This is a genomic window from Yersinia bercovieri ATCC 43970 (genome assembly GCF_013282745.1).
Taxonomy (GTDB): Bacteria; Pseudomonadota; Gammaproteobacteria; order Enterobacterales; family Enterobacteriaceae; genus Yersinia; species Yersinia bercovieri.
Genome location: NZ_CP054044.1, coordinates 1,784,241 through 2,014,926, shown reverse-complemented (window position 1 = coordinate 2,014,926; position 230,686 = coordinate 1,784,241). Strand labels below are relative to the sequence as shown.

Genomic DNA, 230,686 nt, shown 5'->3' with positions numbered 1-230,686 from the left:
TGGCGGCACGCAGTTTAGGCATGGCGGCAATCATCACGCGCTCCACCTGCCCTTCGCTATTTTTAAACAGCGATTGTGCCAATTGGGTGATAGCCTGATGAGAGGTGCGCTCACTCATGCCAATTAATACCGTTTTGTTGCCGATTGGCATCACATCGCCGCCTTCCAATGTGGCGGAGCCATGATGCTGTGTCGGGTCACCCCACCAAACTTTCACATTGGCGTCGCCAAAGTCAGGGTGGAATTTATAGATTGCGGTGGTCAGGATGGTCTCTTCATGACGCGCTGGCCAATACAGCGGATTCAAGGTGACGCCGCCATAGATCCAGCAGGTAGTATCACGGGTGTAGAGTGTGTTTGGCAGCGGCGGCAACAGGTATTCAGTGATGCCAACCGCTTCGCGAATCAGCTTAAGTTCCTCTTTGTCACATTTGCCGTCATTATGCAGCTCTGTGGTCGATAACCCACCAATCAGCACTTCAGCTAATACACGCGGCTCCAAACTCTCCAGATAGCTGCGGGTTTCATGCAAAATGCCTAATGAGACTTCATTGGGCACAATTTGCTGATCCAGAATCCATTTTTTCGCTGCCGGAATGGCCACCGTTTCGGCCAGTAGATTGTGCATCTCGACCACATCGACACCACGTTCGCGCATTTTGGTCATAAAATCGAAGTGGTCGCGCTTGGCTCTCTCTACCCACAACACATCATCAAATAATAATTCATCACAATTACTGGGGGTCAGGCGGTTATGGGCGCGACCGGGGGCGCATACCATCACTTTATGCAACTGCCCGACTTCAGAGTGAACGCCAAACTTGGTCTTGGCGTGAGTTTTCTTAGCTTTATCTGACATAAGAACTCCAATAAATTATATAGTGATAATTCCGGTGGCGATGCTATATATCGCAGCGACCGCAGCAACAATCAGAACAATAAACAGTACTCTTTCGTAGCTATTAAAGGCTTTTTGCTGCTGCTCACGTTTGGCAATCAGATACAAAATGGTGCCTGGACCATAAATAATGGCCGACAGCAGCAAGTACTTCATGCCACCTGCGTAAATCATCAGTGCAGAGTAGAGAGTCGCAATGAGGGCAAAAATTAAATCTTTTCTGTGACCAACTTTGTTGGTTTCGTAAGTCTCACCCGTCCATGCCAGTTTTAACCCGTAAGCCCCGACCAACAAATAAGGGATCAGGGTTAATGAACTGGTTAACTCCAACGCCAATTGGAAAGCATAATCCGTAAACAGTGTCAGAATTAAGAACACTTGAATAAAGATATTGGTCAGCCAAACGGCTGCGGAAGGTACTGCATTGCTGTTTTCTGTCCCGAAGACTTTTGGCATACTTTTACTCTTAGCCGCTGAGAACAGCACTTCTGCTGCCAGCAGTGACCAGGATAAATAAGCCCCCAACACCGAGATAATCAGACCAATACTGATGAAAATTGCGCCCCAGCGGCCGACAATAGCTTCCAGTACCCCCGCCATGGATGGCTGACGTAGCGCCGCCAGATCTGGGCGCAACAGCACACCGTAAGAGAGCATGGTGATCAGTACCAACAGACACAGCACACCAATGAAACCCAAAACGGTTGCAATACCCACATGGCTGCGTTCTTTGGCATAACGTGAATAGACGCTCGCCCCTTCGATGCCCAGGAAGACAAAGACGGTAACCAACATGGTGCTACGCACTTGGGAGAATAGAGACTCAGGTTCAGCAACTGGCGGCATAACCGCAGCAGCATGACCAACATAGCCATAATCATTCAGGTGGGATAGATCCACACTTTTGACCACATCAGGTGCGCCCCAGAAGTTCAGTGCGAACACATCGCCCTTAAAGGCAAAAATCAATACAATGACGAAAATGAATATAGGAATTATTTTTGCGAAGGTGGCAATGGTATTAATGGCCGCCGCTTCTTTAACACCCCGCAATATCAGGATATGGAATCCCCATAAAATAACTGAGGCAACTAATACAGCTGGAATGGTATTGCCATCACCAAATATCGGGAAGAATGCCCCTAGCGTTGATTTGATAAGAACGAAATAAGAGACGTTACCAATACAGGTCCCCGCCCAAAAACCTAATGCCGAGGCAAAACCAAGATAATCCCCAAAGCCCTCTTTGGCATAAATGAATACACCAGAATCAAGATTAGGTTTACGCTGCGCTAATGTTTGAAAAACAAAAGCCAGCATTAACATACCACCACCGGCTATACACCACGCAATAAGTGCGCCAAACCCACCCGTAGCTCGTCCAAATGTCGCCGGTAATGAAAATATACCTGCCCCGATCATTGACCCAACCACTAATGAGGTTAGGGCCGGTAAAGATAATTTATTCGCAGATGAATTGGCCATGATGATCTCAGTGACGTTGGATAAATTAAGTTAAATGTAAGTTCTGTTTATCCCACAAACAGATTAGCCCGGACCCACTTATCAATATAAATACATAGTGATCATAGCTTCCTTTAAAACTATTGCATCAATGTCGGAAAAGTAGACCAAGGCTTTCAATATGTAAATGTTTGCAAAAATTATTACATACATCAAAATTTCTTAATAGTGATCCACATCATCTTTTTACCTATTCAAAAAACCACTCATCAGCTTAATTCACTGTATTAACGCCACACCACTAGCATAGATATCTGTTTCCCCTATCTGCTATTTGAGATATTTCTTGCATGTCCGTTTATTCAACAGCACAAGAGGAGAAATAAGTGTGCATGTTATCTTGCTCTCTATAGAGGGCTGGTCTAATCTTAATGCTCTACTATTGATTGAAAAATAAAAATATCATTTATTTTCAATGAATTAATGAAAATTCAGCTATATTGAAAATATAAAATAGCCTTATATTAAAACTCTCTACTCGCTCACGTTTTCGCCCCTCCATTAGCTCTTTTTTTGAGCGCCATAATCAGATAATTACAGTGTTGACACACCCTATTTTGATTTTTATCAAATAGGACAACAGGCCATTTTTATATCTTTCTCACCTGACTGCTCTGGTGAAAAAAATCAATTAAGCCTGCATGAAAGTAATCACTATTTTCATTTCATTTAGACTTCATTTATGTTTCATCGGCGATTGTCACTCAAATTTTAACAATTGCTCTCTACCGCTATCCTGATGAAAACACTAAGAATACAAGGCTATCAACACACCATCATTCAGCACTTTTCGTTTTAAAAAGCAAAACGTAAAGAAAATATGTCGATTTAGTGTGAACTTACATCTCATTCAATACCCCCTAGCTCAAATATACCTATTGTTAGTTTTGTTAAAGTTATCTCTCTCATTTTAGGGGCGTCTTATCATGAACTAATCTTTGATAACGTTAGATCTGCAGTAGAAAAAATATAACCGTACAACGAAAAACGGCTCCCATTGGGAGCCGTTACTTAGCATATTATATTCGCGAGAGGTGTGCGCTATTCGGTCAGCCGCTTATCCGATACCTGTTGCGTACCCGCAACGGAATAACCCGCCAGAATCGCCACGAAGATCATAAACAGGTGACCCTCTGATGAATCCAACAGGAATGAGTTGAAGAAGTTGCATGCCATATAGCTGGTTAATACCGCCAGTAGCACATTGCGCAACAGTGGTGTTTGTTGCCAAATCACGCGATAACAACAGACAATCCACGCTAGGAAGATCAGTAAACCAACCACACCTGAATGAACCGTTTCGATCAAATATTCATTGTGCGGATTATTAACTGAATAACCGTTTTCTGGGTTGCCATAATAAAATCCGCCCGCACCGTGGCCTAAGATAGGGGCTTCTTTAAACAAACGGCTGGCTTCAATCGCAAACGCAAAGCGCTGCCCCATTGAGGAGCTACATGCCTCATAGGCATCACTTGATGAAGCGGCGACACACACTCTTATTTCATTGACGCCCTGTACGATACGGTCAGTGGCTTTATTGGGGATGAATACCAAAGCCGCGAAAGCGACGATGCCGAGCAGCACTAAGGTTAACCGCTGACGATTGCCCAGTGAGAAGAATAGCCACACACCCAAGCCCACCACCAGCGCCACATAACCGGTTCTGCCCAGAACTAAGAACAGGATGCTGTAACTGGCAGCCACTACCAGCAGACCGTAACCCCAGCGTTTCCAACCCTGGCTCTTAAACGCCAGAGCTAACCAGAGCAACGCCGCCAGTGCCATAAAGAAGTTTTGGGTAATTTGCAGCTTAAAGATGGTTGGATTGGTTGGATCTACGTTGCCCAACGGAATATGTAACACCCCGACCATCAGTGTTCCGACCAATATCACCGCATTAGCGACCAAAAACCCGATACAAAACAGTTTGATCAACCGGGGCTGGTGCACAAAGAACAGCGCCAATGGCAATACATAGAGAAGTTTTTTATATTTCTCCACCATATCAGGGCCATAGCTGTTGTTTTGATACAGCAATGATAGCGCTAGCAGTGCAAACATCACGGCCGGCAGATAGACCAGCGGGCTGGTTAGGAATGACTTAATTTCAAGTGATTTTCTATTGATAATCAGAGAGATAATAATCAGCACCAATGAAATATTCATCAATTGATTATTAGTTGCTATACCAATACCCAACAGTAATGCAGCGACACTACACAGCATCTCACTGCGACGATTGACCGGATTTGCCGGCGATAAAGTTGTCATAATTCTCTCAGCTCAGGCTGGTTGGGGGAAACAAAACGGCTGATACATTAATTTCCTTTGGCAATTCGCCAGGAATCCACTGCATCTATCACCTCATTAACTGGAATGGCGTTCAGATAACGGTCGGTGGTGTCGGTATCTATCTCATTAGGCTGTGGCAAAGTGCGGTAGTGTCCGGCCCACAACAGGGTGTGCGGAGCCTGCCACGGATGCCATTGGTTAAGGTTGCTGGGGCCAAATAGCACCACAGCCGGCGTTTGTAAGGCGGCGGCCATATGCATTGCTACTGAATCGACACCAATGAATAGCTTCGCGTTATCAATCAATACTGCCAGTTCTGGCAGCGCTAAGAGGCCAGATAGATTGATGACACGCTCTGGTTGTGCACATCCTGCAATGATTTCAGCGATATAGTCCAGCTCAGCCTGATCTTTACCGCCAGTTAACAATACCGTTTCACCTTGCTCAGTGAGATGGTTTATCAGTTGACTGAATGACTCACTGGCCCAAGTTTTGAATTTCCAGCGGGCAGAAGGTTGAATCAAGATGTAATCGTTGATATTGCGCTGTTGGCACAGCTGTTTTACCCGCTCAATATCCTGTGGGCCATATGACATAGTGACATCAGTAATGATATCAGTCAGTTGCAGTGGCGCGAGGATATCGAGATTATTGAGCACCGTATGCCGTTCTGCGGCATGGGGGATGTCAACCAGGGCGGAGTGGCAGTAGCGCCATAGCCAGGTGTCCCGTTTCGGGTAATGAAAACCAATACTGAAACCCGGTTTGAGTAAGCGGCAATAGGCGGCGGCACGCCATTGATCAGATAAGTTGAGGATCAGATCATAATGGTCTGCTTTCAATGCGCTAAATAGGGCTTTTTCGCCGCTAATTTGTGCGGTGAAGCCCGCATGTTTGAGGCCACGATCGACAATAAACGCATGATTGACGGTGCTGTTCTCCCGTAGCATCTCTTGCGTGCCGCCATACAGTAGCACATCAATTTTTGCCTGTGGGTAGTTGGCTTTTAGTGTGCTCAGGAGCGGCGTCGTTAAGAGAACATCGCCGAAATGGCGTAACTTTATGACCAAAATGCGCTGAATATTGCCTTTCTCCCGCAATATTTCCGGCAAGTGATGTGGCCCTTGCTGAGCAATAGGCGTGGGTTGCCCGGCAGTTGATTCTGTCTTGTTTGATGTATTCATCATCGGATGCGCCATCATCGGCAACGAAAGGGGGTAATAATGCTATATCAGCCGTTTACTGCATGGCAATCGTTTATTTAATTCCCGGCGCTTTCCAAAGCGATGTCGTCAACCCACTGTCCACCAGTGTCAACTGATCGGTATACACCGCTTGCCAATTGGTTTTTGCCGCCTGATAGAGCGCTTGATGCTCAGTGTTTGGCGTATACTCCCGCTCCCAGCGCACCAGCCGCTCACCGGTAGTATCCAGCGCCTCATAAAGCCCGACACCCACGCCCGCGGCGATGGCGCAGCCCAAGGCGGTGGCCTCTTTAACCACTGGCACACGAACCGGAATTCCCGTCACATCAGCCAAAATCTGGCTCCACAGTTTGCCTTTGGAACCGCCACCCGCAAAGACCAGCGAGGAGGCTTTGACCCCAGAGAATTCGGCAATTTGCGCTAAATTGCAGGCCGAGACGATGGCGGCATTCTCCTCCAATGCACGAAATAAGGTGGCTTTGTTACACTTTTCAGGGTCGAGGGAGAGATTTATAAAGGAGGGGGCGGCGTGATACCAGGATTTAAAGCGCATCACATCAGAGAAAATCGGCATCACGCCGTAAGCGCCTGCCGGCACCCGTGCCGCCATATCCTCCAGCAAGCTGTAGGTATCAATGCCCAGCCGCTGCGCCAGTAACTTCTCTTCCGCGCAAAATGCATCGCGGAACCAACGCATGGTCAGGCCGGTAAAGAAGCTGATGGATTCCGCTTGCACCATGCCGGGAATGACATGGGGGTTAATCCGCGTATTCATATTGGGATCGGTAATCGGCTGCGGCAAGTTGACCACCTGCTGCCAAAAAGTGCCACCCAGTACCGCCGTCTGCCCCGGTTTCACCACCCCCAAGCCTAAACAGCCAAGCTGTACGTCGCCGCCCCCCATCACCACCGGTGTGCCGACCAACAAACCACACTCTGCGGCGGCTTGCGCCGTGACATGGCCGAGCAAGGTGCCCGTCTCTTTGACCGGCGAGAGAATATCGGCACGTAACCCCGCCATCTCCAGCAGGTTGGGTTGCCAGTTGCGGGTGACTAAATCCAACATGCCGGTCGTGCCGGCATTGGAGGGGTCGACCGCCAGTTCGCCACTGAGCATATTGGCCAGCCAGTCGCTAATCATGGTCAGTGTCCCCGCCTGACGATAGATATCCGGGCGGTAGTGCGCCAACCACAATAGCCTCGGCATCGCGCTCAGTGCCAGCGTTTGGCCAGAGCACTGATACACCTCGAACTCAAAACCGTTATCGTGCAGCTCTTTCAGCTCGCTAACTTCACGGCTGGCACGCGCATCCACATTGGCACAGGCCCAGATAGGCTTGCCGCTGCGGTCATAGAGCACAATGCCCTCGCGCATTGAGCAAGCCGCCACGGCGCGGATTGCACTGGCGGGCAACCCCGCCAGATGCAGTGCCTGACGGATGCACTGACAAGTGAGCTTCCAGTTGGTGGTTAAATCAAACTCCATCGACCCTGGGACATCGGGCACCGGCAGATGCAGCCACTCAGCCTGTCCGGCGGCAATCTGATTGCCATTAAGGTCAAATATCACAGCCCGAACACTGCCAGTACCGGCATCCAGTGCCATCAGGTAGTCAGTCGATGAGAGTTGATTCATTATTCGATCCTCTGCTTCGATTAGTTTTTATATAAATTCGTGAATAAATCTATCCTCTACTGCCATAAAAAAATCTGCTGAAAATAACTGAAAACCATGGGTGTTATTGCTACAGCCACATTAGGTGCGCACCGCGTAAACTGCAGCTGGTGAGTAAAATAGCCAATCAAATCAATTTAATCATAGCCCGCGCGGTCAGCTCATCAGTCACCAGGGCATTCACATACCTCCCTTTCAACGCGGCCACTATCGCTTCTGACTTCTCAACCCCACCTGCGACGCCAATGACTGTCGGAATGTTGGTCAGATCCGCCAGTGAAATACCAATCAACTCTTGGTGAATCTGCATATCGGCGGCCAGCGCACCATCCGCCTGCATAAAGTAGCCGAGGATATCGCCGACCGCGCCTTTGCGGCTGAACATGAGCTGCTCGCCTTCACTGATATAACCGGAGCGCAAAATGGTGGCTTCCCGTTGCTGATTCACCGAGCCAATACCAACCACCGCGACATCTGCGGCACAGGCCGCCAGCATCACATCACGGACACTGTTCTCCTGTCGGAAAGTGTCGGCAACCTTGGCGCTGGAGGCGCGCAGTGGCGCTGGAATAATGCTGACCTGACAAGCCGCATCCAACTGACCAATTCCGGTCATATAAGAGCCAACACCGCCCGAGAGTGTCACCAGCCGAACCTGTTGCGAGGCAATAAAACCACTCAAATGCTGCAACGCGCACATGGTGGTTTCACCAAAACCCACCGCCAAAAGTTGCTGCGGTTGAATCAGCGCCATCAATAAATGTGCAGCACCAATCCCCAATCGGCTACTGATACTAAGATCAGCCAGCGAAGGCAGGATGCGGATATGCTTGAGGCCAAAATGCTGTTGCAGCTGGTTTTCCAGTTCCAGACACCCTTCATAGCGCGAATTAATCTGTACCCGGATGACCCCTGACTGACGGCCTTTCTCCAGCAATCTGGAGACCTTCAATCGGGTCAGCCCCAGCAGTTCGCCAATATCCCCTTGCGTTAAGCCATCGTGATAATAAAACCACGCAATGCGAGCGAGCAGTTCCTCTTCACTCATGCTATTACCCGGATATTTGTATTCATCATTGGACGACATGGGTTTTTCTTTTACGGCAACTAGCGGTTTCTCTTTCATCATTGCTCTTTGGGTATCTCGACGCAAAAACGGCGTCATCAATGTTAAATATTCATTGATAACTACGCTAACAGCTTAGCCAATACATTTGAACATATTTTCATTTAAATTTTTTTATTCACAAAAATGTGATCTTGATTACGCCACAAATGGGAATATGCAGCTATCTTTTTTGAACACTTTTAATTTTAAATTATTTTTGTTCACATCGGGAGCTACTGATGCCGCACACCGTCACCCCCTCGCCACCCCTGCTCCAGGTACGTGGTATCAGCAAGCAGTTTTCCGGCGTCGTGGTATTGAAAAGTATCGACTTTACCCTGCAACCGGGTCAGGTTCATGCTCTGCTGGGGGGGAATGGCGCGGGTAAATCGACCCTGATGAAGATCATCGCCGGGGTGCTTCCGCCCGATAGCGGCACCATTGAGATCAATGGGCAGCCCTGCTTGAATCTTACCCCCGCTAAAGCCCATCAATTGGGTATTTATCTGGTGCCGCAGGAACCGATGCTGTTTGCCAATCTGTCAGTACAGGAAAACATTCTGTTCCGCTTGCCTAAGCATCAGGCCGACAAAAAGAAGATGGCGCGGCTACTCAAAGATTTGGGTTGCCATTTAGATCTGTCGGTTCGTGCCGGTTCGCTGGATGTGGCCGATCAGCAGTTAGTTGAGATCATGCGCGGCTTGATGCGTGACTCACTAATTTTGATTCTTGATGAGCCAACCGCCTCACTAACACCCGCAGAAACCCACCGTTTATTTAGCCAAATCAAAATGTTATTGCAGCAAGGCGTCGGGGTGGTGTTTATCTCCCATAAACTGCCGGAAATTCGTCAACTCGCGGATTGGGTCAGTGTGATGCGCGATGGCGGCATTGCCCTGAGTGGCGCCACCGAGGATTTCTCAACCGACACCATTATTCAGGCGATTACACCGCAAGCCAAAAATAGCGAATTATCCGCAACCCAGAAGCTCTGGCTGGAGCTGCCCGGTAACCGCCGCTCTCAAGCCCGCGCGCAATCTAATCAACCGGTGATTCAGGTGACCGACCTGAGCGGCGAAGGTTTTGCCCACCTCTCTTTTGAGGTCCATGCCGGTGAAATTCTTGGGCTGGCGGGGGTGGTTGGCGCAGGCAGAACCGAGCTGGCCGAAACCCTGTATGGCTTGCGCCCTGCCAGCGGCGGCACTGTCCGGCTGGAGGATATCGATATCACCACAATGAAAACCGTCAACCGCTTAGCGGCAGGTCTGGTCTATCTGCCGGAAGACCGCCAGGCCTCCGGCCTCTATCTGGATGCGCCACTCAGCTGGAATGTCTGCTCGCTGACCCAAGGCAGCCAAGGAGTGTGGACTCATCCGGCGCAGGAGGCGGCTATTTTGGAGCGCTATCGCCGTGCACTGAATATTAAATTCAGTCATCTGGAACAGCCGGTGCGCACTCTGTCCGGCGGTAACCAGCAAAAACTGCTGATTGCCAAATGTCTGGAGGCCAACCCATTGCTACTGATTATTGATGAGCCGACCCGTGGCGTTGATGTCGCCGCCCGCAGTGATATCTATCAATTGATCCGCAGTATTGCGGCGCAACATGTGGCGATCATTTTTATCTCCTCTGATCTGGAGGAGGTGGTGCAGATGGTGGATCGCGTTTTGGTCATGCATCAGGGGGAAGTCAGTGGCGAACTCAATGGTCAGGCAATGAATGTCGATACCATTATGCATCTGGCTTTTGGTGAACAAACGGCCTTAGGTGAACCTCATGCCAGCGCCCATCCATCGACCCAAAATGAGGGCGCATCATGTTGAAATTTATTCAGAATAATCGTGAAGGCACCGCGCTGCTGGCGATCTTGGCCCTGTTTGTCCTGCTCGGCGTGATCGACAGCAATTACTTCAGTATGCAAACCTTCACCATGATCTTCAGCAGTGCGCAGATCCTGATCCTACTGGCGATCGGCGCAACACTGGTGATGTTGACCCGCAATATTGATGTCTCCGTCGGCTCCATTACTGGGCTATGTGCGGTGACAGTTGGCATGGCACTCAATGCCGGATTCGGGCTGGCGCTCTCCTGCCTGTTCGCCCTACTGGTCGGCATGGTGGCGGGCTGCTTCAACGGCATTCTGGTCACCTGGCTACGCATTCCGGCGATTGTCGCCACACTGGGGACACTGGGGTTATATCGCGGCCTGATGCTATTGCTGACAGGGGGCAAATGGATCGAAGGATTACCGGCGGATCTGAAAAGTTTATCAACGCCAATACTGTTTTCAGTCTCGCCCATTGGCTGGCTGATTATGTTGCTGATCCTCACCATGGCTGGGTTGCTGGGCAAAACCGCCTTTGGTCGCAGCTTCTACGCCACTGGCGATAACTTGCAGGGCGCGCGCCAACTGGGTGTCCGCACCGACAGCATTCGCATTTTTGCCTTCTCAATGAATGGCGTGATGGCGGCACTGGCGGGGATCGTTTTTGCCTCACAAATTGGTTTTATCCCCAACCAGACCGGCAGCGGGCTGGAGATGAAAGCCATTGCGGCCTGCGTACTCGGCGGGATCAGCCTGCTCGGCGGCACCGGTACTATCATTGGTGCCATTCTCGGGGCTTATCTGTTGACCCAAATCGATAGTGTGCTCGTGCTGCTGCGCCTACCCGCGTGGTGGAATGATTTTATTGCCGGTTTGGTGCTGCTGGGGGTGCTGGTGTTCGATGGCCGCCTGCGCTGCGCCGTTGAACGCAATATCCGCCAGCAGAAATATGCCCGTTTCACTGCCCGACCACCACTCACTGATAAAAAAGTCGCCTCCAGCCCAGCAAAAGCGGCCAGCAGCAAGACGGCGAATGGCAAATCATTCAACAGGAAAGGAGTAGCACGATGAATCTTTATCGACGTTACGGATGGGAGCTGGCGCTGGCCGCTTTGTTGGTGCTGGAGATCCTGCTGTTTGGCCTCTCGAATTCGCGCATGTTGGATATCAATGTGCTGCTGTTCAGCACCAGTGATTTTATCTGCATCGGCATCGTCGCCCTGCCGTTGACCATGGTGATCGTCAGTGGCGGCATCGATATCTCATTTGGCTCCACTATCGGATTGTGCGCCATATTCCTTGGTGTGATGTTTCAAGCGGGCGTGCCAATGAGTGTGGCGATCCCACTGACCCTGATCGTCGGCGCATTATGCGGCTTGATTAATGCCGGATTGATCCTCTACACCGGCGTCAATCCGCTGGTTATCACCCTTGGCACCATGTATCTGTTCGGCGGCAGCGCCCTGCTACTGTCCGGGATCTCCGGTGCCACCGGCTACGAGGGTATTGGCGGCTTCCCAACGGCCTTTACGGATTTTGCCAACCAAACCCTGTTCGGCCTGCCCATCCCGCTGGTGATCTTTATGCTGTGCGTGCTGCTGTTCTGGCTGTTGATGCACCGCACCCACAGTGGCCGTAATGTTTTTCTGATTGGGCAAAACAGTCGCGTCGCCCGCTACAGCGCCCTGCCCGTCGCCCGCACCTTATGCCTGCTCTATGCCCTGACTGGCATGGCCTCCGCCATTGCCGCCGTTTTGCTGGTCTCCTACTTCGGCTCTGCGCGCTCTGATTTGGGGGCATCATTCCTGATGCCCGCCATCACTGCGGTGGTGTTGGGCGGGGCCAATATCTACGGCGGTTCCGGTTCGATTCTCGGCACAGCACTGGCGGTATTGCTGGTGGGATATTTACAGCAGGGGCTGCAAATGATCGGCACCCCCAACCAGATATCCAGTGCGCTATCCGGCGCGCTGCTGATTTTAGTGGTGGTCGGGCGCTCCATCAGCCTGCACCGACATTTGATTCAAGAGTGGTTACAACGCCGTCGCAGTAGAAACACCCTGAGTTAATGCCTGTTTTTCTTTTATAGCGAAATGCCAACACCTCAGTACCTCAAGACCTGGATGCGGAGATAACAATGAAAACACTAAGATTAAAAAAACTGGCACTGGTTTGTGCCCTCGGATTTGCCTGTATCACCGTCAGCTCTATAAGCGCTGCACAAGCTGCGGAGCGCATCGCATTTATCCCGAAATTGGTCGGGGTCGGCTTCTTCACCAGTGGCGGTAAAGGGGCCGTCGATGCCGGCAAAGAGTTGGGCGTGGATGTCACCTACGATGGCCCGACAGAGCCGAGTGTTTCCGGTCAGGTTCAACTGATCAATAACTTCGTCAATCAGGGCTATAACGCCATTGTGGTTTCCGCCGTCTCGCCAGATGGGCTATGCCCGGCGTTAAAACGCGCCATGCAGCGGGGGGTCAAAATCCTCACCTGGGACTCTGACACCAAACCAGAGTGCCGCTCGGTTTATATCAACCAGGGCACCCCGAATCAACTGGGTTCGATGCTGGTCGATATGGCGGCAAATCAGGTGAAAAAAGAGAGAGCCAAAGTGGCATTCTTCTACTCCAGCCCGACGGTGACCGACCAGAACCAGTGGGTCAATGAAGCGAAGAAAAAAATCCAGCAGGAGCATCCCGGCTGGGAGATAGTCACCACTCAGTTTGGCTATAACGATGCTACTAAATCGCTGCAAACCGCCGAGGGCATCTTGAAAGCCTATGGCGATCTGGATGCAATTATCGCGCCGGATGCCAACGCCCTGCCCGCAGCGGCACAAGCCGCAGAAAACCTAAAACGCGACAATGTGGCGATTGTCGGTTTCAGTACCCCAAATGTGATGCGCCCCTATGTTGAACGCGGCACGGTGAAGGAGTTTGGCCTGTGGGATGTGGTTAACCAAGGCAAAATCTCGGTTTATGTCGCCAATGAAATGCTGAAAAAAGGCGATTTGAACGTCGGCGATAAGCTGGATATCCCCAATATTGGCGTGGTTGAAGTGGCACCAAACAGTGTGCAGGGCTATGACCATGAAGCGAAAGGCAGCGGCATCGTGTTGCTGCCACAGCGGGTCATTTTCACCAAAGAGAACATCGACAAATACGATTTCTAGTCTCAGCGGCCCGCCCCTGCGGCGGGCTAATACCCATAGTAATTGGAGTGATGACAGATGGCTGATTTAGACGATATCAAAGATGGTAAAGATTTCGGTATTGGCGTCCCGCAGCACAATCCTGCGTTTACGCTGAAAGGTTCCGGCTCACTGGATTGGGGGATGCAGTCGCGTCTGGCGCGGATTTTCAATCCAAAAACCAATCGCACAGTGATGCTGGCATTTGACCACGGCTATTTTCAGGGGCCGACCACCGGTCTGGAGCGCATTGATATCAATATTGCCCCCCTATTTGAGTACGCCGATGTCTTAATGTGCACCCGTGGCATTCTGCGCAGTGTGGTTCCCGCTGCCGCCAATCGCCCGGTGGTGCTGCGCGCGTCCGGTGCCAACTCAATCCTGACGGATCTATCCAACGAGGCCGTGGCCGTCGCGATGGAAGATGCTTTGCGGCTCAACGCCTGTGCCGTGGCCGCGCAGGTTTATATCGGCACCGAACATGAGCATCAATCGATTAAAAATATCATTCAATTGGTCGACCAAGGGATGCGCTACGGCATGCCAACCATGGCGGTGACGGGGGTCGGCAAAGATATGGTTCGCGATCAGCGCTACTTCTCGCTGGCGACACGGATCGCCGCCGAAATGGGCGCGCAGGTGATCAAAACCTACTATGTCGACAGTGGTTTTGAACGCATTGCCGCCGGTTGCCCGGTGCCTATCGTGATTGCTGGTGGGAAAAAACTGCCGGAACATGAGGCGCTGGAGATGTGCTATCAAGCTATTGATCAGGGCGCATCTGGCGTGGACATGGGCCGCAATATCTTCCAGTCCGAAGCACCAATTGCCATGCTAAAAGCGGTTCATGCCGTGGTGCATAACAATGAGAGTGCAGAAGCGGCTTATCAGCTGTTCCTACACGAAAAAGGTTGAGCGGTGACAAGGAGGAAAGTATGCACGTTACTCTCGTCGAAATTAATGTGAAAGATGACAAAGTTGACCAATTTATTGAGGTTTTTCGCGCCAATCACCTCGGTTCTATCCGTGAGGCGGGCAATTTACGTTTTGATGTGTTGAGGGATGAGACCCTGCCGACCCGCTTTTACATCTATGAAGCCTACATTGACGAAGAGGCGGTAGCAGCCCATAAAAAGACCCCCCATTACCTCGCGTGTGTCGAGCAACTGGAGGGGTTGATGACCGGCCCACGCAAAAAAACCGTCTTTATCGGCCTGATGCCTTAGCCGACATGGGCAGCCGATACACTATCGCTGCCCATTCTGTTTCCCCAATTCCTCGCTCGCAATATTCCCTCAGCCCCAGGATTCAGGCACATTATCTGCGCTCTGTTTTTTTAATCACCCAGCCGGATGAAGCAGAGAGTCGTCACTCCAATGAGAGCCGCAAGATAAATTGATAGGCGCGATATCAGACAACACCTATCAGTAAAATGTATACAGTGCGGTATTCTTAGCGCTGAAGATAATGATTGGCAGCCTTTCTGGCCATATCGCGCCTCATCTGCTGTGATCCACACCATAAAACAGGAGTTTCTATGCACACCACTCATCGCTTGATCTTGGCCCTGGCTTGCTCCACCACACTACTGACGGGTGCGGCGAGCGCGAACAGCTTATTGGATTCAGTTAAAAGTGCCGCAGACCAGTACAGTAAATCAGGCGATAGCTCATCTTCATTGTCGTCGCTGACTGGCTTACTCAATGGGGGCGATAAAGGTTTGAGTGCTAGCACCATGACCAATGCTGCGGGTATCTTGCAATATTGCGTCCAAAATAATGTGCTGTCAGCCAATGGCACCACCGCAGTTAAAGACCAATTGATGAGTAAATTGGGGATCACCAGCACCGAAAATGCCAAGAGCCAAGATTACCAAGAGGGTTTAGGTGGTTTACTGAAAACCGGCGAAGGTAAAAGCCTGAACCTAAATGACCTAGGCAGCGAACAAATAACCGAAAAAATCAAAACTAAAGCCTGCGATCTGGTGCTAAAACAGGGTCAGTCATTCTTGTTGAAATAGTGACAATACGCAGCTTGGGGCTGCGTTCTTTATTTAAATATTTAATCTAAGAAAATATTCTGGCGATGATAAGCCATCTGCCCCTCATCAGGGAAAAATTGAACAGGTAGCCGCAGTTTCCGCCCTTCATATTTAGCAAAATTGTCTTCACTAATACTACTTTTAAGCTTTTTGATTTGTGTGGAGAGCACCATTTCAAAATGTTCGTTAAAGGTAATTAATCCCTGATCAAAAGCTCGGTCATGCAAGCTGGAAAGACATAAGCCATTACTGGGGTTAAGACGATGCTCTGTACCATGACTCCAAGGGCGAATATGGCTGGCAACTAATAACGCCGGCTCTTCCAGCTCGGTAATACAGCAGCGATTTTGATAGACCTGCAAAACATTTTTACGGAACAGTTGCTGACCGACCCGAGCTTTAATAATGGTGGTTTTTTCTTTCCCACTAAAATCTTTAACACCGCTATCAAATAATTGGGTGACAGGTTTTTCAAGTTGACTCATTGCCTGCTGGCATTGCTGCTCAAAGACCCCAGCATTTTCATTCATTTCCAGCCATAAGGCGCGATCAGCATTTGAGGCCCCGCTTAATCCCTTGCGCCCCGAGTCGAGAATAAAAGGGTCCAGACTGGCGAAATTAACCAATTTCATGGCTAAAGCCGAAGGTGTCCGGCCAATCAATGCAGCGTAATGGATAATATCGGGATTTCGGGAATGTAATTTGCCGAAGGGAATTTGGCTATATAGTGTAAATGCAACTAACAGTTGATCCCGCGTCCAGTGGTTTACAGCCATGGCACTAACATCCAAAATTAATGAACTATTTTATTGAATGCGTTAACTATGCCAGGTGCAAAGGGAAATGGGTATGGTTGTAAATTGATTTACTCGAGATTTCCTAACACATCCTCGACCTTAAGCCCCAATAACCTCGCTATATGCACAAATTCGACGACATCCAAGCGCCTTTCGCCATTTTCTACTTTCGCAACAAAGGATTGGGGGCGACCAAGCGCGGTGGCGAGACTCTCTTGAGTGATACCTTTAGCAATACGCTGCTTGCGTAACGCTTTGATAACCGATTGATATTCATCTGAATAAATAGAAACCATCTGTCCAATTCCTTTTAGAACGTTGGAATTGAATATCTGTCACCACCCTAATAATCCCAAAATAGGATAATTAGGCCAACACATCACAGGGATGGATAAAAATTAACTGTTATCAATACCTTACTCTATAACCAATTCATCATAAAATGGGGTGTCGTTCAGCCTCAGGCCGTAGCAGTGTTCGAGCAGATACGTTAATAGTTGCTGCTAGATTTCCATGGATGACAGATGCGAAGGCCGGACTCGCCAATATAATACAACCTACTGATATCAATATTATTTATTTTTAACACTAAGAGCTTGTACCCGCACTTGTACCCACAAACAAAAATCCGTACAAAAATCAGACACCGCAAGTGGGTACAGAGCCATATCAGTACAACATCAATATGGCTATCAAAGCAAGGTTTAGGCAGGCCAAAAAGCTTTTATCATTGCCCCCCAATTGCCAACAACCTTGACTATAGTCCGCTAAGAGCGAGATATAGTCATTCGGTCCCTGAGAATTACACTTTGAAGTGATTCAGGGTATGCGCTTACTGGTTACGAATATTGAGCGAGAATCACGTGATGATCGCCGCTTTTCTTTCGAGCCAGTAGGTGCTCCACGTTCGCTAACGAATACTCAGGGCATGCAGATAAACTGCTGGCTATATTTCTTTCGAAGAGCGTGGAATGCATACCAATCCCCGATAAAAAGGAGTTGGTGATGACTGTGACTAATCAATTTGCTGCGCACGTTGGTCTGGACTGGGCTGATAAAAAACACGATGTCTGTGTTCAGTTTAAAAACGGTGAACGCGTATTCGATGTGATTGAACATACAGCAGAAGCGCTTGATGCCTGGCTTACTGAGTTACACCAGAAAGTAAAAGGTAGAATCGCAATTGCTCTCGAACTGAAGAAGGGCCCTGTAGTATATGCTCTTCAAAAATATCCCTTTATCACCGTTTTCCCCGTCCACGCTTTGTCCCTGGCTCGTTACCGACAAGCCTTCTCGCCCAGCGGCGCTAAAGATGATCCGCAGGATGCCGAGCTGGCATTAGAGTTAATGCTGCGTTACCCCCAGAAGATAAAAGCTATTGAACCCGACAATGCGGATATTCGCTTACTTCAGCAACTGGTTGAGCAACGTCGTCAGTTGGTTGAAGATAAACGACGCTTTGTGAACCGGATAATCAACACGCTTAAACAGTATTATCCTCAGCCACTGGAGTGGTTCTCACATAGGGGTAGCTTACTGTTGTGTGAGCTGATTATCCGGTGGCCCAGTCTGCAACAACTGAAACGAGCCAGGCGCGACACGATCCGCAACTTTCTGAATGCCAAAGGTGGCCGCGCAATGGCCCTTACCGAGCAACGTGTTGCGAGTATTGATAACGCGATCCCATTGACTACAGACCCGAGTGTTATAGAGGCTAATGCTTTGATGGCAACAGCACTGGCGACACAAATTAAAGTCGTGAGTGAAATCATCAAAACCTATGACGAACGAATCGAAACGCTGTTTGACACATTGCCAGATGCGGGGCTGTTCAAATCACTTCCGGGCATGGGGCCGTGTATGGGCCCACGGATGCTTGCTGCACTTGGTGATAACCGTGACCGGTTTAACAGCGCTGAAGAAATTCAAAACTACGCAGGTATTGCACCGGTGACAGAACGAAGTGGCCAGAAATCCTGGGTTCACTGGCGATGGCAGTGTGCCAAGTTCGTCAGGCAGACCTTTGTTGAATGGGCTGCCAAGACGGTTAACTCATCATACTGGGCCAGACTTTATTATCAGGGACTGCGAGAAAAAGGAAAATCTCACCAATCTGCAATCCGGGCTCTGGCGTTTAAATGGATAAGGATCATTTACCGCTGCTGGAAGACCAGAACCCGCTACGACGAAGCGAAATATTTGCTGGCTCTCGAAGCGCGACACTCGCCCTTACTGAAGCCATAAAAAGCTTGTCGAATGTCTCAGGGCGTGAAGCGGAAGTTCGGAATGCATACTTACATCGAGGTGTCTTGAGTCATGGAGAGCAGGTCATTAACAGTGTGCGTTTAGGGGCTGGCAAGTCTGATAAATGATCCATGTACAATCCTCAACAGGATCTACCAAGATGCACAAACTTTATACACAACCCATTTTTGAGAATTGTCATCATACTCTACCCACCCGCCAGTTACTTTACGAAGCTTAATGCCTTGAGTATACGCAGCACGAAGTATGGCCCCTTCCGGGGTGGATGATGGATATTGGTCGGGTGTTTTAATAAACCCTGTGATGAAGGAATTAGGAAAAGTAAACTTCATAATCATAGACTCCTCAGCTGAGTGTTAGTATTTAACATCTAAAACTGCTCTCTATTGCATAGTATATAGTAAGCCAAAAACGTCCGTTGTCGGCACTAAGCAACCAGGCTGAATTGCTGTCCGGTCTGCTATGAGCGAGGAACGGAAGTTAAAGCTGCGATACCAAATTTATCGCGCAATGTAAAACCCGCCCCACAAAATGGTTTACAGTCCCACCGAGGGTGACAACTATCTTGACACTTACCGCCCACTAGGAGAACAAGCCCAAAAACTATCTTGGGATATTACATTTTTCCAATGGGCTTATTGTGTGGAATACACTCCTATTGGAATAGGTTCTTAGTTAGCCGCACATCTTATGAGATCCAAAATTGGGGAAATATAGAGCGTCTCTTCGACAACTTTAGTTTTCTTAAAATGTTCAGAATGAAACTTCAAATGTTTTTCCAGCGTATTTGCCCAAGAGCTATCTTTTAAGTTTCCTTCAACCTCAATGATTTTCTCAAAGCAGAATATCATTCTGGCCACGTACCAAACATATTGGTCATACATAGGGTCTCGCTCCTGTCTACAATCTGCACTGTAGCCTTTAGAAAACTGTGGGTTCTCCATGGCTAATTGCAAATATGCCTGGTAGGCCGTATCTGCAATGGTTTTTTTTGCAATTTCTTTGCTTTCACTGATGGTTGTTTTGGCAACTAAAATCGCCCAAATAGCCACCCCAGCACTTACTAATGGAGAAGCAATCGTAGCTAACTTAACTAATGTATCCATATGAACTCTTAATGTTTTCGATTAAATCCAGCAGGCTGGGTTTTGGTCTTCTTATATACTTTTAGCTTTCGCCTAAATGCTGCTAAATCTATATCAGCAGTGCTAATTGCTATTTGACCAGTCCCATGAGCATGAGAAATCAGTTTATGATGTTTCTCTTTGTATGGGGCTTGCATAGTTGAACCACCATATTCTCCCGTATTCGTAATAACAACATGTTGATACATATGCCATTGCAGCGCTGAAGCCATATTATCAAATGTGTCTATATCTTTATTGTACGCTGCAATGACAAACATATCAGTCAAATCTCTCAGATCTGCAGCAAGCTTTATATCTGTTGCATCGTAGCAAATCGCGCCAGTTAATTTAAATGGTCCTTCGGGGTGACCCTCAATTGAAATAATATGTTGGGATGGCCTATATCCTTGAACGCCAAGAGCCACTTCATCACTGGTCATATGATACTTCCCCTGATCACGAACACGCCATTGAGTCCCAGACTCGGAAGAGTCTGGAATAATCCAGCGAGCTTTGTTAACTATTCGACCATCTTGTTCACAGAAGACAAAGCCGGAAAAAATGATGGCTTTGGTTCTAAATGCCAGCGCTCTTACTATATCTTCATCTTCTGGGTGAACAGCCAACTCAGAAAAGACAATCAGATCAGCTGTGCTTGTATGATCCCTAGACTCAGTTTTAAGTTTTGCATTTAAAGTCTGCTCCGTTAGCTTACAAATTTCCGCAAGATGCTCTCTATGCTTCCAACGCACATCGGGATTATCCAGTGTCACATCAGAAGGGTGAAAATTCTTATCCTTAGGAAATAATTGCTGAACCGTAACAATTCTAAAATGATTAGATGCTAATTCAGGCCTATTGACAACAGTCGGTAAGGTCGGAACATTCGATGAATTGCATATCTGCGTGTTTAAGTAGTCTAGCCTTTCCGACAAACAGTTTTTAAACTCACCAAGGCTAGTAATTGACAATATATCTTCTTGGTTTATGTACGAAGAAGAAAAACCGGGCCATTGCAATCCATGTTGAAGAAAACTTGCAAACCAATCAGTTATAGTTCCATATGAACCAACAATTGACTCTGGTGTATGTAACATTCCCATACGTCGCTTGTAAAACTGAGAATGGATACCATCATACTTTGCTCTATCGAGCTTTAAATCATTTCGCTGGGTATAATCTACATTACCTAAAGCAGCACTTCTTAGCACACTGCAAACCCAATAGAGTTTTTGTTCCTCATTTTGGGTGTGTGGATAATTTACCAACCACTTAGGGCTTTCATAGCGAGGGTCTTTAGCTATTTTACCTTTTTTATCTATCGAGCATGAAATACTAACATTTGGATGCCATAATTCACTCCATGAGGTTGAGTTATCGTCTAATTTTACTTTTATTTCATGTGGGGAATACTGCTTACCATCAGGTGGCCATGCGTTTTTCTCTGTATCATCAAAAAGATCAACTAATGCTACACCTAGCTTGAGAAGCGCATGTTCGTATTTAAATGGGTTTTCCTTGAAGCTGATCACTGATGAAAGATAATGCTCCGAACCATTTGGTTTTGACTCATATTTTGATATAGCCCATCTAAATTCGTTAATCCTATTTTTATCTTGCATCCTAACAATTTCTTTCCAAATTGTATTCCAGAATTCACCACCACGGAAAGCAAATTTTTTGATGATTGAGTCTACTACTTTGTTCTTATTTGTATGAGAAAGTAGAAAAGCAGCATTTGCTTGGTAGTCCTTACTAATCTGAGCAGATAACTCAAATAGGTATCCATCGCTACTATTCAACGGTTCTAAATGCTGTTTAATTAAGACGCTTTGAAGCCTTGCAAGATCAGGAGAAGCTTTATTACTAGCTATAAACGGTTTATTGATCACTGCGAGATAAAGTAGTGCTTGCTGATATGCATAGTTTGGAATAATAGATTTACAAGAAAGTAGTTTTTGGGCAAATGATGTAACTTCACTCATCAATTTTTGATAATCAGCGACGTATTCTTGGTGTAGGTTTCGATAGATATCAACGACGCTGCGAAATATATCAGAAAGAAGATATAACATGATATATTTATCACGTCTGTCACGATTAGATTGTATTCTTGAAAAAAGAATTTTAAGAATGGTGCTATAAGCATCTAGATTAGGATTTATGGCTATCGCTTTGCGAAAGACAACCATAATCGATGGATCTTTTAGCCAGGCTTTTAATAATTTTTTTGCAATCAGTGCAGATTCATTATCAAATTGCTTTCTCTCTTCAGGTGAAATTAGCTTGCTTTTTTTAGCCAAACTTGTTTCCAGCCTATGGGCAGAAAATCTACGTAAAGACCCTACTTTAATCGATTTATCATTGTTAAACCCGGGAAATAAACCATCAGTATCATCTGAAAAATTATCTTGTTCGGTCAGTAATAATTGTTGAAGTGCCGGTATATTATTATCGAGTCCGTTACGCTCTGGGATACTCGAAGCTCCTACTTCATGCTGAATTTCATTGATTCGATTTGTAAGGCCACTTTCGTTATCAATATCTGAAAGCTCAAAAATATAAGTTTTTCTATCATTAATTTTTAAGTATGGCTCGTTATCTGACTCATCTTGAGCCAATGTTTCATCGAGAATACCCTGAACTAATCCATGAATAGATTCCTTAATTTTTTCATTTGTTAGTGCCTCTCCAGAAATCACCAACCTAATATCATCGACATATCGACAATAATCATGCAGGATAATTTGGCTATCTTCTATCTTAGTACGAAGCTTAGAAATTAAAGATTCATCAAACTCAATGAGATATGCATTCGCCAGAGCTCCAGCAGACGCTAAACCCTGGGGAAGTCCAACATTTTCTTCTTTTAAATCCAAACTCTCAAGTAAAGATAATGAGTTTTCAGGCCAATTCCAATTTAAAATCTGACTTGCCAAAGTCCAAAATCCATTATCATTTATGAATTTAGAGCCATAGTGGTTAGAAGATATTTTTTTAAGCTTTTCTAACAGGAGATTTATTTTTATAGAACCGAAAAAATTTTTTAGATCCAAACTGATAATATAAACATCATCAATCTCACTAACTTTATTTATAGTTTCTCTGCCCATATAGATAGGCCTTTGTAGAAAGCTACGATAATCGGCAGAGAACTTCCTATAATACTCGCTTCCTCCCCAACGAAATCTTGCCCTTTCATTGTCCCAATCACAGATAAGCCTATTTCCGTAACTAACAACCTTGTTCTTTACATGTTCGGCATAGCCAAGATTGCTCAATGAACAGTCTTTCTGTCTCGTTTCTATCGCATCAGCAAGACACATTGTTACTGCTGTAGCAAAAGACTGATCCTTAATAGATATATTAGCCAAAGGCCTTAGTTTTCTATCATCTTTATTAGTAGTCCACTTCCCTTTATTAAAGAACCAGCTTGCTCCTTTGGGAGCCGGTATCAATTCAATATCACTTTTGGACAGAGCGCCATTTGCGACCTCATTTGACCAATTAGTGACTTCATCACTAATATCAAACGCACACTTGTCTAGCGCTAAAAGATCTGCATACCAATTGTGAGTTCTTACAAAACTATCTGTTTTTTTCCATGCTAGTCCTAAAATAAATGAGTCCTTAAGGTACTCAAAGTTAGGTTCGAGGTTGTAATACTTTTTATCAAGTAGTTTCATTTTTTCTCAACTTAATCTTAAGCGCTCTTTCTCACTTCAATTACAGCATTGAGATTCACTGCTTGTATCACCACAAATAACTATACTATCGTTCCTTCATCGTATAATCCACGGTAAGTGTCAAAGGTTTTGTCATGTCGAAGGGCGGCCCTCCTGATACATCAGGCGCTTCTTTCAGGCCATAAAGCAGGTTGTACGGGAGGGAGCGTTGTAGTGGTCAACAAAAATTGGCCGCCGAGTTAGAGTTTTTCCTGTATCGGTTTGGCGGTAAGGTAATCCCCCCAAAAATCGATGGTGGCATAAGTAGAATTTTCTCCTAATCTAAGATTTCCAGAGCATTTCGATGAAGCGATCGTGTTTTACTGACCGCCAGATCAGTGCAATTCTCATACAAGCCGAGAATGACACTTAAACTTGGTCATCAACTTCAGCTTCTGGCTCTTATCCGGCGGTCAGATTTAATAGTGCCCTACCAGAGGGCACCGTTAGATAATGTCACAGCTAATACAACCTAACATGCACCGCTGGCCTATACCCGTCCCGGCAACATCTGCGGATAGCGCTTCGCCACGATATTATTCATCTTGTCAATCAACGCTGGCTTTCTGAATGTCAGATGCGCAGAGCCCTTCATAAAGTATTTTATCAAAAAGTAATCATCTTCATAAATCTTCGCCATCTGCGAATTAACACGAATATGCTCATACAACCGGCTTGTCACATCACTCCGGTTGTCCGGGATCGCTTTACCGTCCAGCAAGTGCAACATGCGCTCCAAATCCGCCAACTGGTCTCGCCGGTAACCGTGGTTCAGGGTAAAGCCCCATTGGTTGCAACTGACCAGATTGCTGATGATAAGCTTTTTACCAAACCGACACGGGCTATTAGTTTTATAGTGCCAGGATAACCCTTTGAATAAATTGATAACCCCGCGTTCAAATACGTCGTCTTTTTGCTGGTGGAGTTGCTCAAAGGTGCTGAGTATGTTGTCTTCGTTGATGGCAGGAATATTATCTCCCTCAAGGTTCTTGTCCCACTGGTCACGCGCCTGTGCGTCCATCAGCGACAGCATGCCCGATTTCTTCATCAGATCTTGCCATATACCGCGATCGAGATTGCGGATAATCGCTTTCATGCCCGTTTCTGTTTTCTCCATTAGCCAGCAGCCGCAGCGGAAATCTTGTCGCATGGCCCAGTCCTTTGCAATTCCACCACCAATGCTGTTGGTTATTGCTGAAATATCCTCAAGCTGGTGGATAAGTGCTTCAATCTGCACCAGCGCGGTGTTACGCACGGTGATGATACGTTCAATGCTGGTGGAGCAAATCACATCGGTGTGGCCGGTTAGAACCTGTGGCTCATCGATAACTGTGCTGAGTGAAGTAGACATCGTAGGAACTCAATAAAAGCAAAACGCCAACGATTGTTGTTGGCGTCGAGGAAGAGGGATATTTCAGGTGCCAGTGTCTGCTGTTCAAGCCAGTTTCTGATACACAGCGATATAGAGGTAACCGTGGCTGCCCAGCGTATCTGCTTCACAGACAAATTCTCCATGCCGAACCGTAATGCCTTGCTGACGGCGTGGATCCAGCACCCCGGACAGCAGTTGCGATTCCAGTTTGGTTATCAGCGCGGGAAACGCTGCATCAAGAGCCTGAGTGGCTTCAAGGGAAAAGGTGCCGACAATGTGGGCTCTGTCGCTCAGAAAATGCAGATGCGTTCCCTCCTGAACCAGTCGGGCTCCCAACCGCGGCGTAATATCACATTGCAGGCCCCATGTTGGGGAAGTAGTAATGTGGTTATTCATGTTAACGGTCTCTATGGAATAGGATTGAGGGACTCGGTTGGGTACAGCAACGTTGGCGGGAAATTCGCACGCCACAGACCCGCAGCCTGGCGTGCGCGGGCGATATCACCCTTACTCAGCGTGGTGTCTTGCGCCAATGCACTGAACCCGGCACGGCCAATACGCACCAGGGCATATTGCTCAACCAGGGCATTGACGGTGTCGCCGACTGAAATCCCTTGTTCTATCTGTTGTGCAATCGCCTGTTCATCGTGATAGGGCGTATCGTTGAGGCTCAGGCCATAGTGGTGCTCCAGCAGAAAAGCGAGCAGTTGTTGATAAATAGCAGATACGGGCAATGCACCCGCTGCTGTGGGGGGTGGTTTCATGGGGATGTTCTCAATGTGGATGGCGTTGAATTACGTCAGGAGACGAGCGGTGGTATCACCCGTTGAATGTGGCGAAACCGGGCAAAGCATCAATATGCAGGTAGGTTAGCCCATGATGTTTCATTAATGTGGCAACCAGCCGCGTTCAGCAAATGACACGATATCCAGACCGCCAACAACCAGATGATCTAGCACTCTCACATCAACCAGATCCAGAACGTTGACCAGCCTGTCGGTGATCTGCCGGTCTGCCTGACTGGGTTCAGCGTGACCGGAGGGATGATTGTGCGCCAGCAGTACTGCCGCCGAGTTATGCCTCAACGCCGCTTTAACTACTTCACGGGGATGAACCTCGGTACTATTGACCGTCCCTTTGAAGAGGGTTTCGTACGCGATCAGGCGGTTCTGGTTATCTAGAAAGAGCACCGTGAACTCTTCACGCGCCAACGTGCTCTTTTGCAAGCGTAGCCAGTCACGGACGGTCGTGGTTGAGGTAAACGCAGCGCCGGGTTCACGCAGTTGTTGTTCCAGCAGGGTTAAGGCGCGTTTGATGGCCCGTTGGGTTGTGGGTGGTATCTCGGCAGCGGTAGGCGATAATGTTATTGTTTCCATGGTGATGTTGTCCTTGGTGTTCAGTCAATCAGGGCGAAAATGGCGCGGCTTTCGGGGTGGTGCAGTGCGTATTCCCGTAGCCAGTAGAAGTGTTCGGTCATGGTCTCGCTCTCGGTGCTGTAGGCATAATGGCTGTAGGCCATCAGGCAGGCGGTGATACCCGCAGCTTCACGACTGACGGTGGCCCCGTTGCCATTGAGTGCGTTAAACAACACATAGTCTTGCTCCGTGCCCGGCACCATAAATACCCCACCGTTAGGCAAGGTGTAGAAGTCCCAAAAATCTCCCTGATAGTCAGCACACAACCGGTCCAGCCAACGAAAAATCCGTGGTTCAATCAACGCCCATTTGGGCACCTGACCAAAGCATTTTGGCCAGAAATGGATGCGTTGCGCATCAGAAACCCGGGTGGCGGTGAGTTCGTTTGTTTCGGTATTGCAGTGTTGGTTCATGAGAAAAGTCCTTGTGTCATCATCGGTTAATAGCAAAACAGGCTCCTCCGAGGAAACCGGGGAGCCTGTTTATGGAATGGATTAAGAATGTGATTTAATATTTAAAGTCGTGAGTGAAGGCAGAACACGGGAGAGGCATCATCTCTTAGATTAAAAACCCGTTATCGTGGGGGATAACGGGCGGTGGTTTTCCCTGAATATTGGCATAACGCCTGTGCCTGACCGCTGTTTTAAAAACCTTTTGCTGACAGGTAACCCTATCAATTTTATCGATGGGTAAAGAGAAAAGATAATGGGTTGTGCAGATCAATAACGCGAAACCGATCGTTGAAATCGATCGTCACCGAAGCTGTGAGGCTGGGTCACGCCACTGCCTGCTTAAGCTGTTCAGCCATGACCCACAGCGCCCGATTGAGTTTGATATCACCATCAATACCACTGATAGCACGGGTTCGGGCACGTTTTCCACTGGAGCTCTTGCCCGATAATCCGCCTTTGGTCAGATTCTCCTGCACACGCTGAAATGTTGTCCAGAGGTCATCTTTTTTATCTTCCCAGCGACGGGGCATCAGGATTTGGGACTCCGTGACCGGATGGTGCTCCTCGCCGTAACGGTAGGTCAATGCAGCATGGGCCAATGCATACTGGTGCTCCGCTGATAGCGTTAATGCCTGCATGCTTTCACGACTTTCCTCTATCTGGTCAAATATCCCCAGCACGTCGTAGGCTCCTTCAATCACCTTTTCTACTACATCCCCTTTATGCGGTACACGAATTTCGCCAAAACTCTGACCACAAACCAGGCCGTTGCTGCAAATTTCACGGAACATCCCCGGCAGCATTTGATAGCTGCTGGAGCCATCGTGACTGTTGAGCAAAATAATCTCCTGCACTTCTCTCTGCGTAATTTGTCCCGTTCGGCGCAGTCGCACCATATGCTTGGTGTGCTCACGTTTATCCAAATCTCGTACTCGGGTCTGGCAGGCAAAGAACGGCACAAACCCTTCTTCACGCAACTTATCCAGTAACGTAATAGTAGGAATATAGGTATACCGCGAACTGCGGGAGGCATGTTTGTCTTCGCCAAACACGCTAGGTACATAGTAGGCCAGTTCATCATGGGTCAGGGGACGGTCGCGGCGAACAGAGTTCACTCGACCAAAACGGGACGCTAAACGGGTCATCAGTGTTTTCTCCAAATAAAAGGCCCCCAGTCTAAATAGACTGAGGGCCAGTAGGGTGACGATGTATAAAGAGTAAAGTCAGTGGTGAATAAGCATCGTGATATCGCTATTCAGTTATCGTTCACTTGCTCACTCCTTTTGTGGGCGATTAAAGGCTGTCTGATTCAGCAATACCGTCATCTGCCAGTGCGTGGCTAATGTTATTCACAACCGTATGGGTATCGAGTTTTATCTCTGCCAGCAGTTTTCCGGTTTCCGGCGCACCTTTATAAACGTAGAGTGACGCGACGGGCTCACCGCTATCGTTTGTTCCAGCGGATACCTGATAGCGGGTTTCTCCGTTTCGCACAGTGAATTCCTGGATACTGATAACCTGATTTTTCTGGTATGCGTAAGTGGTGTTGGCCGCCGGAACAGTGATATCCATCTCTTTATGTGGGGAGCCGGTCTTACCAAAAGAGTAAGACACGTAAGGGGTATCCACGCAGATAGCGACTTCTTTGTTATGGTTGAGCGTTTTGGCATAAAAAACAGGTTTTGCACAGCGCGAATTGTCAGCCTGTACTGCATGTACACATGACAACAACAGCCCAGTGCTTAAGAAAAAAACGCGGACGAGACTTTTAAATTGACCTTGCATTTTCATTCCTCCCACTCAGGTAACACGACATAAATATCCCTACCCCTGACTTCAATCGTCATCGGCTCTTTATTACCGGTGCTCATCAGGGCCTGTGCCCGATAAAAACGCCCGCTGACCTCTTCCTTTAAGTCCGTCACGCGAATACAGCGTTCATCAATACCTTCCTGTTTCATGAGCTGGGTAACAATAGAACAAGCGCTCTGCGCAAGTTGTTCTGTACCCGACTGCTTTTTAAATTGCTCACCGGCTATCACCGACAAAACAGTACATATCAGCCATACCTGCAACAAACGCCAGGGTTTCCCCTGACGTTCGTCACGTTGCCGCAGATAAACCATGGGTAGCAGAAAATACCAAAACGAAGGCGGTACTTTTTCTTGTTTCATCAGGCTTAACCGGTCAAGAAGGGTCCAGACCAGGGAGAGAACCAGATAAAAGCCAAGGGCAATCTCTTTAGGAAAGAAAATGGCGAAGGGTGCCCAGAGTAGTGGAGGAACAATGGCCAGGGCCCAGGCATAGCTGTCCTGTTTGGACAGAGGATAAGGTTTTAGCATGGGGACCTCGTATCGTGCAGCATAAAGGCCAGATAAGGGAAACCGCGTTGCATCATGGGAATACTCCTGTATTCATCAATAAGTAGACAGAAATTAAGGGGTGACGACCGTTCTGGAAAGGGGATCGTAGCGAGATGTGGGAAAGAGAGATAATCGTTAATTAAGATCAATAAGCTAAAACCGATCGTTGAAACCTATTGGTTTATTGATGATAAAATCAATTATTGATAGCCCATGGCTATCATAAATAGGTGTTCGATCGGCGAAACAGATCGAACGAATAAACCGTTGGCCGTGAGAAATCAGAACAGGAAATGCCAGACAGCGTGAACAACCGAAAGCAGTCGGTGGCGAAGCCGTTTAAGCTGACGCACCAGCGCACCGGTGGTTTGCATTGCAGAGAGCGCATCATCGAAAATATCGCCCACGCCACGGGCAAAGTTGTCGCGCGCCGTGTTGATCACGTTCTCCGTACGATAACCCGACTCCAGTTGGCGTGTGACTGCACTGCTGGCGTTATCCGGCAAAGCACGAATGAAGGTTTCGGCCCAGAGGAGCATATTGAACCCCTCCGACGCCGATACGGCCAGAACAGGATGTCGGGGTGAAAACAGCGCATTGACCTGCGCTATTTTTACCTGCAAGTGCTGTTGCTGACGTAAAGAAGGTTGGTGAGTGACGAGGTCCCATTCCCGGCAGGGTTCAATTTTATCAGCCTGATTGAGGACGAAAAGAAAGCGCACGGGGTCTGCTCCCTGCGAAATCAATTGCCGATAGCAACGAATGTCATCGTTCCATGCCCGGTCATCAGCTTTAAGCACCCAGATAATCAAGTCCAGTTGACCCAGCCAGTGTTGATATAACCGCGTATAAAGGCGGTCAAGTTCGGGTGTTTCACCTATTCCCGGAAAGTCCACGATGAGCAACGCATGCGGCGCAAGAGCTAATTGATACGTTTGTACACGGCGGGTACACCCTTTAATGGCGCTGACCTTGGCGGGAGGCGGATTGAATAAGGTATTGCAGAGGCTGGATTTACCCACACCGCTTTTACCCATAATGCCAATCGTGGGTTCGTAATGAATGCACTGATGTATATGTTTGAGAATGGCACGGGAGAGGTTGTCAGGGAGAAGGGAGAGTGGTGGTGTCAAGGCAGAGAGGCCTTGTTCGGTTTTATCTGGCACATTAACCTCCGTGAGTTGAAATAACAAAACGGTAGCAAAACCTGCTGCCGTTCTTATGGAGATAATATAGGTCTTAATTTTTTTTGAATTGAATTTTTAAACAGAATAGAGGCGAATATCTAACCAGTCAGGCAGAGGCCACATCACATATAGGCGCACAGAACGCTTAATAACGATATGAGTGAGAGTATTATTATGGCGGATGAACTCTGTGTATCTCAAGCAAGAAAACATATTCATTATGAGCAAAATAGCACAGATAAAATACAAGTACTAGATAACATAACTCCAGAGTGATTTTATGCTTATTTTCCCTTTAATGTGATACTTCCTTCTTCTATTGCAAAAAGGGGTTTTAATGGTTTTTTGTGGCGGTTTGTCTATGTGTTATTTAATACTGTTATTTAATACTGTTATTTAATATTTTAGTAGTATCGAAGTAATACTATAGTAATGTTGGGTAGTAGTGGTATTTAATATTACAGTGATATCTAATAGTAGATAGATAAACAATAAGCATAGTTAAATAAAATTGGTTCACACAGACTAACCTTATCCTTAAATAACACACATTAAGTACATGATAAATTTACATTCAAAAATACTCACTGATGAAACTTATGCAGGATACTATGCAATAACGATTTATCTTTAGAGGTAGAGTAATACATGTGGCGTTATCAATAACGGCAGGCGTTATATATTGAGTTTTCTGAGTTTAATAACCACGAGTAAATAAATACTATAGGCATGACTCTATAGTCATTCACAATTGGCTGAAGCGTTAAATGCCAGCAAGGAAAAACCTCAGGGGTAAACATGTTAAAATATATCACATCTTATGGGAAATTGAACGAGCGTCATCTCGCCAGAATTAAACAAACGATAAATCAATCACTACTGAAGCATTCACAAATCATAGGGATAAGATTAGATCTTCATATCCCAGTGATTAACTCAAACAATGACATGCTTGATGAAACTAATTTCGCCAAAACGGATGCATCTGTTATCTCACGTTTTATGGCATCCCTGAAAGGGAAAATAAAATACTATCGCCGTAATAAACTTAAACAAGGAAAAAGAGTCCGCTATACATCATTACATTACGTTTGGGTGAGAGAGTTCTGTCCAACAACAGGTAAACGACACTACCATGTGCTGCTTCTGCTAAATAAAGGAACCTTTAACCGATTAGGCTCATTTCACGAGGATAAAGGAATATTGGTGAGCCTTATACATCAGGCATGGATGAGTGCACTAGGGCTCACCTACCCTGGTTACAGACAACTTCTCCATATCCCTGAAAGACCGTGTTATTACCTGAAGGCAAAAGAAGGCGATAACAGTGAAGCATACAAAGCACTTATCTATCGTACTAGCTATATGGCTAAATTGAAAAGCAAGAACAATACCGATGGTCAGCGTAATTTTGGTTGCAGTCAGTACTGATTAAATAAAAAGTATTTTTCTACTGGCGAAAGGAATGTTATGACGGAGTACAGGGATAACGGTAATACATTCATCCTGGTGCTCCTGTCTTTCATTCACTATAAGACAGAGAGAAATCGTCATGACAAACGAAAATACTGCCCCAGGTCTGCTTAACGATAAAATGGTGGATATGGCATTCATCACTGAGTTTACGGGTTGCAGTGACAAATGGTTCTACAAATTAATACAGGATGGTCAGTTTCCAAAACCCATTAAATTAGGTCGTAGTTCACGGTGGCTACAAAGTGAAATAGAAGCATGGGTTAAACGCCGTATTGCAGATTCCCGTCCTTAATGGTTGTATAATATCTACAATCCAGTCATTTTTTATTTCAAAAACGTAACTCCCTGCGCCGAAAACGAAGATTTTATAACTGGGAATAGTTCTAAATCTCAATAAGGTGGACATTCTATAGCACCACTATTGTTCGCTTAATGAACAGTTTTAATCATGTCTTACTGAAAAAAACGTAGATCATTGCTACTGTAGCAATGAAAGACAATTATTCATGGCTGTTGCTATATGAAATGAGTGTTTTTTGCCCTATTAGGGCAACTGAAAAGCACGACAAACCAACCTTCACTTGAAGGTTGGTTGCTTTCGATTTATCGGGCATTGATGATAACCTGAGTAGATTAGCACACACTCCGTGACTCAGGATATATTAACCTGGTACGGCCTTCCTTTCGTATTATCTCGTGACCGAATAATATGACATTGAGCCTGGGATTCGGAGTTTAAAGGCAGGTTATAGCGACCATTTTGATTAAAGATAGTAACGTAAAGGGCATTATGTGAAAACATTTTAATAACGCCGAAGTACCCCTGGCTAATTAGCTGATTCAGCACGGGAGTGAGTTTTTCCAGACGTCTCAGTCGGTGAGGACCATACTTTTCTAGCTCATTCATCGGAATGGCGAATCCATTATTTTTTTTGATTCTGTTCATAATCCATGCGTGTAATTCGCAGACATCCTGTTCAAACTGGCAGCGTTCTGACCCGGGGTAAAATAAAACACTTGCCTGATTAAGGTACCAGTCCATTATCTTAATTGCACAGCTAACCATGCTTGGTGGAATGTCCTCTGAACTGCCATTATAAAAAAACTGGAACAACGCTGCTATTCTTAGGGTATTCGAACTCGCTTTCGATGCAATATCACGAATATGTTCCCATTCGTGTCCGATAGCCATTTTTATTTCTATTTTTAAGCGGTTGTCTTTCCAAATTTCTAGAGCATCATCCATCAATTTTAATTTTTTCTTTTGGACGGCGGTATCGCTCAGCGCGATTTTACTCAATTTCAGAAGTTCACTAATCCTATCATGGAAAAGATTCAATTCATGCTCTATCGCTATATATTCTTGCGTGTTTCCGCGGGAGCCAATTGTGCTGTCACCCCAGGCAAAAAGAAAACGGGACATGAATCCGCTAGATCTCGCCTGACCTTCATGTTTATTCAAGTAGTCCATAAATACACTGGGCTGGGACATTAATGAAAATGTCAGGCGGGGTGTTATTCTATAAATTTCACCATCAGCCCGACGAAAGTCAAACACCTCACCATCCCAGGTTTTATTCAGTAGACCGGGATTATTTTTCAGATAACTTTTAAAAAAGGTGATCGCTTCATCGGAGATAAATCCGGCTTCAGGGTATTCATTGAGTCCTTCAATGAGGGCCTTTAGTGAGGTGTCTTCATAAATGAAAGTAGGGCGTGCCGGGCGTTGTGGTTCATTCACTGCATGCTGACTGATGTCCTTCTCTTCCTCCTTTCCTTGATAACCTTTTTTAATAGCCTGCCTGAGATTACTTTCGAGTGCCTGTTGTCGAATTTTCCAGAGTTTAAATTTGTGTTTATAATCTACTAATTGCTGTTCATATTGCAGTATGAGTTCTGACGCGAATGCGTAACAGGGTTTCATGACCTGTTTATTAATTGTTGTTTTCCCTTCCCCCGATTCTGCGATGGTCATGAGATAAAGTGAACAGGGTTCCGGCATATTCGTATGGGGTTGTATTACTTCAATCAATGACTGGCAGGTCAATGATGTTGCTGCCAGTACAACATTACCAATCATTTCGATTGGAATTTTGGTGTTGCCATGTAATGCCTGAATAACATCTTGGAGTACGGGCGGAAAGTGGTGTACCGGATAGGGGGGTAATTGTTTTTTGTGTAATTGTTTTTCAGTGGGGGGGCACTGTAGCCCTGGACGACTTACTTGGCTGGCGTTATAAATTTCAGGAGATAAATTCATATTTCTTTCCACCTTCGTCATTCTGGATTACAGCAGCATGTTCGGACAGCATAAAACATAATCCCTAGTAGAAGATAGTCACATTCGTCACTTGACTGGCAGAAATAGATGACCTTTTTGAACTAACAATACTCTAAGCATTTTTAAAATAGTTCCACTTACGCTGCTGCAGAACGAGATGGCAGATACTTTAATAGCCTATTGACCATTGGGTATAAAACTAACCGGTATTTCAGGGCAAAGCGGTCGATCTGACCGAAACCCGTGATTACGGCAGCCTGGTTGCCGCCAGCCTCGGTCAGGAGTGGAGTGGATTTGGGCAAATTGTATTTTTCCAACCGATGGAACAGGCGTGGCAACAGGTATTAACCCCTGCCGCTCAGAGCCTGAATGCCCAGTGACAGGCATCTATCGTCTATGACTGGAACAGTACTTTCGGCGGACGCTATCCCTTAAAATATACCAGCAGTGAAGTGTCACCCCTGTTATTGGCACGTTACCTCAACAGCGACAGTGGCCGTAACGCCTGTTTTCTGCAAACCCGGTTGAATGGCGTGCTGCACAAAGAAGGCAGCCATTGGGTGCCGGATAGCATTAATGCTCAGGGGCTAACATTTAACCCAGCATTCCTGAAAGCCGTGGACCCGCTAAAGATGTAATGCAAACTGATCTGGTGATCAACAGCTAGAAGCTCAGCTATTACAACCAGTTGCCCGTCTAGAAATGCTTCACTTTGCCTCATGATACCGAAGCGCCGGGTGCCAGCCTGAGCTGGATAAGTACTCAGGTCGGTATCCGACATTTTTCACCGACGCAAATACTCTGCGTTGATGCAACTGTGCCGTTCAGAAACCGGATAACGGCAGACAAAACGATTTTTATCAGAAAGATGGGGGTGCTGATGCAATCATGTATCAACACATCAGAGCGGCCCTGACGAAACAGGGCCATCAGGTTAATAGCACACACCTCTCTCCAGGTTCCATAACAGAGCACTATTACTGCCCCTCTTGCCATAACCCGCTGCAATTGCGGCATTCCCATTTTGCAGGGCGTCTATTCATTCATGACCAGGAGCATCCCGATTTTAACCCCGATATAAACTGTAAATACCGAGCAAAAATGGCATCAACATCGTCACAAACTACTGATACCTTAAGTACCCTGCGCAGGACTATCATGGCCCAACATGTGCCATTGAGTTCTCTGCCACACAGAGCTTACTTCTGTGTGCTATGCCAGCATAATTATTCTGGAACAAAAACATGCCCCCAATGCCAACAACTCCTGTATACGACGGAAAGCAGTTTGAGCGATGACCATCAAGTTGCCCTGAGCGTCAAACCCGAGGTTACTCTACGGTAACAACAACCGCTAAAGCAGTACTTTTGCTTGTAAATGGCCGTTTGGAAAACGTTAAGATTACAGCCCCCGTCAGAATCGGATATAGTTCCCTTCCATTCTGATTGATTAATGCTGTTGCTATCGTATGAACCTCAATCGCTTCTGTTATTTACTTCTGGCCTTAGTTGCTATCGGCTGCTCATTTTTGCTTCATCCTCTTGTGATGTGGTTCCTGTTCGTTAACGTGTTGACGCTAGTAATTTATGGCGTGGATAAAATGGCGGCCCGCAAAGCCTGGCGCAGAGTACCGGAGCCCACCTTACTGACATTTGGTTTTATCGGTGGGTGGCCCGGAGCCATGCTCAGTCAGCAAATCTTCCGGCATAAAACGCAAAAGCAGCCGTTTAAAACCTGGTTCATCATCAGTGTGATAGTGAATATCGCGATGCTGGTGGCGCTGTATCGATTCTATCCCTGGTAAGGGTGCATGTAGCGCTGACAGGGGGCCGGTTCCCTCGACATCCCCCTAGCTCAGTCACTATCCCTTCGCTGTTCTGAAACCTGGGCTGAACCAGCCAGTTAGCAATGATTTCCTGCTTCATATTGATCGGCAATAACGATCAATCTTCAGAAATTGATCTATCAAAACGATTGTCTTTCATGTGGCCTCGCTGGTTATCCTTGGTCTTCATTGATGGCAGAAAAAGCCTTTGGATTACGGTTGTTTACACAGCCGGGGTTTGCTGCGCCCATTTTCCAGGAATACCAGAGACATGAGGTCGCTAAGTGCTGAAACATGAATAACTGTGCACGATGCAATAAGAAAAGAAACCTGCTTGAGCGGTGGTTCGCACTGGATAAAGAATACTGCGACGAATGCCTGTATGAGATGAATCAGGAAATAAGGGAAAGAAGAGTGTTTCCGGTCAGGCCTCAGAAAGACGGCAACGAAGGAAAGTCGTGACTTAGCATGAAGACTAAAATTGATGTCAGCGCCATTATCCCTGCGTACAACGCTGCAGCGACTATTGGTCGCCTGGTCAGCAAAATCCTCCTGGACACACACGTTGCTATTGAACTTATCATTGTTAACGATGGCTCCACCGACGACACCGACAGTATTTGCCGATAAATCCAGGACGAAAGGGTTATTCTTCTTGAGCAGGATAATCTGGGGGTCTACGCAGCACGGAATGCGGCACTAGCTATTCATCGTGGAGAGTGGGTGATATTTCTGAATGCTGACGATGATATAGCTGACGGCTTTATTGATAAGCGGTGGCGGACTGCCACTGCTGCACAAGCCGATGTGATGATCTTCAACGCGTGGCATTCTGATGCAGGTTATAATCGAAATGCCGTACACCGAAAACAACCCTCGGGCAAACCCTGTCAGGTCATGACTGGATACGGCACTGCGTTATCCGGCACGAATGACCGCACTATCTCTGGCTGCAGATAATTCGGTCTTCGTATATTAGGCAGAATTCTCTGTGCTTCCAGCAAGGTAAAAGCCACAAAGATATTCTCCGGACGGTGCACCTCGCGGTGAGTAATGGCCGCTTCTATGTGTCGGGTGCGAAGGATTATATCTACATCAGCAATACAGCCTATATCACGCGCCGGAGCTATTATTTCGATGTCAGGGCTATGAGTTATATCGACGTGATCGCGGAAATCATCCTACTGGGGAAACTTGAGCAAAACAAAAAAATAAAGGTATTTTTGTACCGGTATGCGCTGATGGAAGCTCGTAATTTTTTGGGACTTTATTGGAAAGAGGTTCAGGATAAGCAGATAGTTAGAACCCGCATCCTAGAAACCTCAACACAACCCTGTATGATCAATAGAGCTATGTTTGAAACTCAGAGCTACTGAGACCCAAGAAAAATAGTGCTGGATATCACTACAGTCTGATTTCGCGTAGGGCAGATACATCACTAGTAATAACACCAATAAATCACTGAGTGGGTAAATTACCCTTACAATATATTACCCCTAACTTGATATCATACCGATGATTATTGACAATATATTTATCAAGCACAGCATCTTTCTAATATATCAAGCATTTCAATTAAGCATGTTTTTTTAAATGATCACCATATCCACCTACCATTGAGAAATGGTTAAATACCAAAAAAAATATATTAGTTACATTCCAATATATAATTAAGAGCATCATCAAGACTGTCAAAAACATGGTCACTACATTGTCGAACCATTTCAAAATATTTTTTTATCATGTCATTTTCAATTTGATCGACAAGAATGATCTGTTTTCCAAGAGCTTTCGCGTATCCGACTTCCAAAGCAAGTGCATACCCTCCAGGATTACTTGACTCCATATTAGCTAATAAAATATCTGAATGTTCTATAGCATTCAGGTCCCATTGAGTATATTGAACAGGATCATCAATATGATGTTGACTTGGATCCTTTAATACAAAATCATTTAGAACTTCATAAGCAATCAGTTGCCACTGAGATTTGAACCCCCCCGCTAAATATATAACTTTTTTTTGATTATTTAATTTCATCTTTTTTAAACTCTTTTAATTTCATTTCTGTTATTGCGACTGAGAATGGCATAGTCATTGCTCTTTTATAAAAAAAATCAGATTGTTTAAACAAACAGCATGCGCTTACACATAAAATGACTAATTGAACTAACCAATGAGGAGCCACTCGATAATGATGTAATAACTCAGGGAGGAAAAATAAGCATATTGAAAAATCGATAATGAATATTGTTAATACAGTTCCAACACCACTACACAATAAAGATATGAACATAAAACGCCGTCCCAGAGCAGAGGCCTCTTGAGAAATAGATAACGCGACATTTCTTAAATCATGATAGCCCCAACTATCAGTCTCATTATATGCATGCCATTTGTTGACTATTTCTAAGAAAGTCTTATAAGACTGCTGCTTCTGAGCTTGACTCTCATCAAAACCTTTAGAAATTTTCAACCACTTAAGGATGTCTTTTAAAATTATTTGGTAAAATGCAGAAATTAAATGGCCTAGTGCAAAAAATATAGCTGCAAGAAACCATACAATTGCGCTTTTATCCATTGCCCCTATGATGCTTAAGAACACCTCATCCCCCATGTGCATGACAATAAAACCTGCAGCCATTACCAAACCAGGAATCCAAGCGCCAATAAAATCGTTGAAAAAATGAGCTAAAGTCTCTACTGCATCATCGATCTTCATTTCCACACCATAACAGTGATCTTTATTGCACCCTATCAAAGTAGCCTTTTTAAGACCAGCCCCCTTCCAACAATACTTTTCAGTCCAACAACCGCAAAACATCATTAAGACATTGAATTAAAATAATAAAAACAAAAAAATTACTAGTTGATAACATTTGATTTTAGATCAAACCTGCTACTGGAGAAAGTCTCCAGTTCATGTACAATCTGCTCATATTTAGTTGTTACTGCATTAGGATAAGTCATGGCTCATTTTTCAGGTCACGAGACCTTTCCGTTAAGACAAATGTGGCTTAAAAAAGCTTACAGTTGCGCCACAGCGGATGGATACATTGATAAATCTGTTTTCTCTGATGACGAGGCTATCGCCAAATTTGGTGTTGGCAAAAATATGGTCGCATCAATCAAGCATTGGGCACTTGCTTGTGAAGTCATGCGAGAAGATGATGGCAGATTTAAACTTACTGAATTTTCTACAAAAATATTTGATGACAATGGGTTAGACCCTTATTCAGAGCATCCTTCGACATCCTGGCTGAGTCATTGGCAGCTGTCAGGAAGGGGGTATCGCTCCACTACCTGGTACTGGTTTTTTAACCATGTAGTCTCTCCCACCTTCACACAAGAAGACCTCAGAAACCTTTTAGCTGAATACGCAGCTAAATGTAGTCCTGGCCGAAAGCTTTCCGCAATGACGCTCTCACGAGATATTGAGACATGCTTACGAAGTTATGCCCCTAGGTCTAGTGGAAGTACGCCAGAAGATTTCGCTGAGCCTATGCTCGGAGAACTAAGCCTTGTATCGGAAGAAAAAAAGGGACATTTTTCGTTCCGTCGGGGACCAAAGATCACTCTGTCGGATGGAGTATTTGCATACGCTTTAATCGATTATTGGGAACGGAAAGCGAAAAAACTGAGTACATTATCATTTGAGTCTATTGCATATGGTGAAGGCTCACCCGGCAGAGTTTTTAAGCTTGATGAGGATTCTATCGCAGAACGTTTATTTTCACTGGAGGAACTAACTGAAGGTTCCTTTGCATGGACAGATACAGCTGGGCTACGTCAAGTTCATCGAAAAACATCAGAAACAGAAGAAGTAATGTTGAATATGCTCGGGAAGGCTTATGACTGAACATAATGAAAACCTGCTTTCAGAACAGGTTCATATAGCAAGACAGTACCAACGTTCTATCCGCATTGATACCGATCTTGGGCGTGAAGATGCTCTTGACGGCTATGTATGCAATGGCACGGCAAAAACGCTGCTCGAAAACATGTCAAGACAGTTGATGAATAGTCAACAACGAGCTTTTACATGGACCGGACCATATGGAAGTGGTAAATCCTCTCTAGCAATCGCTCTTGCAAGTGCATTATTACCTAACGAGGTTCTACGCAATAAAGCTCGAGCTATGTTAAATGTATTACCACATAGCGATTTTGACAAAGTATTTCAGGTTCGAAAAGGTTGGCTTGTTTTACCTGTAGTTGGCCGTCGAGGTAGTGTAGTTCAACAAATTTCTCATACATTGAATAAGATGTGTGGTCAGGAAAAGGATTATGCTAAATCGGCATCACTATTGATTAAACATATTTGTTCCGCAGCAGAACAAGAAAATTTAGATGGTACTTTGCTCATTCTTGACGAATTGGGTAAATTTCTTGAAGCATCAGCTTTAGGTAATGGTGATGATATTTACTTCTACCAAGAGTTAGCTGAAGCGGCTGCTCGTAGTAATGGTCAAGTCATTATTATCGGTATACTCCACCAATCTTTTGGTCAATATGCTGCACGCCTCGGGCTTGATACTCGTGATGAGTGGGCCAAAATTCAGGGTCGATATACAGATATACCTCTCGTTGCTGGCAGTGATGAGATTGTTGAACTGATAGGTAAAGCTCTCAATGTTGATACAAGACCTAAGCATGCCAAAATTGCAGCGCAGATAGTTGCTAATGCGATACGTGAGCGACGCCCTATGGTTGGTGCTCAGTACGAACATGCATTAGAACTTTGCTGGCCTTTACATCCAGTAATGGCGGCGTTGCTAGGCCCTATATCAAAACGTCAGTTTGGGCAGAACGAACGTTCAACATTCGGTTTCCTCTCTTCATCTGAGCCTTACGGATTCCAAACCTTCCTTAATATAACGTCGTTCCAGGAAGCGACTTGGTACTTACCATCAAACTACTTTGACTATCTCCAGGCGAACCTTGAACAGCTTATTCTTGCTTCAACTGATGGGCACCGTTGGGCACAAGCTGTCGATGCAGTGGAACGAGCGGAAGCAAAATCTGATAACAGATTGCATATCGCTTTAATCAAAAGCATTGCAATATTAGACCTTTTTAAAGATGGTTCAGGATTAATAGCTGAAACAGCTATCCTTGAGTCGCTTTTTATTAATATAGATAAAGAAAAAATCATAACAGCACTCGATGAGCTGTCTAAATGGCATGTAGTAATCTTTAAAAAGCACACAGGTGCATGGTCTGTTTTTGAAGGAAGCGATTTCAATATTGACCAGGCTGTGTCACAAGCTCGTGCTACCATGTCAGGAACGGATTTCAACTTACTGAATAAACTAGCTAATCTTTACCCAATTATAGCTAAGCGGCATTATCATCAGACAGGTTCATTTCGTTGGATGAACATTGCTCTTTGTGGATTAAATGATGTACAGAAACTTGCCAGTGAATTTAAACCAAGAAATGGTGAATTCGGATTACAGCTACTTGCACTTCCTGACCAAAATATCAATGAAAACCAAGCTAAGCTCATATGTGCTGAAGCAGCCCGGTCTAAACCATGGCCCATCGTTATCGGGTTGCCGCATAACTATTTGCGCATCGCAGATTTAGGCACTGAACTTTTGGCACTACAAGTTGTGCTAACTAAACGTGGGCACGAACTAAATGGTGATACTGTCGCCCGACGAGAAGTTCATGCGCGAATCATAGCAACACAGGCAACATTAGAAGAGCAATTAGCTGAAGCACTAGCAACTGCACATTGGTATGCTGATAATCTTGAATCTGAGCCCAAAGGAACGCTATCTTCGATCGCCTCTTCTCTTGCCGATAATGTTTATTATAAAGCCCCACGATTATGGAGTGAATTAGTTAATCGAGACAACCTATCAAGTAATAGTGTTAAAGCCAGACGAGAGCTTTTATATCGGATGCTCGAAAATGAAGGAGAGCCTAATCTTGGCATAGAGGGTTACCCTGCTGCACGAGGACTTTACGAAACTATTTTGTATCGTACTAGCTTGTATAGAAAAGACGATGCAGGACACTATCGTTTTACCCCACCAACGGGCGGAAAAAATGCCTCATTCTCAGCCCTTTGGGAGAAAACACATGAGCTACTCCAAGATAAAAATATTAAAATATCAGCATCTGATATACACACACTTTGGACTGCACCTCCTTTTGGTCTAAAAAAAGGAGCCATACCAATAATATTCATGGCTTTCTTACTAACATATAAGGGAAATATTGCAGTCTACAAAGACGGAATATTTATTCCTAATATTACTGATGCAGATATTGATGAATACTTGCAAGATGAAAGACGATTCGCTTTGCGCTGGATTGTTATAGATAATGAAAAACAAAAAATTCTAAATGGAATCGGTCAAATCCTTGCGTCTATAGGAGCAACATCTAAATCAGCCGACCCCTTAGAAGCAGCAAGAAGTTTAGTTGCAATGGTCATAGGGTTGCCAAATTGGACACAAAGAACAGCAAGGCTTTCATCTGAGGCCAGGAAGGTAAGAGATACCTTACTAAAAGCTAGCGATCCTCACAAAGTTTTGTTTATCGACTTAGCCGCAGCTTTGGATGTGGAAAGTGGGCACGATTATATTGATGCTTTAAAAGGACCAATAGAGGAAATCTGGAATGCCTACGACAAATTGTTGCAGCAAATTGCGTCAAGTATGTTAAAAGCGCTAAATGCTGATGAACATAATTTGTCTGTATTGAGAGGGCGTGCAGAAACACTAACAGGTATTACAGGCGAACTAAGGCAAGACGCATTTTCTACTCGACTAGCCACGTATGACGGTAGCAAAACTACGATTGAAGGTATACTCAGCCTTGCCGCGAACAAGCCCCCAAGAGATTGGAATGATCGGGATATTGATTCGGCCCTCATGGAAATAGCCAATTTTGCATTGCGCTTTCGGCAGTCTGAAGCTTTAGTGGCAATACAAGGGCGGAAGCCAACCAGCGAAGCATTTGCTGTGGTTATTGGCGCTGGTGCTGAAATGCGAACATTTAAACACGAATTTAGTGTACCAGAACAATGTATTGAACAAATTGAAAGCCTTACCGATGAACTGATTAATACATTGTCTGCAAAGGGGCTGAGTTCGGAAATCATAATGGCTGCACTAGGTAAAGCCTGTATACAACTCGCTCAACATGGTGAAGAGGTTCTCGATGACTGAAAAGCATGTTCTTGGTATTTCCGGAGGTAAGGACAGTGCAGCGCTGGCTATTTTTATGCGCCAAACCCGGCCTGAGCTAGATATTGATTATTTTTTTACTGATACGGGTAAAGAACTACCTGAAGTCTACGAATTCCTTGGTAAATTAGAAGGTTTTTTGGGCAAGCCAATTGCCCGGTTAAATCCTAGACGTGATTTCGATTTCTGGTTACGCGAATATAATCATTACTTGCCTTCACCACAAACTCGCTGGTGTACACGACAATTAAAATTGGCCCCATTTGAACAATGGGTCCGCCCTATGCTCGCAGCAGGCGATAAAGTCACCAGCTACGTAGCAATCAGAGCTGACGAGGAATATCGCGAAGGATATAGCTCGAAGAATGCCAATTTAACAATTAGTTTACCTTTCAGAGACTCAGGCATTGACCGCAAGGGAGTCATGGATATACTTGACTCCTCGGGAGTTGGTCTACCTCGATATTACGATTGGCGTTCACGTAGTGGCTGCACATTTTGCTTTTTCCAGCAAAAAATTGAATGGGTAAGGTTAAGAGAACGCCATCCTGAAGCATTTGAAGAAGCTAAACGCTATGAAAAAAATGCTATTGAACATGGCTCACCTTTCACTTGGACAAAAGGTGAACCATTGGATGCCCTTGAAAAACCGGAAAGGGTTGCCCAAATTATTGCTGATTTTGAAAAGCGTAAAGAACGAGAAAGGGCTAGAAAACCAATTAACCCTTTACGCCCTAGTGAGTCACTCATCGACATAGATGATATATATGGCGAAGATGAAGGGGGAGGATCTTGCGCAATCTGCCATAAGTAGTAAATAACCAATAGGAGTATCCGAATAAACTAGGATACTCCTATTGCCGAAAGTAGAGCTTCACAAAATTCGGTACTAGTTTGATAACGACGAGAACGACTATGTGCTAATGCCTGAAAAAGGATAGGAAAGACCTCTTCTGGCCCAGTCCAATCAGAATTTTCAATAACACCTGACGGGTGTCGCCCGCAAGCAGAATACCAAAAAACACTAGCCAATTGATATATGTCAGAAGCTTTGCATATTTCATCGTCACAACCTAATGGTTTATTTAATGCCTCTGGAGACATCAAAAAAATTGGTCCTATTCCATTTTCTGGTCATTTAACCAGCTCCATAGCATGCTTTGTAACAGAAAAATCTGTACGGATAGCCTCTACTACGCACGAAATATCTTCATCCGATAAGAAAGGAGCTTGTGCGAATACTAAGCCATGCTCCCCATTTAATTTAGCAGCGAGGTGTCCTTTCCCTAAAAGCAATTCAGCACCAGAACGATCCAGGGCTATTTTCGAAGTTGCCTCACTTGCTACCTTAAGAATCAATCTATTACCCAAGTTTTCTCTAAGTTGCATCGGCATCACATCCTTATCAGGACGTTGCGCCGCAAAAATTAAGTGGATACCTGCGGCACGAGCTTTAACCCCAAGCCTCTGTACTGCAGCACTTACCGCAGATTTATATTCATCATCAAACATCCAATCGGCAAACTCGTCATGTACCAAGAACACCATAGGTAACCGTTCTTCATGTGGAACCTTACTGTTATAAGTGGAGAGGTCTCGTGCACGAGCGCCAGCAAAAGCGCGATATCGATCTTCCATTTCCTCGACCAAAGCGGCTAAAACTTCCTTTGCACGTTCTTTAGTAATAATTATATCTTCACGCATATGTGGAAGGTCAGCCAATGGAGCATAATCAACCCCCATTTTCGGATCGATCAAGATAATATTTGCAAGATTTGTAGGGTTTGTCGCAGCGATGTCTAACAACAGAGCCTGTATCAAGACTGACTTGCCGCTACCAGTAGCACCAGCGACTAATGAATGTGGTTCATGTGAGGATAGTCCTCCAAATTCGGAACCCAAGTTCAAGTAAAGTAAAGCTCCATTAACTTCTTGAACACCTAACAAAAATGACGTGTTGATGCCCGCCATATTTCGATTTATTTCGCGCTGTGCCCACAGTTCCCAAAGAGCAACTGATTGTCTCTTTGTTCCCGCAATTGTAACTACTATTTCACCCGGTTTAGGCTGAACTGTTACTAAGTTGAGAGCATGGGTAGTCATAAGCTGAGTGCGTTTATTTTCGATGTCTTCAACACGCAGACGATCAGAACCAGCTAAGCGAACTAAACAACCATTTGGTGTTAGACGAGTATTTATGACCGAAGCCTGTAACCCATAACTGTTAAGAGCTACTTTAAGCTTTTGGGTAACCTCTTGAGCCCAAGCTTCTCGCTCTGTATCACCTTGGGCTTTGCCTGCATATTTAGAGGCAATTAGCTTCGATAATTCTGTTCCATAGATAGTATGGTTATCGAAAGATTGTGGTTCTATTTCGTGAACTATCGAAGGTAATATGAACTCTGTTAAGCATGTTGAATCCAAAACAGCCTTACCCTGTTGTGAGGTATCATTTTCACTAGTTATGGATAGGCAATCACTCTCAGAAGTAATTGATGTTGGCACCAGCTCTTCAACCGAACTGAGCCAAGTCACTCTACGAGCAGGTTTTTGGAATGTATTACTGCCCCACGGCAGAGGTGTCCCCATGGTTGAACACACATCAACAACACTACTCTTTTTGCTATAGCACTCAGCAATTTTACGTAATTCAGGGCGATCAAATATTATTTGCCAAGCCTGAACGCCTGCTAGCTCTTCAAGAAGCTCTTGTTCAGATTTAGAGCCTGTATCCGCATCAGAGGTATGTATATAAACATGCGAGTAGCCTCGAAGCGATATTTCAATGTCACCATCACGTAATTTCGTACGTGCTCGCTCCATTAACCCTGTCATTCCTGGTGGAATTTCAGCATCTAGAAGCATATTTGCCAGTCGAGAAAGCCAGATATCGCGATCTAAGCGACCAGGATCACCAAAGAGGGCCTCCCGGAATGTACTGAGGGTTGCAAGAAGTTGTTCTTTCGAGTCTCGACGAGCCTTAGCGAGCCCATCTGCACCAATATATTTCGATTCAACAATTACAATAGATATGCTGATTTTGTCATCTGTTTCTACAACATTTAATGCCAGTATATCTGCGATACGACTTTCAGGTTGAGACAACCAGCGTGCATAATCGTCGAGTAAAAAATAGGCTGTCAGGGTTTGGCTATTTCTGGTCGATTGTTTAAATTCCTCTGCAAGTAAATAACGGCTAAATACTAAACCAAGCATTTCTCCAGCAGATGTACCCCGTTTAGCTGCTCTTAAAACAATATCGCCAGAAATAGAGAGGGCATCTATTTTTGCTCTTTCAGCTGTTTTGTTAAGTTCTTCCTCTTCAATCTTTAAGTTAAGCTCCCCCAAACGTCTACGAACCAACACACTCAAGAGGCGCAGTTCAGATGTTGAGCTAACTATAATATTACGGCCATTGGTTGAACTTCGTCGGTAGCGGACAATAGTGATGCCGTTGTACTGCAGCTGACGTTTATCCAAAAGTTCATCATATATAGCGACCCATTCGGCTAAATCATGAGCATCCTTTATCATTGTAGCTAGATCAGGATCTTGCAAAGAGATACGACGAACAGGCAGATGTCTTTCGTTAGTTGATAGATCAGATTGACGACAAACGGCCCCAACTGCAGATATATAAGTCCATCCAGTGCTAGTCTGCTGTGGACAGGTCAAAAATGTGGATGACCTAAGTTCATTCTCCCCAGAAACACTTCGATAAGAACAACGTGAAGGAGCATGTTCTAAATTTGCTCTCTCATTAGTCCAGTCTACTCGAAGCCAATCTACCTTAGCAGCTCGGGCAACTACATCGTGCAAAAAAGCTATGTCGAAAGGCTTAAAACCTTGCTGGCTTTTTAAAGGTGTTGCTGAAATTGGCGTAACTGATATACGTAATTTCGATATAAAGTTATCACTGGTTTCACTGACTACAGGTAAATCAGGAGCATCATCAACTTTATTTACCAACTCGCCATAGACGCTGCGAAGCTTACTCTGGTCAGAGTGACGCATAGATACACTGCATTGAAGTTTTCCATGCGACTGCATAGAAGATATTTCGCGTACTGTGGCAAGCGGCAATTCGGCTGCATCAGAGTTATATAGCACAATATTAAGGTTTGAAGCTTCATGAGGTTGTAATCCAACATAGCGTTCCAGAAGTTCACGAGCTTGCTTCGCCGCTAAAGATGGATCAACATTCGTCATTGAATCTTCTACCCCCCGAGTAGGTGATTCTAAAAGACTGTAACCATTGACTGTACTACTCTCCGAAACCAAAATTGAGGTTCCTGCCCAATCAAGCACACCGATCTCTGGATAGAACGGGTGTGCAATCTCGTCGGAGAACTCACGCATAAAAATTTCGCGATCACTAAATAAAATACTCTCACTAAAAAGCAGATGCTTAGCAAAGCCAGTAATTCTTTTTGATTTAACAGCCAATGCTTTCATTCTTTCAGGATGCCAAGGAGGAATGATCAATGCAGGATTATCACCAACCACCTTCACGGTTCCTATTGCCAATACTTCTGAAACTAACTTCGCTCTACAAACATCGCCACGCGCATGTACCAACAGGGTTGATAATAAGACACCAAATGACTCAGCTTGCTGCATTACAGCTTCGCCATGGAGCCCTTTTTCAATAAATTCGAGCATTGCTTGATTGTAATCTTCTTCAAATTTGTCCCAGGCAATACGAATCTCATCGCGTTGCTCCGGTTTTAGGCGCCCTGCATCAGACAATTCCTGAATACGTCTCTTGATTTCTGCTCGCTGACTACGAAGCCTATTGGATGGTGGAACAAGTGAACCGGCGTCACGAGCAAAAGTTGCCTCTAGACTACCTGTATCCAAAAGTGATACTCGCTGTACCCCCCTTTTTTACTCACAAGCTTCCTAGGAACTTCAGTACGGCCAACAGCACCTTTCTCCAGTAATCGACGCATATCCCCTACCATTGACAGACCAATCGAAGCCGGTCTATAACTCCAAAGAAGTTGCGTCTTAGCCAGAATACTTTCTTTTTCCTGATCTTTTCTAATTAGGGCAACATCAAATTTAATTTGCAGCGCAGTTTTAGATAGTGACGAGCTAGGTTTGACTTTAGTCTTCTTGTTATTGTGGTATTCCTTTTCTTTGGCAAAAAAAGACTCATAATCAAATAGTGGATCAGGTAGATTAGCGTTGCCCATCCGCTCAACTTTCCAATCTACTTTAGGACCCATGAGTTCCTTGAGCCCTCTATACATAGAGGAAAAAAAGCTACCTGCATCATAATTGAAACGTTCTCGCCACTCCTTACGTCCCTTATTAACAGTAAAGCGCAAGAAACATGTACTGCCAGATTCCCTCACTCCCGCATAAAGGTTGTGGACGACACGAGCAAAGCCATCAAAAAAATCATGACACTCAATGGGCTTCCCATAGAGTGTTTTTTCCCAACGAGAACATAATTTAGTGTCTTGCTCCAAAAGTCGTCGATGTTTAATGAAAAACTCTTCATCTTCTTCCGTAAAATCTGCTCTACGTTCACGAGTTTTTAAGTCTTCTAAAAGCTTACGACTATTCTCACTTAAGGAATTTTCAGGTTCACAATTGTGATCAAAAAATTGAATTGTTGCATCTGATAATCCAAGAAGCTTTTCTTTAGGCTTATCGAAAATCAAATATACGCCATCACCTTCCCATTCGAAATTAGAGAGTTCAACCGCTGCAGAAATATCTCCAGCCGGTGATTCAATGAAAGCTTCCAACGCCTGAAAAACCCCATCGGATAATTCTTCTTTATGCTCACAAAGCCGCTCTCGTAGATCGTCTAAATCAATTGGCTGGCCATTTTGTTTTAGTTTTTTTAGTAGCGGAGCTCTTTGGAGGAATAACTTAGTAAAGGCCTTTTGCCAAGGCCCTCGTAATGTTGAATAAGTTTTGCTATTGGAAAAAAACGCAGTATCCCTAGGCAATCCAACTTTTGGTAGAGAGAAACCAAGCGCATGTCTAATAGCCAATCCCTTGGATAAGATGGCACTTGCAATTTCAGAAGAAAATTCACCTAGCTGTACCAAAGAGAGCTCAGATGAAGCAAGTAAACCAGCAAGAGCGGCCTGAAAAATAGCTCGATCCTCTTGTACTAGAGAGATCCCCCCGAATGCAATGCAGCCTCAACCCAAGGCTTGGCATCGGCTCGCATTTCCTTAGCTCCGATTGCCATTACATGACCTAAGGTATCTGATAAATTATGCTCGTTACCATTAGCCGTAAGTATGGCCACTTTATCAGTTTCAGCATTATTGCGAACAAAACCCGCATTGTGCTGAATAAGAATCTCCGCAGGAAGTCCCTGTCCCTGAGCTAAAGTTTCAGGTATACGCAAATCAACTTGAGCTATTAAATCATTGTCAGCCAAGATTGCTCTTGCAATTGCTGCAATTTGACTAGAAGAAAGTTTATCTAACCTGAATAATGCAACTGCATCATCGATTTGACCTGGATTTGTAATACGCTTGGCAAGGATATCCGCGCCGACACGTCCTATAATGCGTTCGGTTAGCATTCAGTATTTTCCCTTACTGCGAATGGATTTTCTACAAATGAACAGGAGTCAGAGAGCCTGCGTACTAGTCCTAAACCAATAAGTCGAGCCTCAAGATTGTCTCGGTTTTCACTGAGTTCCTCTTGGTCAACAAATTTTTCGGCCACTAGATAATCCCCTTCAACGTCACCAAAAACTAGCCCATATCGACGCTTAGCTTCGGCTAAGAACTCATCAAATTGCATCCTATCTTTAACGATTGTAACCACAAGAGATTTGAGCAACCGATCATTTGGGGCATAGCGTGTGCGCCGAGAAAGTCGGCGTGAACTCAACCCAATTGCCCTGGCCCATGTTGAATGTATCTTTCCAGAGTGACGTTCATGCCGAGTAAGTGATAATGTGACTAGCTCAGAAATTAAGTCATCTGGATTCTTGCCTGAAAAATCACCATCGCCCTCTCCTTCAGATGGGGGCCATTGGAACCATTCTCGCATTAACTTCAGACGTTCTGAATCAGGGAAATCCATCTCACTTGATTTGTCCCACCGAGGATCTAAACTAATAGACTCCACATAAGCACGTACCGCTTTGGCTGGTAACCCTTGGTTATATTGATAGCTATCACCAGATAGTCCTCTAACTTTAGTGCGTTCTTTAGACACAATTTCACAGACAATTTCCACAGGTTTGCCATCTCCGGCATACCATTTAGAGCGTTCAAGAAAATAGAGCAACATATTCAAGCCAGTTATAGGTATTAGATGTTCGAGTGCATCATAGACCGGAATATCCTTATTCAAAACTGCGAGCCAGTCGTCACAAATCTGATCAAAACGAGGATTTTGAGATTCAGGAAGATAACCTGCTAAGCGAGAACCTTCGGCGAGCTGAGTCTCTCCCTGCAAAGCTTTAACAAGACGATTCATTTCGGATGTACTGTCAAAAAGTTGATCAGCCAAGACCTGGCCTAGCTCCTCCCCCCTTTTCGTACGAGTAAGCATTAAATAGAGTAGCTCTCCTGTACGCGCAAAAAAACGTCGGTCATTACTTGCATTACCATGAGCATCAAAATTCAAATCTTCGAAGAGTGCATCAGGTCCAAACGGAAAGGCAAATTTAGAACTCCAGCGTTTATTGCTACGGGATTCGAAAGATGAAGAACGTAATAGCTCGATCGCTTTGGCAAAATCATTGAAATTTGAGAAGACTCGTCTTAAATAAGTTACCTCATCATCTCCCTTCCCCATCGCCCCTTCTGCAAATTTTTTGAACCATGAATCCCATTTTTCTTCATCAGATAAAGTACTATCCGCAATAGACTCAATATAAGGATTATTAAATAACAAACTACGTAAACGAATTTGCCGCTGGGGGCGGAAACGGATAGTTCCCCCCAAATCATCGTGAGGAAGTAGAGGTCGATCTAGGTTGGCCCCAAGTAGTCCCAAAAACTCCAAAATAGTTAAATGCGGAAGTTGTTCATCATAGAGACGATGCCCCCAAATATTCTCATCCACACAAAAATCAACGTGCTTTATTTCTGGGCGTTTTATAATTGAATTCATTCTGCCCACCTTACTATCATAGGACGAATGAACCCGCACCCACCAGGTTCAATATCAATAAAATTCAAAGTCATAACAGAATCCTCTACTCCAAACTCTTCATCATCGTAGCCAATCGTTGCTTTACGAACCATCTGTGCTTTTCGTAACAACTTAGCCTTAAAAGCCAGGAGGTCTTCAAGACACTCGTTAGAAAAACTAGCTGGTAACGCCCCTTCCGAGATACGTGAAAGAAATTCGTGACGAATAGGGGTTAAATCAAAACTCACACAATTTGACTGCCCAGGAGCAAAAGAAACTTCCAAAAATGGCCGACCACTCTCTTCATCAAGCTTAATACTCATGCCTATACCAGCTTGCTTACGAGATGGGATCTCGTAATCGCAAAGTACACTAACTCTTGATTGGGTAAAACCACCAGAGCTTGCAACAAAAATCTTGTCGGAATTCTCCAACAATAATCCAGTAATAACTCTATTAAGCCCTTTAACAATTCGCCCTTTAATTAGATCACTAATTATTTTTTTGGCTTTAAGAGATTCAATAATTAACAAATAGTCCCCAGCAAATTGGAATGCCGTCATTGACCAATATGGATAATTAATTTCACCGTCAGGCAACGTGAAAAATAATCTGCGACGTTGTATCTCAAGTAATTCTAAAAATTCAGAAGCCCCGCCATCTAACCGTGCACTTTCATGACCTTCTAAATATGCATTCTGGCCAGAGTAAAAAGCAACAGTAGCCCCGTATATCGGATCTGATGCTAACAAACGCTCGAAATCTGCTTGCAATCGAGAGTCATCTTTCCCATAGACCAACAGCCCATCAACCGCATTACTAGTTTCTTCACCTGCTCCAAAACTAGCCATTGCTTTGAATATAGGACGTCCAGCGGCTCTACGTTTGGGAAGATTAGCGCCAAAAGCATTTGTATAGATACTAGCCTTCCCTATTTCTCCTCGTTCTTGAATGCTCACGACATCAGCACAAGTCATTAAATTTTCCCTAACGACTTTAGCATCTGAATACCCCAAAATCATATTTGAACATAAGGCGAGAATATCCCGTGTAGGGAGATGTAATCCATTAAATCGGGCAATCTCTATTAAATCAGCAAGACGCAAAGCAAGCTGACCACTGTCAAATTCTCCGAGTAGTCTTCTACGATTTTCGTCTATCGGACAAATCCTCGCATCAGACTTTAATGAGCAATGCTTGCATTTTTCCCACTCAGGATGCGCGGCAATAGTTCTGATTGCTTCATCTAATGTCTTACGGTTTGTTACCCTGCTTAGATCAAATACAGCCAGCCTGTTTGGTGCGGGGCCTGCCTGCAGAAATTGTTCTTGTAATGGTTTACGTAAAGGATGAATTCGGCCTTGTCTTCGGCCAATGTCTCTTAATCGGTCAAGTAATTGACCGTGATTAGCCGCAAGAATAATGACCTCAGAATCATCGCCTTCTAGCACAGACCGTTCAAGACGAAGCAAAGGAAGGTCGCTTTCCTCCCCGTTGAATTCAGATAGATCTTTGATGAACACAGCTAAACGACCATCAGCAAGCCGAAGCTCCTTGATATTGCCCTTTGTAGACCAATGCTTAATTGATCCTCCAAATTTTTCCCACAAAGCACGGCAGTGGTATGTTTTTCCATCACCAGCAGTTCCTGCAATCAAAATTGAACCAGGAATCTTAGACTCAATGTGCTCAACCATTTTATCAAGCAATGGTGTCGACAATTTAATCGGATGAACCTTGGCTCGCCCCAACGCTCCGACGACATATTCATCAAACATAGTGAGGTTGTTAGATGTTGGTCCATAACTTCGAAGAAAACGCACCCAAGAACTATTGGGCTGAGAAGATAACTTTGTACCTTGCTCAGTTGCTGAATTTGATAGGCTGTTCATCATTCTCCCTGCAATTCATAATTATTTGAGCCTTTGTAAAAAGCCTCTAGTCCTTCAATAACTATATAAATATCAGCTATGTAAATGTATTTACCCATACAGATAGTGCAGCAACACTCTAAGTTTGCCAATAAATTTCGTGAAATGCTGCTAGCCAAAGCTCATTATTAAAATGAGCTTTTAGTTAACACTGAATGAGCACGGCTAGCGCCAAATAAACCCAAGTTACAATCTCTAAATACAAGATAACAACGCTATTTATTCTTAAAAAAAATGGTTAAATCAAAATCCATATAATGAACTACATATCATTTTTGAGTCAGCTTCGCAAAATCAAACGGACTAACCCCCTTCTCCCGATTCGCATCCAGATAATCTGCCCACCACTGAATCATCAATCTGCGTTCATCTAAGTGCTCGGCTTTATGAATATAAGCCGCACGTACAGAGTTGCGCTCCTGGTGACTCATCTGCCTTTCTACTGCATCCCTAGACCACAATCCCGACTCAATCAATGAACTACAAGCCATGGTTCTGAAACCGTGGCCACAGACTTCAACCTTCGTGTCATATCCCATAACGCGTAGAGCCTTGTTCACCGTGTTCTCACTCATGGGCTTACGTGGGTCGTGATCACCGATAAAAATCAGCTCACGATTTCCACTCATGCTTTTGATCTTTTGCAGAATAGCGAGAGCCTGGCGGGATAAGGGGACAAGATGAGGAGTACGCATTTTTGATCCCCGGTGCGAGTGTTTAACACCTTCCAGTGGTTCACGCTCTCCAGGGAGAGTCCACATGGCGGTTTCAAAATCCACTTCTGACCAACGGGCGAAACGTAATTCACTGGAACGGATAAAAACCAATAAAGTCAATTCTACCGCTAACCGAGTGAGTGGCCTGCCACTGTAGTAGTCGATGCGATGAAGCAACTCTGAAACACGGTTTAACTCAAGTGCAGCACGGTGCTTTCTTTTACCGGTAGCGACAGCGCCCGCCATCTCCTGCGCGGGGTTGTAATCAATTAAACCGCTTTGTACTGCATAGCGCATTATCGCTGTAGTTCGTTGTTGCAAGCGGGAAGCTACCTCAAGACGCCCTGACATCTCTACGGCTTTAATGGGAGGTAAAAGATCACGGGTTCCGAGGTCTGCAATATTCCGTTTGCCTATGGCTTGAAAGAGATTGTCCTCTAAGCTTTTGAGCACTCGAGCACTGTGAGCTTCTGACCATTGACGATTACTGGCATGCCACTCTCTGGCTACCACTTCAAAAGTTATCGCTTCTTGCTCCTGCTCTACCTTAACGGCTTTCTTGCTCTCACTTGGGTCCACACCGTTAGCTAACAGCTTACGAGCTTCGTCACGCCGTGCCCTGGCATCAGCCAACGATATTTCAGGGTACTTGCCCAGCGCCAGCATCTTCTCTTTACCACCAAAGCGATAGCGTAGCCGCCAGTATTTCGAGCCGTTAGGGTGAACCAGTAACACCATGCCTTCGCCGTCGGTAAGTTTATAGGCTTTTGCTTCAGGCTTGGCCGTACGAACCTTCACATCACTCAGAGCCATGTTGAGTATCCTTTCAAGGGTTCTGCGTGGGTACAAACATTATCGAACCGGGATATACCCGCAATTGTACCCACATCAGTAAGTTGATGTAGATTGAATCAGGTTGACTTATGTTGAGTGAAAAAGCGAGAGGAGCCTTGCGGGGACTGGATTTTAGACATAAAAAAAGACGTCCGTAGACGTCTCTTTACATACTAATGGTGCCGAAGGCCGGAATCGAACCGGCATGCCTCGCGGCGGTTGATTTTGAGTCAACTGCGTCTACCGATTTCGCCACTTCGGCACTGAAGTAGTATGCGGAGAACGAGGTGAATTATACCTACCAATGATCCGCATGCAACTGTTATCCAATCAAGTTTAGTCTAAGTGTTGAAAAAACCGCCATCAACGCCGTTTTAGCAGCAAATAAGCACTGATTAGGAGGAAAAGTATACTCGGTAACAGCGCGCCAATCACTGGAGGGATGTTGTAAACCAAACTCAGTGGACCAAATATCTGATCCAGTACGTAGAAAACAAAGCCAAAGAAGATGCCGGTGACAACCCGAACACCCATCGGCACACTGCGTAATGGACCAAAAATAAATGACAGCGCCATCAACATCATCACCGCCACCGAGAATGGCGCAAATATCTTGCCCCACATGTTCAGTTCGTAGCGACTTGATTCCTGGCCACTTTGCCTCAAGTATTTGCTGTAGTCATGCAACCCGCGGATGGAGAGTGAATCTGGATTCATGGCAACCACGCCCAGCTTCTCGGGTGTCAGGTTAGTTTTCCACTCACCGGTTAACGTCTGCGAGCCAGTCACCTGAGTCGGGTTGGTTAAATCAGATTCATCAACCTGCGATAACCGCCACAGATTGTCTTCATAAGTGGCTGTCGCCGCGTAACGAACCGACAACAGGCGGTCTTGTTTATCAAAGTGATAAATATTGACGCCAGTCAGCTCTTTGTCGCCCGATACCCGCTGAATATAGATAAAATCAGAGCCATCTTTTGCCCACAAACCAGACTGCGTCGATAGCAATGAACCACCGTACATCTGCTGTGCGCGGAAGTTGCGCGCCATCTGCTCGCCTTGCGGCGCCACCCATTCGCCGATTGCCATGGTCAGCAACACCAGCGGAATGGCGGTTTTCATCACCGAAGCAGCGATTTGCATGCGGGTGAACCCCGACGCCTGCATAACCACCAACTCACTGCGGGTCGCCAATGTACCAAGGCCCAGCAAGGCACCTAACAGCGCTGCCATCGGGAAAAATATCTCAATATCCTTGGGGACACTGAGCAAGGTGTACATGCCGGCGGATGCCGCCGAGTAGTCGCCCTGCCCGACTTTTCGCAACTGATCGACAAATTTGATGATGCCAGACAACGATACCAGCATGAATAATGTCATCAGGATGGTATTGAGGATAGTCCGTCCGATATAACGGTCTAATACACCAAACATCAGGCAGCACCTCTCAATCGAGCACGTAACTTACGAGCCGGCAGGCCATCCCACAGGTTCAATATCACCGCAATAGCCAGATAAACACCATTCACGGTCCACATCCAGAGAAGCGGGTCCAGCTTGCCGTTACCTGCATTTGAGCGCAGGGAGCTTTGCAACAGGAAGAAAATCAAATACAGCAACATCGCCGGCAGCATACTGAGGACGCGGCCCTGACGCGGGTTGACCACACTCAGCGGCACCACTAACAGCGCCATGATAACCACCGACACAATCAGTGTCAGCCGCCAGTGAAACTCCGCGCGGGCGTCCGCTTCATTCGAGCGCCACAGCTGTTTCATGGTCATCTGCTCAGCCACATTGCTGTTTTGCTGCACTTCCTGATGCCCAATAATGGCCTGATAGTCGACAAAATCGGTGATGCGGAAATCGCGCAGCAGTGCGGTGCCCTCATAGCGAGTGCCTTTATTCAGGATAACCACTTGCGAGCCGTCAGGCCGCTCGGTCATATGGCCGCTATCGGCCACCACCACGGAGGGGCGCTGATTACCGTTTGGCCGCAATTGTGCCAAAAACACCCGGTTGAACTCTTTGCCCGTGACATTGCCGATAAATAAGGCTGAATTACCATCGGTTGAGGATTTAAACTGCCCGCCCGCTAATGCGGCGAGACTGGGGTTAGCCCTGGCGTCATTCAGCACTTCGTCTTGATGTTTGGACGACCAGGGGCCAAGCCAGATTGTATTGACCGCCGCCAGCGCAGAAGTGCCCAGCGCCAGAATCAGTGCCGCCAGAATCAGGGATTTTTTGCCCATGCCGCAGGCATGCATCACGGTGATTTCACTCTCCGTATACAATTTGCCTAACGTCATCAACAAGCCAAGGAATAGGCTTAATGGCAAGATAAGTTGTGCCATTTCCGGCACACCGAGCCCCAAAAGGGATAAAACCAGATTTGTTGGGATTTCACCGTCAACCGCAGCGCCTAATATCCGTACTAACTTCTGGCTAAAGAAGATTAATAGCAGGATGAACAGAATCGCAATTTGGCTCTTAAGTGTTTCCCGTACCAGATATCTAATGATGATCACGCTAATACGCCTGTGAAAACTTGTCTTTTTGCAGGAAAATCGATAGTTTCATCGTTAATCCGCCATTTATTCTCATCATATGGCAACCTTCACAACTAAAATAGTATTACAGCATCTAGCGTTTAGGTGTCCTATAGGAACATGCTTATAGTCGCCAAAACAAAACAACTTATACCGTTAAGGTTAACACACGTCGTTAACACAACGGAGCAGAGATCGTTGCGGAGCGCTATATTCTAGCGATAGCGTCCGCCTTTGTCTTTAAGATTCAGGAGAGTGCATGGAGTTCAGTGTAAAGAGCGGCAGCCCGGAAAAACAGCGCAGTGCCTGTATTGTAGTCGGCGTTTTCGAACCTCGTCGTCTATCTCCCATTGCCGAACAACTCGACAAAATTAGTGATGGCTACATCAGCGCTTTATTGCGCCGTGGTGAACTTGAAGGCAAAGTCGGGCAGACGCTGTTACTGCACCATGTGCCGAATATTCTCTCCGAGCGCATCTTGTTAATTGGCTGTGGCAAAGAGCGCGAGCTTGATGAGCGCCAGTACAAGCAAGTGATCCAGAAGACCATCAATACCCTTAATGACACCGGCTCAATGGAAGCGGTCTGCTTCTTGACTGAGCTGCATGTAAAAGGCCGCAATACTTACTGGAAGGTGCGTCAGGCGGTAGAAACCGCCAAAGAGACGCTTTACACCTTCGATCAGCTTAAAAGCAATAAAACCGAGCCTCGCCGCCCGCTGCGTAAAATGGTGTTCAACGTGCCAACTCGCCGCGAATTAACTAGCGGTGAGCGCGCAATCCAGCACGGTCTGGCGGTGGCATCCGGTATCAAAGCCGCCAAAGACTTGGGCAATATGCCGCCAAATATCTGTAATGCCGCCTATTTGGCGTCGCAGGCGCGTCAACTGGCCGATGCATTCAGCACCAATATCGTCACTCGCGTGATTGGCGAGCAGCAGATGAAAGAGCTGGGTATGCACTCTTATCTGGCGGTTGGTCATGGTTCGCAGAACGAATCATTGATGTCGGTGATAGAATATAAGGGTAATCCGAACCCTGACGCTAAGCCAATTGTGCTAGTGGGCAAAGGGCTGACCTTCGATTCCGGTGGTATCTCCATCAAGCCTGCCGAAGGCATGGACGAGATGAAATATGATATGTGCGGTGCGGCAACGGTTTATGGCGTGATGCGCGTGGTGGCTGAACTGCAACTGCCATTGAACGTGATCGGCGTGCTAGCGGGCTGTGAAAACATGCCGGGTGGTCGCGCTTATCGTCCGGGTGATATCCTGACTACCATGTCCGGCCAAACTGTTGAAGTGCTGAATACCGATGCGGAAGGCCGCCTGGTGCTGTGTGATGCGCTGACCTATGTGGAGCGTTTCGAGCCAGAGCTGGTGATTGATATCGCGACTCTGACCGGCGCGTGCGTTGTGGCGTTAGGCCACCACATCACCGGTTTGATGTCGAACCACAACCCATTGGCGCATGAGCTGATTGGGGCATCAGAGCAAGCCGGTGACCGTGCATGGCGCTTGCCGTTAGGTGATGAGTATGCCGAACAGTTAGACTCCAACTTTGCTGATATGGCAAATATTGGTGGCCGTGCCGGTGGGGCGATTACTGCGGGCTGCTTCTTATCACGCTTTACCCGTAAATATAGCTGGGCGCACTTGGATATCGCGGGCACTGCATGGCGTTCAGGCAAGAACAAAGGCGCAACAGGCCGCCCGGTCGCGTTGTTGTCTCAGTTCCTGCTTAACCGTGCAGGGTTAAACGGCGACGATTAATCGTTTGATATACATTACGTTACTTCAAGGGCACACTTTCGTGCCCTTTTACGTCGTAGAGAACTTATGAAAAACGCCACTTTTTATCTGCTCGAACACGACACGCCCGCCGGTGAGCTGCGCGCTCATGAAGCATTGGCCTGCGAGATTGCCGCTGCTCGTTGGCGGACGGGCAAACGGGTGCTGATCGCCTGTGAGAGTGAAGAGCAGGCCCAGCGGCTAGATGAAGCCCTGTGGCAACGCGCACCTGACCAGTTTGTACCGCACAATCTGGCCGGTGAAGGGCCAAAATATGGCGCACCGGTTGAATTAGCCTGGCCTGAACGGCGTGGGAACTCCCCTCGTGACCTGCTTATTAGCCTGCTACCCGAGTTCGCAGGTTTTGCCACCGCTTTCCATGAAGTGGTAGACTTCGTTCCTTACGAAGAAAATTTGAAACAGTTGGCGCGCGACCGATATAAGTCTTATCGCAGCGTCGGCTTCCACTTGACCACGGCAACGCCGCCAACTAATTGAAATAAAAAGAAAATGGAAAACACACCTTCTAGCATCGACAAAACTGAGCCGTCCCTCGATAAAACCTACAGCCCGCAAGAAATTGAGCAGCCGCTGTATGAACACTGGGAAAAACAGGGTTATTTCAAGCCGAACGGCGATACCAGCAAAGAGAGCTACTGCATCATGATCCCGCCGCCGAATGTAACCGGCAGCCTGCACATGGGCCATGCTTTCCAGCAGACCATCATGGACACCTTAATTCGCTACCAGCGTATGCAGGGGAAAAACACCCTGTGGCAAGCGGGTACTGACCACGCCGGTATCGCTACCCAAATGGTGGTTGAGCGCAAAATTGCCGCCGAAGAGGGCAAAACCCGCCACGATTACGGCCGTGAAGCCTTTATCGATAAAATCTGGCAGTGGAAAGATGAATCAGGCGGCACTATCACCCGCCAGATGCGCCGTTTGGGTAACTCCGTGGATTGGGAACGTGAACGTTTCACCATGGACGATGGCCTCTCCAACGCGGTTAAAGAAGTGTTTGTCCGTCTGCACAAAGAGGATCTGATTTACCGTGGCAAACGCCTGGTAAACTGGGACCCGAAATTGCGCACTGCCATCTCTGATCTGGAAGTGGAAAACCGCGAATCCAAAGGCTCGATGTGGCATCTGCGTTATCCGCTGGCCGATGGGGCCAAAACCGCTGAAGGCAAAGATTATCTGGTCGTGGCAACCACGCGTCCGGAAACTGTGCTGGGCGATACCGGTGTTGCCGTCAATCCAGAAGATCCGCGCTATAAAGATCTGATCGGGAAAGAAGTGATCCTGCCACTGGTTGGCCGCCGCATTCCGATCCTCGGTGACGAACACGCGGATATGGAAAAAGGCACCGGCTGCGTGAAAATCACGCCAGCCCACGACTTTAATGACTATGAAGTGGGCAAGCGCCACGCCCTGCCGATGATCAACATTCTGACTTTCGACGGTGATATCCGCGCAGAAGCGGAAGTGTTTGATACCAATGGCGAAGCGACCGATACATGCAGCGGCGCAATTCCAGAGCAGTTCCAAGGTCTTGAGCGCTTTGCGGCCCGTAAAGCGGTGGTCGCTGAATTCGATAAGCTCGGTCTGCTGGAAGAGGTTAAGCCGCACGACCTGACAGTGCCTTATGGTGACCGTGGTGGCGTGGTCATTGAGCCAATGCTGACCGACCAGTGGTATGTCCGCACAGCCCCGCTGGCGAAAGTCGCCATTGAAGCGGTGGAAAACGGCGAGATTCAGTTCGTACCTAAGCAGTACGAAAACATGTATTACTCATGGATGCGCGACATTCAGGACTGGTGTATCTCCCGTCAGTTGTGGTGGGGTCACCGAATCCCAGCCTGGTATGACGAGCAGGGTAAAGTGTATGTCGGTCGCGATGAAGCTGAAGTGCGCCGCGAAAACAACCTCGGCCCTGAAATTGCCTTACGCCAGGACGAAGACGTGCTGGATACCTGGTTCTCATCTGGTCTGTGGACCTTCTCCACACTGGGCTGGCCTGAGCAGACCGAAGCACTGAAAACCTTCCACCCCACCAGTGTGGTGGTCAGTGGCTTTGACATTATTTTCTTCTGGATTGCCCGCATGATCATGATGACCATGCACTTTATGAAAGATGAAAATGGTAAGCCGCAGGTGCCGTTTAAAACCGTGTACATGACCGGCCTGATCCGCGATGACGAAGGGCAGAAAATGTCCAAATCGAAAGGTAACGTCATCGACCCACTGGATATGGTTGACGGCATTTCGCTGGAAGAGTTGCTGGAGAAACGTACCGGCAATATGATGCAGCCGCAGCTGGCAGAGAAAATCCGCAAACGCACCGAGAAGCAGTTCCCGAATGGCATTGAGCCACACGGCACTGATGCCCTGCGCTTCACTCTGGCAGCACTGGCCTCCACTGGCCGTGATATCAACTGGGACATGAAGCGCCTGGAAGGGTATCGCAACTTCTGTAACAAGCTGTGGAACGCCAGCCGTTTCGTGCTGATGAACACCGAAGGGCAAGATTGCGGGCAGAATGGCGGCGAAATGGTGCTGTCACTGGCTGACCGCTGGATTCTGGCTGAATTCAATCAGACCATCAAAGCCTATCGCGAAGCGATGGACACCTACCGCTTCGATCTGGCGGCCGGTATTCTGTACGAATTCACCTGGAACCAGTTCTGTGACTGGTATCTGGAGCTGACTAAGCCGGTGATGAACAGCGGTTCTGAAGCTGAGCTGCGTGGGACTCGCCATACGCTGATTGAGGTATTGGAAGCGCTGCTACGTCTGGCACACCCCATCATTCCTTACATCACTGAAACCATCTGGCAGCGGGTTAAGAGCCTGAAAGGCATTACCGCAGACACCATTATGTTGCAGCCTTTCCCTGAATATGACGCCAGCCAGGTTGATGAAAAAGCGCTGAGTGATTTGGAATGGATCAAGCAGACCATCATTGCTGTACGTAATATCCGCGCAGAAATGAATATCGCCCCAGGTAAACCACTGGACGTCATGCTGCGTGGCGCTAGTGCTGAAGCTCAGCGCCGGGTGCTGGAAAACCAGAGCTTCATCCAGTCGCTGGCTCGCTTATCCTCCCTCACTCTGTTAGCTGACGGAGATAAAGGCCCAGTCTCAGTGACCAAATTGGTTGAAGGTGCAGAAGTGCTGATCCCAATGGCGGGTTTGATCGATAAAGCCACTGAGTTGGATCGTCTGGCGAAAGAAGTGGCGAAGCTGGAAGCAGAAATTGAGCGTATCGAAGGCAAATTGAGTAACGAAGGTTTTGTCGCACGTGCGCCAGAAGCCGTGGTTGCCAAAGAGCGCGAGAGAATGGCCGCCTGTGCTGAAGCCAAACAGAAGTTAATTGAGCAGCAAGCGACTATCGCCGCACTGTAAATTAATCTGACATGAAGTAAGTACTCACTGGGGGCCATGATAATCTGGCTCCCAGTTTTTTTACCATTGCATTAATTCAGTGTTAAATGGTATTACAGATTATAACTAAGATATTACCTTTGGGTTTATAGAGCATGACCACAGCTACATCTATCCACCTGCTGGTGCGCCCCATCCTCGCCGCAGACAATCTTGCTATCGCCAATGTTATCCGCGACGTCTCGGCTGAATTTGGCCTGAGCGCAGATAAAGGCTATACCGTGTCTGATCCGAATCTGGATCACTTATATGAGCTGTATAGCCAGCCGCGCAGTGCTTACTGGGTGGTTGAAGTGGACGGCAATATTGCCGGTGGTGGTGGTATCGCCCCCTTGTCGGGTGGTGACACCGATCTGTGTGAATTGCAGAAAATGTACTTTCTGCCACTATTGCGCGGTAAAGGTTTGGCAAAGCAATTGGCATTGCAGGCGCTAGAGTTTGCCCGCCAGCAGGGCTTTGGTCGCTGCTATCTGGAAACCACCGCCAGCCTGACCAGCGCAGTAGGTTTATATGAAAAATTAGGTTTTGAGCATATTGATGGGCCGATGGGCAACACCGGTCATGTGGATTGCGAAGTGACGATGCTGAAAACATTGTGATTATTCAGGGCGCATTAAGCGCCCTGAAACTATTGGCTAACACCCCTGCGGCTGCCAGGAAAAAAAATTTCCCAAAGCCATTGGAGTCGCAGGTAGGCAGCAAGCAAACGCATCCCGATGAGCTTACTCAAGTAAGTGATTCGGGTAAGTGCGCGCAGCTAACACCCCTGCGGCTTCCAGGAAAAAAATTTCCCAAAGCCATTGGAGTCGCAGGTAGGCAGCAAGCAAACGCATCCCGATGAGCTTACTCAAGTAAGTGATTCGGGTAAGTGCGCGCAGCTAACACCCCTGCGGCTTCCAGGAAAAAAATTTCCCAAAGCCATTGGAGTCGCAGGTAGGCAGCAAGCAAACGCATCCCGATGAGCTTACTCAAGTAAGTGATTCGGGTAAGTGCGTGCAGCTAACACCCCTGCGGCTTCTAGGGCGAAGGGAAATTAGTGACGCTTACCGTCGTCATCCTCATCCACCAACTCTTCATCATCGAACTCACCCTCTTCATCATCTTCTGCGTCGGGATCTTCGTAGTAGGTGCCCCAGCCGTCGTAATTTACGCCGCACTTTTCAGCTAATGCGATTAACTGTTCAACCTGCGCATCAATAATTTCAGCATTCAGAGCAACTTCGCTGATCACGTCACAGCACATCACCATAGAGCCATCTTCCACTTCCAGCTCTTCAGCATCTGTCACTTCATAACCCAGTTTGAATGCTTCAACAGCGGCTTTTTCCAGCACTTCGAACTTTTCAGAAGAGAGGTGGTGTTCAATCGTGTACAGCGCATCGGGATCACTACCATCGTCCAGCAGTTCTTCAATGATCAGGCGGGTCTCGTCACGTTGTTCGTCCAGCATTTCGCGGTTTGCCATGCCTTTATCCTCAGTCAATGGGCTTAATATGGCGCTATTTTCCCACACCCACGCGGTTGCCTCCACTATAAACGAGAAAGATTTATTGATGGGGGTTGTAATTGAATATTTATACGTATAAATTGAATTTAAATTCAATTAGACTATTCAGGATGCAAGCTATGAGCACTATGAGTCAGTTCTACAATCGTCACTTTCTAAGGTTACTGGATTTTACCCCCACTGAAATTACAGCCCTGCTGGATTTGGCGGCTGAGTTAAAGCAAGCCAAGAAATCCGGCTGTGAGCAGCAAAAACTGGTAGGTAAGAATATCGCGCTCATCTTCGAAAAAGAGTCGACCCGTACTCGATGCTCTTTCGAAGTTGCCGCATATGATCAAGGTGCGCGCGTGACTTACCTCGGCCCAGGGGGAAGTCAGATTGGGCATAAAGAGTCAATTAAGGATACCGCCCGTGTATTAGGCCGCATGTATGACGGTATCCAGTATCGTGGTCATGGCCAGCAAGTGGTTGAAACATTGGCTGAATATGCGGGAGTTCCGGTGTGGAATGGCCTGACCAATGAATTCCACCCGACTCAATTACTGGCGGATTTATTGACTATGCAGGAGCACCTGCCGGGTAAGCCATTGAGTGAAATGAAATTTGCCTATCTCGGTGATGCGCGCAACAACATGGGTAACACCATGTTAGAAGCCGCCGCACTGGTGGGGATGGATTTACGTCTGGTCGCGCCAAAAGCGTGCTGGCCGGAGGCCCAACTGGTGGCGGATTGTCAGGCGCAGGCGCAAAAAACTGGCGGTAAAATCACACTGACAGAAGATATTGCCGAAGGCGTGAAGGGCGCTGATTTCCTGTATACCGATGTTTGGGTCTCAATGGGGGAACCCAAAGAGGTCTGGCACGAGCGGGTTGCACTGCTGAAACCCTATCAGGTCAATATGAGTGTGGTGAAGCTGACCGGTAACCCACAGGTCAAGTTCCTGCACTGCCTACCTGCATTCCATGATGATCAAACCACTCTGGGTAAGCAGATGGCAGAGCAGTACAACTTGCCAGGCGGAATGGAAGTTACCGATGAGGTGTTTGAATCCGCGCACAGCATCGTGTTTGATCAGGCAGAAAACCGCCTGCATACCATCAAAGCAGTGATGGTCGCCACATTGGGTCAACACTAAACATAACAGGGTCGGCTATCTGAAGTATCGGCTTTTGATTATTTTTACACCTAATCAATAAGCGTTATTGGCGCAGGCAGATTGAGTGAGGACAGCGCGCAACCAACGGAGCATACACGGAGTATGTGACGGCGGCGAGCACTGCCCGAAGCTCAAGCTGGCAAGCAAAATAGCCTATTTCACCGCCATCTTCACGACGGCTTTGCGCACATTCGCTGGCTCACCGACGGCACACAATGGCTTATGCACTTCTCCGGGATAGAACACCACAAAATCACCGGTTTGCATAATAAACTGCTTTTCATCGACACCCGCCGGTAAAAAAGCAATATCTTTGTCCGCCAACCAGTCAGTATCTGGCTTACCGGCTGGTTGATTACTGAAGGTCATCCCCTCAACGCCTGCCAAAACAATCTGAATATCCAGATACCTGGCATGATATTCCGCCCGGCGATTTTCCAGATAGTCAGTGCTGTCATTGGAAATCAGCACGAACAGATTATTGCCATCAATATCATGCTTACCCAAAGGGGTTTCTGCGGTGATATGGCTTTTCACATATTCGATGGCCTCTTTCAATTGCGTAGGCAGATAGGGCAACAACTCCAAATGATGAATATTTCCGGTAATCATGGCTTTCCCTTTCGTGAAGATAAAATGAAATAACGTTCCATTATAACCAATTCACCGTTCATGGCGTGGGAAGATTTCGCGATAAATAAGGGTTTTTATTGTTAGCCCGAAATCGCCTCATAATCATTACTTTTCCGCAATACTTTCTTATCACTTATTGTTATAACAAATAACTGTTGAGACTTTGACCACAGACAGCAAAGCCACTATCGTGAGAAACTGCGATGAAATAGTCGAAAAAACAATAATTTCCTCGTGATGTTAACCGGCGCTACTTACTATCAATGCAAGCAGCATTGATGGTCGAATCCATGTCAGGGAGTCTCAATGAAAGCTAAAATTCTGTCATTAATGGTTTTGACAGCACTATCTGGTAGCGTACTGGCAGCAACGCCAGCAGATACGCTGGTGGTTGTACAATCCCTGGATGATATCGTCAGCCTGGATCCAGCAGAAAGTAATGAACTCTCTAGCATTCAGACTGTACCAAGTCTCTATCAGCGCCTGATACAAGCCGATCGTGATAATCCGGCGCAAATTGTGCCAGTCTTGGCTGAGAGTTGGCAAGGCGATGCCGCCGCCAAAACACTAACCGTGAAGTTGCGCCCAGACGCCCTGTTTGCATCCGGTAACCCAGTGCAAGCCGATGATGTGATTTACTCTTTCACCCGCGCAATCAAGATGAACCGCTCACCGGCCTTTATTCTTAACGTTCTGGGCTGGGACGCGAGCAACATCGATCAACATCTGAAAAAGATCGACAAAAATACCGTGCAACTGAGCTGGAGTGCAGATGTCAGCCCGGCGGTTGCCCTGAATATCTTATCAACGCCGATCGCCTCGATTGTTGATAAAAAAGCGGTCACCGCCAATGTAAAAGAGAATGACTACGGCAATGCTTGGTTGAAAATGCATTCAGCTGGCAGTGGCCCGTTCAAAATGCGGGTTTATCAGCCGCATCAGGCTATCGTGTTGGATGCCAACCCAACATCGCCGGGTAACAAGCCGCTGATTAAAAATATTATTATCAAAAACGTGCCAGACCCAAGCGCTCGCCGCCTGCTGATTCAGCAAGGTGATGCCGATATCGCCCGCGAATTAGGGCCAGACCAGACTGCCGCGTTGAAAACACAAGCGGGCGTCCAAGTGGTTGAGATCCCCTCGGCGGAGCAAAACTATTTGGTGTTTAACACCGCTAACCCAGCCAACCCGCTGCTGAAAAAACCAGAATTCTGGCAGGCCGCACGCTATCTGGTTGATTATCAGGGCATTACCAAAGACCTGCTGAAAGGCCAATATTTTGTGCATCAAAGCTTCCTGCCTGTCGGTTTACCGGGTGCGCTGGAAAGCAATCCGTTTACCTTTGATCCGGCTAAGGCCAAAGAAATTCTGACCAAAGCGGGCATTAAGGATGCAACCCTAACCCTGGACGTTGAGAACAAACCACCGTTTATCACCATCGCCCAATCGTTACAGGCAAGTTTCGCCCAAGGTGGCGTGAAGTTGGTGCTACTGCCAGCCGCAGGCAGTCAAGTCTATGGTCGAGTGCGCGCCAAGCAGCATCAGTCCGCTATCCGCTTGTGGATCCCGGATTACTTCGATGCGCACTCCAATGCCAGCGCCTTTGCCTATAATGATGGTAAGAGCAGCACTGTTGCCGGTTTAAACGGCTGGGTTATTCCTGAGCTGAATAAGCAGACACTGGCAGCCGTGGCAGAAGCCGATCCGGCGAAGCGCACTGCGCTCTATACCCAGTTGCAACAAGAGCTACAACAGAACTCGCCTTACATCTTTATTGATCAAGCCAAAGCGCAAGTTGTGCTGCGAGACAATGTTAAGGGCTATCAACAGGGCCTGAATGCAGATATGGTCTATTATGACCGTGTCAGTAAATAGGGTATTACCTTACTTTGGGTAGAGCCTCGCTGACTTATCAATAAAGTTTTTATGAAATATAAGTAGGTTGATAGTCGATGTCTGTCGCACTAAATCAAACGCCGGGAACCCAATCCCGGCGTCGTCTTTGGGGGTTTCTACAGGGATTATTGACCCTGGCCCTAACCCTATTCGGTCTACTGGTGATCACCTTTTTCCTGTCGGCTATGTCGCCAGTGGATCGGGTGTTACAAATTGTCGGCGACCACGCCAGTGAGGCCACTTATCAGCAGGTCAAGCACCAGCTCGGGCTGGATCAACCATTAGCGGTGCAGTTCTGGCACTATCTGGTGCGGCTGGCCCATGGTGATTTGGGACTTGCCAGTGCCAGTGGTCAGCCGGTATTGCAGGACTTGCTCACCGTCTTCCCCGCGACACTGGAGCTGGCGACCTTATCGCTGATCATTGGTGCCACACTCGGCGTTATTCTCGGTTTATTGTGTGCTCGTTGGGCGGGTAGCAAGCTGGATGCCGCAATTCGCTTTGTCACCTTGCTAGGTAACTCGGTGCCTATCTTCTGGCTTGGCTTGCTGATGCTATTGCTGTTTTATGCGCGCCTGCAATGGAGCCCCGGCCCCGGTCGCCTCGATGACATTTATCAATATACCGTGGAAGCAAAAACCGGTTTTGCCCTGATCGACAGCTGGCGCTCTGGTGATGCCGGAGCTTTTGGCAATGCCATCGCCCACTTGATTCTGCCGGTTGCCCTGCTCTCTTACTATGCGCTAGCCAGCATCACCCGTCTGACCCGTTCGGCCTGCCTAAGCGAACTGAATAAAGAGTACATTACGCTGGCGAGGGCCAAAGGTGCCGGTGAAATGCGCATTCTGCTGATGCACGTGCTGCCAAATATCCGGGGCACCCTGCTCACGGTGATTGCGCTGGCCTATACCAGTATGCTGGAGGGGGCGGTGTTAACCGAAACTGTCTTTGCCTGGCCGGGGATTGGTCGCTACCTCACCAGCGCCCTGTTTGCCGGCGATACCACCGCCATAATGGGCGGAACACTGCTACTCGGTATGTGCTTTATTGTGATTAACAATGTAACGGATCTGCTGGTCCGCTTGCTGGACCCGAGAACGCGCTGATATGTCGATAACACTTATATGTCTATAACCACCGTCTGCTACACGCTAAAGCGTTCCCCCTCCACCAGCATTGGGCTGTTGATTCTCTCCTTGCTGGTGATAATTGCGATTTTCGCCCCGTGGATCGCCCCACAAGATCCTAACTGGCAAAACGCTGCCGATCGACTGCTTCCGCCCGGTGCCGCAGGTCATTGGCTGGGAACTGACAGCTATGGTCGCGATATGCTGTCGCGCCTGATTTATGGCACTCGCCCCACTCTCGGCTTGGTGCTGTTGGTCACGGTGATCACGCTGCCGCTAGGATTACTGGTTGGGGTGCTTTCCGGCTATTACGGCGGCTGGCTCGAACGTGTTCTGATGCGTGTCACTGATGTGGTGATGTCGATGCCACGGCTGATTTTAGCCTTTGCTTTTGTCGCAATGCTCGGCCCCGGATTGATTAACGGCGCATTGGCGTTGGCGCTAACCACCTGGCCTGCCTATGCCCGTCAGGCGCGCGCCGAGATCCAATTATTACGCCAAAGCGACTATCTGGCGGCGGCTGAAATGATGGGCATCAAGGGGCTGCGTCTGCTTTGGGGCCACATTTTACCTATGTGCCTCCCCTCAGCGGTGGTGCGACTGGCGCTGGATCTGGCCGGAATTATCCTGGCAGCCGCAGGGCTAGGTTTCCTCGGTTTGGGCGCTCGCCCGCCGATGTCGGAATGGGGATCGATGGTCGCTGACGGTATGCAGGTTATCTTCGATCAATGGTGGATTGCCGCCATTCCGGGCTGCGCTATCTTGCTCAGCAGCATGGCGTTTAATCTGTTAGGCGATGGCCTGCGCGATATTTTGGACCCTCACCATGACTGATAAAATTTTCGCCGTAGAGAATTTGTGTGTCGATTTTCAGCAGCAGCGGGTGGTGGATAACATCTCCTTCCAGCTTGGTCACGAGCGCGTCGCATTAGTGGGCGAATCTGGCTCCGGCAAATCCATTACCGCCAGAGCGTTGATGGGATTAGTCCGCTCACCGGGAAAAGTCAGCGCCCAAAAGCTGAGCTATTACGCGGATAATACCGATGACCAAGGGGAGCCAGGCCAGGTTATTGAGCACGATTTATTGCAGCTGAAGCCTAAGCAGTGGGGGGCGCTACGTGGCAAAGAGGTCGCTATGGTGCTGCAAGATCCCCGCTATGCGCTAAATCCAGTGCGCACTGTGGGCAAACAGATTGCAGAGTCTCTGCTGCTACACAATGCACTGTCCGGTGCTGACACCCATGAGCGAGTGTTAAATGCGCTGGCGTCAGTTGGCTTAAATGAGAGCGCCTACCACCAATACCCCGGCCAGCTTTCCGGCGGTATGGGGCAGCGGGCGATGTTAGCCATCGCGTTGGTGAATAATCCGCGAGTATTAATTGCTGACGAACCAACATCAGCGTTGGATGCCAAACTGCGTAACCAGATCCTTGAGTTGATCGTCGAGCAGACCGAGCAGCGCAATATGAGCTTGCTGCTGATTAGCCATGATCTGCCGTTGGTATCAGAGCATTGCCACCGCGTGTTGGTGATGTATCAGGGGAAACTGGTGGATCAGGGGCTGGCAGCCGAGTTGCCGCACTCAACTCACCCCTATACCCACACCTTATGGGCTTGCCGCCCGAGCGCCAGCACCTATGGCAGTGAACTGCCGGTATTGGATCGCAGCGCCGATTTCTCTGGAGGCTCCCGTGGCACTGATTGAAGTCAATAACTTACGGGTCAGTTTCGCCCAGAAGAGTCAGGTGAAAACCGCAGTTGAGTCGGTCAGCTTTGCGGTTGAAGAGGGGGAAACTTTTAGCCTGATCGGCGCATCCGGCTGTGGTAAATCCACCGTGTTGCGCACACTGGCCGGCTTACAACGGGAGTGGCAAGGCGAGATAACCCTACTGGGTAAGCCATTACGGCCGGGGCAGCGTTTCACCGGCCAACTGCGTAAAGATGTGCAGATGGTGTTTCAAGACCCTTATGCTTCACTGCACCCGCAACATAATATTCAGCGCACGCTGGGTGAGCCGTTAAAAATTCACGGCGAGAAGAGTATTCAGCAGCGGATTGATCAAGCCTTAGCGCAAGTGGGCCTGCCCGCTTCTGCGGCGCTACGTTATCCCCATCAATTCTCTGGTGGCCAGCGCCAGCGTATTGCTATCGCCCGCGCCCTGCTGCTGCGACCAAAACTGCTGCTGCTAGACGAACCCACCTCGGCATTAGATATGTCGGTTCAGGCCGAGATACTTAACCTGCTCAATCAGTTAAAACGCGAGCACGGCATGACCTATTTGCTGGTGAGCCACGACAGCGACGTGGTGGCACATATGTCCGAGCGCGCAGCCATGATGGAGAGTGGCCGGATAGTGAGAACCTTCTCACGCCGCGATCTAGAACTGGCGGAACATTTTATGGGGTAATTTTGGATGGGGCTGATTAGGTTTTTAAGCTAAACATCGGCCCCATAAAAAACGCCTGCCTCCCCCCGCTGAACAGCAAATAACCCTAACGTCAATTTCCTTGCTCTACGTCAATTTAGTTTATCGCCACCTATATATAGTGGTTGTGGCAACATAGACACCTATATGTAGTAGTTATCCACAAAAGCATCCACACCCCCTCGCAGCCCTTATGTGCTGCGGGTCGCCTTGTGGATAACCCTACGCGGCAGGATACAGGAGCGACATTGTGAAAACAGTAGTGATTAAACGGGACGGTTGTCAGGTGCCTTTTGATGAGGTGCGTATCAAGGAAGCCGTCGAGCGCGCAGCTTTAGCTGTTGGCGTTGTAGACGCAGATTATTGCGCAACTGTTGCCCGGGTGGTCGCTCAGACGATGGAAAACCAGCCGAAGGTTGATATCCGCGATATCCAAAATGCGGTCGAAAACCAACTGATGGCCGGTCAATACAAGCAGTTAGCCCGAGCTTATATCGAGTATCGCCATGACAGGGATATCTCGCGGGAACTGCGTGGTCGCCTGAATCAGGAAATCCGGGGTTTGGTAGAGCAGAGCAACAAAGCACTGCTGAACGAAAATGCGAATAAAGACAGCAAAGTTATCCCGACGCAGCGCGATTTGCTGGCCGGTATTGTCGCCAAGCACTACGCCAAACAGCATATCTTGCCGCGTGATGTGGTACTGGCCCATGAGCGCGGTGAGATCCACTATCACGATCTGGATTACGCGCCATTCTTCCCAATGTTCAACTGCATGTTGATTGATCTCGATGGCATGCTGACACAGGGCTTTAAAATGGGTAACGCGGAGATTGAGCCGCCGAAATCCATCTCAACCGCCACCGCCGTCACGGCACAAATTATCGCGCAGGTCGCCAGCCATATCTATGGCGGCACAACCATAAACCGCATCGATGAAATTCTGGCCCCGTTCGTCACTGAAAGCTTTAATAAGCATAAATCTGTGGCGCAAGAGTGGCAGATCCCTGATGCCGCCGGTTATGCCATGTCGCGCACTGAGAAAGAGTGTTACGACGCCTTCCAGTCGCTGGAATATGAAGTGAACACCCTGCACACCGCCAATGGTCAGACGCCATTTGTCACCTTCGGTTTCGGGCTGGGCACCAGTTGGCAGTCGCGCATGATCCAGCAGGCTATTTTGCGTAACCGCATTGCTGGCTTGGGCAAAAATCGTAAAACTGCCGTCTTCCCGAAACTGGTATTCGCTATCCGTGACGGCCTGAATCACAAATTTGGCGATCCTAACTACGATATCAAACAGTTAGCGCTGGAGTGCGCCACCAAACGCATGTATCCCGACATTCTGAATTATGACCAGGTGGTGAAAGTCACTGGCTCCTTTAAAACGCCAATGGGCTGCCGCAGCTTCCTCGGTGTTTATGAAGAAGAGGGCAAACAGATCCACGATGGTCGTAACAATCTGGGGGTCATCAGCCTTAATCTGCCGCGCATCGCGCTGGAAGCTAAAGGCGATGAAGAGAAATTCTGGCATTTGCTGGATGAGCGCCTGCTGTTAGCCAAGAAAGCGCTAATGACCCGCATTGCCCGTCTGGAAGGGATCAAAGCACGAGTCGCGCCTATTTTGTATATGGAGGGGGCGTGCGGCGTGCGCTTACAAGCGGACGACAATATCTCTGAAATCTTTAAAAATGGCCGCGCATCCATCTCACTGGGCTTTATCGGGATTCATGAAACCGTTAATGCGCTGTTTGGCCATCAAACTCATCTCTTTGATGATGAAAAGTTACGTGAAAAAGCCGTGGCGATCGTCGAGCGCATGAGACAAGCCACGGATAACTGGAAAGAGGAGACCGGTTACGCCTTCAGTCTGTACAGCACGCCAAGTGAAAATCTGTGTGACCGCTTCTGTCGCCTTGATACCGCTGAGTTTGGCGTGGTCGATGGTGTGACAGACAAAGGTTACTACACCAATAGCTTCCATCTGGATGTCGAGAAGAGAGTGAACCCCTACGACAAGCTCGACTTCGAAGCGCCTTACCCGCCATTGGCTAACGGCGGTTTCATCTGTTATGGCGAATACCCTAACTTGCAGCATAACCTGCGGGCGCTGGAAGATGTGTGGGACTACAGCTACAGCCGAGTCCCCTACTACGGCACCAACACGCCGATTGATGAGTGCTACGAATGTGGCTTTACTGGCGAGTTCTCCTGCACCAGCAAAGGTTTTACCTGCCCGAAATGCGGCAATCACGAGCCATCGAAAGTGTCGGTCACCCGCCGGGTGTGCGGCTATCTGGGTAGCCCCGATGCACGGCCATTCAACGCCGGTAAGCAAGAAGAGGTGAAACGCCGGGTGAAACATTTGGCTAATGGGCAGTTGGGCTGACTGAGATAAAGGGGCGGTTTGCCACCGCCCATGCATGGAGTTAATACCATCAATTACCATCAATACTACCCGGTCGATGTCATTAATGGCCCCGGCACTCGCTGCACGCTGTTCGTCTCCGGCTGCGTGCACGAATGTGTCGGCTGCTATAACAAAAGTACCTGGCGGCTTAATTCGGGTAAGCCGTTTACCACAGCAATGGAGGATAGGATCATCGCAGATCTGAATGACTCCCGCATTTCGCGCCAGGGGCTATCCCTCTCTGGCGGCGATCCACTGCATCCGCAAAATTTGTCCGCTATCCTGCAACTGGTAAAGCGGGTGCGTGACGAGTGCGACGGCAAAGATATCTGGGTCTGGACCGGTTATACACTCGCCGAGCTGACAGACGATCAACAGCAAGTGGTTGATTTAATTAACGTGCTGGTCGACGGTAAATTCGTGCAGGATCTGAAAGATCCCTCACTTATCTGGCGCGGCAGCGGCAATCAGGTGATTCACCACCTACGTTAGATAGTCTGACCTATCTATAAGCCATTAAATTAATTCGCAAAGTTATAGGTTAAAGTCGCATTAAAGCGCCAGTCACGGCGTGAACTATCACTGGGCAGGTCGCCAATCGGCCTCGCCCCTTCCAGTGATAGCGAATAGTGTTTGTTGTCACCTAAAGTCACGCCCACCGTAGCCATAATCCCCCGTAGCCTCGCTATCTGGATAACCACGACCAAACCGCAACCCGCCAAAGGTGACATGCTCGGCTTGCGGCAAATCATTGTCAGACCAATCACCTTCTGCTGCTGCACTTAAGCGCCATTTTTCATCTATCAGATAAGCACCATCACCGGTCAGATAGCTCAATACCACACTGCCGGTATATTGCCTCCGCTCAGTGCGGGTCGGCTAATGTAATAGCTGCGGATAGAATGTCAGTAAATCCGTATAATCTTTCGGGTCCTGCTTATAATAACTGCCACGCGTTTGCAGCAATAATCCATTACCGCCTAAATATTGCTGATAGTTTACGCCCAGGAATTGATCTCTATTTTTAATGTGCCATTGGCGAAATTATCAGAGGGAAAATAAGCATTGATAATGCGATAAATCTTTTTCATATAAACAGCGCATTTTTATCACACCAAAAGTTCACCGTTCCGCCATCTCAGCTTAACCCTACTGTCATGAAAAAAAGCCAGCATAGCGGTGAGTTCACTTACCGGTTATCGCCATGACAATCACCCCACTGCCTGTCTGTTTGACTCTTTCTGCTGCTTCAGTTTGTCTGGCCGTCAGTGGTGATTGTGCTGAGAGAGGATATATCTGCCATGCACTTATCTAGACCACCGACCAGTTTCCCTACCCGCTATCAACAGATTGCGGCCCAGTTAGAACAAGAGCTTCGCGGCAACTATCGCTGTGGCGATTACCTGCCTCCCGAGCAGCAACTGGCTGATCATTATCAGGTTAATCGCCATACTCTGCGCCGTGCCGTCGATCAATTGGTTGAGCGCGGCTGGCTGCAACGCCGTCAGGGTATCGGTATTCTGGTATTGATGCGCCCATATGACTATCCGCTGCATGCCAATGCGCGCTTTAGCCAAAACCTGCTGGATCAGGGTAGTGACCCCACCAGTGAGCGCTTACTAGCGGTCTTACGCCCTTGTGTCGAGCATGTCGCCAAAGCACTCTCGCTGGAAGAGGGCGCGCAAGTGATCCACTTACGCACCTTGCGGCGGGTCAATGGCGTGCCCGTCTGTGTGATCGATCACTATCTGCCAGACCTCACTTGGTGGCCCGCGCTGCAACAGTTCAACTCCGGCTCGCTACATCAATTCATCAGCCAGCACCTGCAACAACCACTAAGCCGCAGCCAGACACGTATCAGCGCCCGTCGCGCACAGGCCAAAGAGAGCCGCTTGCTGGAGATTGCCACCCATGCACCCTTGCTGTGTGTGCGCACCTTAAATATCTGTGTCGCTAGCCAACAGGTGGCGGAATACTCCGTCAGTCTGACCCGCGCAGACATGATTGAACTGACCATGGAGCACTGAATGGAAAGCACCTCAACCACCCGGCAGCGCTGGATGTCAGTGCTGGCACACAGCCAACCGGCTGAGCTTCTCGCCCACTGGCAGCCGCTGAATCTCTCTCCCGTGTATCAAGTGATCCGTGCGCCAGAGATTGGCTTAAACCAATTGCAGGCCAGAATGGGGGCCACTGGCCGCCGCTTTATTCTCGGCGATATGACCATTACCCGCGCGGTCATCATGTTGAATGGCACTCCCGATATTTATGGCTACAGCTACATTGCCGGGCGCAACAAATCCCATGCCGAACTTTGTGCGCTGCTGGATGCCTTGCTGCAACTCTCTACCCTCAACAGAGATCCATCCACCGCCCACGGCAAGCCGGCCGGGCTGAATGAGTTGCTGCTGAGCACGGTGATTTACCCACTGGCAGCGGCGCAACAAGAGCGCCGACAGCTTCGCGCCCGCGCTATTGCCGCCAGCAAAGTGGATTTTTTCACCTTAGTGCGAGGTGAAGATTGATGCGCATATTCAGCCATTTTGACCATCCGGTTGACGATGCTCAGCACACTTTTCGCCGCCTTCTCAAGGCGTTGAGCGAACCTGGAGTGTTAGTCGCGCTGCCCCCGCTCTCCGGTTGGCAGCCGCTGAATCCCGCCACCACCAGTCTGCTACTGACACTGGCGGATCAGGAGACCCCGCTCTATCTGGACGCCGCGCTAAGCAGTGCTGAGGTGCAACACAATCTGCGCTTCCATACCGGTGCGCCGCTGACGGCAAGCAGTGCTACGTCCAGTTTTGCTCTATTTGGCGAGGCGGTCACGGCGGAGCAATTGGCCGCCTGTCCAGCGGGTGATGAACTCTCGCCAGAAGACGCCACCACAGTGGTGATTCAAACCGGCAGCTTGCACCACGGCATAGCATTACGTCTGCGCGGGCCGGGCATTGAACACAGCCGCATGGTCGCACCGCAACTGCCCGCTGCCGTGCTGAATTATCTGCTTAATCGCCCCGCCGCCTTCCCTGCGGGTATCGATTTTCTGTTTACCTGTGGTGAGAGCCTGATGGCGATCCCACGAACCACCCATGTGGAGGTGTGCTGATGTACGTTGCAGTCAAAGGGGGCGAAAAAGCCATTGCGGCAGCCCATCAATTGCTGGAACACCAGCGGCGCGGCGACACCCAGATCCCGGCGATCGATTGCGAGCAGATCGAGCAACAGCTGGGGCTGGCAGTCGATCGGGTGATGACCGAAGGGGGCATCTATGATCGCGACCTGGCCGCCCTGGCGATTAAGCAGGCCAGCGGCGATCTGGTTGAAGCCATCTTCTTGCTACGCGCCTATCGCACCACCTTGCCACGTCTCGCGATAAGCCTGCCACTGGCGACTGAGAACATGCGGCTGGAGCGACGCATTTCCGCCATTTACAAAGACCTACCCGGCGGGCAGGTGCTCGGCCCGACCTACGATTACACCCATCGGCTGCTGGATTTTACTCTGCTGGCCTCCGGTGATGCCCCTACTCCCCCCGTGGCCGCGAAGCAGTGCCGGATGATTTACTGCCGGATAACTGCGCCCATGTATTTGATTTACTGGCGCAAGAGCAGTTAGCACATCCGGAGCAAGATGACGGCACACCGCCGGAGGATATCACTCGTCACCCGCCAGTTTACCCCTGCGGTCGTTCGGCGCGGCTGCAACAGTTGGTGCGGGGCGACGAAGGTTTTCTGCTGGCGCTGGGCTACTCCACTCAGCGCGGTTATGGTCGCACCCACCCGTTTGCCGCCGAAATACGTACCGGTGACCTGACCATCTCCATCCAGCCGGAAGAGCTGGGATTTGCTATCGATATCGGCGAGATCCTGCTGACCGAGTGTGAAATGGTCAATGGCTTTGTCGATCCGGCGGCAGAACCGCCACACTTTACCCGCGGTTACGGGTTGGTCTTTGGTCGCGGCGAACGCAAAGCGATGTCGATGGCGCTGATGGATCGCGCCCTGCAAAGCCGCGAATATGACGAAAAAGTCACCAGTCCGGCGCAGGATGAGGAGTTCGTGCTCGCCCACGCCGATAACGTCGAGGCCGCTGGTTTTGTCTCGCACCTCAAGCTGCCCCATTACGTCGATTTTCAAGCTGAGCTGGAGCTGCTAAAGCGCCTGCGCCGTGAGCACTTCTCCTCTGCTGAACCCGCCCAAACACAGGAGCCGCACCATGACTGAGGTTCTCACCGGTTACAATCTGGGTTATCTGGATGAGCAGACCAAGCGGACATTGCGCCGCGCGCTGCTAAAAGCGGTGGCGATCCCCGGTTATCAGGTGCCGTTTGCCGGGCGGGAGATGCCGATGCCTTATGGCTGGGGCACTGGCGGCATTCAACTGACCGCCTGCTTAATTGGCCGCTCGGACGTGCTGAAAGTGATTGATCAGGGGGCGGATGACACCACCAATGCGGTGTCGATCCGCCGCTTCTTCCAGCGGGTCAGCGGTGTGGCAACCACGGAAAAAACCACCGACGCCACACTGATCCAGACTCGCCACCGCATTCCAGAAACGCCGCTCACCGCAGATCAGATCCTGATCTACCAAGTGCCGATCCCTGAGCCGCTGCGCTTTATCGAACCACGGGAGAGCGAAACCCGCAAAATGCATGCGCTGGAGGAGTACGGCGTGATGCAGGTGAAGCTGTATGAAGATATCGCCCGCTACGGTCATATCGCCACCACCTACGCCTATCCGGTGAAAGTGAATGATCGCTACGTCATGGACCCCTCGCCGATCCCGAAATTTGATAATCCCAAAATGCATATGATGCCCGCCCTGCAACTGTTCGGCGCTGGTCGCGAGAAGCGCCTGTATGCCCTGCCGCCATTTACCAAGGTGGAGAGTCTGGATTTCGACGATCACCCCTTCACCGTGCAGCAGTGGGATCACCCCTGCGCCCTGTGTGGATCGCGTCACAGTTATCTCGATGAGGTGGTGATAGACGATCAGGGCAGCCGGATGTTTGTTTGCTCGGATACTGATTTCTGCCAGCAGCAACTGGCGCAGATAGCCGCACAAGATAGCCTGACCCACGAGGTAAACACCCGATGATCTCTGCACCCTCAGTTTCCGCCCCCCATCCGCTGTTATCGGTGGAGAATCTCACCCATCTGTATGCGCCGGGTAAGGGATTCAGCGACGTCTCTTTCCAGCTCTATCCCGGCGAAGTGTTGGGGATCGTCGGTGAGTCTGGCTCGGGGAAAACCACACTGCTAAAATCCATTTCAGCGCGGCTAGCCCCGCAGCAGGGGCAGATTATTTACCGCCCTGACGCCCAGCAACCGGTTGATTTATATCAGATGGCCGAGAGTCAGCGCCGCCGTTTACTGCGCACCGAATGGGGCGTGGTGCATCAGCACCCGCTAGAGGGTTTGCGGCCACAAGTCTCGGCAGGCGGCAATATCGGCGAGCGCTTAATGGCTATCGGCCAGCGCCATTACGGCGAGATTCGCCAACAGGCAGGCCGCTGGCTGGAGGATGTCGAGATCCCCTTATCCCGTCTGGATGATCTCCCCACCACCTTCTCCGGCGGTATGCAACAGCGGCTACAAATTGCCCGTAATTTGGTGACCCATCCGAAACTGGTGTTTATGGACGAACCCACTGGCGGGCTGGACGTCTCGGTACAGGCGCGGCTGCTGGATTTACTGCGCAATCTGGTGGTAGAGATGCAGCTCGCCGTGGTGATTGTCACCCATGACCTCGGCGTCGCCCGCCTACTGGCGCACCGCCTGTTGGTGATGAAAGAGGGCCTGGTTATCGAAAGCGGCCTCACCGACCGGGTACTGGACGACCCCCACCACCCCTATACCCAGCTACTCGTCTCATCAGTGCTGCAAAACTGATCCAACTGATTTTCTTGGCTTTTGATTTTTGATTTTGACCTTGATTTTGACCTTAAAGCGCAATCGGAAATATTACCGACCAAGATTGCAGACCGAATGAGCCGCATGGACGCGGCGAAAGGGGCTGTCGAGCTGGGAGCGAGTCAGCCCCGATTCGAACAGTCGGCAAGCGAAACAATCACCGGATCTAAACAACAGCACACAAAAAAACAACCACGAGAACTCACCATGAATCAGCTACAACTCAAAGTCGAAAATCTCAGTAAAACCTTCGTGCTGCACCAGCAGCACGGGATTCGTCTGCCGGTACTGCATCACACCGCCCTTGAGGTCAACAGTGGCGAATGTGTGGTGTTGCACGGCCACTCAGGCAGCGGCAAATCTACTCTGCTACGCTCTTTATATGCCAACTATCTCCCTGACAGCGGCCATATTTGGGTCAAACATCAGGGGGAGTGGCTGGATATGGTGGCAGCCGAGGCACGGCAGATCATGGCAGTGCGCCGTCATACCCTGGGTTGGGTCAGCCAGTTCTTGCGGGTGATCCCCCGGATCAGCGCTTTGAATCTGGTGATGCAACCGCTGCTGGAGTTGGGCGTCGATCGCCCGACCTGCCAACAGCGGGCGCAAGATCTGCTCACGCGCCTGAATGTCCCACCACGGCTGTGGGATCTGGCGCCCTCGACCTTTTCCGGTGGGGAGCAGCAGCGGGTCAATATCGCCCGTGGCTTTATCGTGGATTACCCCATTTTGCTGTTAGATGAGCCAACAGCATCACTGGACAGCAGCAACAGCGCCGCCGTGGTGAGCCTGATTGATGAGGCCAAGCGGCGAGGTGCCGCCATTGTTGGGATTTTTCATGATGAAAACGTGCGCAATCATGTCAGTGACCGCTTACTGATCATGACGCCGCCCCCCTCTCATATCAGCACGGAGATCCCAGCATGATCCTCAATAACGTCAATCTCATTCTGGAAGATCAGGTGGTCAGCGGATCACTGGAAATTAAAAATGGTGAGATCAGCAGTTACAGTGATCGCCCGACTCAACTTTCAGCGGCGATAGATGGACAAAATGGCTGGCTGCTGCCGGGGTTGATCGAGCTGCATACCGATAATTTGGACAAATTTTTCACCCCACGGCCCAATGTCGATTGGCCCGCCCATTCGGCGATGAGCAGTCATGACGCGCTGATGATCTCCTGCGGGATCACCACGGTACTGGATGCCGTCGCCGTCGGTGATGTACGCGACGGCGGTCATCGGCTGGATAACCTGCAAAAAATGATTAATGCGGTGGTGGAGAGTCAGCGGGCAGGGCTAAACCGCGCTGAACACCGAATTCATTTGCGCTGTGAATTACCCCATGAGAGCACCCTGCCGCTGTTTGAAGAGTTGATGTTGCAGCCGGAGCTATCATTGGTGTCGCTGATGGATCACTCGCCGGGCCAGCGCCAGTTCGCCTCTCGGGCAAAATATCGTGAATATTATCAGGGAAAATATCACCTTAGCGATCAGCAAATGGCTGAATTCGAAGAGGAGCAAGTCACACTGTCGGCACGTTGGTCCACGCCAAACCGAACCGCCATTGCGGCGCGGTGTCGTCAGTTGGGCATCCCGCTCGCCAGCCATGATGATGCAACCGCCGAGCATGTGGCGGAATCTCAGGCGCTGGGCACGGTAATTGCCGAGTTCCCGACCACCGAGGCGGCCGCCAGCGCCTCCCATCAGCAGGGCCTGCAAGTCTTGATGGGCGCGCCGAATATTGTCCGTGGCGGTTCCCACTCCGGTAATGTCGCCGCGCACCAACTGGCCGCACTGGGCGTATTGGATATCTTATCCTCTGATTATTACCCGGCCAGCTTGCTGGATGCGGCATTTCGCATCGCGCAGGATACGAGTAATGACTTTAACTTGCCGCAAGCAGTTAATTTGGTGACCCGCAACCCCGCCCGCGCACTGGGGCTGGAAGATCGTGGCGTGATTGCCGAGGGGAAACGGGCTGATTTGCTTCTGGCACGTGAGCACCATGGCTCGCAGGGGAGGCATATTTATGTGCAAAACGTCTGGCGTCAGGGGATACAGGTGTTCTGATGGCGCGCTTAATCTATCTAATGGGCGCATCTGGCGCAGGAAAGGATTGCCTGTTGTCGGCGCTGCGGGCGGCAAAACCGGCAAATATTATCGTCGCTCACCGCTATATCACCCGCGAGGCCCATGCTGGCGCGGAAAATCATATCGCGCTGAGTGAACAAGAGTTTCTCCAGCGGGTAGAGCAGGGATTGTTCGCCCTGCATTGGCAGGCGCATCAATACCGCTATGGGGTGGGTATTGAGATCGATCTCTGGTTGCAGCACGGGCTGGATGTGATGGTCAATGGCTCCCGAGCTTATTTACCTGAGGTTGAGCGGCGCTATCCCGGTCAACTGCTACCACTGTGTCTGACCGTCTCACCCGCCACTCTGGCGCAACGATTGCAGCAGCGCGGGCGAGAAAACAGTGAGCAAATTAGTGAGCGCTTACAACGGGCGCAGCACTATCAGCAGCAGTTGCCGGTTAACTGCTTGCGGCTTTGCAATGATGGCGAACTGCACCATACCCTAGGGCAGTTGCAACAATTGCTGGCCACTCATCCCACCACAGATAACGACATTGGAGGTCAAAAATGGAGCTGACATTGTTAGGCACGGGATGCGCCCAGCAGGTGCCCGTCTTTGGTTGCGACTGCGTGATTTGCGTCAACGCCAGAGCGCAACCCGCATTGGGCCGTAAAGCTTGCAGTGCCATGGTGCGCTATCAGGGGGAAACCAGCTTAATTGATGCGGGATTGCCGACTCTAAATCAGCAGTTTGCTGCGGGGGAAATTCAGCGTTTTTTGCTTACACATTACCACATGGATCACGTTCAGGGGCTATTTCCATTACGTTGGGGGTGCGGAAATTCGATCCCAGTCTATGGGCCGCCAGATCCAGACGGCTGTGATGACCTGTATAAACACCCCGGAATACTGGCCTTTCAGCCGCCATTACAGCCATTTCATGGGGTTCGATTCGGTCAACTGCGGGTGACTCCGGTGCCGCTAAATCACTCCAAAATCACCTTCGGCTACTTGCTGCAAAGTCACAATCGCACCATTGCTTATCTGACCGACACCATCGGGCTACCCGCCGACAGCGCACTATTTCTTGCCAGTAAAAACATTGATTTACTGGTGATGGATTGCAGCCATCCGCCACAGATCCCGCCGCCACGCAATCACAATGACGTGACCATGGCACTGGCGGTCGCTGACCTATTGCGGCCAACCGCAATGCTATTGACCCACATCAGTCACCAGCTTGATCGGTGGTTACTCGATAACCCACTCCCCACCGGAGTCGCCGTCGCCCATGATAATCAGATGATTCTCCTGTCATGATTAACCTTGCATTTGGGCGGATGATAATATGGTCACACCTGCGTGTGGTGGCGCGAAAGCCTGATCCAGCATGGCCTGCGCCACATCTTTACCCTTAATCAGCCGCCACTTATCTGGCAATAACGCAAACAACGGCGCGCTGAGACTCTCCATCAACCGTGGTGTGGCGCGCTGACCCGCCAGCATGGAGGGTCGGGCAAAGGTGAGTTGTGGCCAGCCCTGAAGCTGCAAATCCCGCTCGGCTTCACCTTTGGTACGATTATAAAACAGCCATGAGCTGGCATTGGCCCCCATTGCACTGACCAGCAGGAGATGCCGTGCCCCCAAGCGCAGACCGGTTTCACCCGCCGTCAGCACCAGTCGATAATCCACCTGACGAAACGCCGCCTGACTGCCCGCTTGCTTGCGGGTGGTGCCCAGACAGCAAAACACCAGATCCACCGGTTCAGCCAGTGTTTTTAGCAGTTCGCCGATATTCTCGCCCTGCGGATTGATCAGCTTATTCATGGCAGGCAATGGCTTGCGGCTGGGTGCAATGATAGATGTCACTCTGGCATCCAAACGTAGCAGGCGCAGCAATTCGCCCCCCACCAAGCCACTTGCCCCCAGTAATAATACCTTCGCCATCTGACCTCCCAATAAAAGCGCTAGCGCCTCCCAACCACTGGAGGCAATCACCGAAATCAATTCTTAGGGATAATACATACCAGAAATACTATGACACCACACCGAAAAACAGCCAGTTATCATCAAAATGGATGAAACTATGCCCAAAATCATTGGTGTTACCGCCAGGCAGCAAGCTAACCCCCGGCAACTTCAAGGGCGAAGGGCGTGCCAATAGAGTTTTTTGCCAAAACCTAGGGTGTTATTGGTCATTTTGATTTCCAGCAGATTCAACTGCCAAATAGGGGCAGAGGCGACCTTCGCCACAGGGAAACGGCGGCAATAACGCTGGCGGGCACTCTGTTCGGCAGCGCCACTTAACTCAGCAATTTCACCGCGATATTGAATGCCTTTGATGAGGGCAACAGTGCGTGGCTGGGTGGCGATAGTCCCAACAACCTGCGGGTTAACTTGCATCAGTTCGCCATGACGGGTCTGTTTTTCGGTCATGAGATAAAGCGCCATCTGCACATCATCAAAGAGGTAAAAACAGTTGGCGCACCACATATCCATACCGCTGCCAGCGCACAGTGTCAGCACATGCTGCTGGCGTAAGAAGCGGATAATTATCGACAAATCATCAGGCGAGTTCACGGCACTCATTAGTCACAACACCTTCCGGCTTAATAATAGCCTTGAGTGTACATCAACTTTGCCACAGCAGACGATCACGGGATGTCAGGGTTTCTGTTGGGAAAGTCGCGAGCACCGCCTGATAGCGCTTGGCATCTTTCGGGTAACCCCGTGCCGCCTGCAACAGCAGCCGCAATGCGCTGTCATAATCGATGCCGCGCAAATCACGGTAAGGCCACAGTTCAGGTTCTGCAATAAACGGCAGTAGATAATCTATCCCCTGCTGCACATTACGGCCATCTTGCACCCGCTCCCAACGTTCAATCTCGACATGTTCACCATAGCGGCACAGCAGCAGATGCGCCTCTAAATTGAATAGGGAGTAGTGGAACGGCACAGTGCGCTCCAGTTCCATCCACTGCTTACCATCTTGGGCTATCTGCGCCGCCAGGCGCTGAGTTATACCTTGCTGGATAATGGTGGAAACCAACCCACGATCGCCGTAAAACATCGCATTGACTGCACGCTGCACGTCATACCAAGTGCCGTGGTTGTTATGCCAGACATATTCGGAATGGCCCACTTCACTGTGGAACATCCAGTGGTTAAAGTCGCGGAACCACTGCTGCAATACCGCCGTATCTTCGGTATCCAATAGTTTGGCGGGCAAGATCAAACCAATAGTATCAATGACCATCCACATCAGCCGAGTATCAATCAACCCGGTCCCACGACCAGAGACAATACCGGGGATCGCCTGACCATAATTAAGGTGCGGATTCATTCGGGTTTTGGCATCTAAAAACCAGCAACGGATCTGTTCTGCCGCCACCTGTGCATAGCGGCTGTTACCCGTAAAATAGTAAGCTAATCCGAGGGTTAGGCAGTGATCGCACATCCGCACAATACGCTGTGTATCAGTGTCATCATTCTGGCTTTGCGGATTGGTATGGCCGTCTCGGCGTACATAGGGCAACCCGTTGGGTTTGCGTGGATTCGGCCACCAGTAAGTGCCAAAACTGTAGTAATCGTGGATATCACCACTGACCGGTAGCAAGGTTTTGTGCGTGACACTCTCCGGCTGCTGGTCACGCAAGGCATCAGCTTCACTTAATAACCGACGTAATGCCGGTTGCAGAGGCGAAAAAGGTTGCTGTAATACCGCTTTTGCCTTAATCAGGCAGTTTATATCCAGCGTGTACAATTTCATTGGTGTCACAGACGTTTTTATTGGCGTCATGGGCATTACTTCCTTTATGCGGCCTGACAGGCAACCCGCACGCCAGTGGCGGCATCAAAAATGTGGATACCGGCAAGTTTAGGTTGCAGGTAGACCGTTTCCCCTTCATTGACCGCCAGACGCTGTTTAAATACCGAGGTAAAGCGGCCACCGCCAGTGCGGCAAAATAGCTGCATATCCGAGCCAGTATTTTCAATGGCGGTAATGGTGGCTTTCAGCGCGCTGGCGCTGTGAGTGGCATCTACCACATTGACCTGCTCCGGACGAATGGCGTACACCACACTCTGCCCGTCGGTCACTTGCAACCCGACAGGCAGTGTCAGCATGGAACTATCCTCCAATCGCAGTAGGAACTCACCGCCCTGCTGCACCACCGTGCCTTTCAACTGATTGATCTCCGGCGATCCGATAAACCCGGCGACAAATAGATTCGCGGGTCGATCATAGAGATCGAGCGGTGAACCAACTTGCTCAATCCGACCTTCACGCAGCACCACAATCATCTGCCCCATGGTCATGGCTTCTATCTGATCATGGGTGACATACACGGAGGTGGTTTTCAGCCGTTGATGTAACTCGCGGATCTCACCGCGCACCTGAGTACGTAATTTAGCATCCAGGTTAGACAAAGGTTCATCGAATAAGAATACTTGCGGATTTCGCACGATGGCGCGCCCCATGGCAACCCGTTGGCGCTGCCCGCCAGACAGATCTTTTGGCAGGCGCTCCAGCAAAGCCTGTAAGCCCAATAGCTCCGCGGTAGACTCAACTTTTTTGCTGATCTCCGCTTTGGACATTTTGGCCATTTTCAGCGCAAAGCCCATGTTTTCGCGCACCGTCATCTGCGGATAGAGGGCATAGCTTTGGAACACCATGGCGATGTCGCGCATCTTGGGTTCAACGTCAGTGACATCAATATCATTGATGCCGACCGTGCCGCCTGAGATCTCCTCCAGCCCGGCAATCATGCGCAGTAGGGTGGATTTTCCGCAGCCGCTCGGGCCGACCAGCACACAGAACTCACCGTCAGGGATCTCCAGCGATACATCGCGGATCACATGGGTGTCACCGTAAGATTTACAGACATTTTTAAGTACAACCGATCCCATTTTGTTTCTCCCTAGCCTTTAACCGCGCCAGACATGATCCCGCGATTGAAATGTTTTTGCAGACCCAGATACACGATGATGCTCGGCAACATCGCCAACAGGGTGATGGCAATAAAGATGTTTGGTGTGATGCTCTCGTCAGTACGTAGTGTGCCGAGGATCACCGGAATGGTATTCAGACTGTCCTGATTCACCACAATCAGTGGCAACAGGTATTGGTCCCAAATCATGATGAAGCCGAACGTCACGACAGTACCCAGTGCAGGCTTAACCAGCGGCAGGATCACATGGAAGAAGATTTGCCATTCACTAGCACCATCAATACGCGCCGCCTCCTCTAGCTCTTTCGGAATAGCCGCCATAAACTCGGTCAGAACAAAAATAGAAAAGGCCCAGCCCACCACCGGCAAAATCATGCCCAGATAGCTGTTGTAGAGCGAAGTGTCGATCACCGGCAGCTGCCAGTTGATGATCATATACAGTGGGATGGCGATCACCTCTTCCGGCAGCATCATGGTCGACAGAATGACCAGGCTGGTCAGAGAGACTCCGACAAACTTTTTACGTGCCAGCGCATAGGCCGCCAGCGCACTGACGGATACCTGCAACACCGTGCCAAAGAACACCACGATGATCGAGTTCAGCAGATATTGCCAGACGCCGATATCCATCCAGGCGAAGATAAAGTTATCCCATGAGAACTGATTGGGCCATGCCAGCAGCTCACCGGGTTTCACCGGTGCACCACTGAATGCGGTCGCCATAATGCCCCAGTACGGACCAACAAAAACCATCAGCAACAGACCATAAATTATCCAGCGGCCGATACTGTTCCAACTTTTACTTTTCATTACCACTCTCCGGCTCGGGTTAGTAACGGGCGATGCGCTTTTTCAAGGTGAGATGACAAATCGTCAAGACCACAGTGAAGGCGAATAACAGGAAAGAGACCGCTGACGCATAACCATAGTCAAACTGCTCAAAGCCCAGTTTGTAGATATGGGTCATGATCATTTCCGTCGCATTAGACGGGCCGCCGCCAGTGGTGGCATACACTTCGGCAAACACGCGGAAACCACGAATAAATGACAGCATCAACACCACAGAAAGTGCGGGGATCATGCCCGGTAAGGTCACATAGCGCAGGCGGTTCCACCAGTTGGCGCCGTCTACATTCGACGCGTCATATAAATCACGGCTAATCCCTACCAGTCCGGCGATAAAGATCACCATGTTGTAAGGTACTGCTTTCCAGATATGCAGCAGCATCACCGTCCATAGCGCTTGATCGGTATCCGCCAGAAACCCCTGAGCTTCAATGCTAAACCACGACAGAATGTGGTTCACCACGCCATTACTAGTCGGGTTAAATAGAATTCGCCACATTTCGGCGACGATCGCCGCACTGGTCACCGCCGGCAGGAAAATCGCGGTACGAATAAAGCGCAGATGCCGTGCCGGCCCCTCTAGCAACATTGCCAAAAAGAAGGCGATAAAAGCGGCCACCACCATGGTGACCACCACATATAACAGGGTATTGAAGACCGCAGAGTGCAGCGCTTCATCACCAAAGGCACGGGAAAAGTTGGCAAACCCGACCCACTCATTTGGCTGGTTAAAGTTAACCTTGTAGAAGCTCATCACCAACCCTTGCAGCATTGGGATGAATTTAAACCAGGTGAAGATGACCAGTGCCGGAGCCAGAAACAGCCACGGAACCAGATTACGTTTTAGTCGGGGATTCAGCGTTATCATGATTAACTCACTGCCCTAAGACATTCTGTTTAGCCAGCTCATCATTGACCTTCTGATTCACGGCTTTTAATTCAGCGGCGATATCACCATCACAATTGGCTAAGATGCGGTTGAAACCTTCAGCAGTCACCTGACGAATTGGCGTCCAGTTAGGCACTTGTGGAATATAGCGGCCATGTTCGGCGTACAGATCAGCAAACATTGCCCAGCGCGGATCGTTATAAACCGCTTTGGTATCCACCTGTTTGTTAATCGATAAGCGCACTACCGGCATATTATTACTGCCCATACCCATGCCGATTTGCTGCCCTTCTGGTGAGATCATGAACTCAATAAATTTCTGTGCAGCCTCTTTTTTCTGGCTACTTTTCATCATAAACACCGTGGTGCCTTCAGCCAGCGTCGCTTGCCCCTTCGGCCCTGTTGGTGGTGGGATCACCTCAAAAGCCTCTTTACCGGGATCTTTATCAAATAGAGCAATGTGATAAGGGCCGGAGAAGAACATGCCACTTTGACCGGAACGGAATGAAGGTATGGCATCAGCAGTGGTGGCATTGATAGCCCCCGGCTGTACTGTTTTGTCGCACACCATGCCACGCATGAAACTCAGGGTTTCAGTGGCAGCAGGTTCATCCAATGCGGCTTTAAATTTGCCCTCACCTGCTGGGCGAATGAAGTCACCACCAGCTTGCCACAGATATGAGCTGATAAACCAACTGGCATAGCCGCGTGTGGTTGAACCCGGCAGAATAAAGCCGTAAGTGTCATTTTTGCCGTTGCCATCCGGGTCATTAAAGGTAAAGGCTTTTGCCAGCGTAGCGATCTCTTGCCAATTTTTCGGCTGTGCTAAGCCCAACTTTTCCCGCCAGTCTTTGCGCATGAATAGAGCAAAGGTTTGAGCTGAGGTCGGCACACCATAATATTTACCATCAATATATTGGGCACTCTTCCAAGCGGTATCGAAGATATCTTCCCCACCAATAATATTTTTGGGTTCAATGGGTTCAACAATACCCAGTTGGACAAACTGCCCAATGGCCACCGCATCATTGAAAATCAGGTCCGGCAGCGCATTACCCGCTGCAGCTCGTGCCAAACGCTGCTCAAAATCAGTTGTCGCATTGAAATATTCAATTTTGATGCCGGTTTTCTTCTCAAAAGTTTCAGCTTCTGTTTTATAAATATTCTTGGAATCATTACTGGCGCGTATCCATACCTGTAATGTTTCTGCGGCGTGGAGAGATGGAACTCCCGTGGCTAAATAAGTTAACAACAGCAAAGATTTTATTTTTACGTTTGACGTTATCATTTTTTTCTTCATCTCAGCGTCCTCGTTGAAATCTATTTTTTATAGATTTACCCAGAAAGTTAAATAGCAGAATAAAATCATGAAACACTCGACAACATTAGAACCCAGAGCAAAGCAAAAAACTACACCATAAAAAACAAAACTTAATTCCATTTTAAAATTTCTGCTTGAGATCACACTTGAAAAATGATTAAAAAATAGAGAAATAAATTTTTTTAATTAAAAACAATAAGTTAAAATCTTCACTTTAAAAATAAAAAAATAATGCAATGGTTGAAATTAACTCAAAAATATCTAAAACAGAGATTTAATTTGATGGTGCTCACAGTTTAAGTTATTTATTTATAGAGAATTTACAATGTAGACTTGGATCACAAAAAACCAGAAACTTTACCCTAGAATTCAAATCCATCCGAAATAGAACCGCATTATTTTTATAAAAATGCTGGCTATACATTTCATAACCTTTTTATTAATGGGTGTAATTTTATTTACATAAAAACAGAGAAATAGATAGAAATAACTTTGTAACTTTTGTTTTTAATAAAATAAACCATCAAAAATAAGGAAAGTAGTGATGAACATGCTGGGGAAAAAAAACCTATTACTGGCTATTCTCATGGGATCTTCACCCTTTATTTATGCCGCTGAGAGTCATCCACTATTATTGAGAATGGATGATATAAATTATAGCGTTACCCAAGTTAAGCAAAACAACCCTTTGTATGAAAAATCTTATAAAAATCTGATAGCTAAGGCTGACAAAGCGCTGGGAAAACCACTGTACTCGGTGATGGATAAAAACTTATTAGCCGCCAGTGGTGATAAGCACGACTATTACAGCTTCCCGCCTTATTGGTGGCCAGACCCAAGTAAGAAAGATGGCATGCCTTATTTGCGTAAAGACGGGGAAACAAATCCGGATGCCAATAGTGATGCAACTGATAAAAAACGCATGAACAGCTTCAGTGACGATGTCTATTATCTGGCGTTAGCTTATAGCTTTACTGGCAAGCCCGAGTATGCCGAAAAAGCGCGGGATCAATTGGTCAATTGGTTCGTCAATCCAGATACCCGAATGAACCCAAATCTGCAATATGCCCAAGCCATTCCCGGTATCAATGAAGGTCGCGGCATTGGCTTAATCGATAGTCGGGCGCTGGTAGATGTCATAGACGCAGTGGAATTGATAAGGCCTGCGAATGTACTTAAGGATGCCGATTATCAGACAATCAAAAGCTGGTATCACGATTTTTATCAATGGATGACTACTAGCCAAAACGGGTTCGAAGAAGATAATTGGCACAATAATCACGGCACCTATTTTGATATGCAGGCCGCCTCCTTTGCCCTGTTTAGCGAGCAAAAAGCCGCAGCGCAAAAGCGTCTGGAGATCACCCAGCTGCGCCGGATCCCATCACATTTTGATATGCAGGGTCGCCAAAATGCTGAGTTGGAGCGCACTCGTCCGTGGCACTACAGTAATTTTCATCTGGAAGCCTACAACAAACTGGGTCGGCTGGGTGAGGTCGCTGGCAAAGATATCTGGGACTTCACTCTCGACGAACATAGCCTCAAAAAAGGCTATCAATACGTCGCGGGCTTTATCAATACCGACCAAGCCTGGCCATATAAAGATCTGGATGGTATTCAGGATAAAAAAGCACTGGTAAACATGATCACCGCCGCCCGTGCCTACCCAACAGACCCTGATTTCCAACAGAAAGCGCAATATCTGATTGCCAAATATCCGGATGCTGTCGAAATCCTGCTCTACCCGATAACACAGCCCCTGATCGCAAAAAAATAAGCATTGTCGAGGACACACCAGCTATGAAGCAGTTTACGGATCGGCAGATGGTTAAAATCCGCCAGCGGGTCATGCAGCAACCGGAGATTATCACCACGCTGATTGCGGGTAATCAGGTTGTCTTGAACTCAGAAACCCTGGTTCCTGCCACCGGTATCGCCACCTGGAACCACTACTATTATTGCCCCGATCACGGTGTGCAGTTGGAGTGGGAGCGCTATTCACCCACCCAGCACCGTTGCCCGGTAGACACTCATCTATTTAGTGGCGAACCCTATGATGGCGCCTGGTGGCGGGCGCTTAACGGCCTGAATGCCAAAGCCTGCAATCAGCTTGGATTGTTGTGGCAACTGACCGGTGAGATAGGCTACCTCAATAAAGTGCGGGATATTTTGATCGATTATGCCCACTACTATCCTGACTATGAAGTGCACGGCGGTATTCCGTACAACGGGCCGGGCAAAGCCAATGCACAGACACTGTGTGAAGCTAATTGCCTGCTCGATTTTACGCTGGGATATGATTTTATTGCCGATGCCCTCAGTCAGGATCAACGGGACTGCATTGCCGGGCGGTTATTGCGGGAGGGTGCGGATTTTCTAATGCAACACCGTACGCGCCAGTTACATAACCATGAAGTTAAAATCAACAGTGCTATCGCCATTATCGGTTTAATCCTCGACGATGAGCACTATATTGAGTCTGCGGTTAATGCGGATTATGGTCTGCGCTATCAGTTAGAGCACGGGCTATTCAGTGAAGGAATGTGGTTTGAAGGCTCGGTACATTACCACTTTTATGCGCTGCAAGGTTTCTGGTCATTCGAAAAACTGGCCGCAGGCAGTCGCTATAGCCTGTTGGCCCTCCCCTATTACCGCGACATGCTGAGTTTCCCGCTCAAACTGTTGATGCCAGATGGCACATTCCCCCGAATAAATGATTGTACCGCCGGACAGGAGCAACTCAGCCATACACATTTATATGAATTTGCTTTCAATATTTATGGCAATGATGAGTATGCCGCTGCCCTGCACCATATTTATCGCCAACAACCCCGTTTAAATCTGGATGCGCTGCTGTATGGCGTTGACGAGTTACCACAACAGATCATGGATGTGATCCCAACGGATACACTCCATGCACCGGACTGCGGATTAACCATCTTACGCCAGCCACAAGCAGGTCGGGCATTGCTGGTAAAACACACTCCCTACGGTGGTGAACATGATCACTATGATCGACTGAACTTAATTTTGTTTGAGCAAGGGCGAGAGATCTTGCCCGATTTAGGTACAACTGGCTATGGTGCACAATTGCATTATGGTTACTACAAAAACAGTTCCACCCACAATACGCTCAGTATCAATCAGAAAAATCAGCCCCCAGCGGTGCCCATTATTCATAACTGGCATCAATCGGCGGCTTTCAGTTGGCTGGATACCGAGGTGGATTGGGGTCAAAAAGCACCAGAGCTGGACAGTCACACCCGTATACAATGGGATAGCGCAGCTTACCGTGATGTAAAATTCCGCCGCCGTATTTTGTGGCTGGATGACGCCATCATCGATCTCAGCAGCATTATCAATCCACATCAACAACAGTGGGACTGGGTACTGCATCTCGATGGCATGGCAACAGAGCAACTGGGTGAACCCACAACTTTTAGTGACCACGGGCCAATGCAATACTTACATCAGGTTACCGCTCGCCCCCTGAATGGAGTGCTCCAGTGCCATTATCAGACTGTGGCTCGCCCACTCTCACTTTGGTTGGCCGCCGACGCCCTGCTTTTCCAAGGATTAGCACCGGCAAATCCATCCGTGCGCGATATCAGCTATCTGATTTTGCGTAACAGTCAGCCGGAGGCGCAAGTGGCCTGTGTATTTGATTTGAATAACCACGACCCGTTATTGCAGGTCCGGGTAGAGAATGATGGCGAGATATTCTCCCTCGAATTAACCCGCCAACAACAGATCATACAAGTAAAAATTCCCTTTACCGGCAATAACCTACCGCTATTCAGTTAACCTTATCCAGACTGGGGCAGCCACTGCCCCATTTCCCCGTACTTATCGCTAATGAGAGTAGCATTCCCAGCATATCCTCCCTAAGAACAGGGTTTATGGCGAGAAAGTGCCTAATAACGTGATTTAGCTAACATTTACTGCATAAGATGATTATGCATTTATATGCAAAATTTGCGTATAACATGAAGGTGTAACAAATAATTATGGATTAACAAATAAAATACAAAATATATTAAGAACCCGCTCTCATTGCCCATATTGAATAATAATAAGCCCGCCAATGTATCCTTCGTGTTAAATATAATCCTACTGTTTTGCATAACATACAGTACAGTTTTGAATAAAAACCGTTTAAAACGAATAAAATCGATTATTTATTCATTTTTTAGTCAAGGTGTGTTTTAAAATAGAATAAAAACATGACGTGAGTCACAGAATGAATAAGTGTTATGACTAAAATAGCCGGCATCAGCTCGTTTTTCGAAAATCTTACTTAAAACGAAAACCTTGTTTAAAACCAAAATTTGTTTAAAAAAACAGAGATCTTACGCAAATGGAAAATAACAACAAGAAAATGGCGCATATAAGGCGGACAACGCATTTAATGATGCCGGCACACCGTAGTTATTTTAGTTTTTCCTATTTCCATTTTAGATAATCCCCCTCTTGCGATGGCATCCGTTTTTATTGGATAGTCATTGTCTATGCACAATATTTGACAGAGACGAAAAGTGATTTTTTTGAACTTTGCGTTATGTTAACTATTGTCTGCGTTCTTCAAAGATGCTAATACTCGGTTTTAATCTTATTGCTATCAGCACTGGTAACGCTATTACCCGGCCGATATCAACCCAGTGTTAATTATCTTTCAGCAGAAACATAGCTATCCCGTAAAAAATTAAATGTCACCTTTGTCATTAATGCTAAATGACATGAGGATCACTGCGCCTGAAATTCAGATGCAGTGTTTCGCAGAAAAGAGATAAAGCAGAAAAAATATCAATGAACATTATTTCATTGATACGGCCTGCTATATATCGAATTTATTAAGCGACTAAATCCAATTTGCAAAAATGTTGGACGGGTTTATATACCCTAAATAAAATAAAAGAGAATCCATAATGAAAAAACTAAATATTGCGGCAAGTACTTCAGCTATACCCTGCTTTGAATCTCAGCGCGAAGTAGTAGATGTCTTACATACAGATTTTACCGATATCGCGGCGGTTGTACTGTCAGTCCAAGACATTAATAATGGTGTCATTGATAGCATTCATGCATTAGGACTTGAGATCCCGATTTTTGCGGCAGTTTGCTGTGAAGAAGAGCTTAACACCGACGTATTACCCTCATTAAATGGGGTATTTGAGCTCTGCGGTGACAACACTGATTTTTATGGTAAACAACTGGAATCAGCGGCAGAAAAATATGAAAAAGAGCTGCTGCCGCCATTCTTCAGTACATTAAAAAAATATGTTGAAATGGGGAACTCTACCTTTGCTTGCCCAGGGCATCAGGGTGGTCAATTCTTCCGTAAACATCCAGCGGGCCGCCAATTCTTTGACTTCTACGGCGAAACTATTTTCCGCTCTGACATGTGTAATGCTGACGTCAAATTAGGTGATTTACTTATTCACGAAGGTGCACCATGTGATGCACAAAAACATGCGGCGAAAGTCTTTAATGCCGATAAAACTTATTTCGTCCTGAACGGGACATCCGCCTCAAATAAAGTGGCGACCAATGCGCTGCTGGCCCGTGGCGACCTGGTGCTGTTTGACCGTAATAACCATAAATCCAACCACCATGGCGCACTGATTCAAGCAGGTGCAACTCCGGTATATCTGGAAACTGCCCGTAACCCGTTTGGCTTTATCGGTGGGATTGATGCCCACTGTTTTGAAGAGAAATACCTGCGCGAACAGATACGTAGCGTCGCACCTGAGCGCGCTAACGAAGCACGTCCATTCCGCCTGGCCATTATCCAACTGGGTACCTATGACGGCACCATTTATAATGCCCGCCAGGTGGTGGATAAAATCGGTCACCTTTGCGACTATATTCTGTTTGACTCTGCTTGGGTGGGCTACGAACAATTTATTCCAATGATGAAGGATTGTTCACCATTATTACTTGAACTGAATGAGAACGACCCCGGTATTATCGTTACCCAGTCAGTCCATAAACAACAAGCGGGTTTCTCACAAACTTCGCAGATTCATAAGAAAGACAAACATATTAAAGGTCAGGATCGCTACTGCAACCATAAACGCTTTAATAACGCCTTTATGCTGCACGCCTCCACCAGCCCATTCTATCCACTGTTTGCAGCATTAGATGTCAACGCAAAAATGCATGAAGGCAAAAGTGGTCAACGTATGTGGCTGGATTGCGTTAAGACCGGTATTGAAGCGCGTAAAATGATCTTAAATACCTGTAACATGATTAAGCCGTTTGTTCCGGTCGAAGTTGATGGCAAACCTTGGCAGCAATATGACACCGAGGCCATGGCACAAGATTTGCGTTTCTTTAACTTTATTCCTGGCGAAAAATGGCATGCATTTGAAGGTTATGAAGAGTCACAATATTTTGTCGACCCATGCAAACTGCTATTAACCACGCCAGGGATTGATACCAATACTGGTGAATATACGGCATCTGGTATTCCAGCCACTATTTTGGCTAATTTCTTACGCGAAAATGGTATCGTGCCAGAAAAATGTGATTTGAATTCAATTCTATTCTTATTAACGCCAGCAGAAGATTTGGCAAAAATGCAACATTTGGTCGCGCAAATTGCCCGATTTGAACGTTTCATTGAAGAAGATGCCATGTTAAGCGATGTATTACCAACCGTGTATCGTAATAATGAAACTCGCTACAAAGGTTATACCATTGGTAAATTGTGCCAGGAGATGCATGATCTTTATGTTAGCTACGATGTTAAGCAGTTACAAAAAGAGATGTTCCGTAAACAGTATTTCCCTAAAGTTATGATGAATCCGCAGGATGCGAATATTGAATTCGTCCGTGGTCATGCTGAATTAGTGCCATTGTGTAAAGCGGAAGGTCGAATTGCCGCTGAAGGCGCACTTCCTTACCCACCGGGAGTATTGTGTGTAGTCCCTGGTGAAGTTTGGGGTGGCGCAGCTCAACGTTATTTCCTGGCATTAGAAGAGAGTATTAATTTACTGCCTGGTTTTGCACCTGAATTACAAGGCGTTTATTTGCAAGTCGATGAAGATGGATGGAACCGTGCATACGGCTACATGATGAAATAATAATAAAATAATTTTTATTTTTACAACACCAATACTAGCTTTCGCTCAATCTGCGGGAATAGCTTATTCCCGCAGTCTCTGAAATTAAAAAAGAGATAATAAAAATGAGTAAAACAAATAATAAGATGGGAGTCGTACAGCTGACTATTCTGACCGCCGTCAATATGATGGGGTCTGGCATAATTATGCTGCCAACCAAACTCGCCGAAGTTGGGACGATCTCTATCGTCTCATGGTTAGTCACAGCAGTAGGTTCTATGGCGCTGGCCTATGCCTTCGCCCAATGCGGGATGTTTAGTCGTAAATCAGGTGGGATGGGGGGTTACGCAGAGTATGCCTTCGGTAAGTCCGGCAACTTTATGGCTAACTATACCTATGGTGCTTCGCTGCTGATTGCCAATATCGCCATTGCCATTTCAGCCGTGGGTTATGGTACTGAATTACTGGGCGCGACGCTGACCCCGCTGGGTATCTGTATCGCGACCATCGGTGTTCTGTGGCTGGCAACCGTGGCCAACTTTGGTGGCGCACGTATTACCGGCCAAATCAGTAGTGTGACTATCTGGGGGGTGATTATCCCAGTGGTGGGTATCTCAATTGTTGGCTGGTTCTGGTTTAGCGGCTCTGCCTATATGGCGGCGTGGAATCCACATGGCGTGCCAACCTTCGAGGCTGTAGGCTCCTCTATCTCAATGACACTGTGGGCTTTCTTAGGTTTGGAGTCTGCCTGTGCGAATACCGATGCCGTAGAAAACCCTGAACGTAACGTTCCGATCGCCGTATTGGGTGGGACTTTAGGTGCAGCGGTTATCTATATCATCTCAACCAACGTCATTGCCGGTATTGTGCCGAATATGGATCTGGCTAACTCTACCGCGCCCTTTGGTCTGGCGTTCGCCTATATGTTCACCCCGGCAGTCGGTAAAATCATCATGGCATTGATGATTATGTCCTGCGTCGGCTCACTGCTCGGCTGGCAGTTCACCATCGCTCAGGTGTTCAAATCCTCTGCTGATGAAGGTTTCTTCCCGAAAATCTTCTCTAAAGTCAGTAAAGCAGATGCGCCGGTCAAAGGGATGCTGACCATTGTTATCATCCAGAGTGTACTGTCGCTGATGACCATTAGCCCGTCGCTGAACAAGCAGTTCAACGTGCTGGTGAATCTGGCGGTAGTGACTAATATCATCCCTTATATTCTGTCGATGGCAGCACTGGTGATTATTCAGAAAACCGCTAATGTCCCACCGGCGAAGGCCCGTAAAGCAAATATCATTGCCTTTATCGGCGCGATGTACAGCTTCTATGCGCTCTATAGCTCAGGTCAGGAAGCCATGACTTGGGGGGCGATTGTGACCTTCCTCGGCTGGACACTATACGGTTTGGTTTCACCACGTTTTGAATTTGCAGCAAAGACTAAATAATCGGTAAAGAACCGGTAGTCAGTAAAAAGAGAGTCATCAGTACACTGATTTAGCAGGATCAGGTGCCAGCAGATAAAAAAATCAGGATACGGCCCGCAATTCCGGTAATAATGTTCCAAACCGCTACCCCCGGACTGGAATAAGATGATGACGGATAGCCTTTGGTATCTCTATCTGCTGCGCACCGCCTCCGGTATGCTCTATACCGGTATTACCACCGATGTAGTACGCCGGTTGGCACAGCATCAGAGTGGAAAAGGGGCAAAAGCGCTGCGAGGGAAAGGTGAGTTAACATTGGTATTTCATTGTGAAGCAGGGGATCGTTCGACAGCATTGAAGCTGGAATATCGGGTGAAACAGCTCAGTAAACCGCAAAAAGAGAAGCTGGTGATTAACCAGCCTCTTTCACTGCTCGCCATGCTTAGCGATAAAACCGTTAGCGGTTAGAACCGACTGAACGGAGCAGAAAACACCACTTCGCCATCAGCATCAGTCAGGGCATCTTCCGCCAAAGCATAAACCTGAAAAGCCTCTTCGGTACCAGGCCAGCGACAACTCAATTGGTGACGGGCCGCCGGAACAAAACCGAAGCGCTGATAGTAGGCCGGATCACCCAATACCACGACCGCGGCATAACCAAACTCATTGAGCGAATCTAGCCCCTCATACACCAGTTTTTCAGCCAAACCTTGCCGACGCAGACTCTCATCCACCGCCAGTGGTGCCAGCGCGACCCATTGACGGTCTTCACCACCAACTTCGACCGGGCTGAATGCGGCATAGCCGACTACACCGCCTTCGTCATCAGTCGCGACAATCCCCAGCGTTAGTAAGCCATCTTCGCGCAGTTGCTGCACCAATTCAGCTTCGTCATTACTCTCAAATGAGTGGCGTAATAGCGCGTCTATTCCCGGTGCATCCACCGGAATTTCTACTCTGATCAACATGATGCTAATGTGCGGGAAGCACTTGCCACACCCTCTTGCTGACCCGCTTCAATAAACTCTGCCAGCTGTTGCAGACCCACTCGCAGCAAGGTTGGCATGGACTCCAATTCAATGGCATCCATCAGATTCTTCACATACAAGCCCAATTCGGTATCCCCTTCAATTCGTAACCGGCGCTGAAAAAATAACGTATCCGGATCTTCTTTACGGGCAGCAATCAAAATCAGATCGTTGGCATCACCACTAAAGCTAACATCCGCTTCAGCCTGTTGGCTCACCACCAGCCTACCGTTTTCTACCGTCATAAACCATTGCAACGCGAGATCACGTACTTCAATTTTTAACCAGCGGGATGCCAAAAACTCCAGATCGCCGTCCAACAATGCCTGGCGGAATTGCCACCCCAGCACTTGCTCTATGACCTGCCGCTGTAAGGCAAATGGTGTTAACTTTAGCGGCCCCCGCAACAGCGCAGGCCCTTGACGCACAAGACGTGCTCGTAGTTCTCCCAACACAGGCTGGACTCCTTATTTGGTGATATCCCCTCCGCCTGAAGCCGCAGGGGATTAGCTTGCTGCCTACCTGCAACGCCAATGACTTTGGGTTTAGATCTCGATAATTACGTCTATATTGCCACATTGGCAAAACCGGAAAGCGCGTTAAATCAATAAAATTTGCATCAGAACTGGGCTAAATATCAGAAGAATGCCACCAATGCGAAAGAAGCTGCCTTATATCAAGGTCAGTTCAAAGTAGGTTAACTAAAATCGCCACTCGATAAAATACCAATATCATCTTCGGATGGGGAAAATTCTATGGAGCTGCTTTGTCCTGCCGGCAATTTACCCGCATTGAAAGCCGCAATCGATAATGGTGCCGACGCGGTGTATATCGGCTTGAAAGATGATACTAATGCCCGCCATTTTGCCGGCCTTAATTTCACCGATAAAAAGCTACAGGAAGCTGTTAATTACGTTCATAGCCGTAAACGCAAATTGCATATCGCCATCAACACCTTCGCCCACCCCGACGGCTACTCCCGTTGGCAACGGGCGGTGGATATGGCGGCGCAACTTGGAGCTGATGCCCTGATTCTGGCGGATCTCGCCATGCTGGAGTATGCCGCCGAACGTTATCCCGAAGTGGAGCGCCATGTCTCGGTGCAAGCCTCAGCGACTAACGATGAGGCCATCCGCTTTTATCAGCGCCATTTCGATGTGGCACGGGTGGTTCTACCGCGCGTACTCTCAATGCATCAGGTGAAACAGCTGTCACGTACCAGCCCGGTCCCGTTGGAAGTTTTCGCCTTTGGTAGTCTGTGCATTATGGCTGAAGGCCGCTGTTATCTCTCATCCTATCTGACCGGTGAATCCCCCAATACCGTGGGCGCTTGTTCACCCGCGCGCTTTGTCCGTTGGCAGCAGACCCCGCAAGGTATGGAGTCACGCCTCAATGAGGTGCTGATCGACCGCTATGACGACAATGAAAACGCCGGCTATCCCACATTGTGCAAGGGGCGCTATCTGGTAGATGGCCAGCGCTACCACGCCCTGGAGGAGCCGACCAGCCTGAATACCCTTGAGCTACTGCCGGAACTATTTGCCGCGAATATCGCCTCAGTAAAAATTGAGGGCCGCCAACGCAGCCCGGCTTATGTCAGTCAGGTTGCCAAAGTCTGGCGACAGGCGATTGACCGCTATCAGGCCAATCCGGCGCAATTTGCCGCCAAAGCAGAGTGGATGGAACAACTGGGCGCAATGTCCGAAGGAACCCAGACCACACTGGGCGCTTATCATCGCAAGTGGCAGTAGCCGGAGGAAATATGAAGTATGCCTTAGGCGCAGTGCTCTATTACTGGCCAAAAACAGAGATTGAAACCTTCTATCACGCAGCAACCAATAGCAGTGCCGACATTATTTACCTCGGTGAGAATGTCTGCACCAAGCGCCGTGAAATGAGAGTCGGCGACTGGCTGGCCTTAGCCAAAGAGGTCGCCGCCAGCGGCAAGCAGGTGGTGATTTCCACACTGGCGCTGTTGCAGGCCCCGTCCGAACTGAATGAGTTGAAGCGCTATGTGGAGAACGGCGAGTTTTTGCTAGAAGCGAATGATTTAGGTGCGGTGAATATGGCGGCGGAACGCGGCCTGCCTTTTGTCGCGGGTCACGCCCTGAACTGCTATAACGCCTATACTCTGCGAATTTTACATCGTCAGGGCATGATGCGCTGGTGTATGCCAGTGGAGCTTTCCCGCGACTGGCTGAGTAATGTTTTACAGCAGTGCGAAGAGTTGGGTTTTCGCCATCAGTTTGAGGTGGAAGTGCTGAGTTACGGCCATCTGCCGCTGGCGTATTCTGCCCGCTGCTTTACCGCCCGTTCAGAAGATCGCGCCAAAGATGAGTGCGAAACCTGCTGCATTAAGTATCCACAAGGGCGCAAGGTGTTGTCGCAGGAGCAGCAGCAGGTCTTCATCCTCAACGGCATTCAGACGCAAAGCGGTTACTGCTATAACCTCGGTAATGATCTGAACTCGATGCAGGGGTTGGTGGATATCGTCCGTCTTTCGCCGCAAGGTATTGAGACACTGGAAGTTATCGATCAATTCCGCGCCAACGAGCAGGGTTTGGCCCCGCTGGCACTGACAGATAAAGCGGATTGCAACGGCTATTGGCGGCGACTCGCCGGACTAGAATTGGTCTCCTGAATATTATTGGGGGAGCATAACTACTCTCCCAACAATTCAGGCTAGTGATTTATCCCCCTCCCTCGCCGCATTTATTCCCCTTCAGAGAATCGCCCTTTAGTTTATGCTCTTATCTGCATACCACGCGTTTACACATAAACGCACTCGCCCTTCAAGCGACTCGACATAAGGTTAAGATGGACGATTCTATGATTGATAATAATGTTTCTATCACAGATAAAAATACAATCCCCCTATCGGTGCTCGATTTATCACCAATAGCTCAAGGTAAAACCCCACGGGATGCTTTCCATGCTTCATTGGATTTAGCGCAACATGCCGAAAACTGGGGATATCACCGTTACTGGCTCGCCGAACACCACAACATGACCGGCATTGCCAGTGCCGCGACCTCGGTCCTGATTGGCTATATTGCCGGTGGCACCAACACAATCCGCGTAGGCTCTGGTGGTGTCATGCTACCTAACCATTCGCCGCTGGTGATTGCCGAGCAGTTTGGTACCCTCGCCTCCCTCTACCCTGATCGTATTGATCTCGGTCTTGGCCGTGCGCCCGGCAGTGATCAGCGCACCATGATGGCGCTGCGCCGCCATCTGTCAGCTGAGGTTGATAACTTCCCATCGGATGTACGTGAACTGCAAAGTTACTTTGCAAAAGTGCAGCCAGGACAGGCAGTGCAAGCGGTACCGGGTCAGGGCTTACATGTGCCGCTGTGGCTGCTGGGTTCAAGCCTGTACAGTGCGCAACTCGCCGCAGCCATGGGCCTGCCGTTTGCCTTCGCCTCACACTTCGCACCAGATATGCTGTTCCAGGCGCTCTCGTTGTATCGGGAAAACTTTAAGCCGTCAGCACAGTGGCCAAAACCTTACGCCATTGTCTGCGTCAATGTGGTGGCCGCGGATACGGAACGTGATGCGCGTTTCCTGTTTACCTCGATGCAGCAGCAGTTTGTCAGCCTGCGCCGTGGCACACCGGGTCAGCTACCACCGCCAGTGGAAGATATGGAGAAGATCTGCTCACCAGCAGAACAGTTTGGCGTCGATCAGGCGCTGCGCTTATCCATCATTGGCGATAAAAGCAAAGTACGCCATGGGCTACAGTCACTGTTGCGGGAAACGCAGGCCGATGAGTTGATGATCAATGGTCAGATTTTTGATCATCAGGCACGATTGCACTCCTTTAAGATAGTCGCGAGTTTGCAGCAAGATTTACAGTCGATTGGCCGCTTGTAACACGCACCCTGACGAAGAGTTGCAGACATAAAAAAACCAGCCCGGAGGCTGGTTTTTTACGTTTAATCATCTGAGATGACTAAGACTTATGCATCACCGAAACGACGACGCGCTGGCGCTGCTGCTGGTGCAGCGGCATCATCACGACGTGGTGCAGCTGAACGCTGACCATCACGGCTACCACGACGTTCGCCACCACCATTACCGGCTGGAGCACGGTCGCTGCCGAATGAACGACGAGGAGGAGCACCTGCGCCATCACGACGTTCGCCACCGGCTGAACGAGGACCGCCACGGCGCTCACCACCATTACCGCCAGCTGGACGCTCACGACGTTCGTGTGGCTGCGCATCACCCAACAGCTGCATGTTCAGCGGCTTGTTCAGGATACGAGTGCGGGTGAAGTGAGATAACATTTCGCCCGGCATACCTTTTGGCAGCTCGATAGTTGAGTGAGAAGCAAACAGCTTGATGTTACCGATATAACGGCTGCTGATATCACCTTCGTTAGCGATAGCGCCAACGATATGACGAACTTCAACACCATCATCACGGCCCACTTCAATGCGGTACAGCTCCATCTCACCAACATCACGACGTTCGCGACGTGCTGGACGCTCGCCACCATCACGGCTGTCAGCGCGAGGCTCACGGCGGCTATCACCACGGTCACGGCCGCGATCATTACCACGGTCATTGCCACGGTCATCACGGGAATTGAATTCACGTTGCGGACGACGCGGTGCTTCTGGTGGCAGAATCAGAGGACGTTCGCCCTGTGCCATCTTCAGCAGTGCAGCAGCCAGCGTTTCGAGATCAAACTCTTCTTCTGGTTGCAGCTTAGCCAGCAATGCGCGGTAGAGATCCAAATCACTGCTTTCCAGCTGTTGGCCGACTTTAGCAGCAAACTGTGCTAAACGACGTTCGCCCAGCAATTCTGCGTTTGGCAACTGAACTTCTGGAATGGTCAGCTTCATGGTGCGTTCAATGTTCTGCAACAGGCGACGTTCACGGTTCTCAACGAACAGCAACGCACGACCAGCACGACCAGCACGACCAGTACGGCCGATACGGTGAACGTAAGACTCTGAATCCATAGGGATATCATAGTTTACAACCAAGCTGATACGCTCAACGTCCAAGCCACGAGCAGCAACGTCAGTTGCGATCAGAATATCCAGACGGCCATCTTTCAGGCGATCCAGTGTCTGCTCACGTAAAGACTGGTTCATATCGCCGTTCAGTGCAGCACTGCTATAACCACTGCGCTCCAGGGCTTCTGCAACTTCCAACGTCGCGTTTTTGGTACGCACGAAGATGATAGCGGCGTCGAAATCTTCAGATTCCAAGAAACGAACCAAAGCTTCTTTTTTGTTGTAACCGCCACCCACTCTCCAGAAACTCTGGCTGATGTCAGGACGGGTAGTCACGCTAGACTGAATGCGCACTTCCTGTGGATCTTTCATGAAGCGGCGGGTAATGCGACGAATGGCTTCTGGCATGGTAGCAGAGAACAGCGCGGTCTGATGTTCAGCCGGGATCTGCGCCATGATAGTTTCAACGTCTTCGATAAAGCCCATGCGCAGCATTTCATCTGCTTCATCCAACACTAAACCGCTCAGGTTGGACAAGTTAAGGGTGCCGCGTTTCAGGTGATCTAACAGACGACCTGGGGTACCAACAACAATTTGTGGCCCTTGGCGCAAAGCGCGTAATTGAACGTCATAACGCTGGCCGCCGTACAGGGCCACTACGTTGACGCCATTAATATCTTTAGAGAAGCTGGACAGTGCTTCAGCGACCTGAATAGCCAACTCACGGGTTGGTGCTAATACCAGAACCTGTGGTGCTTTCAGCTCAGCTTTAATATTGTGTAACAGCGGCAGACCAAACGCGGCTGTTTTGCCACTGCCTGTTTGCGCCATGCCGAGAACATCACGGCCGTTTAACAGGTGTGGGATACATTCTAACTGGATTGGCGATGGTTTTTCATAACCAAGGCTAGTTAGAGCGGAAAGAATAGGAGCGGACAGCCCCAGATCAGCAAAAGAGGTTTCAAGCTCAGTAGTCATGTACACGTGCCTCATTAATAATGGCAGCCAGTCTACATAACTCGTCGAGAAAATTTTCAGTCATTTTCATTGAAAAGTGTGAACCGGCTCAAATTAGATTATAAAACGAACAAAAAGGCCATCACCTGTTAGGGTGATTAACATTGGTAAAAACCAAGGTATCTCAGGCTGATAGTTGTTCGTCAGCTATTGCTGGTCCGATTCCGATAGGTCGTCTTGTTCTTGGCCCAAAAGCGCCAATTCCAACAATGCATAGCGGTGCTCAACAAAGTTATGAACGTTGTTAGCTACCGTCAGTTTGAACAGCGCCGAAGCGGTGTTCTTGTCCCCCAGACTTAGGTAATGTTTACCTAAATAGAAGTCAGTTTCACTGAGATGCTCAGCGAGCGAAGTGTTATCCGTTGCATCTGCCTTGAGCCTTTCCATCAGCGCTTTTTCGCTGATCGTGCCCAGGTAGAATTCGACAATATTCCATCCCCATTGCCCTCTGTCCGATTTCTCATAGCGCTGTTGTAACGCTACTGCCGCTGCCTTGGGATCGATTTCTCTTTCCACCAGATACAGCCACAACGAACGGAAGGGATCATTTGGATCGTCTTGATAAAACGCCTGCAGATCATCCTGCGCCAACGGGAGTCGACCGCCATAATAGAGAGCGATACCCCGGTTTAAACGCGCGTAATTGTAAGTTGGATCAAGCTCTAGTACAGAATCAAACGCTTCATAGGCAGCATCAAAATTGCCTGCCTGCGTTAAATAAATGCCCAGATAGTTAAAAACTTCTGGCATATCAGGACGAATAGCTAACGCTTGCGAAAAATCATTTCGCGCTAGTGCCCGTAGCCCGAGGCTATCATACAGCACTCCGCGCTCATATAAAAGCTGTGCGCGCTCATCATCCGTAAGTGCCCGACTTGCAAGGATTTGTTCCATGCGCGCCAGAATCACTTCCTGCTGCAACGTCGGTTGCAACGGGATAGCCAACACCTCGTCTTTACGCCAATCATGGTTGCTGCATCCTGCCAGCATGAGTGCTGTCGCAACGTAACACCAGCGCAAGAAAGGCTTCATTTCCTACTCCCGAAGACAAACATTGGATAAATATCCTTTCATCCATTTGTTTAACACAAGAGCATCCTGCCCTCGAGATAACATAGCCCCTCACTCATCAGTCAGGGGCTATGGAATGCTTTATTACTCTGCTGCTTCTGGTGCCGGAGCTTCTGCGTCAGGAGTAGTGGCTTCTTTGATGCTCAGGCGGATACGGCCCTGACGATCAACTTCCATTACTTTAACTGGCACTTCTTGGCCCATCTGCAGGTAGTCTGTCACTTTCTCTACGCGCTTATCAGCGATTTGAGAAATATGAACCAGACCTTCTTTACCGCCGCCGATTGCCACAAACGCACCGAAATCAACGATACGGGTCACTTTACCCGCATAGATACGGTTCACTTCGATTTCAGCAGTAATCTCTTCGATGCGACGAATAGCGTGTTTTGCTTTGTCGCCGTCGGTTGCTGCAATCTTAATGGTACCATCATCTTCGATTTCGATCGTGGTGCCCGTTTCATCAGTCAACGCACGAATCACAGAACCACCTTTACCGATCACATCCTTGATTTTCTCAGGATTGATTTTCATGGTGTAGATACGTGGAGCGAACTCAGAGATATCACCACGAGGTGTGCTGATAGCCTGTTCCATAACACCCAGAATGTGCAGACGCGCACCCTTGGCCTGGTTCAGAGCCACCTGCATGATTTCGCGGGTGATGCCTTCAATTTTAATGTCCATTTGCAATGCGGTGATACCGTCACGGCTACCGGCCACTTTAAAGTCCATGTCACCCAGGTGATCTTCGTCACCCAGAATGTCAGACAGAACGACAAAGTTTTCGTTTTCTTTAACCAGACCCATCGCGATACCCGCAACAGCGGCTTTAATTGGCACGCCTGCATCCATCAGGGCCAAAGAAGCACCACAAACAGAAGCCATTGAGGAAGAACCGTTAGATTCGGTGATTTCAGAAACCACACGAACAGTATAAGGGAACTCGCTCGGGCTTGGCATAACTGCCAACACACCACGTTTCGCCAGACGGCCATGGCCAATCTCACGACGTTTCGGTGAGCCAACCATACCGGTTTCACCAACGCAATATGGAGGGAAATTATAGTGTAGCAGGAATGAGTCAGTACGCTCACCCATCAGCTCATCAATATTTTGCGCGTCACGTGCAGTACCCAGTGTTGCAGTAACCAGTGCCTGAGTTTCACCACGGGTGAACAACGCAGAACCATGGGTACGTGGCAATACGCCAGTACGCACATCCAGACCACGGATCATGTCTTTTTCGCGGCCATCGATACGCGGCTCGCCACGTAATACGCGGCTACGAACAACGTTTTTCTCAACATCGCCCAGAATGTCCTGAATTTCAGACGCATTCAAAGATTCGTCTTGTGCCAGCAACGCTTCAGTCACATCAGCTTTGATAGCATCAACTTGAGTGTAACGCTCTTGTTTCTCAGTGATGCGATATGCGTCACCCAGACGAGCTTCAGCCAGCTCAGCAACGCGCGCGTGCAGCGCTTCGTTAACTGGCTCAGCATGCCAATCCCACTTAGGTTTACCGGCTTCGGCAACCAGAGCGTTGATATTTTCAATCACAACTTGTTGTTGTTCGTGGCCGAAGACCACCGCGCCCAACATTTGATCTTCAGACAGAATGTCTGCTTCAGATTCAACCATCAATACTGCGCCCGCAGTACCGGCAACAACCAAGTCCAGACGGCTCTCTTTCAGTTCGTCAGTCGTTGGGTTCAGCACATACTGGTCGTTGATGAAACCAACGCGAGCAGCACCGATTGGGCCGTTGAATGGAATGCCTGACAGGCTCAGCGCAGCTGATGCACCAATCAGTGCCACGATGTCTGGGTTAATCTGTGGGTTAACAGAAACCACGGTCGCAATCACCTGAACTTCGTTCAGGAAGCTGTCTGGGAACAGTGGGCGAATCGGACGGTCAATCAGACGTGAAGTCAGTGTTTCGCCTTCACTTGGGCGGCCTTCACGACGGAAGAAGCTGCCTGGGATACGGCCAGCAGCGTAAGTACGCTCCTGATAGTTAACAGTCAGCGGGAAGAAGCTCTGACCTGGTTTAGCTTTCTTTTGGCCAACAACAGTCACAAATACTGCGGTGTCGTCCATGCTTACCATGACAGCAGCTGTTGCCTGGCGAGCCATCATGCCCGTTTCGATGGTTACGGTATGTTGGCCGTACTGGAATTTACGAATAATCGGAGTCAGCAAAATAGTATCCTTATACTATGCGGTGCCGGATCGTATTGACGATCTCATCCACCTATCACTATTACCTTCACACTGCATCCTCGCGACTAATGACAATCCTTAACCCGCATTGAGTTAAAGTCTCTCATTAGCCGCGCGAACCTCTGCACCGGAAGATCCTATTTTTAAAATTTACTCTTCTTACTTGAAGCGGAAGCGGTGTTAGCTGCCACTTTGAGTAATAAACAACAACAATATACTAACGTATTTTATCATTGCTTCTTAGAAAAAAGGGGCCTATTGGCCCCTTTTTCCCGAAACTCGCAGACTTAGCGACGCAGACCCAGACGTTCGATCAGGGAAGCATAACGCGCTACATCTTCACGCTTCAGGTAGTCCAGCAGCTTACGACGCGTGGATACCATACGCAGCAGACCACGACGGCTATGGTGATCTTTTTTGTGCTCGGAGAAGTGACCTTGCAAATGGTTAATTTGAGCAGTCAACAGAGCAACCTGAACTTCGCTTGAACCGGTGTCATTTTCACCGCGACCGAAGTCAGCAACAATTTTAGCTTTCGCTTCAACACTTAGAGACATGATACAACTCCAAATATATAGATAAATTAAGACAGGCGCCGATCTCTAATTCAGCAACCCAATATGTAAGCCGCACTATTCTACTCTTTGAACCGCGGGATCGCAAGAAAGGCCGCTAGGCCCTACTCGGCGTACTCCACAACCAAACGTTTCGGTGCAACCCGACCATCCTCTGCGATGGTGCCGATGCCAATAAAGCTATGCTCTTCGCCTTCAGTAATACGAACCATTCCTTCATCCGGTGCGCCAGATACATGCACCGGCTGCCCCTGCTTAACATAGGCAGCTACTGCGGGTAACAGATTGACTTCAGGAAAGTTTAATACCGCACTGTCCATCGGGAGCAGTAGTAGATCCAGTTCTGGATTTGGCGAGCGCTCATCTACCTGCGCCGCTTCAACCATCGCTTTCAGCTGTTCTAAAGTCACCATGCGGTCACTTGGATAGGTAGCCACTTGCAACCGACGCAGATAACTCACATGCGCACCGCAACCTAACAATTCACCCAAGTCATCAATGATGGTGCGAATATAAGTGCCTTTGGAACAGTGGATTTCCAGCTCAAGAAAGTTGCCTTCCCAGCGGATAAAGAGCAACTCGTACACTGTGATACTGCGGGCTTCACGCTCGACTTCAATCCCCTGGCGGGCATATTCATACAGCGGTTTACCTTGGTGCTTTAGCGCAGAATACATCGACGGAATTTGCTGGCTATCACCACGAAAACTCTCCAGAGCAGCATCCATCTGAGCCTGAGTCACCTTGACCTCCCGCTCGCTGATTAATGCGCCTTCAGCATCCGAAGTATCAGTACGTTGCCCTAAGCGAGCAACGACGCGGTAGCGTTTATCTGAATCCAGCAAAAATTGGGAAAACTTAGTCGCTTCTCCCAGGCATATAGGCAGCATACCGCTCGCCAGTGGATCAAGCGCCCCTGTATGCCCTGCGCGGTTAGCGCTAAAGAGGCGTTTTACTTTTTGTAAAACGTCATTAGAGGAGAGGCCCAGCGGCTTATCCAATAACAGAATGCCGTTAATGTCACGGCCGCGACGACGTGGACGACCCATTACTTCTCCTCGTCGCTACCTGGATTAACCTGACGTTCTACATCATTTTTGATGACGTTAGTCACCAGGTTAGACATCCGCATCCCTTCAATCAAAGAGTTATCATAAGCGAAAGTCAGTTCTGGCACGATACGCAGACGCATCGCTTTACCCAGCAAAGTGCGGATATAACCGGAGGCATCTTGTAGTGCTTTAATGCCATTTTTTACCGTATCCGGATCTGCGTTATCGGTTAATACGTTCAAAAAGGTCACAAAAACTTTAGCGTAAGCCAAATCACGGGACAGCTCGATACCTGATACGGTAGCCATGCCAACACGCGGGTCTTTGATTTCACGCTGTAAGATGAGTGCGATCTCTTTCTGCATTTCCTGCGAAACACGCTGAGAACGGCTGAATTCTTTTGCCATTTGGACTCTCCAGACAAGTCGGGGGGCCAAGGCCCCCCAAATGGATATAAGCAGATCTGAGGCGATTAATCGATAGTACGTTTGATTTCGATAATTTCGAAGACTTCGATTACATCACCAGTACGGACGTCGTTGTAGTTCTTAACGCCGATACCACACTCCATGCCGTTACGGACTTCGTTAACGTCATCTTTGAAGCGGCGCAGAGATTCCAGCTCACCTTCATAGATAACCACGTTGTCACGCAGAACACGAATTGGATTATTACGCTTAATCACACCTTCAGTAACCATACAACCTGCAATGGCGCCAAATTTCGGTGATTTAAACACATCACGTACTTCAGCCAAGCCAATGATTTGCTGTTTGTACTCAGGCGCCAACATACCACTCATCGCCTGCTTAACTTCGTCGATCAAGCTATAGATTACTGAGTAGTAACGCAGATCCAGACCTTCGGTTTCTACCACACGACGCGCTGAAGCATCAGCACGAACGTTAAAGCCAAGGATGATCGCGCCAGAAGCAGCAGCCAGTGTTGCATCAGTTTCGGTGATACCACCAACGCCTGAACCCACAATGCGGACTTTCACTTCGTCGGTAGACAGTTTTTCCAGTGAATCGCAGATAGCTTCACAAGAACCCTGAACGTCAGACTTGATGACAATGTTCAGTTCAGAAACTTCGCCTTCGGTCATGTTAGCAAACATGTTTTCCAGCTTGGATTTCTGCTGACGAGCCAGCTTAACTTCACGGAATTTGCCCTGACGATACAGTGCAACTTCACGGGCTTTTTTCTCGTCACGAACAACGGTAACTTCATCACCGGCAGCAGGAACACTGGACAGACCCAGAATTTCAACCGGAATAGATGGACCAGCAGACGTGATATCACGGCCTAACTCGTCACGCATCGCACGCACACGGCCATACTCAAAGCCACACAGTACGATATCACCTTTGTTCAAGGTTCCTTGCTGAACCAGCACGGTAGCGACAGGGCCACGGCCTTTATCCAAGAAGGATTCGATAACAACACCACTTGCCATGCCAGTACGAACTGCTTTCAGTTCCAGTACTTCAGCTTGCAGCAGGATGGCGTTCAGCAACTCATCAATACCGATACCGGCTTTCGCAGATACGTTGATGAACTGGGAATCACCGCCCCACTCTTCAGGCTGGATACCGTACTGAGACAGCTCGGTTTTAACGCGATCTGGATCAGCTTCTGGCTTATCGATTTTGTTCACTGCAACCACAACCGGCACGTTCGCCGCTTTGGCATGCTGAATAGCTTCGATAGTCTGTGGCATCACGCCATCATCAGCAGCAACAACCAGTACCACGATGTCTGTTGCCTGAGCACCACGGGCACGCATTGAAGTAAACGCGGCGTGTCCTGGGGTATCCAGGAAGGTGATCATGCCGTTTTCAGTTTCAACGTGATAAGCACCGATGTGCTGAGTAATGCCGCCAGCTTCACCTGACGCCACTTTCGTGGAGCGGATGTAGTCCAGCAGAGAGGTTTTACCGTGGTCAACGTGACCCATAATGGTCACAACGGGTGCACGGTGCTCAGCAGCAGCTTCAGCGCCAGTATCACGGTCACTCATCAGCGCTTCTTCCAGTTCGTTTTCACGACGCAGGATGACTTTGTGGCCCATCTCTTCAGCAACCATCTGTGCTGTTTCTTGGTCGATAACCTGGTTAATGGTTGCCATTGCGCCCAGTTTCATCATTGCTTTGATGACCTGAGAGCCTTTAACCGCCATTTTGTTCGCCAATTCAGCGACAGTTACAGTCTCGCCAATGACTACATCGCGGTTAACCGCAACAACAGGCTTGTTGAAGCTCTGCTGCAATGTGCTTGGTTTACGTTTGCCTTTACGGCCAACAGCACGTGCTTCTTCGCGATCAGCTTTAGACTCAGAGAGTTTATTGCCTTTCTTCTGCTTGGTTGCCTTTCCACCACGAGTGCGGCTACGGCGATCACCTTCAACTTTGGCGTCGTTTTCATCTTCCGCGGCGCGCGCATGTTGTGAAGTGGTGACATGGTAGTCAGCAGATTCGGTTTGTTCTGCCACAGGTTCTGGCCATTTACCTTCGTTTTCGGCTGCCATCTTACGGGCTTCCTCAGCAACGCGTTTAGCGTCTTCCTCGACCTTACGGCGTGTCTCTTCTTCTACTGAGCGTTTCAGCTCGGCAGCTTCAGCTTCACGGCGTGCTTTATCAGTCTGAGCTGGCTTGGTTTTTTCGTCGGTTTGTTGATTCGTCACTTTTTCTTTTTCCGCTGCTTGGCGTTTAGCTTTTTCAGCGGCCTCACGTTTGGCTTGTTCTTCGGCCGCACGTTTAGCTTTTTCTTCAGCGATTTTCTGCGCTGCTGCTTCCGCTTCACGTTGTGCCTGCTCTTCCGCTTCACGCTGTGCCTGCTCTTCCGCTTTCGCTTGTTCAGCTTCCGGCGTATTTACATAAGTGCGTTTCTTGCGGACCTCGATTTGCACCGATTTACTTTTTCCGCCGGTGCTCGGAATATTCAAGGTGCTACGCGTTTTGCGTTGCAACGTGAGTTTATTAGGCGCGCTACCGTGTTCACGGTTTAAGTGCGCCAGTAATGTTTCTTTTTCTTGCTGGGTAACTGAGTCTACTTCAGATTTGTTGATCCCTGCATCAGCAAATTGCTGTACCAGGCGATCAACTGGTGTCTGAATCTCAGCGGCCAGTGATTTTACGGTTACATCTGTCATGCTGTTCCTTCCTGCTACAGTTTATTACGCGTTATCGCCAAACCAACAGATATTACGTGCGGCCATAATCAGCTCGCCGGCCTGCTCATCGCTAAGCCCTTCAATATCTGCCAGATCGTCGATACCCTGCTCGGCAAGATCTTCCAGCGTACACACACCGCGCGCAGCCAATTTGAATGCCATGCTACGTTCCAGACCCGCTAGGTTCAGCAGGTCATCAGCGGGTTTTTGGTCGCCAAGACTCTCTTCTTGTGCCAGGGCCAGCGTGGTCAATGCAGCTTTGGCGCGATCACGCAGCGCTTCAACCGTATCTTCGTCAAGACCATCGATTTCCAGAAGTTCTTTCATCGGCACGTAAGCCAACTCTTCCAGAGAAGAGAAACCTTCCTCTACCAATACAGTGGCAAAGTCCTCATCGATATCAAGATATTTGGTGAAGGTATCAATAGCGGCATGAGCCTCGGCCTGATGCTTCGCCTGAAGATCGTCCGCCGTCATTACGTTCAGTTCCCAGCCACTCAATTGTGCTGCTAAACGTACGTTCTGACCGTTACGGCCAATTGCCTGTGCCAGATTACTGGCTTCAACGGCAACATCCATCGTGTGTCTGTCTTCATCAACCACAATAGACGCAACATCAGCTGGCGCCATGGCGTTAATAACAAACTGGGCTGGATTATCATCCCACAATACAATATCAATGCGCTCGCCACCAAGTTCGCTGGAAACAGCCTGAACACGGGCACCACGCATCCCGACGCAAGCACCGACTGGGTCGATACGTTTGTCGTTGGTTTTGACCGCAATTTTAGCACGCGAACCCGGATCACGGGCAGCTGCTTTAATTTCGATCAATTCTTCGCCGATTTCCGGTACTTCAATACGGAACAGTTCAATCAGCATTTCAGGACGTGAACGGCTGACAAACAGCTGCGCACCGCGAGCTTCTGGGCGCACATCATACAGAACGCCACGGATACGGTCGCCTGGACGGAAGTTTTCACGCGGTAGCATGTCTTCACGACCAATAACAGCTTCAGCGTTGTTGCCCAGGTCCAGCGCAATACTGTCACGGTTAACTTTTTTCACTATACCAGTGACAATTTCGCCCAAATACTGGCGGAACTGCTCAACAACCATGGCCCGCTCAGCTTCACGCACTTTTTGTACGATAACTTGTTTGGCCGTTTGAGTCGTAATGCGGTCAAAAGTAACAGATTCAATCTGGTCTTCGACATAATCACCCAACTGGAGCGAAGGGTCTTCATATTGAGCGGCTTCTAACGTGATTTCACGTGTTGGCATCGTGACTTCATTAACAGCGACCCAACGGCGGAAAGTGTCAAAATCACCGGTCTTACGGTCGATACTGACGCGAACTTCAATTTCTTGTTCGTATTTTTTCTTGGTCGCTGTCGCTAGAGCTGTTTCCAACGCCTCAAAAATCTTCTCGCGCGGAAGGGATTTCTCATTGGAAACTGCTTCTACAACAGCCAGAATCTCTTTGTTCATCCTAGTTGCCTCATCCAAACTTTAAAAGTGGGGTACCAGATTCGCTTTCTGGATGTTGCTCAGTGCGAACACTTCATCTTTTCCATCCACAGTAACAGTGATCATTTCACCATCAACCGCTTTGATAATGCCCTGCCATTTACGGCGGTTCTGCATTGCCATACGCAAAACCAGAGTGACTTCTTCACCGAGGTAACGAGTATAGTGTTCAGCGGTGAACATGGGACGATCAAGGCCCGGAGAGGAAACTTCTAAGTTGTAAGCTACCGTAATTGGATCTTCTACGTCCAATACAGCGCTGACCTGGTGGCTGACATCAGCACAAGCATCAACAGTGATTCCGTCGTCACTATCAATATAGATTCGTAGCGTCGATTGGCGCCCCCGGATGAACTCGATGCCGACTAATTCGTAGCCTAAGGCCTCAACCGGTGCTGAAATTATCTCTGTTAACTTTTGTTCTAATGTGGACAAGCCCACCCCCAAGACATAAAAAAAGGGCCTAATAGCCCAGTGATTCTGCTGTCAAATAACAAAAAACCCCGAAATTCGGGGCTTTATGCAACTGGACCCTGTTTGCCGCAAAGCGGCTTCGGTACAACTTTCTGACAAGTATTTTTTTCAAATTGAAATCGAAAGTATCTGAGGTCTACCGAATACAACATTTGAAAAAAAACACTTTAGGAAAGTGGTTGCGGGGGCCGGATTTGAACCGACGACCTTCGGGTTATGAGCCCGACGAGCTACCAGGCTGCTCCACCCCGCGTCCGAAAACGTGGCAAATATTACGTTGATCAAGACAAAAAAGCAAGTTATCTGACTTATTTGGTACCGAGGACGGGACTTGAACCCGTAAGCCCAATCGGGCACTACCACCTCAAGGTAGCGTGTCTACCAATTCCACCACCCCGGCACTGATTTAAATGGTTGTTTTTACTGTTTAAGTCGTTGCAACCATCTTAAAACTCTCTTTTTGTCTTTTACTACTGACTGCTTTTAAAACATTATTTCGGGATATCACTACTCGGCGTTACTGGCGCTGCCGGAGCTGTAGTCTGCTCAGTTTTTGCTGGCTGACCCAGGTTTTCCCACTCGCTGCCTTTATGGCCCTGGTTGGTGCTCATATTGCCCAAAATTAAGCTAATGACGAAGAACAGCGCCGCCAATACAGCCGTCATACGGGTCATAAAGTTACCGGAACCATTCGAACCGAACAGAGTTGCAGATGCACCTGCTCCGAATGAGGCTCCCATATCCGCGCCTTTACCTTGCTGCAACATGATCAGAGCAACTAGCCCAATCGAAATCAGCAAGAAAAATACCAGAAGAGCTTCGTACATAGTTGTACCTGTATCCTTGCGGGGTCACCGCATGCTAAATGCTTCTCACCCATCAGCGGGGACTTATTCACCCACTTAAGCGGGTGTGAATACTAACCAAAGCGTCTGATACACGCAAGGGCAATTTCATTACACCGTTCTATTTGCAGAAAAAAGCGCCAACTCATCCAACCTCGGCGCATTTTTCAGGGGAAGTGGCCCCTCCCTCACAAATTTGATTAACCTGCTGCCTTTACTGCATCAGCAATTCGGTTAGCCATTTCGGCAATCAGTGACTCTTCTGCATCACCTTCAACCATGACTCGGATTAGTGGCTCGGTCCCTGATTTGCGCAGCAGCACCCGGCCACGATCACCCAGTTCTTTTTCAACTTGGCGAGTAACTTCTTCAACGCTATCTGATTTTAGTGGATTATGCTCACCAGAGAAGCGCACATTCACCAAGATTTGCGGTAATAACTTCATGCCACTGCACAGATCATGCAGACTCATATGGTTGCGTACCATCGCGGTGAGCACTTGCAAACCTGCCACAATACCGTCACCCGTAGTCGTTTTATCCAATAAGATCACATGGCCTGAGTTTTCAGCACCAATGCGCCAGCCTTTTTCCTGCATCGCTTCCAATACATAGCGGTCACCCACTTTGGCACGAACAAAAGGAATACCTAGCTCTTTCAGCGCCAGTTGCAGGCCCATATTGCTCATCAGCGTGCCAACAGCACCACCTTTAAGCTGCCCTTGGCGTAAACCCTCACGGGCAATGATATAAAGAATTTGGTCGCCATCGACTTTGTTACCCAAGTGATCGACCATCATCAACCGGTCACCGTCACCGTCAAATGCCAGACCAACATGTGCGCCTTCGGCAAGTACCCGCTCTTGTAGCAAGCGGACATCCGTGGCACCACACTCTTCATTGATATTCATCCCATCCGGCTCACAGCCGATGGTGATCACTGTTGCGCCGAGTTCACGCAAGACACTTGGCGCGATATGGTAAGTTGCCCCATTAGCGCAATCGACCACAATTTTCAGCTCATTCAAACTGAGTTCACTCGGGAATGTTCCCTTACAAAACTCGATGTAACGGCCAGCAGCATCAACAATACGATTTGCTTTACCCAATTCAGCGGATTCTACGCAGGTTAATGGTTTTTCCATCTCTGCTTCAATCGCCTCTTCAACATCATCAGGCAGTTTGGTGCCATCAATTGAGAAGAATTTGATGCCATTGTCATAGAAGGGGTTGTGGGACGCTGAAATGACGATCCCCGCCTCAGCACGGAAGGTTCGGGTCAGATAAGCAACAGCCGGGGTTGGCATCGGGCCAGTGAATGATGCTGATAGCCCAGCGGCTGCCAGACCAGCTTCGAGCGCTGACTCCAGCATATAACCTGAAATACGCGTATCTTTACCGATAATAATCTTACGAGAACCATGTCGCGCCAGTACCTTACCGGCAGCCCAGCCGAGCTTTAATACAAAATCAGGCGTAATCGGACTCTCACCCACTTTGCCGCGAATGCCATCTGTACCAAAGTATTTACGGTCGCTCATAATTTATCTCTATCCCTTCGCTGAAAGTGTTGCCTCGACGATACGCATCGCCTCGACGGTTTCTTTGACATCATGCACTCTGACAATCTGCGCGCCTTGCATTGCTGCAATGACAGCGCAAGCGACACTGCCGATAACCCGCTGTTGTGGCGGAACATTTAGTAGCTGACCAACCATCGTTTTTCGCGACATACCCACCAATAGTGGCAATTCAAAATGGTGAAGTTCGGCCAAACGTGCCAAGAGCTGGTAATTATGCGCCAGATTTTTACCGAAACCGAAGCCTGGGTCGAGTAACAATTTGTTTTTTGCGATACCGGCCGCAACACAACGTTCAATATGATGCTTAAAGAACTGGTTTATATCGGCCAGTAGGTCGTCGTAATGAGGTGATTGCTGCATACTTTGCGGTTGCCCTTGCATATGCATTAGGCATACTGGCAACTCACTCTGGGCGGCCGCTTCAAGTGCGCCAGGTTCTTGCAATGAACGAATATCATTGATCAAGTGGGCACCAGCACGAGCCGATTCTGCGATTACCGCCGCTTTCGATGTATCAACAGAGAGCCAAACATCAAAGCGGTTTGCCAGCGCTTCGACGACAGGTACCACCCGATCAAGCTCTTCTTGCTCGCTGACTTCCAAAGCACCAGGGCGCGTGGATTCACCACCAATATCAATCAGAGTAGCACCTGCGGATAACATCAGTTGAGCATGTTGCAATGCTTTATCGAGATTGTTGTGATGTCCACCATCCGAAAATGAATCTGGAGTGACATTCAAAATACCCATCACTTGTGGGTGAGAGAGATCCAAAACCCGGCCTCTGGCAGTTAAATGCATGTGTTCACGCCTTAAAAGTGGCAATTCACTTTGATGCTATATCAATAAAAAAAGAGAAATCGATAGAAGAAAAAGAAAAACCCCGAGCAAGCCCGAGGTTTATATTAATCACAACGCTTTTAGATGCCAACTGTTGACTTACTTATCACCCAACTGCTCTGGCATGCTATTTGTGTTGCCTGGCGTTGTGTTGCCTGGCGTTGTATTGCCCGAGCTTGGCGTACGTGGTTCTTCAACCGCCGTAGGTGCCTTTGGCGTACTGTCATTGTCAGATGATTTAGCTTTGCTCGCATCATCCCAACCGGCTGGCGGTCGAACTTCTTTGCGATTCATCAAGTCATCAATCTGCGGCGCATCAATCGTTTCATACTTCATCAGCGCATCTTTCATGGAGTGTAAAACATCCATGTTTTCTAACAGCAATTTACGTGCACGCTGATAGTTACGCTCGATGAGCAATTTAACTTCCTGATCGATAATACGCGCTGTTTCATCGGACATATGTTTGGCTTTTGCGACGGAACGACCGAGGAATACTTCCCCCTCTTCTTCAGCATACAGCAATGGCCCCAACTTCTCGGAGAAGCCCCACTGTGTCACCATGTTACGCGCGATAGACGTAGCAACCTTGATATCATTTGATGCACCGGTAGAGACTTTTTCCGGGCCATAAATGATCTCTTCAGCAAGACGACCACCATACAAGGTAGAGATCTGGCTTTCCAGTTTCTGACGGCTAGCACTGATCGCATCACCTTCTGGTAAGAAGAAGGTCACACCCAGCGCACGACCACGTGGAATGATCGTCACTTTATGTACTGGGTCATGCTCAGGCACCAGGCGACCAATGATCGCGTGCCCTGCTTCATGGTATGCCGTAGATTCTTTCTGTGCTTCTGTCATTACCATGGAGCGACGTTCCGCACCCATCATAATTTTGTCTTTCGCTTTCTCAAACTCAACCATTGAAACGACGCGTTTGTTACCGCGAGCGGCAAACAGTGCGGCTTCATTGACCAGGTTCGCCAGGTCAGCACCAGAGAAACCTGGTGTACCACGAGCTATCACGGAAGCATCAATATCAGTATCTAATGGCACACGGCGCATGTGGACTTTCAGAATCTGTTCACGACCACGGACATCCGGTAAACCAACCACCACCTGACGGTCGAAACGACCTGGGCGCAGCAAAGCTGGGTCAAGAACGTCTGGACGGTTAGTTGCTGCGATGACAATGATGCCTTCGTTACCTTCAAAGCCATCCATCTCGACCAGCATTTGGTTCAGGGTTTGTTCACGTTCGTCATGACCACCACCCAATCCAGCGCCACGCTGACGGCCTACCGCATCAATTTCATCAATAAAGATGATACAAGGCGCGGCTTTCTTAGCCTGCTCAAACATGTCACGGACACGGGATGCACCCACACCAACAAACATTTCTACAAAGTCAGAACCGGAGATGGTGAAGAATGGCACTTTGGCTTCACCTGCAATGGCTTTCGCCAGCAAGGTTTTACCTGTCCCTGGAGGACCGACCATTAACACGCCTTTCGGAATCTTACCGCCCAGCTTCTGGAAACGGCTTGGTTCGCGCAAATATTCAACCAATTCACTGACTTCTTCTTTTGCTTCGTCACAACCAGCAACATCAGCAAAAGAGGTTTTTATCTGATCTTCGGTCAGCATTCTGGCCTTGCTCTTGCCAAAGGACATTGCCCCTTTGCCGCCGCCGCCCTGCATTTGACGCATAAAGAAGATCCAGACCCCAATCAACAACAGCATTGGGAACCAAGAAATAAAGATAGATGCCAGCAAGCTCGGCTCTTCCGGCGGCTCACCAACAACTTTCACATTTTTAGTCAATAAGGTATCTAACAGCTTTGGATCGTTGACCGGAATGAAAGTCGTATATTTGCTGTTATCTTTTTTACTGACGTTGATTTCACGTCCATTGATACGTGCTTCACGAACCTGTTCTTGGGTTACGTCGGACATGAAAGTAGAGTAATCCACTCTACGGCCATTCGATTCGCTGGGTCCAAAGCTCTGGAATACAGACATCAGTACGACTGCAATAACTAACCAGAGAATTAGGTTTTTCGCCATGTCACTCAAGGGATTAACCTCATATTACAACTGTGTTAACAAACAGCGTTAGGGTACTACAGTTTCCGCCCTGTCGCTACAATGTACACTTCACGCGATCGCGCACGAGAAGCGTCTGGCTTACGAATCTTAACTTTCGTAAACAGGGAGCGAATTTCCCGTAGGTATTCATCAAAGCCATCTCCCTGAAACACCTTCACCAGGAAACTTCCGCCTGGTGCAAGTACATCTCGACACATTTCCAAAGCTAATTCAACCAGATACATTGATTTAGGTATATCGACTGCCGGAGTACCACTCATATTCGGGGCCATATCAGACATGACCACCTGAACTTTTTTATCCCCAACGCGCTCAAGTAAAGCTTTCAGAACCAGTTCATCACGAAAATCGCCCTGAAGGAAATCGACACCAACAATAGGATCCATTGGTAGAAGATCACATGCAATGATCCGCCCTTTACCCCCGATCTGGGTTACAACATATTGGGACCAGCCACCAGGTGCCGCGCCTAAATCGACAACGGTCATACCGGGCTTAAAAAGTTTATCGTTCTGTTGTATTTCATCAAGTTTAAACCAGGCGCGAGAGCGTAGCCCCTTTTTCTGCGCCTGAATGACGTATTTATCGCTAAAGTGTTCTTGCAACCAGCGACTGGAGCTACCCGAACGCTTTTTATTAGACATCTATTTTTCCAACTATCTTAATTAAGAGTCCGCGCATCTATTGCTTAGCTCGCGTAAACTCCCCATCGACGTAGACCGATTTGGTGATACACATGAGATGGCGGTAGAATGAACCGTTTTCAATCCCAACTTAAGCAAAAAAGACGATGAATCTGAATAACAAACAAAAACAGCACCTGAAAAGCTTGGCCCATCCGTTAAAACCAGTAGTGATGCTGGGCAATAACGGATTAACCGAAGGTGTGCTGGCTGAAATCGAACAAACGCTGGAACATCATGAACTTATTAAGGTGAAGATCACTGCTGAAGAGCGTGAAACCAAAGCCCTAATTGCTGATGCCATCGTGCGTGAAACCGGTGCCGTTAACGTCCAAATCATCGGTAATATTTTAGTGCTTTATCGCCCAGCGAAAGAGCGCAAAATTATTTTACCGCGTTAAGTGACGCTTGTTTTAGAGAAAAGGTGCCATGCACTTTGTTCTGATAAAAGGCCGCATGCGGCCTTTTACTTTTCTTTACAACTTCATTTTTGAGAAATAATGCGAAATATCTGCTCAGATGAACAAGTATTACACATAATCCACGCTAAGAATTTCATATTCTACTTCGCCGCCTGGAGTTCGAATAACAACGACGTCATCGACTTCCTTACCAATCAGGCCACGAGCGATAGGTGAGTTAACTGAAATAAGATTTTGCTTAAAATCAGCTTCATCATCACCCACAATCCGATACTGCTGCTCCTCTTCGATATCCACATTTAAGACACGAACCGTGGCACCAAAAATAACGCGCCCATTATTTGGCATTTTAGTGATATCAATCACCTGCGCATTGGAGAGCTTTGCTTCAATTTCTTGAATACGGCCTTCACAGAACCCTTGCTGTTCGCGGGCTGCGTGATATTCCGCATTTTCTTTCAAATCGCCATGCTCACGGGCAGTGGCAATATCAGAAATAATTTTAGGGCGACGAACGCCTTTTAAAAAATCCAGTTCTTCACGCAGTTTATCTGCGCCACGTACCGTCATCGGAATCTGTTTCATCTTTTAAATACCTCTAAATCTATCCTGTTCAAAAACCGTCATCCTAACGTCATCGAATGAAAATATGGTTAGCTTGATATCCTACTCATCTCCTGGTGATCAACAAAAATAATCACTCCTGGAGCAAAAAACCCAAGTCAGGATCAATTTTGCATTTTGATATGCATTTTAACGTAGAGTTCCTTTAGGGTCATCGTTTACTTTCGCCCTCGTTGCACCGTAGTATGGCAACACATTATCCAGCAGTTATACCGAAATTATGCATTTTTCACGAATTGTCAGTGGATTGGCCTGTGCTATTGCGCTCAATATCAGCATATCTAACGCCAATGCGGCTCAGGTCGAAAATTACACACAGTATCTGCCTGATGGGGCAAATCTTGCACTAATCGTACAAAAAATCGGGGCGACCAGCCCGGCAATAGACTATCACGCTCAGCAGATGGCGTTACCCGCCAGTACACAAAAAGTACTGACAGCCCTGGCTGCGTTATTACAGCTCGGCCCAGACTTTCGCTTCGTGACCACGTTAGAAAGCCATGGCACGATAACTGATGGTGTATTGCGGGGTAACTTAATTGCCCGTTTTGATGGTGACCCCACGTTAACACGCCAACAGTTGCGAAATATGGTTGCCACCTTAAGAAAAGCGGGTGTTAAGCAAGTTGCCGGTGACTTAATTATTGATACCTCCGTTTTTGCCAGCCATGACAAAGCACCTGGTTGGCCATGGAACGATATGACGCAATGCTTTAGTGCGCCTCCTGCTGCGGCCATCGTCGATCGTAACTGCTTTTCGGTCTCTCTTTACAGCGCGCCGAACCCAGGTGACATGGCGTTTATTCGGGTCGCCTCCTACTATCCGGTGCAGATGTTCAGTGAAGTCCGCACCTTAGCCAAAGGCTCGCCTGATGCACAATATTGTGAATTAGACGTCGTTCCTGGCGAGTTAAACCGCTTCACACTCACCGGTTGCCTAACTCAGCGCAGTGAACCGCTGCCACTGGCCTTCGCCGTGCAAAATGGGGCCAGCTATGCCGGGGCTATTTTGAAAGACGAGCTGAAAAAGGGTGATATCCAGGTTGATGGCAGCCTGCGCCGTCAGACAACACCGAGTCCGGCAGGAAATGTGTTGGCACAAACCCAATCAGCGCCGCTGCATGATTTACTAAAAATCATGCTAAAAAAATCGGACAATATGATTGCCGATACTGTTTTCAGAACAATTGGCCATCAGCGTTTTGGGGTGCCAGGCACGTGGCGTGCGGGTGCTGATGCAGTGCGGCAGGTTTTACGTCAGAAAGCGGGGGTGGATCTGGGCAACAGCATTGTTGTGGATGGATCTGGCTTATCACGCCATAATTTGATTTCACCAGCAACTATGATGCAGGCTTTGCAATATATTGCTCAGCATGATCAAGAGCTTAACTTTATTTCAATGCTGCCACTTTCCGGCTATGACGGCACGTTACGCTATCGTGGCGGGCTACATGAAGCGGGCGTTGACGGCAAAGTGTCGGCGAAAACGGGTGCACTGCAAGGCGTGTACAATTTAGCCGGATTTATCACCACGGCCAGTGGGCAACGCATGGCATTTGTACAATTTTTGTCCGGCTACGCGGTCCCACCAGAAGATCAAAAAAATCGTCGGGCGCCATTGGTCCGCTTCGAAAGCCGCCTGTATAAAGATATTTATCAGAATAACTGAGAACCATGAAACTACTGATTGTTGAGGATGATGAACTGCTGCAACGAGGCATCGCAATGGCACTGACCAGCGAGGGCTACGCCTGTGACTGTGCCGGTACGGCAGCAGAAGCGCAGGGTTTGTTACAAAGCAGTCAGTACAGCATGGTCATTCTCGATCTCGGCTTGCCGGATCAGGATGGTGCTGTATTGCTACGCCAATGGCGTCGTCAACATGTCACTCTGCCAGTGCTGATACTCACGGCCCGTGATGCGCTCGAAGACAGGGTTGACGGGCTGGATGCGGGTGCGGACGATTACCTAATCAAGCCATTCGCGCTCGCTGAGTTACTGGCCCGTGTTCGCGCGCTGATTCGCCGCTACCAAGGGCAGAGTGATAATTTGGTGCAACAAGATGACCTGAGCCTCAACTTATCCACCCAGCAAGTGTGGTTGCAGGATCAGCCGCTGGAGATCACCCCCAAAGAGTTTGCGATCCTCTCGCGCTTAATCATGCGAGCTGGCCAAACCGTCAATCGTGAATTGTTGCAGCAGGATCTCTACACCTGGAATGATGATCTCGGCTCCAACACACTAGAAGTGCATATCCATAATCTGCGCCGTAAATTAGGTAAAGATCGTATCCGCACCATCCGTGGTGTTGGCTATCGCCTGGAAACACCATCATGATCAGTATGCGCCGCCGCCTAATCTTAATGCTGGCGCTAATATTGCTGGTTACTCAGTTGATCAGTGCATTCTGGCTATGGCATGAAAGTCAGGAGCAAATAAGCTTTCTGGTTGATGAGACCCTGAGCGCCAAAGTGCGTAATGAGCGGGTTGACAAAGAGATAGCGGAAGCTGTTGCTTCACTGCTTGCCCCCTCGCTCATCATGATGACCATCACCTTATTGCTCTCTTTTTGGGCAATCAGTTGGATTATCCGCCCACTCGATCAGTTGCAGCAAAAATTGGCAGAGCGTTCGGCTGATAATCTCACACCTGTGGTTGTTAACAGTGATATGCAAGAAATTGTCTCTGTAACCTCGACACTGAACCAGTTGTTATCCCGCCTGGCGAATACCATTCAACAGGAGCGCCTGTTTACCGCAGATGCTGCACATGAGCTGCGCACACCCCTTGCCGGGATCCGCCTGCACCTTGAGTTGATGGAGCAACAGGGGATCACGGAAAGTCAGTCGCTCATTAACCGTATCGACTTGTTAATGCATACCATCGAACAATTACTGATGTTGTCCAGAGCGGGGCAGAATTTTGCCAGCGGCCTGTATCAAACACTGGATTGGGTTGAAAATGTGGTGAAACCGCTGCAAGAGGAGTTGGAGGAGATGTGTGCGCTTCGCCAACAAACCATCATGTGGGAACTTCCCCCTCGCGCCCAAACAGAGGGTGACGCCACTTTGCTGCGTTTGATGCTGCGTAATCTGGTTGAGAACGCACATCGCTATAGCCCGGTAGCTAGCCAAATTTGGGTCAAACTCTCCGCTGAAACTCAGGGCGCACTGTTACAAGTCATCGATGAGGGGCCAGGAATAAAGCAAGAACAAGCCGGTGAGCTGACCCAAGCTTTCCGTCGCATGGATCAGCGCTACGGAGGCAGTGGTTTAGGATTGAATATCGTGATCCGCACAGTTCAGTTACACCAAGGTAGGCTAACACTGGAAAACCGCACTGACCGTTCCGGGTTAAAAGCGCAATGCTGGATACCTGCAACCACCCATAGCAAGGTGTTGCCTAAATTTAGCTGATATCAGCTCAAACAAAAGGGCCACCACAAAATGGCAGCCCTTGTTCGAATCATGCGGTATTACCGAGTCTTCATGGGGGGAAATTAGCGTTCGTAGATGAACTCTACGCCGTCGTCGTCTTCTTCATCCCAATCATCATCGTCTTCTTCTGCTTTCGCTTCTGCTTCCACTTCAGCCAGTTGTTCACGGTGATAATCATCCCACATGAATTCAACTTTTTCTGGCGCGCTTTCAGCAATAGCCATCTCTTTTGGCTGTGAATTAATGAAGTTCATTACATCCCAGCACAGCGCATTCACGTTTTCGCGATTCGCAGCAGAGATCATATAATACTTACCTTCCCATCCCAGAGCTTCTACAATAGCTTTAGCGCGGGTTTCAGCCTCTTCTGGGTCTACCAGGTCAATCTTATTGAAAACGAGCCAACGTGGCTTCTCAGCGAGATTTTCACTGTATTGCTGCAACTCATTGATAATAATTTTGGCATTTTGGACCGGATCAGACTCATCAATCGGCGCCAAATCCACTAAATGCAACAGCACGCGGCAACGTTCCAAATGTTTCAGGAAGCGAATACCCAGGCCAGCACCTTCTGAAGCGCCTTCAATCAAACCAGGAATATCGGCAACCACAAAGCTCTGCTCGTAATCCATACGCACCACACCCAGGCTTGGGATCAGGGTAGTAAATGGATAGTCAGCAACTTTTGGCTTAGCGGCAGAAACTGCGCGGATAAAGGTAGATTTACCGGCATTAGGTAGCCCCAGCATCCCAACATCAGCCAATAGCAACAGCTCTAACGTCAGATCACGGGTCTCGCCTTCAGTACCCATGGTTTTCTGGCGCGGGGCACGGTTAACTGAGGATTTGAAACGGGCATTACCTAATCCGTGGAACCCCCCTTTTGCGACCATCAGGCGCTGACCATGGCGGGTCATATCACCCACAATCTCACCGGTTCCCTGATCCAGTATGCGTGTACCGACAGGGACTTTAATGGTGATATCTTTACCTCGTTTACCAGTACAGTCACGGCTCTGACCATTCTGCCCACGTTCAGCACGGAAAGATTTCACAAAATGGTAATCAATCAGTGTGTTGAGGTTTTCATCAGCCAACAGATAAATATCGCCACCGTCGCCACCGTCGCCACCATCAGGGCCACCATTCGGGATATATTTTTCACGGCGGAAGCTAACACAACCGTTACCACCGTCACCGGCTACAACCAAAATTGTAGCTTCATCTACAAACTTCATTTACTTTCTCCGTAAAAAACCAATAGATTTTATCTACTTGTTTTACATTAACTTTATCGGTTCTTTTCGGCGTATTTTCTAGCTCTCGTGATACACCAAGCGTATACAGCATATCGTAAAAACACGAACGCACCAGAACCGGCACGAACAAGGGCGCGTATTATACTCGCTTCTATAGGAAATTTCATCTGTATTAAAAATAGACAATCAACCCGAAAAAAGCACCCTCTTGGCTAAGATGGCAGCTGACAGCTTATCGATACCTCGACAAACAGAGCACACCGAACGGCTATTTTGGCGGTATCACCAGGCTTATTTCTGCCCGACGTGGCCACCAACGATGCCCAATGGCAGAGAACATAGCGCCAGCCACCACGACAAATGCCCCCACATATCCCACCAGGTTGAGGGATGGTGCGACGAAATTATCGGGCCAAATCAGCGCCAATAAAATTGAAAAAAACAAGGTAAACAACGGTGTTAATGTGACCAGCGCACTCACCTGCGCGGCCTGCCAGCGGGCCATGGCTTCAGCTAAAGCACCATAACCGACCAGAGTATTAACCCCACAAAACAGTAAACAGGCGAACTGCCACCCATTGAGCTGAAAAATAACGGCTGGTTTTGCCATTGGGAACAGTGCAAGTGCGCACAAAACATAGAGCAATAATAATATCTGTTGCGATGCCATACGTCTTAATAACACTTTCTGGGCGACACCATAACTGACCCAGACCGCTGCTGCACAGACGCCCAATACTACGCCAAGCGTGTAATCAGTCAGGCGGGTAAATATTTCATGCAGACTGGTATTAAAAAATAGCAGCAGACCACAAATCAGCATACCCGCGCCAATGACCTGAGTGACGCGCATCCGCTCTTTTAAAATCAGCACACTGGCAATCATCATCCCTACCGGTGAGAGTTGCCCAATAACCTGAGATGTCGTCGGACTAAGGTATTGTAATGATGAGCTGAAGAAGATGAAGTTCCCCAGCAGGCCACAGGTCGCAACGATCAGTAATAGCAGCCAGCGAGGTTGGCGAAAAAGTTTAAGGGATGGCAATTGACGACGCGAAGCCAGAATGATCCCCAAGCCGATAGCCGCCATGGTAAAGCGATACCAGACAATGGTAAAAGGCTCCATAACCTCAAGCACTTGCTTCATTGCAATCGGCAGCGCACCCCAGAATACGGCAGTGGTTAATGCCAGAAAAATACCTAAACCAGCCTGCTGTTTCGTATCCATTTTTTACCGGGTGGGAGAAACCAGAAATGTAAAAAGCCCCGCAACAAAATTGCAGGGCTTATATCTATTTACAAGACGCGAAAGACTTATTCAGCTTCGATGCTGATAAACTTACGGTTTTTCGGGCCTTTAATTTCGAACTTGACTTTACCGTCAGACAAAGCAAACAGAGTATGGTCTTTACCGCAACCTACGTTGGTGCCTGGGTGGAATTTAGTTCCACGCTGACGAACGATGATGCTGCCTGCCAATACTGCTTCGCCGCCAAAACGTTTTACGCCAAGACGTTTACTTTCGGAGTCACGACCGTTACGGGTCGAGCCACCAGCCTTTTTATGTGCCATTTGTCCGCTCTCCTAAATCTTAAGCGCTGATGCCGGTGATTTTAACATCAGTGAACCACTGACGATGACCTTGCTGCTTACGGTAGTGCTTACGACGACGGAATTTAACAATCTTAATCTTCTCGCCACGACCGTGAGCTACCACTTCAGCTTTGATCTTGCCACCATCGACTAAAGGAGCGCCGATATTGATTTCTTCACCGTTAGCAATCATCAGAACTTGGTCAAACTCAACAGTTTCACCAGTTGCGATGTCCAGCTTTTCCAGGCGAATGGTCTGACCTTCGCTTACTCGGTGTTGTTTACCACCACTTTGGAAAACCGCGTACATATAAAACTCCGCTTTCCGCACACTCCACTTTTGTAGTCCAGAGCGCACTATAAATATTCACAATAGGGCGCGAATTCTACGCAAAAACGTAGTGAATGACAAGTATATAATCAGCACAAGAGAAGAAAAAAAGCACAGTTTCTTACATCTCGTTTATTTGCTGGATTTTTCAAGTACAATCATGGTCTCAGGGAACGTCATGTAATAATGTGGGCGGTAATCTCATCGCAGTTAAAGAGAAAAACAGCTGAATATAACAATGAACCTAGAAAAGATTATCGAGTTAACCGCGCCAGATATGGCGGCAGTAAACACAACAATTCTCGAGCAATTGAACTCTGATGTTGTCCTTATCAATCAATTGGGCCATTACATCATCAGTGGCGGTGGAAAACGAATCCGCCCCATGATCGCCGTGTTGGTCGCTCGAGCTTTACACTATCAGGGCAGTAAGCATATCACTGTCGCAGCATTGATTGAATTTATCCACACGGCAACACTGCTGCATGATGATGTGGTTGATGAGTCCGATATGCGCCGTGGCAAGGCCACAGCAAATGCGGCATTTGGTAATGCTGCCAGCGTATTGGTGGGCGACTATATCTATACTCGCTCATTCCAGATGATGACGAGCCTAGAGTCTCTGCGTGTTCTTACATTGATGTCAGAAGCGACGAATGTCATTGCTGAAGGTGAAGTGTTGCAGTTAATGAACTGTAATAACCCTGATATCACTGAAGAAAATTATATGCAGGTCATTTACAGCAAAACAGCCCGCTTGTTCGAAGCGGCCTCACAATCAGCGGCTGTATTAGCGGATGCCAGTGAAGAGCAGGAGTTGGCATTGCAGAATTATGGCCGCTATCTGGGAACCGCTTTCCAGTTGATTGATGATCTGCTCGATTACAGCTCTGATGGCACCACCTTGGGTAAAAATACCGGTGATGACCTGAACGAAGGTAAGCCGACACTCCCATTGCTACATGCGATGCGTAATGGTACTCCAGAGCAAGAAACAATGATTCGCCAAGCCATTGAACAGGGTAGTGGCCGCCATCTACTCGAGCCTGTGTTGGTCGCAATGCAGCAGTGTGGCTCACTGGACTACACTCGTCAGCGCGCCGAAGAAGAGGCAGATAAAGCCATTGCCGCATTACAGATCCTGCCAGAAAGTGAATATCGGCTAGCACTAGAAGGGCTGGCACATATTGCCGTACAGCGCGCATTTTAAGAAACCATATAGAAACTCGGGACGTTACTGCCCGAGTTTCTTTTTACTCCCGCACTGACACCTTTTTATTCTCAAACCAAGCGTTTCATTAACGCCCCAATCCCTTCACGCAGCAAAAATGCGATGACCTGTGCACGTTCAGCTTCAGTGAGTTGATAATAGGCTTCTATCCATATGTTCACTGGGTCTTGCCGTACCGGCGTATATTGCGCTGGCTCCTCCCTGAGTTGTAATGAGTTCAGTATCGTACTGGGTAAACTTTCAATATGATATTCCACCGCCTTTCCCTGAACACCACGACGGCGACGCTGCTCCCATCCCTCACGTTTAGCCATGAGGTTTACTCCTTGTGGTGATGACGGTAACCCCTCAAGACCTGCCAATTCCTTAGCGGCAAACCACTCTTTTTTCATGGCGTTGCTTCCTAATATGCGTTGTGACACAAAAAAGGAATATTTAGAAAACATTTAAAATTTTTGGGAAAATAAATGATATGATCTTTCTAAATGGTCACTTTGTGTTCACGTTCCGATTAACAATGTACCGTTATTTATATCACTAACGCGTCAGCTGCTTAGAAAAAAAAAGGATTAAAGATGATTTTAAGGAAATCTGATTGGCACCCAGCCGACATCATTGCTGCACTACGTAAAGAAGGTACAACTCTGGCCGCACTTTCTCGCAAAGCGGGATTAAGTTCATCCACACTTGCCAATGCATTGACTCGCCCCTGGCCAAAGGGGGAGTGGTTGATTGCAGAATGTCTGAATATTCATCCTTCAGAAATCTGGCCAACACGCTATTTTGATTCTAAAACAGGAGCCCTTCTCGACCGAAAAGTGCGGATACGGCAAGTCATAAAAAAACCGCCGATGAGTTGCTTCGGCGGTTGATAATGTCATTTTAAGGGTAGAGCTACCCCTACTTTTACATATTGCTATCTATACCCAGAGTCAGTGGCGTTGCGATGAGGTGGTAAACAAACAAAACTCCAATCAGCTAGCTCAAATTAGTGAGTCGATGAACGGGGATTGTTTGCACCTCTAGCAACGCCATGTAAAAAGGTATATTAGTTATTGACGAACTTTTCGCCCAACTCGATATCTTGGTGCAATACATCAAGCATACTTTCCAGCGCCTGTTGCTCAAAAGTACTCAGTTTCCCGATGTCTTTACGTTCCGCAACGCCGTTTTTACCCAATAGGATTGGTTGCGCAAAGAAGCGAGCATACTTGCCATCACCTTCAACGTAAGAGCATTCAACCACATTGCTTTCGCCTTGCAGAGCACGAACCAGAGAAAGGCCAAATCGTGCCGCAGCCTGCCCCATAGAGAGTGTCGCTGACCCACCACCGGCTTTTGCTTCAACAACTTCAGTCCCCGCGTTCTGAATACGCTTAGTCAGAGAGGCAACTTCCTGCTCTGTAAAGCTAACGCCTGGAATTTGTGACAACAATGGCAGAATAGTAACCCCAGAGTGACCACCAATAACGGGCACTTCGATATCCTGAGGCTGCTTACCTTTTAATTCAGCAACGAAGGTGTTAGAGCGAATGGTATCCAGTGTCGTAATACCAAATAATTTGTTTTTGTCGTAAACACCGGCTTTTTTCAGTACTTCTGCGGCGATCGCAACCGTCGTGTTAACTGGGTTGGTAATGATGCCAATTAAAGCGTTAGGGCAAGTACGCGCAATTTGCTCAACCAGATTACGAACGATACCGGCATTAACATTGAACAGATCTGAACGATCCATGCCTGGTTTACGAGCAACACCAGCAGAAATCAGAACAATATCGGCCCCTTGCAGTGCTGGGGTAGCATCTTCGCCGCTGAAGCCTTTGATCTTAACAGCGGTCGGGATATGGCTCAGATCAACCGCAACACCAGGGGTTACTGGCGCGATATCATATAAAGAGAGATCTGAACCTGAAGGAAGCTGGGTCTTGAGAAGAAGAGCGAGGGCCTGGCCGATACCACCAGCGGCACCGAGAACTGCAACTTTCATCCTATACTCCTTATTATATTTAATTTAAATTTGCCGTGAATTCATCTAGTTACGCACCTTAATTTATTGTAATTTTAAACACAATCTATTAACAGTCAGATTGAGATATCACGCATCAAAAAGGCGCATAGAGCTTATGTATTTTAGATTAAATCGCTTATTCGTTAATGATATAGCGCACATTATTCTAAAATTTACTGGAGTATTCATGACAGGTTAATCCGCGGTTACATTACACCCTTCTGCAACATCAAAACAACATCATTTTAATAACATTTTGATTACTTAAACTAAATCTCAATAAGTGCTGATTTAGCATAATCGTAACAGTATGATGATGTTAAAATTTCGCCATTCCTTGATATCAATGCTTTTATCACCAAAACTCCAGAGTCATGTTGAATAAAAATTCATTTATATGCATAATAATCCTATTCACTGTTGACTACTCAGGGCATAACAAATGCGTAATCCCGCAAAACAAGAAGATCTTATCAAGGCGTTCAAAGCGTTATTGAAAGAAGAGAAATTCAGTTCTCAAGGTGAGATCGTTTTGGCCTTGCAGGAAGAAGGTTTTGAAAATATTAACCAATCCAAAGTTTCGCGCATGTTGACCAAGTTCGGCGCAGTCAGGACGCGTAATGCAAAAATGGAGATGGTTTACTGCTTACCCGCCGAGTTAGGCGTACCAACAACTAGCAGCCCGCTAAAAAATCTGGTGCTAGATGTTGATTATAATGATTCAGTGGTTGTGATTAATACCAGCCCAGGTGCAGCCCAGTTGATCGCCCGCCTGCTGGACTCATTAGGCAAGGCTGAAGGTATTCTGGGGAGTATTGCCGGTGATGATACTATCTTCACCACACCAGCCAGGGGTTTTACTGTTAAACAGCTGCATGAAGCCATCCTCGGGCTATTCGAGCAAGAGCTTTAATACCACTCTTTACTGTCTGATGTGTATAAATGCGGCCATAGGTGCCGCATTGTTGCTATTTAACGCCTACGGCCCCTAACTACCCATCCTAACTCCCCACAGCTAAATAGGGTATTTCACTGCTTAATCATTTTAAAACCACAAAATAGCACTGTTTTCTGTCTCTCTATGGTCAAACTCACCACATCCATTCGCACTTTTAGTCAAAAGCACTTATCCGTTTGAAAATATTAGCTTTTAACTAAACCCTGCTGTTTTTTAGCCATTTTTTATTCCTTTTCGTTCTTAAAAAGTAGTAACCACCGATAAAGTGACGTTAAATATTATTAGTACGCTATTAATATTCTCAGTTACTAGATGTATACTCATTTTCGTGACGTAAATCACACTTCCTTCGAAGTGATAAAAGAATAAATAGAGGCAATAACATGAATATTAAAACTACTATCGCAACCATGAGCGTTCTATCTGCACTGTCATTTGGTGTATTTGCAGCTGATTCTATCAATGATTCTCAAGCCGCTAACATGCAACCAATTGGCACCATTACCGTCAGTGGCCTTAATGGCGCACCTTCTGATATCCGTCAGGCACTGTCTGATAAAGCAGATGCAATGGGCGCGAAAGCTTATAAAATCATCGAAGTGCGTGAAGAAAATAACTGGCACGCTACGGCTAAAGCTTACAAATAAAAGTATGTGCTAAGAATGAAAGTATATGCCCCGTTCGAGGGGCATACTTTCGAGTTTGATGGTTTATTCAATCGGTTGAAAATAGAGAGAAAATTAATTTTAAACCGACTGAATAGAGTATTAATTGAACCGGTTAGCCCACTGAGCACCGCAGCAGAATAATCCCTTGTCGTCTATCCGACGAACCCTTTACCCCCGCTATACGGGGGCTTTTTTATCCTGCCTAATCCTGAGACTCAGCTTCTAACTCTGCTTTTTTACTCAGTGAACTCAATAACTTGTCATGAATACCACCAAAGCCGCCGTTACTCATCACCAAGATGTGATCACCGGGTTGGGCTGTTTTCACAATCATATCAACTAATGTATCGATATCAGCACTCCAATGCGCCGGCTGAATACAGGCTTCCGCCACTTCCACCACTTGCCAAGGAATATGCTGCGGTTGGAACAGAAACACTTCATCCGCACGACCCAATGAAGGTGCCAACTCATTCTTGCATAACCCCAATTTCATGGTGTTAGAGCGCGGCTCTAAAACAGCCAAAATCCGTGCGGTGCCACCGACTTTACTGCGCAGTGCCGCCAAAGTAGCGAGTATGGCGGTTGGATGATGAGCAAAATCATCATAAACCATGACACCATGGGCTTCGCCGCGTAACTCCAAGCGGCGGCGGGCATTAATAAAATCACCCAGAACCCGACAAGCATCTGCTGGCAAGACCCCCACATGACGGGCGGCGGCGATGGCCATCAGGCCGTTATGCATATTGTGTTCACCCACCAGTGACCAACTGACCTCGCCCACTAACTCATTGTCGAGAAACACTTCATAAACACTGGCATCGGTCGAAACTTTACGTGCAAACCAACTGCCCGTTTCACCCACCAACTCTTGCTCACTCCAGCACCCCATCGCCATCACTTGCTTCAGATGATTATCATTATCTGGCACGATGATTTTGCCTTTACCGGGAACTAAACGCACCAGATGGTGGAATTGCTTCTGAATCGCCTTAAGATCATCAAATATATCAGCATGATCAAACTCAAGATTATTCATCACCAGCGTTCTTGGGCTGTAATGAACAAATTTAGAGCGCTTATCAAAGAAGGCGCAATCATATTCATCGGCTTCAATAACAAAGAATGGGCTGTTGCCTAAACGGGCTGAGACATCGAAATTGCCCGGTACGCCGCCAATCACAAAACCTGGCTCATAGCCACAGGCTTCCAGTATCCAGGTAACCATTCCCGCCGTGGTGGTTTTGCCATGAGTGCCGGCTATCGCCAATACCCAGCGCTCTGGCAACACATGGTCATGCAGCCATTGCGGCCCGGAAACATAAGGAATTCCTTGCTCTAACACGGCCTCAACACAAGGGTTACCACGGGTCATGGCATTACCGATGATCACCAAATCCGGTGCGGGATTCAGTTGAGCCGGAGAGTATCCCTGAATCAAGTCAATTCCTTGATTCTCCAGCAGTGTGCTCATCGGTGGATACACGTTAGCATCCGCTCCCGTCACTTCGTGACCTAATGAACGAGCAAGCATTGCCAGACCGCCCATAAAAGTGCCGCAGATACCTAATATGTGAATGCGCATAAATTTTCCGTATTAATAAGCTTCGAGTTTGCAGCTATTCTACCGCTCAGAATCAAAGAGAAGAAATGGAATTGCCTATGAATCATTCTTATCTTTGGGCTACACTGCTGCCATCAGGTGAGTTGTTCGTTAATAAATCGATATTTAACCGTAGATCCAGGGATTGAGTCATGAAAACGTTAGGCGAATTCATCGTTGAGAAACAGCTAGACTTCTCTCACGCCACCGGCGAATTAACTGCATTACTTTCAGCAATCAAACTCGGCGCAAAGATTATTCATCGTGATATCAACAAAGCAGGTTTAGTTGATATTTTAGGTGCCAGCGGTGTTTCCAATATTCAGGGCGAAGACCAGATGAAACTGGATCTGTTTGCCAATGAAAAATTGAAAGCGGCGCTAAAAGCACGCGGTGAAGTTGCCGGTATCGCCTCTGAAGAAGAAGATGACATTGTTATCTTTGACGGCGGGCGGGCAGAAAATGCCAAATATGTGGTTCTGATGGATCCGCTGGATGGATCATCAAATATTGACGTGAATGTATCCGTCGGTACTATTTTCTCTATCTATCGTCGCATCACCCCATTTGGCACACCCATTACTGAAGCTGACTTCTTGCAACCTGGCACCAAGCAGGTGGCGGCAGGTTATGTGGTCTACGGCTCTTCAACCATGTTGGTGTATACCACCGGTTATGGCGTTCATACTTTCACTTATGATCCGTCGCTGGGGGTTTTCTGTTTATCCGGCGAAAAAGTGCGTTATCCCGCAACCGGTTGCATGTACTCCATCAACGAAGGGAACTACATTAAATTCCCACTAGGTGTGAAGAAATACATCAAGTATTGCCAGGAGCAGGATGAGGCCACCCAGCGCCCATACACTTCACGCTATATTGGCTCACTGGTTGCCGATTTCCATCGTAACTTGTTGAAAGGCGGCATCTATATTTATCCAAGTACCGCCAGCCATCCACAAGGGAAACTGCGTTTGTTGTACGAATGCAACCCAATGGCGTTCCTGGCGGAACAAGCCGGTGGTAAAGCAACCGATGGGGTTAACCGCATTCTGGATATCGTGCCGGAGAAACTGCATCAGCGCGCGCCGTTCTTCGTGGGAACCAAATCCATGGTTGAAGATGCGGAAGGCTTTATTGCCAAATTCCCGGATGAAGAAGCCAAGTAATTAGCCGTTGGCGATAGAGAGCAGCGGCCCCTAAGCCGCTGTTTTTTTTATGCTTCAAGCGCCAGCTTATCCCCATGCAATTTAAATACCGCCATGCTGGCTGATAATGCATCTGCTTGCTCTTCTAATGAGCGCGTTGCGGCCGCAGCTTGTTCAACCAATGTCGCATTCTGCTGAGCAACCTGATCCATTTGCGCAATAGCCACATTTACTTGCTCAATCCCACTACTCTGCTCATAACTTGCAGCTGATATTTCACGCATCAATGCCGTCACCCGACTGACTTCACTGGCGATCTCATGCATGGTTTTACCCGCAGACTCCGCCATGTCCGCGCCTTCCCGCACTCTATTTTGTGACTCAACAATCAGATCTTTGATCTCTTTAGCTGATTGCGCACTGCGCTGGGCCAAATTACGGACTTCGCCGGCGACCACAGCAAAACCACGCCCCTGCTCACCTGCTCTGGCGGCTTCGACCGCAGCATTCAGCGCCAGAATATTGGTCTGAAATGCAATGCCGTCAATCACAGCAATGATGTCGGAAATACGTCTTGAACTGGAGGTAATCGCCTGCATCTTATCGACCACATGGCTGACGGCCTCACTGCCTTTATTGGCAATGTCCGATACACTCATCGCCAAACGATTCGCCTGATCAGAGTTTTCAGCATTCATTTTTACCGTCGAGGTCAACTGCTCCATGCTGGCCGCCGTTTGCTCCAGTGAAGATGCCGACTCTTCAGTGCGTTCCGCCAAATGTGTGTTACCCGCCGCCAACTCCCGCGAACCAATACCTATCTGTCCACCAACATCGCGAACATTGCTCACTGACTCCACCAGCGATTGCTGCATGACCTGTAGCGCTTTGGCTAGCCGCGCCAGTTCTGTATTGCCCTCACTGTTGATATTGTGGGTCAAATCACCAGAAGCTATAAATTCCAACTGATGAATTGATTGCTCCAGGGGCTGCAAAATAATGTATTTAAGTGCAAACCATGCCAGCACTGCGGAGATCAAAGTGATCACACCCGCGGCGACAATGATCGCCAACTTGATTTTGGCGGCACTGTTAGCTTGATCAATTTGCAGTTGGCCGGCATCCAGTGCATAGCGGCGAAAAGTCGCAACATCACTATTAAAAGCATTGCTGATATCAGTGATACTCTTTTCCAGCACCTCGTAATACTCGTCTGCATAACCCGCCTTGATGGCGGCCAGCATAGGTAATACGCCTTTATCAACATAATTTTTATAGCTTTTTTGAATGTTAGTCGCCAGCTCCTGTCCGTCTCCCCGCTCAGATACCGCGCTAACAAAACGTGCCATCTCTTTTTGCGATAATGCCAGTGAGCCTTCTGCCTGCTTTGCAGTTTGTAACGACTCATCAATCAAACCAATTTCTAGTTGATGGATCGCCAGTGCTGCTTCAGTTCTGGCGCTCAATGTGGCAGTGAAGCTATTCGACAAAGAGCCTAATTCCTCCCCCTGAATTTGATTGATGATTTGCAATGAGCGTGAGCTTTCCTGAATTGAATTAATTCCGATCACGCTGACAACTAATAGAATCAACGACATAAGGCATAACTGGGCAATCAGCCCACTCTTAATGGTAATCTTTTTTAACATCGGTTTTTTTCCGGTTGTGTGCAAATGGTTAAGATTACAAAGCGTTAGCAGTACAGCGGACTCTCTTATTGTTTGATTAAGTTATCGGCTATACGTGGAGCGGCTTGAACTATCACCGGAAAAACAGCTTAAAATAGATGCATTTAGCTAATGACGGGATTTTATCTCAGTGAAATGGCCCTGATTCAGGCAATCTCACCGTGGTATAGCAGTGAAAAGGGCGGGAATTCACATAAGACTTGGCTATAATAGCCAGCACTCCATTTCTGGTTTGATAAAAGGAAACCGACATGAGCTTGAACGACGTACCCGCAGGTAAAGACCTGCCAGAAGATATTTATGTGGTGATCGAAATCCCTGCTAACGCTGACCCGATCAAATATGAAATCGATAAAGAGAGTGGCTCTCTGTTCGTAGACCGTTTCATGTCTACCGCCATGTTCTACCCATGCAACTACGGCTACATCAACAACACCTTGTCATTAGATGGGGACCCGGTTGATGTGCTGGTGCCAACACCTTATCCGCTGCAGCCTGGTGCCGTTATTCGTTGCCGCCCAGTTGGCGTGTTGAAAATGACTGATGAAGCAGGTGAAGATGCCAAGTTGGTGGCTGTTCCGCACAGCAAACTGACCAAAGAGTACGATCACGTTAAAGACGTGCAAGACCTGCCAGAACTGCTGAAAGCGCAGATTAAGCACTTCTTTGAGCATTACAAAGATCTGGAAACTGGCAAGTGGGTAAAAGTTGACGGTTGGGAAGATGCCGCAGCTGCTAAAGCCGAGATCTTGTCTTCTTTCGAGCGTGCGAAGAAGTAACTCTTTGTTTAGCCGAAAAAAAACACCGCTCATCTGGGCGGTGCTTTTTTATGTCAAACCCGTATTGGCTACATCCCAAGGTTACGGCTTATCACTCTCTTCATGGCGTTTGAGCCAATCGCCACTGTAGATGCGTGGCACCCCTTCGATCGGTAAACGATAAAGATATATCCACGCACTGCCATATGGCGTCTGAATCAATTCGCGCCGATAATCTTTGGTATTACTTTTAAGCTCATCTAACTCATTCATAATCGACGAGTTAATGCGATAAACTTCACAATGCACAGTGCCGTCTCCGGGGATAACCGCCGGATAGTGACCTAAATTGTACATTTCATAGCCCTCGAGATCATGTTCGCCCAGCAACTGAGCGTCCGTCATCCAATGACTATTACCTTGTTTGCGTCGTAAACTACCGTAGACAATAATTCGCATTGTTAGAACTCAAACTGATAAAGCACATCTAATGCCTGATCAATACCAGACACCGCTTCCAGATACAACCTTGGCATCAACCGATAACGTAATGTTAACGTTGCCAGCGAGTCAAATATACCCACACCATATTTTATTTGCAGGTCCTTGGTGACATAGCCGCTCACAACCACTTGCGAGCTATCGCCGACCCCCTGAGTATCCAGTGCCAGGTTGCTGACACCAAATGCCTCGCCGATTTTACCCACAAGTTTACCACTTTGTGCAACCCCCATGCCGACCAGCATTGAGGTCATCAGGCCGCTGTCGGCCCCTGAATTACCCAGCCCCTGCCCGCGTAATAGGTAAGATAGCGCCTCTTGCTGTGACATCGCGGGATCTGAGAATATCTCCAGCCGTGGCGAGTCCGCCATCCCTGTCACCCGTACGCCAGCGGTGACACCGTTAGCGGTCGCATCAGGATTTCGTATGGCTTCAATATTAAGCAACGGCTGATCCGGCGGGCCGGAGAATAGCAATACCCCTTTATTGACAATCAAATCCTGCCCATAAGCCCGGAAGCTACCGGATGGGATATTAATTTGCCCGTTCAAACCTAACCCGCGCTGATCTTGAACCATTTTCAAATCGCCCTGCAAGCGGGCTTTCAGGCCAAAGGCATTCAGGCGAACATCATTACCGACCCGAATCACCAGATTGCTGTTGATAGGAATACTGGTCGAGCGGGGCGAAATTGGCTGCAGATCGTTATTGAGCATCACTTCATCTGATGAGACACCGACCGCCGTTTCAGGCACTTCCTGCACCGTGATACGCGCCCACGGGATATCCACCGAACCATTAAGAGTAAACAGCTGCGGCGTGGCTTCAAAAACAATATCTGGCGAGACATCTATCCGCACCATCGGTGGGATAGTGACACGCAACTTGTTGCCTTTTGCCGCGATTCGGGCGCGCCAGGCATTGATATCACGCCAATCGGCATCGCCGGAGAGATTGAGCTGCCCCTGAGAAGTGCGAATCAAGCCATCCAACGTTGAGGTCATGCCGTCGAAGTTCATCACCAGCCGCCCTTCGGTAATATCAAATGGCATCCAACTGCCATCGACATCCACATTATCCAGTGCTAACCGACCGAAAACTAATGGGTTTTTGGCACTTCCCCCCAGACGGAGATTGGCATTGAGTAGGCCAGCGGCTTTTTCACCATCACTGAGAATCGGATTAATCATTGCCAGCGAGATATTACTGATAGCAATGTTACCGGATAAATTACGCCGCCCTTCCGGGTCTGCGACCTGCACCTGCCCTGAGAACTGACCATTATTCACCAGCTTGATAAGCCAGTCGGCCCGCACCTGCCCATTGGCCAACCCGCCATTTAGATTCAGCGTTTCAAATGCGATGGGTAGCGGATTACCCTGCACCACTTGCTGCACTTTGACGCCGTTACCACTGAGTGATATCCGCACATCTGGCAGGCTGCCACCCGCTTTCCAACTGACATCAGCCCGCCCAGTGAACACCCCGCTCATGGTGGTATCCGGGCCGAGGAAAGGTTTTATCATGGCTAAATCAAAGCGATTAAGCACCACACTCGCCTGCCCGCTAGGGCCAGCTTCGATAGCCCTTGGGACACAAAGCTCCGCATTCGGATTAAGCCAGCAATGCGGCCCGATAGTGACCCGCTGTAGAGTATTTTGGTAATCCAGGGCGATGGCACGACTTAAACGCCATTCACCTACCGGTGTATCGAAGCGCGTATTGTTGAGGCTACCGCGCCAGCGCTCTTGTTGACGGTCAAAGCTGCCCTCCAAGGCCAGTTGACCGGACACCGGCTCACCCTGCATATTCAGCCGCAACTGATGCTGCTTTTCACTGCCACGGGCATCCAGCGTCAATAGGCTGACCACTAAATCGGCTTGCTTGAGCTGCTCAACCCTGATGGCGAGCTGACCCTGAATTTGATCTGTCGAGCGGACGTCCCCCTCAACCCTCACTCGATTGATGCTCAACTCTTGCCATTGCAGGCGGTTGGCGGTGAGATCCGCCAGCAGTTGCGGCGCTTTAAGGTTGCCGCGTAATCTCAACGTCCCTTTCACCACACCGGCCAATCCAGGCAGCGCCCCGTCCAGCTGTGGCGCATCAATATTGGCATCAAGCTGCCATTGATCGTTAAGATCACCTCTCACATCCAGCTTATTACGGCCCAATGCCAGATTGATGCCCGGAATATGCCACTGACCCGCCGCATTCCCCGTCAATGAACCACGAGCCGTCACCCGGTTTTGTTTCACATTACCGTCCAGCGTCAGCTCCGGCACCTGTAACTGCCAGCTACCGCCGTGGATACTGCCGCGCGTCACAATCTTGCCACTCAGTTTTGCTGGCCACTCCGGCCACTGTTTCGCGGTGTTAATGCCCGACAGGGTCAATACCGAGTTCCAACTCACCGCCTTGCTCCAGTCCACCACACCGGTCAGGTCAGTGTTACCTTGCAGCGCCGCCAGACGTAAACGTGTCAGATTGAATTGCTCGATATTTCCTTTGCCATCGAACGTCAATACCGCAGGCGGTAAGTCGCTGCCTTTCAATTCAGCGCGAATCGAAAGTGCGTAATCCGTCGCCTGTCCGTTGAGGCGCATTCTGAGATTATCGATTTGATACTCAGATTCCCCCGCCAGCGGCCAGCGCAGTTGCTTGCTTTGCAGCGTTAGCGCCAATGGCAAACCCACCTGCGCCAGTGAGGCCTCGGCATCCAATTGCGCACTCACCGGGCCAGATAAATTCAGCGCCACCTTGAGTTGCTCGCGTAATGCGCCGTCGAGGGTCAGCTTCACTTTCTCGCCTTTCAGCGGCTCCACGTTCAATGTGCTGTTGACCACCATACTCAGCGGCCACTTATCCGCCAGCGTCGCCTCACCTTGGGCTGATAGCCCGCCCTGTGGCGACTTAATCTCGAGTGTATCCAGTGTGATGCGCTGATCCTGAGTGCTGGCTTGCAACAAAAGACTACTGATCAGCACATCGGTATCACCCGTCAGCCTAAGCTGCTGCCCGCTGATCGATTTAATCTGCAAATCCAGTGGCAACCGGAAGTCCGGCAGCTCTGGTAATAACGGTTTGGCAAATAAGGCTTTTAAACTTTCACCGAACGGGGTCTCCGGCGCGGTAGGGGCAGGGGGTGCCGCTTGCTGCTCAACCGCTTCTTTTACCGCAATGGCGGTTTCAACCGCCGGTTTGGCGGCATCAGGGACGATGGCGGGCACCGTTTTCGGCAATGCAATCAATAACCCACTGATTTTAGTTGGCATTAAGTTGAGCGCCCGCTGCTGCCAGTGCGCGCCAGTGCGGAATTCATCCAACGAAATCGCGGTGTCATCAATGGCGACTTTGACATTATTCAGCGACAACATGCGCAAAGTGATGGGATACGGGGTACTCAGCTCACCCATCGGCTCAGTGCTAGCCGGTGTTTCTGCCGCAGGAGGCAGGGCTTTGGTATCGACCACCACATCTACATTTTGCGCGGTCAGGGCATTGACGCATAGCTCGCTACGCTTGAGGCAAGATAGCTGCAATGAGAGATGAAATTGGCCCACTTGCACGGTGACACCCGGCATTTGGTACTGAACACCTTTTAGGGTGAGATCACGCCAGCCGCCGCTGACACTGGCAATATCCAGGCCCGGCACCCAACGCGCAGCGCTGTTAATCAGCAAATGCAAACCACTGGTGGTGCCAAGCAGACCCGCCAGCGCCCCCACCAACAGCAGGATAATGAGCAAAAATGCGATGCTAAGTCTCTTTATCCACCTCATAGTTCAGGCCCCAAACCGATGTAAAATTGCACGCCATGTGCGGTGTTGTCACCAATAGGTTTGGCGATATCCAGCTTGATCGGGCCGACCGGAGAGGCCCAACGTACCCCCACCCCGGCACCGGTTTTGAAATCACTCTTGCGAATGTCATTAACGGCTTCACCTGAATCGACGAATACCGCGCCCCACCAGCGGCCCGTCACGTTGTATTGATATTCGAGTGTACCGGTGGCCAATTTAGAGGCACCGGTCAGCTTGCCTTCACTGTCGCGTGGTGAGATATCTCGGAATTTATAGCCACGAATACTGCGGTCACCCCCAGCGAAGAAGCGCAGTGAGGGGGGCACACGGTCAAAATTATTGGTTTCGATCCAGCCCAAATTACCGCGCACCACAAAGCGGTTTTTCTCGCCCAGGGTACGAATCCAGACGTTTTGCGCCTGGAATATGCCGAAATCGACATCTGACCCCCATGTGGTATCAGACCAGTCAATGGAATAATTTTGGCTATCCCCCCAGACTGGCATCGCCCCGCCCCGCTGGCGGGTACGGCTAATACTCACCCCCGGATAGAGCAGCATGGTGGTGTCGGTGACACTACCTTGGGTAAAGTGATCCAGACTCCAACGCAGGTTAACCGAGCGCTTCCAACCACTGGAGAGATCCCAGAATCGAGCCACGTTCAGCGTGGTGGTATCAGAGTTGGTGTCATTGAGGTCAGTGCGCTTAAACCCGCCCTGTAGCAGGTAATACTGTTCCAGCGGACTCTTCATCAGCGGAATACGATAGCTGAAATCCAGTGTCTGCTCAGGGGCGGAGAGCGTGGTACTGGTGGTCAGACTGTGCCCGTAGGAGTTCATCCATGGTTTGCGCCAACTGCCGGTTAGGCGCGGCCCCACATCAGTCGCATAGCCGCCCCCCAGTTCGATCGTATTTTCTGTTCGCGGGGTGACAACCGCATCAAGTGGCAGGATTTTGGTTTTTCGCGCATCACGGAAATCAGGTGAGACCACCACAGAGTTAAACCAGTTAGTCGCCGCCAGACGGCGGTTTAGCTCGGCTAGCTCATCAGAGGTGTAGTATTCACCCTCATGAAAAGGCACTAAATTTTGCAGGAAATCCTCGCGGATTTGCGATCCCTGAAAGACAACTTTGCCAAAGCGGTAGCGTTCTCCGCTGTCGAAATCGATATCCCAGAATGCTTTGCGCAGCTCGGCTGCAACACCCAACTGGCTTTTGATCATATTGGCGTCGAAGTAACCACGGCGCAGTGCCAGACCGGTCAGCGAACTTTTGAAATTATCAAAATCACCATGATTGAGGACTGAGCCTATTTTTGGGGTATCGCGGCGCACCAGTGCCAAATAGTCGGGATCTGTTTTCGCCCCGCCTTGCAGGACGATATCAACACCAGCAATCAATACCGGTTCGCCGGGAACCACTTTGGCAATCAAAACAGAACGAGCAGGCGCTGGGCGCTCTTGCAAATCAAAGGTGATAGTGGGGTCGTAATAGCCTAAAGCGCGCAGCCCCTGACGAATAGCCTCATCCACCCGCGAGCGGAAACGGCCATCAGCGGTGACTTCATCAGTCCCAATTGTGGATAAACGTGCCCTGACGTTTCTCTCTAAATCCCCGCTAAGACCTTCAACCTGCAACCGCACATTGGCAGCATAGGCGAGAGGTGTGGCGAGCAATACGCACAAAAAACACAAGATTGGGTATCGTGGCACGCGCGCTCCTAATTAATTTTATTCCCTTTATGTTTCAGGTTATCGGTGGCCGGCGCCTTCCCGCATATTGAAACCTATTGGGTATACATTCCTGTAAAAAACCATCTCACGGACGTTTCGTCACTGACACAATCATCCCGCACTTAAAGTCCGATTTAAACGCGTTATGCCTAAAATTTCACTTTAAACCGCTACATTATCGCAGGATGGCTCTTATTGTGTGCAAACTCGTAGTCAGATACAACTGTCTATCGCCATTCACTGTAAACATCTTGTTAGTAATTTACTGTAAACTTAGGATTCACTGTACACACAGGAGGCTATTTTGGTGCAAAATTTTGATAAATCTGCCGTCATTGATGCGGCAAATGCTTTGCCGGGACGACTGACGCCAATGCCGGTCGCAACTCTCCATGTGGTGAATGGTCACTCAATGACCCATATCCCTGAGGGGATGGAAGTGGCCATCTTCGCCATGGGCTGCTTCTGGGGTGTCGAACGCCTGTTTTGGCAACAATCGGGCATCTATAGCACCGCAGCCGGTTACAGCGGTGGCTATACACCAAACCCGACCTACCATGAGGTTTGCAGCGGCCGTACCGCCCATGCCGAGGTGGTTCGTGTGGTCTTTGATCCTGCCATCGTCAGCTATAAACAGCTATTGCAGATCTTCTGGGAAAATCACGATCCGGCTCAGGGAATGCGCCAGGGGGGTGATATCGGCACACAATATCGTTCAGCGATTTACGTTTTGACTCCTGAGCAGGAAGCACAAGCTAACGAGAGCAAAACCCAGTTCCAGCAAGCGATGGCGCAAGCCGGTGACCATCGGGCGATTACCAGTGAGATTGCCGTTGCCCTACCGTTTTACTATGCCGAGGATGACCATCAGCAATATTTGTACAAGAATCCACATGGCTATTGTGGGCTGGGTGGCATTGGTGTTTGTATGCCGCCCAATTTGTAGGGCTAGCGGCGCTCTTATCGCTGCTGCTATACTCTTTTCGGGCTGTTCACTCAGCCCGAAAGCGGTTTTCTACCGCTATCTTGAATTCAGCATTGAACCAATTGAATTAACCCAATTAAACAGTATGGCCCTTCCTTACGATCGCCGGCGCATCGTCGGTACGACACGGATAGATTATGTTAAACAGTATTTTACTGATTCTTTTTTTAATTGCGGTGAGCGCCTTTTTCTCGTTATCAGAAATTTCATTGGCCGCTTCACGCAAAATTAAGTTAAAACTTCTGGCCGACGATGGCGATATCAACGCCGCGCGGGTCCTTAAATTGCAGGAGACGCCGGGGATTTTCTTCACCGTGGTGCAAATTGGCCTGAACGCCGTTGCCATCCTCGGGGGTATCGTCGGTGATGCGGCGTTCTCGCCCTCTTTCAGAGTGGTGTTTGAACGCTTTATGTCACCTGAGCTTGCCGACCAGGTCAGTTTTATTTGCTCATTCGTTCTGGTCACCAGCTTATTTATTCTGTTTGCCGACTTAACTCCGAAACGCATCGGGATGATTTCGCCTGAAGCGGTTGCCGTTCGGATCGTCAACCCGATGCGCTTCTGTTTGATGATTTGTCGCCCATTAGTTTGGTTCTTCAATGGGATGGCGAATCTGATCTTCCGTCTATTTAAGCTACCAATGGTTCGCAATGATGACATCACCTCGGATGATATCTATGCCGTGGTAGAGGCTGGTGCATTGGCCGGCGTGTTACGCAAACAAGAGCACGAGCTGATTGAAAACGTTTTCGAGTTAGAGTCTCGCACAGTACCCTCCTCCATGACCTCGCGCGAAAGTGTGATCTATTTTGATCTGCGGGAGAGCGAAGACAGCATAAAAGAGAAGATTTCCACCCATCCACACTCAAAATTCCTGGTCTGCGATGGGCATATCGATCAGGTAGTGGGCTATGTTGACTCCAAAGACTTGCTGAACCGAGTATTGGGTAACCAGAGTCTGGTACTGAGTAGTGGAGTGCAAATTCGCTCAGCACTGATTGTCCCAGACACCCTGACACTCTCTGAGGCGCTTGAGAGCTTTAAAACTGCCGGTGAAGATTTTGCCGTTATTCTCAACGAATATGCATTGGTGGTTGGGATAATTACCCTGAATGACGTGATGACCACGCTGATGGGCGATTTGGTAGGGCAAGGGCAGGAAGAACAGATTGTCGCCCGTGATGAAAGCTCATGGTTGATTGAGGGGGGCACCCCAATTGAAGATGTCATGCGCGTACTGCATATTGATGAGTTCCCCCAATCGGGTAATTATGAAACCATCGGCGGCTTTATGATGTATATGCTGCGCAAAATTCCAAAGCGCACTGATTTCGTCAAGTATGCTGGTTACAAATTTGAAGTGGTGGATATCGATAGCTACAAAATCGATCAGTTACTGGTGACCAAACTCAGTGACCTACCCGCACCTATACTGCCAAAAGCCCCGCACGAAAGTAGTGATGCGTAAATCTATTGCTTGAGTGAGTTACCCGGTAAAACATTAGCGGCCCCAATATAGGGGCCGCAATTAATTTTGTTCAGAGTAGTGTCATACCCAAAGTCATTGGAGTTACAGCTAGACAGCACCTGTGCTGCTAACAACGCTGCCACTTCAATTAAGTGGGTGTCAGCCCATTTCAGACTGCAAACGCATCACTTGCCGATTCACTTCCGACATCACTTCAAAGTGGCGCTTATCCCTAACTTTCGGGATTAAAATCTTACCTTTATCGAACTCAAAAGCCCCCATATCCTTGATGTACAGACGGCCACGGAATAACGTTTTAACATACATCGCGACTTTTGCCGGATTGTAACGTGGGAAGATCCTCATTGTTTTACTTTCCTCCATAACACCAATACACACCCTCTGGCGCATTAGCGACCAAGATCACAGGTAGCGTAAGATAATTGCAGAGTAATAGACCTAGAGTATGGGCTTAAGTTCCCCCATATTCAGTCATTGATGCTGGGTTTACATAAAATTACAGTACCAGATGGATAAAATTAGACTTATTAACAGAATAACCATCTAGTTACTGGTGGAAATAATTTTTTTCAACTGACAGGACAGACCACTGATCAGCACCTATGATTGGAAAACTTACCTGTAGCCTGCATTCAGGGATAAGTCGAGTCTACCCATAAGATCCCCAAGGACATTACATGATAAAAAATAGCCTGCTGATACTGTCGCTACTATTCACACCGCTACTGGTCAGCGCCCATTCCATTCAAAACAACCAACGTGTCCCACCGGTTGGTGTCAGCGATAAAGGTGAACTGAATTACGATAAGGCTACTGATCAGTTTAGCTATAAAAACTGGAATAGCTCGCAACTGCCTGGCAAAGTGCGAGTCATCCAGCATATTGCTGGGCGAACCTCAGCAAAAGAGCTGAATGCGCCCTTAGTGGAGGCCATCAAGCACGCTAATCTGCCACACGAACATTACCAAACGACGACAATCGTCAATACTGATGACGCCATTATTGGCACCGCCATGTTTGTGCGTAATAGCATTGAAAGCAATAAACGCGAATTCCCTTGGTCGCAGTTTGTGGTCGACAGCAACGGCAATGTCAAAAAGGCATGGGCCTTAGCGGATAAAGGCTCCACCATCGTGGTGCTGGATCAGCAAGGGAATGTGAATTTTGTCAAAGATGGCGCACTGACACCAGAAGAGGTGCAGCAGGTCATCGACCACCTGCACCAGTTGGTTAAGCAATAGATTAGAATAGCGACACTCTAAAGCCGGGGTTCAGGAATGATTCACGTGGGATATAAGAAAGCGGTTTACCCTGCCAATCGTGAACCTGTGCTCCGGCAGCAAGGGCAATGGCATGTCCCGCCGCGGTGTCCCACACATTTGTTGGCCCAAAGCGAGGATAGAGCTGGGCCCTCCCTTCTGCCACCAAACAAAACTTGAGTGACGAACCGACCGATACTGTCTGATGTTCGCCCAGTTGCGCCAGATAATCCTCCAGTTCAGCATCGCTGTGGGAGCGACTCACGACCACCAGCGGCGGCAGTGCATCACGCACCTGAATCTGCATACGCCGCCCACCCTCCTCTTTCCAGGCCTGACCATTTTCGGCACTGTACATCACCTCAGTCACCGGGGTGTACACCACGCCCAGTACCGGCTCACCCTTATCAATCAATGCAATATTGACGGTAAACTCGCCATTGCGATTCAGAAACTCTTTGGTGCCATCCAGCGGATCAACCAGCCAATAGCGCTGCCAATGCTGACGCACCTCCCAAGCCGGTGGGTCCTCTTCAGACAACAGCGGAATGTCAGGGGTCAATGTGGCTAATCCGGCTTTGATAATCTGGTGAGCCGCGAGATCAGCCGCAGTCACCGGTGAATCATCTTTTTTATGGGCCACATCAAGGGGCTTATCACCCTGATAGACCGCCATAATCGCCACGCCTGCTTCGCGGGCTAACTGGCAAATTTGCTCTAACATCATCCACCCCTTGGTATTGAATATTGATAGTCAGAATACACGTTATCGATAGTGGCTCCTGGAACTGTTCACTGGTCTTATATTCATTTTAGAACGTAAAGCATGAATCATCTCAAGACTTATCCACCCCCTGCAGACTAATAATATTCCTGCTAAATAGCCATATTTGCCAGAAAACTGCTTATAAAATCAGTGGCATTAACCTGCTACAACTGTGAACTTCTGCGCGGTATCCGCTGCTACTTTCTGCCAAACTTCACACTTTGCTTTAGCAATTATTTAAAGTTACATGTTCTTTTGCGATACACGTCTAATAGTTCTTAATGGAGAAAGCCATGTTCAAGCGTCCCCTGACGTTATCCCTGCTTGCCAGCCTGATTGCTGTTGCCACATCCGTGTCGGTGACCAGCGCACAGGCCGCCACTGTTGACTTGCGCGTTCTGGAAACCACCGACCTGCACAGCAACATGATGGATTTCGATTACTACAAAGATAAACCTACCGAGAAGTTCGGCCTGGTGCGCACCGCAAGTCTGATTGAAGCGGCTCGCCAGCAGGCGACCAACAGTGTACTGGTGGATAATGGTGATCTTATTCAGGGCAGCCCACTTGGCGACTATATGGCTGCTAAGGGATTGAAGGCGGGTGAGACTCATCCCGTTTATAAGGCGATGAATACACTGGATTATGCGGTGGGTAACATCGGTAATCACGAGTTTAACTACGGTTTGGACTACCTGAAAAAATCACTGGCGGGTGCCAAATTCCCCTATGTGAATGCCAACGTGATTGATGTTAAGAGTGGTAAACCGCTATTCCAGCCCTATTTGATTGTCGACACGCCAGTGAAAGATCGCGAGGGAAAAACCCATAACCTGCGCATCGGCTATATTGGTTTTGTGCCTCCGCAAGTAATGATTTGGGACAAAGCGAACCTCAGCGGCAAAGTTACCGTCAACGATATCACCGAAACCGCTAAAAAATGGGTGCCGGAGATGCGCAAGCAAGGGGCGGATTTAGTGGTGGCGATCCCGCATTCTGGCCTCTCCAGTGACCCCTATAAAACCATGGCGGAAAACTCGGTTTATTACCTCAGCCAGGTGCCGGGCATTGACGCCATCATGTTCGGCCATGCCCACGCCATCTTCCCAAGCAAAGATTTTGCCGCCATTAAAGGTGCAGATATCGCGCAGGGCACGTTAAACGGTATTCCGGCGGTGATGCCGGGCCAGTGGGGTGATCATCTAGGGGTCGTCGATTTTGTGCTGAATAACGACCAAGGCCAGTGGCAGGTGACTCAGGCTAAAGCGGAAGCTCGCCCTATTTACGATAAAACCGCGCAAAAATCGCTGGCGGCAGAAAATGCGGATCTGGTGAAAGTGCTGGCGGCAGACCATCAGGGGACGCGGGATTTTGTTAGCCAGCCGATCGGCAAAGCGTCAGACAATATGTACAGCTATCTGGCGCTGATTCAGGACGACCCAACAGTTCAGATCGTGAATAATGCCCAGCGCGCCTATACCGAACACTTTATCCAGGGCGACCCTGATTTGGCCGGACTGCCAGTGCTCTCTGCCGCTGCGCCGTTTAAAGCCGGTGGCCGCAAAAATGATCCCGCCAGTTTTGTCGAAGTGGAAAAAGGGGAGTTGACCTTCCGCAATGCCGCCGATCTCTACCTTTACCCAAATACGCTGGTGGTGGTGAAAGCCAGTGGTGCCGAGGTGAAACAGTGGCTGGAGTGCTCTGCGGCGCAATTTAATCAAATTGATGTGAACAGCCGTCAGCCGCAACCGCTGATCAATTGGGATGGTTTTCGCACCTATAATTTCGATGTCATTGATGGTGTTAAATATGAGATAGATGTTAGCCAGCCGGCACGCTATGACGGCGAATGCGCGCTGATTAATGATAAAGCCGAGCGTATTAAAAAACTGACATTTAATGGTAAACCTATCGATCCAAAGGCCACATTCCTGATCGCCACCAATAATTACCGTGCTTACAGCGGTAAGTTTGCCGGAACAGGGGATAGCCATATTGCTTTCGCGTCACCGGATGAAAACCGGGCCGTGCTGTCTGCCTATATCAGCGCTGAAACCAAAAAACATGGGCAGGTGACCCCACAAGCTGATAACAACTGGCGTCTGGCAACGCTGGAGAGCAAACAGCCACTGGATATCCGCTTTGAAACCTCACCAAGCACCAAAGCCGCTGAGTTTATTAAGCAAAAAGCGCAGTATCCGATGACAGCACAGGGCCATGATGAGATTGGTTTTGAAGTTTATCGACTCGATTTACAGCATAAATAATCTCTGACCACAGCGCTCTAGCGGGTGCTGTGGTTACCTGAATACCTCTTTATGGTTATATCGCAATCTATAACATGTATTTATTATACATCTTATAGATATTTAATTACTCAATGAGGTGTCATTATGGATTACCGCAATCAATCTCTGGGTGCGCTGGCTATCGCCATTCCACGGGCTACAAAGCTATTTCGTCATTATCAACTCGATTTCTGTTGTGGGGGTAAGCAAACACTATTACGCGCAGCGAATAAGTTAGAGTTGGATATTGATGAGCTGGAAGCACAGCTGAGTGCATTACAAGCTGAGCCGCAATCAGCTGAAGATTGGCAACAGCAGCCGCTGACAAACCTCATTGATTTCATTATCAGCCGCTACCATAACCGCCATCGCGAGCAGTTGCCGGAATTGATTCTGATGGCGGAGAAAGTTGAACGGGTACATGGCGAAAAGCCGGCATGTCCACGTGGGTTAGCAGCAGAACTCACCGCCATTTTAGAAGAGCTGACCCAGCATATGTACAAAGAGGAGCAGATCCTGTTCCCGATGATCCAGCGGGGTATGGGTTCTCAGGCGGGCGGCCCGATATTTGTGATGGAAGCTGAACACGATGCGGTTGGGCTACAGTTGGAAGTGGTAAAACAGCTGACACAAAATGTGACCCCACCAGATGGCGCCTGCAATACCTGGCGTGCGCTCTACACAGGCATCAATGAATTTATGACTGATCTGATGGAACATATTCATCTGGAAAATAATTTGCTGTTCCCGCGTGCACTCAAGGGGGAATAATTTAGCGGGCATTGATTATCACAACAAATAAACAGCCAAAGGGCGACATCACGTCGCCCTTTGTCATAACACTGCATCTGGAAAAGATAAGAATTACAGGATTTCCAGCAGCTCTACTTCAAACATCAATGCGCTAAATGGTGGGATAGTTGCACCCGCGCCACGCTCGCCATAGGCCAGATTGTGGGGGATGTATAACTTCCATTTAGCGCCAACAGGCATCATGGACAGCGCTTCGATCCAACCAGGGATAACGCCACTGACCGGAAACTCTGCTGGCTGACCGCGCTCAACCGAGCTATCAAATACCGTACCATCAACCAAACGGCCAGTGTAGTGCACACGAACACGGTCCTGACGAGATGGGATCGGGCCGTCGCCTGCCTGCAACACCGAGAACTGCAAGCCAGATTCAGTGGTGGTGACGTCATCACGCTTGGCATTCTCTTCCAAAAAGGTTTTCCCCTCTTCGACCAATGCTTGCTGGCGCTCAACACGTACTTTATCAGCCTTTTCATGTACTTCTTGTAATGCGCGATGTATCACATCAACAGGGACAGTCGGTGTATTCCCCTCCATCGCGTCACGCAAACCTGCCAGTAGTGCTTCTGGCAATAAACCTTCCAGCCCGGACTCTTGCAATTGCTGCCCGATTTGTAAACCAATCCCGTAGCTCGCTTGCGCTTCAACGCTATCAAAAGAAGGGGTTGTCATGGATTTTCCTTTAGTCGCTTATTCATGTCGAAGCCGCAAGCATAACAGCAGCAGGGGAGCGCGGTAAAATCTTGCGTTGTGAATGATGACTTTTGTCGAAGAAACAGAAACAATGGCAGCAGGCTAACGGGAAATACCCCTTTTAGGTATTATAATCTCCTGCCTTTTGCCATCAAGCAGTTAGCAACGCGGCAATTTCAGGTAGGAAGGGTATATACTTAGAAGACTATAGGATTCACCGCCATATTATTATTTATGTCGTTTTACGCCGTTGAAGAGAGGTCAGCATGGGCAGAATCGCGCCCAGGAGAAGGAAGAGTAATCGGATTTATCAGCCATTGCTGCACACTTGGTTGACGATCAGGCAGAAGATCCTACCGGATCCTAAAGTGGCCGATGACCAAAGTCTGATGTCCGAAGTGAGTGCATCCGAACAGACCGCCCCTGCTGAGGATATTGCCGCTACGGAAAATAGTGTCACCCCTGAAACCGTGGCAACAGCTAGACCGGAAACCGGCATCAAAGGGCTACTGCTAAAAATCTGGCATTTGCCGGACAGTTTTCGGTGGATGGAGCCATTACCGCTCTTCCACCGTCGCTGGATAATCATCGTCACCGCTGTGTTGCTGCTGGCACTGCTGTGGCCGGTATCACGCGATAATACCGACCGCTCCTTCCCCATTAGCGCACCGTCCACTGACGTGCCACTACAGGCCCAATTACAGGATAATCTTGATGCTCCGCCACCCCCAACGGTGGCTCCTCCCGTGACGCCTAATACATTGCAAGGAGAGTGGCAGAGTTATCAGATTCAATCAGGGAAAACATTGGCGCAGCTATTCCGTGACAATAATCTGCCGGTCAATGAGGTCTTTGCGATGGCGCAGGTTGAGGGCAGTGATAAACCACTGAGCAACCTGAAAGCGGGGCAAGAGGTCAAAATCATGCTGGATGCACAAGGCGTGGTCGCCGCACTGGCCATTGAAACCACCGCGAATACCGAAGTGCTGTTTACTCGGCAGAGTGATGGCAGCTATCGCCGTGACCGTTAACCACCACCCTAACTTCTAGCTCACCCCCTATTTTCTTTGATATTGCCACTTTGTCTCTCCCGAATTAGGTTGTTTTCTGGATGGTTAACCCCATCCATGACCAGATAGCCATATTCATAAATAAAGGGAGTGATTATGATATGAAATATAATTTAGCTTTTGTATTACTACTTACGCCGTTTAGCCTATTCGCCACCCAGCATTGCCCAGCGATTGATACCATCACACAGGTAGGGGCAGCTTATACCGCTAAAACTGCGGAGGGTGGAGAATGGATTGGCCTCTTGCAAGGCACCCTTCCCGCGCAAAGTGCTATTAAAGATTTCAGCGAAGCGCTATTGATTCTCGATAGTGATAGAGATAAAGGTAGCCTCATTGATCAGGGGAATTTTCAAAAGTGTACCTATAACCTGGAGACCGAGGGTAAGCAGATAGACATGTACTACGATAACAAGACCTGGTTGGTATCCATCAGTGGAAAACCTCACTGGAAGTACCAACAATCCCCTCTCCTTGAAATCTACCTCTGTTCAGATGTGGCTGCTGAAGAGTGTAAATTTGATATTTTACCGCAGGAATCGACCTCCTGACACCTCAGCGAGAGCCTCATTAACAGTGAGTTTCCTATTGACCAAAAAGCAAAACGCCAGCACGAGGCTGGCGTTTTAGCAGGTTAACAGCAGCGAAACTTACGCTTCTGCAACCACGATCACGTTCAGTTTTGCGAACACGTCGCTGTGTACCTGGAAGTGAACTTCATGCTCACCAGTAGTACGCAGAACGCCATTCGGCAGACGAACTTCGCTCTTGGTCACGGCAACGCCAGCTGCAGTTACAGCATCAGCGATGTCACGAGTACCGATAGAGCCGAACAGTTTGCCTTCATCGCCAGATTTAGAAGCGATAGTGACACTGCCCAGTTCGTTAATTTTGGTTGCGCGAGCTTCAGCTGCAGCCAGAACGTCAGCCAATTTGGCTTCCAATTCTGCACGGCGTGCTTCAAAGAACTCGACATTTTTCTTAGTTGCCGGAACAGCTTTACCTTGTGGAACCAGGAAGTTACGAGCGTAGCCCGCTTTAACGTTCACTTGGTCACCCAGGCTGCCCAGGTTTGCTACTTTATCAAGCAGAATAACTTGCATTACCTTATCCTCTCAAAGTCGTTAATGGACAGTGGCCGATTACTGATGACGATCAGTGTACGGCAACAAAGACAGGTAGCGAGCGCGCTTGATACAACGAGCGAGCTGACGCTGGAATTTTGCACGAGTACCGGTAATACGGCTCGGGACAATTTTACCACTTTCAGTGATATAGTTTTTCAGCGTAGCGATATCTTTATAATCAATCTCTACAACGCCTTCCGCGGTGAAACGGCAGAACTTGCGACGACGGAAATAACGTGCCATTAGGCTAGTCTCCAGAATCTATAAATTCAATCTGCTCGGCATGCAGAACCAGTTTGTTTAGCCCATTGCGGCCTTGATGGCAGCTAATGAAGCCTTCAACGGTTAACTGACTGCCGACCGTTATACTGTGAGTTAATGCTTGTGACGTTTGCCCGCTAACAACGATGGGCATTCTGCACCATGTTTGTCGGCTAAATCCGGCTTCCTGCTGTGTTGATCTATGCTCAAGCACAAATTGGCAGTGCGGGATACCAGAAGGACTTACTTTTCGAACCGGGGTCTTGCACACAGTGCCAGAGAGTACCAGACGATTAGTGGTCACCACGGCAATTACTCTTCAGAATCCCCAGCTTCGGAATCATCATTGGCTTCTGACGCGAAGTCGTGACGCTCACGGCGTTCGTCTTTCGCTTTAACCATTGGTGATGCTTCAGTTACCGCGTGTTTAACGCGCATAACCATGCTACGGATAACGGCGTCGTTGAAGCGGAAGTTTGTTTCCAGCTCATCGATCGCTTCCTGCGGGGCTTCAACGTTCAGCAGAACGTAGTGAGCTTTGTGCAGTTTATTGATCGGGTAAGCCAGTTGACGGCGGCCCCAGTCTTCCAGACGGTGGATCGTACCAGCAGCATTAGTGATAGTTGCACTATAGCGCTCGATCATGCCCGGAACCTGTTCGCTTTGGTCAGGATGGACCATAAAAACGATTTCGTAATGACGCATCGATTATTGCTCCTTACGGATTATTCAGCCTCCTGATAGGGTCAACCGCGGCCCATGGAGGCAAGGAACGTGTTTGTGTGCGGCTGAAAAATGACGCGTAACTATACTTGCGGGCCGCTGGAAACTCAAGGACTGACGGGGATTTATTCTTATTCTGACCATTACGCAGTAAAAATCGCACTTTTTGTTCATTAATTAACCAATGGTTATCTATCCATTAGTCTGCTAAATCTTTCAATAAAATCATTAGCTCAACATAATTATTGTTCACTTTTTTTGACCAAGTGAATCAATCTTGATGTATTTTTAAATTAACAAAAGCGACTAGAATTATTTACATCCACCGCATAACAAGCGGCGAAGCAAACTGAAAGTTATTCAAAGTAAGTAAATAAGATATTGGAGTCACCTATGAAACCTATCCTAGCCATCGCAGCCACACTGAGTTTACTACTCTCCGCCAACACCTTTGCCGCCACAGAGATCAGCCGTCAGGAAGCCATGCAGCAGCAACGTGTCAGCATTGGCGAAATTTCCCTTAACCACAATGTGGTTTCCCCGGATGATGCCGTGGCGCAAATCAGCAAAATGGCTGACGAACGCGGCGCAACCGCCTATCACATCACTCAGATGCATGAGCCAGGTAGCAACAGCTCCATTCGGGTAAATGCAGAGATTTATCGTTAGACCCAGCCGTAAAAATACAACACCAGAGAATACGACAACCAACAACCAACAACCAACAACCAAGAATAGCCCGTTATATGCCCTTCCCCCCGGTTAGCCGGGGGGCTTTTATCCCCTTGATTCTTGACCACTCATACCGTTTTATAAATTTTCTGCGAAGAATTTCACTCCGGCAGTGAGTGCTGTCGGGGTAATTTTATGGCCAATCCCCGCTTCTGTCAGATAGGTCAGATGCTGATCCCCCCCGCAGGCCCTCAGCGCCTGCACTAACCGCTCACTCTCCTCGGCGGGCACCACATCATCCGCTTCTCCATGCCAAACCAATAATGGCCGCCCGGCAATGACGTCCAACTGATGAGTGAGATCATAATCTGCCAGCGGTGCTAAACGGCGCTCAAATACCGCAGGGCTGACCCCTTGTCCCGCCTCCAGCGGAGGAAACAGGCTGTGCGCCAGTGAGTTGAAGTAGCCTGATCCCATAAAGTCTGCGGCGACACTCACCCATGGATAGCGGGCAAGCGCCCCCAATGTCGTCATTCCCCCCATTGATGCGCCCGCCACACCGATACGATCGCCATCAATCAATCCAGCCTGCTGATAATGCTGCTTAAGTGCTGGCAGCTCATCAATATTTGATTTTAGAATCTCCCAGAAGTGGGATAGGCGCTGGGTTTCATTGCCGTTAAAGCGCGCACCGTGCATATCTGCATCAGGTGCTATCGTGCGAAACCCAGCTTGCGCGAAGGCATAGGCGAAATAGGAGTAGACCTCTTTTGACGAGGTGTAGCCATGATAGAAGAAAATGGTCGGTAGCGGTTGCTGGCGCTGACCCGCAGGGGCAGAATGTATCACCTCAATACCATTAATGTTTTCCAGCGACATCTCAATCATGGCGGCAATCCTATATTTATCAGGCCGAGTATTTATCGGTGCAATGTAAGCTCGAAAAACAGGCTTATACTAGATAAATGCAGTGTGCCTAAATAAGGTTATAAAGTCTTAAATCAATTTCTTTCAAGATATTACCCTTTATACGCGGCGCGGTACTTAAATCAGTAGCGAAGAGGCAAAGATGACAATAAAACGTGCGGTGGTGTTCTTACTGATCACTTTGGGGCTATCGGCTTGCAGTGCTTTACATGTCACGCCAGCTCCTCCACCGGCGATTCAGCCTTACGCACAAGAAATCACCCGCGCCCAGAGCCTCAACTTGCAAAAAGTGGGGACTGTCTCAGCTCAGGTATTTGGCAGCCCAATGGATGTAGAGGCAGAAATTAAGCGTAGGGCTAACGCCAGCGGCGCACCCTACTATTTGATTATCATGATGTCAGACAGTATTTACCCCGGCACTTGGTATGCTAACGCCCTGTTGTACAAATAAATGTTATATTGATAGCCCCGTTGCACGGCTCAATAGCGGCGCACAAATGGCCTCGGGTAACATATATTGGTCACGATGGTCGAGTGTCATGCGGCACCAGGCATCAGCCAGTGGTGGCGAGGCAAAACGCAGTAATTGTGCGGCGCAGCACAGATCAAAGAGTTGCTGAGTGAGCGCTCGCCCCTGCTCCTCCTTGGGCGTTTTAAGCCGCTGCTGCAACTGTCGCCATGCGCGATCAAACAAGCGGTTCTGCCCGCGCACTGGGTAGAACTCTTGCTGTAGCATGTCGATTGCGGCGGGCAGTTTGCGCAATGTCCGCAGCACATCCAGGCACATAATGTTGCCGGAGCCTTCCCAAATGCTGTTGACCGGCATTTCACGATACAGCCGTGGCAGTTCACTCTGCTCGCAATAGCCGATCCCACCCAGCACCTCCATCGCCTCGGCGACAAAGGCGCTGCCCTGCCCACAAATGCGATATTTCGCCGCCGGGGTGAGCAGCCGACTGAATATCTGCTCATGAGCCTCATGGGGCTTTTCCCATGCCCGCGCTAAGCGCATCAGCAGTGCAGTATGCCCCTCAAGACGCAATGCCATGCGGCTCAGCACCTGCCGCATTAAGGGTTGCTCAACCAGTGCCTTACCGAAAGCTTGCCGCTGCCAGGCATGATACAGCGCGACCGAGAAGGCACGGCGCATCAGGCCATGACTACCCAGCGCACAATCAAAGCGGGTATACCCGCCCATTTTCAGGATTTGGCGAATGCCGTCACCCTCATCCCCAAGAGCCAGGCGGTGGCATGATCAAATTCAACTTCACTACTGGCATTGGAGCGGTTGCCAAGCTTATCTTTCAGCCGCTCTAATCGAATGGCGTTATAGGTGCCGTCGGGCAATATTTTAGGCAGGAAGAAGCAGGATAATCCCCCCTCCGCCTGTGCCAACACCAGGTGCGCATCACTTTGCGGCACGGAGAAAAACCACTTGTGCCCGACCAGACGATAGGCCTCACCATGGCCGCGCGCTTCCAGCGGCTCGGCGCGAGTGGTATTGCTGAGCACATCAGACCCCCCCTGTTTTTCGGTCATGCCCATGCCAATCAATAAGCCCCGTTTCTGGCTACCGACGACCTGATGAGGGTCATAGCGATCTGAGAGCAGTGGCGGCAACCAGTTGTGAAATAAGGGTGGGAGAGATTGTTGTAACAGCGGAATGGCACCAAATGTCATGGTAATTGGGCATAGTGATCCTGCCTCCACCTGTGCATGCAGGATAAAACGTGCCGCACGCGCCACAAAGGAACCAATACGGGCATCCTCTTGCCAGGGCAGATTATGCGCCCGGTGCTTGATCAGCTCCTGCATCAACACATACCACGCAGGGTGGAATCTCACCTGATCCAAGCGCTGGCCAACGGCGTCGTAACGTAATAATTCAGGCGGATTACTGTTTGCCAGTCGCCCTAACTCCAGTGACTCCTGCGAGCCAAGTTGTAGCCCAATCAGAGAGAGATCCTCTCTATCCCAACCCGCGTGCTCCCGCATTACAGCTTCCCGCAATGCCATATCAGATAGAAATAAATTGCTGTTTGATAATGGTTCAGGCTGATTGAAAACCAAGTGAGTCTGCCACTCCATACCTTCCTCCATTTAGGTGCTATGCCCTTCGTATTTGGCGCAACAGGGGGATTAGCGACCTGTGATGCCAGTAACTTTAGGTATGAATGTATAATCGGCATTCATAAATCAGGGTTAAGTATGGTGTAGGCGGGGTTTTTTGCTGGCAGACTCATCACAAACAGGGATCAAACACCGATATATCACTGATATATCACTGATAATTTAGATGAATCTCCAGCTTAAAAAATAAAAAAGCCAACATCGGTGAATGTTGGCTGAGGTTATTGACAAAGTACCGGTTGCGGAGGGAATAGGTAGATCGTAAAGACGCCGTAAATCCTTCCCTGGAGGCTCGAGCCGCGCCATCCCTGGCGCGGACGCTTTACTCTTCTACCCACCCCTCCGTTCCAGATCGCGCCATCGGGGTTTGTCAGCAGTCTGAACCAACATCGGTGAATGTTGGCTTTTTGCCAAAACGTGAAGAGCGAAGAGTTAAGCTTTCAGCGCTCTCTGGCGCACAGCTTCAAATAAGCAGACTCCAGTGGCAACCGACACGTTTAGCGAAGAAACAGTCCCCGCCATCGGAATGCTGATCAGCTCATCACAGTGTTCACGAGTTAAACGGCGCATACCTTCGCCTTCAGCTCCCATCACCAGCGCCATCGGGCCAGTCATCTTGCTCTGATACAGAGTGTGGTCCGCTTCACCCGCCGTGCCGACAATCCATACATTGTGCTCTTGCAGCACTCGCAGGGTACGCGCCAGATTCGTCACTTTAATCAATGGCACATTTTCCGCCGCGCCGCTGGCTACTTTTTTGGCGATGGCATTGAGCTGTGCGGAGCGATCCCGTGGCACAATAACCGCATGAACACCGGCGGCATCCGCGCTACGTAAGCAAGCGCCCAAATTATGTGGATCAGTGACACCATCCAGCACCAGCAGAAAAGGCATCTCCACACTTTTTAGCAAGGCCGGTAGATCATTTTCCTGATACTGACGCCCTTCACGTACCCGCGCCACGATCCCCTGATGCACCCCGCCCTCAACCTGCGCGTCCAGCCATTGGCGGTTGGCAACCTGAATCACTAAACCGGCAGCTTCCAGCTCCGCGATCAATGGCTGTAGGCGACGATCGTCACGACCTTTCAGAATAAAAACTTCCAGGAAACGTTGTGGGTCGTTGTCTAGCAAGGCTTTGACGGCGTGAATGCCGTAAATAATTTCGCTCATGATGCTCTTTTACATGTGTTGGCTGACAAGATAATTTGCCTGCCAATGATTAAATTAATGCGGGTGACCGAAGCCACCCGGCAACAGCAGCCATTACTGCTCGCTACTGGTTTTCTTCTTCGCGCGCTTAGCCTTGGTGGCGGCGGCAATTTTTTTCGTCTTAGCGGAGGCTCTTTTCGCTTTCGCTTTGGCTTTTTTCTCAGCGATCGCTTTGTCGTCCAAAGTTGCAGCGGCATCTACCGGACGGAAAGCACTATCTGGCTCGAAATTCACGGGCTTTTTAGCGCGACGAGGCCGTTTTTGCCCAGCCGCCGCCGGGGCGTGATCCCCCGTTGGTGCACGATCACGACGCGGCGCACCGGATGAACTGCCACGACCGCCACGATTTGAGGAGGTATCGCGCATACTACGTTGACCATCAGCTCTCTTCGCCTTATCACGGGCGGTTTTGCCCTCACCACGCGGCTTACGCGCACTGGAAACCAGAGCAAAATCAATTTTGCGCTCATCCATATGCACCGCTTCCACGCGAATTTCCACGGTATCACCCAAGCGGTAAACCATACCGGAGGATTCACCGATCAACCGTTGGCCGATATTGTCATAACGATAGTAGTCATTGTCGAGACTGGAAACATGCACCAAACCATCAATAAACAGATCGTCGAGGCGCACAAAGAAGCCAAAGCCGGTGACACTGGCGATAATACCGGTGAACTCTTTGCCCACCTGATCCTGCATGAAGTCGCACTTCAGCCAGTCTGCTACATTGCGGGTGGCTTCATCCGCGCGGCGTTCAGTCATTGAGCAGTGTTCGCCCAATTGCAGCATCTCTTCGTACTCACTGTGCCAGCCACCGGTCGGTGTCCAGCGCTCTTTCACATTGCCTTGCTCTTTGGCCAGTTGGTACTTGATAGCCCGATGCATCGCCAAATCAGGATAGCGACGAATTGGTGAGGTGAAGTGACCATAGGAGGCCAGCGCCAGGCCAAAGTGACCGCGGTTTTCCGGATCGTAAATCGCTTGTTTCATCGAGCGCAGCAACATGGTTTGCAGCATCTCATGATCCGGACGATCAGCGACTTCATCCATCAGCACCGCATAGTCTTTCGGCTCAGGTTTCAGGCCACCACCGAGTGTCAGACCCAGCTCATTGAGCACGCTACGCAGCGCTGAGATATGGTCGTCACTTGGGCGGTCATGCACACGGAACAGGGCCGGCTCGTTATGTTTTTCCACAAAACGCGCGGCGGCGATATTCGCCGAAATCATGCACTCTTCAATCAGCTTATGCGCGTCATTACGCACGGTCGACTCGATGCGTTCAATGCGTCGGTCGGCGTTGAAAATAAACTTGGCTTCTTCGGTTTCGAACGCAATACCGCCACGTTCGGCACGGGCCTGATCCATCGCCTTGTACATGGTATGCAGTTCTAACAGGTGCGGCACCAGCGGCTTATATTGCTCACGCAGTGACTCTTCACCATCAATAATGCGCCACACTTTGGTATAGGTCAGACGCGCATGGGAGCTCATTACCGCTTCGTAGAACTTATAAGACGAAAGCTTACCCTGTGAGGAGATGGTCATCTCGCACACCATACACAGGCGATCGACCTGCGGATTCAGAGAGCAAAGGCCGTTTGACAGCACTTCCGGCAGCATTGGAACCACTTGCGACGGGAAGTAGACTGAGTTACCACGGCTACGGGCTTCATCATCCAGTGCTGTGCGCGGGCGCACATAGTAGCTGACATCCGCAATAGCAACCCATAAACGCCAGCCGCCGCCGCGTTTTTTCTCGCAATACACGGCGTCATCAAAGTCACGGGCATCTTCGCCATCAATGGTGACCAATGGCAGGTTGCGTAAATCCACCCGCCCTTTTTTCGCCTCTTCCGGCACTTGTTCTTTCAGGTCTGCGACCTGTTTTTCCACCTGAGGCGGCCAAGTGTGCGGGATCTCATGGGTGCGCAGCGCGATATCCACCGCCATGCTGGTGCCCATGTTCTCACCAAGAACTTCAACAATCTTACCTACTGCTTTGGTACGACGAGTTGGGCGTTGGGTCAACTCGACCACCACCATATAGCCCATGCGTGCGCCGTTGATAGCCTCCGGCGGGATCAGAATATCGAAACTCAAACGACCATCATCAGGTACAACAAAGCCCGTGCCCGCATCGGTAAAGTAGCGACCAACGATTTGGCTGGTTTTCGGCACCAGTACCCGCACGATACGCGCTTCACGGCGGCCTTTGCGATCAGCGCCAACGGCTTGGGCCAATACCACATCGCCATGAATTGCGGTTTTCATCTGCTCCGCAGAGAGATAGAGATCGTCTTTGCTGCCTTCAACCCGTAAAAAACCGAAACCATCACGGTGACCAATAACAGTGCCGCGTAATAAGTCCAGGCGCTCCGGCAAGGCGTAGCACTGGCGGCGGGTGAAGATTAACTGCCCATCACGCTCCATCGCGCGCAGGCGGCGACGCAGAGCCTCTAAAGCCTCTTCGCCGCTGAGATTAAGTTCGTTGGCCAGCTCTTCACGGCTGGCAGGTGTTTCGCGCTTTGCGAGATGAGCCAAAATGAATTCCCGGCTAGGGATTGGTGACTCATATTTCTCTGCTTCTCGTTCCAAGAATGGATCTTGTGACATTGCGGCTCCTCCGTTGTCAGCAGCAGGTTGTATCCCCTTTAGACTTAAAGTTGCAGGGGGTTGGCTGCACCTTGCAAATTTATTGGGCATACACATGTTTTATTATAAAAACTATTCAACAAGTAATAGCTTATAGAGCGGGGTATTATCTTGGACCATGTCAGCCAAAGTATAGTTATCCAGCTCGTTAAGGAAACTCTGTACCGCCTGATTAAGCACTTGTTTCAGACGGCAAGCGGGTGTTATGTGGCAAAAATCGCTACTGCAATTTACCAAAGAGAGTGGCTCAAGCTGGCGCACAACATCACCAATTCGAATCTGTTCGGCAGGTTTTCCCAACCGTATTCCACCGTTTTTACCCCGCACCGCCGTTACCAACCCGACACGGCTCAACTGATTGATTATTTTAACCATATGATTGCGAGACACGCCATAGACCTCAGTTACCTGAGTAATGTTAGTCATTTGGCCTTCAGGTAGCGAGGCCATATAAGTAAGCGCCCGCAAACCATAATCAGTAAAACTTGTTAACTGCACGTATACCCCTGAGTATCAGTTTACCCGGCTTAAACCCATCTAAGATGACACATTGTTGATCGGTCATAAGTGTGATTCTAGGTGCTATTTAGAAAACTTATACTTTGGATGATAAACCAGCCATAAAGCTTGCGACTAATCATTTAGGTGACGGGTGGTTTTTTTGATGTAAAACGGCATATTGGAGGCAATTTCAGCATAGATTTTATACCCAAACTCATTGGTGTTGCCGGCAAGCAGCAAATGCAAGAGGGGGATAAACAATAAAGCCGGACGCAAGCCCGGCTATTACTTCAAACACGCACATCTGAATGCTGATTTTTGGCGATAAGCCAATTAATCATAAATTATGCATCAAATGGGTCGCGCAAGATCATGGTTTCGTCACGATCAGGCCCGGTAGAGATGATATCAACCGGAACGCCTGTCAGCGCTTCTACACGTGCGATGTAGTTTAGGGCTGCCTGTGGCAACTTGCTGTGTTCTTTCACACCAAAGGTGGTTTCTGACCAGCCTGGCATGGTTTCATAGATTGGCTCAATACCTTCCCAGCCTTCAGCTGCCAGCGGGGTCGTATCCACTTCGCGGCCATCTGGCATGCGGTAGCCAACACAGAGCTTCACTTCTTTCAGGCCATCCAGCACGTCCAGTTTGGTCATGCAGAAGCCAGACAAGGAGTTGATCTGCACAGCACGGCGCACAGCAACGATATCCAACCAGCCAGTACGACGACTACGACCCGTGGTCGCGCCATATTCGTTACCTTGCTTACGCAGGAATTCGCCTGTTTCGTCGTTCAGCTCAGTCGGGAATGGACCTGCACCGACACGAGTAGAGTAAGCTTTAACGATACCCAGCACATAATCAACATAACGTGGACCCAGGCCAGAACCTGTCGCTACGCCACCAGCAGTGGTGTTAGATGAGGTCACGTACGGATAAGTACCGTGGTCGATGTCCAGCAAGGTGCCTTGTGCGCCTTCGAACATCATGAAATCGCCACGCTTGCGGGCACTATCTAGCAATTCAGAGACGTCAACGACCATGGCGGTCAGAATATCGGCGATAGCCAATACATCATCCAGCACAGTTTGGTAGTCTACCGCGTCTACTTTGTAGTAATGCACCAACTGGAAGTTGTGGTAATCCACAATTTCTTTCAGCTTGATAGCGAAGGTCTCTTTGTTGAACAAATCACCTACACGCAGGCCGCGGCGGGCAACTTTATCTTCATAGGCGGGACCGATACCACGACCGGTAGTACCGATAGCTTTTGCACCACGTGCTTTTTCACGCGCATTATCCAGAGCCACATGATAAGGCAGGATTAATGGGCATGCTTCGGAGAGTAACAGTCGCTCACGTACAGGCACACCGCGCGCTTCAAGTTCTGTCATCTCTTTCATTAAAGCGTCAGGCGCCAGTACTACACCGTTGCCGATGATGCTGGTTACGTTTTCACGCAGAATACCTGAGGGAATTAAATGAAGAACGGTTTTCTCACCGTTGATAACCAAAGTATGGCCAGCGTTGTGACCACCTTGATAGCGCACAACATATTTAGCCCGTTCAGTCAGCAGGTCAACGACCTTGCCCTTACCTTCGTCACCCCATTGGGTGCCCAGTACGACGACGTTCTTACCCATCTCAAAAATCACCAGGTTGCTTAAAAAAGGATTCTAACATCTCATACCGCGGCTTTCAGTACTTTTTAACACATAACTGAACAATTTTTGTGCTTACATTTAGCCACCCATGCGGCTACGCAACATGTAGTAGATAACAACGCCCGCAACCACTAATCCTCCACCAAAACGGCGTAAAGTGGCATCAGGTAATTGAGTCATCGCCTGGATCATTTTGCGCCAGGCTTTCGGATAAAGCATCGGGCCTAGTCCTTCCAGCACCAAAACCAGCGCCAATGCTAACAAAATGGTTGAATTCATCATCTGTCTCAAAAGATAAAAAATGGCTCAAATCGGGATAGGGGCTGATCTCACAACCAGCCTCCTCCCACACCACCGTACATACGGGTCCGTATACGGCGGTTCGGTTATGTTGATCGTCGCCTTCCTATAACTCTGGCAGGCCCAGTCTGACGAACAGGTTATTGGGAAGTGCTATGTTCAGCGCCGGGCTACAGCTCACCCGCCACTGTTTATGGCAACTTCCCACCGTCTGCGCCGAGAGGTCTTTGCTAACCCCGCGATTGTGCAGCTCTTTATAACGCTTGCCGCCCGTTTTCCACTGTTTCCAGAGGACACTCCGCAGCCTGCGCCTTATCCACCCGTTCAGCTCTCTTATCAGCGATGGCCACTCGTTCAGCCTGTAGTAGCTTTTCCAGCCCGTCATATATCGCTTTAACGGCTCGATTAGCTGCTCCAGGCTTCTGCCCGTGTTACGTCCCGTCAGTTCCCTTATCCGCGTTTTGAACCGCTTCACCGATCCCGGCGACACCACGCACCACACTTTCCTGCCCCTTATGAAGCTGTAACCCAGGAACTTACGCGACTCCGGATGCGCCACTGCGCTCTTCTTCGCATTCACCTTCAGCTTCAGTTTACGGCTCAGCCAGTGCGTCAGCCCCGCCATCACACGATTGCCTGCACGTTCGCTTTTCACATACACATTACAGTCGTCTGCATAACGGGCGAACTTCAGGCCGCGTTTCTCCAGTTCCTTATCGAAGTCATCCAGCAGCAGATTCGATAACAACGGCGACAGCGAGCCGCCCTGCGGCGTCCCTTCTGTCACCGGCCTTACCAGACCGGCTTCCATCACGCCTGCATTCAGGAACCTGCGGATAAGTGACAGCACCCGTTTATCCGACACCCGTTTCGCTATCCGGCTCATCAGTACATCGTGGTTCACCCGGTCGAAGAACTTCTCCAGATCGAGATCGACCACCCAGTGATACCCGGACCCAATATATTCATGAGCCTGTTTCACAGCCTGATGGGCAGAGCGCCCGGGGCGGAACCCGTAGCTGCTGTCGCTGAACGACGCATCCCACTGCATCTGCAACACCTGCATCATCGCCTGCTGGATAAAACGATCCACCACCGTCGGGATACCCAGCAGACGTTCGCCGCCGCAGGGTTTCGGGATGGTCACTCTTCTTACAGGGGATGGGCGATAGCTGCCGGACAGCAGTTGCGCTTTCAGTTCGGGCCAGTGGTGTTTCAGGTACTCCGGCAGTTCGCTTACGCTCATGCCGTCGGCTCCCGCCGCACCTTTATTGGCCTTCACTCTTTTCAGGGCTTGCCTGAGATTGACGGGTTCACAGATGGCTTCCATCAGCCACGCTGTTGACGACGGACTTTCTCTGGTCGTCGGTGCCTGCCCGGTTTCAGCCCCCCGGGAACCGGCGTCCGGGGCTTCACCCCTTCTTCGGGCTTCAGGGCCGCGATGCGTTTTCTGCTGCATGACCGTTCAGAACCTCCGCTGATACTCGTCACTCATTACCGTTCGGGCCTTCAGACGTCACGTCCTACTATGCCCTCTGCTGACTCCTGTCCACCGGTCAGCGCACCTTACGATGCACTCAGTTCTGAATACAGAACGCCGGACAGGCCTCCCGGGGTAAGCTCAGCCGCTTTCACCACACACCTGCCCAATCTACCACCCCGGCTCTTGATGGTTATGGCCTTCGCAATCACATGCTTGCTCCGCCAGTCGGGTAGGCCTTATATCGGGTTTCTGTCCGTCAGGTCATGGTTTTGCTCCACGCTTCCTTCAGACCCCGCCTCACGACGACGCCCTTGCGCTTCACTAGTCCTTCGCCACCATCAGGCTGGACAGGGGACTTTCACCCCCGAGCTGCTGAGCATGCCCGGCACACATAGAAAAGGCCCGCGTGAACGGGCCTTACTGTTTCGGTCAAAACGCGCTGTAACGACAGCCGTTATGGACGTTTACTGGAGTTATCCGGGGATCTCATGTAGCGGAAGAAATCACTGTCCGGGCTAAGCACCATCACATCATTGCCGCTGTTGAAGCTGTTTTCATACGCGCGCAAGCTACGGATGAAGGCATAGAAGTCTGGATCTTTGCTGAATGCATCAGCAAACAGACGAGCCGCTTCTGCATCACCGCCGCCGCGAGTAATACGCGCCTGACGTTCTGCTTCTGCCAGCGTACGGGTCACTTCATAGTCAGCTGTTGCACGCAACTTCTCGGCTTCTTCCTGACCTTGTGAACGGTGACGACGGGCTACCGCCTCACGTTCAGCACGCATACGCTGGAAGATTGCATCAGAGACTTCAGCCGGTAAGTTGATTTGCTTGATTCGCACGTCAACCACTTCGATACCCAGTGCCGCCATACTGTTCGGGTTAACCGCTGGCTGTTTGCCACGGGTTTCCTGTTCAACACGGGCCGCAGCCGAAGCAATCGCATCATCCGCTTCAGTGGTGACAGCTTCATCATCAACACTACCGGTATTCAGCGCATCACGCACATCTGAAGTCAGACGACCGCGTGAGTCAGTTACGATGTCGCGGACATTCAGGCGACCAATTTCAGAACGCAAACGGTCACTGAATTTACGTTTCAACAGCACTTCAGCCTGAGACACATCACCACCACCGGTGGCCAGATAGTAACGGCTGAAATCACTGATACGCCATTTCAGGTAGGAGTCAACAATCAGGTCTTTCTTTTCGTTAGTCACGAAACGGTCAGCCTGGTTATCCATGGTCTGAATACGAGCATCCAACGTCTTCACTGTTTCGATAAATGGTATCTTGAAGTGCAGGCCCGGTGCATACACCAGCGGCTTGTTATCACTATCACGCAATACCTTACCAAAGCGCAGCACGATCCCGCGCTGACCTTCTTGCACCACAAACAGCGAAGCGTAGAGTGCGACTAACACCACAACGACGATAAGTAAAATAGACTTACGCATTGGTTATTCTCTCCCTACGCGAGTGGAAGTATCACGCTGAGCATTCGCTCGGCGCTGATCCATGATAGAGCCACTGGTTGAGCTTGAATTACTTGCACCAGACTCTTGGCTGCTATTAGCAGAGGAAGGCGGATTCAAACGAAACAGGCTGGTGTCTTTGTTGCCATCCGCTTTATCTGCGCCTTGACCGCGCAGCATTTGATCCAATGGCAGCACCATCAGACTGTTGCCTTTATCATTAGCCAGCACTTTGCGAGTTTTGCCCAGAACCTTCTCCATGGTTTCTATATATAGACGCTCACGGGTAATTTCTGGTGCAGCCTTATACTCAGGCAGCAACTTGGCAAAACCAGCTACCTCACCTTGCGCTTCCAACACCTTACGTGCGGCATAAGCACGAGCATCTTCTAACAGACGCTGCGCCTGACCATTAGCACGTGGCTGGACTTCGTTGGTGTAGGCCTCCGCTTCACGAATATATTGCTGTTCGTTTTCACGGGCGGCAATTGCATCATCAAATGCCGCTTTAACTTCTTCCGGCGGACGTGCAGCCTGGAAGTTAACGTCCAGCAGCGTTATACCCATGTTGTACGGACGAATAGTCTCTTCCAGTACACGCTGAGTATCGCTACGAACAATGGTACGGCCTTCGGTGAGAATTTTGTCCATGGTGTATTTACCAATAACACCACGCACTGCGCTGTCTGTTGCCTGACGCAGACTATCATCCGGATTCGTCACGCTAAACAGATAAGCGGCCGGGTCAGTCACGCGATACTGTACGTTCATCTCGATGCGAACCACGTTCTCATCGGAGGTCAGCATGACGCCAGAAGCGGCCAATTCACGTACTGACTCAACGTTAACTGGGGTCACTTCATCGATAAAGGTCGGTTTCCAGTTCAAACCAGGCTGCACGATGTGGCTTAATTTACCCAAGCGAGTCACAACACCGCGCTCGGCTTCTTTAATTGTATAGAAACCACTGGCCGCCCAGATAACCACAACCGCAACTACCGCGATACCCACAATACGGCCACTGAAACCGGGGCCTTGTGTCGCGCCGTTGTTGCCATTACCGCTTCCGCCACCTTTGCCACCGAGACTACTCAGTTTTTTGCTCAGTTTACGGAAGATATCATCCAGATCAGGCGGCCCTTGGTCACGGCCACCTTTATTATTGTTATTTCCGCCAGAGTTGCCGCCATTATTATTGCTGCTCCCCCACGGATCGCGGTCCTGTCCGTTATTACCGGGCTGATTCCACGCCATGTTTTAGCTCCATTCTTCTATGATTGGTTTTCTTCAGGCCAAGAGCACATGCCAAAGACGCTGGCTCTTAATTTCACAAGAAAGATCTGATAATCAATGAGTTTGAATATAACTGATCAATTCTTGTTCTTGTTTACAGAGACGACGCCAATCCACGATAGGCATTCTTACCACCATACCGACGTTCCCGTCCTCATCTATCCACTCTTTTTCAATTGCCTGAAGCTGGTAAAAACGGCTACGTAGACGACCTGCCTGAGGCGGCAAACGCAATTCATAGTGTGCGATCTCACCTGAAAGGCGCTCCGTCAACGCTTGAAAGAGCAACGGGATCCCTGCGCCGGTTTGAGCTGAAAGCCAAACTCTGACTGGCAGATTGTCTTCGTTGCGATCAATTCGCGGGACAAAATCATCCAACAAATCAATTTTATTCATTACTAATAATGTAGGTATTTCATCGGCCTCTATTTCTGCCAAAACAGCATCGACGGCGGCCATATTCTCAGTTACCCGAGGATCTGCTGCATCGATAATGTGTAACAGTAATGAAGCCTGCCGCGTTTCTTGTAATGTCGCTTTAAAAGCAGCAACCAGATCGTGCGGCAGATGCCGGATAAAACCTACCGTATCCGCCAATACTGTATCACCCACATCAGCCACATTAATACGGCGTAATGTTGGATCCAGCGTGGCAAATAGTTGGTCAGCCGCATAAACATCAGCTGCCGTAATTTTGTTAAACAGGCTGGATTTACCGGCGTTGGTATATCCCACCAAGGATACTGTCGGAATATCAGCACGGGTACGCGCACGCCGCCCTTGCTCACGCTGCTTGGCCACACGCTCTAAACGACTTAAAATCAAAGTGATACGGTCGCGTAATAGACGGCGGTCAGTCTCCAACTGGGTTTCACCTGGCCCTCTTAGGCCAATCCCCCCCTTTTGACGCTCAAGATGCGTCCAGCCACGAACCAAACGGGTCGCGATATGACGCAATTGCGCTAACTCGACCTGTAATTTACCTTCGTGGGTACGGGCCCGTTGGGCAAAAATATCTAAAATTAGTCCAGTACGATCAATGACTCGACACTCACACAATCGCTCAAGATTTCGCTCTTGCGCTGCGGATAGAGCATGATCAAACAGGACAACAGACGCGCCACTGGCTTTCACCGCGTCAGCAATTTCTACGGCCTTTCCTTCGCCAACAAAGTACTTAGGGTGTGGTGCTTTGCGACTACCTGTCACAATTTGCAAAGCCTCTACGCCCGCAGAAGATACCAACGCTTCGAATTCACGCAGATCTTCTGAGTTTTTGTCTTGCGAGAAATAGATATGGACCAGTACGGCCTGCTCACCGGCTTCATAGCGGTCAAACAAACGTGCAACCTCTCAAACGGATCAAAACCGCTAGTGCGGAGAACATAAGCCCGAATCCGTTGCTTATGTTCCCCGTCATGGTCGACCAACAATGCGCTTTATTCAGCGTCATCGCTATCCTGCTGCGGCTGTTGCGGCGCAGACGGATTACTACCATGATAATTATTGGTGCTACCACTCGGACTATTGCTGTGATGCGAAACCGGGCGGGAAGGCACTACAGTAGAGATGGCATGTTTATAAACCATCTGGCTGACTGTGTTTTTTAACAGAATGACAAACTGATCAAAAGACTCAACTTGGCCCTGCAGTTTAATGCCATTCACTAAATAAATAGAAACCGGAACACGTTCACGACGCAATGCGTTCAGGAACGGATCTTGCAAAGATTGCCCCTTAGCCATTCTATGTTTTCCTTATTTGCTTGTTGTTTTTAACTAAGAACCTATCGGCTCAAAAATAAACTGCGTAAAAAAAATCCGCGCGTTGAGTACTAATCAATTGTACACAATCATTCAACCTATGCACTAACAACCTGTATTACAGAGTCTAAAGCCTCTCCCGGCTTATCACTGTCGAGCCACTGAACTGAACTCCAGCCCCGCAACCAGGTTATTTGGCGCTTTGCCAGTTGACGTGTCGCACAAACTCCGCGGTAAACCATTTCGTTGTAATCAATCTCACCGGACAGATAAGACCACATCTGCCGGTATCCCACACAACGAATGGCAGGCAAATCCGTATGCAAGTCACCGCGGTCAAAAAGCGCCCTAGCCTCTGCTTCAAACCCTGCCTCCAACATCTGATGAAAACGTAATTCAATCCGCTGGTGCAGAAGCTCCCGGCTAACAGGCGCAATCGCAAATTGGTGAACCCGATAAGGTAAGGATTCACCCGAAATTTTAGTCAGTTCCGTTAAAGTTTTACCTGAAATAAAAAAAACTTCCAGTGCTCTAGAGAGCCGTTGGGGATCATTAGGATGAATTCGCGCCGCCGAGACAGGATCGATATCAGCCAATTGCTGGTGCAATGCTTCCCAACCTAGTTCCGCGGCCTGCTCTTCAATACGCTGGCGTATTTGCGGATCAGCAGAGGGTAACGGCGATAACCCCTCCAATAGCGCTTTAAAGTACAACATCGTCCCCCCCACCAGCAGCGGAATTCGCCCGGCGGCGGTAATGTCGGCCATCTCTTGGAGTGCATCTTTACGGAAATCAGCGGCTGAGTAGGATTCGGCCGGGTCACGGATATCAATCAGGCGATGTGGCGCTAACGCCAGCTCTTCGGCACTGGGCTTAGCCGTGCCGATATCCATGCCACGATAGATCAGGGCAGAGTCGACGCTGATTAACTCCACAGGTAGCCGCTGTCTCAGCGCAATTGAGAGCGCTGTTTTACCTGAAGCGGTAGGCCCCATAACAAAGATTGCCGGTGGACGGTCTCTATTTTCAATATCATTCATGAGTCAGGGTTGCCAATGCAGCCTTTATATCAATAGGTTGTAATAGCCCGGCAGGGGGTGATTGCACCAACTGCGGACAAAGACGCTCAACGTCCGTCAATAACTGTATCGCTTGAGACACATTCCATACCTCATGTTCACTGCCAAGGTGGCGGGCAAGCCATGTGGCCAAAGCATCTGGCGATATCTCTTCATGCTGCGACAGATAGCCTAACAGTTCCGGTATCAGTTTTTGTAAATTTTGTTGGCGTAATGGTAAAGATACTGCACGTAAGGTCGCTCTTCCCTGTTCGACAGCCAGCTCTATCCCCATCGTCACCAACAACGCCTGATGGCGCTGACAGGCAGCGGCCTCAATTTTATCTAATGTCAGTTTTAATGGGATGAGTAACGGCTGAGGGCGCAGCCCCTCAGGGGGCGGATTCAACTGAGCTTGTTTTAGCCAACGTTCGGCCACCTTCAGTGCCAATAATGCTACCCCTTGCTTATATTCAATCAGAGCATAGCAAGGTGGCAATACCGTTAACACCCGACCAAAACTGTAATGATCGCCCTGAAGAGGGGCGTCAGCGGAGGTTTGGCGTGGTAGTGGTGGTAACGGTGGCGCAACTGCCGGTGTGCGCGGCTCTGCTGGATGAGTCACCGCAGCCGGTTGCACCAGTTGCCGATATAACTCACCTTGCTGTTTTTGGTAAGGTTGGCCGGCGCTATAACCCGGAGCCGCCTGTTCACGTACCGGTGATACCCGTTCAGGGGGCGCTCTTCGCTCTGCTGGATGGGCTTGCGTCGGTTCCGGTTGCGCATATTTATTCACCCCTGCCGCCACGCGGTTTTCTGGCTGCCAACGTGGTGCTTCTATCTCTTCGCCATCGTCATTGACGTTCAAAATTGGGGTCGCGGTTTGTTGTAAAACCGTCGTCACGGCTTGATAGATAAAGTCATGCACCAGACGCGCCTGATGGAAGCGCACCTCATGTTTAGCCGGATGCACGTTGACATCCACCTGATGGGGGTCAATATCCAGATACAAAACATAAGCTGGCTGCTGGTCGTCCTTGAGTAAATCCTGATAGGCCTGACGGATAGCATGGTTGATCAGCCGGTCGCGCATCATGCGGTTGTTTACGTAACAATACTGCATTTCACCTAGGGTGCGGCTCGCCGCTGGGTCCGCCACCCAACCACGGATGGTTAAATCACCATGCTGCCAAGAGACTGCCAGTGCATGCTGCAAAAACGCCAGGCCACAGATACTCGCCAGGCGGCGCTCATGGTGCGAAGGATCAGTGGCCGCGCGGTACTGGCGCATTAATTTACCGTTATGACTCAAATTGATAGCCACATCAAAGCGCGCCAACGCAATGCGCCGCACCACTTCATCAATGTGACCAAACTCGGTTTTTTCGGTGCGCATAAATTTGCGGCGGGCGGGCGTATTGTAAAACAGATCCAGCACTTCAAGGGTGCTACCCACCGGATGCGCGGCCGGTTTGATGGTCACCGCCATATCGCGACCCTCCGCGTAAGCCTGCCAGGCTTCATTTTGCTCGGCAGTCCGTGACGTCAGAATTAGGCGGGAGACTGAGCTAATGCTGGCCAGTGCTTCACCGCGAAAGCCCATACTGAGGATGGCCTCCAGATCCTCCAGCGAGCTTATTTTACTGGTGGCATGGCGCGCCAATGCAAGCGCCAAGTCCTCTTTGTTAATCCCACAGCCGTTATCACGGATGCGAATGAGTTTCACCCCACCGCGCTCAATATCAATATCAATCCGCGTCGCCCCCGCATCCAGACTGTTCTCTACCAACTCTTTCACTACCGATGCAGGCCGCTCTACCACTTCACCTGCGGCAATTTGGTTAGCGAGCTGTGGAGGTAGAATCTGAATCGGCATAGCAGTTCCTTTCGCTTATGACTGTGGGATCGTGAGGGTCTGCCCAAGTTGGACGTTGCCTGACTTTATCTTATTCGCCCGCTCAATCTCGCTCATCGACACACCGTATCGGGCGGCAATGGCGGACAGCGTATCGCCACGTTTTACCTGATGCTTAACCGGCTGACTTTTACTCGGCTTCGCTTTAGCTGACGCGGTGGCTTTTGGCGTGACTGCCACTACCGCACTGCCAGAGGCGGGAACTTTCAACCGCTGCCCGACCCAGACCACATCATTTTTCAGCGTATTACTCTGCCGCAACAGCGCCATACTGACACCATATTGACTGGCAATGCCGGATAAAGTTTCGCCACGCTGCACTTTATGGATCTGGCTTTTACCCGTCGCAACCGGTTTAGCGGCAGATACCCTGCCGCTTTGCGCATTACTGATGACGGGATCCGGCTGATTAACACTTGAGCGTTGTGAAGATGAATCAACCGCCGCTGTTTCTATTAGCGGACGGTTTTCGACCTTTGGGTCGGCTTGTAGCGGATGCGCGAGGAAATAACTACGCAAGCCTTTATAAATGGCTTGCGCAATCTTCTCCTGATACGCGCTACTGCCAAGCAGCCGCTCCTCCGTGCTATTACTGATAAAGCCGGTTTCCACTAACAACGACGGAATATCCGGTGAACGTAGCACCCCAAGACTTGCATGCTCAGGGCGACTTTTATGAATATCGCCAATGGTTTGCAGCTCGCGCAGCACTTTGGTGGCGACGTCATACCCCACCCGCTGGGAGTGCCCAAATTGCAGATCCAGCACCGCTTGACTCAAATAGGGGTCAGATGCGGTATTGGCTAACACATCACCTGCGCCACCCAGCAGCTCGGACTGTTTCTCATGCTGCTCTAGCCAGCTCCCCATCTCACTGTTGGCGCGACGGTTAGAGAGCACCCAGACCGAAGCCCCGGTGGCACTGCGGTTAGGTGCTGCATCGGCATGGATGGAAACCAGCACGTTAGCGCTCTGTTTCCGCGCCACGTCAGAGCGGCCCATCACCGAAATAAAGTAGTCGCCATTGCGGGTCAAAACCGGTTTAAACATCGGGTCGCTGTTAAGCAGCGCTTCCAGCCGGCGGGAGATGGCAATAGTGACATTTTTCTCTTTCAGACCATTTTGCCCAATAGCGCCGGGGTCCTGCCCCCCGTGCCCCGCATCAATAGCCACCACCACACGATCACTGCTTGCGACACGGGCGGTTTTAATTGGGCGGGCAGTATTCGTGGTTGTGCTTTCGCTGCTCACCACCACCGTCGGCTTATTATTAAACGGATTTTTCGCCACTGAAGTGGTGTTGGAATTAGTTATCCGTGGAGGGGGAGTCGAATTCGTCGCCTGTGACGTCAATCGCCCCGCATTAGGGCTAGGTGTATTGGTCTGGCTCAACACCTGCGGCTGACGAGTGGGGGCGCTATCCGTGGCCGTCATGGTGATGACAACCGTGTAATTATTGCCCGACTGCTGAGTAACGGCGCGAGTTTTCACTTTTTGCGTCAGTTCCAGTACCAGGCGGGTGCTTTGCTCATCTTTCGGGGTACTGGATCGAATCCTTTTCAGCAGATTCTGCCCACTAAACTCAAGCGGTAAGCCGGAAAGATTGCCGCTTTGGCGGACATCCAACACCACACGTTCTGGCCCGCTTAAAGAGAAAAAGGCGTAGATCGGTTTGCCATCAAAACTGAGCGTAACCCTGCTCTCAGTTGGGCCATTATTGACCTTAATATCTGTTAGTTTCATCGCGAATGCTGAAGGCAGGGCCAATAACCCCAACACAACTAGCACTACCGCGGCCAATGCGCGTTTCCCGCGGTTAAGCCGCGACCGGCTAATAAATTTTGTTAAGCCATGCATCATTATCAAATTATCCTTGCACAGCAGCTAAACGGCGCAATACATCCGCACCCGCATCAGAAATCGCTATCAGACGAGCTTCACGCCCCTCGTCCTGATAAGCCAAATGCAGCTCAACATCCGCCTGAGGCAGGAACCCAGCCCCTTGCTGCGGCCACTCCACCAGACAAATTGCCTGTTTATCGAAATAGTCGCGAATCCCCATAAACTCCAGCTCTTCAGGGTCAGCCAGGCGATAGAGGTCAAAATGGTAAACTGGCCTTGGAGTCAGCGCATAAGGTTCAACTAAGGTATAAGTGGGGCTTTTAACATGCCCAAGGTGGCCAAGGGCCTGAAGGAAGCCACGGCTAAAAGTCGTTTTTCCGGCTCCCAGATCGCCGAAGAGATAAATAACGCTGGCACCATTGAAGGCATGGGCCAAAGTGGCCCCTAATGCAACGGTCGCTGCCTCATCAGGCAAAGGTAAAACGAGTTCTTTCATTCTGTGATATCTATCTTGCTAACTCAGGATTAACGTACTTCGGAATAACTGACAGCAAATCTGTGGCCAGTAAACCCCGGGTGCCTTGAACTTCAGCTAGTTTGTCTGCGGCAACGCCATGCACAACACAACCCGCGCAGGCAGCATCATACAGCACCAGCTTTTGTGCTATCAAACTACCAATAATGCCGGACAGAATATCCCCCATACCACCGGAGGCCATACCCGCATTGCCAACATCAGCAATCGCCATCTCGCCCTGTTCACTGGCAATCAGAGTACCAGCCCCTTTCAATACCACCACACCACCATATTGTTTAGCGATGTTACGGGCGGAAAGTAAGCGGTCACTCTCAATATCAGCGACGCGGCAACCAAGCAGACGGGCAGCTTCCCCAGGATGAGGGGTCAATACCCGATTCTGACGCTTCAGCGGATTTAATGCCAGTAAGTTGAGCGCATCTGCGTCCCATAATGCTGGTTTATCACTTTGTTGCAATAAATTCAGCGCATTCTTGCCCCAGTCAGATTGCCCCAACCCCGGCCCGACGACCAACACATCGGCCCAGCGAATACTTTGCTTGAGGGCTTCATCGGTTAATTCCTGCACCATCAGCTCAGGGCGAGCGGCCAGAATCGGCGCCACATGTTCAATGTGAGTGAGTACTCGCACTAGCCCAGCACCGCTACGCAGGGCAGCTTCACCCGCCATCCGAATCGCGCCTCCCAGGCCTTTATCACCACCGACCAATAACAGTCGCCCATGCTCCCCTTTATGGGCGCAGGGGCGGCGCGGTTTGAGCCATTGCGGCAGATGCTCAGCGGTCAAACGCTCAATTTGCACCGGTTGCGCGGCGAGCCATTGCGCCAATCCCAAATCATTGCAGTGTAAATGCCCCACCCAATCACGGGCCTGCCCGGTGAGCAAGCCGGGTTTTAGCGCAACAAAGGTCAGGGTGTGGTCCGCACGAATGACTGAACCGGGGGCGGCACCGCTATCGGCGCTGAGTCCTGAGGGAATATCCAAGGCAATCTTCGCCGCCCGATGGCGGTTTGCGGTATCAATAAGAGTCGCATAAACGCCTTGCGGCGCAGCGCGTAGGCCAATGCCCAACAGACCATCGATAATTAAATCGATATGTGGCGACCATGATACATCAGGCTGGTTAATAACACCCCCTGCCGCTAGCCACTGGGATTGGGCCTGATGCGCCTCGGCGGGCAGTGGACGATTGCCCGGGCAGGCGATGAGTGTCACATTCAAACCCGCCGCTAATGCGCGGCTAGCCACAATATAACCATCGCCGCCGTTATTACCATGACCACATAAAATTAGCCAATGACGTGCGGCTGGGTACTGTTTACGCGCCAGTTGAAACGCCGCATCACCGGCTCTGACCATCAGATCAAATAGGCTCAGGGAGAGGTGTGCGGCGGCGATAACCTCATTCTGACGCACCCAGTCCGCAGAAAAAACAGAGTGTGGTAAACTAACCCCGATTTGTTTCTTACTATGGTCCGTCATGGCACACCCCCTCGATTTGAATCAATTAGCCCAACATATCAAGCAATGGGGGCAATCGCTAGGTTTCCAGCAAGTTGGTATTTGCGATACTGATTTGTCTGCGGAAGAGCCGCGTTTGCAGGCATGGCTTGATAAACAATATCATGGCGAAATGGCTTGGATGGCCCGCCATGGAATGTTGCGCGCCCGGCCTCATGAGCTATTGCCAGGTACATTACGGGTGATCAGCGTGCGAATGAATTATCTGCCTGCCAAGGCGGCATTTGCCAGCACATTGAAAGATTCATCGTTAGGTTATGTGAGCCGTTACGCATTAGGCCGTGACTACCATAAATTATTGCGCCAACGGCTAAAAAAATTGGGTGACCAGATCCAGAGCTATTGCCTTGAGCAGCAAGCGATAAATTTCCGTCCGTTTGTCGATTCCGCTCCGATAATGGAGCGCTCACTGGCAGCTAAAGCGGGGATTGGTTGGGTTGGTAAGCACTCACTAATTTTAAATCGTGATGCTGGCTCCTGGTTCTTTCTCGGCGAGTTGCTAATTGATCTGCCGCTACCCGTCGATAAGCCGCAAGAAGAGCAATGTGGCCGCTGTGTCGCCTGCATGACTACCTGCCCGACAGGGGCTATCGTTGCTCCCTATACCGTTGATGCGCGCCGCTGTATCTCTTATCTGACCATTGAGTTGGAAGGGGCGATACCTGAAGAGTTTCGTCCACTGATGGGCAATCGTATTTATGGCTGTGATGATTGCCAGTTGATCTGCCCTTGGAACCGCTTCTCCCAATTAACTGATGAAGAAGATTTTAGCCCGCGTGCCGTGCTGCATACGCCAAAGTTACTGGATTTATTTGCCTGGAATGAAGAGAAATTTTTGCGGGTAACGGAAGGTTCTGCCATCCGGCGTATTGGTCACTTGCGCTGGTTACGTAATATAGCGGTCGCGCTGGGGAATGCGCCCTATCTCGACACTATTGTGTTGGCACTGGAGGCGCGCCGAGGTATACACCCGATGCTAGATGAACATATTGATTGGGCAATATCACAACAATTGAAAAAACGGTCTACACTGATTGTGGATCTCCAATCACCACAGAAAAAACGGCTGGTGAGGGCCATTGAAAAAGGCCTGCCACGCGACGCCTGATCCCCCTAAATAACCTGAAACTAAGTACGGTTAGGTATTGCTGTTTTTTTATTATTTCTGTAATAAATAAGCTCGGACTTTTCCTGTGCATAAAAATAAAAACACCTTGGCAATCAAGCGCAAAAAAAAGCACAAGTGATCGGCATAACGTTTTCATATAAAAATATGTTCAGCTAAATCAAATAGATAGAAAACAGGAAATAGAATCGCTTAAATTATAAGCTGGATATAAAAAGAACAGAAATTGTGGATAACTCTGTTGAAGAAGTTAATACATTGTGTGTAGAGCACGGTGCAGCGCATGACATGGCTGTGGATAATTAATTTAAGATTGAATAAAAATTTTGGAGCGGGAAACGAGACTCGAACTCGCGACCCCGACCTTGGCAAGGTCGTGCTCTACCAACTGAGCTATTCCCGCATTGAGATGCTTTTGCACCCTGCTGTTATGACAGCATTTGACATTTACTTTAAGAAAAACGGCACTAAGAGAGAGAAAAATTTGGAGCGGGAAACGAGACTCGAACTCGCGACCCCGACCTTGGCAAGGTCGTGCTCTACCAACTGAGCTATTCCCGCATCACTTTTATTTCTTTCTACTGCACTGCTTCTCTGTTACTACCCATTTCTTCATTACTGAAAGAAATTGGAGCGGGAAACGAGACTCGAACTCGCGACCCCGACCTTGGCAAGGTCGTGCTCTACCAACTGAGCTATTCCCGCTCGGGATACTATATTTTCGATACTGAATCTGTCTGCGCAGGCTTGCGAATTCTTCATCGGTACGGGGTGCGCATTATACGAGAAATCCGTTTTGCCGCAAGCCCCTGAAAGCAAAAAAATCATTTTTTAGTTTAAGTGCTGATTAAAACAGCAATGTGATGTTTTTACCAGCACCGGTTAATTAAGATTGGATAAAGTGCTCGCGATAGTAGGCCAGCTCTGCCACCGACTCACGAATGTCATCCAGTGCTTGATGGGTGTTCTGCTTCTTAAAACCAGCCAGAATTTCAGGTTTCCAGCGGCGCGCCAACTCTTTTAACGTGCTGACATCCAGATAGCGGTAATGGAAATAGGCTTCAAGCTCCGGCATGTAGCGGAACAGGAAGCGGCGGTCTTGACCCACGCTGTTGCCACAAATCGGTGAAACACCTGCCGGTACCCACTGCTTCAGGAATTCAATGGTTTGCAGCTCAGCATCATGGTCACTGAATGGGCTGGCTTTAACCCGCTCAACCAAACCACTGCCGGTGTGAGTACGTACATTCCACTCATCCATTAGCCCAAGCTGCTCATCCGTTTGATGAACCGCCAGCACCGGGCCTTCTGCCAAGATATTAAGATTAGCATCGGTGACCAGGGTTGCGATCTCGATGATCCGATCTCGTTCAGGATCAAGACCGGTCATTTCCAGATCAATCCAGATCAAATTATTTTGGTTCTCTGCCATTTTATTTCCTGCCTGTTAACGGGTGAGTCGACCGAACAAAGGGTTAATTGATAAAATTATGTGTATCATAGCCCTTTTGGTCGCAACCAGCGATATATGCGAAATCAAGTGAGGTACAGTGAGTAAGAATAAACTGTCCAAAGGTCAACAACGCCGTGTGCAGGCGAACCATCAGCGCCGGCTACGCACTGATAGAAAACCTGAGTTAGATGACTCTCAGCTTGGCGATGCGCAAGAAGGTATCGTAATCAGCCGTTTCGGTCAGCATGCCGATGTTGAAGCCGCCGATGGCGTTCAACACCGTTGTAATATCCGCCGCACCATCAAGTCACTAGTGACCGGTGACCGTGTGGTCTGGCGCCCCGGTCTGCAAGCGCAGGAAGGTGTGCGGGTTAAAGGTATTGTCGAAGCCGTGCATGAACGGACCTCGGTTCTGACGCGCCCTGATCTTTATGATGGCGTGAAACCGATCGCCGCCAATATCAACCAGATCGTGATCGTATCGGCGATCTTACCTGAACTTTCCCTTAATATTATCGATCGCTATCTGGTGGCCTGCGAAACACTGGATGTCGAGCCATTAATCGTGCTGAATAAGATCGATTTACTGGATGCCGATGGGCGTAAATTCGTTGATGGCATGATGGATATTTACCGTCGCATTGGCTACAACGTGCTCGAAGTCTCTAGCCAAACCCGTGAAGGGATGGAGGCCTTTGAGCAGGCCCTGGCTGGGCGCATCAGTATCTTTGCCGGTCAGTCTGGTGTGGGTAAATCCAGCCTGTTAAATGCCCTGTTGCCACCAACGGATAACGAAATTTTGGTGAATACCGTTTCGGATAACTCCGGTCTGGGCCAGCACACCACTACCGCTGCTCGCTTATATCATTTCCAGCATGGCGGCGATGTGATTGATTCACCGGGGGTGCGTGAATTTGGCCTCTGGCATCTAGCTCCGGAACAAATCACCCAAGGATTTGTCGAATTCCGTGATTACCTCGGTCATTGCAAATTCCGTGATTGCAGCCATACCAATGATCCTGGCTGTGCGCTGCGTGAAGCGGTGGAACAAGGCAAAATTGCCGAAGAGCGCTTTGATAATTATCATCGGATTCTGGAAAGTATGGAGCAGGCGAAACCTCGCAAGACATCAGATAGCGACGAGAAATGATGTTTTAATCGCGGGTCTCCCCTGTAGTACCGATAACCCAAAATAATTGGTGTTGCTGCTAACAGTGCGGCAACACCAAGTAAAAGCGTACTTATCTAATGAGGTCGACGTGCTAGACAGTATCAAAATCAGATTACAATATTTGCTCCCAAAACAGGGCCTAACCCGTTTGGCTGGCTGGGGTGCCGATAAACAGGGCGGCGGGTTGACTCAACTGGTGATCAAAGCCTTTGCCCGTTACTACAAAGTTAATATGAAAGAAGCGCAGGACCCTGAATTCTCCGCTTATCGCAGCTTTAACGAATTCTTTGTTCGCCCGCTACGGGCAGGTGTGCGCCCAATAGTGGCGGAAGATAACCTCTTGGCCCAACCGGCTGATGGCGCAATCAGCCAGTTAGGCGCGATTCGTGATGGGCAAATTCTGCAGGCCAAGGGCCACAACTACAGTCTGGAAGCTCTGTTGGCAGGTAACTATATGCTGGCCGCTGAGTTCCGCAATGGCCAGTTTGTGACCACCTATCTGGCCCCGAGTGACTACCATCGCGTACATATGCCGTGTGACGGTGTGTTACGTGAAATGATTTATGTGCCAGGCGACCTGTTCTCGGTCAATCCATTGACCGCAGCGAATGTGCCGAATCTGTTTGCCCGTAATGAGCGCGTGATCTGTATCTTTGATACTGATTTTGGCCCAATGGCGCAAATTTTGGTGGGTGCCACTATTGTTGGCAGCATAGAGACCGTCTGGGCTGGCACCATTACCCCACCTCGCGAGGGTGTTATCCGCCGCTGGACATACCCTCAAACAGGCACTGAGGGCGCGGTCGTACTGGAGAAAGGGCAAGAGATGGGCCGCTTTAAGTTAGGTTCTACGGTGATTAATCTGTTCGCTGAAGGCAAAGTGTACTTAGCGCCACAGTTAAACAGCGGCGCTATCACCCGCATGGGTGAAGTGTTGGCCGAAGCCGTCCCTACCACTCCGCCGTGCTAGTTTTCTGCTGACGACGTAACTGATGCTGATGTTAAGGAACCCTTACGTGCGCCCAATAATTTCTCGGCTTTTTGCCAAGCTTGTGTCCTTCAGTAAATTCATGATTTCTGGTGTATTACTGTCATTTATCATGTTGCTCTCCCTGCCGCTTCATGCGGTAACCCAGCCCAATGAAGATCAGCTCCGGCAAGAGCTAAAGCAGGCTGAAGCGAATAAAGGGATGGCTAATCAGGCAGAAATTATCCAGGCGCTGCAAGGGGCCTTAAGCTGGCTGGCGGATGCCAAAGAGTCTGACATCCGTGCCCAGCAGTATCAAAAAGCGATTGATGACTTCCCCAAACTGACCCGCGAGTTACGCCAGGAACTGGCGCAGGAGGGCAATAAGCCCCTGCCTGTACCCAGCAACTTATCCACCTCCGAGCTAGAACAACAAGTGCTGCAAATCAGCAGCCAGTTACTGGAGTTGAACCGCCTGTCGCAGCAAGAGCAGGATCGTGCGCGCGAGATCAGTGAGTCTCTCAACCAACTGCCGCAACAGCAATCAGAAGCACGGCGCATTCTGGCCGAAATCAGCACGCGCCTTCAGGCGCAAAGTAACCCAGCAAACCCTGCCGCCCAGGCGCAACTGGCGTTACTGCAGGCAGAAGCCGTGGCGCGGAAAGCGAAAGCCAATGAGTTAGAGCTTTCTCAGCTTTCAGCCAATAATCGGCAGGAGCTGTCACGGCTGCGGGCTGAGTTGTACAAAAAGCGCCAAGAGCGGGTGGATACCCAGCTTCAGGCTTTACGTAATACGTTGAATAATCAGCGCCAACAGGCAGCAGAACAGGCGCTGGAGCGCACCGAACTGCTGGCTGAGCAAGGCGGTGATTTGCCTGAATCCATTATCCAGCAGTTGCAGATAAACCGTGAGTTGTCTCAAGCACTGAATCAGCAAGCGCAGCGCATTGACCTTATCTCTTCGCAGCAACGCCAGGCGGTATCTCAGACGCAGCAAGTCCGGCAGGCACTCAGCACCATTCGTGAGCAAGCCCAGTGGTTGGGCGTTTCAACCGCATTGGGCGAAGCATTACGTGCGCAGGTCGCCAGATTACCTGATGTACCGAAATCGCAGCAGTTGGATCGTGATATGGCACAACTGCGGGTTCAGCGTCTGCAATATGAAGATATGCTGGATAAGTTACAGCAGCAAAATACCAAGTTAAAACAAGATGATGGCACACCACTAACCACCGAACAGCAGCGCATTCTGGATGCCCAGTGGCGCACCCAGCATGAATTGCTCAACTCTCTGCTCTCTGGCTATGACTCGCAGATTCTTGAGCTTACCAAGCTGAAAGTGGCGAACAGTCAGTTGGTGGATGCGCTAAGTGAAGTGCGCGAGGCTACGCACCGTTATCTGTTCTGGGTCGCGGATGTTAGTCCGATATCACTCTCATATCCAATTAACGTCGCCCATGACCTGACCCGCCTACTGTCGCTGGATACCCTTTCACAGTTGAGCGGCGCATTTGTCATGATGATGACCAGCCAAGAAACATTGCTGCCGATTATTGCCGCCCTGCTGTTTGTCAGTTTCAGTATCAGTTCACGCCGCCATTACCATGCCTTCCTTGAGCGCGCCAGTAGCCGAGTGGGTAAAGTCACGCAAGACCACTTCTCTCTGACATTACGTACCGTATTTTGGTCGATTCTGGTGGCCCTACCGCTGCCTGTTTTATGGGCGGCCCTCGGTTATGGGCTGCAAAATGCGTGGTCCTACCCAATGGCGATCGCCATTGGTAATGCTGTCACTGCCACCGTGCCAGTGCTGTGGGTGTTTATGATCAGTGCCGCATTTGCCCATCCTCATGGCCTGTTTATCACCCATTTCCGCTGGTCACCGACACAAGTCGGGCGGGCAATGCGCTTCTATCGCATGTCGGTATGGTTGATTATTCCATTGATGATGGCCCTGATCACTTTTGAGAATTATAACGACCGTGAATTCGCCGGCACCCTCGGCCGATTATGTTTTATCTTGCTGTGTATCGCCTTGAGCCTGGTAACTAACAGCCTGAAACGGGCGGGTATCCCGCTCTATCTGGATAAAAAAGGGTCAGGCGAAAACATTGTTAACTCAGCGCTGTGGGGGCTGTTGCTGTCCGCGCCATTGATTGCCGCACTGGCATCAGCACTCGGTTATCTCACCACCTCACAAGCGCTACTGGCGCGTTTAGAGACCTCGGTCGCCATCTGGTTCTTCCTATTGGTGGTTTACCATATTATCCGCCGTTGGATGCTAATTCAGCGCCGCCGCATTGCCTTTGACCGCGCGAAACAGCGGCGAGCCGATATTTTGGCGCAGCGCGCCCGTGGCGAAGACGACACGCCGCACAATAACAGCACCGAGGGTTCCATTGATGTCGAAGAGCCGGTCATTGATCTGGATGTGATCAGCGCCCAGTCACTGCGGCTGGTGCGATCAATCCTCACCATGATCGCCCTGGTTTCCGTGATTGCCCTATGGTCTGAGATTCACTCCGCGTTTGGTTTTTTGGAAAACATTCGCCTGTGGGATGTTTCATCCACCATTAACGGCATTGAGTCAGTGCAGGCGATCACCATGGGATCACTGCTGATCGCCATTTTGGTGATGATTGTCACCACTCAGTTGGTGCGCAATCTACCCGCCCTGCTGGAACTGGCGCTATTGCAGCATTTGGATCTGACACCGGGGACGGGCTATGCCATCTCCACCATCACCAAATATTTGCTGATCCTGTTTGGCGGGTTACTCGGTTTCTCAATGCTGGGGATCGAGTGGGCGAAATTCCAATGGCTGGTTGCCGCTCTGGGTTTGGGGTTGGGCTTCGGTTTGCAGGAGATTTTCGCCAACTTCGTCTCTGGCCTGATCATTTTGTTCGAAAAACCGATCCGTATCGGCGATACCGTGACTATCCGTGATCTCACCGGGAGCGTGACCAAAATCAATACCCGCGCCACCACCATCTCTGACTGGGACCGCAAAGAGATCATAGTGCCGAATAAGGCATTTATTACTGAACAATTTATTAACTGGTCACTGTCAGATTCGATTACCCGTGTGGTACTGACAGTGCCCGCACCAGCTGAAACCAGCAGTGAGGAGGTGACAGAAGTGTTACTGACCGCTGCGCGCCGCTGTACGCTGGTATTGGATAACCCACCACCGGAGGTCTATTTGGTTGATCTCCAGCAGGGGATTCAGATTTTCGAACTGCGAATTTACGCCGCCGAAATGGGCCACCGGATGCCGCTGCGCCATGAGATCCACCAGCTGATTCTGGCCGGTTATCGCGAGCACGGCATTACCCTGCCATTCCCACCATTCCAGGCGCGTCTGGAAACCCTGGGACGTGGGCGTGTGGTTTCGTCAAATCGAACTCGCACACCGGGTAGTTTGTAAGATCACTGAGTGAGTAAGAAACAAAAATGCCCTGATCTGTGAAGGATCAGGGCATTTCTTTTAATACCACGGCGGCGCCAAGGACGAGGGGTAACTAGGCTATATTGACCGGGAACGCAATCACATCACTCAACCTTTCCGCATTCAACGCCAGCATCACCAAACGATCAACCCCTAGCGCCACGCCAGAACAATCCGGCAAGCCGTGCTTCAGAGCGGCAATTAGATTCATATCGATTGGGTTCTGCGGCAAACCGCGTTTAGCACGGCTGCGATTATCTTGCTCAAAACGTTGCAGCTGCTCATCACCATCTGTCAGCTCATGAAATCCATTCGCCAGCTCAATGCCTTTGAAGTAAACCTCAAAACGCTCGGCTACACGGTGATCTTCTGTGCTGATCACGGCGAGGGAAGCCTGCGATGCTGGGAAATGGTAAACGAAAGCGGGCTTATCACGGCCAATATGTGGCTCGACCCCGACAGTAAACAGCAGTTGCAGCAGCGTATCGCGATCCTCTTCGGTATCGGCGATATTGCCTAAATCCAATTTTGCTGCCGCTTCACGTAATTGCGCTTTATCTGCCGAGAGTGGGTCAATGCCGAGATGGCGCTGGAAAGCTTGCTGATAAGAGAGGGTTTCCGCGCTATTGCAATCCAGAATTTGCTGCAACAGGTCATCAACCTCATTCATTAAGCGGTACATATCATAATGTGGGCGATACCATTCGAGCATGGTGAATTCAGGATTGTGATGACGGCCAGCTTCTTCATTGCGGAAACTGCGGCCCAACTGATAGATAGAGCCACTACCCGCCGCCAGCAGGCGCTTCATGTGGTATTCCGGACTGGTCATCATGTACAGCGTCACACCATCGGCAGCGCCCGGGCCAACAAACCGGGTTTGGAATGGGACTAAATGGACGTCCGTCACTGTCGCTTGGCTCATGGTCGGCGTTTCAACTTCTAATACGCCACGATCGGCAAAAAAGCGCCGGATCTCTGCCATTATTGCTGCGCGCTTCAACAAATTGGCGATAGGTGCACTCGGCTGCCAGCTTGCCGTTTCGCTCATGGTGGTTAACTCCGAAATCAAACAGGGGATGCAGTCTACTCGCATCTACTCCCTCAGACAAATCTCTCCCCCCTCCCGGTGCTTTCGCCGATGAATTCAGCATTTCACTCTGCAAAAAACTTATATACCCAGCAGATCCTGTTTGGGATCACGTTTTTGTTAGTAATGCCCTTGAGACGGTTCAAATAAAACAAAACAATCGATCACGTCAAATTTCTACTACTTAGCATTGGGTATAATTATTCCCATACAAAAAGTAAGAAATAGCTATTCTTAATACCATGATTCTCTTATCGGCTAATAAGTTAGCACGGTAATAATATAAAAAAATTATTAAGAATAGGGATTCACTTTATATACCCAAAATCGCGGGAGTTGCAGCTAACATCGCTGTGCCGCCAACGGCGAGGGGTATAGGATTTTCACTTGAACAATGGAGAAGCGCAGTGCAAACCTTTAACGCCGATCTTGCCATTATCGGGGCCGGGGGAGCTGGTTTACGTGCAGCAATAGCCGCAGCGGAAGCCAACCCTCAGCTGAAGATTGCTCTGATCTCGAAAGTATACCCGATGCGTAGCCATACTGTGGCTGCGGAAGGGGGATCAGCCGCCGTCACGCAGGACCACGATACCTTTGACTATCATTTCCACGACACCGTAGCCGGTGGTGACTGGTTATGCGAACAAGATGTTGTTGACCATTTTGTCCACAGCTGCCCGGAAGAGATGGCGCAGTTAGAAATCTGGGGCTGCCCGTGGAGCCGCAAACCTGATGGCTCAGTTAACGTTCGCCGCTTTGGTGGGATGAAAATTGAACGTACTTGGTTCGCCGCTGATAAAACCGGCTTCCACATGCTGCATACCCTGTTCCAAACCTCGTTGAAATACCCGCAAATTCAGCGTTTTGATGAACATTTCGTTCTGGATATTCTGGTCGATGATGGTCAAGCGCGTGGCGTTGTTGCCATGAATATGATGGAGGGCACCCGCGTGCAAATCCGGGCGAACGCCGTGGTCATGGCCACCGGCGGCGCAGGTCGGGTTTATCGTTATAACACCAACGGCGGTATTGTTACTGGTGATGGTATGGGGATGGCATTCCACCACGGCGTTCCGCTGCGGGATATGGAATTTGTGCAATATCACCCTACCGGCCTGCCGGGTTCTGGCATCCTGATGACCGAAGGTTGTCGTGGTGAAGGCGGTATTCTGGTTAATAAAGATGGTTACCGCTATTTGCAGGATTACGGCATGGGGCCTGAAACCCCGCTTGGCGAGCCAAAAAACAAATACATGGAATTAGGCCCCCGCGATAAAGTTTCGCAAGCCTTCTGGCATGAGTGGCGGGCGGGCCGCACTATCGCCACACCACGTGGTGATGTGGTCTATCTGGACTTGCGCCATCTGGGTGAGAAAAAACTGCTTGAGCGCTTGCCATTCATCTGCGAACTGGCGAAAGCCTATGTCGGCGTCGATCCGGTAAAAGAACCTATCCCAGTGCGCCCAACCGCGCATTACACCATGGGGGGTATCGAAACCAACCAACAGTGCGAAACTCGCATCAAGGGGCTGTTTGCCGTCGGCGAATGCTCTTCTGTTGGCCTGCACGGTGCTAACCGCTTAGGCTCCAACTCACTGGCTGAATTAGTGGTCTTTGGCCGTGTGGCGGGCGAGCAAGCGGCACTGCGCGCCATGGAAACTGGCCCGGCAAATGGTAGCGCGCTGGATGCCCAGACCCGTGACGTCGAAACCCGCCTGAGCAACCTGATGAAACAGGAAGGGACGGAAAATTGGTCCAAAATCCGCGATGAAATGGGGCTGTCGATGGAAGAGGGTTGCGGCATTTACCGCACACCGGAACTGATGCAGAAAACCGTGGATAAGCTGGCCGAGCTGAAAGAGCGCTTCAAACGGGTGAAAATCACTGATAACTCCAGTGTTTTCAACACAGATCTGCTGTACACCATTGAGCTAGGTTATGGCTTAGATGTGGCTGAATGTATGGCTCACTCAGCACTGAACCGTAGAGAGTCCCGTGGCGCACATCAGCGTCTGGATGAAGGCTGCACCGAGCGCGATGACGTTAATTTCCTCAAGCATACTCTGGCCTTCCATACCCCAGGCGGCGCACCACGCCTTGAATACAGCGACGTGAAAATCACCAAGCTGGCACCGGCAAAACGTGTTTATGGTGGTGAAGCCACAGCACAAGATGCGAAAGATGCAAAAGATTTGAAGGATAAGGAGCAGGCGAATGACTGATATGAAAGTCCTGAAAATGGAGGTCATGCGCTACAACCCAGAACGTGATAGCGAACCTCACTTCGAAACCTTTGAAGTACCTTACGATGAGCAAACTTCTCTGCTGGATGCGTTGGGCTATATCAAAGATAATCTGGCACCGGATCTCTCTTATCGCTGGTCTTGCCGGATGGCGATTTGCGGCTCGTGCGGCATGATGGTCAATAAAGTGCCGAAACTGGCCTGTAAAACCTTCTTGCGCGAATATACCGCCGGGATGAAGGTCGAGGCTCTGGGCAACTTCCCAATTGAGCGCGATTTAGTGGTTGATATGACTCACTTTATCGAAAGCCTGGAAGCCATCAAACCTTACATCATCGGCAACGAGCGCAAACCGAAAGATGGCCCGAATAAGCAGACTCCTGCTCAGATGGCGAAATACCATCAGTTCTCTGGCTGTATCAACTGTGGACTCTGTTATGCCGCTTGCCCGCAGTTTGGCTTAAATCCAGAATTTATCGGCCCGGCAGCTATCACGCTGGCTCACCGTTACAATCTGGATAACCGTGACCACGGCAAGAAAGAGCGTATGCCTCAGCTTAACGGTAAAAATGGTGTCTGGAGCTGTACCTTCGTCGGTTACTGTTCTGAAGTTTGTCCGAAACACGTAGATCCGGCGGCTGCTATCCAGCAAGGCAAGGTCGAGAGTGCCAAAGACTTCATGATAGCCATGCTGAAACCACAGTAAGGGAGGGGAGACAAGAATGATGACTAAACGTAAAGCTTATGTCCGCACCATGGCCCCCAACTGGTGGCAAAAACTTGGTTTCTATCGTTTTTATATGTTGCGTGAAGGGACATCGGTGCCGACAGTCTGGTTCAGTGTTCTGATGATTTACGGCGTATTCGCGTTGAAAAGTGGCCCCGCTGGGTGGGAAGGTTTTGTCGGCTTCCTGCAAAACCCATTGGTGCTACTGATTAATATCATTACGTTATTGGCCGCAGTGTTACATACCAAAACCTGGTTTGAACTGGCACCGAAAGCCGCCAATATTATCGTGAATAGCGAAAAAATGGGTCCAGAGCCAGTTATCAAGGCGCTGTGGGTTGTGACGGTCGTGGCTACCGCGATTATTTTAGCCGTTGCCTTACTCTAACCCGGAGGAAAACAAGATGAATCAAGTTCCTAAGCGCTCCGATGAACCTATCTTCTGGGGCCTATTTGGTGCCGGCGGTATGTGGAGTGCCATCATTGCACCTGCGGTTATTCTGTTGGTCGCTATTCTGCTGCCACTGGGTGCCTTTCCAGGTGATGCACTAAGCTATGAGCGCATTCTGGCGTTCTGTCAGAGCTTTATTGGCCGGATATTCCTGCTGCTAATGATTATTCTGCCACTTTGGTGCGGTTTACACCGTATTCATCACGCCATGCATGATTTGAGGATCCACGTCCCTGCGGGGAAATGGGTGTTCTATGGCTTAGCCGCCATTCTGAGTGTGGTTGCCATCATTGGTGTCCTGACACTGTAATCACTGACGCTCCATCAACGGCCTGCACCTCTGCGGGCCGTTTTTTTTGCTATCCTGCCAATAACTCAGATTCATCCATTTGCTTCCTCCATAGATGATAGTTATTCTCAATGACAAGCTACCGCCTGAAAATGAGGAATACCAATGCGCCTGTGGTCAAAATTATCTGTATTGATGGCAACCCTGCTCTCTGTTGCTTGCAGTGTCACGCCGCCAAAAGACGTAAAAATCGTCGATAACTTCCAATTACCTCGCTATCTCGGCACATGGTATGAGATTGCTCGACTGGATCACTCTTTTGAACGCGGGCTAGACCATGTCACCGCCAATTACTCGCCCCGTGACGATGGTGGCGTAAAAGTGATTAATCGAGGCTATAACGCAAATAAGCAGCAATGGCAGGAGAGTGTAGGGAAGGCCTATTTTATTGGCTCCCCACAACAAGCCTCACTTAAGGTCTCATTCTTCGGGCCTTTCTATGGCGGCTACAATGTCATTGATTTAGATGATGAATATCAGCATGCCTTAATTGCTGGCCCGAACCGAGATTATCTGTGGATTTTATCCCGTACGCCGACCATTGATAGCCAAACACGCGATCGTCTGGTCGCCGTAGCAAAGAATTATGGCTTCCCGGTAGAGGATTTGATCTGGGTTAAGCAGACGCCAACTTCAACCCAATAATCCCCGCCAAAATCAGCCCCAAACTAAACACGCGTGCCAGGCTGGCGGACTCCCCTAACAGCACAATGCCTAAGATAGCTGTACCTACCGCACCGATACCGGTCCAGACCGCATATGCGGTGCCAGCCGGTAGCGTCTTCATTGCATAGGCCAACAGAAAAACACTCGCCGCCATCGCCACAATGGTGATAACACTGGGTGCCAGCCGCGTAAAACCATGGGAATACTTCAGGCCGATGGCCCAGATAACCTCTAATAAACCTGCAATAACCAGAATAATCCAAGCCATGGTAACCACCTCGCTTAGGCGGGGTCGTCCCCGGAAAACAGATGCGTGCTCAGGTCGTCCCGAACAGCCGAAAGATTAGAGGGATAAATTACCACCATCAATAATAAGCGGCAATATATTCAGCATTGGCATGGGAGATGCGGGGAGTCATTTGTGGCAAAAAATTCGGCGGGAAACACCGCCGATGACAGTATAAAAACCGCTTATTCAGCGCTACGCTCAATCGCGCTACCCGCACTTTGAACATCTTTACCCACACCCTTCGTGGTGTTACAGGCACTCAATGAAGAGATAATCAACAATGAGAAAATAATCGCGATGCTTTTCTTTACCATTATGAAAGTTCCTTATAGAGCTCTAGACATATTCGCTTTATAAGCATAGTCATAAAAACAGCATTGCGCTTTTCTCAGGCTTAAGCTACAGCAAAACCGAGTAATGCCAATCAACTCAGCTCAGATAGCAGAAAACCGCGTTTAAGCGGTTTTCTTTAATTCTCAGCACCGCTTATTTATTAAGCTTACTTAACGCGAGAAACATATTCGCCAGAGCGGGTATCAACTTTGATGATTTCGCCAACCTGTACGAATAATGGCACTTTGACCACTGCACCTGTGCTCAGTGTCGCAGGTTTACCACCGGTACCGGCAGTATCACCTTTCAGACCTGGGTCAGTGTCAACGATTTCGAGTTCAACAAAGTTTGGTGGAGTGACGGCGATAGGCAGGCCATTCCACAGAGTTACGATACATTCAGCCTGATCAACCAGCCATTTGCCGTTATCACCAATCGCTTTTGCATCAGCTTGCAGCTGTTCGTAAGTCTCGTTATTCATGAAGTGCCAGAACTCACCATCATTGTACAGGTAAGTCAGGTTCAGGTCGTTAACGTCAGCGCCTTCCAGTGAATCTGTTGATTTGAAGGTCTTTTCAACACGCCCGCCAGTCAACAGACGGCGCATCTTAACACGTGCAAAAGCCTGGCCTTTGCCTGGTTTTACGAACTCGCTGGACTCAACCGAATAAGGCTCGCCCTCGAACATGATTTTAAGACCGGGACGAAAATCGTTGCTATAATAACTGGCCATGATGGTCCTCAAGAAACTGGTAGTAAGCCTAAAAAATGGCAAGTATTGTAACCCGAAACATGCCAATTAGAGAAGATTGGTTGCAACAACTCGCCGATGTAATTACCGATCCGGACGAATTGCTAAGAATTCTGTTCTTAAATGAGCACCCTAACCTGCAACAAGGCAGTGCGGCACGTCGTTTATTCCCGCTTAGAGTACCACGGGCGTTTGTCGCACGTATGCAGCCAGGTGATCCATTCGACCCTTTATTACTTCAGGTGCTCACCGCCCGTGAAGAGTTTATCGCGGCCCCCGGTTTTACCAACGATCCGCTTGATGAACAGCGCAGTGTCGTGCCCGGCTTGTTGCATAAGTATCGCAACCGCGCGCTATTACTGGTCAAAGGCGGTTGTGCCGTCAATTGCCGCTACTGTTTCCGCCGCCATTTCCCTTATCAGGATAACCAAGGCAATAAAGCCAATTGGCATCAGGCGCTGGATTATATCCGCCAACATCCTGAGCTGGATGAGATCATCTTTTCGGGCGGCGACCCATTGATGGCTAAAGACAGTGAGTTGAGCTGGTTATTGGATGAACTAGAAAGCATCAGCCACATCAAACGGCTGCGAATCCACACACGTTTGCCGGTCGTGATCCCTGCCCGAATTACTGCGGCTCTGTGCCAGCGGTTGAGTGATTCACGATTGCAGGTGTTGATGGTCACACATATAAACCATGCCAATGAAATCGATCAGCCCTTGCGAGACAGTATGGCACAACTGAAACAGGCGGGTGTGACGCTATTAAACCAGAGCGTGCTGCTGCGCGGCGTCAATAATGATGCAGAGGTACTGACAACATTGAGTAATGCTTTGTTTGATGCAGGGATTTTGCCTTACTACATTCACGTCCTAGATAAAGTGCAAGGTGCTGCTCACTTTATGGTCGATGATGATGAGGCGCGACAATTAATGAAAGGCTTGCTCAGCCGCGTATCCGGTTATTTGGTCCCACGTCTGGCACGAGAGATCGGCGGGCAACCCAGTAAAACACCACTGGACCTGCGATTAATGCAGAGTGAGTAACCAAACAATAAAGGGATGCCATGGCATCCCTTGTTTCAACTCGTACCTCAGCTTATCAAGGGCACTTATAAACTTCGCCAACCATTTTGCTGTCTAGTGGCGCAAAGCTTGATAAGAAGGTTTCGCTCGGGCTGGTCGCACCATAAATCACGTTACCCCCCATGGCAGCTGCTTTATTACGCAAGTCATTTGCTGCACCGCGCATAGAGCTGCTTTCACCGCCGCCACCTGATAACCAGTTGCTCTGAACCCCAGTCACCTGACCGACCAACTGACATTCACTACCCGGTTTGGTATCGGAGAACTTCACTTGCTCGCCTGCCGAACTCAATTGGTTAGTGGAGCTACAACCTGCCAGCAACAGCGCTGCTGAAAGACCAAGTAACACTTTAATCCGCATTTTTTTCTCCATTCTAAGTTGAGAATCACGCTAAAGATTACCAGAAAGCACCGCCGCCGCTTAGACATCCGTTGCCGAAATTATCCAGATACCCAATATCGAGACTGATAGCCAATAGTTTACACATTAAATTAGCGCAGAAGCTAAAAAAAGTCCTGTCATCATCTCACCGAATGAAATAAAACCGCTTTTAGGGCGTTAGGTTGCAAAATTTGAATCAGAAAAGACCGAGTATGATGCTCTATTGGGACGGGGTTATGACAGGTTTGGAAATAGCAGGTTTAGTCATCATAAATAAAATAAAAGCGAGCAGGTTACCCCACTCGCTTTTATCAACAGCTTTACCTTCGGTTGCCATTATCTAAACGGTAACCGAAAGATTGGGAGCATTACATCATGCCGCCCATGCCGCCCATACCACCCATGCCGCCAGCGCCCATATCACCGCCTTTGTCATCACGTGGCAGGTCAGTGATCATGCACTCGGTGGTGATCATCAGGCCAGCAATAGAGGCTGCGTACTGCAGAGCAGAACGAGTCACTTTAGTTGGATCCAAGATACCCATCGCGATCATGTCGCCGTACTCTTCGCTGTATGCGTTGTAACCGTAGCTACCTGAACCCGCTTTAACGTTGTTCGCGATAACTGAGGCTTCTTCACCGGCGTTAACCACGATCTGACGCAGTGGAGATTCCATCGCGCGCAGAGCAACTTTGATACCGACGTTCTGGTCTTCGTTGTCGCCTTTCAGGCCAGAAGCAGTGATAGCAGATGCCGCACGAATCAGTGCAACACCACCACCAGCAACAACGCCCTCTTCTACTGCGGCGCGGGTTGCGTGCAGAGCATCTTCAACACGTGCTTTCTTCTCTTTCATTTCAACTTCAGTTGCGGCGCCCACTTTGATAACGGCAACGCCGCCAGCCAGTTTAGCAACACGCTCTTGCAGTTTTTCTTTGTCGTAGTCAGAAGTCGCATCTTCAATTTGCTGACGGATCTGAGTAACACGGCCCTGAATTGCAGCTTCGTCGCCTACGCCATCAATGATAATGGTAGTGTCTTTGTTGATAACAATACGTTTTGCCTGACCCAGATCTTCCAGAGTGGTTTTTTCCAGTTCCAGGCCGATCTCTTCAGAGATAACAGTACCGCCAGTCAGAGTTGCGATGTCTTGCAGCATAGCTTTACGACGATCGCCGAAACCAGGTGCTTTAACAGCAGCCACTTTCACGATACCGCGCATGGTGTTAACAACCAGAGTCGCCAACGCTTCGCCTTCAACGTCTTCTGCAATGATCAGCAGTGGTTTACCCGCTTTCGCTACTGCTTCCAGTACTGGCAGCATTTCACGGATATTAGAGATTTTCTTGTCAGCCAACAGGATGAATGGGCTTTCAAGTTCAATCGAACCCGTTTCTGGTTTATTGATGAAGTAAGGAGACAGGTAGCCACGGTCGAACTGCATACCTTCTACAACGTCCAGTTCATCTTGCAGGCCAGAGCCCTCTTCAACGGTGATAACACCTTCTTTACCTACTTTTTCCATCGCCTGTGCAATCAGCTCACCCACGGTTGAGTCAGAGTTCGCAGAGATGGTGCCTACCTGAGCGATAGCTTTAGAATCAGAGCAAGGTACAGACAGTTTTTTCAGTTCTTCAACCGCAGCGATAACTGCTTTGTCGATACCGCGCTTCAGGTCCATTGGGTTCATGCCGGCCGCAACTGCTTTCAGACCTTCAGTGATAATGGATTGAGCCAATACAGTTGCAGTAGTGGTACCGTCACCCGCCGCGTCATTCGCTTTAGAGGCAACTTCTTTAACCATCTGTGCGCCCATGTTCTCGAACTTGTCTTCCAGTTCGATCTCACGTGCAACTGATACACCGTCTTTGGTGATAGTTGGAGAGCCGAAAGACTTATCCAGAACTACGTTACGGCCTTTCGGGCCTAGGGTCACTTTCACTGCATCAGCAAGGATGTTTACGCCGCGTAGCATTTTGATGCGTGCGTCGTTACCGAATTTTACGTCTTTAGCTGCCATTGGTATTTCCCTTAACTCGTTCAGTTCAGAAGATTAGAGAGCGTGATTACGCTTCAACAATTGCCAGAATGTCGCTTTCGGACATGATCAACACTTCTTCATGGTCGATCTTCTCTGACTTCACGCCATAACCATCGTTGAAAATAACGATGTCGCCTACTTTCACATCCAGCGGCTTGATCTCACCGTTATCCAGGATGCGACCATTGCCGACGGCCAGAACTTCACCACGGGTAGATTTACCCGCTGCAGTGCCAGTCAGAACGATGCCGCCAGCAGATTTGGATTCAACTTCTTTGCGCTTGACGATAACGCGGTCATGCAATGGACGAATTTTCATTGATAGCTCTCCTATGAGAAGGTCCGTATCAGATTTAGGATTAATATCGGTCTGCCTTCATAACCGATACCGTGGCTTTCTAAATGGGGGCGATCTCTTATCGCTTCAAGGGAGAGGACAAAAAAAAATTCATTTTTTCTCGCCTGAAAGTGGGTTGTTTTATCCACTTCATCACCCTTACCCAAAGAAAAACCTGTCATTGACATTATAAACTTATGATTAATAAACAAGCCATTAGCAAGGAACTACGGCTTACCTATCATCTTTAAAACGATTATCTGTAGATTTATCATCCTCATCCGGACGGTGCTCTACAATGTAGCGATCATCGGCTTTACGCTGAAACTCGCCGTCAAAGGTATTTCCGCCCCCCATTGGGCCGCTGCCTGTACCAAAACCGCCGCCACGATAAATGTTCAGATGTGGCATCAACTTTAGCGTCAACGATTTTTGAATCGGTGGTAACAGTAGCAGCAAGCCGAGGAAGTCGGTGAAGAAGCCGGGGATCAGTAACAAGAAGCCAGCTAAAATCAGCGAAACACTCTTAACCATTTCTGCTGCGGGGCTTTCACCGGCAGCCAGTTTTTGCTGCATCTGCATAAAGGTTTTGATCCCTTGGTTGCGCACCAGAGATATCCCCACGCAGGAGCTAAGGATCACTAGCAGCAGGGTCACTAAGACACCCAGCACAGCTGCGACCTTGATAAATATCGATATTTCTATGTATGCCAATAAAAATATCAGCGCTAACGGTAACCAACGCACCGCGTTCTCCTTATTCCAATCATTCAGTACCCCTCATCAGGTAACCCTGCCTGACAGATACCATGAAAACCTTAACCCAACTGGTGCTGACTCGCCCTTATTTCCCCTTAGTTACGGATTTAGGCGTCAGCTCCCCCTTCAATCTGGGTTGACCTCAATGAAGTGGTGGTGGTTGACAAGCTTTTCAAGCTGAGGAGATACTTTTATTACTAATTAGTCTAACTGTGAGTGAAATCACAGATATCAGATCATCTCAATTAATTACGACCATATAGTGATCCTAGTTCAAGGCTTTTTATTATTAGGCAGCATATGATCCTGTCAGCAATAAGATGAATGGTTAATCTTTCCGCATGAAAGGTGCAACACGGCATCATATTGCGTCCACGGCGGTATAATTTAGTTAACAAATACAAAACAAGACAGCACATTAGAGAAGGTTCTCATGTCAAATAACATTCGTATTGAAGAAGACCTGTTAGGTACACGAGAAGTCCCCGCAGAGGCTTACTACGGTGTTCATACCCTGCGTGCGATTGAAAACTTCTATATCAGTAACAGCAAAATCAGTGATGTTCCAGAATTTGTTCGCGGCATGGTTATGGTTAAAAAAGCGGCGGCAATGGCGAACAAAGAGCTGCACACTATCCCTCGTAAGATTGCTGACATTATTATTCAGGCATGTGACGAAGTTCTGGATAAAGGGAAGTGTATGGATCAGTTCCCGGTAGACGTGTTCCAAGGCGGCGCCGGTACCTCTTTAAACATGAATACCAACGAAGTTCTGGCCAATATTGGTCTGGAACTGATGGGTCACCAGAAGGGGGAGTATCAATACCTTAACCCTAACGACCATCTGAACAAATGTCAGTCCACCAACGATGCCTACCCAACCGGCTTCCGCATTGCGGTCTACGCCTCCATTATGAAGTTGATCGACGCGATCAATGAATTAGGCGAAGGTTTCGGTAGAAAATCCAAAGAATTCGAGAAAATTCTGAAAATGGGGCGCACCCAGTTACAGGATGCTGTACCAATGACGCTGGGTCAGGAGTTCCGTGCTTTCCAGGTGCTGCTGAACGAAGAGACTAAAAACCTGCAACGCACTGCAGAGTTGCTACTGGAAGTTAACCTAGGTGCTACCGCTATCGGTACTGCGCTAAATACCCCAGAGGGTTACTCCGAACTGGCAATCAAAAAACTTTCTGAAATCAGTGGCTTGCCATGTATTCCAGCAGAGGATTTGATTGAAGCGACCTCCGACTGCGGTGCTTATGTGATGGTGCATAGCGCCCTGAAACGTCTGGCCGTTAAGATGTCAAAAATCTGTAATGACTTACGTCTGCTGTCATCAGGTCCACGTACTGGTTTGAATGAGATCAACCTGCCAGAGTTGCAGGCCGGCTCTTCAATCATGCCAGCTAAAGTGAATCCGGTGATTCCAGAAGTGGTTAACCAGGTCTGTTTTAAGGTGATCGGTAACGACACTTGCATTACTATGGCGGCCGAAGCAGGTCAGCTCCAGTTGAACGTCATGGAGCCAGTGATTGGCCAGGCAATGTTTGAGTCCATCCATATCCTGACAAATGCTTGTTACAACCTGTTGGAAAAATGCATTAACGGCATTACTGCCAACAAAGAGGTTTGCGAGCGTTACGTCTTTAACTCCATCGGTATCGTCACCTATCTCAACCCATTCATTGGCCACCATAACGGTGACATTGTGGGCAAAATCTGTGCGGAAACCGGTAAAAATGTACGGGAAGTGGTTCTGGAACGCGGCTTATTAACTGAAGCCGAGCTGGACGACATTTTCTCTGTTGAGAATCTGATGCACCCGGCCTATAAAGCGAAACGTTATACCGATGAAAATGAACAATAAAATAATCATCCGGTAGCCCGATAAGGCACGCATGCTCCTCTGGACAGCGTGCCTTTTTACTTTCTGGCAAACACAATTTTTTAACTTTAATTTTTCATTTGGATCAAGGAGTAAACACTATGATAGCCGTAGAATTAGTCATCGTTCTGCTGGCCATTTTTTTAGGGGCCAGGTTAGGTGGTATCGGTATCGGCTTTGCGGGTGGGATTGGTGTTCTGGTATTGGCGATTATTGGCGTCAAACCCGGCAGCATTCCCTTTGACGTTATTTCAATCATTATGGCGGTTATTGCTGCAATCTCTGCAATGCAGGTCGCAGGCGGCATGGACTATCTGGTGCAGCAAACTGAAAAGTTACTGCGCAAGAACCCAAAACACATCACTATCCTTGCACCGGTGGTCACCTATTTTCTGACCATCTTTGCAGGGACAGGTAACATCTCTCTATCCGCTCTACCGGTGATTGCAGAAGTGGCGAAAGAACAAGGCATCAAACCTTGCCGTCCACTCTCTACCGCCGTAGTTTCCGCGCAAATCGCCATCACCGCATCACCAATTTCTGCGGCAGTAGTCTATATGTCTTCAGTCATGGAAGGCCACGGCGTCAGCTACTTACATCTGCTGATGATCGTCATTCCATCCACCCTGTGTGCCGTGCTGGTGATGTCACTTATCATCTCCTTATGCTTTAACTCCAAACTGTCAGATGACCCTATCTATCTGAAACGTTTGGAAGAGGGCCTGGTGACGCTACGTGGCGATACAGTAAAAGTGATCAAACCACGGGCTAAAACCTCTGTGCTGCTGTTCCTGGCGGGCGTATTGTGTGTTGTGGCTTATGCCATCATCAACAGTCCAAGTGTCGGTCTGGTGGCAACACCGCTGATGAACACCACCAATGCTATCCTGATCATCATGCTGAGTGTGGCGACTATCACCACGCTGGTCTGCTCGGTTGATACTGATTCAATCCTGAACTCCAGTACTTTCAAAGCCGGTATGAGTGCCTGTATCTGTATCCTGGGTGTAGCCTGGTTGGGTGATACCTTTGTGCAGCACAATCTGGAGTGGATTAAAGAGACTGCGGGTAGCTTGATTCAAGCTCACTCATGGTTGCTGGCGGTTATCTTCTTCTTCTGTTCAGCACTGCTTTACTCCCAGGCGGCAACTGCCAAGGCATTGATGCCAATGGCAATGGCGCTGAACGTTTCACCACTGGCAGCCATTGCATCTTTCGCTGCGGTTTCTGGTCTGTTCATTCTACCGACCTACCCAACACTGGTCGCCGCAGTACAAATGGATGACACCGGCACCACCCGCATTGGTCGCTTCGTGTTTAACCATCCGTTCTTCATCCCAGGCACCATCGGGGTAGCACTGGCCGTCTGTTTCGGCTTCGTGATGGGCGGTTTGGTTCTGTAATTTGTCAACTATCAATGGGGCGCGTCATGCGCCCTGTTTTCTCCGCCCTATCCCATCGTGACATAAATCATCTTCTGACCAGCCCCTGCTCGCGCTATAGTGTTCACTTCTTCATCTAAGTCACACAACCCACGAGGTTAAGATGTCTGATTGTGATGCAATTATTTGTGATGCAATTGTGGTATTGTGCACCGCCCCTGATGAAGCCAGCGCACAAGATTTAGCCGCGCAGGTTCTGGGTGAAAAACTGGCTGCCTGTGCGACATTGTTGCCAGGTGCGACCTCGATTTACTACTGGGAAGGCAAGCTCCAGCAAGAGTATGAAGTCCAGCTATTGTTCAAAAGCAATGTGGCTCATCAACATGCACTTCTCAGTTTTATCAAACAGCATCACCCCTACCAAACGCCGGAACTGCTGGTGTTACCGGTACGGGACGGAGATAAAGATTACCTGTCATGGCTCAACGCTTCCTTACTCTGATTCTGCTGCTGTGCAGCATTTTACTCGCGCCGCACAGCGCACAGGCTTCACTGTTTGGTGAAAATGCCGCTTTCGGCCAAAAAAGCAGCCAGAGCCGATTTATTCCGGTAGATCAAGCATTTGCCTTTGATTTTCGCCAGCAGGGCGACCAACTCACACTGAGTTGGCAGATTCACCCCGACTACTATCTGTATCGCCAGCAAATTAAAATTGTGCCGCAAAACGCCACTCTTGGCGCTTTCGCCCTGCCGGAAGGCATCGCGCATCATGATGAATTCTATGGTGAAGTGGCGATTTTCAAGCAGCAGTTAACACTGAAAATCCCCATTACACAGGCGGGTGATGGCGCGAGCGTTAGCGTAACCTATCAGGGCTGCGCCGAAGCAGGCTTCTGCTATCCGCCGGAAACACGAGTCGTGCCGCTGGCAGCGGTGCTCGCCGGAGCAACCCCTGCCCCCGCGACTGCAGCCACTGCACCTGCTACAAATGATGTGGCTCCGGCCCCGGCTGAATTGCCCTTCTCGCCATTGTGGGCGCTGTTGATTGGTATCGGCATCGCCTTTACCCCCTGCGTGTTGCCGATGTACCCCCTGATTTCAGCCATCATTCTTGGCCGTGAGAAGCCCCACAGTCAGCGGCGGATATTGCTGTTGGCGGTGATCTATGTGCAAGGGATGGCGCTGACCTACACCTTGCTCGGCTTGGTAGTCGCCGCGGCAGGGTTACAGTTTCAAGCCGCGCTACAGCACCCCTATGTGTTGATTGGGTTATCGGCGCTGTTCGTGCTGCTGGCGTTATCGATGTTTGGCCTCTATTCGCTGCAACTGCCCTCGTCACTGCAAACCCGCCTGGTACAGTGGAGCAGCAGCCAACGCGGCGGTTCACTGGCGGGTGTTTTTGCAATGGGCGCACTGGCGGGCCTGATCTGCTCGCCATGCACTACCGCCCCGCTTAGCGCCATCCTGCTGTATATCGCACAAAGCGGGAATATGCTGGCCGGTGGCGGCACGCTATATTTGTATGCATTGGGGATGGGTATTCCGCTGGTGATTGTGACACTGTTCGGCAACAAGCTGATCCCCCGCAGCGGCCCGTGGATGCAGTATGTCAAAGAAGCTTTCGGTTTCGTGATCCTGGCACTGCCGGTCTTCTTACTCGAAAGGGTGCTGGGGGATGTTTGGGGCTTGCGCTTATGGAGCCTACTGGCCGTCGCCTTCTTCGGCTGGGCCTTTGTCCTTAGCCTGAAAGCGCACTCTGGTTGGGCGCGGGCTTGCCAGCTATTACTGCTGGCAGCGCTGCTAATCGCCGCCCGTCCGCTACAGGATTGGGCCTTTAACGACCACAGATCGCCAAATGAGATTACCCATTTGGCGTTTAAGCCCGTCGCCAACTTACCGCAGTTGCAAGCCGCACTGGCCCAGGCACAGGGCAAGCCGGTGATGCTGGATCTGTACGCCGACTGGTGCGTCGCCTGCAAAGAGTTTGAAAAATATACCTTCAGTGATGAACAGGTACAGCGCCAGTTAGCCGATACCCTGCTAATTCAAGCCGATGTGACGGCTAACAGCGCCGAACATGCGGCGATGTTGAAAAAACTGAATGTGTTGGGCCTCCCCACCATCCTGTTTTTCGATGCACAGGGGAACGAGGTGACTGCTGCCAGAGTGACCGGCTTTATGGATGCTGCTGAGTTCTTGCAGCATTTAAAAAACCAGCGGCAGTAACTTCATTCGGCTTAGTGACTACAAAACATTAAGGTAATAAGCGATGCTCTCGGCCGCTTTGCGCCCCTCAGCAATCGCGGTCACTATCAGGTCAGCGCCGCGCACGATATCACCACCGGCGAAGATCTTGGGATTGCTGGTTTGATAGGGGTAACCGGAGATGGTCGGTGCCACCACTCGCCCCTGTTTATCCAGCACGACATTGTGTTCGGCCAACCACGACATACGATGCGGGCTGAAACCAAATGCCATAACCACCGCATCGGCAGGCACGATATGTTCAGAACCGGCGATTGGCTGGGCTTGCCGCCGCCCTTTGGCATCAGCCTGCCCCATTTCGGTTCGCACCATTTTGATGCCCGTCACCTGCCCCTGATCATCCACTTCAATCCGTTGCGGCTGGAGATTGAACATAAATTCCGCCCCCTCCTCGCGCGCATTTTTGACCTCGCGTTTGGAGCCGGGCATGCTCTTTTCATCGCGACGATAGGCACAAATGACATGAGCAGCTCGATGGCGCAGCGAGGTGCGCACACAATCCATCGCCGTATCGCCGCCACCTAACACCACCACCCGCTGGTTCTCCATACTGACATAAGGGTGAGCGCTGCTGGCGGAATAGCCCATCAGATGTTGGGTATTACCAATCAGAAATGGCAATGCATCGTAAACCCCTGAAGCATCTTCGTTTTCCAATCCAGAGCGCATCGAATGGTAGGTGCCGACGCCAAGAAAAAGCGCATCAAAATCACTGAGCAGACTCTCCATGGTGATATCGCGGCCAATTTCGGTATTCAGGCAAAACTCGACGCCCATCTCGCTGAAGATCTCGCGTCGACGGCTCATCACCCCTTTTTCCAATTTGAACGCCGGGATACCAAAGGTCAGTAAGCCGCCAATTTCGGGATAGCGATCAAACACCACAGGCGTGATGCCATTGCGCACCAGAATATCCGCGCAGCCTAAGCCCGCCGGCCCGGCACCAATAATCGCCACCCGCTTACCTGTCGGTTTAACCTGCGACATATCGGGCCGCCAGCCTGTTGCCAGTGCGCTCTCCGTGATATGCCGCTCAATCTGGCCAATGGTGACCGCCCCGTCGTGATCATTCAGTGTGCAGGCCTGCTCACACAGGCGATCTTGCGGGCATACGCGGCCACAAATCTCCGGCAAGCTACTGGTTTGATGGGATAACTCTGCCGCTTCGTGAATCCGCCCCTGATGAGCCAAGGCGATCCATTTTGGAATCGCATTATGCAGCGGGCAACTCCACTGGCAGATAGTTTTATCGCCACAATTCAGGCAGCGCTCAGCCTGCTCATTGATCTGACCGTCGGTGAACGGCAGATAGATTTCAGCAAAGCTGCTTTTGCGCTCCGCCAGGGGGATCTTTTTCGGCTCCTGCCGTGGGGTGCGTGGCCGCTGCAACAAGTTGACTGGGGCGACATCGCGGATATTTTTGCTTAGCGGGCTGAAAGTGTGAGTCACAGCGGCAGAAGTGGCGCTGCTAAATAGGCGGCCATTGTGCTCATTCAGTGCCGCGCGCTGATGTTTTAACCGCTGTTGGTTCAGCAGATAGTGCTGATCGACCAGTGTCAGCGCCTGAGTGGGGCACGTTTTGATGCAGGCTGGGCCATCCGGCTGGTCAACACAGAGATCGCATTTCTGCGCTTCTGTGCGCAAATAAGCATCGGCCAGACGATGGCTGGCAGGCTGGACAGTCTCAGTCACCACCATCATCATGCCAAATGGACAGGCGATGATGCAGGTTTTACAGCCAATACATTTTTCCTGAATAACCTGAACGCTGTTATTTATCTCAACAATGGCCCCATTGGGGCAAGTGCTGGCACAGGGGGCATCTTCACAGTGATGACAAAAGACCGCCGTCGCACTGACTCTGTTATTAAAGAGTTGCTGGCCTTTAAATACCTTAAGCCGTGGTGTGAAGTATTCCGGCTTCTCGGGGAATTTGCCCTCATGATGCGCCACCACACAAGCAACTTCACAACTCCGACAACCAATACAGCTTTCGGCGTCAGCAACAATAAATGGATTCATCTTATTTCTTCCCAGAAGTCATGCCATTGCTGGATAAATAGTTATTATTTGCAACAACTCGTCACAACTCTATCAATTCATTAACCATACAAACATAGTGGCTATGATATTGTGTTATTACAATTAATTTTTAATGCAAAAGAATCGTGCTATTGCCGATATTTTTGTCTAATTAACCGGGCAAATGCACAGAGTGAAAAAGTATTAAATTGGGGAGAAAAACATTCAAACAGGGAATTAACCCACTAACCCACCATTATAAAGAGAATTGATTGGCTTAATGCGAATTGATAAATTAATTATTCTCTTAATCACCCACGCTTAAATAGCGATCCAGATCACATTAATTTCAGAATTCAACGGCATTTTATTTAAATCAAGATTAATTGTGATGTTAACCCCATTGAGCTGTACAGCCACACAACAATTAAATAATTTACCCGCATTTTTTTGGGCCGATGCACAATGCGATTGATTGCCATTATCCATATAATGTCTACAGCGCTAACGAAGACATTTTTGCGAGTTAAATTTTGCAGTTATATAACACCAAATAAAAAATAGGTTATTGCATCTTATTCATAACGAATTTAAATGCGGCAACCTTAAAAATGATTTATAGAGGGTATAAAAATGAGTCTGGAAGCCGCTGTACCTGAAAAACGGACCCACGTCCGATATATAATATTATTAATTATCTTTATTGTGACTGCAATTAACTATGCTGACCGGGCAACATTATCGATTGCGGGCACTGAAGTGGCAAAAGAGCTACAATTAGATGCAGTTGCCATGGGGTATATTTTCTCTGCATTCGGTTGGGCTTACCTATTGATGCAAATACCCGGTGGCTGGCTGCTAGACCGCTACGGCTCCAAACGGGTCTACACCTACAGTTTATTCTTCTGGTCACTCTTCACCTTTACGCAAGGCTTTGTTGACATGTTCCCGATAGCCTATGCTGCTATCTCCATGTTTATCATGCGCTTTATGTTGGGTTTTTCTGAGGCTCCCTCCTTCCCGGCTAATGCCAGAATTGTTGCGGCCTGGTTCCCGACGAAAGAGAGGGGCACCGCATCAGCAATATTTAACTCCGCACAATACTTCTCGCTGGCGATATTCTCTCCACTGCTAGGTTATTTAACCTTTGCCTGGGGCTGGCAGCATGTATTTACCGTCATGGGTGGGTTAGGTTTTGTATTAACCATTGCTTGGGTTAAGTTTATTCATAACCCAACCGATCACCCTGATATGTCTGCTTCTGAGCTTGAATACATAAAACAAGGCGGTGCCGTTGTTGATATGGATCACAAAAAGCCAGATGGCCATAAGAGTGGCCCTAAATTAGATTACATGAAACAACTGTTATCTAGTCGTATGATGTTGGGCGTATTCTTTGGGCAATACTTCATTAATACTATCACCTGGTTCTTCCTGACGTGGTTCCCTATTTATCTGGTGCAAGATAAAGGGATGTCTATTCTAAAAGTGGGGATGGTTGCATCAATTCCCGCCTTATGTGGATTTGCCGGTGGTGTATTAGGCGGCGTATTCTCAGACTCACTGATTAAACGCGGCCATTCACTGACTTTTGCACGTAAAGTGCCGATCGTATTAGGCATGTTATTGGCATCAAGTATTATTCTGTGTAACTACGTCGACAGCGATTTCGTGGTTGTGGCATTGATGGCATTAGCCTTCTTCGGTAAAGGTTTCGGGGCCTTAGGTTGGCCGGTGATTGCCGATACCGCACCTAAAGAGATTGTCGGCCTGTGTGGGGGGATGTTTAACGTATTTGGTAATGTTGCTTCCATCGTCACACCTTTGGTTATCGGCTACTTGGTTAAAGAGTTACACTCCTTTAATGCAGCATTAATCTTTGTGGGTTGCTCTGCCATTATGGCGATGTTCTGTTACTTATTTATTGTCGGTGATATCAAACGGCTAGAATTGAAAACATCTTGATGGAATAAAAATAAGAAAAATGCGGCATTTAGAATAGTAACAGTTATGTTATCGAGATAAATATTATAAGGATAATATTATGAGCATTGGTCATAGTCCGGTAGACACCCCGCTTTATATTAAAGTCCAGGACGCGGATAACGTTGCCATTGTGGTGAATAACCATGGGCTTTGTGCTGGCACCCGGTTTAAATGTGGTCTCGAACTGATTGAGCATGTCCCGCAGGGCCATAAAGTCGCCTTGGTTGATATCCCTAAAGGTGGGGCGATTATTCGCTATGCTGAGGTGATTGGTTTGGCAGTGCGTGATATTGCCCGTGGTGGCTGGATAGATGAATCACTGGTCGAGTTACCCGCCGCACCGGCGCTGGAAAGCTTGCCCCTTGCCACCGCCGTCCCCGCGCCGCTGCCGCCACTGGAAGGTTATACCTTCGAGGGCTACCGCAATGCAGACGGCAGTGTCGGCACCAAAAACCTGCTCGCCATTACCACCAGCGTACATTGCGTGGCGGGCGTAGTGGACTATGTAGTCAATATTATTGAGCGCACACTACTGCCGAAATACCCGAATGTCGACGGCGTGGTGGCGCTAAATCACCTCTATGGCTGTGGCGTGGCAATCAATGCACCGGCGGCCGTGGTGCCAATTCGTACCATTCACAATCTGGCACTCAACCCCAATTTTGGCGGCGAAGTGATGGTGGTGGGCCTGGGCTGTGAAAAACTGCAACCTGAGCGCCTATTGGAAGGGACGCCGGATGTGCAGGTTATCTCACTGGATGAGAGTAATATTGTGCGCCTACAGGATGAGAAACACGTTGGCTTCCGCTCCATGGTTGATGACATCCTGCAACTGGCTGAAAAGCACCTGCAACGCCTGAACCTGCGTCAGCGCGAAACCTGCCCGGCCTCTGATCTGGTGGTAGGTATGCAGTGTGGCGGCAGCGATGCTTTTTCCGGTGTGACCGCTAACCCCGCGGTAGGCTACGCCTCTGACTTGCTGGTGCGCTGCGGGGCAACCGTCATGTTCTCGGAAGTGACCGAAGTCCGCGATGCCATCCACTTGCTAACACCACGCGCCGTTAACGAAGAGGTGGGTAGAAGGCTGCTCGAAGAGATGAAATGGTACGACGACTATCTCGAAACCGGTAAAACTGACCGTAGCGCCAACCCTTCGCCGGGTAACAAAAAGGGCGGGCTGGCTAACGTGGTTGAAAAAGCATTGGGTTCAATTGCCAAATCGGGCCGCAGCGCCATTGCGGAAGTGCTCTCGCCGGGCCAACGCCCAACTCAACGTGGATTGATCTTTGCTGCCACACCCGCCAGTGATTTCGTCTGCGGCACACAGCAACTGGCGTCTGGCATTACTGTGCAGGTGTTTACCACCGGGCGCGGCACACCATATGGTTTAGCCGCGGTGCCGGTGATCAAAATGGCAACACGCACCGATCTGGCCAATCGCTGGCATGATTTGATGGATATTGATGCCGGAACCATTGCTACCGGTGATGCAACAATCGAAGAGGTCGGTCAGCAATTATTTGAATTAATTCTGGATATTGCCAGCGACCGCAAACGCACCTGGTCAGATCAATGGGGGCTGCGCAATGCCTTGGCGGTGTTTAACCCAGCGCCTGTGACCTAACACTTTCCGCATCGCCAGCTGGCCGGGTCACTCATCCGGCCATTTTTTGCCCCCATTTTGCCGCTCTTCACGCCACTACTCTTGCTCACCCAACTGCAAGGCCACATACAGCAATAGGCGATCGTCGAAATTCGCCAAATCCAGCCCCGTCAGCTCCGAAATACGATTCAGCCGATACTCCAGGGTGTTGCGGTGAATAAACAGCGCTTTTGCCGTGGCAGTGGGTTGCACGTTGTGGCGAAACCAGCAGGCCAGGGTGCGGCGCAGCAGGCCATTACTGTCCATGGCCCGCAATTTGGCTAACGGCAGGGCCAACTCATTGGCTTGCCAGCCGCCGCGCAAACTGTCTAGCAGAACTGGCAACACCAGATCCTGATAGTAGTAGCTGCGCTGCTCCGGCAGCCGCTGTTTGCCCACCGCCATTGTGGTGCGGGCAGTGCGGTATGAGCGGGCAATGCTGCCGGGGCCGGTAAAGAAGTTCCCCAATGAGAGCCGCACCCGCAGGCGGCCTCGTTCCGTCATGCGAGAGAGCAACGACTCCATCCGCCGCCGGTGGTCGATGGCATCCCAGCGGCCATGGCTGTTCAGCGCCGGTTTCAGCACCACCATTTCGGTCAGGGACACAATCGCAATCAGGTTGTTGCGCTCCGGCGTCGTCAGTAGCGTTTGTAGCTCCTGCAGTTCTGACATTGCGCTATCGACACTCAACTGGCCGCTGTCCACATCCACCACCGCCACCACGCGCGGCTCATTAATATCGACCCCAAGGCGCTGCGCCCATTCAATCAGCGCGGGTGATATCTCTTCAGTACGAATTAGGTTGAGTACCAGCTCTTCACGCAGGCGGCTATCTTGCGCCAGCAAATGCACTAATCGCGCCTGCTCCATCATCATTTCTGCGGCCATACACACCAGTTCGCCATATTGGCGCAATTGGCCCGGATTACCGGTCAAACCAATCACGCCGACTATCTCACCCTCGAGGCGCAGCGGCAGGTTGATCCCCGGCCTGACGCCATGTAGTTGGCGGGCAACAGCGTCATCAATATCGACGATCCGACCATGAGAGAGCGACAATAGCGCCCCTTCATGCAGCTCACCGAGGCGCTCTTCATCGCCGCTGCCAATGATTCTCCCTTTACCATCCATCACATTAATATTGGTATCAATGATCTTCATGGTACGGGTAACTATCTCCTGGGCTAGCCGGGGATCAAGATTATATACACTCATAAGAGGGCCTCAGTTTGGGCTGATGCATTAGCATATGAGGTCTGATGGGGGATTACATTGGACAAATGCCCAACTTGCATCACAAAGAGAGAGAGTTGCGGTGAGGGTCACAAAAATGGCGAATGCAGGTGAGGTGTTGCGGGAAAATGTTGAGCTATCCGGCGGTCAGGGCCAATCGATCGTCAGCCCTGCTCGACAGAAAATTAGTCTTTGCCCGCTGCCATGCCAATCGCCAGTGTCGCGGCAATGTTCCGCGCGGCCCTGAACACATTATCAGCGGCACTATCCAGCGCCTGCTCTAGGGTGCAAATAGTGTAGATCACACTAAATACCGCATCCAGGCCATGCTCGTACACCACATCGACATCGTCGGTCAGACTACCGGCAATACCAATCACCGGTTTGTTATAGCGCTTGGCAACTCTGGCGACCCCAACGGGCACCTTGCCGTGAATGGTTTGGCTGTCGATACGCCCCTCGCCGGTAATCACAAAAGTTGCGTCGCGAACCAGCGCGTCCAGACCTAGGGCATCCGTCACAATATCGATGCCAGGACTCAAGCTCGCCCCACAAAATGCGAGCAGCCCCGCACCTAACCCACCCGCAGCCCCCGCCCCTTCGACCTGATCAACGTCAATATCCAAATAACGTTTAATCACACCGGCGTAGTGCAACAGCCCCTCATCCAACGAGGTGATCATGTCAGCTGTCGCGCCTTTCTGTGGCCCAAAAACAGCCGAGGCCCCTTCACTGCCCGTCAGCGGATTGGTGACATCACAGGCAACATCGATTTGACACTGCTGAATCCGCGGGTCGAGGGCGGTAGTATCAATCACATCCAGTTCAGCCAGTTCCCCCCCCCAAAACCTAGCTGTTGGCCCTGCTTATTCAGCAGCTTAACCCCAAGTGCCTGCACCATACCTGCGCCGCCATCATTGGTGGCACTGCCACCGATACCGATGATGATATGTTTCACCCCCTGATTCAGCGCATGAAGAATCAGTTCACCCGTGCCATAGGAGGTGGTTTTCAGTGGATTGCGCTGCGCCAGTGGCACCAGTTCTAGCCCGCTGGCGGCAGCCATTTCAATAAATGCGCACTGCTCATCACCGGAGATACCATAAAAAGCATCGACGTTATCACCTAACGGGCCGGTCACATCAACCTTGATAATCCTACCGGCCGTCGCCGCGACCATCGCTTCAACCGTGCCTTCGCCACCATCAGCAACTGGCAACTTGATATATTGCGCGTCAGGAAACTGGGTGCGAAAACCCGCTTCAATCTGCACCGCAACCTCTAGCGCGGATAAACTTTCTTTATAAGAGTCCGGGGCGATGACTATTTTCATAAATGATTCAATCTCATGAGCTATCCGACGTCACGCAGGCTCAGACTTTATCAACCAGCCGTTTTGGACTTCGGGATGCTTATCAGTATAGCTTTGCTACCCAATAGCCGGCACCGCAAGTGCCGGCACCACTGATTAACGTGTCACTTCAACTTTGGCCAATTTCTCGTAATAGCAGGCCAACGCACTGTGGTCGGCGTTGCCCAACCCATCCGCTTTCAATGCCTGCATCATCTCCATGACCGCCGCCGTCAATGGCAATTGCGCACCTACACCGTGAGAGGTGTCGAGGGCATTTGCCAGATCTTTGATATGTAAATCAATACGAAAACCCGGTTTGAAGTTGCGATCCATTACCATCGGCGCTTTGGCTTCCAGTACAGTGCTGCCCGCCAACCCACCGCGAATCGCCTGGAAGACCAGATCGGGATTCACCCCCGCCTTGGTCGCCAAGACCAGCGCTTCAGACATTGCCGCGATATTCAGCGCCACCACCACTTGATTCGCCAGTTTGGTCACATTACCGGCACCAATATCACCGGTATGCACCACTGAGCCGCCCATCGCTTTCATGATATCGAAGCAGTTGTCGAACACCGCTTTATCGCCACCGACCATCACTGACAAGGTGCTATCAATGGCTTTAGGTTCGCCACCACTAACCGGCGCATCTAACATGGCCACCTGTTTTACTGCCAGTGCTTCGCTAATTTCACGGCTGACCAAAGGGGCAATCGAACTCATATCAATCAACACAGCACCCGGTCTGGCACCTTCAATCACGCCGTTCTCACCCAAGACAACCTCTTTTACATGGGGTGAGTTAGGTAGCATGGTGATGATAATGTCACACTCTGCCGCCAGCGCTTTTGGCGTCGCCGCCGCAGTTGCCCCTGCACTAAGCAGCTCATCCAGTGCCGCAGCATTCCGATCAAGGACAATTAATGAGTAGCCTGCTTTCAGCAGATTTTTACTCATTGGCTTTCCCATAATTCCTAAACCAATAAAGCCGATTTTCATTTATTACTCCTCAATTTAAGTCGCAAGGCTGTCAATACGGCAGCGCTGAATGTTTGAAACAGACCCAACACTATTTTTTAAATTTGTCGCACAGCGCCTGAGTTGCACTGCGGAAGATACCCAAATCACTGCCGACCGCCACAAAGGTTGCCCCCCACTCCAGATAACGGCGGGCATCGGCATCAACTGGCGCCAGAATGCCGCTCGGTTTGCCCTGCGCTTTTGCGCGGTCAAAAATATGGCGAATCACTTTTTGTACTTCGGGATGGTTGGGTTGCCCCAAATAGCCCAGCGCAGCTGAGAGATCCCCCGGCCCGACAAATATGCCATCCACCCCCTCGACAGCGGCGATAGCATCCAGATTGTCGACCCCTAGCTGACTTTCGATTTGCACCAGCACGGTAATGTTGTCGTTGATGGTGGCGAAGTAGTCCGGCACGGTGCCGTAATTATTGCCCCGGTGAGAGACGGAAACGCCACGTATGCCCGCTGGCGGATAGCGGGTTGAAGCCACTGCACGGGTAGCCTCCTCTTCACTCTCAACGAAAGGAATCAGGAAGTTGTAGAAACCGATATCCAATAGCCGCTTGATAATAATCGGTTCATTGCAGGGTGCGCGCACCACGGGGGCACTGTTGCTGCCTTTCAGCGCCATAAGCTGCGGAATAAATGTCGTGACATCGTTCGGGGCATGTTCACCGTCCAATACCAACCAGTCGAAACCCGCCAGACCCAGCACTTCAGCTGAAATATGATTTGCCAGCGCACTCCAACAGCCGATAAGGGTTTGCCCCTGCTGTAGGTTGCGGCGGAACTGATTAGGATAATTTGGGAGACTCATTTTCGATCCTTATGATAGAACGCCCGGTCTGAACGAAGGCTCGATGCAGGACGTTATGCAATTCAGGTTGCCAGCGCACATGGCAAGCATTTCGTTGCTTAATCTTGCGCCTGTTTCTGTACGATTCGATATCGCTACAATTCACGATAATCATTATAGAAACCACGTTCCAATAAACCATCGGGCAAAAGAACAGGAATAATAAGTTATTAGTGAATGGTTCATAGGCAGATGCACAATATAATGCGGACTGCTTCACAGACTATGGCCTGCTGAAAATGGCATCACATTTAGAGTGCTAGCAATAAGCCACGAAAGAGTTAACCAAATCACGCCACAGTAGTGATAAGGTACGGAGTCAGCAGGTAGAGAGAGCTACCCCAGGTTGAGTGGCCTATCGTGTTGAACCCGTTGCGCGATAAACTACATTGCGCAATAGAGTGCGGTAAACCACACTTGCCAGAGACAAAGTGGAGGAGAGCAACGTGCAACGTGAACAAGTATTAAGCAGTGCGCTCAATCTGTTAGAGCAACAAGGACTGGCAAATACCACTCTGGAGATGCTGGCAAAAGAGGTCTCGCTCGAAATCAGTGACCTGACCCGTTTTTGGCCCGATCGCGAGGCATTACTGTATGACTGCCTGCGCTACCATGGCCAGCAGATAGATACCTGGCGGCGTCAGTTGCAGTTAGACGAAACCTTATCGCCGAAGCAAAAGCTCTTGGCGCGCTACCAAACGCTCAGTGAACAAGTGCAAAATCAGCGCTACCCCGGCTGCCTGTTTATTGCGGCGTGCAGTTTCTATCCCAATGACGAACATCCGATCCACCAGTTGGCAGAACAACAAAAGCAAGCATCATTGCACTATACACAAGAGCTATTGCGCGAGATGGATGCCGATGATGCGAGCATGGTCGCACAACAGATGGAGCTGATTCTGGAAGGTTGCCTAAGCAAGCTGCTAGTTAAGCGCCAGCTACAGGATGTTGAAGTTGCTAAACAGTTGGCGGAAGATGTATTGGATGTCGCGCAATGCCGTAAAAATGGTGCACTGAGCTAGCGGCTCAAAACAGAATTTGATGGCAATCTAGGTGGATTTCATCAATTCTTGTCTGAAAAGAGAGCGATCAGCACAGTTTTAACGGTTTTAAGCTATAAATTCGTTGACGATCAGCGGCCAATACGGTTTAATGCGCCCCGTTGCCCGGATAGCTCAGTCGGTAGAGCAGGGGATTGAAAATCCCCGTGTCCTTGGTTCGATTCCGAGTCCGGGCACCACTATTTAAAGAAACCAGCTTAACAGCTGGTTTTTTGCTTTCTGGCATTTGGACTCTCCATCGAACGCCGTTCGATTATTCGCCCTGCCAGCAGGACTCACCCCTTCGGGGCCGTCGCAAGCGACGTTCAACACCGCTCGCGGGTTGTCCGAGTCCGGGCACCATATTTAAAGAAACCAGCTTAATAGCTGGTTTTTTGCTTTCTGGCATTTGGACTCTCCATCGAACGCCGTTCGATTATTCGCCCTGCCAGCAGGACTCACCCCTTCGGGATTCTGGCTCCATTTCGCATCAAGATTATCTCCCTACCGTATATGCCAAAGCTCATTTAGTCGTATAGTGCCGTAGTATATAACGAGCTATTCAAAGGCTAATGCTGACTGTAAGATGATAACCTGCCGAAAAAATGATAATCCGCTTTATCCGACGTCGTGCTAAACACAATTTGCGATATTGACCTATATTTAGGGTATTACAGTGGATTAATCAGAATATAATCATAAAGCTATAGAACTATTATTGCTTGTATGAGATTTTTACCGAGAAAATCCACAACATAGTCTAATGCCGGATTTATTTTAAACGTCTTGTATCAAAACTGGTGCGTACTGATGAATAAATATGATGATATTAAGCAGTTTAAAGATAAAATAGACATGCAAGACATTAATTATAAAGAAATATCTGAAGGTGAAGCTAAAAAAAGTGGATCTACATGGGCATTAATAAAACAGATGTCATCGCAAGAGAGTAATTCACTGCTAGAAAATGGTCGGACGACACAGCCGACACCTCAACCTATTTCAGCCGCTGAGTTTGCCGAGCCTGACGCGTTAAAAAAAATGAGTGGAACGCGGCAGATAAATAGTGATTTTTTACAGAATCCCAGAACAGTAGCGCGACCTGCCATAATAGAGTCGCTTTTCCCTGCGCCACCTACGCCGACAACACCCGCGCCGGAGTCACATTCAGAGCATTCAACAGTCACATCGCCTCTTGCTGAACTCAAACCAACCACACAAATTTTATCCTCATCATTTGATAAGTTAGATTCAGGTAATAATACTGAATTTAAACATATTTTCTCGCCAAAGGGGCCTCAATCGCACCAGATTATTTTTGCCAAGTCCTCACGAGATATTCCTTTACAATCTCTGTTAGAGAGCATCGCCTTATGCCGTTAGTTTGTATATGTTCACCGAAAGGTGGTGTAGGTAAAACAACTTTTGCAGCCAATTTGGCACATTCACTGGCTCGTAGTGGCAGTAAAGTCTTAGTAATTGATTTTGATGTACAAAATGCTCTACGTTTACATTTTGGTGTGCCGTTATCCGATGAACGTGGTTATGTCTCTGAATCAGACCATGCATCTGACTGGAGTCAATTTATTCTTAAGGCGGGTACTAATACCTTTGTGTTGCCTTATGGTGATGTTGACGAAGATAAACGGCTGGCATTTGAACACAAATTAATTTCTGATCCGCATTTTTTACAGCGCGGGCTACATTCAGTTCTGAATTACCCCGGATTAGTGGTCATTGCAGATTTTCCACCCGGCCCAAGTCCGGCATTAAAAACGATGCAGGGAATTGCCGATATGCATTTGGTTGTGATGCTGGCAGATACCGCATCCTTATCACTATTACCTCAAGTCGAGAAAGGTAAGCTCACTGGTGCACCTCTGGACAACAAATTGGGCACCTATTTCGTGGTCAACCAAAGTGATAATCGTCGCCAAATTAGCCAGGATGTCTCGCAATTCTTCGAGCAACGCTTAGGCGATCAATTGTTAGGGATGATTCACCGGGATGAGTGCGTCCCGGAGGCCAATGCCTCCCAGCGCTCCATTATTGATTTCAGTCCCGTATCAGCGGCAGCATTTGATATTGAGCTCATAAGCAAAAAAGTTGCCGCTATTTTGGGAATAAAAATCGGTGGGGGTGATGTTTACTCGACACCTAAACATGATTTATACAATTAGTGGCTGAATTCAATATGAAGAAAATTCATTTTTATCTTCTGTTATTACTGTTATTCCCGGTAGCTATATTGGTTATCGTCACACCGATGGACAGTAACAAGCAGTATATATTCGGGTTATTCAGCATTGCTATGTTCTTTTTGCTTGGATTAAGCAAAAACAGAAAAGCGACAATCGTGATGACTGTATTGTCATTCTTAATGTCATCTCGATATATCTATTGGCGCACGACTGAAACACTTCATTTTGGTTCAGTGACTGAAACCATATTGGGTATTCTGCTTTACACGGCTGAACTTTATATTTGGGTGATCCTCTCACTTAGCTATTTGCAAACAATCTGGCCGCTGAAAAGATCTATCGAACCCCTTCCCGAAGATACAAGTTTATGGCCAACTGTTGATGTTTACATCCCAACGTATAATGAAAGTCTCGATGTGGTTCGAGATACCATACTGGCAGCTCAATGCATTGATTATCCAAAAGAAAAATTAAAAATATATGTATTGGATGACGGGAAGCGTACTGAGTTTGCTGTATTTGCTGCAGATGTGGGGGTCGGTTATATCACCCGTAATGATAACCTCCATGCCAAAGCAGGTAACCTTAACCATGCAATGAAAATTACCCACGGTGAACTAATCTGTGTTTTCGATTGCGACCATGTTGCTACTCGAGGCTTTTTGCAAGCAACGGTAGGCAGTTTCCTCGCTGATAAGCGTTTAGCGCTAATACAAACCCCACATTACTTTTATTCCCCCGACCCGTTTGAGCGTAATTTATCGACTGGTCGTAATATTCCTAACGAGGGCGCACTATTTTATGGCCCAATTCAACAAGGGAATGATAACTGGAATGCCGCATTTTTCTGTGGTTCATGCGCAGTTATTCGCCGCAGTGCCTTGGATGAAATAGGTGGTTTCGCCGTAGAAACGGTGACTGAAGATTCACATACCGCCTTGAAATTACAACGTTTGGGCTGGAACTCTGCCTTTATTGCTATCCCATTAGCCGCGGGTCTAGCCACGGAGCGTTTAGCATTACATGTCATCCAGCGAACTCGCTGGGCGCGTGGTATGACACAAATTTTCCGGATTGATAATCCCCTACTCGGCCGTGGGCTATCTCTCCCTCAGAGATTGTGCTACCTCAACGCCATGATCTATTACCAATTTGGTTTACCACGGGTCATATTCTTACTTGCCCCATTGGGCTACCTCCTCTTTAACCAGAGTATTATTGCGTCTTCAGCAGAATTGATATTCGCTTACGTTCTGCCCCACTTAATTATGTCTCTTGCCATTAATTCACGAAGTAACGGCCGTTTCCGCTACTCCTTCTGGGGAGAGGTTTATGAGACAGTGATGGCATTCCATTTGGTTATTCCAACCATTGTTACAATGATTTCACCCAAACGTGGCAAATTTAATGTTACCGATAAAGGTGATCTACTCGATAAGAGCTTTTTCGACTTTAATATTGTCCGCCCGCATATTATTGCAGTAGTTCTGATGTTTCTTGGTATTGTATGGGGCTTAATCAGGGTAGCAATGCCCGATTATTTTGGCGTTAATCCGAATGTAATCGCCCTCAACGTGGCTTGGGCCACTTTCAGCGTCATCATTTTACTGGCCGCTATTTCTGTCGCGAGAGAAACACGTCAAACCCGTAAAACGATCCGTATTGATGTTCAAGTGCCGGCCATTATTCATTATGACAACGGAATATCACTGCGGACTCACACCCTAGACCTTTCAATGGGTGGCGTTCGCCTGGCCGTGAGTGAAGATAATTACCCGACTGAAGGTATTGAAGAGGTGGAGTTATTATTACACCGAGGTGCCGTCAGCCTACCAGTTAAGCTTATTGATGTTGAACCTGATGCTGTCCGTTTAATGTTTGGTGAGATCCCATTAGATAAGCGCCGCGAACTGGTTCGTATTGTACTGGCACGGGCTGATGCATGGATTACTGAGCCTCATCCTCAAGACCGGCCATTACACTCACTGGGTACTATTATCCGCTGTGCGTTCGAACTCTTTTATTTGCCTTGGAAAGAGCGCCGTGCCAAGAAGAAAAACCTTGCTCTGCTGAAAAAAGGAAATGAGGCATGAAGGTGATATTGCGCAAACTATTGCCAGCCGTTTGGTTTGCCACTGTGATGGCTTCTAGTTCTCTGATTCTTATTCCTGTCAGTGGATTTGCTGTCGACACTTATTTAGGGGCGGGACAAGAACCACAAACCACAGAAGCGGCCACTGAGGGCGATTTCCCTTTATTACCTCGGCCACAAAGTGATAGCCAAGCTTCAGGGGATATGGTGCCTCCGTCAGATAATTATCCTGCGGCAGTCAGTGCGCCGGAAAATCGCCCATTACCCACAGCGCCGATAGCGCTAAATAGTGATAATAGCACTCTGGTAACACGCCCGGTTTCATATAATGCCATCGTTAATACCACTATTACGGTGAAAGATATGGGGCAACCCAACGGACTGCTATTAAGTGGTGGTCAGTTGCAATCCGGTATTGTTTTCACTTTGCCAAATGACTTGGTTATTACTAACGCCAAGTTATCGCTAGCACTTAAAATATCGCCAGAATTAGCGAGCAAAAATTACAGTTTACAGTTGATGCTGAACGGCCAGCCTTTAGGCGCTATACCACTGAATCAATCGAGTGATAAAAGCGCGATATATCAAGTTGATGTTCCTGCTGCGATGGTGGTTGCTACTAATAATCTGAGCATGAGCATTACCGGAGACAACAGCGCGTTACAGTGTGAAACCGATCAACTGAATAAGTTCTGGGTGAGTATTTTACCGACCTCAAGTATTCATTTAGAAGGTCAGCAACTCAATCTCGGTAAGAATCTGGGGATATTACCACGGCCATTCTTTGACATCATGCAGATGAAAGAGACCAAAGTGGTCATGGCATTCCCGGCCAATATCCGTGCTGATGTGATTGCCGCAGCGGCAGGTGTTGCATCCTGGTTTGGTTATCAAGCCAATTACCGTGATATTGATTTCCCAGTGCAATTTGATTCACTACCCGAGGGAAATGGGATCATATTTGGTCAGCCGGGCGAGCATATCGGGGATTTTGTTTTGCCGCAAAGTAGTGGCCCTAGTCTGCAATTAATTGATAACCCACAGAATCCAGTGGCTAAATTACTATTAGTTATTGGCCGCAATAATGAAGAGTTGCGTCAGGCGGTATGGCGTTTAACTTCAACTACACTGCCGCAGGATGTCAGTAGCCTGGATATTAAGCCGCAATCTATTGCGAAAAGTTTAGCCTATGACGCACCCCGTTGGATTAATACCGAACACCCGGTATTACTTAAATCATTAGTGCCAAGCCTCGACGACCTAACAGCCAATGGCATTTACCATGACGGTATTCGTGTGGGTTTCCGAGCGGCACCCGATCTATTTATGTGGGATGGCGAAACTATTCCGATTCATATCGGCTACCGCTTCCCCATTGAAAATTGGATTGATGAGAATACCTCCCAGCTCAACGTGTCAATTAACAATACATTCTTGTATAACTTGCCAGTAAATAAGAAAGGGCTGGTTGAAGCCTTGTGGCGAACGCTAGGCGGTGACACCCGTCAGGAGAGCTATACCTTACGTTTATCCCCTTATTTGATTTATGGTGATAACCAATTAGAGTTCTATTTCGCGATTAACCCAAAAGCGGGAACACCGTGTAATCTATTAAATAACAACAATATCAAGAGCCGAATTGAACCAGATTCTTATATCGATTTGAGTCACACTTATCACTTTACCTTGTTGCCGAATCTCTCTTATTTTGTCGGCGCGTCGTTCCCTTTCACCCGCTTGGCTGATTTCTCGCAAACCTTGATTATATTGCCGGAAAAACCAAGTAAAACAGAGGTGCGTACTTTACTTGATTTGGCGGCCCGCGCGGGTAATTCAACCGGTAAACCGATTATACATGTCAACGTAAAACTGGGCGTGCCGGGTAATGCACAAAATGACCCACTCTTCACTGATAACGATATTTTGGTGGTTTCAGTGTTAGAACACGCTAATTTCGCTCAGACACTATTAACCGGGACATCATTCAGCCTGGATAATGGAGTGCTGTCAGTGAAAGAGCCGTCGGCCGTGGAAAAGGCGATTGATTACCTCACTGGTTTTTGGTTCCGCCAGCAAGTTGAAGCAGACCGCTACCTCTCCTCCACCGATAATTGGCGTGGCTTCCTGAGTTTCCGCTCCACCTGGAATCCACAGAAAGTCGTGGTATTAGCAACCGCCACTGGTGATGACCAATTAGCCAATATTCACGGCGATTTGAAATCATCAACCGTCAATGCCGGAGTCCGTGGTGATTTAGCAATTATTACCAATGAAAATGGCGTGCGCAGTTTTAGCGTCGGGGAGCAATTCCCACGGGGTGAATTACCCTGGTATCAAATGATTGTTTGGTATGCCAGCCAACATATTGTGATTCTGGCACTACTCGCCCTACTGACCTCAGTCATTATTGGTTTGAGTATGTTTGCCCTATTAAAACGCCGTGCAGCATTGCGCTTAGGTAAAGATCCTGAAAAATGATAATACAACTGTTGATGGCATGGCCTTATTATTGCGAGCAGGGGGCGATATGAAGTCAAGTAAACTAAAGTCACCCATGATTAATGCCCTGCTCCTTTCAGGGATGATCGGATTTGCTGCACTTCCTGCTTTAGTTCAAGCGGCGGAGAATACACCGGCGATAAAAGCGCTGTTAGATCAGGCCGCCTACTGGCATGAGAAAGCGCATAATGATCTGGCGGCAAATGCGCTGCAAAAGATCCTGATGGTCGACCCTAATAACGTTGATGCGCTCTATTTGATGTCACTTTACGCCGCTGAAAAAGGGGATAAAGATGAAGCACTCGAATGGCGTAATAAATTGACCGCAGCATCCCCGCAAGATCCACGTCTGCAGTCATTGGATAATGCCAAAGTCATGCAGTCTATTTCTCCGAGCCAATTGGCGGCTGCACGCCAGTTTGCCAGCCAAGGCAATATTCCCAAGGCCATTGAGAGCTATCAGAATTTATTTAACGGTAATAAGCCGTTAGATAACTTGGCCGTAGAATATTATTTAACCATGGCGGGTGATGCCGCCACCTTACCAATGGCTATCTCGGGATTACAGCAGCGGGTCGCACAACTCCCCAATGATACTGCTGCGCGCGTAGCACTGGGTAAGGCACTAACCTACCAACAAGCAACACGTCGTGATGGTATTGCCATGCTCAATAGCATGGCTGCAAATAATCGTGATGCTGATGCTGCATTGCGTCAGGCGCTGCTATGGATAACACCACAGCCCGCTGATGAGGGGTTGTATCAAGCTTATCAACAGCGCCATCCTAATGATCAGGTTGTCACTGATTATTATAAGAAAAATATCGGTGGGGCAGCTAAAGGCCAAGGTTACAGCGAGCTTAATAGCGGCGATTTAGCCAGCGCGAAAAGTCAGTTTGAATCAGTACTGGCGATCAACCCAAATGATGGTGATGCATTAGCGGGTTTAGGGTTTATTGCTTTACGCAGTGGTGATTTCGCCAATGCTGAAAATTATCTGACTCAGGCGGCTAAACAAGGGGGGGCGAACAGTGCGCAACTGGCCGCCCAAGCACAGGATGCCCATTTCTACGGCGAGCTAGATAAGGCCAAGAAAGCCCTCGCTAGCGGAAATATTGATAGCGCGCTGGCCTTGAGCGCCCCACTCTCCCAAGCCACTGGCGATAAAGGCACCGCAGTGGCGCTATTTCGCGCCGATCTGTTGCGCCGTAAAGGTGATTTAAGCGCGGCTGAACAAGCGTATCGCAATCTGTTGGCGCAACAACCGCAAAACAATGATGCAAAACTGGGTTTGTATTATGTGTTGCAACAACAAAAACATGATGCAGAAGCGCAGCAAGTCCTGCAAACGGTGCCGAATAATCTAAGACCTGCCGCTGCACCGGCGGGAGTTAATGTTGAGCCGATCCGCCGTGAAGCGGCGTTAGCGTTACAGCGCAATGATCCGCAGGCCGCATTAAATCTGCTGCAACAAGCACTGGCGAAACAACCATCCAATATCTGGCTGCGCCTAGATATGGCGAGGATCCTGCAACAACAGGGCAATGCCGCTCAAGCGCAAAGTCTGATGGCGGAAGCCTCAGCGCCGGGTGCGCCGGCAGATAATTTGTATGCCGCAGCACTGTTTGCGGCCGAAAATAGGGATTGGGCCACCAGTCATGCCCTATTGAATCAGATCCCAGCCGCGCGCCAGACCAAAGAGATCCATGCACTGAGTGAGCGCGTAGAATTTAATCAAAAAATGGCCAGTGCAGAAGCTTATCTGGCAAATGGTGATTCAGCGAGTGCTGCCGCCATTTTGCGTGGCTTGGCGCAAAATCCACCATCGGCCCCTGCTGATGTCGGCAATCTGGCTAAGGATTTGATGGCTGCCGGTGACAGCACCACGGCGGTGAGTTTAGTCCGCAAAAATATCAGTGGCGGTATTCAGGGCAAAGCGGGCGACTATGCGGCACAGATTGGGGTGCTGACACAATCGGGTCTGACGCAGGAGGCGGAAGCTTTGCTGAGCAACCCGGCGATTCAGAGCAGCAGTTCACCAATTGAAATCAGCCGATTGCGAATGGGAAGTGCCATTAATCAGGCTGATGAATTACGAGAGCAGGGCCAATATGCTGCGGCCTATGACAAGTTGATTGTGGCGCTGCAAAGTGATCCGCAAAATATTGATCTGATGCTGGCAATGGGTCGTCTTTATCAATCCGGTAAAATGAATGATGAAGCGGGCAGAGTCTATGCTTATTTATTAAAACGTGACCCTACGAATGAAGGCGCACGAGTTGGTGCGGTAAACGTGGCACTGGCAAAGGGTGATGTACAGAGCGCCCGCCAATTAATGCTAGGTATGCGTGGGCCGAGAACACCAGAGCGGTTATTACTGGCAGCCAGAGTTGCTGAAGCGGAAGGGGATCACGAGCAAGCACTGGCCCTATTGCGTTCAGCCAAAGGAAAAATGATTGGGCTGGCGGGGGCGGACAGTGTCACTGGAGCCAATATTGCTGGCTTACAATTAACCGATAATCCCTTTATTAATCAAACCACTCGCACCCAGGCGCGCACCGGTTCCATTTATGGCGCGGTACTGCCGTGGCAAAATGCCGCTGGCGATGGCGTCGTTGCCGGTGGGGTCAATAATCTCGCCGCCACCGCCAATGGGGCGCAAAACGGCACGCTGAAGCAAGTCGATCAGATGCTCGACAGTTTGCAGGATAAAACCGCCAGTTGGGCGCAGGCCAATATCAGTATCCGCAGCCGTGATGGTGAATCGGGCCTGAGCCAATTGACCGAAGCTAAAGCGCCGCTGACCTTTGCCGGCGTGCCCTTTGATACCTCGCGCCTGAGCTTTACCGTTACACCCACCTCACTCAATGCCGGTTCCACCTCCGGCACCGGTAGCAACCGCTTCGGTACTGGGGCATTGCAGCAGGGGTTGGAAGTGAAAAACGCGACTGAGGCATCGGCGCTTGCGGCGGCGGCGTCAGACAAAGTATTAGCAGATGCTACCGCAGCCTTGATACCACTCCAGATGGCAAGACAAACCGCTTGTCAGACTGCTGGTGCGGCCTGTGATGCCGCACTACTGGCAGAAAGTAATGGCAATATCGCGAGACAGTTAGCAGAGAGCAATAGAGTCACCGCCCAGACCTTTAGCCCAAATGACTTCACCGCAGACTCTCCGGGTTCCCAGCAGGAGTCTGGCGTCGAATTGGCACTGGCGCTGGCCGGTGAAGATTATAAGGCCGATATTGGCACCACCCCATTAGGGCAAGATATGAGCTCCCTGATCGGTGGCTTGCAGTGGGCGCCTAAACTGGGGCAGTTCGCTAAATTAGCCATGACCGCCGAACGCCGTCCAGTAACCGACAGTTTGCTCTCTTATGTCGGTGCAACAGATAGAATTAGCGGTAAACAGTGGGGGGCGGTGACCAAAAATGGCGGCGGCTTAAACCTCAGCTATGATGATGGCGATGCCGGCCTTTATGCTGGCGTCAATTATTATAACTATTTGGGTGATAATGTTCCGAGCAACGGCTCAATAACGTCATCAGTAGGCGCTTATATTCGCCCTTATCGTTATGATGACCGCGAATTAAAAGCGGGCGTGAATATCAGCTATATGAATTTCTCCAAAAACCTCAGCTACTTCAGCTTTGGGCAAGGGGGTTATTTCAGCCCGCAAGATTATGTCAGTGTCTCCTTCCCCGTGGAGTATAGCCAGCATTATGGTAACTGGAATTATAAATTGGGTGGTGCTGTAGGTTATCAATCTTATTCTCAGGATGAGAGTAAATACTTCCCAAATAATCCAGAGCTGCAAGCACAACTTGAGCAATATGTTCGTGACGGTTATAGCACCGAGTCCCATTATGCGGCACAAAGCAAAAATGGTATTGGGTATAACTTTAAAGCAGATGGCAGCTATAACTTACAGAAAAATATGCAGATCGGCGGTCAGGTTGGCTACGATACTTTTGGCGACTACTCTGAAACCACTGCGTTAGTCTATTTTAGATACTTGTTGGATGGGAAATAATCATGCAAGAGAATAACTATCTTTCAGAACAACAGGATTATTACCGCCAGCGCCAGCATCAATCAGGGTGGCAAAATGTGGTACAAGTCCTATTCTTAGGCATTCAGGCCAATGCTGAAAATGCAGATGCCAGAGCTTTTCTTCACAGCATGGGGGCTAAACTGGCGCAGCAACAGCCATTGCCCCTCAGCCAGACTGTGGGCGAACTTGAAGATAACATTAATCACCTATGGGCCAGCTACCACTGGGGATTTGTGCATATTGATGCCAATGAACAAGAGATAAGATTAACTCACTGTGCCTGGCCAGACACGGATAATAGTGGCGAAAAGAGACAGTGGAAAATAGCCTTTGCCACATTTTTAGCCGGTATTTATAGCGAGTGGCTGAGTCAACAAGGAGGACACCCTGAAGTTAATGCCCAGTGGCTCGATAATGAGATCGAAGGCCCGCTGGTCTTCCGTTACAAGAGTGGTATTTAAGGAAAATCATGCTAATCAAGAGAACAACGAGGCTTGTTTTTACCATCGGTGTCTTATTCGGCCTGCTATTTTCGGCAGCGGTACAGGCACAGGACCCCGGTTGGGAGCAATTCAAAAGTCGTTTTCTTAAATCCGATGGCCGCATTGTAGATAGCGGGAACCACGATGTTAGCCATACCGAAGGGCAAGGTTTTGGTATGCTGCTTGCCGTATTTAATGATGATAAGCCTACATTTGATGAATTATTGGGTTGGACAAATAGGACACTCTATAATGAGGATACCGGGTTATTCTCATGGCGATATGAGCCGAACGCGAAAGTAAAAGTGGCGGATAAAAATAATGCGACGGACGGCGATCTCCTTATTGCCTGGGCGCTATTGTTGGCCGGAGATAAATGGAAAAATAACGACTATATTGCTCAATCTAATCAGATTCAGAGTGCGATTATTAAACATACGGTTATTAGTTTTGCTGGCTACCATATTATGTTACCGGGCGCGAATAGTTTTAATCATACCAGTTATGTTGTCGTGAACCCCTCTTATTATATATTTCCGGCCTGGCAAGCATTCTATCAATATAGTCACTTAAAAATATGGCAAGATCTAAATAATGACGCAATAAAGCAACTATCGGCAATGAAACTTGGGAAAGTTAATCTCCCAACCGATTGGGTCGCATTACAATCTGACGGCAGTTTTGCCCCCGCTAATGGCTGGCCTGCCCGTTTTAGTTTTGATGCCATACGTATTCCACTCTATCTCAGTTGGGGGGCAAATAATAACAGTGCCTTGGCACCTTTTATCCGCTATTGGCAAGGGTTCGCACGGCTGACAACACCCGCCTGGGTGAATGTTGTGACCGGTGCCACCGCCGAGTATCCGCTCACACCAGGTATGCTCGCAATTCGTGATCTGACATTCGGTAATCTGGGTCAATTGACCACCACACTACTGCCAGAGGAGGACTATTACTCATCTTGCTTGCGCCTACTCTCTTGGTGGGCAGCAAAACAGCAGTAAGCGAATAGATTTTTATTGGTAACGCCGATGCCGTGGCGTGACAGCCAGCAGCTCCCGGCAGAATCGCTCCAGGATAGCTGGCAATCACTGTTACAAAAGAGACTTCCCCGCAATAAGCGCCTGTTATATTTACACATTCCCTTCTGCGCCACTCACTGCACCTTCTGCGGCTTCTATCAGAACCCGCTGCAACCCGAGAGTACTGCACGCTATACCGATTACCTGCTGCGTGAACTGAGCATGGAGGCGAACAGCCCGCTGCTGCAAAGCGAGGCCCATGGTCTGGTAATCCGCGCGGACGTCGCACTCCACCTGAGCCAGATGGCTGAGGACACCGCCACATATCATCAGATCTATGCTCTAGTGGAGCCTGGATTAGTGCGTAAATTAAAAATCAATTAACAATAAATATTTCTTGATGTAACATCCACCAATGATTGATAATAATTATCATACTGATACTGATTATCATTACCCTGCTGGTTATATGGACAAACAGTTGAATAAAACGCCAATGCTGAATGACGAAGCTGCTGTCGAGCATCCGACGGCAAGTAAGCCCCTGTCCGTCACCAGCGAGCAACTGCTGGGGGAGCATGGAGTGGCCTTTATCGTCCATCAGGGTGAAAGCTACCAACTGCGCCAGACCAAAGCAGGGAAACTGATACTGACAAAATAATTCGTACACATTATCCAAAGTCACGGACGTGACAGCAAAGCAGCAAGTGCCGCTAACAGCGCTGTAACGTCAAGGATGGAGGGTATAATGCAAGCCACCCAGATGAGTCAATCAAGGCAGCCAGCATCTATCTATTTGTTTTTGCATATAAAATTTTGCATAAAAAATACGGAGAATTGCCGACATGCCTCGTTCCACTTCCGACCGTTTCCGCTGGTCCCCCCTCAGTTTGGCAATCGCTTGCACCCTGCCTTTTGCTGCTCAAGCCGCTGAGACAACAACAGCGCAAACTGCTGATACCACCACAACTCAAACCACCGCTGCTAAAACCAGTAGCAAAAAGCACAGCACCGACACCATGGTGGTGACAGCAACCGGTAACGAACGTAGCAGTTTTGAAGCACCGATGATGGTGACAGTGATTGAAGGCAACACGCCAACCAGCGAAACTGCCACCAGCGCTGCGGATATGCTGCACAATATTCCAGGGCTGACGGTCACCGGCAGTGGGCGCGTTAATGGTCAGGATGTCACACTGCGCGGCTACGGCAAAAATGGCGTACTGACACTGGTCGATGGCATTCGTCAGGGCACGGATACCGGCCACCTGAACTCCACCTTCCTCGATCCAGCGCTGGTTAAACGCGTTGAAGTGGTACGTGGCCCATCCGCTCTGCTGTACGGCAGTGGTGCATTGGGTGGGGTGATAGCCTATGAGACCATCGATGCCGCTGATCTGCTACTCCCCGGCCAAAACAGCGGTTATCGCGTTTACAGCTCAGCCGCCACCGGCGATCACAGCTTTGGTCTGGGCACCAGTGCCTATGGCCGCACCAATGATGTCGACGGCATTCTCTCCTTCGGGAGTCGCGATATCGGCAATATCCGTCAAAGCGACGGCTTTAATGCTCCCAATGATGAAACCATCAGCAATGTGATGGCAAAAGGCACCTGGCGCATTGACCAGATTCAATCGTTAAGCGCTAACCTGCGCTACTACAACAACAGCGCACTTGAGCCAAAAAACCCGCAAACCAGCGCAGCATCTAGCGGCAATGTCATGACAGATCGTTCGACGATTCAACGTGATGTCCAACTCAAATACAACATTCAGCCACTGGATCAAGAGTGGCTAAATGCCACGGCGCAAGTTTACTACTCCGAAGTGGAGATCAATGCACGGCCACGAGGCTCAGCAGAAGAGGGTCGCGAACAGACCACCAAAGGCGGGAAGCTGGAAAACCGCACCCGCCTCTTCACCGACAGTTTTGCGTCACACCTGCTGACTTACGGTACTGAGGCCTATAAACAGGAGCAGACACCAAGTGGTGCAACCGAAAGTTTCCCGCAGGCAGATATTCGCTTCAGCTCCGGCTGGCTGCAAGATGAGATAACTCTGCGCGACCTGCCGGTCTCTATTTTGGCGGGTACTCGTTATGACAACTATAAAGGCAGCAGCGAAGGTTACGCCGATGTGGAAGCCGATAAGTGGTCATCACGTGGCGCAATCAGCATTACGCCAACCGACTGGTTAATGCTGTTCGGCTCCTATGCGCAGGCGTTCCGTGCTCCGACCATGGGCGAGATGTACAACGACTCAAAACACTTCTCGATGAATATCATGGGTAACACCCTGACTAACTATTGGGTCCCCAATCCGAACCTGAAACCAGAA

196 protein-coding genes, 7 tRNA genes and 8 pseudogenes (2 of these 211 only partly in view) are annotated in these 230,686 nt (G+C 49.1%); 96 read left to right on the top strand and 115 right to left on the bottom strand.

Going from position 1 to position 230,686, the window contains the following annotated elements; translation table 11 throughout:
- From arcA to lsrR, 6 genes are all read right to left on the bottom strand, one after another.
- On the bottom strand, nucleotides 1-859 hold the 5' portion of the coding sequence (gene arcA, locus HRK25_RS09065; protein WP_005270853.1) for an arginine deiminase. 425 nt of this gene lie to the left of the window's left edge; the window shows 859 of its 1,284 coding nt (coding positions 1-859); the start codon lies at nucleotides 857-859; the stop codon falls past the left edge of the window.
- A 15-nt stretch (nucleotides 860-874) separates the two neighbouring features.
- A complete protein-coding gene (locus HRK25_RS09060) occupies nucleotides 875-2,383 on the bottom strand; it encodes an amino acid permease (RefSeq protein WP_005270855.1) in 1,509 nt (502 codons plus the stop codon).
- A 1,080-nt stretch (nucleotides 2,384-3,463) separates the two neighbouring features.
- Nucleotides 3,464-4,696, bottom strand: a complete 1,233-nt coding sequence (locus HRK25_RS09055) for an O-antigen ligase family protein (protein WP_005270857.1) — start codon at nucleotides 4,694-4,696, stop codon at nucleotides 3,464-3,466.
- Between the two features lie 47 nt (nucleotides 4,697-4,743).
- On the bottom strand, nucleotides 4,744-5,904 hold the full coding sequence (gene rfaQ / locus HRK25_RS09050; RefSeq protein ID WP_032896408.1) for a putative lipopolysaccharide heptosyltransferase III: 1,161 nt from the start codon (nucleotides 5,902-5,904) through the stop codon (nucleotides 4,744-4,746).
- Nucleotides 5,905-5,974: 70 nt separating this feature from the next.
- Nucleotides 5,975-7,558: an autoinducer-2 kinase gene (gene lsrK / locus HRK25_RS09045; RefSeq protein ID WP_005270863.1), complete on the bottom strand. Its 1,584-nt coding sequence runs from the start codon at nucleotides 7,556-7,558 to the stop codon at nucleotides 5,975-5,977.
- Between the two features lie 166 nt (nucleotides 7,559-7,724).
- Entirely contained in the window at nucleotides 7,725-8,723 is a 999-nt protein-coding gene (gene lsrR, locus HRK25_RS09040; RefSeq protein ID WP_032896410.1) for a transcriptional regulator LsrR, read from the bottom strand.
- Nucleotides 8,724-8,944: 221 nt separating this feature from the next.
- Between lsrR and lsrA the strand changes: the two genes are divergently transcribed.
- From lsrA to HRK25_RS09005, 7 genes are all read left to right on the top strand, one after another.
- Nucleotides 8,945-10,528, top strand: coding sequence for an autoinducer 2 ABC transporter ATP-binding protein LsrA (gene lsrA, locus HRK25_RS09035; protein WP_005270869.1), 1,584 nt, complete (start codon nucleotides 8,945-8,947; stop codon nucleotides 10,526-10,528).
- A complete protein-coding gene (gene lsrC, locus HRK25_RS09030; protein WP_032896412.1) occupies nucleotides 10,522-11,601 on the top strand; it encodes an autoinducer 2 ABC transporter permease LsrC in 1,080 nt (359 codons plus the stop codon). Before lsrA ends, lsrC begins: the two co-directional genes overlap by 7 nt.
- A complete protein-coding gene (gene lsrD / locus HRK25_RS09025) occupies nucleotides 11,598-12,599 on the top strand; it encodes an autoinducer 2 ABC transporter permease LsrD (RefSeq protein WP_032896414.1) in 1,002 nt (333 codons plus the stop codon). The genes lsrC and lsrD overlap by 4 nt, the downstream gene beginning before the upstream one ends.
- Before the next feature lie 68 nt (nucleotides 12,600-12,667).
- Nucleotides 12,668-13,702 (top strand): autoinducer 2 ABC transporter substrate-binding protein LsrB, encoded by a 1,035-nt coding sequence (gene lsrB, locus HRK25_RS09020; RefSeq protein ID WP_005270878.1) that lies wholly within the window; start codon nucleotides 12,668-12,670, stop codon nucleotides 13,700-13,702.
- A 57-nt stretch (nucleotides 13,703-13,759) separates the two neighbouring features.
- Nucleotides 13,760-14,635, top strand: coding sequence for a 3-hydroxy-5-phosphonooxypentane-2,4-dione thiolase (gene lsrF, locus HRK25_RS09015; protein WP_005270881.1), 876 nt, complete (start codon nucleotides 13,760-13,762; stop codon nucleotides 14,633-14,635).
- Between the two features lie 20 nt (nucleotides 14,636-14,655).
- A complete protein-coding gene (lsrG, locus tag HRK25_RS09010) occupies nucleotides 14,656-14,946 on the top strand; it encodes a (4S)-4-hydroxy-5-phosphonooxypentane-2,3-dione isomerase (protein ID WP_032896416.1) in 291 nt (96 codons plus the stop codon).
- 311 nt (nucleotides 14,947-15,257) lie between these two features.
- Nucleotides 15,258-15,740, top strand: a complete 483-nt coding sequence (locus HRK25_RS09005; protein ID WP_005270901.1) for a YjjA family protein — start codon at nucleotides 15,258-15,260, stop codon at nucleotides 15,738-15,740.
- Between the two features lie 41 nt (nucleotides 15,741-15,781).
- On the opposite strand, the gene HRK25_RS09000 is transcribed toward HRK25_RS09005, so the two are convergent.
- The 3 genes and pseudogenes from HRK25_RS09000 to HRK25_RS08990 all read right to left on the bottom strand — a co-directional run.
- Nucleotides 15,782-16,537, bottom strand: a complete 756-nt coding sequence (locus HRK25_RS09000) for an HNH endonuclease (RefSeq protein WP_049599919.1) — start codon at nucleotides 16,535-16,537, stop codon at nucleotides 15,782-15,784.
- 89 nt (nucleotides 16,538-16,626) lie between these two features.
- A complete protein-coding gene (locus HRK25_RS08995) occupies nucleotides 16,627-16,854 on the bottom strand; it encodes a helix-turn-helix domain-containing protein (RefSeq protein ID WP_005270906.1) in 228 nt (75 codons plus the stop codon).
- A gap of 123 nt (nucleotides 16,855-16,977) precedes the next feature.
- Nucleotides 16,978-17,061 (bottom strand): annotated as a pseudogene (locus tag HRK25_RS08990) (TA system toxin CbtA family protein); the annotation flags it as partial.
- Nucleotides 17,062-17,563: 502 nt separating this feature from the next.
- On the opposite strand from HRK25_RS08990, the gene HRK25_RS08985 reads away from it, so the two are divergent.
- Complete coding sequence (locus HRK25_RS08985) at nucleotides 17,564-18,802, top strand: IS110-like element ISEsa2 family transposase (RefSeq protein WP_032899238.1); 1,239 nt, start codon at nucleotides 17,564-17,566, stop codon at nucleotides 18,800-18,802.
- Between the two features lie 152 nt (nucleotides 18,803-18,954).
- Here the strand turns inward: HRK25_RS08985 and HRK25_RS08980 are convergent, their stop codons facing one another.
- The 12 genes from HRK25_RS08980 to HRK25_RS08925 all read right to left on the bottom strand — a co-directional run bounded on the left by HRK25_RS08980 (nucleotide 18,955) and on the right by HRK25_RS08925 (nucleotide 30,443).
- Nucleotides 18,955-19,155, bottom strand: a complete 201-nt coding sequence (locus HRK25_RS08980) for a hypothetical protein (RefSeq protein ID WP_032898297.1) — start codon at nucleotides 19,153-19,155, stop codon at nucleotides 18,955-18,957.
- 339 nt (nucleotides 19,156-19,494) lie between these two features.
- The gene (gene drt1b / locus HRK25_RS08975; protein WP_005276426.1) at nucleotides 19,495-19,929 is read right to left on the bottom strand and encodes an antiviral protein Drt1b; all 435 of its coding nucleotides are present in this window, start codon (nucleotides 19,927-19,929) and stop codon (nucleotides 19,495-19,497) included.
- A gap of 8 nt (nucleotides 19,930-19,937) precedes the next feature.
- The gene (locus HRK25_RS08970; RefSeq protein WP_005276428.1) at nucleotides 19,938-23,636 is read right to left on the bottom strand and encodes an RNA-directed DNA polymerase; all 3,699 of its coding nucleotides are present in this window, start codon (nucleotides 23,634-23,636) and stop codon (nucleotides 19,938-19,940) included.
- A gap of 529 nt (nucleotides 23,637-24,165) precedes the next feature.
- A complete protein-coding gene (locus HRK25_RS08965) occupies nucleotides 24,166-25,026 on the bottom strand; it encodes a DUF4942 domain-containing protein (RefSeq protein ID WP_005276431.1) in 861 nt (286 codons plus the stop codon).
- Nucleotides 25,027-25,110: 84 nt separating this feature from the next.
- Nucleotides 25,111-25,443: a type IV toxin-antitoxin system YeeU family antitoxin gene (locus tag HRK25_RS08960; RefSeq protein WP_032898298.1), complete on the bottom strand. Its 333-nt coding sequence runs from the start codon at nucleotides 25,441-25,443 to the stop codon at nucleotides 25,111-25,113.
- 11 nt (nucleotides 25,444-25,454) lie between these two features.
- Nucleotides 25,455-25,811 carry a TA system toxin CbtA family protein gene (locus tag HRK25_RS08955; RefSeq protein WP_005276434.1) on the bottom strand — a complete coding sequence of 119 codons (357 nt, stop codon included), beginning with the start codon at nucleotides 25,809-25,811 and terminating at the stop codon, nucleotides 25,455-25,457.
- A 123-nt stretch (nucleotides 25,812-25,934) separates the two neighbouring features.
- Entirely contained in the window at nucleotides 25,935-26,423 is a 489-nt protein-coding gene (gene radC / locus HRK25_RS08950) for a RadC family protein (protein ID WP_005276436.1), read from the bottom strand.
- A 20-nt stretch (nucleotides 26,424-26,443) separates the two neighbouring features.
- Complete coding sequence (locus tag HRK25_RS08945; RefSeq protein ID WP_005276437.1) at nucleotides 26,444-26,875, bottom strand: antirestriction protein; 432 nt, start codon at nucleotides 26,873-26,875, stop codon at nucleotides 26,444-26,446.
- A gap of 362 nt (nucleotides 26,876-27,237) precedes the next feature.
- A complete protein-coding gene (locus tag HRK25_RS08940; protein WP_032898300.1) occupies nucleotides 27,238-28,059 on the bottom strand; it encodes a DUF932 domain-containing protein in 822 nt (273 codons plus the stop codon).
- 148 nt (nucleotides 28,060-28,207) lie between these two features.
- The gene (locus tag HRK25_RS08935) at nucleotides 28,208-28,699 is read right to left on the bottom strand and encodes a hypothetical protein (RefSeq protein ID WP_244262465.1); all 492 of its coding nucleotides are present in this window, start codon (nucleotides 28,697-28,699) and stop codon (nucleotides 28,208-28,210) included.
- A 2-nt stretch (nucleotides 28,700-28,701) separates the two neighbouring features.
- Nucleotides 28,702-29,256, bottom strand: a complete 555-nt coding sequence (locus tag HRK25_RS08930) for a hypothetical protein (RefSeq protein WP_005276442.1) — start codon at nucleotides 29,254-29,256, stop codon at nucleotides 28,702-28,704.
- A 302-nt stretch (nucleotides 29,257-29,558) separates the two neighbouring features.
- Complete coding sequence (locus tag HRK25_RS08925; protein ID WP_152411967.1) at nucleotides 29,559-30,443, bottom strand: GTPase family protein; 885 nt, start codon at nucleotides 30,441-30,443, stop codon at nucleotides 29,559-29,561.
- An 819-nt stretch (nucleotides 30,444-31,262) separates the two neighbouring features.
- Here HRK25_RS08925 and HRK25_RS08920 point away from each other — a divergent pair.
- Together HRK25_RS08920 and HRK25_RS08915 are read left to right on the top strand one after the other, a co-directional pair.
- Nucleotides 31,263-31,895 (top strand): inovirus Gp2 family protein, encoded by a 633-nt coding sequence (locus HRK25_RS08920; protein ID WP_032898302.1) that lies wholly within the window; start codon nucleotides 31,263-31,265, stop codon nucleotides 31,893-31,895.
- 121 nt (nucleotides 31,896-32,016) lie between these two features.
- A complete protein-coding gene (locus HRK25_RS08915) occupies nucleotides 32,017-32,232 on the top strand; it encodes a helix-turn-helix transcriptional regulator (RefSeq protein ID WP_032898303.1) in 216 nt (71 codons plus the stop codon).
- Between the two features lie 360 nt (nucleotides 32,233-32,592).
- Here HRK25_RS08915 and HRK25_RS08910 read toward each other — a convergent pair whose 3' ends face one another.
- The gene (locus tag HRK25_RS08910) at nucleotides 32,593-34,200 is read right to left on the bottom strand and encodes a YfjI family protein (RefSeq protein ID WP_152411968.1); all 1,608 of its coding nucleotides are present in this window, start codon (nucleotides 34,198-34,200) and stop codon (nucleotides 32,593-32,595) included.
- Nucleotides 34,201-34,427: 227 nt separating this feature from the next.
- On the opposite strand from HRK25_RS08910, the pseudogene HRK25_RS08905 reads away from it, so the two are divergent.
- The 5 genes and pseudogenes from HRK25_RS08905 to HRK25_RS20180 form a co-directional block, all read left to right on the top strand.
- Nucleotides 34,428-35,008, top strand: a pseudogene (locus tag HRK25_RS08905) (ImcF-related family protein); the annotation flags it as partial.
- A 101-nt stretch (nucleotides 35,009-35,109) separates the two neighbouring features.
- Nucleotides 35,110-35,565: a putative zinc ribbon protein gene (locus HRK25_RS20440; protein WP_152411969.1), complete on the top strand. Its 456-nt coding sequence runs from the start codon at nucleotides 35,110-35,112 to the stop codon at nucleotides 35,563-35,565.
- Between the two features lie 124 nt (nucleotides 35,566-35,689).
- Nucleotides 35,690-36,025, top strand: coding sequence for a DUF1294 domain-containing protein (locus HRK25_RS08895; RefSeq protein ID WP_032898304.1), 336 nt, complete (start codon nucleotides 35,690-35,692; stop codon nucleotides 36,023-36,025).
- Nucleotides 36,026-36,514: 489 nt separating this feature from the next.
- A pseudogene (locus tag HRK25_RS20185) lies at nucleotides 36,515-37,006 on the top strand (glycosyltransferase family 2 protein).
- An 86-nt stretch (nucleotides 37,007-37,092) separates the two neighbouring features.
- A complete protein-coding gene (locus HRK25_RS20180; RefSeq protein WP_244262466.1) occupies nucleotides 37,093-37,422 on the top strand; it encodes a hypothetical protein in 330 nt (109 codons plus the stop codon).
- A 272-nt stretch (nucleotides 37,423-37,694) separates the two neighbouring features.
- Here HRK25_RS20180 and HRK25_RS08885 read toward each other — a convergent pair whose 3' ends face one another.
- Both HRK25_RS08885 and HRK25_RS08880 read right to left on the bottom strand, forming a co-directional pair.
- Complete coding sequence (locus HRK25_RS08885; RefSeq protein ID WP_032898306.1) at nucleotides 37,695-38,084, bottom strand: nucleoside 2-deoxyribosyltransferase domain-containing protein; 390 nt, start codon at nucleotides 38,082-38,084, stop codon at nucleotides 37,695-37,697.
- Nucleotides 38,071-38,766: a hypothetical protein gene (locus tag HRK25_RS08880; protein WP_032898307.1), complete on the bottom strand. Its 696-nt coding sequence runs from the start codon at nucleotides 38,764-38,766 to the stop codon at nucleotides 38,071-38,073. Before HRK25_RS08880 ends, HRK25_RS08885 begins: the two co-directional genes overlap by 14 nt.
- A 246-nt stretch (nucleotides 38,767-39,012) precedes the next feature.
- Between HRK25_RS08880 and HRK25_RS08875 the strand changes: the two genes are divergently transcribed.
- From HRK25_RS08875 to HRK25_RS08865, 3 genes are read left to right on the top strand one after another with little or no spacing between them, the layout of a single operon-like run.
- The gene (locus HRK25_RS08875) at nucleotides 39,013-39,903 is read left to right on the top strand and encodes a DUF4007 family protein (RefSeq protein WP_005276466.1); all 891 of its coding nucleotides are present in this window, start codon (nucleotides 39,013-39,015) and stop codon (nucleotides 39,901-39,903) included.
- On the top strand, nucleotides 39,896-43,228 hold the full coding sequence (locus tag HRK25_RS08870) for a hypothetical protein (protein WP_032898308.1): 3,333 nt from the start codon (nucleotides 39,896-39,898) through the stop codon (nucleotides 43,226-43,228). The genes HRK25_RS08875 and HRK25_RS08870 overlap by 8 nt, the downstream gene beginning before the upstream one ends.
- On the top strand, nucleotides 43,221-44,060 hold the full coding sequence (locus HRK25_RS08865) for a phosphoadenosine phosphosulfate reductase domain-containing protein (protein WP_032898310.1): 840 nt from the start codon (nucleotides 43,221-43,223) through the stop codon (nucleotides 44,058-44,060). The genes HRK25_RS08870 and HRK25_RS08865 overlap by 8 nt, the downstream gene beginning before the upstream one ends.
- Before the next feature lie 320 nt (nucleotides 44,061-44,380).
- Here the strand turns inward: HRK25_RS08865 and HRK25_RS08860 are convergent, their stop codons facing one another.
- The 9 genes from HRK25_RS08860 to lptF form a co-directional block, all read right to left on the bottom strand.
- On the bottom strand, nucleotides 44,381-48,106 hold the full coding sequence (locus tag HRK25_RS08860) for an FtsK/SpoIIIE domain-containing protein (protein WP_254451379.1): 3,726 nt from the start codon (nucleotides 48,104-48,106) through the stop codon (nucleotides 44,381-44,383).
- On the bottom strand, nucleotides 48,088-49,314 hold the full coding sequence (locus HRK25_RS20175) for a hypothetical protein (RefSeq protein WP_254451378.1): 1,227 nt from the start codon (nucleotides 49,312-49,314) through the stop codon (nucleotides 48,088-48,090). The genes HRK25_RS08860 and HRK25_RS20175 overlap by 19 nt, the downstream gene beginning before the upstream one ends.
- A 65-nt stretch (nucleotides 49,315-49,379) precedes the next feature.
- A complete protein-coding gene (locus tag HRK25_RS20170; RefSeq protein WP_254451377.1) occupies nucleotides 49,380-49,802 on the bottom strand; it encodes a hypothetical protein in 423 nt (140 codons plus the stop codon).
- A complete protein-coding gene (locus HRK25_RS08855; RefSeq protein WP_032898312.1) occupies nucleotides 49,796-51,349 on the bottom strand; it encodes a hypothetical protein in 1,554 nt (517 codons plus the stop codon). Before HRK25_RS08855 ends, HRK25_RS20170 begins: the two co-directional genes overlap by 7 nt.
- Entirely contained in the window at nucleotides 51,346-53,265 is a 1,920-nt protein-coding gene (locus HRK25_RS08850) for a DEAD/DEAH box helicase family protein (RefSeq protein WP_005276477.1), read from the bottom strand. Before HRK25_RS08850 ends, HRK25_RS08855 begins: the two co-directional genes overlap by 4 nt.
- Before the next feature lie 305 nt (nucleotides 53,266-53,570).
- A complete protein-coding gene (locus HRK25_RS08845) occupies nucleotides 53,571-54,830 on the bottom strand; it encodes a tyrosine-type recombinase/integrase (RefSeq protein WP_005276479.1) in 1,260 nt (419 codons plus the stop codon).
- Between the two features lie 198 nt (nucleotides 54,831-55,028).
- A tRNA-Leu gene (locus HRK25_RS08840) sits at nucleotides 55,029-55,113 on the bottom strand.
- A gap of 101 nt (nucleotides 55,114-55,214) precedes the next feature.
- Nucleotides 55,215-56,285: an LPS export ABC transporter permease LptG gene (gene lptG, locus HRK25_RS08835; RefSeq protein ID WP_032898315.1), complete on the bottom strand. Its 1,071-nt coding sequence runs from the start codon at nucleotides 56,283-56,285 to the stop codon at nucleotides 55,215-55,217.
- A complete protein-coding gene (lptF, locus tag HRK25_RS08830; protein ID WP_005276481.1) occupies nucleotides 56,285-57,379 on the bottom strand; it encodes an LPS export ABC transporter permease LptF in 1,095 nt (364 codons plus the stop codon). Before lptF ends, lptG begins: the two co-directional genes overlap by 1 nt.
- 280 nt (nucleotides 57,380-57,659) lie before the next feature.
- Between lptF and pepA the strand changes: the two genes are divergently transcribed.
- The 4 genes from pepA (at nucleotide 57,660) to HRK25_RS08810 (ending at nucleotide 63,235) form a co-directional block, all read left to right on the top strand.
- Nucleotides 57,660-59,171: a leucyl aminopeptidase gene (gene pepA, locus HRK25_RS08825; RefSeq protein WP_005276484.1), complete on the top strand. Its 1,512-nt coding sequence runs from the start codon at nucleotides 57,660-57,662 to the stop codon at nucleotides 59,169-59,171.
- Between the two features lie 66 nt (nucleotides 59,172-59,237).
- Nucleotides 59,238-59,687, top strand: coding sequence for a DNA polymerase III subunit chi (locus HRK25_RS08820; RefSeq protein ID WP_005276485.1), 450 nt, complete (start codon nucleotides 59,238-59,240; stop codon nucleotides 59,685-59,687).
- A gap of 12 nt (nucleotides 59,688-59,699) precedes the next feature.
- The gene (locus HRK25_RS08815) at nucleotides 59,700-62,597 is read left to right on the top strand and encodes a valine--tRNA ligase (RefSeq protein WP_005276487.1); all 2,898 of its coding nucleotides are present in this window, start codon (nucleotides 59,700-59,702) and stop codon (nucleotides 62,595-62,597) included.
- Nucleotides 62,598-62,731: 134 nt separating this feature from the next.
- Nucleotides 62,732-63,235: a GNAT family N-acetyltransferase gene (locus HRK25_RS08810; protein ID WP_005276489.1), complete on the top strand. Its 504-nt coding sequence runs from the start codon at nucleotides 62,732-62,734 to the stop codon at nucleotides 63,233-63,235.
- A 434-nt stretch (nucleotides 63,236-63,669) separates the two neighbouring features.
- Here HRK25_RS08810 and rraB read toward each other — a convergent pair whose 3' ends face one another.
- The gene (gene rraB, locus HRK25_RS08805) at nucleotides 63,670-64,101 is read right to left on the bottom strand and encodes a ribonuclease E inhibitor RraB (protein WP_032897072.1); all 432 of its coding nucleotides are present in this window, start codon (nucleotides 64,099-64,101) and stop codon (nucleotides 63,670-63,672) included.
- A 170-nt stretch (nucleotides 64,102-64,271) separates the two neighbouring features.
- Here rraB and argF point away from each other — a divergent pair, with 170 nt between their 5' ends.
- A complete protein-coding gene (gene argF, locus HRK25_RS08800) occupies nucleotides 64,272-65,279 on the top strand; it encodes an ornithine carbamoyltransferase (RefSeq protein ID WP_032897160.1) in 1,008 nt (335 codons plus the stop codon).
- 174 nt (nucleotides 65,280-65,453) lie between these two features.
- Here the strand turns inward: argF and HRK25_RS08795 are convergent, their stop codons facing one another.
- Entirely contained in the window at nucleotides 65,454-65,912 is a 459-nt protein-coding gene (locus HRK25_RS08795) for a NanQ anomerase/TabA/YiaL family protein (protein ID WP_005272529.1), read from the bottom strand.
- A 327-nt stretch (nucleotides 65,913-66,239) separates the two neighbouring features.
- Here HRK25_RS08795 and HRK25_RS08790 point away from each other — a divergent pair, with 327 nt between their 5' ends.
- The 7 genes from HRK25_RS08790 to nrdG all read left to right on the top strand — a co-directional run bounded on the left by HRK25_RS08790 (nucleotide 66,240) and on the right by nrdG (nucleotide 74,284).
- Nucleotides 66,240-67,808, top strand: coding sequence for an ABC transporter substrate-binding protein (locus tag HRK25_RS08790; RefSeq protein WP_005272530.1), 1,569 nt, complete (start codon nucleotides 66,240-66,242; stop codon nucleotides 67,806-67,808).
- A gap of 77 nt (nucleotides 67,809-67,885) precedes the next feature.
- Nucleotides 67,886-68,935, top strand: a complete 1,050-nt coding sequence (locus HRK25_RS08785; protein WP_032897075.1) for an ABC transporter permease — start codon at nucleotides 67,886-67,888, stop codon at nucleotides 68,933-68,935.
- A gap of 18 nt (nucleotides 68,936-68,953) precedes the next feature.
- Nucleotides 68,954-69,790, top strand: coding sequence for an ABC transporter permease (locus HRK25_RS08780; protein ID WP_032897077.1), 837 nt, complete (start codon nucleotides 68,954-68,956; stop codon nucleotides 69,788-69,790).
- The gene (locus tag HRK25_RS08775) at nucleotides 69,783-70,661 is read left to right on the top strand and encodes an ABC transporter ATP-binding protein (protein ID WP_032897079.1); all 879 of its coding nucleotides are present in this window, start codon (nucleotides 69,783-69,785) and stop codon (nucleotides 70,659-70,661) included. The genes HRK25_RS08780 and HRK25_RS08775 overlap by 8 nt, the downstream gene beginning before the upstream one ends.
- Nucleotides 70,648-71,364, top strand: a complete 717-nt coding sequence (locus tag HRK25_RS08770; RefSeq protein WP_032897081.1) for an ABC transporter ATP-binding protein — start codon at nucleotides 70,648-70,650, stop codon at nucleotides 71,362-71,364. The genes HRK25_RS08775 and HRK25_RS08770 overlap by 14 nt, the downstream gene beginning before the upstream one ends.
- Nucleotides 71,365-71,632: 268 nt before the next feature.
- Nucleotides 71,633-73,771, top strand: a complete 2,139-nt coding sequence (gene nrdD, locus HRK25_RS08765; protein WP_005272539.1) for an anaerobic ribonucleoside-triphosphate reductase — start codon at nucleotides 71,633-71,635, stop codon at nucleotides 73,769-73,771.
- 48 nt (nucleotides 73,772-73,819) lie between these two features.
- Nucleotides 73,820-74,284, top strand: coding sequence for an anaerobic ribonucleoside-triphosphate reductase-activating protein (gene nrdG / locus HRK25_RS08760; RefSeq protein ID WP_032897163.1), 465 nt, complete (start codon nucleotides 73,820-73,822; stop codon nucleotides 74,282-74,284).
- Nucleotides 74,285-74,313: 29 nt separating this feature from the next.
- On the opposite strand, the pseudogene HRK25_RS08755 reads toward nrdG, so the two are convergent.
- Nucleotides 74,314-74,818: pseudogene (locus HRK25_RS08755) on the bottom strand (hypothetical protein); the annotation flags it as partial.
- Nucleotides 74,819-75,093: 275 nt separating this feature from the next.
- On the opposite strand from HRK25_RS08755, the gene phnF reads away from it, so the two are divergent.
- From phnF to phnP, 10 genes and pseudogenes are all read left to right on the top strand, one after another.
- The gene (gene phnF, locus HRK25_RS08750) at nucleotides 75,094-75,819 is read left to right on the top strand and encodes a phosphonate metabolism transcriptional regulator PhnF (protein ID WP_032897083.1); all 726 of its coding nucleotides are present in this window, start codon (nucleotides 75,094-75,096) and stop codon (nucleotides 75,817-75,819) included.
- Complete coding sequence (gene phnG / locus HRK25_RS08745; protein WP_032897085.1) at nucleotides 75,820-76,317, top strand: phosphonate C-P lyase system protein PhnG; 498 nt, start codon at nucleotides 75,820-75,822, stop codon at nucleotides 76,315-76,317.
- Nucleotides 76,317-76,898 (top strand): phosphonate C-P lyase system protein PhnH, encoded by a 582-nt coding sequence (phnH, locus tag HRK25_RS08740; protein ID WP_032897087.1) that lies wholly within the window; start codon nucleotides 76,317-76,319, stop codon nucleotides 76,896-76,898. The genes phnG and phnH overlap by 1 nt, the downstream gene beginning before the upstream one ends.
- Nucleotides 76,898-78,015, top strand: a pseudogene (locus HRK25_RS08735) (carbon-phosphorus lyase complex subunit). The gene phnH and the pseudogene HRK25_RS08735 overlap by 1 nt, the downstream one beginning before the upstream one ends.
- A complete protein-coding gene (locus HRK25_RS08730) occupies nucleotides 78,008-78,889 on the top strand; it encodes an alpha-D-ribose 1-methylphosphonate 5-phosphate C-P-lyase PhnJ (RefSeq protein ID WP_032897089.1) in 882 nt (293 codons plus the stop codon). The pseudogene HRK25_RS08735 and the gene HRK25_RS08730 overlap by 8 nt, the downstream one beginning before the upstream one ends.
- Nucleotides 78,886-79,683 carry a phosphonate C-P lyase system protein PhnK gene (gene phnK, locus HRK25_RS08725; RefSeq protein WP_032897091.1) on the top strand — a complete coding sequence of 266 codons (798 nt, stop codon included), beginning with the start codon at nucleotides 78,886-78,888 and terminating at the stop codon, nucleotides 79,681-79,683. Before HRK25_RS08730 ends, phnK begins: the two co-directional genes overlap by 4 nt.
- Before the next feature lie 228 nt (nucleotides 79,684-79,911).
- The gene (gene phnL, locus HRK25_RS08720) at nucleotides 79,912-80,631 is read left to right on the top strand and encodes a phosphonate C-P lyase system protein PhnL (RefSeq protein ID WP_032897165.1); all 720 of its coding nucleotides are present in this window, start codon (nucleotides 79,912-79,914) and stop codon (nucleotides 80,629-80,631) included.
- Nucleotides 80,628-81,776 carry an alpha-D-ribose 1-methylphosphonate 5-triphosphate diphosphatase gene (gene phnM / locus HRK25_RS08715; protein WP_032897093.1) on the top strand — a complete coding sequence of 383 codons (1,149 nt, stop codon included), beginning with the start codon at nucleotides 80,628-80,630 and terminating at the stop codon, nucleotides 81,774-81,776. Before phnL ends, phnM begins: the two co-directional genes overlap by 4 nt.
- Nucleotides 81,776-82,357, top strand: a complete 582-nt coding sequence (gene phnN / locus HRK25_RS08710) for a ribose 1,5-bisphosphokinase (protein WP_032897095.1) — start codon at nucleotides 81,776-81,778, stop codon at nucleotides 82,355-82,357. Before phnM ends, phnN begins: the two co-directional genes overlap by 1 nt.
- The gene (gene phnP / locus HRK25_RS08705) at nucleotides 82,348-83,100 is read left to right on the top strand and encodes a phosphonate metabolism protein PhnP (RefSeq protein ID WP_032897097.1); all 753 of its coding nucleotides are present in this window, start codon (nucleotides 82,348-82,350) and stop codon (nucleotides 83,098-83,100) included. The genes phnN and phnP overlap by 10 nt, the downstream gene beginning before the upstream one ends.
- Here the strand turns inward: phnP and HRK25_RS08700 are convergent, their stop codons facing one another.
- The 7 genes from HRK25_RS08700 to HRK25_RS08670 form a co-directional block, all read right to left on the bottom strand.
- Complete coding sequence (locus tag HRK25_RS08700) at nucleotides 83,101-83,727, bottom strand: Rossmann-fold NAD(P)-binding domain-containing protein (protein WP_032897167.1); 627 nt, start codon at nucleotides 83,725-83,727, stop codon at nucleotides 83,101-83,103.
- Between the two features lie 192 nt (nucleotides 83,728-83,919).
- The gene (locus tag HRK25_RS08695; protein WP_005272557.1) at nucleotides 83,920-84,369 is read right to left on the bottom strand and encodes a YhbP family protein; all 450 of its coding nucleotides are present in this window, start codon (nucleotides 84,367-84,369) and stop codon (nucleotides 83,920-83,922) included.
- A 43-nt stretch (nucleotides 84,370-84,412) separates the two neighbouring features.
- Nucleotides 84,413-85,579: an alginate lyase family protein gene (locus tag HRK25_RS08690; protein ID WP_032897099.1), complete on the bottom strand. Its 1,167-nt coding sequence runs from the start codon at nucleotides 85,577-85,579 to the stop codon at nucleotides 84,413-84,415.
- A 14-nt stretch (nucleotides 85,580-85,593) separates the two neighbouring features.
- The gene (locus HRK25_RS08685; protein ID WP_005272559.1) at nucleotides 85,594-86,688 is read right to left on the bottom strand and encodes an ABC transporter ATP-binding protein; all 1,095 of its coding nucleotides are present in this window, start codon (nucleotides 86,686-86,688) and stop codon (nucleotides 85,594-85,596) included.
- An 11-nt stretch (nucleotides 86,689-86,699) separates the two neighbouring features.
- Complete coding sequence (locus HRK25_RS08680) at nucleotides 86,700-87,539, bottom strand: carbohydrate ABC transporter permease (protein ID WP_032897101.1); 840 nt, start codon at nucleotides 87,537-87,539, stop codon at nucleotides 86,700-86,702.
- 19 nt (nucleotides 87,540-87,558) lie between these two features.
- Complete coding sequence (locus HRK25_RS08675) at nucleotides 87,559-88,443, bottom strand: carbohydrate ABC transporter permease (protein ID WP_005272561.1); 885 nt, start codon at nucleotides 88,441-88,443, stop codon at nucleotides 87,559-87,561.
- Nucleotides 88,444-88,450: 7 nt separating this feature from the next.
- Nucleotides 88,451-89,764, bottom strand: a complete 1,314-nt coding sequence (locus HRK25_RS08670) for an ABC transporter substrate-binding protein (protein ID WP_005272563.1) — start codon at nucleotides 89,762-89,764, stop codon at nucleotides 88,451-88,453.
- Between the two features lie 565 nt (nucleotides 89,765-90,329).
- Between HRK25_RS08670 and HRK25_RS08665 the strand changes: the two genes are divergently transcribed.
- The 6 genes from HRK25_RS08665 to HRK25_RS08640 all read left to right on the top strand — a co-directional run bounded on the left by HRK25_RS08665 (nucleotide 90,330) and on the right by HRK25_RS08640 (nucleotide 98,738).
- Complete coding sequence (locus tag HRK25_RS08665; RefSeq protein WP_005272564.1) at nucleotides 90,330-91,562, top strand: alginate lyase family protein; 1,233 nt, start codon at nucleotides 90,330-90,332, stop codon at nucleotides 91,560-91,562.
- 23 nt (nucleotides 91,563-91,585) lie between these two features.
- Nucleotides 91,586-93,589: a heparinase II/III domain-containing protein gene (locus HRK25_RS08660; protein WP_005272566.1), complete on the top strand. Its 2,004-nt coding sequence runs from the start codon at nucleotides 91,586-91,588 to the stop codon at nucleotides 93,587-93,589.
- A gap of 553 nt (nucleotides 93,590-94,142) precedes the next feature.
- The gene (speFL, locus tag HRK25_RS08655; RefSeq protein WP_108088099.1) at nucleotides 94,143-94,247 is read left to right on the top strand and encodes a leader peptide SpeFL; all 105 of its coding nucleotides are present in this window, start codon (nucleotides 94,143-94,145) and stop codon (nucleotides 94,245-94,247) included.
- Between the two features lie 463 nt (nucleotides 94,248-94,710).
- Nucleotides 94,711-96,870, top strand: a complete 2,160-nt coding sequence (gene speF, locus HRK25_RS08650) for an ornithine decarboxylase SpeF (protein WP_005272569.1) — start codon at nucleotides 94,711-94,713, stop codon at nucleotides 96,868-96,870.
- 104 nt (nucleotides 96,871-96,974) lie between these two features.
- The gene (gene potE / locus HRK25_RS08645) at nucleotides 96,975-98,291 is read left to right on the top strand and encodes a putrescine-ornithine antiporter (RefSeq protein ID WP_005272571.1); all 1,317 of its coding nucleotides are present in this window, start codon (nucleotides 96,975-96,977) and stop codon (nucleotides 98,289-98,291) included.
- A gap of 147 nt (nucleotides 98,292-98,438) precedes the next feature.
- Complete coding sequence (locus HRK25_RS08640) at nucleotides 98,439-98,738, top strand: GIY-YIG nuclease family protein (RefSeq protein WP_032897104.1); 300 nt, start codon at nucleotides 98,439-98,441, stop codon at nucleotides 98,736-98,738.
- Here the strand turns inward: HRK25_RS08640 and HRK25_RS08635 are convergent.
- Both HRK25_RS08635 and ubiT read right to left on the bottom strand, forming a co-directional pair.
- Nucleotides 98,735-99,238, bottom strand: coding sequence for a GNAT family N-acetyltransferase (locus tag HRK25_RS08635; RefSeq protein WP_032897106.1), 504 nt, complete (start codon nucleotides 99,236-99,238; stop codon nucleotides 98,735-98,737). The genes HRK25_RS08640 and HRK25_RS08635 overlap by 4 nt on opposite strands.
- Complete coding sequence (gene ubiT, locus HRK25_RS08630) at nucleotides 99,232-99,753, bottom strand: ubiquinone anaerobic biosynthesis accessory factor UbiT (protein ID WP_032897109.1); 522 nt, start codon at nucleotides 99,751-99,753, stop codon at nucleotides 99,232-99,234. Before ubiT ends, HRK25_RS08635 begins: the two co-directional genes overlap by 7 nt.
- A gap of 300 nt (nucleotides 99,754-100,053) precedes the next feature.
- On the opposite strand from ubiT, the gene ubiU reads away from it, so the two are divergent.
- The 3 genes from ubiU (at nucleotide 100,054) to HRK25_RS08615 (ending at nucleotide 103,171) form a co-directional block, all read left to right on the top strand.
- The gene (gene ubiU, locus HRK25_RS08625; protein ID WP_005272578.1) at nucleotides 100,054-101,049 is read left to right on the top strand and encodes a ubiquinone anaerobic biosynthesis protein UbiU; all 996 of its coding nucleotides are present in this window, start codon (nucleotides 100,054-100,056) and stop codon (nucleotides 101,047-101,049) included.
- 11 nt (nucleotides 101,050-101,060) lie between these two features.
- Nucleotides 101,061-101,939, top strand: coding sequence for a U32 family peptidase (locus HRK25_RS08620; RefSeq protein ID WP_005272580.1), 879 nt, complete (start codon nucleotides 101,061-101,063; stop codon nucleotides 101,937-101,939).
- Nucleotides 101,940-102,115: 176 nt separating this feature from the next.
- Nucleotides 102,116-103,171, top strand: coding sequence for a luciferase-like monooxygenase (locus HRK25_RS08615; RefSeq protein ID WP_032897110.1), 1,056 nt, complete (start codon nucleotides 102,116-102,118; stop codon nucleotides 103,169-103,171).
- A gap of 86 nt (nucleotides 103,172-103,257) precedes the next feature.
- Here HRK25_RS08615 and HRK25_RS08610 read toward each other — a convergent pair whose 3' ends face one another.
- The 17 genes from HRK25_RS08610 to rlmE all read right to left on the bottom strand — a co-directional run bounded on the left by HRK25_RS08610 (nucleotide 103,258) and on the right by rlmE (nucleotide 121,406).
- Nucleotides 103,258-105,243: a DEAD/DEAH family ATP-dependent RNA helicase gene (locus HRK25_RS08610; RefSeq protein ID WP_032897112.1), complete on the bottom strand. Its 1,986-nt coding sequence runs from the start codon at nucleotides 105,241-105,243 to the stop codon at nucleotides 103,258-103,260.
- Complete coding sequence (gene yrbN / locus HRK25_RS20435) at nucleotides 105,233-105,307, bottom strand: protein YrbN (RefSeq protein WP_223499600.1); 75 nt, start codon at nucleotides 105,305-105,307, stop codon at nucleotides 105,233-105,235. The genes HRK25_RS08610 and yrbN overlap by 11 nt, the downstream gene beginning before the upstream one ends.
- Nucleotides 105,308-105,429: 122 nt before the next feature.
- The gene (gene nlpI, locus HRK25_RS08600) at nucleotides 105,430-106,314 is read right to left on the bottom strand and encodes a lipoprotein NlpI (RefSeq protein ID WP_032897116.1); all 885 of its coding nucleotides are present in this window, start codon (nucleotides 106,312-106,314) and stop codon (nucleotides 105,430-105,432) included.
- 123 nt (nucleotides 106,315-106,437) lie between these two features.
- Complete coding sequence (gene pnp / locus HRK25_RS08595) at nucleotides 106,438-108,558, bottom strand: polyribonucleotide nucleotidyltransferase (protein WP_005272588.1); 2,121 nt, start codon at nucleotides 108,556-108,558, stop codon at nucleotides 106,438-106,440.
- Between the two features lie 308 nt (nucleotides 108,559-108,866).
- Nucleotides 108,867-109,136: a 30S ribosomal protein S15 gene (gene rpsO, locus HRK25_RS08590; RefSeq protein ID WP_004875409.1), complete on the bottom strand. Its 270-nt coding sequence runs from the start codon at nucleotides 109,134-109,136 to the stop codon at nucleotides 108,867-108,869.
- A 122-nt stretch (nucleotides 109,137-109,258) separates the two neighbouring features.
- A complete protein-coding gene (gene truB / locus HRK25_RS08585) occupies nucleotides 109,259-110,203 on the bottom strand; it encodes a tRNA pseudouridine(55) synthase TruB (RefSeq protein WP_005272591.1) in 945 nt (314 codons plus the stop codon).
- Entirely contained in the window at nucleotides 110,203-110,613 is a 411-nt protein-coding gene (rbfA, locus tag HRK25_RS08580; RefSeq protein ID WP_005175393.1) for a 30S ribosome-binding factor RbfA, read from the bottom strand. Before rbfA ends, truB begins: the two co-directional genes overlap by 1 nt.
- 65 nt (nucleotides 110,614-110,678) lie before the next feature.
- The gene (gene infB, locus HRK25_RS08575) at nucleotides 110,679-113,357 is read right to left on the bottom strand and encodes a translation initiation factor IF-2 (RefSeq protein WP_005272593.1); all 2,679 of its coding nucleotides are present in this window, start codon (nucleotides 113,355-113,357) and stop codon (nucleotides 110,679-110,681) included.
- Nucleotides 113,358-113,381: 24 nt separating this feature from the next.
- Nucleotides 113,382-114,869, bottom strand: coding sequence for a transcription termination factor NusA (nusA, locus tag HRK25_RS08570; protein WP_004875413.1), 1,488 nt, complete (start codon nucleotides 114,867-114,869; stop codon nucleotides 113,382-113,384).
- 21 nt (nucleotides 114,870-114,890) lie between these two features.
- Complete coding sequence (gene rimP, locus HRK25_RS08565; RefSeq protein ID WP_002222054.1) at nucleotides 114,891-115,343, bottom strand: ribosome maturation factor RimP; 453 nt, start codon at nucleotides 115,341-115,343, stop codon at nucleotides 114,891-114,893.
- A gap of 215 nt (nucleotides 115,344-115,558) precedes the next feature.
- Nucleotides 115,559-115,635: transfer RNA gene (locus tag HRK25_RS08560), tRNA-Met, on the bottom strand.
- A gap of 60 nt (nucleotides 115,636-115,695) precedes the next feature.
- Nucleotides 115,696-115,782 (bottom strand) — tRNA-Leu (locus HRK25_RS08555).
- 91 nt (nucleotides 115,783-115,873) lie between these two features.
- On the bottom strand, nucleotides 115,874-116,209 hold the full coding sequence (gene secG / locus HRK25_RS08550; RefSeq protein WP_032897119.1) for a preprotein translocase subunit SecG: 336 nt from the start codon (nucleotides 116,207-116,209) through the stop codon (nucleotides 115,874-115,876).
- A 218-nt stretch (nucleotides 116,210-116,427) separates the two neighbouring features.
- Nucleotides 116,428-117,768: a phosphoglucosamine mutase gene (gene glmM / locus HRK25_RS08545; protein WP_005272598.1), complete on the bottom strand. Its 1,341-nt coding sequence runs from the start codon at nucleotides 117,766-117,768 to the stop codon at nucleotides 116,428-116,430.
- A 9-nt stretch (nucleotides 117,769-117,777) separates the two neighbouring features.
- A complete protein-coding gene (folP, locus tag HRK25_RS08540; RefSeq protein ID WP_005272600.1) occupies nucleotides 117,778-118,611 on the bottom strand; it encodes a dihydropteroate synthase in 834 nt (277 codons plus the stop codon).
- 138 nt (nucleotides 118,612-118,749) lie between these two features.
- A complete protein-coding gene (gene ftsH / locus HRK25_RS08535; RefSeq protein ID WP_032897121.1) occupies nucleotides 118,750-120,720 on the bottom strand; it encodes an ATP-dependent zinc metalloprotease FtsH in 1,971 nt (656 codons plus the stop codon).
- A 56-nt stretch (nucleotides 120,721-120,776) separates the two neighbouring features.
- Nucleotides 120,777-121,406, bottom strand: a complete 630-nt coding sequence (gene rlmE / locus HRK25_RS08530; protein WP_005272605.1) for a 23S rRNA (uridine(2552)-2'-O)-methyltransferase RlmE — start codon at nucleotides 121,404-121,406, stop codon at nucleotides 120,777-120,779.
- A gap of 146 nt (nucleotides 121,407-121,552) precedes the next feature.
- Here rlmE and yhbY point away from each other — a divergent pair, with 146 nt between their 5' ends.
- Entirely contained in the window at nucleotides 121,553-121,846 is a 294-nt protein-coding gene (gene yhbY, locus HRK25_RS08525) for a ribosome assembly RNA-binding protein YhbY (RefSeq protein ID WP_004389225.1), read from the top strand.
- 129 nt (nucleotides 121,847-121,975) lie between these two features.
- Here the strand turns inward: yhbY and greA are convergent, their stop codons facing one another.
- Entirely contained in the window at nucleotides 121,976-122,452 is a 477-nt protein-coding gene (gene greA / locus HRK25_RS08520) for a transcription elongation factor GreA (protein WP_004875420.1), read from the bottom strand.
- 259 nt (nucleotides 122,453-122,711) lie between these two features.
- Here greA and dacB point away from each other — a divergent pair, with 259 nt between their 5' ends.
- The 3 genes from dacB to pmrB are packed head-to-tail and all read left to right on the top strand — an operon-like array spanning nucleotide 122,712 to nucleotide 125,907.
- Nucleotides 122,712-124,160 carry a serine-type D-Ala-D-Ala carboxypeptidase gene (gene dacB / locus HRK25_RS08515; protein ID WP_005272607.1) on the top strand — a complete coding sequence of 483 codons (1,449 nt, stop codon included), beginning with the start codon at nucleotides 122,712-122,714 and terminating at the stop codon, nucleotides 124,158-124,160.
- A gap of 5 nt (nucleotides 124,161-124,165) precedes the next feature.
- On the top strand, nucleotides 124,166-124,828 hold the full coding sequence (gene pmrA, locus HRK25_RS08510) for a two-component system response regulator PmrA (RefSeq protein WP_005272609.1): 663 nt from the start codon (nucleotides 124,166-124,168) through the stop codon (nucleotides 124,826-124,828).
- The gene (gene pmrB, locus HRK25_RS08505) at nucleotides 124,825-125,907 is read left to right on the top strand and encodes a two-component system sensor histidine kinase PmrB (RefSeq protein ID WP_032897125.1); all 1,083 of its coding nucleotides are present in this window, start codon (nucleotides 124,825-124,827) and stop codon (nucleotides 125,905-125,907) included. Before pmrA ends, pmrB begins: the two co-directional genes overlap by 4 nt.
- Nucleotides 125,908-125,990: 83 nt before the next feature.
- Here the strand turns inward: pmrB and cgtA are convergent, their stop codons facing one another.
- From cgtA to rplU, 4 genes are all read right to left on the bottom strand, one after another.
- A complete protein-coding gene (gene cgtA, locus HRK25_RS08500; protein WP_005272612.1) occupies nucleotides 125,991-127,166 on the bottom strand; it encodes an Obg family GTPase CgtA in 1,176 nt (391 codons plus the stop codon).
- Nucleotides 127,167-127,455: 289 nt separating this feature from the next.
- Nucleotides 127,456-128,415: a DMT family transporter gene (locus HRK25_RS08495; protein WP_005272613.1), complete on the bottom strand. Its 960-nt coding sequence runs from the start codon at nucleotides 128,413-128,415 to the stop codon at nucleotides 127,456-127,458.
- A gap of 86 nt (nucleotides 128,416-128,501) precedes the next feature.
- Nucleotides 128,502-128,759: a 50S ribosomal protein L27 gene (gene rpmA, locus HRK25_RS08490; protein ID WP_005272614.1), complete on the bottom strand. Its 258-nt coding sequence runs from the start codon at nucleotides 128,757-128,759 to the stop codon at nucleotides 128,502-128,504.
- Between the two features lie 19 nt (nucleotides 128,760-128,778).
- The gene (gene rplU, locus HRK25_RS08485) at nucleotides 128,779-129,090 is read right to left on the bottom strand and encodes a 50S ribosomal protein L21 (protein ID WP_004707048.1); all 312 of its coding nucleotides are present in this window, start codon (nucleotides 129,088-129,090) and stop codon (nucleotides 128,779-128,781) included.
- A 259-nt stretch (nucleotides 129,091-129,349) separates the two neighbouring features.
- On the opposite strand from rplU, the gene ispB reads away from it, so the two are divergent.
- Complete coding sequence (ispB, locus tag HRK25_RS08480; RefSeq protein WP_005272615.1) at nucleotides 129,350-130,321, top strand: octaprenyl diphosphate synthase; 972 nt, start codon at nucleotides 129,350-129,352, stop codon at nucleotides 130,319-130,321.
- A 71-nt stretch (nucleotides 130,322-130,392) separates the two neighbouring features.
- Here the strand turns inward: ispB and HRK25_RS08475 are convergent, their stop codons facing one another.
- On the bottom strand, nucleotides 130,393-130,734 hold the full coding sequence (locus HRK25_RS08475) for a DNA-binding protein (RefSeq protein ID WP_032897128.1): 342 nt from the start codon (nucleotides 130,732-130,734) through the stop codon (nucleotides 130,393-130,395).
- A 183-nt stretch (nucleotides 130,735-130,917) separates the two neighbouring features.
- Here HRK25_RS08475 and HRK25_RS08470 point away from each other — a divergent pair, with 183 nt between their 5' ends.
- The gene (locus tag HRK25_RS08470; protein WP_032897131.1) at nucleotides 130,918-131,214 is read left to right on the top strand and encodes a helix-turn-helix domain-containing protein; all 297 of its coding nucleotides are present in this window, start codon (nucleotides 130,918-130,920) and stop codon (nucleotides 131,212-131,214) included.
- 176 nt (nucleotides 131,215-131,390) lie between these two features.
- Here the strand turns inward: HRK25_RS08470 and mdh are convergent, their stop codons facing one another.
- The gene (mdh, locus tag HRK25_RS08465) at nucleotides 131,391-132,329 is read right to left on the bottom strand and encodes a malate dehydrogenase (RefSeq protein WP_005272617.1); all 939 of its coding nucleotides are present in this window, start codon (nucleotides 132,327-132,329) and stop codon (nucleotides 131,391-131,393) included.
- Between the two features lie 463 nt (nucleotides 132,330-132,792).
- Between mdh and argR the strand changes: the two genes are divergently transcribed.
- Nucleotides 132,793-133,263, top strand: a complete 471-nt coding sequence (gene argR / locus HRK25_RS08460; RefSeq protein WP_004707043.1) for a transcriptional regulator ArgR — start codon at nucleotides 132,793-132,795, stop codon at nucleotides 133,261-133,263.
- A 428-nt stretch (nucleotides 133,264-133,691) separates the two neighbouring features.
- Complete coding sequence (gene yhcN, locus HRK25_RS08455) at nucleotides 133,692-133,955, top strand: peroxide/acid stress response protein YhcN (protein ID WP_032897135.1); 264 nt, start codon at nucleotides 133,692-133,694, stop codon at nucleotides 133,953-133,955.
- A gap of 223 nt (nucleotides 133,956-134,178) precedes the next feature.
- Here yhcN and mpl read toward each other — a convergent pair whose 3' ends face one another.
- Nucleotides 134,179-135,564, bottom strand: coding sequence for a UDP-N-acetylmuramate:L-alanyl-gamma-D-glutamyl-meso-diaminopimelate ligase (gene mpl / locus HRK25_RS08450; RefSeq protein WP_005272622.1), 1,386 nt, complete (start codon nucleotides 135,562-135,564; stop codon nucleotides 134,179-134,181).
- Nucleotides 135,565-135,734: 170 nt separating this feature from the next.
- On the opposite strand from mpl, the gene fbp reads away from it, so the two are divergent.
- Nucleotides 135,735-136,748 carry a class 1 fructose-bisphosphatase gene (fbp, locus tag HRK25_RS08445; protein ID WP_004875434.1) on the top strand — a complete coding sequence of 338 codons (1,014 nt, stop codon included), beginning with the start codon at nucleotides 135,735-135,737 and terminating at the stop codon, nucleotides 136,746-136,748.
- Nucleotides 136,749-136,795: 47 nt separating this feature from the next.
- Here the strand turns inward: fbp and HRK25_RS08440 are convergent, their stop codons facing one another.
- Nucleotides 136,796-138,376 carry a methyl-accepting chemotaxis protein gene (locus tag HRK25_RS08440; RefSeq protein ID WP_005272624.1) on the bottom strand — a complete coding sequence of 527 codons (1,581 nt, stop codon included), beginning with the start codon at nucleotides 138,374-138,376 and terminating at the stop codon, nucleotides 136,796-136,798.
- A 290-nt stretch (nucleotides 138,377-138,666) separates the two neighbouring features.
- Between HRK25_RS08440 and ppa the strand changes: the two genes are divergently transcribed.
- Nucleotides 138,667-139,194, top strand: coding sequence for an inorganic diphosphatase (gene ppa, locus HRK25_RS08435; RefSeq protein ID WP_005272626.1), 528 nt, complete (start codon nucleotides 138,667-138,669; stop codon nucleotides 139,192-139,194).
- Nucleotides 139,195-139,275: 81 nt separating this feature from the next.
- Here ppa and HRK25_RS08430 read toward each other — a convergent pair whose 3' ends face one another.
- From HRK25_RS08430 to tamA, 3 genes are read right to left on the bottom strand one after another with little or no spacing between them, the layout of a single operon-like run.
- Nucleotides 139,276-139,632: a gamma-glutamylcyclotransferase family protein gene (locus HRK25_RS08430; RefSeq protein ID WP_032897138.1), complete on the bottom strand. Its 357-nt coding sequence runs from the start codon at nucleotides 139,630-139,632 to the stop codon at nucleotides 139,276-139,278.
- Nucleotides 139,633-139,634: 2 nt separating this feature from the next.
- Entirely contained in the window at nucleotides 139,635-143,453 is a 3,819-nt protein-coding gene (tamB, locus tag HRK25_RS08425; RefSeq protein WP_032897141.1) for an autotransporter assembly complex protein TamB, read from the bottom strand.
- The gene (gene tamA, locus HRK25_RS08420; RefSeq protein ID WP_032897144.1) at nucleotides 143,450-145,186 is read right to left on the bottom strand and encodes an autotransporter assembly complex protein TamA; all 1,737 of its coding nucleotides are present in this window, start codon (nucleotides 145,184-145,186) and stop codon (nucleotides 143,450-143,452) included. The genes tamB and tamA overlap by 4 nt, the downstream gene beginning before the upstream one ends.
- A gap of 328 nt (nucleotides 145,187-145,514) precedes the next feature.
- On the opposite strand from tamA, the gene msrA reads away from it, so the two are divergent.
- Both msrA and paeA read left to right on the top strand, forming a co-directional pair.
- Entirely contained in the window at nucleotides 145,515-146,153 is a 639-nt protein-coding gene (gene msrA, locus HRK25_RS08415; protein ID WP_005272635.1) for a peptide-methionine (S)-S-oxide reductase MsrA, read from the top strand.
- Between the two features lie 176 nt (nucleotides 146,154-146,329).
- Nucleotides 146,330-147,661 (top strand): polyamine export protein PaeA, encoded by a 1,332-nt coding sequence (paeA, locus tag HRK25_RS08410; RefSeq protein WP_004875441.1) that lies wholly within the window; start codon nucleotides 146,330-146,332, stop codon nucleotides 147,659-147,661.
- Between the two features lie 159 nt (nucleotides 147,662-147,820).
- On the opposite strand, the gene HRK25_RS08405 is transcribed toward paeA, so the two are convergent.
- A complete protein-coding gene (locus HRK25_RS08405) occupies nucleotides 147,821-148,027 on the bottom strand; it encodes a DUF1107 domain-containing protein (RefSeq protein WP_032897150.1) in 207 nt (68 codons plus the stop codon).
- 332 nt (nucleotides 148,028-148,359) lie between these two features.
- Here HRK25_RS08405 and HRK25_RS08400 point away from each other — a divergent pair, with 332 nt between their 5' ends.
- The gene (locus HRK25_RS08400) at nucleotides 148,360-148,923 is read left to right on the top strand and encodes a YtfJ family protein (protein ID WP_005272640.1); all 564 of its coding nucleotides are present in this window, start codon (nucleotides 148,360-148,362) and stop codon (nucleotides 148,921-148,923) included.
- 1 nt (nucleotide 148,924) lies between these two features.
- On the opposite strand, the gene cysQ is transcribed toward HRK25_RS08400, so the two are convergent.
- Complete coding sequence (gene cysQ, locus HRK25_RS08395; RefSeq protein ID WP_032897153.1) at nucleotides 148,925-149,665, bottom strand: 3'(2'),5'-bisphosphate nucleotidase CysQ; 741 nt, start codon at nucleotides 149,663-149,665, stop codon at nucleotides 148,925-148,927.
- A gap of 323 nt (nucleotides 149,666-149,988) precedes the next feature.
- Here cysQ and HRK25_RS08390 point away from each other — a divergent pair, with 323 nt between their 5' ends.
- Nucleotides 149,989-151,974 carry a bifunctional 2',3'-cyclic-nucleotide 2'-phosphodiesterase/3'-nucleotidase gene (locus HRK25_RS08390; RefSeq protein WP_005272642.1) on the top strand — a complete coding sequence of 662 codons (1,986 nt, stop codon included), beginning with the start codon at nucleotides 149,989-149,991 and terminating at the stop codon, nucleotides 151,972-151,974.
- Between the two features lie 126 nt (nucleotides 151,975-152,100).
- Nucleotides 152,101-152,766, top strand: coding sequence for an iron-sulfur cluster repair protein YtfE (gene ytfE / locus HRK25_RS08385; RefSeq protein ID WP_005272643.1), 666 nt, complete (start codon nucleotides 152,101-152,103; stop codon nucleotides 152,764-152,766).
- A gap of 93 nt (nucleotides 152,767-152,859) precedes the next feature.
- Here ytfE and HRK25_RS08380 read toward each other — a convergent pair whose 3' ends face one another.
- Entirely contained in the window at nucleotides 152,860-153,480 is a 621-nt protein-coding gene (locus HRK25_RS08380) for a BamJ family beta-barrel-assembly machinery protein (protein ID WP_005272644.1), read from the bottom strand.
- A gap of 287 nt (nucleotides 153,481-153,767) precedes the next feature.
- Here HRK25_RS08380 and HRK25_RS08375 point away from each other — a divergent pair, with 287 nt between their 5' ends.
- Entirely contained in the window at nucleotides 153,768-154,532 is a 765-nt protein-coding gene (locus tag HRK25_RS08375) for an OapA family protein (protein WP_032897156.1), read from the top strand.
- A gap of 140 nt (nucleotides 154,533-154,672) precedes the next feature.
- On the top strand, nucleotides 154,673-155,122 hold the full coding sequence (locus tag HRK25_RS08370) for a DUF3757 domain-containing protein (protein WP_032897169.1): 450 nt from the start codon (nucleotides 154,673-154,675) through the stop codon (nucleotides 155,120-155,122).
- Nucleotides 155,123-155,221: 99 nt separating this feature from the next.
- Here HRK25_RS08370 and rplI read toward each other — a convergent pair whose 3' ends face one another.
- From rplI to rpsF, 4 genes are read right to left on the bottom strand one after another with little or no spacing between them, the layout of a single operon-like run.
- Nucleotides 155,222-155,674 carry a 50S ribosomal protein L9 gene (gene rplI / locus HRK25_RS08365; RefSeq protein WP_005272649.1) on the bottom strand — a complete coding sequence of 151 codons (453 nt, stop codon included), beginning with the start codon at nucleotides 155,672-155,674 and terminating at the stop codon, nucleotides 155,222-155,224.
- A 39-nt stretch (nucleotides 155,675-155,713) separates the two neighbouring features.
- Nucleotides 155,714-155,941 carry a 30S ribosomal protein S18 gene (gene rpsR / locus HRK25_RS08360; protein ID WP_005272652.1) on the bottom strand — a complete coding sequence of 76 codons (228 nt, stop codon included), beginning with the start codon at nucleotides 155,939-155,941 and terminating at the stop codon, nucleotides 155,714-155,716.
- Between the two features lie 4 nt (nucleotides 155,942-155,945).
- Nucleotides 155,946-156,266 carry a primosomal replication protein N gene (gene priB / locus HRK25_RS08355; RefSeq protein ID WP_048619007.1) on the bottom strand — a complete coding sequence of 107 codons (321 nt, stop codon included), beginning with the start codon at nucleotides 156,264-156,266 and terminating at the stop codon, nucleotides 155,946-155,948.
- A gap of 5 nt (nucleotides 156,267-156,271) precedes the next feature.
- Entirely contained in the window at nucleotides 156,272-156,664 is a 393-nt protein-coding gene (rpsF, locus tag HRK25_RS08350) for a 30S ribosomal protein S6 (RefSeq protein ID WP_002210153.1), read from the bottom strand.
- Between the two features lie 411 nt (nucleotides 156,665-157,075).
- Here rpsF and HRK25_RS08345 point away from each other — a divergent pair, with 411 nt between their 5' ends.
- On the top strand, nucleotides 157,076-157,351 hold the full coding sequence (locus HRK25_RS08345) for a YdgH/BhsA/McbA family protein (protein WP_005272654.1): 276 nt from the start codon (nucleotides 157,076-157,078) through the stop codon (nucleotides 157,349-157,351).
- Between the two features lie 141 nt (nucleotides 157,352-157,492).
- Here the strand turns inward: HRK25_RS08345 and yjfP are convergent, their stop codons facing one another.
- Nucleotides 157,493-158,242: an esterase gene (gene yjfP / locus HRK25_RS08340; RefSeq protein ID WP_005272656.1), complete on the bottom strand. Its 750-nt coding sequence runs from the start codon at nucleotides 158,240-158,242 to the stop codon at nucleotides 157,493-157,495.
- 181 nt (nucleotides 158,243-158,423) lie between these two features.
- Between yjfP and bsmA the strand changes: the two genes are divergently transcribed.
- Complete coding sequence (gene bsmA / locus HRK25_RS08335) at nucleotides 158,424-158,732, top strand: biofilm peroxide resistance protein BsmA (RefSeq protein ID WP_005272659.1); 309 nt, start codon at nucleotides 158,424-158,426, stop codon at nucleotides 158,730-158,732.
- 3 nt (nucleotides 158,733-158,735) lie between these two features.
- Here the strand turns inward: bsmA and HRK25_RS08330 are convergent.
- From HRK25_RS08330 to nnr, 16 genes and pseudogenes are all read right to left on the bottom strand, one after another.
- A pseudogene (locus tag HRK25_RS08330) lies at nucleotides 158,736-160,369 on the bottom strand (isovaleryl-CoA dehydrogenase).
- Nucleotides 160,370-160,843: 474 nt separating this feature from the next.
- Nucleotides 160,844-161,584 (bottom strand): 23S rRNA (guanosine(2251)-2'-O)-methyltransferase RlmB, encoded by a 741-nt coding sequence (gene rlmB, locus HRK25_RS08325; protein ID WP_005279718.1) that lies wholly within the window; start codon nucleotides 161,582-161,584, stop codon nucleotides 160,844-160,846.
- A gap of 93 nt (nucleotides 161,585-161,677) precedes the next feature.
- Nucleotides 161,678-164,242 (bottom strand): ribonuclease R, encoded by a 2,565-nt coding sequence (gene rnr / locus HRK25_RS08320; protein WP_005279720.1) that lies wholly within the window; start codon nucleotides 164,240-164,242, stop codon nucleotides 161,678-161,680.
- Between the two features lie 111 nt (nucleotides 164,243-164,353).
- On the bottom strand, nucleotides 164,354-164,779 hold the full coding sequence (gene nsrR / locus HRK25_RS08315; protein WP_005279724.1) for a nitric oxide-sensing transcriptional repressor NsrR: 426 nt from the start codon (nucleotides 164,777-164,779) through the stop codon (nucleotides 164,354-164,356).
- 347 nt (nucleotides 164,780-165,126) lie between these two features.
- Nucleotides 165,127-166,425 carry an adenylosuccinate synthase gene (locus HRK25_RS08310; protein ID WP_032899128.1) on the bottom strand — a complete coding sequence of 433 codons (1,299 nt, stop codon included), beginning with the start codon at nucleotides 166,423-166,425 and terminating at the stop codon, nucleotides 165,127-165,129.
- A 99-nt stretch (nucleotides 166,426-166,524) separates the two neighbouring features.
- The gene (locus tag HRK25_RS08305) at nucleotides 166,525-166,725 is read right to left on the bottom strand and encodes a DUF2065 domain-containing protein (protein WP_032899129.1); all 201 of its coding nucleotides are present in this window, start codon (nucleotides 166,723-166,725) and stop codon (nucleotides 166,525-166,527) included.
- Nucleotides 166,726-166,852: 127 nt separating this feature from the next.
- Nucleotides 166,853-168,205, bottom strand: a complete 1,353-nt coding sequence (ltrA, locus tag HRK25_RS08300; protein ID WP_173361767.1) for a group II intron reverse transcriptase/maturase — start codon at nucleotides 168,203-168,205, stop codon at nucleotides 166,853-166,855.
- A gap of 478 nt (nucleotides 168,206-168,683) precedes the next feature.
- Nucleotides 168,684-169,688: a protease modulator HflC gene (hflC, locus tag HRK25_RS08295; RefSeq protein ID WP_005275747.1), complete on the bottom strand. Its 1,005-nt coding sequence runs from the start codon at nucleotides 169,686-169,688 to the stop codon at nucleotides 168,684-168,686.
- Between the two features lie 3 nt (nucleotides 169,689-169,691).
- The gene (hflK, locus tag HRK25_RS08290) at nucleotides 169,692-170,960 is read right to left on the bottom strand and encodes an FtsH protease activity modulator HflK (protein WP_099460630.1); all 1,269 of its coding nucleotides are present in this window, start codon (nucleotides 170,958-170,960) and stop codon (nucleotides 169,692-169,694) included.
- Between the two features lie 93 nt (nucleotides 170,961-171,053).
- Nucleotides 171,054-172,340, bottom strand: coding sequence for a ribosome rescue GTPase HflX (gene hflX, locus HRK25_RS08285; RefSeq protein WP_005275754.1), 1,287 nt, complete (start codon nucleotides 172,338-172,340; stop codon nucleotides 171,054-171,056).
- A gap of 98 nt (nucleotides 172,341-172,438) precedes the next feature.
- Entirely contained in the window at nucleotides 172,439-172,744 is a 306-nt protein-coding gene (hfq, locus tag HRK25_RS08280) for an RNA chaperone Hfq (RefSeq protein ID WP_005275756.1), read from the bottom strand.
- A gap of 116 nt (nucleotides 172,745-172,860) precedes the next feature.
- On the bottom strand, nucleotides 172,861-173,802 hold the full coding sequence (miaA, locus tag HRK25_RS08275) for a tRNA (adenosine(37)-N6)-dimethylallyltransferase MiaA (RefSeq protein WP_032898190.1): 942 nt from the start codon (nucleotides 173,800-173,802) through the stop codon (nucleotides 172,861-172,863).
- Entirely contained in the window at nucleotides 173,795-175,696 is a 1,902-nt protein-coding gene (gene mutL / locus HRK25_RS08270) for a DNA mismatch repair endonuclease MutL (RefSeq protein WP_005275760.1), read from the bottom strand. Before mutL ends, miaA begins: the two co-directional genes overlap by 8 nt.
- 15 nt (nucleotides 175,697-175,711) lie before the next feature.
- Complete coding sequence (amiB, locus tag HRK25_RS08265; protein ID WP_032898205.1) at nucleotides 175,712-177,523, bottom strand: N-acetylmuramoyl-L-alanine amidase AmiB; 1,812 nt, start codon at nucleotides 177,521-177,523, stop codon at nucleotides 175,712-175,714.
- 79 nt (nucleotides 177,524-177,602) lie between these two features.
- A complete protein-coding gene (tsaE, locus tag HRK25_RS08260) occupies nucleotides 177,603-178,073 on the bottom strand; it encodes a tRNA (adenosine(37)-N6)-threonylcarbamoyltransferase complex ATPase subunit type 1 TsaE (RefSeq protein ID WP_004875470.1) in 471 nt (156 codons plus the stop codon).
- A 10-nt stretch (nucleotides 178,074-178,083) separates the two neighbouring features.
- Entirely contained in the window at nucleotides 178,084-179,598 is a 1,515-nt protein-coding gene (gene nnr, locus HRK25_RS08255) for a bifunctional ADP-dependent NAD(P)H-hydrate dehydratase/NAD(P)H-hydrate epimerase (RefSeq protein ID WP_032898192.1), read from the bottom strand.
- On the opposite strand from nnr, the gene queG reads away from it, so the two are divergent.
- A complete protein-coding gene (gene queG, locus HRK25_RS08250) occupies nucleotides 179,597-180,745 on the top strand; it encodes a tRNA epoxyqueuosine(34) reductase QueG (protein ID WP_005275767.1) in 1,149 nt (382 codons plus the stop codon). The genes nnr and queG overlap by 2 nt on opposite strands.
- A 345-nt stretch (nucleotides 180,746-181,090) precedes the next feature.
- Here queG and HRK25_RS08245 read toward each other — a convergent pair.
- From HRK25_RS08245 to orn, 4 genes are all read right to left on the bottom strand, one after another.
- Nucleotides 181,091-181,166 (bottom strand) — tRNA-Gly (locus HRK25_RS08245).
- An 82-nt stretch (nucleotides 181,167-181,248) separates the two neighbouring features.
- A tRNA-Gly gene (locus HRK25_RS08240) sits at nucleotides 181,249-181,324 on the bottom strand.
- A gap of 68 nt (nucleotides 181,325-181,392) precedes the next feature.
- Nucleotides 181,393-181,468: transfer RNA gene (locus HRK25_RS08235), tRNA-Gly, on the bottom strand.
- A gap of 181 nt (nucleotides 181,469-181,649) precedes the next feature.
- On the bottom strand, nucleotides 181,650-182,195 hold the full coding sequence (gene orn / locus HRK25_RS08230) for an oligoribonuclease (RefSeq protein ID WP_005275770.1): 546 nt from the start codon (nucleotides 182,193-182,195) through the stop codon (nucleotides 181,650-181,652).
- 118 nt (nucleotides 182,196-182,313) lie between these two features.
- Between orn and rsgA the strand changes: the two genes are divergently transcribed.
- The 3 genes from rsgA to mscM all read left to right on the top strand — a co-directional run bounded on the left by rsgA (nucleotide 182,314) and on the right by mscM (nucleotide 187,781).
- Nucleotides 182,314-183,366 (top strand): small ribosomal subunit biogenesis GTPase RsgA, encoded by a 1,053-nt coding sequence (gene rsgA, locus HRK25_RS08225; RefSeq protein WP_005275771.1) that lies wholly within the window; start codon nucleotides 182,314-182,316, stop codon nucleotides 183,364-183,366.
- Between the two features lie 109 nt (nucleotides 183,367-183,475).
- Nucleotides 183,476-184,357: an archaetidylserine decarboxylase gene (asd, locus tag HRK25_RS08220; RefSeq protein WP_032898193.1), complete on the top strand. Its 882-nt coding sequence runs from the start codon at nucleotides 183,476-183,478 to the stop codon at nucleotides 184,355-184,357.
- Nucleotides 184,358-184,403: 46 nt separating this feature from the next.
- On the top strand, nucleotides 184,404-187,781 hold the full coding sequence (mscM, locus tag HRK25_RS08215) for a miniconductance mechanosensitive channel MscM (protein ID WP_420864417.1): 3,378 nt from the start codon (nucleotides 184,404-184,406) through the stop codon (nucleotides 187,779-187,781).
- Between the two features lie 94 nt (nucleotides 187,782-187,875).
- On the opposite strand, the gene epmA is transcribed toward mscM, so the two are convergent.
- A complete protein-coding gene (gene epmA / locus HRK25_RS08210; protein WP_032898195.1) occupies nucleotides 187,876-188,853 on the bottom strand; it encodes an elongation factor P--(R)-beta-lysine ligase in 978 nt (325 codons plus the stop codon).
- Nucleotides 188,854-189,299: 446 nt separating this feature from the next.
- Between epmA and frdA the strand changes: the two genes are divergently transcribed.
- The 5 genes from frdA to blc all read left to right on the top strand — a co-directional run bounded on the left by frdA (nucleotide 189,300) and on the right by blc (nucleotide 193,307).
- A complete protein-coding gene (gene frdA, locus HRK25_RS08205) occupies nucleotides 189,300-191,114 on the top strand; it encodes a fumarate reductase (quinol) flavoprotein subunit (RefSeq protein WP_005275784.1) in 1,815 nt (604 codons plus the stop codon).
- Nucleotides 191,107-191,841 carry a succinate dehydrogenase/fumarate reductase iron-sulfur subunit gene (locus HRK25_RS08200; protein ID WP_032898196.1) on the top strand — a complete coding sequence of 245 codons (735 nt, stop codon included), beginning with the start codon at nucleotides 191,107-191,109 and terminating at the stop codon, nucleotides 191,839-191,841. Before frdA ends, HRK25_RS08200 begins: the two co-directional genes overlap by 8 nt.
- A gap of 16 nt (nucleotides 191,842-191,857) precedes the next feature.
- Nucleotides 191,858-192,250, top strand: coding sequence for a fumarate reductase subunit FrdC (frdC, locus tag HRK25_RS08195; protein WP_005275791.1), 393 nt, complete (start codon nucleotides 191,858-191,860; stop codon nucleotides 192,248-192,250).
- 16 nt (nucleotides 192,251-192,266) lie between these two features.
- On the top strand, nucleotides 192,267-192,623 hold the full coding sequence (frdD, locus tag HRK25_RS08190) for a fumarate reductase subunit FrdD (protein WP_004873939.1): 357 nt from the start codon (nucleotides 192,267-192,269) through the stop codon (nucleotides 192,621-192,623).
- 144 nt (nucleotides 192,624-192,767) lie between these two features.
- Nucleotides 192,768-193,307 carry an outer membrane lipoprotein Blc gene (gene blc, locus HRK25_RS08185; RefSeq protein WP_005275793.1) on the top strand — a complete coding sequence of 180 codons (540 nt, stop codon included), beginning with the start codon at nucleotides 192,768-192,770 and terminating at the stop codon, nucleotides 193,305-193,307.
- Here blc and sugE read toward each other — a convergent pair.
- The 3 genes from sugE to efp all read right to left on the bottom strand — a co-directional run bounded on the left by sugE (nucleotide 193,279) and on the right by efp (nucleotide 194,683).
- The gene (sugE, locus tag HRK25_RS08180; RefSeq protein ID WP_032898197.1) at nucleotides 193,279-193,596 is read right to left on the bottom strand and encodes a quaternary ammonium compound efflux SMR transporter SugE; all 318 of its coding nucleotides are present in this window, start codon (nucleotides 193,594-193,596) and stop codon (nucleotides 193,279-193,281) included. The two genes, blc and sugE, sit on opposite strands and share 29 nt — an antisense overlap.
- 203 nt (nucleotides 193,597-193,799) lie before the next feature.
- Nucleotides 193,800-193,931 (bottom strand): entericidin A/B family lipoprotein, encoded by a 132-nt coding sequence (locus HRK25_RS08175; RefSeq protein WP_005275796.1) that lies wholly within the window; start codon nucleotides 193,929-193,931, stop codon nucleotides 193,800-193,802.
- A gap of 185 nt (nucleotides 193,932-194,116) precedes the next feature.
- Nucleotides 194,117-194,683, bottom strand: coding sequence for an elongation factor P (gene efp / locus HRK25_RS08170; RefSeq protein ID WP_032898198.1), 567 nt, complete (start codon nucleotides 194,681-194,683; stop codon nucleotides 194,117-194,119).
- 35 nt (nucleotides 194,684-194,718) lie between these two features.
- On the opposite strand from efp, the gene epmB reads away from it, so the two are divergent.
- The gene (gene epmB / locus HRK25_RS08165; RefSeq protein WP_032898199.1) at nucleotides 194,719-195,750 is read left to right on the top strand and encodes an EF-P beta-lysylation protein EpmB; all 1,032 of its coding nucleotides are present in this window, start codon (nucleotides 194,719-194,721) and stop codon (nucleotides 195,748-195,750) included.
- Between the two features lie 55 nt (nucleotides 195,751-195,805).
- On the opposite strand, the gene HRK25_RS08160 is transcribed toward epmB, so the two are convergent.
- From HRK25_RS08160 to HRK25_RS08145, 4 genes are all read right to left on the bottom strand, one after another.
- Nucleotides 195,806-196,150, bottom strand: a complete 345-nt coding sequence (locus HRK25_RS08160; RefSeq protein WP_032898200.1) for a DUF4156 domain-containing protein — start codon at nucleotides 196,148-196,150, stop codon at nucleotides 195,806-195,808.
- Nucleotides 196,151-196,539: 389 nt separating this feature from the next.
- Nucleotides 196,540-198,192, bottom strand: coding sequence for a chaperonin GroEL (gene groL / locus HRK25_RS08155; protein ID WP_005275816.1), 1,653 nt, complete (start codon nucleotides 198,190-198,192; stop codon nucleotides 196,540-196,542).
- A gap of 46 nt (nucleotides 198,193-198,238) precedes the next feature.
- Nucleotides 198,239-198,532 (bottom strand): co-chaperone GroES, encoded by a 294-nt coding sequence (locus HRK25_RS08150; RefSeq protein ID WP_004391824.1) that lies wholly within the window; start codon nucleotides 198,530-198,532, stop codon nucleotides 198,239-198,241.
- 252 nt (nucleotides 198,533-198,784) lie between these two features.
- Complete coding sequence (locus HRK25_RS08145) at nucleotides 198,785-199,297, bottom strand: FxsA family protein (protein ID WP_005275824.1); 513 nt, start codon at nucleotides 199,295-199,297, stop codon at nucleotides 198,785-198,787.
- A 445-nt stretch (nucleotides 199,298-199,742) separates the two neighbouring features.
- Here HRK25_RS08145 and aspA point away from each other — a divergent pair, with 445 nt between their 5' ends.
- The 4 genes from aspA to HRK25_RS08125 all read left to right on the top strand — a co-directional run bounded on the left by aspA (nucleotide 199,743) and on the right by HRK25_RS08125 (nucleotide 204,805).
- Nucleotides 199,743-201,179, top strand: coding sequence for an aspartate ammonia-lyase (aspA, locus tag HRK25_RS08140; protein ID WP_004873951.1), 1,437 nt, complete (start codon nucleotides 199,743-199,745; stop codon nucleotides 201,177-201,179).
- Between the two features lie 119 nt (nucleotides 201,180-201,298).
- A complete protein-coding gene (locus tag HRK25_RS08135; RefSeq protein WP_005275827.1) occupies nucleotides 201,299-202,600 on the top strand; it encodes an anaerobic C4-dicarboxylate transporter in 1,302 nt (433 codons plus the stop codon).
- 142 nt (nucleotides 202,601-202,742) lie between these two features.
- Complete coding sequence (gene cutA, locus HRK25_RS08130) at nucleotides 202,743-203,081, top strand: divalent cation tolerance protein CutA (RefSeq protein ID WP_032898201.1); 339 nt, start codon at nucleotides 202,743-202,745, stop codon at nucleotides 203,079-203,081.
- Nucleotides 203,057-204,805, top strand: a complete 1,749-nt coding sequence (locus HRK25_RS08125; RefSeq protein ID WP_005275832.1) for a protein-disulfide reductase DsbD — start codon at nucleotides 203,057-203,059, stop codon at nucleotides 204,803-204,805. The genes cutA and HRK25_RS08125 overlap by 25 nt, the downstream gene beginning before the upstream one ends.
- 18 nt (nucleotides 204,806-204,823) lie before the next feature.
- On the opposite strand, the gene aegA is transcribed toward HRK25_RS08125, so the two are convergent.
- The gene (gene aegA, locus HRK25_RS08120) at nucleotides 204,824-206,866 is read right to left on the bottom strand and encodes a formate-dependent uric acid utilization protein AegA (RefSeq protein WP_005275836.1); all 2,043 of its coding nucleotides are present in this window, start codon (nucleotides 206,864-206,866) and stop codon (nucleotides 204,824-204,826) included.
- 633 nt (nucleotides 206,867-207,499) lie between these two features.
- Here aegA and HRK25_RS08115 point away from each other — a divergent pair.
- Both HRK25_RS08115 and garD read left to right on the top strand, forming a co-directional pair.
- Nucleotides 207,500-208,831, top strand: a complete 1,332-nt coding sequence (locus HRK25_RS08115) for an MFS transporter (RefSeq protein ID WP_005275841.1) — start codon at nucleotides 207,500-207,502, stop codon at nucleotides 208,829-208,831.
- A gap of 79 nt (nucleotides 208,832-208,910) precedes the next feature.
- Nucleotides 208,911-210,476, top strand: coding sequence for a galactarate dehydratase (gene garD, locus HRK25_RS08110; RefSeq protein ID WP_005275845.1), 1,566 nt, complete (start codon nucleotides 208,911-208,913; stop codon nucleotides 210,474-210,476).
- Between the two features lie 75 nt (nucleotides 210,477-210,551).
- Here garD and HRK25_RS08105 read toward each other — a convergent pair whose 3' ends face one another.
- The 4 genes and pseudogenes from HRK25_RS08105 to garL form a co-directional block, all read right to left on the bottom strand.
- Nucleotides 210,552-211,709, bottom strand: a complete 1,158-nt coding sequence (locus tag HRK25_RS08105) for a CdaR family transcriptional regulator (RefSeq protein WP_032898202.1) — start codon at nucleotides 211,707-211,709, stop codon at nucleotides 210,552-210,554.
- Between the two features lie 203 nt (nucleotides 211,710-211,912).
- Nucleotides 211,913-213,060 (bottom strand): annotated as a pseudogene (locus tag HRK25_RS08100) (glycerate kinase).
- A 135-nt stretch (nucleotides 213,061-213,195) separates the two neighbouring features.
- Nucleotides 213,196-214,080: a 2-hydroxy-3-oxopropionate reductase gene (garR, locus tag HRK25_RS08095; RefSeq protein ID WP_005275855.1), complete on the bottom strand. Its 885-nt coding sequence runs from the start codon at nucleotides 214,078-214,080 to the stop codon at nucleotides 213,196-213,198.
- Between the two features lie 70 nt (nucleotides 214,081-214,150).
- Nucleotides 214,151-214,921 (bottom strand): 2-dehydro-3-deoxyglucarate aldolase, encoded by a 771-nt coding sequence (gene garL / locus HRK25_RS08090; protein ID WP_005275858.1) that lies wholly within the window; start codon nucleotides 214,919-214,921, stop codon nucleotides 214,151-214,153.
- 485 nt (nucleotides 214,922-215,406) lie between these two features.
- Between garL and HRK25_RS08085 the strand changes: the two genes are divergently transcribed.
- The 12 genes and pseudogenes from HRK25_RS08085 to HRK25_RS08030 all read left to right on the top strand — a co-directional run.
- Nucleotides 215,407-215,982: a transcriptional regulator gene (locus tag HRK25_RS08085; protein ID WP_032898203.1), complete on the top strand. Its 576-nt coding sequence runs from the start codon at nucleotides 215,407-215,409 to the stop codon at nucleotides 215,980-215,982.
- A gap of 142 nt (nucleotides 215,983-216,124) precedes the next feature.
- Nucleotides 216,125-216,200 (top strand) — tRNA-Phe (locus HRK25_RS08080).
- Nucleotides 216,201-216,810: 610 nt separating this feature from the next.
- Nucleotides 216,811-217,383, top strand: a complete 573-nt coding sequence (gene bcsO, locus HRK25_RS08075) for a cellulose biosynthesis protein BcsO (protein WP_005276642.1) — start codon at nucleotides 216,811-216,813, stop codon at nucleotides 217,381-217,383.
- Complete coding sequence (gene bcsQ, locus HRK25_RS08070; protein ID WP_032898359.1) at nucleotides 217,374-218,180, top strand: cellulose biosynthesis protein BcsQ; 807 nt, start codon at nucleotides 217,374-217,376, stop codon at nucleotides 218,178-218,180. Before bcsO ends, bcsQ begins: the two co-directional genes overlap by 10 nt.
- Nucleotides 218,181-218,194: 14 nt before the next feature.
- Complete coding sequence (bcsA, locus tag HRK25_RS08065; RefSeq protein ID WP_074007316.1) at nucleotides 218,195-220,294, top strand: UDP-forming cellulose synthase catalytic subunit; 2,100 nt, start codon at nucleotides 218,195-218,197, stop codon at nucleotides 220,292-220,294.
- Nucleotides 220,291-222,771, top strand: coding sequence for a cellulose biosynthesis cyclic di-GMP-binding regulatory protein BcsB (gene bcsB / locus HRK25_RS08060; protein ID WP_032898360.1), 2,481 nt, complete (start codon nucleotides 220,291-220,293; stop codon nucleotides 222,769-222,771). Before bcsA ends, bcsB begins: the two co-directional genes overlap by 4 nt.
- 49 nt (nucleotides 222,772-222,820) lie before the next feature.
- Nucleotides 222,821-226,825, top strand: coding sequence for a cellulose biosynthesis protein BcsC (locus tag HRK25_RS08055; RefSeq protein ID WP_032898361.1), 4,005 nt, complete (start codon nucleotides 222,821-222,823; stop codon nucleotides 226,823-226,825).
- 2 nt (nucleotides 226,826-226,827) lie between these two features.
- Complete coding sequence (gene bcsD / locus HRK25_RS08050) at nucleotides 226,828-227,307, top strand: cellulose biosynthesis protein BcsD (RefSeq protein WP_005276646.1); 480 nt, start codon at nucleotides 226,828-226,830, stop codon at nucleotides 227,305-227,307.
- An 8-nt stretch (nucleotides 227,308-227,315) separates the two neighbouring features.
- Nucleotides 227,316-228,332, top strand: a complete 1,017-nt coding sequence (locus HRK25_RS08045; protein WP_005276647.1) for a family 8 glycosyl hydrolase — start codon at nucleotides 227,316-227,318, stop codon at nucleotides 228,330-228,332.
- Between the two features lie 27 nt (nucleotides 228,333-228,359).
- Nucleotides 228,360-228,599 (top strand): annotated as a pseudogene (locus HRK25_RS08040) (heme anaerobic degradation radical SAM methyltransferase ChuW/HutW); the annotation flags it as partial.
- A 220-nt stretch (nucleotides 228,600-228,819) separates the two neighbouring features.
- The gene (gene hemP, locus HRK25_RS08035; protein WP_080375802.1) at nucleotides 228,820-229,011 is read left to right on the top strand and encodes a hemin uptake protein HemP; all 192 of its coding nucleotides are present in this window, start codon (nucleotides 228,820-228,822) and stop codon (nucleotides 229,009-229,011) included.
- 184 nt (nucleotides 229,012-229,195) lie between these two features.
- Nucleotides 229,196-230,686: the 5' portion of a TonB-dependent hemoglobin/transferrin/lactoferrin family receptor gene (locus HRK25_RS08030; protein ID WP_032898362.1), read on the top strand. Its footprint extends 612 nt past the window's final position; 1,491 of the gene's 2,103 nt are visible here — the first part of the coding sequence; it begins with the start codon at nucleotides 229,196-229,198; its stop codon lies beyond the right edge, outside the window.

Excerpts from the sequence above, each read along its gene's own strand:
- HRK25_RS09060 (WP_005270855.1), bottom strand. The coding sequence starts at position 2,383 with ATGGCCAATTCATCTGCGAATAAATTATCTTTACCGGCCCTAACCTCA.
- HRK25_RS09055 (WP_005270857.1), bottom strand. The coding sequence starts at position 4,696 with ATGACAACTTTATCGCCGGCAAATCCGGTCAATCGTCGCAGTGAGATG.
- rfaQ (WP_032896408.1), bottom strand. The coding sequence starts at position 5,904 with ATGATGAATACATCAAACAAGACAGAATCAACTGCCGGGCAACCCACG.
- lsrK (WP_005270863.1), bottom strand. The coding sequence starts at position 7,558 with ATGAATCAACTCTCATCGACTGACTACCTGATGGCACTGGATGCCGGT.
- lsrR (WP_032896410.1), bottom strand. The coding sequence starts at position 8,723 with ATGAAAGAGAAACCGCTAGTTGCCGTAAAAGAAAAACCCATGTCGTCC.
- lsrA (WP_005270869.1), top strand. The coding sequence starts at position 8,945 with ATGCCGCACACCGTCACCCCCTCGCCACCCCTGCTCCAGGTACGTGGT.
- lsrC (WP_032896412.1), top strand. The coding sequence starts at position 10,522 with ATGTTGAAATTTATTCAGAATAATCGTGAAGGCACCGCGCTGCTGGCG.
- lsrD (WP_032896414.1), top strand. The coding sequence starts at position 11,598 with ATGAATCTTTATCGACGTTACGGATGGGAGCTGGCGCTGGCCGCTTTG.
- lsrB (WP_005270878.1), top strand. The coding sequence starts at position 12,668 with ATGAAAACACTAAGATTAAAAAAACTGGCACTGGTTTGTGCCCTCGGA.
- lsrF (WP_005270881.1), top strand. The coding sequence starts at position 13,760 with ATGGCTGATTTAGACGATATCAAAGATGGTAAAGATTTCGGTATTGGC.
- lsrG (WP_032896416.1), top strand. The coding sequence starts at position 14,656 with ATGCACGTTACTCTCGTCGAAATTAATGTGAAAGATGACAAAGTTGAC.
- HRK25_RS09005 (WP_005270901.1), top strand. The coding sequence starts at position 15,258 with ATGCACACCACTCATCGCTTGATCTTGGCCCTGGCTTGCTCCACCACA.
- HRK25_RS09000 (WP_049599919.1), bottom strand. The coding sequence starts at position 16,537 with ATGGCTGTAAACCACTGGACGCGGGATCAACTGTTAGTTGCATTTACA.
- HRK25_RS08995 (WP_005270906.1), bottom strand. The coding sequence starts at position 16,854 with ATGGTTTCTATTTATTCAGATGAATATCAATCGGTTATCAAAGCGTTA.
- HRK25_RS08985 (WP_032899238.1), top strand. The coding sequence starts at position 17,564 with ATGACTGTGACTAATCAATTTGCTGCGCACGTTGGTCTGGACTGGGCT.
- HRK25_RS08980 (WP_032898297.1), bottom strand. The coding sequence starts at position 19,155 with ATGAAGTTTACTTTTCCTAATTCCTTCATCACAGGGTTTATTAAAACA.
- drt1b (WP_005276426.1), bottom strand. The coding sequence starts at position 19,929 with ATGGATACATTAGTTAAGTTAGCTACGATTGCTTCTCCATTAGTAAGT.
- HRK25_RS08970 (WP_005276428.1), bottom strand. The coding sequence starts at position 23,636 with ATGAAACTACTTGATAAAAAGTATTACAACCTCGAACCTAACTTTGAG.
- HRK25_RS08965 (WP_005276431.1), bottom strand. The coding sequence starts at position 25,026 with ATGTCTACTTCACTCAGCACAGTTATCGATGAGCCACAGGTTCTAACC.
- HRK25_RS08960 (WP_032898298.1), bottom strand. The coding sequence starts at position 25,443 with ATGAATAACCACATTACTACTTCCCCAACATGGGGCCTGCAATGTGAT.
- HRK25_RS08955 (WP_005276434.1), bottom strand. The coding sequence starts at position 25,811 with ATGAAACCACCCCCCACAGCAGCGGGTGCATTGCCCGTATCTGCTATT.
- radC (WP_005276436.1), bottom strand. The coding sequence starts at position 26,423 with ATGGAAACAATAACATTATCGCCTACCGCTGCCGAGATACCACCCACA.
- HRK25_RS08945 (WP_005276437.1), bottom strand. The coding sequence starts at position 26,875 with ATGAACCAACACTGCAATACCGAAACAAACGAACTCACCGCCACCCGG.
- HRK25_RS08940 (WP_032898300.1), bottom strand. The coding sequence starts at position 28,059 with ATGACCCGTTTAGCGTCCCGTTTTGGTCGAGTGAACTCTGTTCGCCGC.
- HRK25_RS08935 (WP_244262465.1), bottom strand. The coding sequence starts at position 28,699 with ATGCAAGGTCAATTTAAAAGTCTCGTCCGCGTTTTTTTCTTAAGCACT.
- HRK25_RS08930 (WP_005276442.1), bottom strand. The coding sequence starts at position 29,256 with ATGCTAAAACCTTATCCTCTGTCCAAACAGGACAGCTATGCCTGGGCC.
- HRK25_RS08920 (WP_032898302.1), top strand. The coding sequence starts at position 31,263 with ATGTTAAAATATATCACATCTTATGGGAAATTGAACGAGCGTCATCTC.
- HRK25_RS08915 (WP_032898303.1), top strand. The coding sequence starts at position 32,017 with ATGACAAACGAAAATACTGCCCCAGGTCTGCTTAACGATAAAATGGTG.
- HRK25_RS08910 (WP_152411968.1), bottom strand. The coding sequence starts at position 34,200 with ATGAATTTATCTCCTGAAATTTATAACGCCAGCCAAGTAAGTCGTCCA.
- HRK25_RS20440 (WP_152411969.1), top strand. The coding sequence starts at position 35,110 with ATGTATCAACACATCAGAGCGGCCCTGACGAAACAGGGCCATCAGGTT.
- HRK25_RS08895 (WP_032898304.1), top strand. The coding sequence starts at position 35,690 with ATGAACCTCAATCGCTTCTGTTATTTACTTCTGGCCTTAGTTGCTATC.
- HRK25_RS08885 (WP_032898306.1), bottom strand. The coding sequence starts at position 38,084 with ATGAAATTAAATAATCAAAAAAAAGTTATATATTTAGCGGGGGGGTTC.
- HRK25_RS08880 (WP_032898307.1), bottom strand. The coding sequence starts at position 38,766 with ATGAAGATCGATGATGCAGTAGAGACTTTAGCTCATTTTTTCAACGAT.
- HRK25_RS08875 (WP_005276466.1), top strand. The coding sequence starts at position 39,013 with ATGGCTCATTTTTCAGGTCACGAGACCTTTCCGTTAAGACAAATGTGG.
- HRK25_RS08870 (WP_032898308.1), top strand. The coding sequence starts at position 39,896 with ATGACTGAACATAATGAAAACCTGCTTTCAGAACAGGTTCATATAGCA.
- HRK25_RS08865 (WP_032898310.1), top strand. The coding sequence starts at position 43,221 with ATGACTGAAAAGCATGTTCTTGGTATTTCCGGAGGTAAGGACAGTGCA.
- HRK25_RS20170 (WP_254451377.1), bottom strand. The coding sequence starts at position 49,802 with ATGCTAACCGAACGCATTATAGGACGTGTCGGCGCGGATATCCTTGCC.
- HRK25_RS08855 (WP_032898312.1), bottom strand. The coding sequence starts at position 51,349 with ATGAATTCAATTATAAAACGCCCAGAAATAAAGCACGTTGATTTTTGT.
- HRK25_RS08850 (WP_005276477.1), bottom strand. The coding sequence starts at position 53,265 with ATGATGAACAGCCTATCAAATTCAGCAACTGAGCAAGGTACAAAGTTA.
- HRK25_RS08845 (WP_005276479.1), bottom strand. The coding sequence starts at position 54,830 with ATGGCTCTGAGTGATGTGAAGGTTCGTACGGCCAAGCCTGAAGCAAAA.
- lptG (WP_032898315.1), bottom strand. The coding sequence starts at position 56,285 with ATGTTTGGTGTATTAGACCGTTATATCGGACGGACTATCCTCAATACC.
- pepA (WP_005276484.1), top strand. The coding sequence starts at position 57,660 with ATGGAGTTCAGTGTAAAGAGCGGCAGCCCGGAAAAACAGCGCAGTGCC.
- HRK25_RS08820 (WP_005276485.1), top strand. The coding sequence starts at position 59,238 with ATGAAAAACGCCACTTTTTATCTGCTCGAACACGACACGCCCGCCGGT.
- HRK25_RS08815 (WP_005276487.1), top strand. The coding sequence starts at position 59,700 with ATGGAAAACACACCTTCTAGCATCGACAAAACTGAGCCGTCCCTCGAT.
- HRK25_RS08810 (WP_005276489.1), top strand. The coding sequence starts at position 62,732 with ATGACCACAGCTACATCTATCCACCTGCTGGTGCGCCCCATCCTCGCC.
- rraB (WP_032897072.1), bottom strand. The coding sequence starts at position 64,101 with ATGGCAAACCGCGAAATGCTGGACGAACAACGTGACGAGACCCGCCTG.
- argF (WP_032897160.1), top strand. The coding sequence starts at position 64,272 with ATGAGTCAGTTCTACAATCGTCACTTTCTAAGGTTACTGGATTTTACC.
- HRK25_RS08795 (WP_005272529.1), bottom strand. The coding sequence starts at position 65,912 with ATGATTACCGGAAATATTCATCATTTGGAGTTGTTGCCCTATCTGCCT.
- HRK25_RS08790 (WP_005272530.1), top strand. The coding sequence starts at position 66,240 with ATGAAAGCTAAAATTCTGTCATTAATGGTTTTGACAGCACTATCTGGT.
- HRK25_RS08785 (WP_032897075.1), top strand. The coding sequence starts at position 67,886 with ATGTCTGTCGCACTAAATCAAACGCCGGGAACCCAATCCCGGCGTCGT.
- HRK25_RS08780 (WP_032897077.1), top strand. The coding sequence starts at position 68,954 with ATGTCTATAACCACCGTCTGCTACACGCTAAAGCGTTCCCCCTCCACC.
- HRK25_RS08775 (WP_032897079.1), top strand. The coding sequence starts at position 69,783 with ATGACTGATAAAATTTTCGCCGTAGAGAATTTGTGTGTCGATTTTCAG.
- phnF (WP_032897083.1), top strand. The coding sequence starts at position 75,094 with ATGCACTTATCTAGACCACCGACCAGTTTCCCTACCCGCTATCAACAG.
- phnG (WP_032897085.1), top strand. The coding sequence starts at position 75,820 with ATGGAAAGCACCTCAACCACCCGGCAGCGCTGGATGTCAGTGCTGGCA.
- phnH (WP_032897087.1), top strand. The coding sequence starts at position 76,317 with ATGCGCATATTCAGCCATTTTGACCATCCGGTTGACGATGCTCAGCAC.
- HRK25_RS08730 (WP_032897089.1), top strand. The coding sequence starts at position 78,008 with ATGACTGAGGTTCTCACCGGTTACAATCTGGGTTATCTGGATGAGCAG.
- phnK (WP_032897091.1), top strand. The coding sequence starts at position 78,886 with ATGATCTCTGCACCCTCAGTTTCCGCCCCCCATCCGCTGTTATCGGTG.
- phnL (WP_032897165.1), top strand. The coding sequence starts at position 79,912 with ATGAATCAGCTACAACTCAAAGTCGAAAATCTCAGTAAAACCTTCGTG.
- phnM (WP_032897093.1), top strand. The coding sequence starts at position 80,628 with ATGATCCTCAATAACGTCAATCTCATTCTGGAAGATCAGGTGGTCAGC.
- phnN (WP_032897095.1), top strand. The coding sequence starts at position 81,776 with ATGGCGCGCTTAATCTATCTAATGGGCGCATCTGGCGCAGGAAAGGAT.
- phnP (WP_032897097.1), top strand. The coding sequence starts at position 82,348 with ATGGAGCTGACATTGTTAGGCACGGGATGCGCCCAGCAGGTGCCCGTC.
- HRK25_RS08700 (WP_032897167.1), bottom strand. The coding sequence starts at position 83,727 with ATGGCGAAGGTATTATTACTGGGGGCAAGTGGCTTGGTGGGGGGCGAA.
- HRK25_RS08695 (WP_005272557.1), bottom strand. The coding sequence starts at position 84,369 with ATGAGTGCCGTGAACTCGCCTGATGATTTGTCGATAATTATCCGCTTC.
- HRK25_RS08690 (WP_032897099.1), bottom strand. The coding sequence starts at position 85,579 with ATGACGCCAATAAAAACGTCTGTGACACCAATGAAATTGTACACGCTG.
- HRK25_RS08685 (WP_005272559.1), bottom strand. The coding sequence starts at position 86,688 with ATGGGATCGGTTGTACTTAAAAATGTCTGTAAATCTTACGGTGACACC.
- HRK25_RS08680 (WP_032897101.1), bottom strand. The coding sequence starts at position 87,539 with ATGAAAAGTAAAAGTTGGAACAGTATCGGCCGCTGGATAATTTATGGT.
- HRK25_RS08675 (WP_005272561.1), bottom strand. The coding sequence starts at position 88,443 with ATGATAACGCTGAATCCCCGACTAAAACGTAATCTGGTTCCGTGGCTG.
- HRK25_RS08670 (WP_005272563.1), bottom strand. The coding sequence starts at position 89,764 with ATGAAGAAAAAAATGATAACGTCAAACGTAAAAATAAAATCTTTGCTG.
- HRK25_RS08665 (WP_005272564.1), top strand. The coding sequence starts at position 90,330 with ATGAACATGCTGGGGAAAAAAAACCTATTACTGGCTATTCTCATGGGA.
- HRK25_RS08660 (WP_005272566.1), top strand. The coding sequence starts at position 91,586 with ATGAAGCAGTTTACGGATCGGCAGATGGTTAAAATCCGCCAGCGGGTC.
- speFL (WP_108088099.1), top strand. The coding sequence starts at position 94,143 with ATGGAAAATAACAACAAGAAAATGGCGCATATAAGGCGGACAACGCAT.
- speF (WP_005272569.1), top strand. The coding sequence starts at position 94,711 with ATGAAAAAACTAAATATTGCGGCAAGTACTTCAGCTATACCCTGCTTT.
- potE (WP_005272571.1), top strand. The coding sequence starts at position 96,975 with ATGAGTAAAACAAATAATAAGATGGGAGTCGTACAGCTGACTATTCTG.
- HRK25_RS08640 (WP_032897104.1), top strand. The coding sequence starts at position 98,439 with ATGACGGATAGCCTTTGGTATCTCTATCTGCTGCGCACCGCCTCCGGT.
- HRK25_RS08635 (WP_032897106.1), bottom strand. The coding sequence starts at position 99,238 with ATGTTGATCAGAGTAGAAATTCCGGTGGATGCACCGGGAATAGACGCG.
- ubiU (WP_005272578.1), top strand. The coding sequence starts at position 100,054 with ATGGAGCTGCTTTGTCCTGCCGGCAATTTACCCGCATTGAAAGCCGCA.
- HRK25_RS08620 (WP_005272580.1), top strand. The coding sequence starts at position 101,061 with ATGAAGTATGCCTTAGGCGCAGTGCTCTATTACTGGCCAAAAACAGAG.
- HRK25_RS08615 (WP_032897110.1), top strand. The coding sequence starts at position 102,116 with ATGGACGATTCTATGATTGATAATAATGTTTCTATCACAGATAAAAAT.
- HRK25_RS08610 (WP_032897112.1), bottom strand. The coding sequence starts at position 105,243 with ATGACTACTGAGCTTGAAACCTCTTTTGCTGATCTGGGGCTGTCCGCT.
- nlpI (WP_032897116.1), bottom strand. The coding sequence starts at position 106,314 with ATGAAGCCTTTCTTGCGCTGGTGTTACGTTGCGACAGCACTCATGCTG.
- rpsO (WP_004875409.1), bottom strand. The coding sequence starts at position 109,136 with ATGTCTCTAAGTGTTGAAGCGAAAGCTAAAATTGTTGCTGACTTCGGT.
- truB (WP_005272591.1), bottom strand. The coding sequence starts at position 110,203 with ATGGGTCGTCCACGTCGTCGCGGCCGTGACATTAACGGCATTCTGTTA.
- rbfA (WP_005175393.1), bottom strand. The coding sequence starts at position 110,613 with ATGGCAAAAGAATTCAGCCGTTCTCAGCGTGTTTCGCAGGAAATGCAG.
- infB (WP_005272593.1), bottom strand. The coding sequence starts at position 113,357 with ATGACAGATGTAACCGTAAAATCACTGGCCGCTGAGATTCAGACACCA.
- nusA (WP_004875413.1), bottom strand. The coding sequence starts at position 114,869 with ATGAACAAAGAGATTCTGGCTGTTGTAGAAGCAGTTTCCAATGAGAAA.
- secG (WP_032897119.1), bottom strand. The coding sequence starts at position 116,209 with ATGTACGAAGCTCTTCTGGTATTTTTCTTGCTGATTTCGATTGGGCTA.
- glmM (WP_005272598.1), bottom strand. The coding sequence starts at position 117,768 with ATGAGCGACCGTAAATACTTTGGTACAGATGGCATTCGCGGCAAAGTG.
- folP (WP_005272600.1), bottom strand. The coding sequence starts at position 118,611 with ATGCATTTAACTGCCAGAGGCCGGGTTTTGGATCTCTCTCACCCACAA.
- ftsH (WP_032897121.1), bottom strand. The coding sequence starts at position 120,720 with ATGGCGAAAAACCTAATTCTCTGGTTAGTTATTGCAGTCGTACTGATG.
- rlmE (WP_005272605.1), bottom strand. The coding sequence starts at position 121,406 with ATGTCTAATAAAAAGCGTTCGGGTAGCTCCAGTCGCTGGTTGCAAGAA.
- yhbY (WP_004389225.1), top strand. The coding sequence starts at position 121,553 with ATGAATCTGAATAACAAACAAAAACAGCACCTGAAAAGCTTGGCCCAT.
- greA (WP_004875420.1), bottom strand. The coding sequence starts at position 122,452 with ATGAAACAGATTCCGATGACGGTACGTGGCGCAGATAAACTGCGTGAA.
- dacB (WP_005272607.1), top strand. The coding sequence starts at position 122,712 with ATGCATTTTTCACGAATTGTCAGTGGATTGGCCTGTGCTATTGCGCTC.
- pmrA (WP_005272609.1), top strand. The coding sequence starts at position 124,166 with ATGAAACTACTGATTGTTGAGGATGATGAACTGCTGCAACGAGGCATC.
- pmrB (WP_032897125.1), top strand. The coding sequence starts at position 124,825 with ATGATCAGTATGCGCCGCCGCCTAATCTTAATGCTGGCGCTAATATTG.
- cgtA (WP_005272612.1), bottom strand. The coding sequence starts at position 127,166 with ATGAAGTTTGTAGATGAAGCTACAATTTTGGTTGTAGCCGGTGACGGT.
- HRK25_RS08495 (WP_005272613.1), bottom strand. The coding sequence starts at position 128,415 with ATGGATACGAAACAGCAGGCTGGTTTAGGTATTTTTCTGGCATTAACC.
- rpmA (WP_005272614.1), bottom strand. The coding sequence starts at position 128,759 with ATGGCACATAAAAAGGCTGGTGGCTCGACCCGTAACGGTCGTGACTCC.
- rplU (WP_004707048.1), bottom strand. The coding sequence starts at position 129,090 with ATGTACGCGGTTTTCCAAAGTGGTGGTAAACAACACCGAGTAAGCGAA.
- ispB (WP_005272615.1), top strand. The coding sequence starts at position 129,350 with ATGAACCTAGAAAAGATTATCGAGTTAACCGCGCCAGATATGGCGGCA.
- HRK25_RS08475 (WP_032897128.1), bottom strand. The coding sequence starts at position 130,734 with ATGAAAAAAGAGTGGTTTGCCGCTAAGGAATTGGCAGGTCTTGAGGGG.
- HRK25_RS08470 (WP_032897131.1), top strand. The coding sequence starts at position 130,918 with ATGATTTTAAGGAAATCTGATTGGCACCCAGCCGACATCATTGCTGCA.
- mdh (WP_005272617.1), bottom strand. The coding sequence starts at position 132,329 with ATGAAAGTTGCAGTTCTCGGTGCCGCTGGTGGTATCGGCCAGGCCCTC.
- argR (WP_004707043.1), top strand. The coding sequence starts at position 132,793 with ATGCGTAATCCCGCAAAACAAGAAGATCTTATCAAGGCGTTCAAAGCG.
- yhcN (WP_032897135.1), top strand. The coding sequence starts at position 133,692 with ATGAATATTAAAACTACTATCGCAACCATGAGCGTTCTATCTGCACTG.
- mpl (WP_005272622.1), bottom strand. The coding sequence starts at position 135,564 with ATGCGCATTCACATATTAGGTATCTGCGGCACTTTTATGGGCGGTCTG.
- fbp (WP_004875434.1), top strand. The coding sequence starts at position 135,735 with ATGAAAACGTTAGGCGAATTCATCGTTGAGAAACAGCTAGACTTCTCT.
- HRK25_RS08440 (WP_005272624.1), bottom strand. The coding sequence starts at position 138,376 with ATGTTAAAAAAGATTACCATTAAGAGTGGGCTGATTGCCCAGTTATGC.
- ppa (WP_005272626.1), top strand. The coding sequence starts at position 138,667 with ATGAGCTTGAACGACGTACCCGCAGGTAAAGACCTGCCAGAAGATATT.
- HRK25_RS08430 (WP_032897138.1), bottom strand. The coding sequence starts at position 139,632 with ATGCGAATTATTGTCTACGGTAGTTTACGACGCAAACAAGGTAATAGT.
- tamB (WP_032897141.1), bottom strand. The coding sequence starts at position 143,453 with ATGAGGTGGATAAAGAGACTTAGCATCGCATTTTTGCTCATTATCCTG.
- paeA (WP_004875441.1), top strand. The coding sequence starts at position 146,330 with ATGTTAAACAGTATTTTACTGATTCTTTTTTTAATTGCGGTGAGCGCC.
- HRK25_RS08405 (WP_032897150.1), bottom strand. The coding sequence starts at position 148,027 with ATGAGGATCTTCCCACGTTACAATCCGGCAAAAGTCGCGATGTATGTT.
- HRK25_RS08400 (WP_005272640.1), top strand. The coding sequence starts at position 148,360 with ATGATAAAAAATAGCCTGCTGATACTGTCGCTACTATTCACACCGCTA.
- cysQ (WP_032897153.1), bottom strand. The coding sequence starts at position 149,665 with ATGTTAGAGCAAATTTGCCAGTTAGCCCGCGAAGCAGGCGTGGCGATT.
- HRK25_RS08390 (WP_005272642.1), top strand. The coding sequence starts at position 149,989 with ATGGAGAAAGCCATGTTCAAGCGTCCCCTGACGTTATCCCTGCTTGCC.
- ytfE (WP_005272643.1), top strand. The coding sequence starts at position 152,101 with ATGGATTACCGCAATCAATCTCTGGGTGCGCTGGCTATCGCCATTCCA.
- HRK25_RS08380 (WP_005272644.1), bottom strand. The coding sequence starts at position 153,480 with ATGACAACCCCTTCTTTTGATAGCGTTGAAGCGCAAGCGAGCTACGGG.
- HRK25_RS08375 (WP_032897156.1), top strand. The coding sequence starts at position 153,768 with ATGGGCAGAATCGCGCCCAGGAGAAGGAAGAGTAATCGGATTTATCAG.
- HRK25_RS08370 (WP_032897169.1), top strand. The coding sequence starts at position 154,673 with ATGAAATATAATTTAGCTTTTGTATTACTACTTACGCCGTTTAGCCTA.
- rplI (WP_005272649.1), bottom strand. The coding sequence starts at position 155,674 with ATGCAAGTTATTCTGCTTGATAAAGTAGCAAACCTGGGCAGCCTGGGT.
- rpsR (WP_005272652.1), bottom strand. The coding sequence starts at position 155,941 with ATGGCACGTTATTTCCGTCGTCGCAAGTTCTGCCGTTTCACCGCGGAA.
- rpsF (WP_002210153.1), bottom strand. The coding sequence starts at position 156,664 with ATGCGTCATTACGAAATCGTTTTTATGGTCCATCCTGACCAAAGCGAA.
- HRK25_RS08345 (WP_005272654.1), top strand. The coding sequence starts at position 157,076 with ATGAAACCTATCCTAGCCATCGCAGCCACACTGAGTTTACTACTCTCC.
- yjfP (WP_005272656.1), bottom strand. The coding sequence starts at position 158,242 with ATGATTGAGATGTCGCTGGAAAACATTAATGGTATTGAGGTGATACAT.
- bsmA (WP_005272659.1), top strand. The coding sequence starts at position 158,424 with ATGACAATAAAACGTGCGGTGGTGTTCTTACTGATCACTTTGGGGCTA.
- rlmB (WP_005279718.1), bottom strand. The coding sequence starts at position 161,584 with ATGAGCGAAATTATTTACGGCATTCACGCCGTCAAAGCCTTGCTAGAC.
- rnr (WP_005279720.1), bottom strand. The coding sequence starts at position 164,242 with ATGTCACAAGATCCATTCTTGGAACGAGAAGCAGAGAAATATGAGTCA.
- HRK25_RS08310 (WP_032899128.1), bottom strand. The coding sequence starts at position 166,425 with ATGGGTAAGAACGTCGTCGTACTGGGCACCCAATGGGGTGACGAAGGT.
- HRK25_RS08305 (WP_032899129.1), bottom strand. The coding sequence starts at position 166,725 with ATGAATTCAACCATTTTGTTAGCATTGGCGCTGGTTTTGGTGCTGGAA.
- ltrA (WP_173361767.1), bottom strand. The coding sequence starts at position 168,205 with ATGCAGCAGAAAACGCATCGCGGCCCTGAAGCCCGAAGAAGGGGTGAA.
- hflC (WP_005275747.1), bottom strand. The coding sequence starts at position 169,688 with ATGCGTAAGTCTATTTTACTTATCGTCGTTGTGGTGTTAGTCGCACTC.
- hflK (WP_099460630.1), bottom strand. The coding sequence starts at position 170,960 with ATGGCGTGGAATCAGCCCGGTAATAACGGACAGGACCGCGATCCGTGG.
- hfq (WP_005275756.1), bottom strand. The coding sequence starts at position 172,744 with ATGGCTAAGGGGCAATCTTTGCAAGATCCGTTCCTGAACGCATTGCGT.
- miaA (WP_032898190.1), bottom strand. The coding sequence starts at position 173,802 with ATGAATGATATTGAAAATAGAGACCGTCCACCGGCAATCTTTGTTATG.
- mutL (WP_005275760.1), bottom strand. The coding sequence starts at position 175,696 with ATGCCGATTCAGATTCTACCTCCACAGCTCGCTAACCAAATTGCCGCA.
- tsaE (WP_004875470.1), bottom strand. The coding sequence starts at position 178,073 with ATGAAAGAACTCGTTTTACCTTTGCCTGATGAGGCAGCGACCGTTGCA.
- queG (WP_005275767.1), top strand. The coding sequence starts at position 179,597 with ATGGCACACCCCCTCGATTTGAATCAATTAGCCCAACATATCAAGCAA.
- nnr (WP_032898192.1), bottom strand. The coding sequence starts at position 179,598 with ATGACGGACCATAGTAAGAAACAAATCGGGGTTAGTTTACCACACTCT.
- orn (WP_005275770.1), bottom strand. The coding sequence starts at position 182,195 with ATGGCAGAGAACCAAAATAATTTGATCTGGATTGATCTGGAAATGACC.
- epmA (WP_032898195.1), bottom strand. The coding sequence starts at position 188,853 with ATGAGCGAAACGGCAAGCTGGCAGCCGAGTGCACCTATCGCCAATTTG.
- HRK25_RS08200 (WP_032898196.1), top strand. The coding sequence starts at position 191,107 with ATGACTGATATGAAAGTCCTGAAAATGGAGGTCATGCGCTACAACCCA.
- frdC (WP_005275791.1), top strand. The coding sequence starts at position 191,858 with ATGATGACTAAACGTAAAGCTTATGTCCGCACCATGGCCCCCAACTGG.
- frdD (WP_004873939.1), top strand. The coding sequence starts at position 192,267 with ATGAATCAAGTTCCTAAGCGCTCCGATGAACCTATCTTCTGGGGCCTA.
- blc (WP_005275793.1), top strand. The coding sequence starts at position 192,768 with ATGCGCCTGTGGTCAAAATTATCTGTATTGATGGCAACCCTGCTCTCT.
- sugE (WP_032898197.1), bottom strand. The coding sequence starts at position 193,596 with ATGGCTTGGATTATTCTGGTTATTGCAGGTTTATTAGAGGTTATCTGG.
- HRK25_RS08175 (WP_005275796.1), bottom strand. The coding sequence starts at position 193,931 with ATGGTAAAGAAAAGCATCGCGATTATTTTCTCATTGTTGATTATCTCT.
- efp (WP_032898198.1), bottom strand. The coding sequence starts at position 194,683 with ATGGCCAGTTATTATAGCAACGATTTTCGTCCCGGTCTTAAAATCATG.
- epmB (WP_032898199.1), top strand. The coding sequence starts at position 194,719 with ATGGCAAGTATTGTAACCCGAAACATGCCAATTAGAGAAGATTGGTTG.
- HRK25_RS08160 (WP_032898200.1), bottom strand. The coding sequence starts at position 196,150 with ATGCGGATTAAAGTGTTACTTGGTCTTTCAGCAGCGCTGTTGCTGGCA.
- groL (WP_005275816.1), bottom strand. The coding sequence starts at position 198,192 with ATGGCAGCTAAAGACGTAAAATTCGGTAACGACGCACGCATCAAAATG.
- HRK25_RS08150 (WP_004391824.1), bottom strand. The coding sequence starts at position 198,532 with ATGAAAATTCGTCCATTGCATGACCGCGTTATCGTCAAGCGCAAAGAA.
- aspA (WP_004873951.1), top strand. The coding sequence starts at position 199,743 with ATGTCAAATAACATTCGTATTGAAGAAGACCTGTTAGGTACACGAGAA.
- HRK25_RS08135 (WP_005275827.1), top strand. The coding sequence starts at position 201,299 with ATGATAGCCGTAGAATTAGTCATCGTTCTGCTGGCCATTTTTTTAGGG.
- cutA (WP_032898201.1), top strand. The coding sequence starts at position 202,743 with ATGTCTGATTGTGATGCAATTATTTGTGATGCAATTGTGGTATTGTGC.
- HRK25_RS08125 (WP_005275832.1), top strand. The coding sequence starts at position 203,057 with ATGGCTCAACGCTTCCTTACTCTGATTCTGCTGCTGTGCAGCATTTTA.
- aegA (WP_005275836.1), bottom strand. The coding sequence starts at position 206,866 with ATGAATCCATTTATTGTTGCTGACGCCGAAAGCTGTATTGGTTGTCGG.
- HRK25_RS08115 (WP_005275841.1), top strand. The coding sequence starts at position 207,500 with ATGAGTCTGGAAGCCGCTGTACCTGAAAAACGGACCCACGTCCGATAT.
- garD (WP_005275845.1), top strand. The coding sequence starts at position 208,911 with ATGAGCATTGGTCATAGTCCGGTAGACACCCCGCTTTATATTAAAGTC.
- HRK25_RS08105 (WP_032898202.1), bottom strand. The coding sequence starts at position 211,709 with ATGAGTGTATATAATCTTGATCCCCGGCTAGCCCAGGAGATAGTTACC.
- garR (WP_005275855.1), bottom strand. The coding sequence starts at position 214,080 with ATGAAAATCGGCTTTATTGGTTTAGGAATTATGGGAAAGCCAATGAGT.
- garL (WP_005275858.1), bottom strand. The coding sequence starts at position 214,921 with ATGAGTCTCCCAAATTATCCTAATCAGTTCCGCCGCAACCTACAGCAG.
- bcsO (WP_005276642.1), top strand. The coding sequence starts at position 216,811 with ATGAATAAATATGATGATATTAAGCAGTTTAAAGATAAAATAGACATG.
- bcsQ (WP_032898359.1), top strand. The coding sequence starts at position 217,374 with ATGCCGTTAGTTTGTATATGTTCACCGAAAGGTGGTGTAGGTAAAACA.
- bcsA (WP_074007316.1), top strand. The coding sequence starts at position 218,195 with ATGAAGAAAATTCATTTTTATCTTCTGTTATTACTGTTATTCCCGGTA.
- bcsB (WP_032898360.1), top strand. The coding sequence starts at position 220,291 with ATGAAGGTGATATTGCGCAAACTATTGCCAGCCGTTTGGTTTGCCACT.
- HRK25_RS08055 (WP_032898361.1), top strand. The coding sequence starts at position 222,821 with ATGAAGTCAAGTAAACTAAAGTCACCCATGATTAATGCCCTGCTCCTT.
- bcsD (WP_005276646.1), top strand. The coding sequence starts at position 226,828 with ATGCAAGAGAATAACTATCTTTCAGAACAACAGGATTATTACCGCCAG.
- HRK25_RS08045 (WP_005276647.1), top strand. The coding sequence starts at position 227,316 with ATGCTAATCAAGAGAACAACGAGGCTTGTTTTTACCATCGGTGTCTTA.
- hemP (WP_080375802.1), top strand. The coding sequence starts at position 228,820 with ATGGACAAACAGTTGAATAAAACGCCAATGCTGAATGACGAAGCTGCT.